Source organism: Tsukamurella sp. PLM1 (genome assembly GCF_023168325.1).
Taxonomy (GTDB): domain Bacteria; phylum Actinomycetota; class Actinomycetes; order Mycobacteriales; family Mycobacteriaceae; genus Tsukamurella.
Genome location: NZ_AP025688.1, coordinates 1,246,379 through 1,477,064, shown reverse-complemented (window position 1 = coordinate 1,477,064; position 230,686 = coordinate 1,246,379). Strand labels below are relative to the sequence as shown.

The window sequence follows — 230,686 nt, the reverse complement described above, 5'->3', positions numbered from 1 at the left end:
GGAGATGGATTGCCGTAACGCAGAACTCGCCGTGCGCGGCTGGGACAAGATCACGCAGGTATCGCAGATGGAACCCCTTCGCGTCATCGTGCTCGAGGAGTACGCCGCGATCATGGAAGCCGCGGGGAACGAGGACTCCAAGGAAGGGCGGCAGCGCGCGGATCGGGTCAAGCCGCGAATCGAATCGGCAGTAGCGCGTCTCGTCGCCGAGGGGGCCAAGGCGGGTATGAGGGTATTCCTACTCACCCAGCGAGCCAGCTCGAACGTGATCAACACCGATGCCCGGGGCAACTTCGCGATCAGGATCACGCTGCGGGTCGGCAGTCGGGAGGCGGTCAAGATGCTCCACGACGGCCTCGATGAGTCCTGGCTCAAGACGATCCAGCAGTACAAGAACGGCGTCGGCATCGTGGATCTCCCCGGCGAGAAGATCCAGAAGTTTCGAGCCGTCTACATCGGTGACGCCGAGTACGACAGGTACCTGGTCGCAGTCGGCGTCGGCCGAGATCTCGCTCTTTCCAGGGGTGGAGTGTTGGCGGAGCTACGCCGATGACCGCATCCCCATACACCGTCGCCGATGCGGCATCGATGCTCGGTGTCGCCGCGTCCACGATGTACCGGTGGATTCATCGAGGCACGGTCGCTGTTCTCCAGTCTCCCGGTGGCCAACTGCTGGTGCCGGCCAGCGAGATCGATCGTCTCAGGGACCTCGTTCCCGACGAATTGCGAAGCGACTCCGAGAACGTCGTGGAGTGTGGCTGCTTCGGGGACAAGACTCGGCATCGAGGCTCGGCCACGTAACGGGCAGGCGGGTGCCCTGCGCGCGGGGTCGAGACCCTCGCGGGGATGACGACTTCAAGCCTGATCCCCGGCGGGACTGCATCGTCGTCCCAGCGATAGCGCGCTCCCACCCGTCTGACAGCGATGAACATCTCTGATCTGCGAAGACCCCGATCGATGCGACTGTTATCGTTGTCGGCGAAATCGGACTAGGAGGGGTAGCCGTGGACCAATCACCGTGGGCGAGACCAGGGAACGGGCAGAACGAGGGGCGCCAGGTTCCAGAGCAGTTCGGTCACGCACCGCATGGATACCCGATACAAGGGGGCGTGCCGGGAACTCCGAATCCGATGCTTCCCAACGGCTCCGGTGGACCGCCTCCGAATGGGTTCTTCTCAGGTCCGAACCAAACGAGGAACCTACTGCTCGTTGCCGGAGCGGTGGTACTGCTCGTCGCAATCGTGATTGCATCGGTAGTGGTGTTCGCGGATGGGGAACCGGATTCTCCCGCCGCTGATCCGAGCGGCACCGCCACCATGACTGCGACGACGTCCAGCAGACCTGCAAGATTCGACGCGACCCTCATCGACGGTCTGGAAGACACTCCAAGTCTGTACGACTTCGGTAGAGAAGTGGGGTCCGCGCGACTTCCTGAACAGGGCCTGGCGTTCAAGGTCGGCCTGATTAATTGCGCGGTCCATCTGCCCTACTATCCAGGTAGCACGGTGTCCTACTACAAGGACGTAGAGGTTGCATGTGTCGACATGAACAACTACGTGCGTGGTACGGGTAATCCCACCTCCGGCTATGGATGGACCGGGTTGACGATCGATCAGGCCCCATCGAAGTACGCGATATCGGACAGTATCGAAGGAGAGGCGGTCGGGCCCTACGGGGCAGGTGCGGGGAGGCTGTTGGAACAGGGAAAGAGAATCACGTTTAATACCGCGAAGAAGAATACTCCAGAACGCCTAGTGACCTGCGGTAGTCTTCAGTCTAACGCGTTAGTTTGTGTGAATCGCGGGACTGGACATGGTTTTTGGTGGCTGGGTGACGATATTCAGACCTGGTGAGCGGTGAGTCCACCTGACGTCTGAATATTTCGGGCGACGAGATCTATACGTCGAATCCGTGTTCTGCGTTCAGCGGGGAAATGAGGGCCCACTACGGCTACTCGTAGCGACTCTAATTCGAGAAAAGAGAACCCCGAGGAGAGCCATCTCCTCGGGGTTCTACTTTGCTGTTCTTTGCCACCCCTCGAATCCTGGACTCGAAAGAAGAACGAAAACGACTATATCAGAGTCCGCGCTTCATTCCAGACTTGCGTTAGCGAACCTCCGGATGTTTTGAAACGGCGGCCTCGTATTTCCATTCCAAGATCTCCATTGGATGGTCGAATATCGAAACTGCGTCGTCCGTACTCTGAGCTGTATCCCGTGATTTGATCAGCTCGAAGAACGAACCCGACAACGGTTGTGACCAAGAGGCCCCCCACTAGGAGATCCGGATTCTTAACAGGCCACCACTGCCGGATCGCATCATCATCCTGCCAATCTGTGTCCCCGGCGATTCGCACGACCAACGTCGGCTGCAACACCTCTGTGACGTATGGAATCGCCTCGAGGCGTAGAGCCTCTTCTTCGGGAACCCCACTCGAACGCTTTCCGAGCTTGGCTACATCTCGGACGACGCCCGCCTCGACTAGTCGCGGCATCACCGTGTGTCCGACATCGAGTCTCGCTGCCAGCTCCCGGAGGGACACAAAGGACTCCATGTACTGATCGTACTGCATCGTCCACATGCTCGTGCGCATTGGTTGACGCATGCGTCTTCCAACGAGTAGAGTCGCTCTCGAACGTTCGCAGTGGATGTTCACGCCACCCTCCGAGAGGACTCAGATGCACCCCGATGACCTACTGGACGCCACCGCAGTGGCGAATCGTCTCAGCATGTCCCCCACGACCGTTCACCGTCTGGCGTGCGCGGGCGAGCTCACGTTCGTGCAGATCCGCGGTAAGCGTCGATTCAGCTCGCGCGCGGTAGAGCGATTCTTGTCTCGGCAGACGCGAACGGCGACCTCGGAGCGTCCCGAAGATCCGTGGGCCGACTATCTCGGCAACATCGACCGGGGGTAGTGCATGCCCTCCAAGATGCACAACGATCGCTGGCGAGCCCGGGCCTTTATCAAGGTTCCGGGCTCGCCCGGTGTCTACAGGGAGCGCACGAAGGTGTTCGACCTCAAACGGGACGCACTCGCCTGGGAGGTCGCCAACCGTCGGAAGCCGGTGGATCTCGGACGCACTATCACTCTGGCGACCTTGCTGGATCTGCACCGGTCGGACATCGTCTACGGGCTCTCCGCCGGCTCCCGCGCCGTGTTCGCAGCCAACGTGAACCAGCGCCTCCTGCCTTGGTTCGGCGACACTGTCCTGGCGGACATCACTCCGCTGGAGCTCCAGCGAGCCCAGGCAGCGTGGGCCGAGACCGGATCCGCTCCCACGACGATTCGCAACACTCGCGGCACGCTGGCACGGATCTTCCGGCACGCCGCACTGATTGGAATCACTGAGAAGAACCCTGTCACCGAGGTTGCCGCACCTCGGGGGCAGTCAGCTCGCACCGTGCCCGCATATGCCGAGATGGAGCTGGCCGCACTGTTGAGCCGAATCGACAGCGTTGCATTGAGGTGCTACGCCCACACTGCCGCACGTACAGGACTGAGGCCAGCCGAGCTTTCAGCACTGTCTCCAGACGCCGTGGACCTCTCCGCCAAGCGGATCACCGTCTGTCGGGCGTACTCCGGGTCCGGCCGACAGCGGGAACTCACCTCCACGAAGAATCGATGCACCCGCACGGTGCCGATCGCCCTCGACCTGGTCAACGATCTACGCCAGCTTCGGGACACCGCAGAAGGCGACTTCCTGTTTCTCGATGAGCGTGCCGAGCCCGTGAACCATCAGCTGTATCTCCGTCGTCACGGATGGACCCGGCTCAGCCGAGGGCGCGACTTCTACGACCTTCGAGCCACAGCGATCGTCACCTGGCTCCGAGCAGGCATTCCTGTTCACGTGGTCCGGGACTGGGCCGGACACTCGACTCTCTCCGTCACTTCACGCTATGCCCGCGCCGCCGGCACCGACGACGCTGACGCCGCTGCGGCGCTCGACTCGTACATCGCTCGTACAGGGGGCTCCGATGCGGCCTGACCAGAAAAATAGAAACCCACAGCCTGAGCTGCGGGAATCTGGTGGAGCGGGCGACGGGAATCGAACCCGCGTAGCTAGTTTGGAAGACTAGGGCTCTACCATTGAGCTACGCCCGCGCACGCCTTGCGACGCTCGGAACATGTTACGGCATCCATCCGCCGGCGGCGAAACGGACCGGTGATGGTTCGTCCCCGACCGAACCTTTCCGGCACCAGGGTGGTATCATGCCGAACACCACCACAGCCCCGTCGCAGAGCAGACGCACCGTCGCGCTGCTGGCGCTCTCGCTCGCCTTCGGGCTGATCCAGTTCGACGCCACGGTCGTGAACGTCGTGCTGGGCAGCATGTCCCGCGATCTCGGCGGTGGACTCGGCACCGCGCAGTGGGCGGTCGACGGGTACGCGATCCCGTTCGCAGCTCTGATGCTCGCGGCCGGTCCAGCGGCCGATGGGTTCGGTCGCCGCCGGGTGTGCATGCTCGGATTCGCCGTCTTCGCGGCCGCGACGGCCGGCTGCGCCGTCGCTCCCGACTGGACGACTCTGCTGGCCTGCCGCGCCCTACAGGGTGTCGCCGCCGCAATGATCCTGCCGAGCTCGCTGGCGATGATCGGAGACCTCTACCCGTCCCCGTCGGAACGCGCACGGGCACTGGGCGTCTGGGGCGGGATCGCGAGCGCGGGGTTCGCCGCAGGGCCGCCGGAGGGCGGGCTGCTCGCCGCGGGGTCGGGCTGGCGCGCCGCGTTCTGGGTGGGCGTCCCGATCGCCCTCGTAGCCGGCGCCGCGCTGCACCGCACCGTCCCCCGCTCACCCAGCCAGCCCCGCCCGATCGACTACCGCGGCGCGACGTTCGGCGCGGCGGGGCTCGCGCTCGGCACGGCCGCCCTCATCGAACTCGGCCAGGGACGAGGCACCGTCGCCCTCACCTACGGCGCTGCGGCGCTCGGCGCGACCACGGCGTTCATCCGGTCTCAGCGCAACGGGCCGCATCCGATGATTCCGCCGGGCCTGATGGGGCGCGGGCCGTTCCGGGCCGCGGTGACCACCGGGCTGGTGTTCAATCTGGCGCTCTACGGCGCCCTTCTGGTGGTGGCGCTGGCCCTGCAGGACCTGCACGGCTTCACCGTCCTGGAAACCGGCATGGCCCTTCTGCCGATGACTGTCGTGATCGCCGCGGGCTCCATCATCAGCGGATTCCTCACCGCGCGTACGGGACCGCGTCCGCCGATGATCGCCGGGTTCGCCGCCGCCGCAGGCGGCGCTGTCGTGGTGGCCGCGGGCGCCCACCACCCGGCGGCGATCACGGCCGGGCTGTGCCTGATCGGGGCGGCATCCTTGGCCATGCCCGCCATGACGTCCGTCGCGCTGGCCGCCGCACCGGCCGAGCACGCAGGCCTCGCGGGCGCCGTGCTCAACTGCGCCCGGCAGGCCGGCGGAGCGCTCGGGGTCGCCGCTGCCGGTGCGATCTACAGCGCCGCGGGGCGATCAGGGCCGGCACTCACCCTCACGTTCGTCATCGTCGCGGCCATACTCGTCGTAGGCGTCCGCACCAGCATCGGCGCCACCACTGTTCCGGAGGAGGTGCCCTGCGATGCCGGGTGATGCGGATGTCGCCGCCGTCGCGGAGCTCTTCGCCGACCGCGCGCGCAGCCGGATCCTGCTGTCCTTGCTGGGCGGTCGCGAGCTCGCGGCCGGGGTCCTGGCCGACGAGGCCGGGATCTCTCGTTCCACCGCGAGCGCCCACCTCCGCAAGCTGGTCGACGGCGGCCTGCTCGCGGTCCGCGCCGACGGGCGGCACCGGTGGTATCGGATCTCCGACCCTGCGGTGGCCGACGTCGCCGAGCGGCTCGCCTCGCTCGCCCCGCCCCAGCCTGTGACCTCGCTCAAAGCCAGTACCCGGGCAGCCCGGATGCGCACCGCGCGCACCTGCTACGACCACCTCGCGGGGCGCCGGGCGTCGCGGTCATGGCGGCCCTCCTCGACAACGGCCATCTCACCGGCGGCGACGGGCATCTTCACGACGGCGGTGCGGACCGCCCCGCCTCGGCGGGACGCGACCTCGATTATCTGCTCACCGCGGACGGGCTCGCCTTCCTCGCGGACCTGGGCGTCACGCTGCCCGACGGTGCCTCCCCCGCGGTCCGGTACTGCATCGACTGGACCGAGACCAGGCACCACCTGGCGGGACCGGCCGGCCGCGCGGTCTGCGAACGCTTCCTCTCCGCGGGCTGGGCGGAGCGCCTGCCGACCCATCGCGCCCTGCGCGTGACGCCCGCGGGCGTCCGCGTTCTGGACAGCCGGTTCGGTATCGAGTGGCCGGCCTGACCGAGACGGGCGGTCCGGCAGTGCCCGCGGTGAGCGGCGAATACCCTGAGTGGATGACCGAACCCCTCCTGATCGAGCGCGACGGCCCCGTCGTCACCTGGACCCTGAACGACCCCGCCGCGCGCAACCCGGTCTCCGACGACGCGATGATCGAGGCGATCGAGCGCGCGGTGGACGAGGTGAACCACGACGACGAGGTGCGCGTGGCGATCCTCACCGGCGCCGGTTCGGCGTTCAGCTCCGGCGGCAACGTCAAGCACATGCGCGATAAGGAAGGCATGTTCGGCGGCACCGCGGCGCAGCAGCGACAGGGCTACCGCCATGGCATCCAACGGATTCCGCGCGCCCTGTACCACTGCGAGGTGCCCACCGTCGCGGCGGTCAACGGTCCGGCGATCGGCGCGGGCTGCGACCTGGCGATGATGTGCGACCTGCGCGTGGCCTCCACGAGGGCCCTCTTCGCGGAGAGCTTCGTCAAGGTGGGCCTCATTCCCGGCGACGGCGGTGCGTGGCTGCTCCCGCGGATCGTCGGCATGGCGCGCGCGACCGAAATGGCCCTCACCGGCGACGCCGTGGACGCGCGAACCGCCTTCGACTGGGGCATGGTCTCCAGCGTCGTCGAGCCCGACGAGCTGCTGACCGCCGCCCGCGCCCTCGCCGATCGCGTGGCCGCGAATCCCCCGACGGCGCTGCGGATGACGAAGCGGCTGCTGCGCGAGGGCCAGCGCCAGAGCCTCGACGCGCTCCTCGAGCTCTCGGCCGCGATGCAGACCATCGCGCACTCCACGGCCGATCATCACGAGGCCGTCGCCGCGATGCTCGACAAGCGGCCGCCGCGGTTCACCGGGAACTGAACGCCCGGCAACCCGGCCACACACCGCGTAGAACACGTTATAGTCCGCGCATGGCGCAGAACTGGGACACGACGGCCGACGTGGTGGTGATCGGCTACGGGGGCGCCGGGGTCGCCGCGGCACTCGCCGCCCGCGAGACCGGCGCCGACGTGCTGGCACTGGACCGCTACCTCGGCGGCGGCGCGACGAACCTCTCGGGAGGCATCGTCTACGCGGGTGGCGGCACCCGGATTCAACGAGCGGCCGGCATCGAGGACGACGTCGAGAACATGTTCTCGTACCTGCGGCTCGAAGTGGGCGACGCGGTGTCCGAGGCCACGCTGCGTCGGTTCTGCGAGCAGTCCCCCGCGATGATCGACTGGCTGATGACGCACGGCGTGCCCTTCGACCCGTCGCTGTGCCCGTTCAAGACCTCCTATCCCACCGACGACTACTACCTGTACTTCTCGGGCAGCGAGAACTCGGGCGGCTTCCGCGACGCGGCGGTGCCGCGCCAGCGCGGTCACCGCGCCCACGGCCCCGGGGTCTCCGGCAAGAAGCTCTACGGCCCGCTCGCCGCATCGGCCGCCGCGCACGGAGTCCGCCTGCGCACCGGCACCCGCGTCACCGGCCTCGTCGTCGAGGACGGGCGGGTCGTCGGCGTCGAGGCGGTCACCATCGAGGGCGCGCCCGCCGCGGTTCGCCGACGGTTCGCCCTCCTCACCCGGATCTCGGCGAAACCCGGCGTCTACCACCAGGGGCTGCGCGCGACGATGCAGCGGCTCCTCGCGCGGATCGAACGCCGTCACGGCCGTCCGATCCGCGTCCACGCCCGCGCGGGCGTCGTGCTGAGCACCGGCGGGTTCATCGCGAACGGCGCGATGGTCCGCGCGCACGCGCCCGGCTACCCCTGGGACCAGGGGCTGCCGCTGGGCACCGCCGGCGACGACGGCAGCGGCATCGAGCTGGGACGCTCCGTGGGCGCCGTGACGGACCGGATGGACTCCCTGTCGAACTGGCGGTTCATCGCCCCGCCCAGCGCCTACCTCGGCGCGCTCGCCGTCGACGCGCACGGGCGGCGGATGGTCGACGAGTCCCGGTACGGCGCGGCGCTGGGCGCCGCGATCGCCGACGCGCCCGGACACCGTGCCTGGCTGCTCGTCGACGCGGACCTCGCCACTGCGGCACGTGCGCAGATCGGCGACCAGACGGTGTGGTTCCAGCGCCTCCAGCTCGAACGCCTGCTCCGCATCGGCAGCGTCTCCGCGCCCACCGTCGAGGAGGCCGCGCGGCGCGCCGGGATCGACCCCGCCGGGCTACGGCGCACCGTCGACGCGCACAACGAGGCGATCGCGCACGGCCGGCCCGATCCGTTCGGGAAACCCGACGATCTGCGGCGCCCCGCGGCGGCGGCCCCGTTCACGCTGCTCGACATCTCGTTCACCGACCGGATGAGCTACCCCATGCCGATGCTCACCCTCGGCGGCCTGGTGGTCGACGAGGAGACCGGAGCGGTCCGCACTACCGCGGGCGGGACCGTCGACGGGCTGTACGCCGCCGGCCGCACCGCCGTGGGCGTCTGTTCCAACTCGTACGTGAGCGGGCTCTCGCTGGCTGATTGCATCTTCTCGGGCCGGCGCGCGGGTGCCGCGGCGGTCACGAACGGACGAACGCACGAGGACGTCTAACGGCGCTCCCCGCGGGGAGCGCCGGGGCCATCACCCAGAGGACCCGGGCACCATCGGGGCCGGCGGCGAAGGTGTGCGCCCGCCCCGGATCGAAGGTCATCGCGTCGCCGACGCCGAGTTCGACGCCCGAGTCGGGCGGGAAGGCGAGCCGCAGCGCGCCGCGCTGAACCAGCACGAAGGACACCTCGGCGGGCAGGGCGTAGGCCTCGTCGCCGCTTCCTCCGCCGGGCGCTATGTCGCTGAGCAGCACCTGGATCCGGTTCTCCCCCGACGGGGTGAGGAGGAACTCCGAGAGGCCGGTGCCACCGAAGTGCACCGGCCGGTAGCCGTCCGCACGGACGATCGCGCCCGCGGCGCCACCGTCGAACAGCGACCCCACGGGCACATCCAGGACCTCGCACCACCGGACCAGCACCGCCATCGACGGGGCCGCCAGCCCGCGCTCCACCTTGGACAGGTAGCCCTTGGTGACCGCCACGCGTTCCGCGACGTCGGCGAGGGTCAGGCGCCGCGCGCGACGCGCGGCCTTGAGCGCCGCGCCCACCTGATCCGGCCCGGCCTGAACGGCATCCGCAGCTGAGGCATCCAACAGACGTTTCCTTTCAGGAAACTCGAGTTGACAAGTCGGTCGACGTCCCACACTATGTGATTCAGCCCACACATGCACCCCTTGCGAGAGGATCTCTCCGTGTCCGACGAATCCCAGCGCCCGTCCCGGCCCCGCGGCCCCGTCGACGCGAGCCGCATCCCCCGCTACTGCGGCCCGGAGACCTTCGCGCGCCTGCCCCGCCTCGACGAGGTCGACGGTGCCGCCGTCGCCGTGCTCGGCATCCCCTTCGACAGCGGTGTCAGCTACCGCCCCGGAGCGCGGTTCGGCCCGGGGCACGTCCGGGCGTCGTCGAAGCTGCTGCGGCCCTACAACCCCGCGCTGGACGTCTCACCGTTCGCGGTGCACCAGGTGGCCGACGCCGGCGACCTCGCCGTGAACCCCTTCGACATCGTGGAGGCGCTCGGAACCGTCGAGGCCGAGATCACGCGGCTGCGCGGGGCCGGGTCGAAGGTCCTCACCCTAGGCGGCGATCACACGCTGGCGCTGCCGATCCTGCGCGCCGTCGCCGCCGACCAGGGCCCCGTCGCGGTGCTGCACTTCGACGCGCACCTGGACACGTGGGACACGTACTTCGGCGCCCCGTTCACGCACGGCACGCCGTTCCGGCGCGCGAGCGAGGAGGGCCTGATCGACCTCGAGCGGTCGATGCACATCGGCATCCGCGGCCCCCTCTACGGCGAGGAGGACCTCACCGCCGACGGTGTGCTCGGGTTCCAGGTGATCCGCTCCGACGACTACGAGAACGACGGCCTGAACAGCGTGATCGAACGCATGCGCCGTCGCCTCGCCGGGCCCGACGGTGCCGGCGGCCCCGTCTACGTCTCCGTCGACATCGACGTGCTCGACCCCGCGCACGCGCCCGGCACCGGCACCCCCGAGGCCGGCGGAATGACGAGCCGCGAACTGCTGAACACGATCCGGGCCCTGGTCGGCGTGGAGGTGGTGGGCGCCGACGTCGTCGAGGTCGCGCCGCCCTACGACCACGCCGAGCTCACCGGCATCGCGGCCGCCCACGTGGCCTACGAGCTGCTGTCCGTGCTCGCCCGGAACGTGGCCGCATGAGCGGCCTGACCAGCGCGCTCCTGGCGCGCAAGCCGGTCGACCGGATCCTGGCCGACAGCGCCGCCGAACACGCCGGCCCCACCCTCAAACGGTCGATGGGGCTCGGCCACCTCACGGCGCTGTCGATCGGCGCCTCGCTGGGCACCGGCATCTTCGTGATCCTCGGCGAGGCCACGCCCGACGCGGGCCCCGCGGTGATCATCGCGTTCGTCCTCGCCGCGGTGACGGCGCTGTTCTCGGCGCTCTCCTACGCCGAGATGGCCGGCACCATCCCCGTGTCCGGCAGCTCCTACTCGTACGCCTACGCGACGATCGGCGAGCTGTTCGCGTGGGTCTGCGGCTGGTGCCTGCTACTCGAGTACGGCGTGTCCATAGCTGCGGTGGCGGTGGGCTGGGGCCAGTACATCAACGAGCTGTTGGACTCGCTGCTCGGCGTCGCACTGCCGACGGCGATCGCCGCCCCGCCGGGCGACGGCGGCATCGTCAACATCCCGGCGATGGTGATCGTGGCGCTCGCCTGCCTCGTCCTCGTGGGAGGCGCGACGGAGAGCGCGCGACTGAACACCTCGATGGTCATCCTCAAGGTGTGCGTGCTGGTGTTCTTCTGCGCCATCGCCTTCACCGCGTTCGACTCGGGCAACCTGCAGCCGTTCATGCCGTTCGGCGTCCACGGGGTCACCGCCGCTGCGGCGATGGTGTTCTTCTCCTACATCGGCTTCGACGCCGCCTCCACCGCCGGCAACGAGGCCAAGGACCCGCGCCGCGACCTACCCCGCGCGATCATCCTCTCGCTCGGCATCATCACGCTGTTGTACTGCCTCGTGGCGCTCGCCGCGGTGGGCGCGATGCCGTGGCAGGAGTTCGGCGGCACCGAGGCGTCGCTGGCGAAGGTGCTCACCGACGTCACCCGAAGCACCTGGCCGTCGGTGGTCCTGTCGATCGGCGCGGTGATCGCGATCGCCAGCGTCGTGCTCGCCGTGATGTACGGCCAGACCCGCATCCTCTACACGATGGGCACCGACGGGCTGGTGCCGCCGGTGTTCGCGAAGGTCAGCGCCCGCACGCGGGTCCCGGTGCGCAACATCTTGATCGTGGGCGTGGTCGTGGCGCTGCTGGCGGGCCTGGTCCCGCTGGGCGAGCTCGCCAATGCCACGTCGATCGGTTCGCTGTTCGCGTTCGCGCTCGTCAACGTGGGCGTGATCGTGCTCCGGTACACCCGTCCCGATCTGCCCCGTACCTTCCGCACTCCGCTGTTCCCGGTGATCCCGGTGCTGGGCGTCGGCTTCTGCGTCTACCTGATGCTGCAGATGGAGGCGCCCACCTGGATCGCCTTCGCCCTGTGGTCGATCGTCGGCCTTGCCGTGTACTTCGCCTACGGCTACCGCAACTCCCGCCTGCGCTCGCCCGAGGCGCCGGCCGCATGACCATCACCGTCGGGATGTACCAGGGGCCAGCGGGATTCGGACCCGAGCCCGACGTCGCGCGCAACCTGGCCGCGATCGACGGTGCCGCCGACCGCGCGACGGAGCACGGGGCCCGGCTCCTCGTGACCCCCGAGATGTCTGTGACCGGCTACGACATCGGTCCGGCGACACGGGAACTCGCTCGGCCGCGTGGCGGCGAGTACCACGACGCCGTCGCCGCCATCGCGGCCCGGCACGGCCTGACCGTGGTGGCCGGGTACCCCGAGCTCGACGGGGTCCGAGTCTTCAACGCCGCCACCGTCATCGGGCCCGACGGTGCCGAGCTCGCCCACTACCGCAAGACGCACCTGTTCGGCGACCTCGACCGCGGCGCCTTCGCCCCCGGCGGCGAGCTGCCCGTGACCTTCCCGTTCGGCGGACTCACCTGTGGGCTCCTCATCTGCTACGACGTGGAGTTCCCCGAGGCCGTCCGCGCCCACGCCGAGGCGGGCACCGACCTGCTCCTCATCCCGACCGGCCTGATGGAGCCCTTCGGCAGGATCGCCGAGCAGGTCGTTCCGGTGCGGGCCTTCGAGAGCCAGCTCTACATCGCCTACACCAACCACTGCGGCCACGAGACCTCGCTCGAGTACTGCGGCCTGAGCACCGCCGCGGGCCCCGACGGCGACGTGCTCGCCCAGGCCGGACGCGACGAGGCCGTCCTGACCTTCACCGCGGATCCCACGGCGCTGCGCGAATCACGGATCGCCAACACCTACCTGCGCGACCGGCGCACCGACCTGTACTGAGCCCCTCCACCCCAGGAGCCCACATGACCCAGCCCGCCATGCCCGCCCACGGCCCGTCCGCCTCGGACGCGCCCCTGACGATGTTCGGCCCCGACTTCCCCTTCGCCTACGACGACTGGGTCGCGCACGCCGACGGCCTCGGCGCGGTGCCGGACGCCGTCCGAGGCACCGAGGTCGCCGTCATCGGGGCCGGCCTCGCGGGCCTCGTCGCCGCGCACGAGCTGGCCCGCATCGGCCTGAAACCCATCGTGTACGAGGCAGACCGGATCGGCGGCCGGATGCGCAGCGAACGCTTCGACGGCTACGCCGACGACCTCGTTGCGGAGATGGGAGCCATGCGATTCCCGCCGTCGTCGACCACGCTGCAGCACTACCTCGACCTCGCGGGCCTGCGGACCGAGCCTTTCCCGAATCCCCTCGCGGAGGCGACGCCCAGCACCGTCATCGACCTCAAGGGCCGCAGCCACTACGCCCGCACCGCCGCCGATCTCCCGCCCGAGTTCGCCGAGGTCTCCCGCGCCTGGGACGCGACGCTCGCCGACTACGCCGACGCCGCCGAGCTGCAGGACGCGATCCGCGCGCGCGACGTCCCCCGCATCCGGGCGGTGTGGTCGCGCCTGGTGGAGGAGCTCGACGACCAGACCTTCTACGGCTTCCTCACCGCCTCCAAGCACTTCCGGTCGTTCGCGCATCGGGAACTGTTCGGCCAGGTCGGGTTCGGCACGGGCGGCTGGGACACCGACTACCCCAACTCGATGCTCGAGATCCTCCGCGTCACGTGCACCGCCGCCGACGACGAGCACCGCGGCATCGTCGGGGGCGCGGACCGGCTCCCGAAGCACCTGTGGGAGAGCCCGTTCGACGGTGCGCGGTCCGTGCGGGACCTCAACGGCGGCGAGCACCGCCCCGCCGTCACGGCGATCCGCCGCACCGTCGGCCCCGGCGGCGCGCCCGCGTACACGCTGACCGACGCGGCCGGCGAGACCCGGACGTACCCGGCGGCGGTCTTCACCGGCCAGGCGTGGATGCTGCTCAACACCATCGACTGCGACGACGACTTGCTGCCGATCGACCACTGGACCGCGGTGGAACGCACCCACTACATGGGCAGCTCGAAGGTGTTCGCACTCGTCGACAGGCCGTTCTGGCGGGACGTCGACCCGGCGACGGGGCGCGACACGATGTCGATGACGCTCACCGACCGGATGAGCCGCGGCACCTACCTGCTCGACCACGGGCCCGATCGGCCGGGAGTGATCTGCCTGAGCTACACCTGGTCAGACGACTCGCTCAAGGTGCTGCCGCTGGACGTGAACGCGCGGCTCGACCTCATGCTCAAGTCGCTGGGCGAGATCTACCCCGGCGTCGACGTCCGCAGCCACATCATCGCGACGCCGAAGACCGTGTCGTGGGAGACGGAGCGCTACTTCATGGGCGCGTTCAAGGCGAACCTGCCCGGCCACTACCGCTACCAGGAACGGCTGTTCACGCATTTCATGCAGGAACGCCTCGCGCCGCGGCACCGCGGCTTCTTCCTGGCGGGCGACGACATCTCGTGGACCGCCGGCTGGGCCGAGGGCGCCGTGCAGACCGCGCTGAACGCGGTGTGGGGCGTGATGCACCACCTGGGCGGCGGCACGCCGCCGTCGAATCCCGGCCCCGGCGACGTCTTCGACTCGATCGCCCCGATCCGGCTCGGCGACGAGCGCGGGACACGCGCCTAGTCCTTCGCGAGCGCCGTCACCAGCCCACCGTGCGCGGGAATCATGGTGACGTTGCGGTGCCGCGGCTGCTCGGCGGGCGCGTCGGTCATCGCGAGGTCGACGCGCACCAGGATCTGCGTGACAACGGCCCGCAGCTCCGCCATCGCCAGCGCCGCGCCGAGGCACCGGCGCGTGCCGCCGCCGAAGGGCATCAGCTTCTGCGGCGACGGCTTGACGCCGAGGAAGCGCTCGGGGTCGAACGCGAACGGCCGCGGGTACAGGTCCTCGCGGTGGTGCAGCAGCAGGATCGAGACCAGGGCGATCACGCCGCGCTCCACGACGTACGGACCGAACCGCCAGTCCGACAGCAGCTCCCGCGCGACGACCGGGACCACCGGCCTGCTGCGCATCGACTCGTTGATCAGCGCCTCGATGTACGCCTCGTCGCCCGAGCGGGCGGCCTCCACGGATCGGCGGTACACCCCGGGATTGCGCGTGAGCCGCTCGAAGGTCCACGCCACCGAGTTCGATGTGGTCTCGTGGCCGGCGAGGACCAGGGTGAGCAACTCGTCGCGGATCTCGCTGTCGGGCAACGGCGCACCGTCGTCATCCCGGGCCGCCATGAGCACGGTCAGGATGTCGGAACGGCCGGCCCCGTCGGCACCGTCGGCGCCCTCGCGGCGGCGCTCGGCGATCACCGCATAGATGGCGCGATCGAGCGGGCGCAGGATCATCCTCAGCACGCCGCGCGGCTCGGGACTCCGTGCGTTCACCAGTTGCACGGCGGTCGCGAGCGGGTGCGTCGAGAGCTGCAGCAGCCGGATCATCGAGGCGCGGACCGCGCTCTCGGCGGCGGTGGCGCCGGCCTCGTCCTCGATCCCGAAGACCGCGGACATGATGACGTCGAGGGTGATCTGCTGGCCGATGTCGGCCAGCGCCACCTCCTCCCCGTCCGCCAGTCGTCGATGCGGTGCGCCGTCGCGGCGTCGATCCGCCGCTGGTACTCGGTGACCGCACGGCCGTGGAACTGCGGGAGGAGGAGGCCGCGTTGCTGCTTGTGCCGCGGGCCGACCGCGGTGAGCACGGAGTCGGGGCCGACGATGGGCCGCAGCGGCGAGAACCGGGTGGCCGACGGCGCCTCCTCGGGCCGCGACATCAGCGACGCGATGTGGGCGGGGTTCGAGACGAGCACCACCTGTCCCGGCCCGCCGGCGAACTCGGACCGGAAGACGTCGCCATACCGCTCCGCCGCGCGGAAGGTCACGTCGCCCTCCCGCAGCGTGTAGCTCAGCGACGCCCGCAGCGGCCCGAGCGGGAGGGACGGGGCGGCACGCAGCGCGGCCGCGCCGGCGGCATCGACGGGGCCCGCGTCATCACCGTTGTCACCGTCGATGCCCGCGCGCGCGGGATCGCGGAGGTGCCAGGCGGGTTCGGGGATGGACAGGGTACGCGCGACGGTGCCGCCCAGCCCGGTACCGACTCCGGTTCGGAAGGCTCGCGTGATCGTGGTCATATCGGTCCTCCTACGTCGATTGTGCACGCCGAGCCCGGCGCGCGGGGCACGTCACGATCGTCAGGGCACCACGGTGCCCAGCGGTCCGATCCGGCGGTCGCGGGTGGCCGTCGCACGGTGGATGTCGCGCGCGCCGAAGTCGAGGCCGTCGCGGTCGTGGGTGAGCCACGCGATCGCGAGGACGAACGCTGCGATGACGAGAACGGTGATCATGGTCTTCTCCCTCTCCCGGCGTCCGGTGTGTGGTCCGGATCACTTTCGACGGTACGACGCGGATCCACGCAGGTCAGCGTGCCCAGGACGGGAATCGCCGTCCGCCCCGGGTCGGTCGGTCACGTCCGCCCCAGGGCGGACGACCGGACGGGCCGACAGGACTACGATCGGCCTCATGCGCTGGCTGCGGTGGTTGGAGGCGCGGTACCGGAGGGACTTGGACCTCCTCGGCTACGAGTACCCGCCGTACTACATGGTGATCACCGAAGCAGCGATGGTCGCACTCGTCATCGAAGCCGCCGTCCCGCGATTCCTCGCGGGTCCCGAGGGCCTGCAGCGGGTGTGTCTGATCCTGGCCGTCTGCCTCGCCCTGTGCCACACCGTCGCGAGTCTGATCCGAAAGTCCGGGGCCTCGTTGACGTTGCACTCCGCGGTGACGTTGGGCACCGTCGGCCTGTTCTGGTCGGTACCGACCAGCTTCGACGTCGTCCCGCTCATCGCCCTCCTCGGCATCACCCAGGTCGCAGCGGTCAGTACCTTCTGGGTCACCGCCGGGCACCTCGTCGCGTACGAGGCCGTCGTCCTGGCCGCATGGTCCCTCGGTGCCGTCCGCGACGGCTGGCTGATCGCCGTCATGGTGTGCTTCGGCGCCGCCGCCGGACATCTCCTGCAGAACCAGTTGCTGCTGTTGCGGGCGGAGCGCAGGGCGCAGGCCGACCGATCCGCGCTCGAGCGGGCGACGATCGCCGGGGAGGTGCACGACGTGGTCGCACACTCGCTGGCGGTCGTTCTGCTCAACGTGACGGCGGCCCGACGGGCACTCGAATCCGACGACGACCGGGGCGAGGCCATCGACGCCCTCCGCGACGCCGAAACCCAGGGTCGCGCCGCGATGAAGGACATCCGCACCACCATCGAGCTGTTGCGCACCGACGGTGCGGGCTCGGCACAGCCCGGGCTCGCCGACATCCCCTCGCTGGTCGCGTCGTTCGAGCGCGCCGGGCTCGCAGTGGAACTGGAGAACCACGCCCCGTCGAGCGAGCTCACGGCGAGCGCCGGCCTCGCCGCCTTCCGCGTGGTCCAGGAGTCACTCGCCAACGCAGTCAAGCACGCGCCGGGCGCGCGCGTGTCCGTCAGCGTCCGGCCCGGCGCCGCCGGCCGGCTGGGCGTCCGCGTCTCCTGCCCGGTCCCCGACGGTGCGCGGCGCGCCCCCGGCGGCTCGGGCCTGGCGGGCATGCGGGCCCGCGTGGAGAGCGCGGGCGGCACACTCACCACCGGCCCCGTGGACGGCACGTGGCTCGTGAACGCGACGCTTCCGACCGGAACCGGCACCGCCGCACCCGGTTCGACCGAAGGAGAACAACGGTGACCGACCGACCGATCCGCCTGATCCTCGTGGACGACCAGGATCTGGTGCGCCTCGGACTGCGCCGGATTCTGCGCCGCCGAGACGGATTCGAGGTGGTGGGCGAATGTGCCGACGGGGATGAGGTGACCGCCGCCGTCGCGGAGACCGGGCCGGACGTGGTGCTGATGGACCTGCGGATGAAGCGCGTCAGCGGGATGGAGGCGACTCGGCGCCTCACCGGTGTCGCGGACGCTCCACCGGTCCTCGTGCTGACCACCTTCCGCGACGACGACCTGCTCTCCGAGGCGCTGCGCGCCGGCGCGTCCGGATTCGTCCTCAAGGATTCGCCGGCGGAGGAACTCATCCGCGCCGTGCGGCTCGTCGCGGCCGGGGAGGCGGTTCTCGACCCCGCCGTGACCGGCCGCGTCCTCGAGACCTACCGCTCCGCCGCGCCGGCGAGCACGGCACCGTCGGGCCACGTGGCGCGACTGACCTCCCGGGAGGTGGACGTGCTCGCCCTCGTGGGGCGCGGCCTGTCGAACGACGACATCGCTTCGGAACTGGTGATCTCGATCGTCACCGTGAAGAGTCACATCGGCTCGATCTTCACCAAGCTCGGCGTGCGCAACCGGGCCGAGGCGATTGTCTTCGCGTTCGACAACGGGATCGTCCGCCCCCGCAATTGAACACTGTTTCGGACAGAGGAACCGCAGGTCAGAACCAACAGAAACAGTGTTCAATTGGCGTGGGGACGGGTTACTGGCGCTCGATGAACTCGGGCTTCTCCTTGTTCATCGCGGCGGTGCGGGCGATGACGTGGTTCTTACCGCGGATCAGGCCGAGCTGCAGCGCCTGCTCGACGGGGAACGACAGGCGCGACCCGCTGTACCAGGTATTCTCGAACAACGCCTTCGAGGCCGCCACCGCGTCGGGTGAGCGGTCCTTGAGCTTGTCGACCAGCTCGAGGGCGTCCTTCATCGGGTCCGCGGAGACGCCGGTGACGATGCCCCAGTCCAGAGCCTGCTTGGCGGTGAACATCTCACCGGTCATGGTGAGGCGCTTGGCGACGTCGATCGTGGTCAACTGCGCGATGGAAGCCGAGATCGACATGTCGGGAATGAGGCCCCACTTCGCCTCGAGGATCGAGAAGTCGGCCTCGGTGGAGGCGTAGCGGAAGTCCGCGCCGAGTGCGATCTGCAGGCCGCCGCCGTAGCAGTGGCCGTGCACCACGGCGATGACGGGCGCGGGCACGCTGCGCCACGCCCAGCCCGCGGCCTGGAAGTTGTTCGCGGCCGAGATCCGCTTAGGAACGAAGTTCATCAGCAGGCGGCGCTGCTCCTTGCCGGCCGATGCGAAGTCCAGGCCCGAGCTGAAGGAACTGCCCTCGCCCGACAGGATCACCGCGCGCAGCGACCGGTCGTTCTTGGCACGGTCGGCGGCCCGCGCGAGGTCGTCGATCATGTCCAGGGTGAGGCCGTTGTGCTTCTCCGGCCGGTTGATCCGCACGTAGGCGACCTCGTCGCGCACCTCGTAGTCGATGTTCGACATTTCGCTTCTCCTCGTTCCCATCGCCGTTCGCCTTCACCGCCACCCTATCCGTCGCGTCGCGCGCGGTACCGGAGGCGCGGCTTCTCCGTACGCCACGATGTAGGCCCTGCGCTGCAGCCGGGCCGGGTGAGCGTGGTGGCGCTGAGCCTAGACCGCCGGCATAGTGATCACCGGAAGCGGCAGCGCGACGATCCGGTCCGCATCAGAGCGCTCCACACCGAGCATGACCAGGACGTGCCGCGCGTAGTCGTCGGAGGCTGCGGCATCGTCACGATCGGGTTCGGCGTCGAGGAGCTGCACCAGCCCGAGGAGGGCTCCTCCCGACATCATCAACGCCATCTCGGCGTCGGGCACGGTGAACCGGCCCGCCTCGATCCCCCGGTGGAGGTCGGCGAGCGCCCGGGGACGGAGGCCGCGGTCGGTGAGCAGTACCGACATGCCCTGATGCAGTATCACGCGCACGAGTTCTGGCAGGTGACGCTGCATCCGACCGATCATGCGGAAGGTCGCCGCGAAGACCTCGGCGGGATCATCGATGCCGGCGACGACCGCATCGCGCAGGTCTCCCCATTCGTCGAGGACGCTGGCCACCGCCTCGGCGAACAGTTCTTCCTTGGTCTCGAAGTGGTTGTAGAAGCTGCCGAAGCCCACGCCGGCCTCGTCGGTGATCTCCTGCACGCTTACCGCCGAGCGCCCGTCCGCGAGCAAGCGGCGCGCCGCCCCGATCAGGGCGTTGCGCGTACGCGCCCGGCGGGGATCGGGGCGGCGCGCAGGTGCGTCGGCCGTTTCCGTAGTCATCGACGTCTCCCTTCAGCACGTTTCTTGGATAAATCTATCAGAAACCTCTTGACAATCGCGGTCGCGTTTTTGATGATGTCATCAGAAACGTTCCGATCGAGAGGGCCAACGATGACCGCCACCACCCCGTCCGCACCGAGCGCACCGTCGAGGTCGGGCGTCGTCGGATCTTCATCACCGAGGCCGGCGAGGGCGCCCCCGTGGTCCTGCTCCACGGCGGTGGCGCAGGGCGACGGGCGCCTCGAACTACTCGCGCAACATCGACGCCCTCGCCGAGAAGTTCCGCGTGATCGTGCCGGACATGCCGGGGTACGGGCAGTCCAGCAAGGACATCGACCAGAGCGACCCGTTCGGCGACCTCGCCATGGCCGTGCGCGGCCTGCTCGACGAGCTCGGCATCGACAAGGCACACCTCGTCGGCAACTCCTACGGCGGCGCCGCGGCCCTGCGGCTCGCGATGGACCGGCCCGACAAGGTCGACAAGCTGATCCTCATGGGCCCCGGCGGCATCGGGACCACGCGCGCTGCCGACCAAGGGCCTGAACGCGCTGCTCGGCTACTACGGCGGCGACGGGCCCAGTAAGGAGAAGCTCAGCGAGTTCATCCGCGAGTACCTCGTCTACGACGCCTCGGCCGTGCCGGAGGACCTCATCGAGCTTCGCTACCAGGCAAGCATCCAGCCCGACGTCGTCGCGAACCCGCCGCTGCGCCGCCCGTCCGGCCCCACCGCCCTGCGCACCCTGCTGCGCATGGACTTCACCCGCGACCGCCGCCTGGCGGACGTGCAGGCCCCGACCCTGGTGATCTGGGGCGCCGACGACAAGGTCAACCGCCCGGCCGGCGGCCCGGCGTTGGCGAAGACCATGCCGAACTGCGACCTCTACATCGCGGCACGCACGGGCCACTGGGTGCAGTGGGAGCGCGCGGACCTGTTCAACGATCTCGCAGCGACCTTCCTCGGCGGGGACGCATGACCAGCGCTGCCACCGCCGTCAGCAAGGGCCGATCCGTCTTCGGTGCCGTCCACCTCGGCTACCTCGCCGTCGAGTCCCGGAAGATGCAGCAGTGGCACCGGTTCGGCGCGGACGCCATCGGGCTGCACGTCGACGAGCTGGACGCCGATACCCTCCGCTTTCGGCTCGACGAGAACGAGTGCCGCTTCCTCATCCGGCGCGGAGGAGCCGAGGACCTCACGGCGATCGGCTGGCAGGTCGACGATCACGAGACCTTCGAGGAGATCCTGCGGCGCGTCAACGACCGCGGCGTCCCGATCGTCGAGGGCACAGCTGAGGACGCCGCGCTGCGCGGCGTCGAGCGCCTGTGGCGCTTCCCCGGCCCGAAAGGCATTGCCCAGGAGATCTTCACCACCGCCCGGACCACGACGAAGCCGCTGCACATGCTCACCTCCGGCTACGTGACCGGCGCCTCGGGCATGGGGCACGTCGCGATCACCTCGCGGAACCCCGCGAGCATCCACCGCTACTACGGCACCGTCTTCGACTCGCGCCTGTCGGATTTCATCGACGAGAACGTGGGTGGCCTCACGCTCAAAATCCGATTCCTGCGGGTCAACGAGCGCCACCACTCCATCGCCGTCGCGGGCCTGCACCACCTGCCCCTCGACCCCATCCGCACCCGGGCGCAGCACGTCAACATCCAGGTCGCGGATCTCGACGACATGCTCGCCGCCCACCAGCGGGTCCGCGACCTCGGCTTCCGCGTCGCGTGGACGGTGGGGCAGCACACGAACGACCGCGAGCTGTCCTTCTACTGCGTCACGCCGTCGGGCTTCGAGCTCGAGGTCGGCTGGAATCCCGTCGTCGTCACCCCGGAACTCGAGGCCGCGTGGCAGCCCACCACGTATCAGGGCATCAGCATCTGGGGCCATGACACGGTCCACATGATCGACAACCTCGCCCAGGTCCGCGAGGCCCTCCGGTATCTCCGTCGGCCGGAGAAGACCGTTCCCGCCCTCAGCACACCGATCGGAACCACCAAGTGAACGACTACGACGTCGCCGTCGTGGGCCTCGGCCCCACCGGCCTGACCCTCGCCCACCTGCTCGGCCGACGGGGCCTGTCCGTCCTCGTCCTCGAGCGCGAACCGCAGTTCTACGGCAACGCCCGCGCCGTCTACACCGACGACGAGGCCCTACGGGTCTTCCAGACCGCCGGCGTCGCAGACGAGATCCACGAGGACATGAACGTCGATTCGGCGGTGCAGTGGGTCACCTCCGACGGCGAGGTGCTCGTCCAGTTCCGCCAGCCCCAGCGCCCGCTGTGGTGGCCGGTGACCAACTTCTTCTACCAGCCCTACCTGGAGACGAAGCTGGGGGACACCCTCATCCGCTACCCGAACGTCGAGGTGCGGCGCGGGCGTGAGGTCGTCGACTTCGAGCAGGACGCTCACGGAGTCAGCGTGATCCACGCCGCCGCCACAGGCAGCGGGTACGGCAAGCAGGGCAACGTGATCGACGACGCCACCCGCGAGACGGTGCGGGCGTCGTACCTCGTCGGGGCCGACGGTGGCCGCAGCGTCATCCGCACCGGTCTCGGAATCGACATGAGCGGCAAGAGCTTCCCGGAGCGGTGGCTCGTCGTGGACCTCGCCGCCAAGGAGGGAACGGATCCGTTCCGGCACCTGCCGTACTTCGACTTCGTCTGCGATCCGGGCATGCCGACGGTGAGCTGTCCGCAGCCGGGCGGGCACCACCGGTTCGAGTTCAACCTCGCCGAGGACGACGAGAAGGACGAGTTCGAGTCCGACGCGACCGTGGAGCGACTCATCGGGCAGTACGTCGACGTGGACGAGGTCACCGTGGAGCGGCGACTCGTCTACACCTTCAACGCCGTGATCGCCGACCGCTGGCGCGAGGGGCGGATCCTGCTCGCCGGCGACGCCGCGCACATGACCCCGCAGTTCATCGGTCAGGGCATGAACGCCGGTGTCCGCGACGCCGACAACCTGTCCTGGAAGCTCCAGGACGTCCTGCAGCACGGAGCGGATCCCGCGATCCTCGACACCTACGAGTCCGAGCGCCGGCACCACGCAAAGGCGATGATCGACCTCTCCGTCTTCAACAAGTCGCTCGTCTCCGTCCAGAGCCGAGCCCTCGCGCGGTCCCGGGACATCGCGCTGCGCACGGCGATCCACGTGCCCGCGCTCGGCGCGTGGGTGCGGAGGGCCGGCATGAAGCCCAAGCCGCGCTTCCGTCGCGGCGAGTACCTGGGCCTCGACCGCAAGCCGGTGCGCGGCATCGAGGGCACACTGCCCCCACAGCCGGTGGTCCGGCGCTACGACGGCCACCGGGTCCGGCTCGACGACGCCCTCGGCATCGGCTGGGCCGTCATCGGGTTCGAGACGGACCCGCGCGAGCTTCTCGGCGCCGACGCCGCCGTGTGGGAGCGTCTCGGCGCGAACTTCGCGACGATCTACCGCTCCGGCGCACGGCCGCAGGGGCGGATCGGCGACGGCCGGCGGCAGGCGGGGCTCGTCGATCTCGAGGACACCGACGGCCTGCTGACCTCGTGGCTGCGCCGCGCCGGGCACCGGCCCGGCACGGTCTTGGTCCTGCGACCCGACAAGTACGTCTTCGGCGCGAGCGCCGACGCCGCGAACCTGACGCGAGAACTGGAGCGGCGACTCGCGCTCACCGGTATCGACCGCAGCGCCGCCACTCCTACCGATGTCCCCGCCCCCACTGCCACTGGAAGGCCCGCATGAGCACCGAGACCACCGATATGATCAGCACCGCAGCGCGACGGCTGCTGACCGCCACAGACCTCCGTAGCCCTTGCCAACCGGTGCGCGACCTGATCGCCCCCACCGATGTCGAAGCCGCCTACGCGGTACAGCAGTTGCTCACGCAGGACCGGATCGAGCGCGGCGGAGTCGTGGTCGGGCGGAAGATCGGCCTGACCAACCGCATCGTCCAGCAACAGCTCGGCGTCGACCGGCCCGACTTCGGGGTGCTGTTCGCCGACATGGACTACTCCGGCACACCGATCCCACAGACGGCACTGCTGCAGCCGAAGGTCGAAGCGGAAATCGCCTTCGTCCTGGGCGAGGACCTCGTCGGCGACCTCACGGTCGAGACCGTCCGACGGGCCGTCGCTCGCAGCCACGCCTCCATCGAGGTGGTCGACAGCCGGGTCGAGCAGTGGGACATCAGCTACGCCGACACCGTCGCCGACAACGCCAGCGCCGGCCTCTACGTCCTCGGCGACCGCCTCCCGTCCGGCGTCGATCCCTCGTCGGTGCGGATGACGATGACCGTCAACGGCGAGACCGCATCCACCGGATACGGGACGGACTGCCTCGGCGGGCCGCTCAACGCGGTGCTCTGGCTCGCCGAGACGGCTCGCGATCTCGGTGAGCCGCTGCGCGCCGGCCACGTCATCCTCTCGGGAGCACTCGGCCCGATGGTCACCGTCGGCCCGGGAGACCACGTCGAGGCACGGATCGTCCTCGGCGACGAGACGATCGGCGCCGCGGTCGTCGACTTCGCACCCGAACCGCCACAGCCTTCCACCTCCCCGCTGACGAACGGACCGACCCGATGATCAACCGCCGCAACCTCCTCGCCGGCGCTGCGACCGCCGCCGGAGCCGCGACTCTCGGTGCCGCCGCCCTCGGCGCTTCCTCGGCCAACGCCGAACCCGCGAAGAGTTACACCGCGCCCAAAGGCCAGTACCGGATCGACCTGCACGCACACTTCCTGCCCCCGGAGTACCGAGCCGCCCTGCTCTCGCACGGCCACCTCACCATCGGCGGCTACCCCACGCCCACCTGGTCACCCGAGGCCGACCTCGCCTTCCAGGACTACTACGGCATCTCCGCCCGCGTACTCGCCGTGTCGGATCCCGGCGTCTCGTTCCTCCCGGGCAAGGAGGCCGCGGACCTGGCGCGGTACTGCAACACCTACGCCGCCGACCTGATCAAGCGCCACCCCAAACGGTTCGGCAGCTTCGCCGTCCTGCCGATGCCGAACATCACCGCGTCGATCGCGGAGCTCGCCCACGCGCTCGACGTACTGCACCTCGACGGCGTCACCCTGCTCAGCGCGTACGACGGCGTCTACCTCGGCGACCCGCGTTTCGAACCGCTGATGAGGGAACTCAACCGACGCTCGGCCTACGTGTTCGTCCATCCCGCCGCGATCCCCGACGACGCCAAACCGCACCTGCCGCTGCCGGACTTCCTCGCCGAGTTCACGTTCGACACCACCCGCGCCGCGATGCTGATGATGACGACCGGTGTCACCAAGCGCTACCCGAACATCCGGTTCCAGCTGTCCCACGCCGGCGGTACCCTCCCGTTCCTGACCCACCGCATCGGCGTCGCCTCGCAGACGGCCCTCGGCCGGCTGCCATTGCCGAAGATCTCCCTGCTCGACGTCGAATCGCAGGTCGCCGGGATGTACTACGACACCGCGTTGAGCGCGGCCCCCACCGCGATGAACAGCGTCCTCGCCGCGACCAGTCGTGACCACGTCGTCTTCGGCAGCGACTGGCCGTTCTCCGCGCTGGTACTGGACCAGCACGGCGACCGCGACCCCGCGCCGGGGCTCAGCGAGACCTTCACCACCGAGCAGCGCCTGGAGATCGAACGGCACAACCCGCTCAAGCAGGTGCCACGGTTGAAGGCGGCGATCGGGAGATGACGGACTGGAGCGACCGGATCGCGCGCACCCTCGAGACGGCGGTCGCGCTGTACAACCGGCACGAGACCACCGTCGCAGCGCCGATTCCGGACGAGCCGGTGCTGTTCGTGGCCAACCACGGCTTCGGCGGGGTCTTCGATCTCAACGTCGTCGCGTTCGGCATCGCCCACCGCGCCAGCGGAGACGACCGGCCGGTGATCGCGCTGACGCACCAGATCGCGTGGCAGCTCGGCGTCGGCAAGCTCCTCGAGCCATTCGGCGCCAGACCCGCGGGCCGGGCGACCGCCGACGAGGCCCTCGCCGACGGCACGCACGTCCTCGTCTTCCCCGGCGGTGACATCGATGCCTTCAAATCCTGGAAGGACCGCAATACCGTGTTGTTCGCCGGCCGGGCGGGCTTCGCCCAGCTCGCCAGGGAGGCCGGCGTCCCGATCGTGCCGGTGGTCACCAGCGGTGGCGGGGAATCCGTCATCGTCCTCGACGACGGTGCCGCCCTCGCCGAGGCCACCGGTGCGCGCGAACGGTTCCGCCTGCACCGCCTGCCGATCACCGTCTCCATCCCCTGGGGATCAACATCGGCACCGTCGGCCTGCTCCCGTACATGCCGCTGCCCACCAAGCTGCGCACCACCTTCCTGCCCGCCATGCGCCCCGGCCCCGCAGAAACCGACGAGGACTACGCCGAACGGGTCCGCGCCGCGATGCAGGCCGAACTCGACCGCCAGACCCACCGTCGGCGCCCGATCATCGGGTGAGACAGGAGACTCCCATGCAGCGCACCGAAATCCGCAGCTCGCCCCGACCGCCCCGCCGGGTCCCCGCAGTCAGGGCCTTGACCGCCGTCGCGGCTGTCGCCGCGCTCGCCGCTACGGGCGGATGCGGCACGAGACCATCGAACGGTGACGGAGCCCCTTCTGCGGCGTCCTCGGACACGGCTGCACCGCAGACCGTCGCGGCCAGGGATGCCGGGCTGCCGTGGGCAGCTGCCGACCGGGCGCAGCTCCACCCCGGCCTGCAGGCGTACACCGGCGACGGCCAGTGCACGACCAACTTCGTCTTCACCGACGCCCGGGGCGAGGTGTACCTGGGGCAGGCCGCCCACTGCGGTTACGTCGGCACAGAGAAGCTCCCGAACGGCTGCACCGCCAGGACCGTCCCGCTCGGCACCCCTGTCGATCTGCGAACCGGTGGCTCGCTCCGCACCGAAGGCACCACTGTCGCAACCGGCACTCTTGCCTACGACAGTTGGGCGGCCATGCAGGCTACCGGCGAGAACGACCCCCTTGCGTGCGCCCATAACGACTTCGCGCTGATCCGGCTTCCGAAGAACCTCGCCGGATCCGTCAACCCGTCGCTGCCGCATTGGGGTGGCCCCGTCGACCTCGGCGTCGACCAGCCCAACGCCGGTGATCGGGTCTACGGTTTCGGCGATTCGTCGCTCCGCGGCGGCAGGAACGCGTTGTCGCCGCACACCGGCACGGTGCATGCGGCGGACACGAACAGTGGAGGCTGGGCCCACACCGTCACCGCTGCCCGGCCCGGCGTCCCCGGTGACAGCGGTGCCGGCTACGTCGACGCCCAGGGCCGGGCCCTGGGCACGCTGTCCACGCTCAGTCTCGCGGTGCCACCACGGAACACGCTCAGCGACCTCAGCCGCGAACTGCGCTACGCCCAACGGCACTCCGGCATACCGGGACTCCGCCTCGTTCTCGGCACCGAACCGTTCCACGCCTGACGGCCCTCTGCACCCCGCCCCACACCTCACCGGACCCACGGAGACGCCATGCATCGCATCGATGTTCACCACCACCTGATCCCCTCCTCGTACCGCGACCGCCTCGCCGCTCATGGCATCGCCGAGGCCGGAGGGCGTGAACTACCCGCCTGGTCGCCCGAGGGCTCGCTCGCTGTGATGGACCGCGCCGGTATCGCCACCGCGATCCTGTCCGTCTCGACACCGGGCACGACCTTCCTCATGGATCCTGACGAGGCTCCAGCCTGGCCCGCGAACTCAACGACGAGACCTCGTCCATCGTCTCGGCGCACCCGGACCGGTTCGGCTTCTTCGCAACGCTGCCGACGCCCGACATCGGAGCAGCGACCGCCGAGGCCCGCCGCGCCCTGGACGACCTCCACGCCGACGGTGTCGTCCTCCTCGCCAACGCACGCGGCACGTACCTGGGCGAAGCGGGCCAGGAGCAGCTGTTCAGCGCCCTCGACGAGCGGGCCGCGACGGTGTTCATCCACCCCGCCGACCTGCCAGCCCCCGCTGTCACCGGCATCCCACCGTTCGCAGCCGATTTCCTCCTCGACACCACCCGCGCCGCATACCTGCTCGTCAGCAACGGCATTCGACGCAGCTACCCGAACATTCGGTTCATCCTCAGCCACGCCGGCGGATTCGTCCCGTACGCCTCCCACCGGATGGCCGTCGCCATCGCCGGAGCGTCGGGCCGCAGCCCCCTCGACGTCCTCGACGATTTCTCGAGCTTCTACTTCGACACCGCCCTCTCCGCCAGCCCCGCCGCGCTGCCCAGCCTGCTCGCCTTCGCCGACCCGGGACACGTCCTGTTCGGCAGCGACTGGCCGTTCGCGCCGGAAGCGGCGGTGCAGTACTTCGCCGCCGGGCTCGACGACTACACCGCAGACGACGCCGACCTCACTCGCCGGATCGAACGCGAGAACGCCCTCGCCCTCTTCCCCCGGCTCGGCACTCCGACCCCGCTCGCGGCTCCGGCCCTGCCCGACCGTGTTCGAGGCGCCGTCACACGGACCGCCATGCGCGCCGTGACCCGCCTGATCGCCACCACCTGACTCAGGCCCGCCCGAACCGACTGGAGCACACCATGACCGACCAAACCGAACTTACAGACCCGAGCACACCGGGCGCACAACGCCGCGTCCTCTCCGCGATGTGCCTGGCCCTCGTGCTCGTCGTCGCCTCCGTGTCGGCGGTCAACCTCGCGCTTCCCGACCTGGCCGTGGCACTCGGCGCGTCCAACAGCGCCCTCACCTGGATCGCCGACGGCTACACCGTCGCCCTCGCCGCATTCGTGCTGCCGCTGGGCGCACTCGGAGACCGCATCGGGCGGCGAACCGTCCTCATCGCCGGCACAGCGGTTTTCGCCGCTGGGTCGGTCGCGGCCGCACTCTCCGACAGCACGACGAGCCTGATCGCCTCCCGCGTGGTCATGGGCCTCGGCGCCGCGATGATCATGCCCGGGACATTGTCGACCATCACAGCGACCTTCCCGGTCGACCGGCGCGCGAGGTGTCGCCATCTGGTCGGGATTCGCCGCCGCCGGCGCCATCATCGGCCTGATCGCGGCCGGCGCGCTCCTCGAAGTCTGGAGTTGGCGGTCCATCTTCTACGCCAGTGCCATCGTCGCCTGCCTCGCGCTGGCCGCGGCCGCGCTGTGGAGCCCGAACACCCGCGACCAGCACCCACCCCGCGTCGACGTCCTCGGCACCACATTGACCGTCGTGGGAATCGGGACACTTGTGTTCGCGATCATCGAGGGCAGCGACCGAGGCTGGACCGAACCCGTCGTCATCGCGAGCTTCGTCGTCTGCGCCGTGTCACTGGCCGCGTACGCCGCCTACGGAATACGTACCGACGAGCCACTCCTCGACCCACGACTGTTCGGTCTTCCCGGATTCCGCGCCGGGTCGATCAGCGTCATCGTCCAATTCATGGCGGTGTTCGGGTTCTTCTTCGTCGGCCTGCAGTACCTCCAGCTCATCCTCGGATACAGCCCGCTGCACAGCGCCATCGCTCTCGTTCCCGTCGCCCTCACGGTGCTCCCCGTCTCCATCTCCACCCCGGCGATCGTCCGCCGGCTCGGCCTGAACGTCACGATGTGCCTGGGCCTGCTCCTCCTGGCGGCCGGCTTGAGCTGGATCGCCACCCTCGACGCCGACTCCGGCTACCCGCCCTTCCTCCTCGGGCTCATCGTCGCGGGCGTGGGTATCGGCATCACCAGTTCGACCGGTACCTCTGCCATCGTCGGCTCCCTCTCCGCCGACCAACAGGGCATCGCCTCGGCCGTCAACGACACGACACGCGAGGTCGGCTCAGCTATCGGGATCGCCCTGATGGGCGCCGTCTTCACCAGCCGCTACACAGCGTCACTGCCCGACCTGTCCCGGCTCCCGGCCGAGGCGGCCAAGGCCGTGACCGACTCCGCTGCCGCGGGCCTCGAAGTGGCCGCACGCATGGGTCCGTCCGGTGCAGAGCTGACGCACTCCGTCCGCACGGCCTTCATGAGCGGCCTCAGCGCCGCTCTGATCGCGGTGGTGATCCCCATCGCGCTCACCGCCGTCGGCGCTCTGCTCCGGGCGCCGCGCAAGTCCGACGCCCCGTGAAATCCCCTGACCATGCACCCCAACCCTGCTCGCGACACGTGAGGACGTGACATCGTCGGCCTCAAGTGCAGTGAATAGGACTGAAGTAAAGTGGCGCTCATGGCGGTCACGTTGCACATCACGGGGGAACCCGAGTCGGATGCGGTGCTCTCGGAGCACCCGTTCGCGCTGCTCGCGGGCATGCTTCTCGACCAGCAGTTCCCCATGGAACGAGCCTTCGCCGGCCCGTGGAAGGTGCTGGACCGGTTCGGCAGCATCGACCCTCACGACATCGCCGTGGCGGATCCGGCGCGGTTCGAGGAACTGTGCACCACGCCGCCCGCGATCCATCGCTACGGGCGCGCCATGGCGGCCCGACTGCAGACGCTCGCCCGGATCGTGGTGGACGAGTACGACGGACACGCCGAGCGCATCTGGACCGAGGCCGCGTCCGGTGCCGACCTGGTGAAGCGGATCGAAGCCCTGCCCGGTTTCGGCGCGCAGAAGGCGAAGATCTTCGCCGCCCTCGTCGGCAAGCAACTCGGCGTCAAGCCGCGCGGCTGGGCCACGGCCGTGGGCGATTACGGCAAGGCCGGCTACCGCTCCGTGGCCGACGTGGTGGACGGCGATTCGCTGCAGAAGGTCCGGGCCTACAAGAAGGAGATGAAGGCCGCGGCGAAGAAGAAGTCGGACGCATGAGCACACCCGGTCAATACGGTCCCCCGAACCCCAACCAACCCGGCCAGGCGTACTCCCAGGCGATCCCGCTGCCCAACCCGCCGCGCGGCCCCGTCGGGCCCGGTCCGGTACCCGGGGCCCCGCCGCCTCCACCGCCGCACAAGCCGAAGTCCGGGAAGAACGTGATCGTCGGCCTGGTGGCGATCGCATCGGTGGTGGCACTCACCGCCGCCATCGTGGTGGCTGCCCTGCTCAGCGACTCGAAGGGGCGGACCCGGGCACGAACGCGGCGTCGACGTCCTCGGTGGCCGAGGGCGAACTGTTCCGGATCAACGACTGCCTGTACGACGTTCCGGAAGCCCCGAAGGTGGGCAATTGCGACGACGGGGGCTCGCCGTACAAGGTGACCCAGGTGATGCCGGCGGGCGAGAAGTGCCGGGCCGAGCAGACGTCGATCGCGCGCGGCCGGTGGTACTGCCTGACTCCGAACCTGAACGTGAACTACTGCTACACCGCGCCGGTGCAGGGTACCTGGATCAAGGCCGCCGGCCGGTGCGGCATCCCCGGTACCATCACAGTGATCTCGGTGGTCGGCGGTCTCCGCGACTCGGCGCGCTGCTCCGGCGAATGGGACCGGGTCTACTACTTCGACGACCCGGTCTACACGGTCTGCGCGAAGTCCTACACGTAGGCGGGCGCGCTCACAAGCCGGGAGTCGGGCTCACGACATAGGTGACGTCGCCGTCGTTCGCGGAGATCCCCACGGTGAAACCGTGCCCGCGGTACACGGCACCCACCCGGCCGGCGTCGAGCGGCACACCCGGAGCGACGGGTGTCAGCCCGGCGGCCAGCAGCGCGCGCGCCGACGCCACGGTGTCGTCGCCGGCGGTGGTGACTCGCCACATCGGGTGCCCGACCTCGATCTTCTCCGCCTTGCGGATCTCCCCCACCACCGGCACCCGGTCGGCCGGGTACCCGTCCGGAAGCCCGACGGGGCCGGGCGCGGGCTCGGAGCAGCCGGCCAGCAACGCCCCGGACACGACGAAGGCGGCGCCGATACCGGCGCCGCCCCGTGTGTTGCGTTCCATGCGGATCAGAGCGAGATCTTGCCCTCGGCGATCGCGCGGATCAGCTGCTTCTCGCGCCGTGCTCCGCGGATCTTGGACCCGACGACCAGCGCGACGATGACCACGACGCCGGCCGCCGCGGCGAGCACCGGCGGCTTGGTCACCGTGGCGACGACCGATGCCTGCGCCTGCTCGGCGAGCTTGCGCGGGTCGGCGCGCTCGCCCAGCTGGTCCAGCGTCGCCGCCAGCTGCTCCCGGGCGCGCTCGATGTCGCGCTCGATGCTCTCGGTGTCACGTGCCACTTCGCTCTACCTCCGGGGTCAGCTTGCGTGAAGATACTTCTCCGACTCTAGACCAGGCGCCGCCGCGTCACCGCCCTGCCCGGGCGCGCCGCCCGGATCCCGGTCCGGTCCGACGGCGAAGGTGGCCTGGACCTGCAGCCATTGAGCGAGCACCTGGCAGCCGGTCAGCTCGTAGTCCTCGTGTCGCAAGCGCGCCAGCGGCTCGCTCGCGTACGCGGTGTGCCGGTTTCCACGCAGGTTGTACTCGCGACCGCGGTACGTGATCCGCGGCAGGTAGCCGAGGATCTCGCGACCCGCGGTGCGCAGCCGCTCCACGTCACGCCGCCACTGGCGCGAACCGAACGCCGTGCGGGTGGCGTTCTGGAACTTGTGGCCCAGGTACTCGCCTGCCGCCCGCGGCGCCCATACCGCCAGGTCGCGGAGGGCGAGGTACGCGGTGGCGTCAGCGATGTCGCGGACGAACGAGTCCACGCTGGCGTTGCAGATCACGTCCTGCGGGTGCGAGATCCAGAGCAGCGGAAGTCCCTCGGGAACAGCCGGACCGTCGCCGGCCACACCCGAGCCGCACAGCGCGGGGTCGCTGCCGTGCGGGCGCTCGGGGTCCGACACCAGACCGGCGGCCAGCACGTTCGGCGCGAGGACGGGACCGTCGGCCATCGCGCCGAGCACGCGGCGCACGACCGTGCAGCCCTGCGAATACCCGATCAGGACCACCGGTCCCGCGACGTCCGCGATCGCGGCGAGCAGCCGTTCGACGCCGATCGCGACGGACTCGACGAACGAGACGCCGTCGCGGGCGGGGACGGGGCCGTAGGACGCCGGGTAACCCACCCAGCGCGCCGCGAACCGGCCGTCGAGCTCGGCCACGACGTGGCTGAGCATGCCGGTGACGTCGGTCCGGGGATCGTCGATCCAGGATTCGCCCGTGCCCCCGACTGCGAGCACGGTGATCCGGGCCCGGCCGGCGTCCGCCGGTCCCCGGGCCGCCCTGCTGTGGACGGTCAGCGTGTTCATGTCCACGACTCTTCAGGCCGCAGGTGTGAACGAGCTGAAATCCATGTTAAGAAATCGGTGCTGTGTCGGAGCTAACAATCCGGTCAGCGCTGACAGGTGGGGCACCAGTACAGGTTTCGCGCTTCCATGACCTCGGTCCGCACCGGCGTTCCGCACACCCGGCAGTGCTCGCCGGTCCGGCGGTACACGTAGGTCCGGGGCCGGTCCTCCGCGTACGACGGTGCGCCGTGGTCGTGCTCCGGCCGCACGACGTGCATGCGCCCGCGCTCGACGCCGATCGGCATGAGCGCGACCAGATCGGCCCACAGCCGAAAGAACTCGTCGCGCGAGACGTCGCGGCCATCGCGGTGCGGGTCGATCCCCGCGCGGAACAGCACCTCGGCGCGGTAGACATTGCCGACGCCCGCCATCACCCTCTGGTCCATCAGCAGCGCGCCGATGGGCCGGCGGGAGCGCTCGATGCGGCGCCACGCGTCGTCCGGATCTGAATCGGGGCGAAGCGGGTCGGGGCCGAGGCGGGCGAGCACGCCGTCGACCTGCTCCTCGGTGACGAGCTCGCAGGCGGTCGGCCCGCGCAGGTCCGTCCCGCCGCGCGGCCCGACGATGCGCATCCGCACCTGCCCGACGGGAGGAGGCGGCGCACCGTCGGCCGGGGGAAGTCCGTGAAGGCCCCGTACAGCCCCAGGTGCACGTGAACGATGAACCCGCCCTCGTAGCGGTGCCACAGGTGCTTGCCCCAGGAGTCGGCGCGCTCGAAGACGCGGCCGTCGAGGCGTCGCGCCTCCGGGGCGAAGCGGCCCTGCGGACTGGAGACGGCGACGCCCTCGCCCGCGAACAGAGCGTCGTGGGCGAGGGCGAGGCGGTGCAGGGTGTGCCCCTCAGGCACTGCCGCCTCCGGCATCGTCGGGCACGGGCGGTGGTCCGGGCCGGTCAGGCCTCGGGGGCGGCCGGGACGGCGGGCGCGACCCCGGTGCGCTCGTACTCGGCGAGGATGTCGATGCGACGCTGGTGGCGGGGCTCCTCCGACCACGGCTGCGCGAGGAAGGCGTCGACGATGGCGAGCGCCTCCTCTTTGCTGTGCATGCGACCGCCGATGCCGATGAGCTGGGCGTTGTTGTGCTCGCGGGCCAGCTTCGCGGTCTCGACGCTCCACGCGAGGGCGCAACGGGCGCCCGGCACCTTGTTCGCAGCGATCTGCTCGCCGTTGCCGCTGCCGCCGAGCACGATGCCCAGGCTGCCGGGGTCGGCGACGACGCGGGTTGCCGCGTCGATGCAGAACGCCGGGTAGTCGTCCACGGCGTCGTAGGTGTGTGCACCGCAGTCCACGGCCTCGTGGCCGTTCGCCGTCAGGTGCTCGATGATCTGGGACTTCAGTTCGAAACCGGCGTGATCGCCGCCGAGGTAAACGCGCATGGCCACAAGTCTGACACGCGCCGCGCGAGCATCGATGGGCGGCACAGCCTACATTCGATGGCATGGATGACAGCACCGAGCAGACACCCGGCCGGGAGCCGAAGGACGACTCCGCGCCGGACGGGTCCGCCCGCAGCGGGGCCTTCAGCACCGAGCAGAACGAATCGACGATGCCGAGCACGGGCTTCTTCCCGGTCGTTCAGCCCGAGGACCTGCACCCCGAGGCTGCGTCGGACGCCGCGACCACAGCCGACGCCTCGGTGACGTCCACGATCCCCGAGTCGGACTTCCCCACCGACCGGCACAACACCGGCAGCCACCACGCCCTGCCCGAGTTGGGTGAGCACCACCCCTCGGTGACGGCGGCGTTCACCCCGGCCCACGTGCCCGCGGGCCCCGGATTCCCGGGCGGGCCCGGCGGCCCCGTCGTGCCGATCCACCAGCCGCCGGCCTACGCGGGTGCTCCGCGCCGCCACCCCTGGGAGATCCCGCTGCTGGTGATCGTCATCCTGGTCACCCTGGGGATCTACGTGGGAGCGCTGCTGTTCGCGATCGTCGGGGTGATGGACACCTATCTGCTGCTCCTGCTGGCGGTGCCGATCATCCTCTGGTTCGGCCGCGGTTCGCTGTGGGCGTCGCCCCGCGTCCAGGGCGTGCAGATGACGCCCACGCAGTTCCCCGAGGGGTACCGCATGGTCCGCGAGGCCGCGGCCCGGTACGGCATGCGCGAGGTGCCCGACGCGTTCGTGGTGCTCGGCAACGGTCAGATCAACGCGTTCGCGTCCGGTCACGGCTTCCGCCGGTTCGTGGTGGTCTACAGCGACCTGTTCGAGGTCGGAGGCAAGGCCCGCGACCCCGAGGCGCTCGCGTACATCATCGGCCACGAGGTGGGCCACATCGCCGCCGGCCACGTGTCCTACTGGCGGCAGTTGGGCTCCTTCGCGATGAGCTACATCCCCGTGCTCGGGTCCGCGTTGTCCCGGTCGCAGGAGTACACCGCCGACAACTACGGCTACTTCAATCAGCCGGCCGGCGCGCCGGGCGGCATGGGCGTGATGGGCGCGGGCAAGTACCTCGGCAAGGAGGTCGACTTCGACCAGCTCGCCGACCGCGCCGCCACCGACAAGGGCTTCTTCACCTGGCTGGTCAACCTCACCGCGTCGCACCCCGTGCTCACGTGGCGCGCGGCCGCGCTGCGGAACCGCACCAAGGCCGGATCGCTGTTCTTCCCGCCGTCGCTGCCCGTGCGCGGCGTGGGCGGCGGCGCGGTGGTCCCGGCCGGACCGGTGCCGACCTTCACCAAGCAGGAGGTCCTGGCCCCGCTCCCGGCACGAGCCCGGCACCGTCGGGACCGGTCGGGCCGCAAGGGCCGTTCCCGGGCCCGACGGGGCCGCAGGCGCCGTTCCCGGGACCGACGGGGCCGGGCCGGGAACCGCAGGGCCCCGTCCCGCCGAGCTCCTAATCGAACGCGGGCTCCTCGTGCCGGGTGCGCTTGAGCTCGAAGAAGTGCTCGTACCCGGAGAGGAGGACGGTGCCGTCCCACACCTTGCCGGCGACCTCGCCGCGCGGGATGCGGGACAGGACCGGGCCGAAGAACGCGACGCCGTTGACGTGGATGGTGGGGGTGCCCACGTCGTCGCCGACCTTGTCCATGCCGGCGTGATGGCTCGCGCGCAGCGCCTCGTCGAAGTCGGTGCTGTTCGCGGCGGCGGCGAGATCGGGCTCCAGGCCGGTCTCGGCGAGCGCCTCGGCGATCACCACGGCGAAGTCGTCGTTCTGCTGATTGTGGATCCGGGTACCCATCGCGGTGTACAGCTTCGGGAGCACCTCGTCGCCGTGGCGCTGGGCGGCGGCAATCAGGACCCGCACCGGGCCCCACGCCGTCCTCATCAGCTCCTGGTAGATCTCGGGCAGGTTGTCGCGCCCCTCGTTGAGGACGGCGAGGCTCATCACGTGGAACTGCACGTCGATGTCGCGCACCTGCTCGACCTCGAGGATCCAGCCCGAGGTGATCCAACACCACGGGCACAGCGGGTCGAACCAGAAATCGACGCGGTCCTTCACGGGGGCGGTCTCGGTCACTTCTTCACTCCTGCTCTCGGGGCGGTGTTTCCCTATCGATCGTGCACCCGTAGCCAACACCGTGCAGGCTCATCCGCTTCCCGGGGCGGCGAGGCCGGACCGGGGGTGGCATTGTGGGATGCACCGTCCTCATCCCCGCCGTCAACGAAGGAGAACCACCTTTGTCCGCGCCCAATCTCACCCGGGTCCAGGCCGCCGAGCGCGCCGCCACCGTCGCCGTCTCGCGCTACGCCATCGAGCTCGACCTCACTGACGGTGCGAATGCGCCCGGCGACAAGACGTTCGCGTCGACCACGACGATCAGCTTCACGGCGACTCCGGGCGCGGAGACCTTCATCGACCTCATCGCGAGCGGCCTGAGCGCGACGCTGAACGGGCGGCCCGTCGACACCTCCGCGTACACCGAGGACTCCGGCCTGGTGCTGCACGGCCTCGCCGCGGAGAACGAGCTGGTGATCTCCGGCCGGTTCTTCTACTCCAACACCGGCGAGGGACTGCATCGCTTCGTGGACCCCGCGGACGGCAGCGTCTACCTGTACTCGCAGTTCGAGACCGCCGACGCCAAGCGGATGTTCGCCTGCTTCGACCAGCCCGATCTCAAGGCCGTGTTCGACATGACGGTGACGGCACCGTCGGACTGGACCGTGGTGACGGGCGGCGCGGAGGCGACCCGGGAGCCGCTGCCGACCGGGGCGCACCGCTGGACGTTCCTGACGACCGAGCCGATGTCGACGTACCTGGTGGCGCTCATCGCCGGCCCGTACGCGGTGTGGTCGGACGCCTACACCGATGAGCACGGCACGATCGACCTGCGCCTGTTCTGCCGTGCGAGCCTCGCGGAGTACATGGACGCCGAGCGGCTGTTCACCGAGACCAAGCAGGGATTCGGCTTCTACCACAAGAACTTCGGCATCCCCTACGCCTTCGGCAAGTACGACCAACTGTTCGTGCCCGAGTTCAACGCGGGCGCGATGGAGAACGCGGGCGCGGTCACCTTCCTCGAGGACTACGTCTTCCGGTCGAAGGTCACGCGCTACCTCTACGAGCGGCGCTGCGAGACGGTGCTGCACGAGATGGCGCACATGTGGTTCGGCGACCTGGTGACGATGCGCTGGTGGGACGACCTCTGGCTGAACGAGTCGTTCGCGACCTTCGCGTCCGTGCTCAGCCAGGTCGAGGCCACTGAGTACACCTCGGCGTGGACCACGTTCGCGAACGTCGAGAAGTCGTGGGCCTACCGGCAGGACCAACTCCCGTCGACGCACCCCGTGGCGGCCGACATCCCGGACCTGCAGGCCGTGGAGGTCAACTTCGACGGCATCACCTACGCCAAGGGCGCCTCGGTGCTCAAGCAGCTCGTCGCGTACGTGGGGCTCGAGCCGTTCCTGGCCGGCCTACGCGCGTACTTCGTGGAGCACAAGTTCGGCAACGCCACCTTCGACGACCTGCTGCGCGCGCTGGAGGCCTCGTCGGGACGCGACCTGTCGGACTGGGGCGCCCAGTGGCTCAAGACCACCGGCATCAACGAGTTGGCGCCGGCTTTCGCACTGGACGGCGAGGGCCGCTTCACGCGGTTCGCGGTCCAGCAGTGGGGCGCAACGCCGGGTGCCGGCGAGACCCGCGTACACCGCCTGCGGATCGGGATCTACGACGACGACGAAGCCGGCAGGCTGGTGCGCACAAACCAGGTCGAGATCGATGTCGCCGGCGAACGCACCGACGTCCCCGAGCTCGTGGGGGTTCCGCGCGGCAAGCTGATCCTCGTCAACGATGACGACCTGACGTACGCCTCGGTCCGCCTGGACCCCGCATCGCTCGAGGTCGCGACCACGCGCGTCGCCGACATCGCCGACTCACTCCCGCGTACCCTCGTCTGGTCCGCGGCCTGGGAGATGACTCGGAACGCGAAGATGAGGGCCCGCGACTTCGTCGAGCTGGTGCTCGGCGGCATCGGTGCGGAGACCGAAGTGGGCGTGGTGCAGCGGGTCGTGCTGCAGGCGCAGACCGCCGTCGAGTCCTACGCCGATCCGGCGTGGGCGGCCGCGGAGGGCCGCGCGCTGCTCTCCTCGGGCCTGCTCCGGCTCGCCCGCGAGGCCGAGGCCGGCTCGGACTTCCAGCTGGCGTTCGTCAACGCGCTGGCCGCGTCCGCGCTGGGGCGTTCCGAGGTCGAGGTGCTGCGGGCACTGTACGAGGGCGCCGCGCCCGGCACCGTCGGCCTGGACGGGCTGACCGTCGATACCGACCTGCGGTGGGGCCTGGTCCGGGCCCGGCGCGCGCGGGGGTGATGGGCGCCGACGAGATCGAGGCGGAGATCCTGCGCGATCCGACCGCCGCCGGCGAGCGGCTGGGCGCCGCCGCCCTGGCGGCCCGCCCGGACGTCCGGGTCAAGGAGGAGGCCTGGGAGAAGGTCTTCGGCGACGACTCGCTGTCGAACACGCTGACCCGCGCCATCGCCGCGGGCATCGTCGCGCCCGGCCAGGGCGAGCTGCTGGCGCCGTTCACCGCCCGCTACTTCGGCGCGATCGACGAGGTGTGGGCACGCCGCTCCTCCGAGGTCGCGCAGACGGTCGTCGTGGGCCTGTACCCGTCGTGGGACATCTCCGACGAGGCCGTGGCCGCCGCGGACGCGTGGCTCGCGGGCGACAATCCCCCGGCCTTGCGTCGCCTGGTCCTCGAGGGACGCGCGGGCATCGTCCGCTCGCTGGCGGCACGGGCCTTCGACCGCGCCTGACGCACCGACGACCGCGGCCCCGGGATCCTTCGATCCCGGGGCCGCGGTGTGTGGTGACTCAACTGATGAACGGGTGGCCGCTCACGGTCCTACCCGGGTCTTCCTGGATGACGTCCCAGTGCTCGACGATCTTGCCGTTGGCGACGCGGAAGATGTCGGCGACCGCCTGGGCCTTGCCGTCGTAGACGGACCTCGCGTACACGACGACGATGTCGCCGTCCGCGACGATACGCACGATCGAGGTGCTGTACTTCGGGTCCTTCACGACGGGCCCGAGGACCTTCACCAGGGCCTCGCGCCCGTCGGCGACCTCGGGATTGTGTTGGATGTAGTGGTCCCCGATGTAGCGCTGCGCCGCGCCCGCGATGTCGCGTTGCACGAAACCCTCGGTGTAGAAGGCCGTGACGAGCTCCTTCGGGGTCGACGGTGCCGCGCTCGCCTGCGCGGCGGCGCCGAACACCAGGGCGCCGACGGTGAACAGCGCGGAGACGGCGTTGCGGATCCTCCGATTGAGATGCATACCGGGTCCAATCATTGAAAGTTCAATACTTTGATTCGATCAGAACACGGTCGGGCACCCCGCACAACGTGATACCCATCGCCGTACGCTGCACGGATGGACGCGCACCACATCCCCGAGACCGCCGAGGCGCTGATGCGCTCGCGCTTCGCCGCGTTCCGCGACGGTGACGTCGCGTGGCTCCTCGCCTCCTGGCACCCGAACACCCGCCCTGCCGACCTCAAGCTCGACGAGGGTGTGCGCTGGCGCGGTCTCCAGATCGTCGACACCGTCGCGGGAACGACCGAGGACGACTCCGGCAGCGTCGAATTCCGGGCGACGTACGTCGTGGACGGCGCGCACGGCGTCCTGCACGAACGCTCCCGGTTCGTCCGGGAGGACGGCCGGTGGTACTACGTCGACGGGACCTTCCCCGCCCAGTAGTCGCGGACCTGCCGCACCAGCCGCGAACGTGCTCATCGCGGCGGTCGCAGTCGACCATCCCCAGCACACGATCACGACGATCCTGACGGACCTGCACCGCCTGGACGGGGTCGAGTTCTGGCCGGACGCCGTGTCCTATCGTTCCATGGGCTTCACCGAGATTCACGGACACCGAGAGGTCACGGACGCCTATCTGGTCGCCCTGGCGACGGCGCGCGACTCCCGGGTCGTCACGTTCGACAACGGCCTGGCTGTCGCCCACCCCACCCGGACCGTTCATCTCGTTCCCGCGAAGGGGCACGAGGATCTCGCATGACGCGAACGACCCCCGGACCGTGTGGTCCGGGGCCGTCGTACGAGGCCTGCTACGCCGTGGGCGGCTTGACGGCGGAGGCCATCACGCGCAGGGCGGCGATGAGTCCGTCGACCAGGTCGCCGCGCTGGAACGGCGGGATGGCCGCGGTCACGCCGAGCTGGGCGACCTTGTCGCCCAGGCGATCGGCCACGGCGCTGCCGGTGAGGACCACGATGTCGCGCGTGTTCGGCGACACTGCGATGAGTGCGCCGTACTCGGGTTCGGGCGCGCGGCGGAGGACCGCCTCGGCCCCGGCATGCACGTTCTCGCCCAGGTCGCCGATGTACACCGAGAAGCGGGCGCCGGCGTCCCGGGTGGCGCGGATCAGCGCCTCGTCCAGGCCGATGAGCTCCTCGCGGGTGAACGGCGGGTTGACGGGGCTGTCGCTCGCCTGCCGAGCGGCCGAGATGCGGCCGCTCGAGGTGATGGCCGTCCCGATGGGCAGCTCGCCCTGCGGAACGACGACGGCCTGCGTGTGATCACCACTTGCCACTTGCGGCACCCCGATCAGGTTCTCGTTGTCGTGATCGCCGTGGTGCGCGCCGTGCGGGCCCACGGGGGCCTCGTCGACCGCACTGAACAGCATGGGCTCACGCGTCCAGGGCTCGCCGAGCTTGTACTCGTCCGGCTGCTGGTACTTCTCGTTGCGGCCGGTGGCCATCGAGATGACACACAGGACGACGATCACGATCGTCGCGATGACGGTGATCCCGCCGACGATGTTGAGCAAGCTCACTGTGGGCCCCTTTCCTTGCTGTACGAACGCCCGACGGCGCGCTGGTCGGTCACGAACAACTTAGCCTATGCCGCATCGAGGTCGAGATACCGACTCCACATCGGGTCGACCTCTTTGAGCGTCGACAGCAGGCGCCAGTGCCGGCCCTGCGGCGCGCGGGGCTCGATCCGCAATGTCCAGCCGATCTCGGACAGCAGTCGGTCGGCCTTGCGGTGGTTGCAGGACGCGCAGCACGCCACGCAGTTCTCCCACCCGTGACCGCCGCCGCGCGAGCGCGGCTGCACGTGGTCGATGGTGTCGGCCCTGCCGCCGCAGTACCCGCACCGGAAGCGGTCGCGGTGCATCAGGGCGGCCCGGGTCATGGGCACCTGCGCGCGGTACGGGACCTTCACGTACGTGCGCAGGCGGATCACCGACGGCACAGACAGCGAACGGTCCGCTGAATGCACCAGCGGACCGTTCGGATCGTCGTGGACCACATCAGCCCTGTCCCTCAGCATGAGGACTATCGCCCTCCGCATGGAGATCGCGGTGAGTGGCTCGTACGTGGCGTTGAGCAGCAGCACCCGCCGCTTGCCCCACACGCCGGCGCCGGGACGAGAGTCGGCGAGCGCGGTCACCGCGGGAGCACCCGCGCCGTGCGTTCGCTTCATCGACTCTCCTCGCTTCGATCACGTCGGGCCGGACCCCGCCGGGGTCCGGCCGAGTCGCCTCTAGTAGTGCACCATGGACGACCGCGATCCGCACGATGATTTCGGCGCATTTCCCGAGGCGAATCGGCGGCCGGACGGTGAACAGCGCGTGACCGGCGGCCCGTCGACCCCGTCCAACGGCCCGTCGGCCCCCTGCCCAGCGGCCCGGTCCGGCCCGATCCGGGCGAGGGGCGAGCGCGACCGACCGCCCCGTCCGGCCGGATCGCGACGTGCGAGACTGGGGACGTGAGCACGCCCGACCAGCAGAGCTTCTACGACGCCGTCGGCGGCGCGGACACCTTCGCGGAGTTGATCCACCGCTTCTACCAGGAGGTCGCCGGCGACGAGTTGCTGCGGCCGTTGTACCCGGAGGAGGACCTGGGCCCCGCCGAGGTGCGGTTGCGGATGTTCTTCGAGCAGTACTGGGGCGGCCCGCGCACGTATTCGAGCAACGCGGGCACCCTCGGCTGCGGATGCGCCACGTGCCCTACCGCATCACCGAGATCGAGCGCGACGCGTGGCTGCGCTGCATGGACGTGGCGATCGCGTCGATCGACGACGCGCGGATGAGCCCGGATCGCAAGCGCGAGCTCAGGAACTACTGTGAGATGGCCGCGCAGATGCTCGTGAACACCCCCATGGGCGCTTGAACAGGAGTGAGATGACGCCATCCGTCCGCACCCGGACCTATGACGACGCCCCGTGGTGGAAGGGCGCGATCTTCTACCAGATCTACCCGCGGTCGTTCTCGGATTCGAACGGCGACGGCGTGGGCGACATCCGGGGCGTCATCGAGCGGCTGGGCTACCTCGAGCTCCTGGCGTCGACGCGCTGTGGCTCTCGCCCGTGATGCGCTCCCCCATGGCCGATCACGGGTACGACGTCTCGGATCCGCGCGACATCGACCCCCTGTTCGGGTCCGTTGCCGACATGGACGAGCTGATCGCCCAGGCGCACGCGCGTCGCATCCGCGTCACCATGGATCTCGTCCCCAATCACACGTCGGACCAGCACTCGTGGTTCCAGGCGGCGCTGGCCGCGGGGCCGGGCAGCCCCGAGCGGGACCGGTACATCTTCCGCGAGGGCCGCGGACCGAACGGGGACGAGCCCCCGAACAATTGGCCCAGCATCTTCGGCGGGCCCGCCTGGCACCGCGTCACCGAGGCCGACGGCACACCCGGTCAGTGGTATCTGCACATCTTCGCGCCCGAACAGCCCGACCTGAACTGGCGCAACGAGGAAGTCTTCCAGGACCTCGCACAGACCCTCCGGTTCTGGCTGAACCGCGGAGTGGACGGCTTCCGGATCGACGTGGCGCACGGCATGTCCAAGCCGGACGGCCTGCCGGACATGGACCTGGTGAACAACCAGATCATGGACAACGACGAGAACGACCTCCGGTTCAACGACCCCGGGGTGCATGCGATCCATCGGCGCATCCGCCAGGTGATGGACGAGTTCCCGGGCCGCGTCACCGTGGGCGAGATCTGGGTCAAGGACAACGACCGGTTCGCCGAGTACATCCGCCCCGACGAGCTGCACTTGGGCTTCAACTTCCGCCTCGCGGAGGCCGAGTGGGACGCGCGCGAGATCCGCGAGGCCATCGACAACTCGCTCGTCTCCGTCGAATCGGTGAACGGCATCCCCACCTGGACCCTGTCGAATCACGACGTGCCGCGTGAAGTGACCAGGTTCGGCGGCGGCGAGGTGGGCGTCGCCCGCGCCCGCGCGATGATCCTGGTGGAACTGGCACTGCCCGGCACCGTGTTCCTCTACAACGGCTCGGAGCTGGGCCTGTCCAACGTGGACCTCCCCGACGAGGCGCTGCAGGATCCCACCTGGGAGCGCTCGGGTCACACCGAGCGCGGTCGCGACGGCTGCCGCGTGCCGCTGCCGTGGCAGGGCACCCTGCCCCCGTACGGGTTCTCCACGAACGCCGAGACGTGGCTGCCGATGCCGGACGACTGGAAGGACCTCACCGCCGAGGCGGAGCTCGAGGACCTCGATTCGACGCTCACGCTGTACCGCACCGCGATCGAGCTGCGGCGCATGCGCCCCGAGTTCCACGGCGACGCCGTCGAGTGGTACGGCTCCCCGTTCCCGGCGCGCTCGCGTTCCGCCGGGTGGGCGGCCGCCTGACCTGCGTGCTGAACGCCTCGGATCAGCCCGTCGACCTGCCGGCCGGCGAGCTGATCCTCAGCAGCGCCCCGCTGCTCGACGGCCGGCTCGCGCCGAACGCCGCCTGCTGGCTGGCCTGACCTCCGCCGGTCCGGCGGCCCCGCCGGGCCGCCGTCAGGCTCCGATCCGTTCCCGGGACGTGCGGCCCCGCCGGGCCAGCGGCTGGGCGCCGACGGCGGCGCCCAGCCCGACCGGGGCCGACAGGTCGCCGTAGATCGATTCGTGCGCGCCCGCGGGCACACGGAAGGTCTCGTGCCAGATGCCGACCCGAGCGCGCCCGGCCGCGTGGGTCATGGAGTAGAACTTCAGCCACGCGGGCCGATGCGCGAAATCGGTCGAGTGCGAATAGGCCTCGAGCTCATCGTAGCTGCGCCAGTACTGCACCACGATCGGACCGGTGGACGTGATCGCGTTGAAGCCGCCCAGGTAGCCGATGGCGCCGCCGGCGACACGGTCCCGTTCGATCTCGGCCTGCATGCGGCGCATCGATCGGCCGACGAACAGCGCCTGGTCCAGCCGCCAGCTCGCCCGCGGCCGCATACCCAGCAGGAACACCACCAGCTCGCCGTCGTGCGTGTCGGTCTGCATGTCGTGGTTCATGAGTGTCTCCCTGATGCCGCCTTGGATAGTTCCACTACCCATATTGGAGAGTGTCGCTATCCTATGTCAAGATCGAATCATGAAGTTGTCGGAACTCTCCACGGAGACCGGCGTGAGCACCGCCTCGCTCAAGTACTACCTGCGCGAATCCCTGCTCGCCCCGGGCGATCCCGTGACGCGCACCCAGTCCGAGTACGGTCCCGCCCACGTGGAGCGCGTTCGCCTGATCCGGGCCTGGTCGAGACGGGCGGTCTGTCCCTGGCGCAGGTCAAGCAGGTCCTCGACGCGCTCGACAGCCCGACGGTGCCGCGCCTGGACCTGTTCGGCGTGGCCGTCAACGGCTTCGCGGCCAACCACACCGTGACGGCCGACGACGACTGGACCGCGGCCGCCGAGACGTTCGTCCGGGCCCGCGGCTGGCGCTGCGAGGAGGAAGCCCCCTGCTGCCGGTGCTGGGCGCGCAGCTCAAGGCGCTGACCGATTCATGCCCCGACGTCGCAGCCGAGGGCACCCTGGACCGGTGGGCCGACGCCGTCGAGGCCATCGCGGAGGCCGACCTCGACACCCTGCCCGACGACGACGCCGCGGCGCTGAAGATCGTGGCCGTGGGCAATGTGCTGTCCGACCAGGTGCTGATCACCCTGCGCCGCCTGGCCCAGGAGAGCCGCAGCGCCCAGTTGTACGCGCCCGACGATGCCGATCAGACCAGCAGCGAGGGGCCCGATTCGCGGCGCTGATAGAGCGAGCCGTAGCGGGCGTCCACCCGCACCCACGTGGCGGAGGCGGACACACGCACCGGTTCGTCGGCCCCGTCGCCCGCGAACCCCATCGCCTCCAAGGAGAACGCCGTGCGCAGGCTCAGCGGCACGCTCCGCTCCCCCGCACTCACGCTGACCACGTCGGAGTCCAGCAGCGACTGCGGCGGGCCGGCGGGGCCGCCGGCCTCGCGCCCCACCTCGATGCCACGGGCGGCGACGGCGCGCAGGGCCTGCGCGGGCACGTCGTCGAGGTGCTCGAAGCCGGACGCAGGAGGCAGCGCGCCGCGCCACGCCGAATCCAGGGAGAAACCGGTGTCCACGTAGCCGTCGGGCGACGCCGACTCGGATCGCAGCGACTCCAGCACCGTCGTGGCGCTGCAGACGAGCGACTCGGGTGCCACCGAGCCCGCGAGCACCCGCACCGCGAGCACACCGAACCCCGTGCGCCCCCACACCTCCACGTGCTCGTCGTCGCGGCGGCGCACGCGGATCACCGCGGAGTCGTCGGTACGGAGCAGTCGGGTGACGAACGCCGCGAGGTTCGCCCGGGGCCGAGCACCGGAGACCGTCAGCCGCCGGTCGCTCACCGGGAGAAAGACTTCAGGTAGTCGCGCTGCTCGCCGGACAGGCGCCGCACGCGCTGCTCCGCGACATCGAAGGCCGCGAGCCGCACCTGCGCCACGACGGCCGGCGCGCTGTCGAGGCCGGCGCCGGCGGGCCGGACTTCGTGGTGCACCACGAAGTCCGCCGCCCGCACCGCGGAGGTCCACAGCGTGATCTGCAGCGGCGAATCCTGGTGCCGCAGTTGGCCGCGGTACTCCACCTCGAGCTTTGCCAGCAGCAGCCCGTCGAGCAGGTCCCGAGTGGGCGCGTCCGGCGCGAAGAGCAGCGGGATCCGCGCCTCCTCCAGCAGCGTCACCATGCGGGCGTTGTTGATGTGCTGGTACACGTCCATGTCGGACCAGCGGACGTCCACCGGCACCGTCAGGCCCGATCCCCCGTCGTCGAACTCCGTGCGCACGCCCGTGACGCCCGCCGCGGTGAAGCTGTACTCGGTCACGCGTCCACGCTAGCCGACCGGCCCGCGCCTACCCCACGTGGCGCAGCAACGAGCGGAGCGCCCGGGTCGCGACGGACAGCCGCGACTCGTCGTTCGCGACCTGCGGAGCGCCCTCGACGGGGTCGAGGATCTCGCCGAGCAGCGCGCCCACCCGCTCGAGCCGGCGCGCGTTGTGCGAGGCCCAGTCGCCGATCTTCTGCGTGGCCGGCTCCTCCGGGTCGGTGAAGTTGAGCACCTCGACGGTGAGCGCGCGCAGCGCGCCGTACAGGTCGTCGCGCAGGGCGAGCCGCGCCATCTCGCTCCACCGGTCGCCGCGGGGCAGCTCCGCGACGGCACCGAGCATCTCATCGATCCGCAGGTGCTGCATCAGCGCGAAGTACAGCTGGCCCACCTCGTCGTCCTCGCGCTCGGTGATGTCGGCGATGTCGACCACGTCGAGCAGGCTGAACCGGTACAGCGCGCGGCTGACGGTGTTGGCCAGTTCCTCCGGAACCCCGGCGGCGATCGCGCGCTCGCCGGAACCGCTGGCCTGGCGGTCGTAGCGGATGTCCCAGCCGCCCATCGCGGCCGACAGCTTCGCGATGCGCTCGGCGTACCGATTCACCTCGGCGCCGATCGCGATCGGCTGGGGCCGGTTAGTGAGCATCCACCGCGCCCCGCGGTCCAGCACGCGACGACTCTCGGCGAGCAGTGCCGACGACTCCTGGGCCGAGACCGGAAGCGCCCGGATCGCCGCCCAGGTGGCGGGCAGGTCGAATACGCGGCTGACCGCGGCGAACGCGCGGACCGCCTCCGCGGCGCCCGCGCCGGTCTCCTCCTCCAACCGGTACACGAAGCTCACGCCCGCGTTGTCGACGAGGGAGTTGACCACCTGCGTGGCCACGATCTCACGGCGCAGCGGATGCGCGGCAATGCCGTCGGCCGCCCGCTCGCGCAGGGCGTCCGGGAAGTACTCGGGCAGCCGGGCGGCCAGTACCTCGTTGTCGGGCAGATCGCTGCGGAGGACGTCGTCCTTGGTGGCGAGCTTCACGTGGGCCATGAGGTTCGCCAGTTCCGGCGAGCTGAGTCCGAGGCCGGCGGCCTGCAGCTTGTCGGTCTCCTTGCGCGTGGGCAACGCCTCGAGCCGCAGGTCGACGCCGCGGTTGCGGGACAGATCCGCGAGGATCCGGGCGTGCACGTCCACCATCTTGGGGGCGAGCGAACGCTCCACCGACAGCGCGGAGTTCTGCGAGATGTTGTCGGCCAGCACGAGCCGCGAGACGTCGTCGGTCATCGAGACCAGCAGATCGTGCCGCTCCGCCTCCTCGATCGCGCCCGACGTGATCTGCCGGTCCAGCAGGATCTTGATGTTCACCTCGTGGTCGGAGCAGTCGACGCCCGCGGAGTTGTCCATCGCGTCGGTGTTGATCCTGCCGCCGCTGCGGTCGAACTCGATCCGGCCCAGCGGCGTGACGCCGAGGTTGCCGCCCTCGCCCACGACCTTGGCGCGCACCGCCGCCGTCCACGCGGATCGCGTCGTTCGCGCGGTCGCCGACGTCGAGGTTCGATTCGGTCGAGGCCTTGATGTAGGTGCCGATGCCGCCGTTCCACAGCAGGTCGACGGGGGCCAGCAGCACGGCGCGCATCAGTTCGGGCGGCGTCATCTCGGTGACGTCGTCGGCGAGGCCGAGCGCGGCCCGCACCTCGACGCTGATCGGGATCGACTTCTGGTCGCGGCTGAACACACCGCCGCCGGAGCTGATCTTGCCGGCGTCATAGTCCTTCCACGACGAGCGCGGCAGCTCGAACAAGCGCTGCCGCTCGGCGAAACCGGTGGCCGCGTCGGGATTCGGGTCGAGGAAGATGTCGCGGTGGTCGAACGCTGCCACCAGGCGGATGTGCTCGGAGAGCAGCATGCCGTTGCCGAACACGTCGCCGCTCATGTCGCCCACGCCGACCGCGGTGAAATCCTGCGTCTGGGTGTCGTGGCCCATCTCGCGGAAGTGCATCTTCACCGACTCCCACGCGCCCCGCGCGGTGATGCCCATGCCCTTGTGGTCGTACCCCTCAGAGCCGCCCGACGCGAACGCGTCCCAGCCAGAAGCCGTAGCCGGCGGCCACGTCGTTGGCGATGTCGGAGAACGACGCGGTGCCCTTGTCGGCGGCGACCACCAGGTAGGTGTCGTCGGCGTCGCGGCGCACCACGCGCTCGGGCGGGAGCACGGCACCGTCCGCACCGAGGTTGTCGGTCACATCCAACAGTCCCGAGATGAACATGCGATAGCAGGCCACGCCCTCGGCGCGCTGGGCATCGCGGTCGGCGGCGGCGTCGCCGGTGACCTCCGGGGGACGCTTGACCACGAAGCCGCCCTTCGCACCCACCGGCACGATCACGGCATTCTTCACCGCCTGCGCCTTGACCAGGCCCAGGATCTCGGTGCGGAAGTCCTCCCGGCGGTCCGACCAGCGCAGACCGCCCCGGGCGACCATCCCGAAGCGCAGATGCACGCCCTCGACCCGAGGCGAGTACACGAAGATCTCGAACCGCGGGCGCGGCTTGGGCGTCTCGGGGATCCGGCCGGGCTCGAGCTTGAGCGCGATCACCGGCTTGTCGGCGTAGAAGTTGGTGCGCACCGTCGCCTGCACCACGTGCAGGTAGGCGCGCAGGATCCGGTCGGCGTCGAGACTCGTGACCGCGGCCAGCGCCGCCTCGACGTCGGCCTCCGCCTCCGCCGCCGCGTCCGAGTCCGCCGCGACCGGATCGAAGCTCGCGGTCCACAGCCTCAGCACCGCACCGACCGCGTCGCGGTGCTCGATCAGGACCTGCGCCATGTGGCCGGGACTGTAGGGGAAGCCGCACTGGCGCAGGTACTGCCCGATTGCGCGCAGCAGCGCCACCTGCCGCCAGTCCACCCCGAACGCCAGGATGAGCTCGTTGAACCCGTCCACCTCGGCGTCGCCCCGCCACACCGCGGCGGCGCCCGCGCTGGCGAGCGCGCGACGCGACTTCAGGTGCTCGGGCAGGTCGGCGTCGGACACGCCGTCGACCGAGATGGCGCGCAGCGCCTTGGGCACCCGCAGACCGAAGTCGTAGACCGAGCACAGGACACCGTCGGGCCTGCGGATCGTGTACGGGCGTTCGTCGAGCACCTCGACGCCCAGCGACTGCAGGACCGGCAGCACCTGCGAGAGCGTGACCCCGCCGCCCGTGAGGTACATGATGAAGCGCAGGTCGGCGTTCACGCCGTGCAGCGGGTCGTAGAAGACCAGGTCCAGGCCCTCGGCGGGCAGCGCGGCGATCCGGGCGACGTCGGCGGGCGCCGGGCGGGCGGCTGATCCTCCTTGTAGTTCGGGGAGAAGCCGGGCAGGTAGGCGCGGACCAGGTCCACGTCCTGTCCCGCGCTCGCCGCCGCGTCCAGCACGTCCTCGTCCCACGTGCGGCTGACGTCGCCGAGCCGCGCCCTGATGCGGGCCTCGTCCGCGGCGTGGAACACCGGCACCGCGGCTTCGTCGCGCGGAAGCAGCACGAACTGGATCCGCGCGATGGCCGATTCCGTGACCCGCGCGGTGAACCGGTCGACCCGCATCCCCGTCTCGTCCTCGAGGACGTCGATCAGGACGCCGCGGGCGCGGGAGGTGTACCGGTCGCGCGGGAGGTAGACCAGCGCGGTGGCGAACCGGGCCAGCTTGTCGGTGCGCAGGAACAGCGCCAGGTCCTCGTCCCCGAGTTCGCGGAGGCCGCCGAAGACGCGGGCGAGCTCGTCCTCGTCGGCGACGACCAGGCGCAGGCGCGGGAAGGTCTGGATGTACTCCATCAGCCGTTGGTTGGCGGGGTCGGAACGCACCACGCCGATCCGCGCGAGCACGCGCTCGATCTTGGCCCCCACCATCGGGATCCCGAACACGTTGTGGTGCAGGCCGAGAACGGTCAGCGCCATCGCGAACAGTTCGACCGCCCCACCGTCGGAGGGCGCCGCGGCCAGGAGGAAGGGCGATCCCGCCGCGTCACCGAGGGGGCGCGCCAGCTCGACGACGGCGACCTGTCCCGCCTCGGGCGCGGGGATCGCGTCGATCAGTGCGCGCAGCTTCTCGTCCGGGTCGGCCAGAACGCCCGTCCCGGCACCGTCGGTCCACGAACCGAGCACGCGGGCGTTCCCGTCCTCGAGCCAGGCGATCAGGTCCGACGGTGACCGCCCGGGCGGCTGAGCGGACACACTCTGCGCGACTCGGGTGAAGACGGACGAATCGGTTCCGGACTGCGCCACGGATTCTGCTCCTCGTGCGGGGTGAGGCGACGGGCGCGCCGAAGTACCGGGTCAGCACGTGGCGCCGTTGCCAGGGTTGACGGAGCGGGTGGCTCCGCGAACCACCCTACGACCGGGGCGGGGGTTACGGGCGGGTAATGAACAGCACGGTCACGTGCGGGTTCGACGGTGCCGCCCGGCTCAGTCGAACGCGCCGACGCGAGCGCTTCGTCCCCCGCGCGACACCGTCGGTCCGAACACGAGGCGGGCTCCCCGTCGACAACGAGGAGCCCGCCCGAGTGCGCTACGTCAGTCGCGCGTGAGCTTGCGGTGCGTCACCGCGTGCGGGCGTGCCGCCTCGGCGCCGAGCCGCTCGATCTTGTTCGCCTCGTACGCCTCGAAGTTGCCCTCGAACCAGAACCACTGCCCCTCGGAGACGTTGCCCTCCCAGGCCAGGATGTGTGTGCAGGTCCGGTCGAGGAACCAGCGGTCGTGGGAGATGACCACGGCGCAGCCGGGGAACTCCTGGAGCGCGTTCTCAAGGCTGGAGAGGGTCTCCACGTCGAGGTCGTTGGTCGGCTCGTCGAGCAGGATCAGGTTGCCACCCTCCTTGAGGGTCAGCGCCAGGTTCAGCCGGTTGCGCTCGCCACCGGAGAGCACCTCGGACGGCTTCTGCTGGTCCGGGCCCTTGAAACCGAACGCACTGACGTAGGCGCGAGCCGGCATCTCGTTCTGGCCGACGGTGATGTAGTCGAGCCCGTCCGAGACCACCTGGAAGACGGTCTTCTTCGGGTCGATGTTCGCGCGGTTCTGGTCGACGTAGCTGAGCTTGACCGTCTCGCCCACCTTCACGTCGCCCGAGTCCGGGGACTCCAGACCGACGATGGTCTTGAACAGGGTGGTCTTGCCCACGCCGTTCGGGCCGATCACGCCGACGATGCCGTTGCGCGGCAGCGTGAAGCTCAGGTCCTTGATCAGGACGCGGCCGTCGAAGCCCTTGTCCAGGTTCTTCACCTCGACCACCACGTTGCCCAGGCGCGGCGGGGTCGGGATCTGGATCTCCTCGAAGTCGAGCTTGCGGTGCTTCTCGGCCTCGGTCGCCATCTCCTCGTAGCGCTCGAGGCGCGCCTTGTTCTTGGTCTGCCGGGCCTTGGCGCCGGACCGGACCCAGGCGAGCTCCTCCTTGAGGCGTTTCTGCAGCTTCTGGTCCTTCTTGCCCTGCACCTCGAGGCGCTCGGCCTTCTTCTCCAGGTACGTCGAGTAGTTGCCCTCGTAGCCGTGCAGCTTCCCGCGCTCGACCTCGCAGATCCACTGCGCCACGTGGTCGAGGAAGTACCGGTCGTGGGTGACGGCGAGGACGGCGCCCGGGTAGTTGGCGAGGTGCTGCTCGAGCCAGAGCACCGACTCGGCGTCCAGGTGGTTGGTGGGCTCGTCGAGGAGGAGCAGGTCAGGCTTGCTCAGCAGCAGCTTGCACAGCGCGACGCGACGCTTCTCACCGCCGGAGAGGTTCGTGACGGGCGAATCGCCCGGCGGGCAGCGCAGCGCGTCCATGGCCTGCTCGATCTGCGAGTCGACCTCCCAGGCGTCGACGGCGTCCAGCTGCTCCTGCAGCTTGCCCATCTCCTCCATGAGTTCGTCCGTGTAGTCGGTGGCCATGAGCTCGGCGACCTCGTTGTAGCGGCGCAGGTTGACCATCGTCTGGCCGAGGCCGTCCTCGACGTTCTCCTTGACCGTCTTGGTCTCGTCGAGCTGCGGCTCCTGCATCAGGATCCCGACGGTGGCCTCCGGGTCCAGGAAGGCCTCACCGTTCGACGGCTGGTCCAGGCCCGCCATGATCTTGAGGATCGACGACTTACCCGCGCCGTTCGGGCCCACGACGCCGATCTTCGCGCCCGGGTAGAACGACATCGTCACGTCGTCGAGAATGACCTTGTCGCCGTGCGCCTTACGCACCTTCTTCATGGTGTAGATGAACTCAGCCACAGTCCCTGCCTGCTCTCGCGCGAAAACGACCCACCGGTGTGCCGGGGGCAAACGACACCAGCCTACCCAGTGCGTGCCGGACCTGCGACGGCACGGGCGCCGGGGTTCGTTCCGCGTCGGTCACGCCGGGGTGCGGCGGACACCCCCTGACGCACCCCTTCTTCATGATCATGCACAGTCGAGCGACTACGTCCGCCGCCGCCGGGGTGGCTCACGCGTGGCACGGCGGCGCCGCGCGCGCCCGAGCGGCGAGCCACCGGACGCTTGCCATGCGGCCACCGGGCAGTCCGGATTCCGTTGCTCACCGACGTCATTCATTGCACCATGTCCGTTGTCGGTCCTCCGCCCCGCCGACCTCCGCGGACGCGATCAGCCGGCGACACGGCACGGACGGCACCGGCCCCAGGTCGGCGTACCCGCGGATCGTCGGCGCGCGAATCCGGCATTCCGCCGATGAAACACAACCCTGATTGACAGGTGAGTAACAAGTCCGCCTTAAGCGGGGACAAGCACTATGTCGGCATGAGCCGCCGGGAACGGCGGCTCGGGAACTGCAACGCACGATATGGGGTGGACCGCCGTGGGGTACAGCGTCGAAGGACACGAGGGGGCCGCGATCGACCGGGCACCCATCGCGATCGTCGGGATCGGATGCCGCCTGCCGGGCGGCGTGCGCTCCGCCGGCGACTTCTGGGAGTTGCTCGACGAGGGCCGCGACGCGATCGTCGACATCCCGGCGGACCGCTGGAGCACCGACCGCTACTTCGAGTCCGAGCGCACGCCGGGCAAGAGCCGGGTGCGCCGCGGTGGCTTCCTGACCGACCCGGTCGACGAGTTCGATCCGGCCTTCTTCGGGATCTCCCCGTGGAGGCGAGCTCGATGGACCCGCAGCAGCGGCTGCTGCTGGAGGTCGCGTGGGAGTCCTTCGAGGACGCCGGGCTGCGCGCCGAGGACCTCGAACGCTCCCAGACCGCCGTCTTCACCGGCGGCTTCACGCTCGACTACAGCCAGATGCAGTTCTCGACGTCCGCCGCCGAGCCGCCGACCGTCGCCGCGCACACGGCGACCGGCGTCGTCATGACGATGCTGTCCAACCGCATCTCGCACGCCTTCGACCTGCTCGGACCGAGCATGTCCGTCGACACGGCGTGCTCGTCGTCGCTGGTGGCGATCCACCTCGCGTGCCAGTCGATCTGGAACGGTGAGAGCGACCTGGCCGTCGCCGGCGGCGTGAACCTGATGCTCAGTCCGAACTTCACCGTCGCCGCGTCGACGGGCGGCTTCCTCTCCCCCACCAGCACGTCGCGGGCCTTCGATGCGGCGGCCAACGGCTACGTCCGCGGGGAGGGCGCAGCGCTCGTCGTGCTCAAGCCGCTCGCCCAGGCGCGCGCCGACGGCGATCGGATCTACGCGACGGTGCTCGGCACCGCCGTCAGCCAGGACGGGCGCACCAACGGCATCACCGTCCCGAACGGCGCGAGTCAGAAGCGCGCGATCGAAGCGGCGCTCGCGAACGCCGGCATCGCCGCGGACACCGTCGACTACGTGGAGGCGCACGGCACGGGCACCCCGGTCGGCGATCCGATCGAGGCCAACGCGCTCGGCGAGGTCTACCGCGGCGACCGCCCCGCGGACCGCCCGCTCGTGATCGGCTCCGTCAAGACGAACCTGGGGCACCTCGAGGCCGCCGCGGGCGTGGTCGGTTTCATCAAATCCGCACTCGCGCTGGGCCACCGGCGCGTGCCGCGGCACCTGCACCTCGACGCGCTCAACCCGGCCATCGACCTCGACGAACTGCGGATCCGGATCGCCACCGAACCCACGGCGCTGCAGCCCGAGGGACCGCTCCGGGCAGGCGTCAACTCGTTCGGTTTCGGCGGCACCAACGCCCACGCGATCCTCGAGTCCGTCCCCGTGGACGCGCCCGCCCCGCCGCCCGCGGACGCCGTGCGCGACGGCATCGCGACCGTGCTGCCGCTCGCGGCGCGCAGCGAGCCCGCCCTCGCGCAGCTCGCGGACGCCTACGCCGGGCTCGTCGAGTCCGACGGTGCCTCCCCGGTCGCCTCGGCGCTCGCGCACCGGCGCAGCGCGCACCGCACCGCGCGGCTCGCGGTGGTCGCCGCGAACGACGCCGAGGCCGCGGAAGCGCTGCGCGCCGCCGGCGAGGGGACCCCGCACCAGGCCGTGCGGTCGGGCTCCGCGCTCGACGACGCCCGCCCCCTGGCTTTCGTCTACACCGGCATGGGCCCGCAATGGTGGGGCATGGCCCGCGGCCTGCTGCGGCACAACGCCGTCTTCCGTGCGGCGGTCGACCGCTGCGACGCGGCGATCGCGCCGCTCACGGGCTGGTCGCTCACCGCGGAACTGCTGGCCCCCGAGACGGATTCCCGGATGGCCGAATCCGTGGTGGCGCAGATCGCGAACTTCGGCGTGCAGTACGCGCTGACCCGGCTGTGGGAGTCCTTCGGCGTACGGCCGGACCTCATCGTCGGGCACAGCGCCGGGGAGGTCGCCGCCGCCCTCGAGGCGGGCGCCCTGACCTTCGACGACGCGATCACCGTGATCGTGCACCGCGCCCGCATCCAGCACACCGCGAGCGGGGGCGGCCGCCTGCTGGCCGTCGCGCTCGGCGAGACCGCCGCCGCCGAACTGCCCGAGGTGGTGCGCGGCGACGTCGAGTTCGCCGCGATCAACAGCCCCGATTCGGTCGCGCTCGTGGGCGCGCTCCCCGTCCTGGAACCGCTCGCGGAGCGGCTCGGCGGCGACGGCGTCTTCGCGCGCCTCGTCCCCGGCGACGTCCCGTACCACAGCCGGGCCATGGACCCGCTCGAAGTGGAGGTCCGCACGTCCCTCGCCGGCCTCGCGCCCGGCGCACCGTCGATCCCGCTCTACTCGACGGTGACGGGCGCCCCGGTCCCGCAGGACGGCTCCGAGCCGCACGACGCCGAGTACTGGTGGCGCAACATCCGCCGCCCGGTGCTGTTCGGTGCCGCGGCCGACGCGCTGCTCGCCGACGGTGCGGCGACCTTCCTGGAGGTCGGCCCCACGGCAGTGCTCGGTCGGGCGATCGCGGAGGCCGCGTCCGCGCGCGGGCGGACGGTGACGACGACCGCGTCGCTGCGCCGCGACGGTGACGACGCCGAGTCCTTCGCCACGGCGCTGGCCGACCTGTGGGTGCGCGGCGTCGACGTCGACTTCTCCCCGCTCGCGCCCCGCGCACCCATGCGCACGCTGCCCACCTACCCGTGGCAGACGGACCGGTACTGGTCCGAGGGTGACGCCGGCCGCCGGGAGCGTCTCGCGGTCACCGTCGAGCCCTACCTGGGTGACCGATCCGACGGCGCGCTGCCCGGGTGGCGGAGGCTGCTGGACGGCACCGCGCCGCGATCGCTCTCCGACCACGTGGTGCACGGCGCCACGCTGTTCCCCGGCGCCGGCTACGTCGAGATCGCGGCGGAGGTCGCGCGCGACGAGTACGGGGCCTCCGCGTGCACGCTGCTCGACGTCGCGTTCGAGACCGCGCTCGTGCACGGCGGCAGCGGGACGTACCTGATCGACACGAGCCTCGACGCCGACTCGGGCCGGATCGCGATCCACGGCAAGGTGCCCGGCGGCGGCCGGTGGGCGCGCCACGCGACGGCCACCCTGCGGCCCGCGCCGTCCGTCGCGCCCCGCATCGACGTCGGCCCCGTCGCGGGCACGCCGGTCGCCGAGGACGCGCTGTACGACGGGTTCCGGGACGCGGGCTTCGCGTACGGTCCCGCGTACCGCCTCCTGCACGACGTGACCGTCGGCGACGGCGCCGCGACGGCTCGGATCCGCGCCGTCGCCGCGGAGCCCGTCGCCGAACGCGCCCCGATCCTCGAGCCGAGCGTCCTCGACGCGGCCTTCCAGCTGTTGCTGCCGTTGGCCTTCCAGCGGTCGGAGGGCACCAGGCTCATCCCCGTCGGGGTCGATCGCGTCGTGATCCACGGGCGACCCGACGGCCCCGTCGTCGCGCGGGCCACCGCCCGGGCATCGTCCGACCCCGCCACGATCCGCGGCGACGTGGTCCTCGCCCACGAGGACGGCCGAGTGCTCGCCGAGGTGGAGGGCTTCTCCGTCCGGATCCTCGACGACGCGGCCGCGGCGCCGCAGCGGGTGGGTACCGACTGGGTGTACGAACAGGCCTGGGAGCCGCAGCCCGCCGACGACGCCGAGCGCACCCCCGCCGAGGGCGTCTGGCTGCTCCTCGCGGACGGCACCGGCCTCGCGGATCACCTCGCCGGGCGGCTCGCGGCCGCGGGAGGCACGCCGGTGCTGCTCTGCGCGGGCGACGCCGCCGATGCCGTCGCGCCGGCCGACCGGGCCGCCCTGGCCGCCGCGCTCGACCGGCTCGTTCCCGACGCGGGGCTCCGCGGCATTGTCCACCTGTGGTCGCTCGACGCCTCCCCCGACGCTGCGGACCCGCTGCGCTGGGCGGCGAACGACGCCGTGCTCTCGGTGATGCACCTCGCGGCCGAGCTGGAACAGCGCGGGCTCGCGGCGCCCACCTTCCTCGTCACGGACGGTGCACAGCCCGTCGCGGGCGTCTCCGAGACGGGCCTCCTGCAGTCCTCGCTGCTCGGCGTCGGCCGGGTCCTGCACCACGAGCTGAGCGGGCTGCAGGCCCGCCTCGTGGACCTCGATCCGCGGGATCGGGACGCGAGCGCGGCGATGCTGCTCGACGAGCTCACCGTCGCCGGCACGGACGAGGATCAGGTGGCCTACCGGGACGGCGCACGACTCGTCGCGCGCCTGTACCCGTCGGCCCGGTCCGGCGGGCGGATCCCCGCCCGGATGCGTCCCGACGGTGCCTATCTCGTCACGGGCGGTCTCGGCGCGCTCGGCGGGCTCGTGCTCGTCGCACTCGCCGAACGCGGCGCCGGCCACCTGATCGTGACCAGCCGTTCGGGGCTCCCGCCGCGGGCGGAGTGGGACGCCCTCACCGACGCCGCACAACGCGACGGTGTCGCCGCGGTGCGCGCCGCGGAGGCGTCGGGCGCGACGGTGCACGTCGTGCCCGTGGACGTGACGGACGCCCGGGCACTCTCCGACACCCTCGCTCGCCTGCACGCGGCGGGCGTCCCGGCCCTGCGCGGCGTGGTCCATTCCGCCGGCGCCGTGGACGACCAGATCCTCGTGCGGATGACGCAGGAGCAGGTCGAGCGGGTGGTCCGGCCGAAGGTGCTCGGCGGCTGGGCCCTGCACGAGGCGACCGCCGGGGAGCCGCTCGACTTCTTCACGCTGTTCTCCTCGATCTCCGCCGTGATCCCGTCGCCCGGGCAGGGCAATTACGCCGCCGGGAACGCCTTCCTCGACGCGCTCGCCCACTACCGCCGGGCGCAGGGCCTGCCGGCTCTGTCGATCAATTGGGGCCCGTGGGACGCCGGCATGATCGCGAGCCTCGGATTGCGCGAGCTCTACGGGCAGCGCGGGATCGACCTCATCGACCCCGAGACCGGCATGACGCTCCTCGCCGAGTTGCTGGGCTCCGGCGAGGTGCAGCAGGGCGTGGTCTCCGCGCACTGGCCCACGGTGATCGAGAGCTACGCGCTCACCCCGACCCTCGTCGCCCACCTGGGCCGCGGGGAGGAGGACGGCGACCACGACGGCGAGTCGATCCTCGAACGGCTCGGCGCCGTCGCGGCGGCGGACCGTACGCCCATCGCGACCGACGGGGTTCGCCTCACCGTCTCGAGGGTGCTGCGGATGGCCGAGGAGAACATCCCCGACGACGAGCCGCTCGGCCGGCTCGGCGTGGACTCGATGCTCGCCACCGAGCTCCGGATCCGGGTGGAGCAGCAGTTCCGCGCCGCGCCGTCGATCGCCTTCCTCCTCGACGGAGCGACGGTGGCGACGATCGCCGCCGAGCTGCTCGCCACCCTCGACATGCCGTCGGACGACGCGGAACCCGACGCCGAGGTCGACGACCTCGCCGCGTTGCTGGCCGACCTGGACGACGACGCGGTCGCCGCCCTGCTCGCCGAGTCCGAGACCACCGAACCGAACGCCGGAGGCCCCGATGACCGAGATCGAAGACCGCCTTGCGGCACTGAGCCCCACCCAGCGGCGTGCGCTCCTGGCCCGGCTGGGCAGGGCCCCGTCGACCGCGCCGGCCGCGCCGCCGATCACGCCCCGCGTGCGCGAGGGCGACGCCGTCCGGCTCTCGGCCACCCAGGAGAACATGTGGTTCCTGGAGCAGTTCCATCCCGGCACGACGATGCACGTCATGTCCGGCGTCGCGCGACTGCCGATCGACGTTCCGCACGACGTGTTCACCGACTGCCTCGCCGAAGTGATCGAGCGGCACCCCGTGCTGCGCACCCGGTTCGGCATGGAGGACGGCGAGCCGGTCGCGCGGATCGCGCCCGCCGAGCGGCCCGAGGTCGCGTTCCTCGACGGGATCGACGAGGCGCCGATGTGGGCCCGGTTCGACGAGGACGCGCGGACGCCCTTCGACATCGCGCGGGCGCCGCTGCTGCGGGCGACGCTCGCGCGCAGCACCTCCGGCGGCACGTGGGTGCAGATCACGCTGCACCACATGGTGGCGGACGGCTACTCCACCGGCATCCTCTTCGCCGAGCTCGGCCGGCTCGCGACCGGACGCCTGGTCGGCCGGCTGCAACAACTGCCCGACGTCCCGTTCCAGTACGCCGACGTCGCCCTGTGGGAGCGCGAGCACGCGGAGGCGGACGCCGACGCCACGGACATCGCGTACTGGACGGAACGGCTCGCCGACGCGCCCGCCGCGCTGACCCTGCCGACGGACCGTCCCCGGCCGGCCCGCCAGGGCTACCGGGGCCGCCGCACGGAGTTCGCGCTGAGCGCCGAGCGGGCCGCGGCCGTCCGGACGTTCAGCGCCGAGCACGGTGTCACCCCGTTCGTGACCGTGCTCTGCGCGTACGCGACGGTCCTGTCCCGGTGGGCGGCGCAGGACCGGGTCGTCGTCGGCGTCCCCGTCGCACAGCGTTCCCGGCCGGGGACCGAGCGGGTGATCGGCCCGTTCCTCAACACACTCGCGCTGCCGGTGACGCTCGGCGAGGACCGGACCGTCAAGGAGCTGCTCGCGCAGGTGAACGCCGAGGTCCGCGAGGGCTTCGCCCACCAGGACGCGCGTTTCGACCGCGTGCTCTCGGCGCTCGATCTCGGCCGCGACCCCGCGCGCCCGCCGCTGTTCCAGGCGATCCTCAACATGCAGGAGGACCGCAGCGCGCCGAGATGCAGCTGCGCGACCTGTACAACGGCTGCGCCAAGTTCGACGTCCTGCTCAACGTGACCACCACGCCCACGACGATGTCGGGCACCCTGGACGTCGCGGCCGACCTGTTCGACCAGGAGACGGCCGACGCGCTGATCGACGGCTTCGTCGCGGTGCTCGACGCGCTGACCGCACCCGGTTCCCCCGGGGAACGGTCGATCTCGACGCTGCCCTTGTCGACGGTGCCGCTCGCGGTCGAGCCGCCGATCGCACAGCCCGCGACCGCCGCGCTGGACGAGTACGTCCTCGCCGCGGCGCCCGGCGCCGCTGACCGCACGGCGATCGTCGCCGGACCGGAGCGGATCACCTACGCCGCGCTGGACGCCCGCGTCGGACGCCTCGCCGCCCGGATCGCGGAGCGCCTCGACGCCCCGCCGCAGACGCCCGTGGGGCTGCTGCTGCCGAGGTCGGCGGACGTCATCATCGCCATGCTCGCGACGCTCCGGGCCGGCTACGCCTTCGTGCCACTCGACCCCGCCTACCCCGCCGAGCGCCTCGAGTTCATCTGCGCCGACGCCGGCATTCGTGCGCTCATCACCACCGCCGAGAACCTGGCCGACGTGCCGGGCCTCGACCTCCCCTGGCTCGACGTCGCGGACGCCCCGGCGGGGCCTGCCCGGCACCGTCCGACGAGGATCCCGCGACCCGAACGGCGTACATGCTGTACACGTCCGGATCCACGGGACGCCCGAAGGGCGTGCGGGTCTCGCACCGGAACGTGGTCACGTTCCTCGAGGCGATGCGCGCCGAGCCCGGCATGACGGCCGCGGACACGCTCCTGGCCGTCACGAGCCCGTCGTTCGACATCGCGATCCTCGAACTCCTGCTCCCGCTCGCCGCCGGGGCGCGCGTCGTCATCGCCGACGGTGACGACGCCCGCGACGGCGACCGGCTCGCGGCGCTGCTCGACGAGCACGCGGTGACCGTCATGCAGGCCACCCCCACCACGTGGCACCTGCTGCTCGACGCCGGCTGGACCGGCACCCGCGGACTGCGCGCGCTGTGCGGCGGCGAGGCGATGCCCGCGGTGCTCGCGGGCCGCCTCCTGGCCGGCACGGACGAGTTGTGGAACATGTACGGCCCCACCGAGACCACCATCTGGTCGACGGTGCACCGGGTCACCGACGCCGACGTCGCCGCGGGCGCGATCCCGATCGGACACCCGATCCGCGGCACGGGCATCGTGGTCGCCGACGCCACCGCCGCGCCCGTCCCCGACGGCGTCTTCGGCGAGCTGTGCATCGTCGGCGACGGGGTGACGCTCGGCTACCACGACCGGCCCGAGCTCACCGCCGACCGCTTCGTGCAGCTGGCCGGAGAGACTCCGGCACGGGCGTACCGGACGGGCGACCTGGTGCGCCGGTTCCGCGACGGGCGGATCGAGTTCGGCGGCCGGATCGACACCCAGGTGAAGGTCCGCGGCTTCCGCGTCGAACTGGGCGAGATCGAGAGCGCGCTCGAGACCGCCCTGCCGGGCGTCCGCGCGATCGCCGCGGTCGACGCCGGCGGGACCGCGGTCACCGCATTCCTCGAGTGCTCTGCGGAACAGCTGGGCGACACCGGTGCCCTGCTCGCGGGCCTGCGGGAGACCCTGCCGCCGTACATGGTGCCGAGCGCTTTCGCAGTCGTCGACGCCTTCCCGCTGACCCCGAACCGCAAGATCGACCGCAAGGCGCTCGCCGCCCGCGGCGGTGCGCCCGTGGCCCGGCCGCCGCGAGCGGCACGGAGTACGTCGCCGCCCGCACCGACCTGGAGCGCGATCTCACCGCGATCTGGACCGACCTGCTGTCGCTGCGCACCGCTCCCGGCGTCCGCGACGACTTCTTCCTCCTCGGCGGGCACTCACTGCTCGCGACGAAGCTGGTCTTCCGGGTGCGGGAGAAGCTCGGCCGGGTGGTGCCGTTGCCGGCGCTGTTCGCCGGCGAGCTCACCATCGAACGGCTCGCGGCGATCCTCGAGCAGGGCGGCGCGGGCTTCGAAAGCAGTCTGGTCCTCGCCGACGAGGTCGTCCTCCCCGACGACATCCGGCCCGCGCCGGGCGCGCCCGTGCGGAGCGCCACCAACCCGCGGCACCTCTTCGTCACGGGCGCGACGGGTTTCGTCGGCGCGTTCCTCCTGGCCGAGCTCCTGTCCACGACGTCGGCGACCATGCACTGCCTGGTTCGAGCAGGGTCACCCGAGGAGGGGTTCGACCGGATCCGCACGACGATGCGCGACTACGGGATCTGGGACGAGCACCACGCCGGCCGGATCGTCGCCGTGCCCGGCGACCTGACCCGACCGCGGCTGGGGCTGACCGATTCGGCCTGGTCCGACCTGGCGGCCACCGCCGACGGCATCGTGCACTGCGGCGCCGACGTGAACTTCCTGCGGCCCTACGCCACCCTGAAGTCCGCGAACGTCGACGGCACGGTGCAGGTCCTGGCGCTCGCGTGCGACGGCCCCGTCAAGCCAGTGCACTTCGTCTCGACCACCTACGTCTTCTCGCGGTTCTCCTACCCACAGGACACCGTCTTCGCCGAAGACGATCGGAGCCCCGTGCAGGACCCGCGGTTCACCTTCGGGTACACCCAGTCCAAGTGGGTGGGCGAGCAACTCGTCTTCGAGGCGCGGTCGCGGGGCGTGCCGACGTACGTGTACCGCACCGGCCGCGTCGCGGGGCACAGCCGGACCGGCGCGTGTCAGCGCTCGGACTTCCTCTGGCAGACGATCCGGCTCGGCGTCGCCCTCGGCGCGGCCCCGACGATGGACATGTCGACGGACATCACGCCCATCGACTACGTCGTCGGCGCGATCGCCCGCCTCGCGGGGCAGGACGACCTCGCGGGCCGCACGTTCCACGTCGTCTCGCCGGAGACGGTGGCGGTGCCGGACCTGGTGCGCTGGATGTCCGACTTCGGCTACGCCGGAGAGGAGCTGCCGTTCGCGCAGTGGTGCGAGCGCGCGGCGGAGCTGGCCGAGCGCGAGGGCGACGAGACGGCCGCCGCGCTGGCGCCGTTCCTGTCGGCGACGCCGCTGGACAACATGCCCGACGCGACGTTCGACGACGCGAACGTGCGGGAGGGCCTGGCGGGGAGCGGCATCTCCTGTCCCCCGATCGACGGTGCGCTACTGCGCCGCTACTTCGAGTGGTTCATCGACTGCGGCTACCTGCCGGCGCCGTCGTCCCTGGACCTCCCGGAGAGCGCGGCCTCATGAGCGCGACGTCACCGCGCGGCCCGGTGGAACGGACGACGACCACGCTCCGCGAGCGGCGTCGCCGAACCCCCGCGCCGCCCGGCAATCCGCCCACGTTCCCCGTACGCACGCGCGCGTCGCGCCGTCGGTCACCGCGTCGCGGCCCCTGCCCGTCGCGCGCCCGGCGCTGCCCGCGGCACGGGCGGCCCTCCCCGCGGCTCCCCCGAGGCCGGTGCCGCCTGCGGCCGTCCCGCCACCCCCGCCTGTCCGGCCCGCGCCCCGAGGCCCCCGAGCGCCCGCCGCCGGACCAGGTGCCCCGCCGGCCATCAGCGTGCGGAACCTGGTCAAGACCTACGGCGACGTGCGCGCCGTGGACGGCGTCTCCTTCGACGTCGCGGGCGGCAGCACCTTCGCCTTCCTCGGCACCAACGGCGCGGGCAAGTCGACGACGATCAGCTGCATCACCACGCTCAAATCGGTATCCTCCGGCGCGATCCACGTCGCGGGCATGCAGGTGGGCCGGCAGGACCTCGACATCCGGCGCGCGATCGGCGTGGTCTTCCAGGAGTCCCTGTTGGATCCGGCGCTGACCGTGCGGGAGAACCTGGCTCTGCGCGCCACGTTCTACGGCGTCGACGCGACGACGGCGAAGGAGCGGATCGCTGGACTCTCATCGTTACTCGGGCTCGAGGAGTTCCTCACCCGCCGGTACAAGGCCCTCTCCGGCGGGCAGAAGCGGCGCGCGGACATCGCCCGCGCCCTGATCCACCAGCCCCGCATCCTGTTCCTCGACGAGCCGACGACGGGGCTCGATCCGGACTCTCGCGACCGTGTCTGGTCGACCATCCTGGACCTGCAGAAACGGTTGCGGCTCACCGTCTTCCTCACCACCCACTACATGGAGGAGGCGGAGCGCGCCGACCGGATCGCGATCATCGATCACGGTCGGATCGTCACCGCCGGGACCCCGACCGAACTGCGCGGTACCCACGCCAAGGACGAGCTGCGCGTGACGCTACGGGATCCGCGCCGATTCGACGCGACCTTCGGGGCGCGCGCGACGCGCGCCGGGCTCGAGCGGCGGGTCACCGTCGAATCGAGCCGCGAAGCCATGGCGATCCTGCGCGATTTCGACTCCGACGTCGCCGATTTCGAGTTCCGGCACGGAACGATGGACGACGTCTTCCTGGCGATCACTCGCGGCGGTGCACGATGACGCTCCTGAACCTGACCCGGCGCAACGTCGTCGTCTTCTTCCGCGATCCCGCGGCAGTGTTCTTCTCGCTGCTCTCGCCGATCATCCTGTTCGTGCTGTTCTCCGCGTTCCTCGGCGGTGTCCAGACCGACGCCCTGCAGCAGTCGCTGCCCACCGCGAACGCCGACGAGGTCGACGCCTTCGTCTACTCCTGGGTGATCGCCAACCTGGTCATGATCACCACTGCGACCACGAGCCTGTCCGCGCTGGTGGTCTTCGTGAACGACCGGGTGGGCAACGTCTTCCGCGACTTCCTGGTCTCGCCGATCAGCCGCCTCCAGATGATCCTGAGCTACCTGCTCGGGGCCTTCGTGGTGTCCGTGGCGCTGAGCACCGCGGTCTTCGTCATCGCCGACGTCTATCTCGGCGTCGTCCACTCGGCGGCGTTGTCGGTGGGCGCCTTCGCGCAGGCGCTCGCCCAGCTGATCGGGTTCTGCCTGCTGTTCTCTGCGATCTGGAGCCTGGTGGTCACGTTCATCGGCTCGACCGGCGTCTTCACCTCGGTCGCGACCATCGTCGGCACGGCGGGCGGCTTCCTCGCCGGCGCCTACATCACCGTCGGGGCGCTGCCGAGCGGCGTCGTGACGTTCATGAACGTGCTCCCGCTGAACCAGGCCGCCACCCTGATGCGCGGCCCGTTCACCAGCGCCCCGATCGACGCCCTCGCCGGCGCGTCGGACCAGGCCCGCGCGACGATCGAGGACGAATACGGACTCCTGCCCTACATCGCGTCGGCGCAGGCCCCGGAAGGGGCGGTCTGGGTGGTGTTCGCCGGCCTGTTCCTCGTCTTCGTCCTGCTCGGCGCCTGGCGCATCGGCCGCAGGATCGGCTGAGCCGTCCGCCGACGCCGGGGATCGGGGCTCACAGGCGGGTACCGCCTCGAACGCGGAGCAGGTGACGCCGCCGTAACAATTCGGCCCGCCCCGGAAACACGGCGCGGGCACCGTGGCCGCATGGACATCGAGACGGTGTGTGGGTACTGCGGGGTGGGCTGCGGCCTGACGCTGCAGGTGCGCGACGGTGCCGTCACCGGCTCCGTCGGTACGAAGCACCACCCCGCGAACCGCGGGCGGCTGTGCACGAAGGGCACCACCACCGTCGACCTGCTCGCCGCGGGCGGCGGCAGGCACGCGCCGAGCTGCGCACGGACCGGGCCGCGGCCCGCGGCCCCGTCGGGCTCGACGAGGCGATCGCGGAGACGGGTCGGCGGCTGCGGGAGATCCGCGACGCGCACGGTTCCGACGCGATCGCGCTGTACGTGAGCGGGCAGATGACGCTGGAGGCGCAGTACCTCGCGACCAAACTCGCCAAGGGCTTCCTGCGCACCAAGTGGATCGAGTCCAACTCCCGGCTGTGCATGGCGAGCGCGGGAACCGGCTACAAGCAGTCCCTCGGCGCCGACGGACCGCCCGGCAGCTACGACGACCTCGACCACGCCGACGTCTTCCTGGTGACGGGCGCCAACATGGCGGACTGCCACCCGATCCTGTTCCTGAGGATGATGGACCGCGTCAAGGCTGGCGCGAAGCTCATCGTGGTCGACCCCCGTCGCACCGCCACCGCGGCGAAGGCCGACCTGCACCTGCCGATCCGCCCGGGCACCGACCTCGCGCTGCTCAACGGTCTGCTCGCGCTCCTCGTCGACCGCGGCGCCGTGGACCGGGAGTTCATCGCCGCCCACACCGAGGGCTGGTCCGCGATGCCCGCCTTCCTCGAGGACTACCCAGTGGCGAGGGTCGCCGAGATCACCGGACTCGTCGCTGCCGACATCGAACGCGCGGCCGAACTCATCGCCGGCGCCGCGAACTGGACGAGCCTGTGGACCATGGGGCTCAACCAGTCCACGCACGGCACCTGGAACACGATCGCGCTGTGCAACCTGCACCTTGCGACGGGCGCGATCTGCCGTACCGGCTCGGGCCCGTTCAGCCTCACCGGCCAGCCGAACGCGATGGGCGGCCGCGAGATGGGCTACATGGGCCCGGGCCTCCCCGGCCAGCGGTCCGTCCTCGATGACGACGACCGCGCCCGCGCCGAGGACCTCTGGGGCCTGCCGGACGGGACGATCCGCGCCGAGGCCGGACAGGGCACCGTCGAGATGTACCGGGAACTGGCGGCCGGGACCATCAAGGCGGCCTGGATCATCTGCAGCAACCCCGTGGCGTCGATGGCGAACCGCTCCACCGTGATCGACGCCCTGCGGTCCGCGGAGCTGGTGGTCGTGCAGGACGCGTACACCGGCACGGAGACATCCGAATACGCCGACGTCGTGCTGCCCGCCGCGCTCTGGGCCGAGACGGACGGGGTGATGGTCAATTCGGAACGGTCCCTCACCCGCACCGCCGCCGCGACACCCCCGCCCGGGGAAGCGCTCCCCGACTGGAAGCTGATCTGCCTGATCGCCGCCGAGCTCGGCCACGGCGCGGACTTCGACTACCCCGATGCCGCGGCGGTCTTCGAGGAGCTGAGGGCCTTCCACAATCCGCGCACCGGCTGGGATGTGCGCGGCGTCGACCACGCACGACTCGCCGGCGGCCCCGTGCAGTGGCCCGCCGCGCCGGGCGGGCCCGCGCGGAACCCGATCCGCTACCTCGACCCCGAGAACCCCGACCAGGGCCCCGTCTTCCCCACTCCGTCCGGCCGAGCCCGCTTCCTCCCCCGGCCCTACATGCCGCCCGCCGAACTGCCGGACGACGAGTACCCGCTGATCCTCACCACCGGTCGCCTCGCGCACCAGTGGCACACCATGACGAAGACGGGGCGGGTCGCGAAACTCAACCGGCTCAACCCGGAGCCCTTCCTCCAACTCCACCCGGAGGACGCGGACCGCCTCGGCCTCGCCGCCGGGTCGCAGGTGCGGGTCTCAAGCCGGCGCGGCGGCGCGACCCTGCCGGTGGCCGTCGACGACGCCGTCCGGCCTGGAGTCTGCTTCGCCCCCATGCACTTCGCCGACGCCTTCCGAGAGGACGTGGCCGTGAACGCCGTGACCAACGACGCCGTCGACCCCGAATCACTGCAGCCGGAGTTCAAGGTGAGCGCGGTCGCGCTGACCCCGGTCCCGGCGGACCCGCCCGGCCCCGTCGACGTCTCCTCGACGCCGCTCGCGGCGGCGCTCGCGCCGTACGTCTCCGGCCCGGGCGAGCTCAGTGCCGAGGCGTCCGGCTACCTCGGCGGCCTGCTCGCGGGCCTGAGCGTCGCGCCACCGTCGGGCGTGCCGACGGTGCCCGGCGACGCCCCGCTCGCCCCGATCGCCCGCGCCTGGCTCGAGGGCGTCCTGGCGGGCGTGTACGGCGCGGCGCCCGCCGAGACGCGGACCGCGGGGACGACGGTGACCGTCGTCTGGGCGTCGCAGACGGGCACCGCCGAGGCCTACGCGACGGACTGCGCCGCGGCCCTGCGCGCCGCGGGACTGACCGCGACGATCGCAGGTGCCGAGCAGGTCTCGCCCGCGCACCTCACCGGCACCGTGCTCTTCCTCGTGGCCACGACGGGCGACGGCGAGGCACCGGACAACGGCGTCGCCCTCTGGGACGCGCTGGCGGCCGCGGAACCCGGCGACCTGGGCGAGCTGCGGTTCTCCGTCCTCGGCTTCGGCGACCCGTCGTACGCCGACTTCTGCGGCTTCGCGCGCAAGCTCGACGCCCGGCTCGAACACCTCGGCGCCGCCCGGCTCGCGGCCCGCGCCTCGTGCGAGCCCGATTACGCCGACACCGCCGCGGCCTGGCTCGGCGCGGTGGTGACCGCGCTGGATCCCGGCTGCGCGCCGCCCCCGCCGACCGCGCCGGAGCCCGCGGGGTACTCCCGCACGCACCCGCTGCGCACGCGGCTGCTGGACTCCGAGCGGCTCTCGGGGAAGGAATCGGCGAAGGACGTGCGCCGCTTCACCTTCGAGCTTCCGTCCGCAGCACTGCCCTATCGCGCCGGCGACGCCCTCGGGATACGGCCCGTGAACTCGGGAGCCGTGATCGAGGAGTTCTGCGCCCGCACCGGCGTGCACCCCGACACCGCCGGCCTGGACCGCAAGGACCTCACCCGCATCACCCCCGAGCTGCTGCGCTTCGTCGCGGACCGCTGCGCGATCGACGACGAGCTGCGCGAGATCCTCGACGAGCCCACGACGTTCGCCGAGTGGACGTGGGGCCGGCAGCTGCTCGACCTGCTCGCCGCGCACCCGATCGAGGCCGATCCGACGGAGTGGGATGCGCTACTGCGGCCGCTCACCCCGCGGCTGTACTCCATCTCGTCGAGCCCGCGCGAGGACCCCGACCGCGTCTCGATCACCGTCTCCGTGGTGGGTTTCGAGCACGACGGGCTCCGTCGCGGCGGCGTCTGCTCGACGCACCTCGCGGGCCTGGAAACGGACGGCGAAGTGGACGTCTTCGTACAGCCGACCCGCGGCTTCCTGCCACCGGAGGACCCCGACGCGCCGGCGATCATGATCGGCCCGGGCACGGGAATCGCGCCCTTCCGCGGCTTCCTGCACGATCGGGCCCGCAGCGGCGCGACGGGACCGAACTGGCTGTTCTTCGGCGAGCAGCACGAGGCCACCGACTTCTACTACCGGGACGAGTTCGCGGAGCTGCAGCGCGACGGCGTGCTCACCCGCCTCGACACCGCCTTCTCCCGCGACGGCACGCGCAAGGTGTACGTGCAGGACCGAATGCGCGAACACGCCGCGGAGCTCTGGCAATGGATCCGCGGCGGCGCCCACGTCTACGTCTGCGGCGACGCGGCCCGCATGGCCCGCGACGTGGACGAGGCGCTGCGCGGTATCGTCGCCGAACACGGCCACATGGCCCCGCGCAGCGCGGACGCGTACGTGGCGGCGCTCTCGGCGGAACGGAGATACGTGCGTGACGTCTACTGACGACGATGCCCCCGCCGCGTCCTTCGACGCGGCGATCATCGTCGCAGGCGGCCGGTCCCGCCGACTCGGCCTGGACAAACCCGAGCAGGTGGTGGGCGGGGTGCGGCTGCTCGACGTCGCGCTCCACGCGGTCGACGGTGCGCGGACCATCGTCGTCGGCCCGCCGCGCGCCGTACCGCCGGGCGTGCGCGTGGTGCGCGAGGACCCACCCGGCACGGGCCCGCTCGCCGCGATCGCCGCCGGGATCGCCTCCCTCCCCGACGATGTGCGCGTGGTCGCCGTGCTCGCGTCCGACCTGCCGGAGATCGACCGCGGCACCGTCGAGGCCCTGGCCGGGCTGCGTGCGCGGACGGGAGCGCCTGTCGCGCTGGCCGAGGATCTCGCGGGGCGCGCACAGTACCTCCTCGCGGTCTGGGACGCCGCGGCCCTGCGCTCCGCGCTCGCCGCGGCGGGCGATCCGGCGGGGCGGCCCATCCGCGTCGTGGTCCCCGCCGACGCGCCGCGGCTGCGGGTGGACACCGGCGACGTGGACACCCCGGAGGACCTCCGCCGCGCGCGCACGCGGCACGCGCACCGTCGGTGAGGATTGCGTGACGGCGCGGCAATCCGCGCGCACAGATCCGGCAACACCGCCTTCCTACCGTCGTGGCATCGAGTCGAACGACGAGAGGAGACGGCGATGGGTGCCACGAAGACGGTCGTGGTCGTGGGCCACGGAATGGTGGGCCACCGGTTCGTGGAGGCGCTGCGCGCCCGCGACGAGGGCGGGGCGTGGCGGGTCGTGGTGTTCGGCGAGGAGGCCGACGCCGCGTACGACCGGGTAGGACTCTCGTCGTACGTGGGCGCCTGGGACCGTGCGGAACTGGCCCTCGCGGGCAACGACTACGCGGGCGATCCGCTCGTGGAGGTCCGCCTCGGCGAGCGCGTCACCGGCATCGACCGCGACGCGAGAACGGTGGCCACCGAACACGGTGCGGTCGGCTACGACGCGCTCGTGCTCGCGACCGGCTCGTACGCCTTCGTGCCGCCGGTGCCGGGGCACGACCTGCCCGGCTGCCACGTCTACCGCACCCTGGACGACCTGGACGCGATCCGCGCCGACGCGGACGCCGCGCTGGCCCGCGACGCCGGCGCCGTCGGCATGGTGGTCGGCGGCGGCCTGCTCGGACTGGAGGCCGCGAACGCGCTCCGCACCCTGGGCCTGCGCCCCCACGTCGTGGAGGTCAACCCGCGACTGATGCCGCAGCAGGTGGACTCGGGCGGCGGCGAGCACCTGGCGCGGATGATCGGCGCGCTCGGGATCGACATCACGCTCTCCTCCGGGACCGCGTCCATCGACGCCGCGGACTGCGGGCTGGCCGTGACGCTCAAGGACTCCTCCGTCGTCGACGCCGCCGTCGTGGTGTTCGCTGCGGGCGTCCGCCCCCGCGACGAGTTGGCCCGCGCCGGCGGCCTGGACGTCGCCGAACGCGGCGGCGTGCTCACCGACCTCGGCTGCGTCACTTCGATCCCGCGATCTTCGCGATCGGCGAAGTGGCCGCGATCGAGGGCCGCTGCTACGGCCTCGTCGGCCCCGGCTACGCCACGGCCGAGGTGGTGGCCGACCGGCTGCTGGGCGGGGACGCGGAGTTCCCCGGCGCCGACATGTCGACCAAGCTCAAACTGCTCGGCGTGGACGTCGCCTCGTTCGGCGACGCGCTCGGCACCACGCCGGGGGCGCTCGACGTGGTGGTCAGCGACCCGATCGGCGGGACCTACGCCAAGCTCGTGCTGTCCGACGACGCGTCGACGCTGCTCGGCGGCGTGCTGGTGGGCGACGCGTCGCAGTACGGGGTGCTCCGGCCGCTCGTGGGATCGACGCTGCCCGGGGACCCGGTGTCGCTGATCGCGCCCGCCGGCGACGGCGCGCCCGCCATCGGCGTGGGCGCCCTGCCCGACGAGGCGCAGATCTGCTCGTGCAACGACGTCACGAAGGCCACGCTGTGCAGCGCGATCGCCGACGGCTCGTGCACCGTGGCCGACCTCAAGGGCTGCACCGGTGCCGGCACCTCCTGCGGCTCGTGCGTGCCGCTGCTGTCGCAGCTGCTCGAGGCCGAGGGCGTCACCGTCTCGAAGTCGCTGTGCGAGCACTTCTCCCAGTCGCGGGCCGAGCTGTTCGAGTTGGTCCAGGCGAGCGGGATCCGCACGTTCTCGGGGCTCATCGAGCGGTTCGGCACCGGCACCGGGTGCGACCTGTGCAAGCCGACGGTGGCGTCCATCCTCGCGTCCACCAGCTCCGACCACATCCTCGACGGCGAGCAGGCGTCCCTCCAGGATTCGAACGACCACTTCCTCGCCAACATCCAGCGCAACGGCACGTACTCGGTGGTCCCGCGGATGCCGGGCGGCGACGTGACGGCGGAGCAGCTGATCGTGATCGGCGAGATCGCCCGCGACTTCGGGCTCTACACCAAGATCACCGGCGGCCAGCGGATCGACATGTTCGGGGCCACCGTCGACCAGCTGCCGATGATCTGGCGGCGCCTGGTGGATGCGGGGATGGAGTCCGGGCAGGCCTACGGCAAGTCGCTGCGCACTGTGAAGAGTTGCGTGGGCAGCGATTGGTGCCGCTACGGCCAGCAGGACTCGGTGCAGATGGCGATCGACCTGGAGCTGCGGTACCGCGGCCTGCGGTCGCCGCACAAGATCAAGATGGGTGTCTCGGGCTGCGCGCGCGAGTGCGCCGAGGCGCGCGGCAAGGACGTGGGCGTGATCGCCACCGAATCGGGGTGGAACCTGTACGTGGGCGGCAACGGCGGCATGACCCCGCGGCACGCCCAGCTGCTCGCCGGCGACCTCGATTCGGCGACGCTGGTGCGCTACGTCGACCGGTTCCTCATGTACTACATCCGCACCGCCGACCGGCTGCAGCGCACAGCCTCGTGGGTCGAGGGCCTCGAGGGGGCATGGACCGGCTGCGCGCCGTGGTGATCGACGACGCGCTGGGCCTGAACGCCGACTTCGAGGCGACCGTCGCACGGCACGTGGACGGCTACGGCTGCGAGTGGAAGGGCGTACTCGACGATCCCGACAAGCTGTCGCGCTTCGTCTCGTTCGTCAACGCGCCCGGCGCCCCGGACCCCACCGTGGACTTCGGCGAGAAGAACGGCCGCAAGGTGCCCGTCCTCCTCGGCACGCCCACCCTCTCGACGCGGAAGGACTCCTGACGTGACCGCCGTCCCCTTCGATCTGCACCGCTGGACCCGCGACTGGACCGCGGCCTGCCCCGCCGACCGGCTCGAGCCCCTGCGCGGCGTGGCGGTCCTGCTGCCCGACGGTGCCCAGGTCGCCCTGTTCCGGCTGGCCGACGACAGCATCCGTGCGGTCGGCAACATCGATCCGATCGGTCGCGCCGCCGTGCTGTCGCGCGGTATCGTCGGCGACCGCGGCGGCTTCCCGGTGGTGCAGTCGCCGCTGAAGAAGCAGGCGTTCAGCCTGCTGGACGGGCGCTGCCTGGACTCGCCCGGCGTCTCGATTCCGGTGTACGACGTGCGGATCTCGTTGGACGGCGTCGTCTTCGTCGCCAACTCACCCGAGGTACGGTTCGGCTTCCGGGCACGCCCGCTCAGTGTGTGATCGCAAGGCGTCTAGTCTGCTCCCGACGACGTGAAGGAGCATGCGATGTCAGGTCAGGGCGACGGCGCGATCCGGCTGCACGAGCACGGTCCGCTCGCGGCGGGGCAGGTCCAGTTCCTGGTGAACGCCGTGGCGCCGGATATCGACGCCCGCGCCGCGGCAGGCGCTCCGTACGGCCGGATCAGCCCCGGGGCGCTCCGGCTGGCGGCGGACGACACCGTCCACCTGACTGACACGCCCGACCCCGCCGAGGCGGGCGCCCACGCCGCGCCCGAGGTCCGCGGGGCGAGCCGCCCACCATCCGTTCGGAGGTGTTCTCGCTCGCGAGCACCACCTACTCGCTGCTCACCGGCCATCCCCCGAACCCGTACGGGTTCGCGACGGTGCGGCGGGCGCGCCCCGACCTCCTGCCCCAGGTCGACGGTGTCCTCGCCCGCGCCACGGCCCGCGGGGCCGAGTCCCGATTCGCCTCGGCCGCCGAGTACGCGGCGGCGCTGACGGCCGCGCTCGACGCGGTCGAGCAGCCCGTGCCGGCTCCGGCCCTGTCCGCGGCGGCCCCGGCGGCTCCCGGGCGGGGGCCGGTGCAGACGGCCGCGCCGGTGAATCAGCGGGAGCGGCGCTTCGAGGTGCCGGAGGCCGCGCTGCCGATCGTGTTCCTGCTGCTGGTGGTGCTCGTCGCCGCGGGCTTCATGGCGCTGTTCCTCAGCGGATCCTGATCGCCGGACCACGATGACCGACGCTGAAGACTTCGCCACCCGGATCCGTGCGACCGGCCCCCTTGCTGCGAACCAGGTCGCGTACGTGGTCTCGTCGGTGGCGGCCGACATCGACGGGCGCGTGGCCGCAGGGGTTCCGCACGGCCGGCTGAGTCCGGCGGCGATCGCACTCCGGCCGAACGGAAGTGTGACGATGATCGATGCCGCGGCGCTCGGGAACGTCCCGGACACCGGCGCGCACGCCGCACCGGAGGTCTTCGCCGGCTCGCCGCCCGACGCCCGCTCCGAGGTGTTCTCACTCGCCAGCACGGCATACACCCTGCTCACCGGCTCCACGCCGAATTCCTTCGGGATCGCGAACGCCCGGCAGGCGCGTCCCGACCTCGGTCCGGGCCTCGAGGCGGTGCTCACGCGGGCGACGTCGCGCGATCCCGCGTTCCGCTTCCAGTCCGCAGCCGATCTCGCCCGGGCGCTGGCGGAGGTCCTGACGCCCGTCGCCGGCGACACTCCCGCGTCGCCGCAAGCGGCACGCGCACGCGACCACCGCCCGCGCAAGGGTCCAGTGCTCGCTCTACTGGCCCTGGTCCTCGCGGTACTCGGCGTCCTGCTCTGGACCGCGGTGTTCATCGCGCACCGGTTCCTCTGATCGTCGGCGAACCTGCGCCGCCGTTCTCTCAGGTGGTCACGGAGATGTTCGGACGATGCCCGCCCGGGGCCGCGATTCCGGCGAGGCGGCGGCGCGAGCAGGCGAGGCGAACGACCGACGGGTGCAGCCCCAGCGGCTCCGCCACGACGTCGGCCCCCGATTCACGGAGACGCTGCTGGAACAGGCCCTCCGCCAACAGGTACGAGGCGACCGCGACGGACCGCGCACCGTCGGACCGGACCCGAGAGACGACCTCCGGGACGCCCGGGTAGCCCTCGCTCTGCTGGCTGGGCGCGGCGAACGCGATCGACACCCGGCGGCCCACCAGCGCGGACAGAGCCGCTGCGGTGCGGCGCAGCTCGCCCTGGCGCGCACGTCGCGCGTGCCGGCGGCGGCCATCACCACGGCGTCGCCGTGTTGCCAACCGGCCTCGAGCAGCCGGCCGAGCATGGCCCGGGCGAGCTCGGGAGACGGCCCCAGGGCGGGCGTGACCGTGACCGCGCTGTGCCCGGACTGCGCGACCTCCCGCGGCAGGTCGTGGCGCACGTGGAAGCCGCTGGACAGGAACGCGGGCACCACGACGGTGGGCTGGCGATCGAGCCGTGCCAGCACCTCACCGGGCGTGGGGCCGAGGACGTCGACGAAGGCCACCCGCACCCGCTCGTCCAGGCGCGCGGACATCGCGGCGGCGAGATCACCGACCATCGCCACGCCGTGTTCGCTGCGGGTGCCGTGCGCGACCAGGAGCGTACTCATTCGTGCACCTCGTCGACCGCGAGGCGGTAGCCGCGCTTGACCACCGTCGCGATGATCTCCTTGTGCCCGAGTCCGGCGCGCAGCCGCGCGACCGCGGCCTCGACGGCGTGCGGATCGTCGCCACCGAGCGCGGTGAGCAACTCGTCCCGCGAGACGACGGCGCCGGGCTCCCGGGACAGGATGCGCAGCAACACGATCGAGGTCGGGGTCAGCTCGCGCGCGCGACCGTCGACGACGGCCCCGCGCGCCCGCACGCCGACGGTGTGCCCCGCGAGCGATCGGTCCGGCCGGCGCTCCGGAAGGTCCTGTTCCACGAGGCGGGCGAGCGCGCCGAGGCGCATGCGTTCGGGCGTCACGGACGCGATCCCGAGCCGGTCGAGCGGCGTCGCCGTCACCGGGCCCACGCAGTACGGGACGACGGGGCCGGACAGGGCGGCGCGCAGCGCACCGTCGAGCCCGAGGTCGGCGGCGCGCTCGAGGACGGACGCCACGGCGGGCGCCGAGGTGAAGGTGACGGCGTCGACGTCGGCGGTGGCGATCGCCTCCACGATCCGGTCCAGGCCCGCGAGGTCGGCCGGACGTTCCCAGCGGTAGACGGGGACCGGCACGATCTCGGCCCCGAGGGCCCGCAGGCCGTCGAGCAGGCCGGGGTTCGGGTCCCACGCGTCGGTCGCGCCGTGCAGCTGGACGGCGACCCGACAGCCGGTGAGATCCGTGCCGGACAGGTGGCTGAGCACCTCGGCGGACGATTCCGACGGAGGCGACCACTCCTCGCGCAGGCCCGCGGCGCGCAGCGCTCCGGTGGCCTTCGGCCCGCGGGAGATGACCCGGCCGGCGGCCAGCGCGGCCAGGAGACCCTCGGCGACGCCCCAGCCCTCCGCCGCTTCGAGCCAACCGCGCAACCCGATGCCGGTGGTCGCCACCAGCAGGTCGGGCGGGTTCGCGATCAACTCGTCGGTGGCGGCCCGCAGACGCTCGTCGTCCGCGAGTGGGACCATCGCGATCGCGGGTGCGGCGAGCACGGCACCGCCGCGCCGCTCGAGCAGGGTGCTCAGCTCGTCGGCGCGGCGGGCGGCGGTCACGGCCACCGTGAATCCGAGGAGGGGGCGGGAGGGCGCCTCGGTCATCGGATCCTGCTCCTTCTGTGCGGCGGTCATCGGGTGTCGGCGACGAGCGCATCGTCGTGGTGCGTGCCCTCCAGCGTCCCACGGCCACTCGGGGCGGGCGTACGCACGTACACCTTCCAGGTCACGAAGGCGGCCAGGACGTAGAAGGCGCCGAACACCCAGAACGCGATCGTCGCGGTGCCGTGCGCCTGGTACGAGGCGCGCAACACCAGGTTGATGCCGACGCCGCCGAGGCCGCCGATCGCTCCGGCGATGCCGATCACCGCGCCGGACATCGCCCGCGAGTAGTGCGTCCGGGTGGCCTCGTCGGCGTCGATCGAGCGGGACTTGGCCTCGAAGATCGAGGGGATCATCTTGTACACCGACCCGTTTCCGAGGCCGCTGAGCAGGAACAACGCGATGAAGCCGAGGACGTAGGCCGCCATCACCGCGCCGGACGGCGCTGCCGAACCCGCGGTGGTGGCCGCGGCGATCAGGACACCGCCGGCGGCGATCATCCCCGCGAACACGGAGAGGGTCACCCGGCCGCCGCCGAGCCGGTCGGCGAGCTTGCCGCCGTAGACCCGGCTGAGGGAACCCAGGAGCGGACCGAGGAACGCGATCTGGGCCGCGTGCAGGGATGCCTGGGCGGCGGTCTCCCCGCCGGCCCGGAACGTGGCCTGCAGCACCTGGCCGAAGGCGAACGAGAAGCCGATGAACGAGCCGAACGTGCCGATGTAGAGCAACGAGACGATCCAGGTGTCCCGGTCTCTCGCGGCGGCCCGCATGGCCGCGGTATCGACAGTGGGGACCTGCAGGTTGTCCATGTACAGCGCGGCGCCGATACCGGCCGCGGCCAGCAGGACGAGGTACACCGCGCACACCCAGTAGGGCTCGCGGTTGCCGGCGGCGGCGATCACCAGGAGCCCCACGAGCTGCACCGCCGGCACCCCGATGTTGCCGCCGCCGGCGTTGAGGCCCAGCGCCCAGCCCTTGAGCCGCTGCGGGAAGAACGCGTTGATGTTCGTCATGGACGAGGCGAAGTTGCCGCCGCCGAAACCGGTGAGCGCGGCGCACGTCAGGTACGTCCACAGCGGCTGGCCGGGATTCGCGAGGATCACCAGGGTCGCGACCACCGGCACCGCGAGCACCACGGCACTGAAGATCGTCCAGTTCCGGCCGCCGAACCGGGCGGTGGCCAGGGTGTACGGGATGCGCAGGCACGAGCCGACCAGCGTCGCGGTGGCGCCGATGAGGAACTTGTCGGCCGTACTGAGGCCGTACACGTCCTGTGGCATGAACAGGACCATCACGGACCACAGGGACCAGACCGAGAAGCCCACGTGCTCGGCGACGACGGACCACAGCAGGTTCCGTTTCGCGATCCGCTCGCCACCCGCTTCCCACTGCTGTCGGTTCTCCGGGTCCCATTCGGTGATGGTGTGTGAACGCGCCATGTCCCTTGCCCTCCCGGTGCCTCGACGATGTGTTGCCGTCGAACGTAGGGAGTGGATGTTGCGGCCCCGATGCGGCCCGTGTCCGACCGGTGAACTCGTCCTCACGGCCGCGCCGGGACCGTCGTGAGCCGCCGACCCGACCGCGACTGCCGCCGACGGTGCGGCGTGAGCTGCGACGCAGCGCCCGCGGGAGATAATCGCCGAGTGATTCCGGCCGTCCTGACCGCCGCGACGACCTTCGTCGCCTGGTGCCTGTTGTCGCGCCGGATGGACCGGTGGGGCGTCTCCGCGCCCCTGGCGATGGTGCTGGCGGGCGGCGCCGTGGGGTTCGGAGCCCACGGCGCCATCGCCGAGGCCGTGAGCACCGGAGCGGCACAGCGGACGGCGGAGATCATTCTCGCGGTTCTACTGTTCGTGGACGCCACGGACGTGCGGGGTTCGCTACTGGGACGTCACCCCGGTTGGTGGCCCGGTCGCTGCTCATCGGCCTCCCGGTCGGCCTGGCCCTCTCGCTGTTCTTCGGATGGCTCCTGCTGCCGCACCTCGGCTGGCCGGTGCTGCTACTGATCGCCTGCGTGATCGCCCCCATCGACTTCGCCTCGGCACCGGCGCTCCTGCGCGACCGCCGGGTGCCCGCGCGGGTACGCGACATCCTGACGGTGGAGTCCGGCTACACCGACGGCCTGGTCACGCCCGTGTTCCTGTTCGCGCTGTACTGGGCGGGGCCGGGCGCGCGCGGGACGACGCCGCGCCCGCGCTGCTCGCCGCCGCCCCGCAGGCCGCGATCGCGTTCGCGGTCGGTGCGATTCTCGGTCTCGCGATCGCCACCGCCGTCGGTTACTGCGAACGCGCCGGCCTCCTCGCCGACGGTGCCGTGCGGCTCGTCGTGCTCGCGGCACCGCTCCTGACGTACGCGCTGGCAGTCGGGTTGGGCGGCAACGGGTTCGTGGCCGCGTTCGTGTGCGGCATCGTCTACCACTTGCGGCGCGGCTCCCGCACTGAACTGGACGTCGAGCTGACCGACGACGCGGGCTTCGTCCTCGCCGCAGGCATGTGGTTCGTGTTCGGCGCCGTGGCGATGGTGGGCCTGAGCGACGGCGTCGACTGGCGGATCGCTCTGTTCGTACTCGTCGCGCTGACCGTGGCACGGGTGATTCCGATCGGACTCGCGATGGCCGGCAGCGGCCTGCCCGCGCGTCAGGTGCTCGCGCTCGGGTGGTTGCGGCCGCGCGGCACCTCCACCATCGTGTTCGCCCTGATCGCGTTCAACACGCTGCCCGAGGGCACCGTCGCGAACCTGACGTTGACCGTCGCCGTGTTGGTCGTGCTCGGCAGCATCGTCCTGCACACCGTCGGCGTCCCCGTCACCATCGCCGGCCGCGACCGGCGAGCGCACCGTCGGGCAGCTGCCGAGAGAGCAACGACCGGGGACGCCTCGAGCGGTCAGTAGGCCGGCACCGGATCGGCGGGCAGGGCCTCGAACTCCGCGGCAGGCTCGTCGCCCGGCTCCGGCGCCGGGCCCGGCGGAACATCGGAGGCCGCGCCGAAGCCGGCGCCCCCGCCAGCCCCGTCCGGTCCGGCGCCGACGGCACCGTCGACCCCGGGGACCGGCGGCAGCACGCGGGTCTGCTCCTTGCCCACGTACTGGGCCGCGCACATCCGCAGGTTGAGACCGATGGCATCGGCCTTGAGGTCGAGCGAGCTGTGCTTGTGCCCGTCCGTGCCGTCGAAGGTCTCGTGCTTGAGCTCGCCGTGCACCATCACCGGGCGGCCCTTGGCGATCACGCCGCGCGCGTTGCGGGCCAGCGCGCCGAACGCCTTGACGTTGAGCCACACCGTGCTGGTCTGCCGCCAGCTCTCGCCCTCCCAGAACCCGTTGTTCGCGGCCATCGTGAAGCTCAGGAAGTCGTGCCGCGGGTCCTTGTCGGACTGGCGGTAGGTCAGATCGTTCGTGACATTGCCTGCGGCGAAAATGAACACTCCGGGCATGACGCCCCTCCTCGTCGAATCCGGTGCGGCCGGGAAATCCCGGTCGTCGGTGACGAGTGTGCGCCGCAGGCCCGCCCGGAGCGGCGTTCGAGGCGGGCCCTGTGGAGAAAACAAGTTACATACGCTTCGTTGTGGATGAACCGCTCAGCGGGGGCTGCGCGGCGCCAGCCATCCCGCATCCTCGAAGCCGTGCAGGTACTTCTCGATCAGCGCGCGGTCCAGGTGCGGGATGTCGCCGGGGCCCACGTTCTCGGCGCGCACGGCGGCCCGGAGCTCATCCGCCGTGAGGACCGACGCCGCGCCGGCCGGGGTGGGGTGCGCGAAAGAGTGCAGCAGGGGCAGCACCGAACGCTGGCGGTCCGCCTCGGGCAGGGCCTTCAGCGCCGCCTCGAACCGCGCGAGCCACTCGGCGTAATCGGCGATCCGTTCCACCGGGCGGTCCTGCGCGATCCAGTCGACGAACTGGTCCAGGCCCACGCCGTCGTCGTTGACGTTGAGCAGGTGGTAGGTGCGGAAGCCCTCGCGCCCGGCCGCGCCCAGCCGCACCACCGCCTCGGCGGTGAAGTCCACCGGGAGGCCGTCGTAGTGCGGGCGCCGTCCGGTGGCGTCGGGCACGTAGAAGGACGCGGGCGCGAGCCCGGTCTCCGCGATGCTCAGCAGCAGCCGGGTGAACTGGTCCACCGGGTTGTACTGGCCGCGGAACCGGCTGTGCGCCAGGATCATGTCGGAGCGGAACACGCGCACCGGCAGGTCGGCGAGGTCGGACGCCTCGCGCAGCAGCACCTCGCCCGCCCACTTGCTCACGGCGTAGCCGTTCGCGTACGCGTCGGCGCCGATGCGGCGCTGCGCGCCGTGCATGCGCACGTCGTCCGTCTCCGCCAGCACCCGGCCGTCGTCCTGCGGCACGACCGCGACGGTCGAGACGTAGTCGATAGACTTGCGCCGGGAGGTCAGCGCGAGCCGCACGATCTCGGCCGTGGCGGCCACGTTGGGGCCGAACAGCTGGTCGTAGGGCAGCACGTGATTGACCAGCGCGCCGCAGTGCACCACGTGATCGACCGCCTGCGCGAGGCGGTTCCACGTCGCGTCGTCGACGCCGAGCGCCGGGCCGCCGAAGTCACCCGGCACCACCTCGAGGTGCTTCGCCGCGAGCTGCGCGAACTCCTCGGTCAGGTCCGGATCGGCGGTACCGATCGCGTCGAACACGCGGCGCCGCGCGGCGCCGGCGTCGGCGCCGCGCACCAGCGCCACGACGGTGCCGCCGTTCGCCGCCACGCGGCGCAGCCAGTCCAGCAGCAGGAACCGCCCGAGGTACCCGGTGGCGCCGGTCAGCAGGACGGTGCGCGGCTCCCCCACCGGCGCGGGCAGGGTCGGCGCCGCGCGCAGCACGCCGTCGTCGAGGAAGCGGTCGAGGGTCAGGTCGGACGCCCTCGCGACGGTGGCGCCCGCGCCGTGGATCGACGCCGCGGTGGGCGCCGCGACGCCGCCGGTGCGGGCGTTCTCGATGTGCGTGACAACACCGCCGAGGGTGGCGGTGGGCCCGACGATGGCCTGGACCGGCACGGGCACGTCGTAGAGGTCCTCCAGAGTGGTGGCGAGGGTCAGCGCGGACAGCGAATCGCCGCCGAGCTCCCCGAACCGGGTCCCGGCGTCGAGGTCCTGTACGTCCACCCCCAACGTCAGCGCGGCCGCGGCGAGAACCGAATCCACCACGGGTGCCGTGGCGCTCAAGGTCCGCAGGCCGGCGCGATGCCGCTCGTCGGCAGCCGCGTACAGCGCGTCCAGCGCGTCGCCGTAGCGCGCCGTGAGCGCAGGCCGCACCAGCTTGCCGATCCCCGACCGCAGGCCGTTCTCCTGCGAGAAGGCCTCGCGCTCGATGATCACGTCGCGGGGCACCTCGTAACCGGCGAGCCCCTGCTCGCGCGCCACGGCGGCGAGCGCGTCGAGCACGCGGACCCGCGCCCCGTCGTCGGTCTCCCCGGCGGGGCCGGGCGCCGGCACCACGACGCCCAGCAGGTAGGCGCGCTCGCCGGTGCCGTACAGGAAGATCTGCCGCACCTGCGGGCTCGTGGAGTACGCCGCCTCGAGCTGCGCGATCGGCACGAACTCGCCCTGCGCCAGCTTGATCACGTTGCTGCGCCGGTCCACGTACTCGAGGCGGTCCGGTCCCAGCTCGGCCATCACGTCGCCGGTGCGGTAGTACCCCTCGTCGTCGAGGATCCGCTTGTCCGAACGGAAGTAGCCCGGAATCAACTGGTTCGTGCGCACCAGGAGTTCGCCGCGCGGGTGTGGGAGGTCGGTGGTGCGATAGCCCAGCTCCGGGACGTCGATCAGCTTGTAGTCCGTCACCGGCGGGCGGGCCACCACCCCGTCGACGATCACGCCGCCCGCCTCGGTGGAGCCGTACCCGATCCGGATGGCCACGCCCAGCAGCTGTTCCATGAACGCCTGCAGCTCCGCCGAGAGCGCGGCGCTGCCGCACATCGCCGCGGTGACCCTGCCGCCGAGCACCTCGTCGCGCAGGTGGGTCCGCGCAGCCTCCGCGCCGCTCTCTGCCTCCAGAGCGAGGAACCGCTGGTGGATCAGCTCGCACACGCGCGGCACGAGCGCCAGGGCGGTGGGGCGGGCGGCGCCGAGGTCGTCGAACAGGCTGGACATGTCCGCCGCGGAGGCGAAGTAGCCCGTGCCGCCGGCGGCGAGGCCGGCGATCAACCAGTTCCGGCCGTACATGTGGCTCATGGGCAGGTAGTGCAGGAGCGCGCGGGCGGGGATGTCCTCGTCGACGATGCTCTCCACCAGGTTCCACGCGTCGCGGACCAGCCGCTCGGTGTACATCGCGCCCTTGGGCGTGCCCGTGCTCCCCGAGGTGTAGATCAGCGTCACCAGGCGGTCCTCGCCCGGGGCGGCGATGTACGGCTCCGACGCCGGCAGGACCCGGCCGCGGTCGATCTCGGCATCCAGCGAGGCCCGCCCGGGGGCGGCACCGTCGAAGACGACGATGCGGGGCGCGGTGCCGGACTGCGCGACGGCGGCGTCGGCCAGCTCGAGTTCGGCGGCGCTGACGGCGAAGATCGCCGGCCGCGTCTCGGCGAGGATCGCGGCGATCCGCGACACGGGAGCCCCGGCCTGCAGCGGTACGTTCGGCGCCCCGAGCAGCGTGGTCGCGAGGTCGACGGCCACGAAGTCCGTGCTGGTGAAGCCCAGGATCGCGACGAAGTCGCCAGGGGCGAGCCCGTCGCGCCACGCCGCTGTCAGGGCGGTCACGCGCTCCCACACCTGCGCGTACGTCGTCTCCCGGTACGGGCCGACGGTCCGCCCTCGCGCTCGGCGAACGCCGGGCGGTCCGCGTACCGGGCGAACGTCTCGGCGATGGTCCGAGCCAGCGGGTCGGGCTCCTGCCCCGTACCGGCAGCGCCGGCGGCGTCCACGGCTTCGATCGACATCTCGACACCTCACTTCACTACGGAACTCTAACTAACACTCTTCCTCACTCTAACTACCGTTCGGTAACTTCGCATCTTCGACGCACCGCGATCGGAAATCTTCACCCCCGCCGGTTTCGGTGGTGGACTGGCGCCTCGACACCGTCAGACCGACGAAAGGCAGCCGTGAGCTCCGCGAACACCCTCCACCTGCATTGGTTCCTACCCACCTACGGGGACTCGCGGAACCTCATGGCCGGCGGACACGGCAGCTCCATGAGCGGCGACCGGCCCGCGAACCTGCACTACCTCAAGCAGCTCGCGCTGGCCGCTGAGTCCAACGAGTTCGAGGCGGTGCTCATCCCCACCGGACTCTGGTGCGAGGACGCCTGGCTCACCGCTGCCCTGCTCGCGGAATCGACCAGCACCCTCAAGTTCCTGGTCGCGCTGCGCCCGGGGCTGGTGAGCCCGCTGCTCTCGGCGCAGATGGCGAGCACTCTGCAGTGGCAGTCCGGCGGCCGCGTCCTGCTCAACGTGGTCACGGGCGGCGAATCCTCGGAGCAGCGCGCCTTCGGCGACACGCTCAGCAAGGATGAGCGCTACGAGCGCTGCGGCGAGTTCCTCGACATCACCCGCACGCTGTGGACCTCGTCCGAGCCGGTCACCGTGCACGGTAAGCACCTGAGCACCGAAGGGGCCGTCCTCGCCCGCCGCCCCGCCCCCGCGCCCCCGGTCTTCTTCGGCGGCAGCTCGCCCGCGGCGGGCGACGTGGCAGCGAAGTACGCCGACACGTACCTCACCTGGGGTGAGCCGCCAGCGCAGGTGAAGAAGAAGCTGGACTGGATCCGCGGCCTCGCGGCGACCCAGGGCCGCGAACTGACGTACGGCATTCGGCTGCACGTGATCTCGCGCGACACGTCGGAGGAGGCGTGGGCCGAGGCGAACCGCCTGCTGGCCAATCTCGACCCGGCGGCCGTCCGCGCGGCGCAGGCCAATCTGGCCCGGAGCGAGTCCGAGGGCCAGCGCCTGATGCGCGAACTGCACGGTGGCGGCGCCGCTTTCGACGAGGCCGCGGACGCCCGCAGCCTGCAGGTGTACCCCGGGCTGTGGACCGGCGTGGGCCTGGTCCGCGGCGGCGCGGGCACCGCCCTCGTGGGCTCGCACGACGAGGTCGCCGATCTCATCGCCGAATACGCGGCACTCGGCCTCGACCACTTCATCCTCTCGGGCTATCCGCACCTGGAGGAGGCCTACCACTTCGGCGAGGGCGTCCGACCCCGCCTGGCTGCGCGCGGCCTGCTCGCGGGCGGCGGCGCACCGTCGGAGCCCGTCCGCGGCGCCTTCCTGCCCGACCTCTCCCCCACCTCCTAGCCGCACAGAAGGACTGCACGGATGACGACCGAGAAGATCGCCGACCAGATCACGTTCGCCTACTGGGTGCCCAACGTCTCGGGCGGCCTCGTGACCAGCGACATCGAACAGCGCACCAGTTGGGACTTCGAGTACAACAAGAAGCTGGCCCAGACCGCCGAGCGAGTGGGCTTCGAGTACGCCCTCTCGCAGGTGCGGTACATGGCCAGCTACGGCGCCGAATACCAGCACGAGTCCACCTCGTTCAGCCTCGCGCTACTCGGCGCGACGGAGAAGCTCAAGGTGATCGCCGCCGTGCACCCTGGGCTGTGGCATCCCGCCGTCCTCGCGAAGTTCGGCGCCACCGCCGACCACCTCTCGAACGGCCGGTTCGCGATCAACGTGGTCTCCGGCTGGTTCGCGGGCGAGTTCAAGGCGCTCGGCGAGCCCTGGCTCGAGCACGACGAGCGGTACCGCCGCAGCGCAGAGTTCCTCGAAGTGATCCGGAAGATCTGGACCGAGGACAACGTCGATTTCGGCGGCGACTTCTACCGGATCCGCGACTTCACCCTCAAACCCAAGCCGCTCAACACGCCGGAGCGCCCCAACCCGGAGCTGTTCCAGGGCGGCAACTCGTCCGCCGCACGCGTCAACGGCGGCAAGTACGCCGACTGGTACTTCTCCAACGGCAAGGACTTCGACGGCGTCACGGACCAGCTCGACGACCTGCGCCGCGTAGCTCGGGAGGCGCAGCGCGAGGTGAAGTTCGGCCTCAACGGCTTCATCATCGCCCGCGACACCGAGTCCGAGGCGCGGGACACCCTGCGCGAGATCGTGGAGAAGGCGAACAAGCCCGCCGTCGAGGGCTTCCGGGATGCCGTGCAGCAGGCGGGCAAGTCCACCAGCGACGGCCGCGGTATGTGGGCGGACTCGTCCTTCGAGGACCTCGTCCAGTACAACGACGGCTTCCGCACGCAGCTGATCGGCACGCCGGAGCAGGTGGCGGAGCGGATCGTCGCATACAAGGAGCTGGGCGTCGACCTGATCCTGGGCGGCTTCCTGCACTTCCAGGAGGAGATCGAGTACTTCGGCGAGAAGGTGCTGCCCTGGTCCGCGAGATCGAGGCGAGCCGCTCCGGGGCGCTGGTGTGACCCTCGCGTCCGCAACCGATGCGCGGCCCGCCGCGGCGATCGACTCCGCCGAGGCCGCCGTCGACACGGCGCGGGAACTCGCGGCGCGTTTCGCCGACGGTGCCGCGGAGCGGGACCGGGAGCGGCGCCTGCCGCACGCCGAGGTCGAATACCTCTCCGACGCCGGGCTGTTCGCGCTGACGGTGCCTGCCCGCTTCGGCGGGCCGGACCTGCCGCCGTCCGTCGTCGCCGAGGTCTTCCGCACCCTCGCGACCGCCGACGGTTCGCTCGCGCAGATCCCGCACAGCCACTACGTGTACCTCACCGCCCTGCGCCTGGCTGGTTCGGAGGCGCTGCAGCGCAAGATCTTCGAGCAGGTGCTCGACGGGGCGCGGATCGCGAACGCGCAGTCCGAGAAGCGCGGCAGGACGGTCGCCGATGTGGCGACCACGCTGACGCGCACTCCCGACGGCGCGCACCTCGACGGCGAGAAGTTCTACTGCACGGGTTCGCCCTACGCACACCTCCTCGCCGTGCTCGCCCGCGACGCGGACTCCGACGAGCAGGTCGTCGCCTTCGTCCCCGCGGACACCCCCGGCATCGCCATCGCCGACGATTGGAACGGCCTGGGCCAACGCACGACCGGCAGCGGCACTGTCCGCTTCGACGACGTCGCAGTCCCGCTCGACGCGATTCTGCCCCGCACCCCGCGGTCTCCGAGCCCACCGGCTACGGAGCCTTCGCGCAGCTGCTGCACGTGGCGATCGACGCGGGCGTGGCCCGCGGCGCGCTCGAGGCCGCGGCCGACTTCGTTCGCACCAGGTCGCGGCCCTGGTTCGAGGCCGGCGTGGACCGGGCGCAGGACGACCCGCTCACCGTCCAGCGGTTCGGCGAGCTGACGGTGACGGTTCGGGCCGCGGAGGCGGCACTGTCCGTCGCGGCGCGGGCCGTGGACGCCGTGTTCGCGACGCCGGGACCGGACGCCGCGGCGGAGGCCTCCCTCGCCGTCGCCACCGCGAAAGTGCTCGCGGACCGCGCCGCCGTCGAGGTGCCGTCGGCGCTGTTCGAGGTGAGTGGCACGCGGAGCGCCGCGGGCGATGCGGGCCTGGATCGGTACTGGCGCGACGCGCGCACTCACACGCTGCACGATCCGGTGCGGTACAAGGTCCGCCACCTGGGCCGGTTCACGCTCAACGAGGAGCGGCCGCCGCTGCACGGCGTCGTCTGAGTCACCGGAAACAAATTCGGACCTGAGTCCGTTTATATCGGTACTATGACTGACATGACGATTCCCGAGTTCGGCGTGGACACGTTCGGCGGTGTCACCAAGGACGCGCAGGGCGAGCCGCTGCCCCATCCGCAGGTGATCCGCGACCTGGTTGACGAGGCCGTCGCGGCCGACCGTGCGGGCCTGGACTTCTTCGGCGTCGGCGAGCATCACCGCGCGGACTACGCGGTCTCGAGCCCGGAGATGGTGCTCGCGGCGGTCGCCTCGCGCACCGAGTCGATCCGCCTCGGGTCGACGGTGACGGTGCTCAGTTCCGACGATCCGGTGCGGGTGTTCGAGCGCTTCGCGACGCTGGACGCGGTCTCCGACGGCCGCGCCGAGATCGTCGCCGGCCGCGGCTCGTTCACCGAGTCGTTCCCGCTGTTCGGCTACGACCTGGCCGACTACGAGGTGCTGTTCGAGGAGAAACTGGCGCTGCTCGCGGCCCTGCTCACGGAGGAGCCGGTCACCTGGTCGGGCAGCACCCGGGCGCCCCTGTCGGAGCAGCGGGTGTACCCGACCACGGCCAACGGGATCCGCGCCTGGGTGGGCGTGGGCGGCAGCCCGGAATCGGTCGTCCGCACCGCCCGGTACGGCTTCGGCCTGTTTCTCGCGATCATCGGCGGCCCGGCAGATCGGTTCGCCGCCTACACCGACCTGTTCCGACGGGCCGAGAACGAATTCGGCGGTTCCCCGCAGCCGATCGCAGTCCACTCCCCGGCCTCGTCGCCGAGACCGACGAGCAGGCCCGCGAGCTGGCCCACGACGGCTGGATGCGGATGCGGCAGCGCATGGTCTCCGAACGCGGCTGGCCGCCGCCGAGCGTCGGCGACTTCGAGCGTGAGGTCGAGACCGGCTCGCTGTACCTCGGCTCGCCGGAGACGGTGGCGCGACGGATCGCCGCGACGGTGCGCACGCTCGGGGTCGACCGGTTCGACCTGAAGTACGACCAGCCGGTGACCCACGCGGACCTGATGCGCTCGATCACCCTGTACGGCGAGCAGGTGGTCCCCCTCGTCAAGGACATGCTGAGCGACTGACGCCGAGCCGTTCCGCGGCGACGGGGACGCCGGCACCGTCGAGCCCGGAGAGGCCCGCGGGCCTGCCCGACAGCACCAGCAGGAGGTCGGCGACGGGGCCGCGGACGAGCGGCCCCTCGCCCGCGGACCACTCGGCGTCGGACGCCTCGAAGCGCAGCCCCGCGAAGCGCTTGCGGGCGCCGAACAGGAACCCGACCCGCCAGATGCGGTCCGCGCCTTGCGCCGCGGCGTCCACGTCCAGCGGCAGGCGCAGCCCCAGCGGGCGGGCGATGTCCTGCGCGTGGATCTGGGTGTCGAACAGGATGTTCCGCCAGTTGGTCAGCTTCGGCAGCGAAGTGCTGGTCGCCTCCGCTCGCAGCATCGCCGCCGAGCGGATGCCGTACTCCGCGGCCGCCTCCCGCGTGAGCAGGTCGATCATGCCGTGCAGGCGCCCGCGGGCCCGCACCGCCGCGGACAGCGTGGCGCGCGCCGAGGCCGGCCGCAGCACCGCTGCGAGATGACCGGCCACGTCGGTCACCGTCCAGCCGGCGCACAGCGACGGCACCGCCCACTGCTCCGGCGTCAGCCCGTCGAGCAGGTCCGCGATGGCGATGCGCTGCGCGGCGATCACCCGCCACGCCCGCTGTTCGTCCATGACGACCTCCCAATCAGTCAGAGTATCTGACCAATATTAGTCAGCCTCTTGTACCATCGCAAGGGTGGAGATCGGAACCGGGGTCATGCTGTTCGTCGCGTACCGCGCGATCGAGAACCGCGCCATGGACGCGACCCGCGCGGCGGGTTTCACGGACATCACGCTCGCGCAGGCGCGGATCGGCCAGCGCATCGGCCCCGACGGTACGCGGCTCACGGATCTCGCCGAACAGGCGCAGGTGACCAAGCAGACCGCCGGCTTCCTCGTCGACCAACTCGAGCGCGCGGGCTACGTCGAACGCGTCCCCGACCCGACGGACGGACGCGCGCGCCTCGTCCGACTCGCCCCGCGGGGAGCCGAAGCCGCTGCCGCCGCCGATGCCGAGGTGGCCCGCGTGGAACGCGAATGGGAGGACTACCTGGGCGCCGACGCCTACCGGCAGATGCGCGCCGCCCTGGTGAAACTGCGCGAGATCACCGATCCGTATCGCTGAACACGGTCGTCGCGCCCGCCGGCGCGGCAGGAGTCAGAGCCGGGTCGCGACGAGTCGTCCGCCCAGGCGAACCGCTCGCCCGGCCGAACCGTGCGATTCGCACATATCCTGGGCGGGTGCCCCTACCTCGCCTGCGCGGAACCCCGCGCCGCCCCGTCCTGATCGGCGCGGCGCTCGCCGCGGTGGTGATCGTGCTCGCCGCCTTCGCGGCCTGGGCCTCGCCGGGCGCGACGGCGCACCGTCGGTCCAGCACACCGACCAGATGATCGACGGGGCCGGGGTACGCCTGGACACCTCGTTCTTCCGGCCCGACGGTGCCGGGCCCGCCCCAGCGGTGCTCCTCGCGCACGGCTTCGGCGGATCGAAGGACGACGTGCGCGCCGAGGCGGAACAGCTGGCCCGGGCCGGCTACGCGGTGCTCAGCTACACGGCGCGCGGCTTCGGCGAGTCGACCGGCCTGATCGGGCTCGACTCCCCCGACGCCGAGGTCGCGGACGCCCGCAGGCTGCTCGACTGGCTGTCGGGCCGCCCGGAGGTGCGGCAGGACGCGCCGGGCGATCCGCGGGTCGGCGTCGCGGGCGGCAGCTACGGCGGCGCACTCGCGCTCCTGCTCGCCGGGCACGACCGGCGCGTGGACGCGATCGCTCCGCGCATCGCGTACTGGGATCTGGAGCAGGCCCTGTTCCCCGGCGGCGTCTACAAGAAGCAGTGGGCGGGGATCCTGTTCACGATGGGCGGCGGATGCGCCCGCTTCGAGCTCGCGGTGTGCGAGATGTACACGCGCGTCGCACAGGGCGGCGCCCTCACCGACGGTGACCGCGCGCTGCTCGCGGCTCGCAGCCCCGCGAGCGTCGGCGCGCAGATCCGGGTCCCCACCTACCTCGCACAGGGCGAGCTCGACTCGCTGTTCCCGTTGGCGCACGCCGACCGCGCGGCCGAGAGGATCGCCGCCAACGGCGCGCCCGTCGCGGTCGACTGGATCGCCGCCGGTCACGACGGCGGGAACCAGGAAGATCCGCGCGTGGACGCCCGGACCCTGGACTGGTTCGACCGGTACCTCAAGGGGGACGACGGTGCCGCCGCCGTTCCGGCGTTCCAGGTGTCGCGGTCGGGCGGGATCGACCGCGAGACCGGTGAACGGACGGTGCGCTCCGCCACCGCGGACGCGTACCCGGGGCTCGGCGGGGCGGTCACGCGCACCGTCGAGCTCGAGGGCGGGCCGCGGCTCGCCGAGAACCCGCCGGGCGGCGCGCCGCCGTCGATCTCCGGGGTCCCCGGGCTGGGCGCCGTCGGTTCGACTGCGGCCCTGCTCGGTTCGGGCGGCCTCTCGCGCGATCTGCCCTCGCAGTCGGCGGTCTTCGAGTCGGCGCCCCTGACCGAGGACGTCACCGTGACCGGCAGCCCCACGGTGCCGATCACGGTCGAATCGTCGGCACCCGACGCGGTGCTGTTCGCGAAGCTGTACGACGTGGGCCCGGACGGCGCGCCGGTCCTCCCGCAGCAGCTCGCGGCGCCCGTCCGGATCCCGCTGACCGGGGGCCGGGCCGACACCACCGTGCGACTACCGGCCATCGACCACGAGTTCGACGCGGGGCACCGCCTGCGCGTCGTGCTGTCCACCACGGACCTCGGCTACCTCTCGCCGGCGGCGCCGACGACCTACAAGGTGACCGCGACGGGCCCGCTCACCGTCCCCGAGGTTCCGGGCCTCACGACGGCACCCCGCCCCCTTCCCACGTGGGTGTGGGTCCTGCCGGTCGTCGCCGTGGCCGTAGCGGCCGCGCTCCTGACGCTGCGGCGGCAGGGCGTCATCGGAACCGCGGACCCGAAGCCGGATCCCGCGCTCGCCGACGTGGCGCTGCAGGTCACCGGCCTGTCGAAGAAGTACGCCGGCGGCGACGGCTACAGCGTCCAGGACGTGACGTTCCGCGTGGAGCGCGGGCAGGTGCTGGGCCTGCTCGGCCCCAACGGCGCGGGCAAGACGACCACGCTCCGCATGCTGATGGGCCTGATCACCCCTGACGAGGGCGACATCCGAGTGTTCGGGCACGAGATCGAGCCCGAGCACCGGTGCTCTCGCGGGTGGGAGCGTTCGTCGAGGGGTCCGGGTTCCTACCGCACCTGTCGGGGCGCGCCAACCTGGACCTGTACTGGCGCGCCACGGGGCGGCCCGCCGAGGACGCCCACGTCGACGACGCCCTCGCCATCGCAGATCTCGGCGCCGCCATCGAGCGGCCCGTACGCACCTACTCGCAGGGCATGCGGCAACGGCTCGCGATCGCACAGGCGATGCTCGGACAGCCCGATGTGCTGGTACTCGATGAGCCGACCAACGGGCTCGACCCGTCGCAGATCCGCGAGATGCGCGACGCGATCGTCCGCTACGGCGCCACCGGGCGGACGGTGATCGTCTCCAGCCACCTGCTCGCCGAGGTCGAGCAGACCTGCACTCACGTGGTGGTGCTGCGCCGCGGGCGGCTGATCGCGGCGGGCACCGTCGAAGACATCATCCGGGGCGACGGCAGCGCCGGATCCCGGAGCCTCGAGGACGCGTTCCTGCAGCTGACGGGAGACGGGGCATGACCGCATCCGTGACCGAGAACGACGGTGCCGCACCCGGTTACGCCTCCGGCCGCACGCTGACGGTGCGCGTCGAGCTGGCGCGGCAACTACGCCGGCGCCGCACCCTCGTGATGGCGGCGCTGCTCGCGGCGCTGCCGATCGTGCTGATCGTGGCGCTCGCGGTGGGGAGCGATGACTCCGACCGCGGCAGTGGGCGACCGTCCATGTTCGACGTCGCCACCGCGTCGGGGCTGAACCTCACCGCGACGGTGTTGATCGCGGGTACCGGCTTCCTGCTGGTGATCCCCGTGGCGCTGTTCTTCGGCGACGCGGTGGCGTCCGAGGCCGACTGGTCGTCGCTGCGCTACCTGCTGGCCGCGCCCGTCCCTCGGACTCGGCTGCTGATCACCAAATCGGTCGTGGCCCTGGTCCTCTCGGTGGCGGCGATCGGGCTGCTGGTGGCGGTCGCGCTGCTCGCGGGCACCCTCGCCTACGGCTGGGGCCCGCTGCAGTCCCCGGCCGGGGCACCGCTCGCCGCGGGCGACGCGCTGTGGCGGCTGCTGCTGGCCGCCGCGTTCATCATCGTCTCCGAGCTCGCGACGGCGGGCTTCGCGCTGTGGCTCTCCACGCGCACCGACGCGCCGCTCGCCGCGGTCGGCGGGGCCGTGGGGCTCACCGTGATCGGCAGCGTGCTCGACCAGGTGACGGCACTCGGCGGCCTGCGCTCCGCCCTGCCCGCGCACTGGCAGTACGCGTGGACCGACCTGCTGCAGCCCGGCATCGAGTGGTCGGCGATGGCCCAGGGCGCGTCGCTGTCCGTGAGCATCGCCGTCGTCTTCTTCGCCCTCGCCGTCCGCGGCTTCCGCACCAAGGACATCGTCAGCTGACATCTGGACGACACCCTTCGCCGCTCTTATTGTCAAAATTGAGAGAATCTTCCATTTAAGTGCCCTGCGCGACGTGGCATACTTGTCCAACAGCCCCATCTTTGCCACTAGCGAGAGGGTGAATCGTGGCCTATCGCACGCTCAAATCGGTCTTTCACCAACGCGACATCTCTGGAGCGGATGCCGAGGAGGCGTCGCGGAGGGCTTCGCCCGCTGCGCTCTCGTGGGAGTTCCGTATCGGTGAACACTCGCTGTTCTGCTTGACGACGCCACGAATCACAGCGTTGACCGAGCGAATCATGGTGCTCGATGCACGCGTGGCGGAGACCTGGGCCGAACTCCTCCCGGTCGCCCGGAATCACTACTTCTCGTCGATGATCATCGAGGAGATCCAGGCGACCAACGAGATCGAGAACGTCCACTCGACGCGCCGCGAAATCGCCGATGCCCTGGAGTCGCTGACGGATGAGCCGACGGGCGATCGCCGCTTCCGGGAGATGGTCCGCTTGTACGCCGCGCTGGGCGACCGCAGCGTGTCCGCACCGGGCACCCTCGATGATGTCCGCGACCTGTACGACGCCGTCACGCGAGGCGAGGTCGCCCCGGGCGATGCGCCGGACGGGGCACGGTTCCGTGCAGACATCGTCAGGATCACCTCGGGGCAGAAGGTCGTCCACACGGGTGTGGTGCCCGAGGCCGCGATCGACGCAGGGCTGACCGTCATGCTCGCCCAGCGCAGCGACGAGGACATCCCCCACCTGATCCGAGCGGCGATCGCGCACCTGATCTTCGAGGTCGTTCACCCCTTCTACGACGGCAACGGCAGAACCGGCCGCTTCCTGCTGGCACTCGACCTCGCCGAGCGGCTCTCGCCGATCTCGTGGTTCGCGTTGTCAGCGACCATTTTCGATAACCGCGACCGGTACTACCAGGCGTTCGCCGATGTCGAGCATCCGCTGAACCGCGCCGATGCGACGCCCTTCGTCGAGACCATGCTGGAGATCGTCGCGGAGTCATTGCATCGCGCCATGACCGATCTCACCGACCGGAGGGCCGCGCTCGATGCGCTGACCGATGCCGTGCGCGAGATCGCGCCGGCCCGCGTACCCGTCGACGACGACCACCGGGGAATCCTGCATGCGCTCGGACAGGTGGCTCTGTTCGGATTCACCGGCGCCGTCACGCTCGAAGAGCTCACGGATGCCGGACCTCGTTCCAAGCGCACCGTCAGGACGAAGACGCAGATCCTCGTCGATGCGGGACTCGTCGAGATCGTGTCCCTACGACCGTTGCGGTTCCGACTGAGCACTGCGGGACGAGAACTGTGCGCGATCGACGGCGAAACGGCGTGATCCCGCTCGCCGGCCCGCCACAGCACGAACAGACGCTCGAGCGCCGCACAGGTCTTCCCTACCGGGCGAAGACGCGGGCCAGGAACGGCGTCGAGTCCTTCATGGATTCGAGGACCGCGCCGCTGTGGTCGGCATCCGGGTACTGGTGCAGTTCGACGGTGGCGCCGCCCTTGCGCAGCGCGGCGGCCAGGGCGATCGAGGACTGCACCGGCACGTCCTTGTCCTTGAGCCCGACGCCGAGGAACACGGGCCGGTCGTACCCGGTGGTCGGCGTGCCCATGTACTCGTCCAGGGCGGCACCGCTGCCGGGCAACGTGGACAGGTCGCGGGAGAAGAAGCCGGATGGGTCGGCGCCCGTGAGCGATTCGCTGAGCTGCGCGTAGCACTGCACCTCGGCCTTCGCGGCCGCCGCCTTACCGGCCGGGGTCAGCACGGAGTTCACGTCGAGCTGCGGCTCCGCCTCGCGGAACGCGGCCACGATGTACGCGGTGTAGGCCGTGGCGGCCGAACTCAGCCCGCCGGGAAGCTTCATCGACGGACCCGCCTTCTTGACGATCTCCTCGATCCGGAACGGCGTGCCCGTCGACACCACACCGCGGTAGTCGAGGCCGCTGCCGGCGCTGAACGCGGTGGCGTGGCGCGCACTGTTCACCGCGGCCGCGCCGCCCTGCGACTGCCCGACGATCGCCCACTTCTTCGCCAGCGGCAGCGATCGGTCGCCGTGCGCCGCGACCACCGAATCGACCACGTTGTGCGCCGTGGACACGCTGTTGAGATAGCTCATCAGGCCGGGCGTGCCGAGGCCCGCGTAGTCCGACGCGACGATCGCGTAGCCCTGCGCCAACCAGTGCCCGAGGTACTCCCGGTCCCGCGCGGAGCGGGGTTCGCCGATGGGGCGCAGTCGTCCCCCAGCCCGACGGTGCCGTGGGCCCACGCGATCACCGGCCACCCGCCCGCCGGGGCGGTCCCCTTCGGGAGGAAGACCGCGCCCGTGCTCGTCGCCGGCTTACCGTGCTGATCGGTGGTCGAGTAGAGCACCCGCTTCGCCGTTCCCGCTCCGGGCAGCGACAGCCCGGCCGCGAGCGGGACAGACTTGATCAGCTTCCGCCGCGCGCGGGCACCGGGCCCGCGTAGTGGGCGGCGTCGAGCCCGGACGTATCCGGTGCGGCGCCCGCGGGCGCGATCGACACGGGCGCCGCGGCCACCGCGAGCGCCGAGAACAGGGCCAATCCGGACGAGACGAAATGCCGCTTATGCATGCGAACGATCGTAGATCCCGACGACGCGGCCGGGGCCGCTTCGGCGCGCGCCGCTCACGCCAGCGCGTACAACTGCCGCGGCCGCCCCGTGGTGCCGTACTGCAGCGCCATCGTCAGCGTGCCTTCGCGGACCAGTTCCGCGAGGTAGCGCCGCGCGGTCGCCGGCGATACGCCGACCTCGGAGGCGATGTCGTCGGCGAGCAGCGCGGCGTCGGCGGCCCGCAGCGCCTCGACGATCCGCTTCTCCGTCACCGAGCCGCCGTCGTCCCGCCGCGCCGGCGCGCGGTCCGTGCGCAGGACCGACGCGGCGGCGTCGACCTGCTCCTGCGTCACCTGGGCGCCATCGAGGATACGGCGGTAAGCCGTGTACGCGGCGAGCCGGCGCGCCAGCTCCGTCGCCGGGAAGGGTTTGATCAGGTACTGCAGCGCGCCGGCGGCGAATCCCGCTCGCACGCTGGCGGAATCGTCGGCGGCGCCCAGAATGAAGCAGTCGCACCGCGCCCCGCGCACGAAGTCGATGCCGGAACCGTCCGGAAGGTACACGTCCACCAGCGCGAGATCGACGCGCTCGCGGTCGAGGACGGTACGGGCCTCGGACAGCGTCCGCGCCGACCCGACGGTGGCCAGCCCGACCATCGCGTCCACGATCTTCGCGTGCATCGCCGCAACTCGGAAATCGTCGTCCACGACCAGGATTCGCAGGTCACGCGGCATCGTCACGCACCCCTTCGGGAAGTGTCGCCATCACCGTGGTCGGGTCGGGCGCGGCCGGCCCGCCCCGCGCGACGACGGTGACCTCTCCCCCGTGGCCACGGGCCACCTGGCGGGCGATCGCGAGGCCGAGTCCGCGGCCGCCGGGCACCGTCGGATCGGTGCGGGTGGTCACGCCCTCGGCGAACGGGTCGTCGACCGCGAAGCCGGGCCCGCTGTCGGAGACGATGATCGCCAGATCGTCCCCGTCGCGCAGCACGTCGAGCTCGACCTCGCGGGGCTCGGCGCCGTCGGCCGCGGCGTCGATGGCGTTGTCCAGCAGGTTCCCCACCAGCGTCGTGGTGTCGACGGGGTGGGTGAGCACGCCGACGAGCGCGGTGTCGCCGCCGATCCGCAGGGTGACGCCCTTCTCCCGGGCCCGGGCGGCCTTCGCCGAGACGAACGCGTTCAGGTGCGGTTCGTCCAGCCGGTCGAGGCCGGAGACGGGCAACACCCCCGGCCGGCCGGCGATCTCGTCGAGGTACGCCAGCGCCTCGTCGGTGCGGCCGTCGCGCAGCAGGCCGGCGACCACGTGCACCCGGTTCGCGGACTCGTGCCGCTGCGCGCGCAGCGCGGAACTCATCGCCTGCACGGAGTCGAGCTCGCGGGTCAGGGCCTCGACGTCGGTGCGGTCGACCGCGGTGAGAACGGTGCCGAGATCGGTGTCGCCGCGGTGCACCCGCCGCGAGGCCACCAGGACGACGCGTTCGTTCACCGCCGCCGCGACCGGTACCTCGGTGGGGGTGGCGACGACGCCCGCGACACGATCCGTGAGGCCCAGCTCCGCGAGCGGGGTACCCGGTTCGGCCGTGACGCCCAGCAGCTCCCGGGCCCGGTCGTTGATCACCCGGGCGACTCCCTGCGCGTCGATCGCGATCACGCCCTCGGAACCGGAGTGCAGCACGGCGTTCTGCTCGCGGATGAGCTCCGCCATCTCCTCGGGCTCGAGGCCGAGCGTGAGGCGCCGCCACCGTCGGGCGAGGAGCCCGGACCCGACGACGCCGACGGCGAGCGCCAACGCGGCCAGGCCCGCGAGGAGCAGCAGGGTACGCCGGGCGGCTTCCGCGACCGTCTCGGTGGAGATGCCCACGCTGACCAGGCCGACGACGCTACCGTCGTTCCCGAGGATCGGAGCCTTCGCGCGCACGGAATCACCGAGAGTCCCACGCTGTTGCGCGACTTCGACATCGCCGCCGAGTGCGGTGGACGGGTCGGTGCTCAGCGGCGCGCCGAGCAGGGACGGATCGGGGTGGGCGATCCGGTAACCCGCGTCGTCGGCGATGACCACGAACAGGACCCCGGTGCGTTGTGCGATGGCCGAGGCTTGGCGCTGGAGCGCCGCGCCGGCGAGTTCCTGCCGGGTCGCCGCGTGCCCGGCGCGCCGGGCCGCGGACTGGGCCGCGGCGCCGGCGCGGACGTCGGTGTCGGAGGCGACGGTCTCGGCGATCGCCACTGCCCGTTCGCCGTACTCGGCGCGGGTCTCGCCGTCCACGCGGTGCAGCACGATACCGAATCCGGCGACCAGGCTGACGATGATGATCACCACCTGGAGCAGGAGGATCTGCGTGCGCAGCCTGATCCTGGGCATCGCCACAGCCTAGTCACCCACGCGCCGTTCAGAACGGATCTGGCCGACAAGGACGCCGACGGTCAACATCACCAGCGAGACCACGGCGGCGCGCCAGAGCACCTTCTTGTGGTGGTCCGCCAGGCCCACGCCGGCGAGCGCCACGAGCAGCAGGATCGCGGGGACCAGCGGGCTCTGCATGTGGAAGGGCTGGCCGGTGATCGACGCGCGTGCCATCTCGGCTGCGCTGATCCCGTAGGCGTTCGCGGTCTCCGACAGCACCGGCAGGATCCCGAAGTAGAAGGCGTCGTTGGACATCAGGAAGGTGAACGGGATCGACAGGACGCCCGTGATCACCGCGAGGTGCGGACCCATCGAGGACGGGATGACGCCCGTGACCCACGCGGCCACCGACTCGACCATGCCCGTTCCCTTGAAGACGCCCGTGAGAACCGCGGCCGCGAACACCATGCCGACCACCGAGACGATGGACTTCGAGTGGCGCGTGATGGCCTCCTGCTGGTCGGCGACCTTCGGGAAGTTGACGGCCAGCGCGATCGCGGCGGCGATCATGAACAGCACCGGGATCGGCAGCAGGTCCACGGTGAGCACGGACAGCAGCGCCGCCGTGAGGCCGGCGTTGAACCACAGCCGCTTCGGGTCGCCGTGCACACCGCTGATCGGGGCGAGCGCGCCGTCCTCCGCGCCGGAGCCGGCATCGGAGCCGGCACCACCGGCCGGACGGGACGGTCCGGTACCGTCGCCGACGGTGCCCCCGCCTCCCGCCGCGACGCCCGCCAGCACGCGCTCGCGGATCACGATGCTGCCGAGGCGCTTCCGCTCCATCAGACCGAGGTGCCAGGCGAACGCGAGCACCACGATCATGGCCGCGATGAGCGACGGGATCATCGGGACGAAGACCTCCGACGGCGAGATCTTCAGCGCCGCGGCGGCGCGGGCGGTGGGGCCGCCCCACGGGAGGATGTTCATCGTGCCGTTGGCGAGCCCCGCGACCACGGTGAGCACCACGGGGCTCACACCGAGCTTGAGGTAGAGCGGCAGCAGCGCGGACGTGGTCACGATGAACGTGGTGGAACCGTCACCGTCGAGCGAGACGACACCGGCCAGCACGGCCGTGCCGACCACGAGCTTCGCCGGGTCCTCCCCGACGAGCCGCACCACCGTCCTGACGACCGGGTCGAACAGTCCCACATCGATCATGACGCCGAAGAAGACGATCGCGAAGAACAGCATCGCGGCTGTCGGGGCGAGGTCCTCGATGCCGTCGACGATCATCTTCCCGATGCCGGTCCCGGCGCCGGCGAGTAGGCCGAAGACCACCGGGACGGCGATCAGCGCGACGATCGGTGTCGCGCGGCGGGCCATGATGACGACCATGAACGCCGCGACCATGGTCAGTCCCAGGACTGTCAGCATGGGCTCTCTCCTCGTGGATGAGTGATCGGGGTAACACGAGGAGCATGGGCGTGATGGGGTTCACAGCGCGCGGTTGCGCTTGTTACCCGCACTTCTGCGCGTTTCGCGCGGCGACCGAGGTCCTCGCGGTCGGCCCGGCGCTCAGCCGAAGGTGAACGAGTACGCCGCGAGGCCGGGACTCAGGGCGATGTCGACGGTGCCCGTGCCCGAGGACGGACGGTCGACGACGGTGCGGATGTCCGGCGGACCGTCGACGGCGATCGTGCGGGTGGCGCCGCCCTCGGTGACCGTGAGGCTGCCGGTGCCGCCGACGTTGAGGTAGACCTTCTGCGCCGCGTAGGCGAGCGTGATCGCCGCGCCCTCGCCCGCACGGATGTCCTCGGCGCCGACGGTCCACGTCCCTGCGAGCGCGAAGGTGTTGGGCCGCACGATGTCCGGGAGGGTGAACAGCCTCGTTCCGGCGTAGTCGCCGGCACCGGAGAAGCCGCGTTGCTTCTCGGAGCCGAGGTAGAGCTCGGGCGTCCGGTCGCGGTCGCGCGGCGTGGCGTCGGGCACGTCGGTCGCCGGCGGCAGCGCGGTGCCGGGGCGCGCGGCGGACAGCAGCGACCGGATCGCGGCTTCCGTCTTGTCGTAGTGCCCCTCGCCCAGCGTCACGAGCCGGACGGTGCCCTCCGCATCGATCAGGTAGCCGGCCGGCCAGGCGACGTTGCGGTAGGCGGTCCAGGTCGCGGTGCGGTTGTCCACGGCGACGGGGAACGTCAGGCCCAGCTTGCGCGCTCCCGCGGCGATGTTTCCGGCGTCGTGTTCGAAGGCGTACTCCGGGGTGTGCACGCCGATCACCTGGAACCCGTTGTCGCGATAGTTCTTCCACCACGCCTGCACGTGCGGCAGTTCGCGCTGGCAGTTGATGCAGGAGTAGGCCCAGAAGTCGATCAGCACCACCTTCCCCCGCAATCCGGCGAGGGTGAGCGGCTCCCCGCCCAGCCACCGCTCGATCCCGGTGAGCTCGGGCGCACGGCCGCAGTCCGACAGTTCGAGGGTGCCGGTGAACGCGGCCTGCTGACACTGCTGCAGTGAACCGTCACCCGCCACCTGCGGGGCGAGCGCCGCCGCGCCGAGGCGGTCCCCCACCGCCTGGGTGTAATCGGGCACGCGGCGCTGAATCAGGTCGGTCACGTTCAGCGCCAGCGCCACCGCGAGCGCGATCACGACGGCACCACCGGCGATGCGGATCGCCCGCCCGTGCCGCTGCAGGACGCGGACCCGCTCGGCGAGACGATGCCCGGTCAACGCGATCGCGAGCAATGGGATGGCCGTGCCCACCGCGAACGCTGCGGTGAGGATCAGGGTGCGCGGGCCGATGGTGTCGGAGGCGCCGGCGAGCGCGATCGCGGCCAACACCGGGCCCGCGCACGGGACGTACACCGCGCCCAGCGCGAGCCCGAGGACGAAGCCGCCGGCGGCACCGTCGGACTTGAGAGCCGGGACGCGCTGCGGGAGGCGGGCGAACGGCCGCTCCAGCAGCCGCTCGAGCGGCGGGAGCAGCATCGCGGCGCCGAGGACGAGGAGCGCACCGATGCCCGCCCACCGGATCACCCCGGTAGGCAGGTGCAGCAGGGACAGAACGACGGCGCCGAACAGTGTGAACAGCGAGAAGCTCAGGACCAGGCCAGCGACGATCGCGACCGGCCTGGACCGGGAGGTACGTTCGGCGTCGGCGGCGCTACCGAGGAGGACGACCGGCAGGACGGGCAGCACGCACGGCGATACGCCCGCGAGGACACCGCCGACGAGGCCGACCAGCGGCAGCGTCGGATCGATCACGTCACCAGGTGGTCCCGTTCATGCCCGGGATGACGCAGTGGCCGAATTTGTCGACGCGGCCGATGAGCATCATGTCGTACCCCGTGCAGTGCGAGTTGATCTTTTCGCACGTGCGGATGGTGGTGATCACCCTGTTCTCACCGGCCTTGCCGCACTGGGAACCGACCGGCGGCGGCGCGGAGTCGGTGCGGCCGCGGTGGTGCCGCCGCTGCCGAACAGGGCCACCGCGCAGGCCGCCACTGCGAATGTTCGAATTGTCCGCTTCATCGAGTACCTCCTATGAGGCCCCCACGTCGTCTTTGAGCGTAACGCCGCGCATCGGCGAGTACTAGCCCTCAGCTGCGCGGATCCGGACACCGGATCGGACACGGTTGCCGCGGACGACACGCCGGGCAACTGCCGCCGGAACCGCATCCGAATCGAACAGACGGTCAGGAATTCAGGCGCCCCCGGCAGGAATCGAACCTGCGACCTAGAGATTAGAAGACCGCAGGCCACAGCGTTCTCCGAGATACGCCACCAGACATGACACGCTTGTCGATCGCAAAGACTCGCAGGTAAGAGGCCGGAATCGACCACCGTTTGCGCACTAGCGGCCACCGTTGGCACACCGTCGGATCACCCGCAGCCGCCGGGGTGGTGCCGGGGTGGCACCGACCGATCAGCGATTCGCCGGCTCCTGCGCGCGCTGGCCGCTGGTCGGACGGTGGGCGTACGGTGGCAGCAGCCAGCACGCCGCAACCGGGCAGGACCCGCAGCGGCCCGCGACCCGAGGTCGCAGCTGTCGCAGTTCAGATTCACCGCGCACCGCGCAATTCATCCGCTTGGTCAGAGACCGGCGTCGTCGAGAAAGAGCCCCGACGAATCCAGTCACTTCTACCGAACGGAGAAACCCATGCACGCCACGCTCACCCCGCCCGCCCTCCGCGAATTCCGCGACGAACTGTTCGCGTTCGGCGGCGACGCAGCCACCGGCTATTCGACCGCCGGGGACGTACTCGTTCACCAGACCGCGGATGGCGTCGATCTTTCGTCGCTGTGGTCCGACGCGCAGGCCGCGATGGCGCTGTGGAATCAGAAGCGCTCCGCCCTGGCCTCGCTCATCTCGTACTCGACGGTGAACGTGGGCGACGCCATTCCGCAGAGCCTCGGCGGTGACCATTTCGAGGTCGCGTCGGAATTCGGCGAGCCGACCGGACTGCGCGCAGAGCCGAACGCGCTACTCCTCGGCTACACGTACGAGGACTACGACATCGCCAGCCGCTTCACGTGGAAGTTCTTGCGCGATGCGAACGCCGAGCAGGTGCGCAGCGTTATCAACCGCGTGATGGAGGCAGACAACCGGCAGACGACCGGCGCGATTCTCCGGCGGCTGTTCAGCCCCGAGCAGGGCGCGAACGAGTTCGGGACCCCGGTGTACGGCCTCTACAACGGCACCGACGGAATGATCCCGCCCGAGTTCGCCGGGCAGACCTTCCCGTCCGAGACCTCGCACTACTTGGTGTCGGCGAACACTGCGCTCGATCCCGGCGACCTGCTGGACGCGATCAATCAGGTCCGCTCCAAGGGCTTCGGTATCGACGGCAATTCGCGGCTGATCATCCTCGCGAACCCGGCCGACGGCGAGATCATCCAGACCTTCCGCGCGGGCGTCGTCACCAACGGAATTGAGAGCAAGTACGACTTCATTCCGTCGTCGTCCGCCCCGGCGTACCTCACCACCGAGAACGTCGTGGGCCAGATCGCCCCGGCGGAGTTCGGAGGCCTGGAGGTCGGCGGCAGCTACGGCCCCGCGTGGCTGATCGAGAGCCACTACCTCCCCGTCGGGTACGTCGCTGTCGTCGCCACGGGTGGCCCGAATAGCTCGATCAATCCGGTGGCATTCCGCCAGCACAGCAACCCGAATTATCAAGGGCTGCGGATGATCCCGGGCCGCGACGCTCGCTACCCGCTCCAGGATTCGTTCTTCGCTCGCGGGTACGGGACGGGCGTTCGGTACCGGGGCGCGGCGTGCATCGTCCAGGTGAAGGAGTCCGGTCCGTATACCGAGCCCGAATGGTCGTGGCGCTGATGCCCGCGTCACGACCCAGGGCCACCGGCAGGCCGCTCGCTGGCAGCCACGAGCACGACCTGCCCGAGCTCGAGCCGGGCGAGTTCAGCTGGGGACCCGGCCTGACGCCTCCCGAGCTCGCGGATGCTCCGCCCTCACAGGGCGGGATGTATCGCGGCAAGGCTCCCCGCGCCGAGGAACCCGAAGGTCTGCGCGCTTTGACCGACGAGTTGGCCGAACGGCGAGCGCGCCGCGAACGACTGCATGGCGGTCAAGGATGAGCCGCCGCGTGCAGCGCCGTGATCGTCTGGGCAGGTTCGCCGGAGCAGGGTCTAAGGTCGCCAGCTCCACGAAGGCGGCGACGGCGAACGCAGGCAAGAAGGCGACCGGCGCGGTGAGCAACGCCTACGTGAAGGGGAGCTTCGAGAAGCACCTGACCGTCGGCCAAGGCGGGGACTACAAGGGCGTGAAGATCGGGGCCGAGTTCCGATCGCCCGCCGGTCGTGGAGTGGTCGCCAAGGGCATCGTCGGTTATCACGGCAAGCCTGATCGCCGGCTCGACGTCACGCCCTCGCTGGACAAGGCGCAGAAGAAGCTCACGGTCACCGCGCGGCCGAACCCGGCGAGCCGTAAGGCCACGGCGGGCACGAAGGTGCGGCGATGATCGCCGGCGATCCGACCCAGATCGGACGTACGGCGTTGACGCGGCACCGGGTAGCCCGGTGGGCCACCAGCACCGCGCAGGCCACCACCGCGACGGCCAGAGGCCCGCGATAGGCGGTTGAGCCGCCACGCGGCAGCCCGCCCACCACAACTACACAGCGAGCCGGAGCAACGCCCCGGCCACAGACTCGGGGAGCGGTTTCCTGTGCCGCTCACCGATCAGCGGGTAGACCTGTCCCCGCGAGTGGAGCTTGACTTGTCGCTCTGCGCCCTGCGGGAGGAGGACCAGGCTCGGCCCTCGCCCCGCAACGGAAGCCCGCCATCTCCACGGACCGGAGATGGCGGGCTTCTCGTCTGCTCGGGTACCTACGGTGTCACGGTAGGCGTTCGTGTGTACGTCGCCTTTGGGTCGTAGTCAGGGCTGTCCGGATTGTACTTCGCGCAAATATGCGAGAACGAGTAGCTCGCTGGCTCCTCACGTTTGCACTCCCAGTAGTTGTGCATTCTCGTCCATTCCTCCGACTTCCGCTGCGACTCCCTGATCTCGGAGCAGGCCCAGACGGTAGCCAGCAGAACGATCAGAAGGATAGCCCCGGCGATGATGCGCTTCTTGTTCCGCCGGACGAATGCCTTGAACGCGATGATCCTCGGGTTCGGTTCGCCCCCAGTCTCGATAGTGATCTTCACGTGATTATCCGCGCTTCTTGCTTGACCGCATCGCGAGGTAGGCGGCGAGCACACCCACGAGGATCAGAGCACCGAGAATCATTAAGAATGATGTACCACCGGTCTGCTTCGTGCAGAAGCTGTATGGATTGAGCTCATCGCTGTACCGGTCGATGCACCCGTTGTAGTCCCCGTCCAGTTTGGCCCTCAGCGCAAAGCCCCCGAGCAGCAGGACGACCCCAATCGCACCGATCCCTGCAAGCGCTCCGCGAGCCCCTTGGCTCAGCGATCCCCGCGTGCCCTCATCCTCATCGTTTGCCATCCCCGCGCCTCCTTCTAGACCAGGCAGATCATGCCCGACGGACCGGACATTCCGGCTGGGATCGAATACTAAACCGTCTGGCCGTGAACCGATCGGCTCTGGTCCGTCTGGCCGGGAGCGGCTGTAGTAGATGCCGCCATGAGTCCAGTCGCCGAACCAACGCCGCCCACGCCCGCCGTGGTGGAGTTCGGCCGTCGGCTCCGCGCACGGCGCGAGGAGCTGGGACTGTCGCAAGAGGCCGCCGCCGCGAAGGCGGGTGTGCACTGGAGCTACTACGCCCGCGCCGAGCGTGGACAACGCAGCAGCCGCATTGACTCCATCCTCAAGCTCGCACACGGTCTCGACACCACACCCGGCGCTCTGATGGACGGGCTGCCGCTCGCCCCAGACGCCAACTGACGGCTGTCACTTCCGTCACTTCGGCACCGTCGTTGACTTGTCGCGGCCCTCGGTTTGCTCCCCGGAGTCGGTGATCGGCGCTCAGCGAGCGAATGAGAGGCCGAATCACACCTCGAACCGACCCGGCAACTCTCTTGGAATCTCTTGCAGCAGAGAGCAAGTAGCTTGAAGGGGCCGCAGCTCGTGTATAGTGGGTGGCGCACCCACGCAGTACGTAATGTGCGGGTGCCGGGCCGGTCAAGCGGTTCGTGATTCATCGGACTCAGTACGGACAAGGCGCGGCCCTCTATGAAGGGCACATCTGCCAAGCCAGCCCCGTATTCCTTGGACGGGCCCGACCAGTGAACATTCCAACCCCTTGCGAGGGGTGTTCGCGGTCGGCTCAAGCCCCAGCGACTCACCCCTCCTCATTCTTGAGGAGTCATCCATGAGTAAGGCGACAACCGCCCCGCTCGCCCGACCGATGCGGTCGGCCCCATCACCCTGAACGAGATGCCGACCATTCGCGGACGCGACGGCGCGGTCGAGTTCATCAACGACGTGTTCAGCGTTCCCGTGACCAAGACCCGCATGAGGTCGGCAATCGAGGGCCGCGAGCTTCCCGTCTACAAGATCAGCGGCTGCAACTACTTCAGCGAGCGCGACCTGTACCTATGGGTCAAGAGCCTCGCTCGCCCCGCTGTTCAGCGCGGGGGTGCCGCATGAGCACGCCCATCCCCGATTCGTGGCTGGACGACTTCCCTGTGCTGTTCGGGCTGCCACTCGGCAACCCCGAGGAGCAGGCGACCGTGGAGGCCGAGGCGGACCGTATCTATACCGTCCTCGGTAGCAGCGAAAGCCCATTGAAGGACAAGAGCCGAGGCGTGCGGTTCTCCGATGGCGCGGCCGAGCACATCCCGCTGGTCGCGAAGGCGCTGGAACGAGTGCGGCAGGCGGGCGTCTCCCACAGTCTGGGGATGCCGTTCGACTACTACCAGTCGAACACCGGCAGGAACCCTCTGGAGATTCACCACAACTACGTGCCGACCGAGCGACAGATCCGCTCCGCGACGTACCGCGACGCTTTGGAGCGTGGCGAGCGGTCGAAGTTCGCTCGCGACCTGGAGCTCTATCCCCACGCGGTAGAGGCAGCCGAGCGCGGCGCGAGCGCCGTGAAGACCGTCATTCTGGCGAGCCCTCGCGATGCCGGTAACCGCGAGTTCACTGTGTCCCGTGGATGGACACAATATCGTCTCGCGCACAAGGTAGTCCGCGCGTACAAGGTTCACGACTGCTCTTGGTGTGGTGTGGTCCGGTGCGGCACGGCAATCGACATGTTCCTGCTCGTCGGCACGGGCGCGACGATGTACGCGCTCGGTCTGTGCTTCGAGTGCGAGCGCCGTCTCGCTAACGATCCCGCCGTTCGCAACGGCTCGGCGAGGGTAGACGTCATCTTCGCCTGGGACGACTGGCCCGACAGTGCTGGCTGGCCCGATCAGAGGAGCTGGTGATGAACGCCGAAGTGGTGATGGGCGTGGCCCTGTGTGGCCTCTCAGGGTGGACGTTGGGCCACCTTGCCGGGGCCGTGGTGGTAACCGTGCGCCGGGGCGTGCGGTGGGCCAGCTTCTCGCTGGTCGGACGTAACCGTACAGCTGGCGGCAACAGGGCCACGGCGTGCATCTCAACGCCTGGCGTCGGCTTGAAGGCTGCGTGCGTCTGCTCGAAACGAACGGACGACCCCGAGAACGCTGTCCTCAGGGCCGTCCCGACCGATTTCCACACGGCGAGCAAGAGCTCTCGGGTCAGCTGAGCTGACCCTCCATATCCGTTGTAGCGCAACGGATAAAACAACCCAAAGGCTGTACATGAAGCATACAACCAACTCCGATCTGGACGGTATTCCGTTGCCGTCGTATAGATGTGGCGACAGCTCTGTAGATCTCTACGAGGTGCTGCGCGCGCTGGGGCACGACGACGATGCCGTGGTCAGTGTGTGCACCCAGGATCCAGACGACAAGACGGCGTTTCGGGGACGGACGGTCCGCGTCGAGCACCTGGGACAAGGGTGGTCGTCGCCCGACGATGTCAACGTGTGGTTCTCACCGAACCCGCTGACCCTGGAACCGGGCGTCTCGCGCAAGGGCGGTGAGGCAGAGGTAGCGCGTGGTGTCGCGCTCTGGGCCGATCTGGACCGGGTCATTCCCCGCGTGAAAGACAAGGGACTGGCGTCGCTGTCGGAGTGTGAGCAGGTGGTCGAGAAGCTGACCGCCGCGCTGGGATGCGCCCCTGCTGTGGTGATCGAGAGCGGGCACGGTCTTCAGCCGATCTGGCGAGTCCGCGATGCGCCGGTGATCACCGACGGTGCGGTGGCCTGGAAGACGATCAGCGCGCGATGGGCGGCTCTGGTGCGGCAGGTTGCCGCCGAGATCAACCCCAAAGGGCACGTGGACTCGATCTTCAACATCGACCGCGTGCTGCGGTGCCCCGGATCAACCAACTGGAAAGTCCCTGATGAGACGGTGCCTGCGCGAGGCTACGTGAACGCGGACGCCGGATGGCTGGACGTCGCCGAGCTCACTTCCGTCCTGCCGGAGGCACCCGTGGCGTCGCCGGTCCACCAGAAGGGCAGTCCGTCCGAGGGGCAGGCGGTTCTCGATGGGTTCCGTAGTGGCGCAATGAGCACTGCAGTCGCCGGGACGGTCCGCGAAGTGGAGGCGGCGATCGAGGACGGCGCAGACCGCCACTCGACCATGAACTCCGCGACGCTCGGCCTGGTCCGGCTCGGCGCGAAGGGCGAACCCGGCGTGCGCACCGCGCTGATCACCGTGGAGGCGCTGTTTGAGGCGGTGGGTGACTCCGCAGGGCACGACCCCGGCGAGTTTCAAGGTCACTGACCGGCGCGCTTCGACTGATCGCCGGCGACCCTGACTACGCCCCTCTGGACTTCTACAACGGAGGCGCGTTCGAGCCGGGCGGAATCTGGGGACCAGGGTCCGGCTGGATCGCCAACGAGGACGGCACCCGGTCCAGGGCGGTGCTGAACCCGAACGCTGACAGCGCGGCTGGGGAGGTCGGGCGGCGCTTCACTGAGTCGCTGGCGGACGTGACCCCGAAGAAGGTGGACTGGCTGTGGTGGCCGTGGATTCCGCGCGGAAAGCTGACGATGTTCGAGGGTGAGCCGGACGTCGGCAAATCCACGATGACCCTCACGTGGGCGGCACTGGTCACTCGCGGTGGTCCGTGGCCGACGACGATGGTCGGTGAGCGCGAAACCCGCAACGAGAAGGGACTGACCGAACCGGCGTCGGTGGTGTTGGTCGGCGTGGAAGACGATCTGGCTGACACCGTCGTCCCTCGGTTACACGCCGCCGGTGCCGACATGCAGCGGGTGGCTACGCTCGCGCGGCCTCGCGACGACAACGGGCGTCCGGTGCCGTTCCTGATTCCAGATGACGTTGACCGGTTGAAGAGCGCGATTGAAGAGGTGGACGCCGCGCTCGTGATCGTGGACCCGATCTCCGCCTTCATGTCCGATGCCGTGAGACCCGGCAGCGATACGGCGAACCGCAAGGCGTTGATGGAGATCGCCGATGTGGCCGAGCAGACCGGCTCTGCGGTGGTGCTGGTACGGCACCTGAACAAGGCCACGGGCATGAGCGCTAAGCATCGTGGTGGTGGTTCCATCGCGTTCACGGCGCTGGCGCGCTCTTCGCTGTTGGCGGCAAAGCTCCCGCCGAATGACGAACGTCAGAACGTCGATGCCACTCACGGGCTGGCGTCGATCAAGGGCAACTTGTCGCGGACACCGTCGGCTCTTGGGTATCGCCTGGCGTCCAGCCCTAATGACCCCGACTCACCCGTTGTGGCGTGGGCCGGAGTCCTCGACGAGGACGCCGATCAGTTGGTCGGTGCAGACGACGCCAAGCCCGACGCACGGAAGGCCGCACCGTCAAGAGACGAGGCCGCCCGAATGTTGAAGGAGCTGCTCGCGGGAGGGCCGATGGACGCGAAGGAGGTTCGCCGGATTGTCAGCGCCGAGACCGGATGCAGTGAGAAGACGGTGGCGAACGCCGCGAGCAAGCTCCTGATCGTCAAGACGCCGATCCGCGGCGAAGGCGGCAAGGTCGACCGATGGACGTGGGGACTACCGCCGAACACGTTCAAGGTGCGGGGGTAGCCACATGCCCTGCGTTTGCACCTATGGCAACCGGTGGCTTCTGGGGGCATCTGGGTATGTGGCTACCTGCCACCAGAAGCCCCCAGATACCCCCATAACCCCCAGAAGCAAAGGTGGGTATTTCCCGCGCGCAATAGGGGTATGTGGCTCTACCGCCTTCGGAACAGCCCACACAGCAACAGAATCCAGTTGAGAGGACGAAATAGTGACCGAGAACAGCTACGAAGCCGTCGAACGCGAGGCGGTCGACGATCAGGAACCGGGCGGCACGGACACATCGAAGGCAGCAGACCTGGAAGCGGTATTCGACACCGCATGGCAGGACGGCCGACGACCAGAACGGCAGTGCACCGCGCATCGCACCAACGGCGACCCGTGCCGCAGAGCCGCCATCAACGGTGGAAGGGCCTGCTGCACGGATAGGTGACAGGTGGAGTGTTACGCCGCTGGTGCGGCCGTGTTGATGATGGCCTCGTATTCGATCGGGGTCAAGCGGCCGAGGCCCGCTTGCCGGCGTCGGCGGTGGTAGGTCCTTTCGATCCAGGTGACGATCGCGATTCGTAGCTCCTCGCGGGTGGCCCAGCGTTGCCGGTCGAGGACGTTGCGTTGCAGCAGCGAGAAGAAGGATTCCATCGCAGCGTTGTCGCCAGCGGCGCCGACCCGGCCCATCGATCCGACCAGGCCGTGCTGGTTCAACGCGGACACGAACTTCCGTGACCGGAACTGAGAACCCCTGTCCGAGTGAATAATACAACCGGATACGTCTGCGTCTCGGCGGGCGACCGCATTGTTGAGTGCATTCACCGCCAGCCGCGATTGCATGCGGGCGTCGATGCTGTAGCCGACGATCCGCCCGGAGCAGGCGTCCTTGATCGCGCACAGGTAGAGCTTGCCCTCGTCGGTCCAGTGCTCGGTGATGTCCGTGAGCCACAGCTCATCGAGTGCGTCGGCGGTGAAGACGCGTTCGACCAGGTCATCATGCACCGGCGGCCCCGGCTTCTTCCCATTGCGGCCGCGCTTCTTACCGAAGCTCGACCACCAGCCGTTGGTGCAGCAGATCCGCCACGCCGTCCGTGCACTCATCCTCTGACCTGCAGCTTCAGCTTCATCGGCCAGGAACCGGTACCCGAACTCCGGATCATCGTGGTGCGCGTCGAACAAGGCGTTGGCGCGCTCGGCCGCGACCCGATCGGCAGCGGTCACAGCGTCCTTGAGCCAGCGGTAGTAAGGCTGGCGAGCGAGCTTAAGAACCCGGCACGTCACCGTGACGGGGATCCCGTCCGCGGCGAGCTCTTTCACGAGCGGGTACATCATTTTCCCGGCAGGTTCGCCTGCGACAGATACGCCGCAGCCCGCCGAAGAATCTCATTCTCCTGCTCCAGCAACCGGTTTCGTTTCCGCAGCTCGCGCAGTTCGGCGGACTCCGAGGCGGTCACCCCCGGCCGGTTACCGTCCTCAACATCAGCGGCACGCAGCCAGTTCTGCAGACAGGTCTCGCTGACACCGAAGTCGGCGGCGATCTGCTTGATCGTCACACCGTCCTCCCGACGACGCGCGGCACCGACGACATCGTCACGGAACTCACGGGGATAAGGCTTGGGCATGTTGACATCCTTCCAGCGGTGCCCTTACGGCACCACAGATCGGGTGTCACCTATCCGTGCAGCAGCCCCGAACCGTGTGCGCTACGCACGGAGGCCGCTCGCCGCAGGTGAAGGCGAAGGCCCGTGTCCGCCTGGAGATGGCCGCCGACCGCATGGCGAAGGAGCTGCTGAAGATCGCCGTCAGTGACGACGCTCCGGACACCGTGAAGCTGAACGCAATCAAGGACGCGCTGGACCGCGCCGGCCTCAGCGCCAAAACCGCGGTCGAGGTCGAGGTGGGTCCCAGCAAGGCGTTCGAGGACGTTCTGGGAGCTGTCCTGTCTGGTGGTAGCCGCGCTGCCTCCCGCGCAGAGCGTGGGGTGCCCGACGCCGAGGACGCGAACCGCGACTGGCTGGACGGTGAGATCGTCGACGCGCAGGCCACCGACCTGGACGACGAAGCTCCCGCGCCACGTCCGCGGCCCGCGAGGAGCCGGCGACCCCGACGTCACGCGACACGGGGCTGATGGACATGGAGACTGCCCTGGCGCAGCTCCGCGCCACCACACCGCCACCCGCACCCACCGGCACGCGCAGGGGCCGCACCAGGTAGGTATCGCGGCGGCCTGGCTGCCCCGCTGCCTGCGTGGCTGGGCCGTTGGGCCTACGGGTGTGGGGCACGTGGCGTCAGCGCTTACAACGACGCTGATCCGTATGCGAATCACTCGACAGCACAGCGTAATTCGCTGCCTAATCGAACGCGTGTACTAGGTAAGGTGGGGTGCAAGGGGCGCGGCCCAGCCCGCACCCCTCGGACGCCACAGCAAGGAGGCAACGGATGAGAGTCATCGGGTACGTGCGAGTGAGCACGGAAAGGCAGGGTGAGAGCGGCCTCGGCCTTGAAGCGCAACGCGATTCGCTCGCACAGTGGTGCGCGGCTCGCGGCCACGAGCTGCTCACCGTCACCACGGACGTGGTGAGCGGAGCGAAGAACGACGCCATGTTCGGGCGCGAGGTCGCCATCGCAGCCGTGGAAAGCGGAGTGGCGCAAGGACTCCTCGTCCGCGCTTTGGACCGCGTCACCCGCGACCAGCTCGACGCCGCGCAGATCATGAAGCGCGCCAACGACTACGGATGGCGGCTGTTGGACTGCGAGGGCGCGGACAGCGGCGACCCCAGTCAGCGTCTCGTCGCGGACGTCCGCCTCGCTGTCGCCGCGGAGGAACGGCGCAAGATCGGCACCCGCACCCGCGAGGCCCTGGACCAGAAGCGCAGCAAGGGCGACCCCGGCCTCATCAGCGTCAGCGCTCAGCGCCGCATCCAGGTGCTCGCCGCGCAGGGCCTCGGCGCTAAGGCCATCGCCAGCACGCTCACCAACGAAGGAATCCCCACCGCCAAGGGCGGCGACACCTGGTCGTACTCCACGGTCAGGCGTGCCCTGGCCCGCATCAACGGAAAGGCGGCCTGATCATGGCGTACATCCGCGCTCACGAGACGACGACCAAGCGCAAGGGGCGCCCGGTCAAGCGGTACGAGGTGGTCTGGCGCGAGCCGATCCGGGACGAGTTTGGCCTGCCGATCCTGGACGCGCGCGGCAAGCCGAAGCTCCGCAGCCGTCAGGAGAGCCACCCGACGCGCGAGGCAGCGGAGGCCCGCCGCGACGAGCTGAACAACGCGAAGCACAGCGGCACCGTCTCCCAGCTCGCGGATCAGCGGATGGCGGGTTCCAAGCCGCTCGGTCACTACGCGCAGGAATTCTTCAAGTCGCAGCAGGGCACCGTGAAGCCGGGCAGCATCGCGCTCAGCGAGGCGATCTATCGCCGGTACCTGGCAGAGCCGTTCGGGCAGAAGGCCACCGCCACCATCACCGCCGCCGACGTCCGCGCCTTCCGCGCGGCGATGCTGTCACCCCGCCCGCGCCGCAGCTTCGACACCCGCTCCGGGAACCCGACGCCGAAGCTAAACGCAGACGGCACCCCGAAGCGACCGAAGATGATCACGCTGAGCCGGTCCACCGTGAAGAAGGCGTACGACCTCCTGCGCCGCATCCTCGACCTCGCGGTAGTGGACGGAGCCCTGAAGGCGAACCCCGTGCACTCGGTGCCACTCCCCCGCCACGCGGGCACCGCGCGGATCGCTGTCAACGACGATGCCGAGGCGCGTGAGTTCAAGGCATTGCCGCTCGCGTCCGCGCAGATCGCGGCGGTGGCGGACTACATGACCACCGTGCAGCTCCAGCCCGTGTACGCCCTGGCGGTGACGTTCAGCGCCTACACCGGACTCCGAGCCGGCGAATTACGCGGGCTGGAGATTGGCGACGTCACGCTGCCCCGGCAGAAGGGCGCGATGGGGATGGTCTCGGTCAGCCGTACGAAGACGCGCCAGGCGGGAGAGTGGGTGACCGGCACGCCGAAGTCGGTGAGGTCCACCCGCGTGGTCCCGCTCGACGGCTGGCTGGCCGACGACCTGCGCGCCTACCTTGCGGGTCACCCGCGCCGCCTGGACCCGTCCGCGCCGCTGTTCCCGGGGCGTATGACCCGCGCCGAGGCGAAGGCCGCTGGCATCCAGCAGTCGGACCACAACACCGCACAGCACTCACAGACGGCGGAGCCCACCGCGGATCAGCACCATCCCGAGCTCGACACGCAGCGAACCGCGGACCGAGCCTCCGAGATCGCCTCCACCTACAAGTGGACGGAGCCGATCAATACCGAGAACGTCGCCGCTCGGTACTACTCCCCGCCCTGGCCGCTCTCGGCCTGCCGCCCGCCCGCTGGCACGACCTGCGCCATTCATTCGCCGTGCTCAGCTTGTCGGCCGGAGAGCACTACATGCAGGTGAGTAAGATGCTCGGGCACGCCTCGTTCGTGACCACACTTAACGTCTACGCCGACTACATCTCCGAAGCCGAGGGTGGCAAGCACGCGCCGCTCACGAGGCCTGTGGCGGCTCCGGCTCCGCAATCGGTTCCGAAGGTGGCGAATCTTCGGTAGCTGCCAAGTACAGCTCGCGCCATGCGTCAATCGTCGGCTGTAGTCGCGGCGGGTAGAAGTTCTCACGAGAACCGTTTGGGTCCGTGGACTGCGCTTCGAACAGGCAGACCGCGACCTCCGTCGTGAGTAGCGCAGTGTTGATCGAGTCGGCCATCATCTTGAACATTGCGGTAGGTCCCTGGACCAGGTCGATTGGCCAGCTATGGCCGTGTGTGAAGCTCGAGCACTGTCGGTATTGGCTCTGCGCAATCGTCGGGAAGTGAACCATTGAGGTCTCGTTAGTGTGTACAGGTGGATGACCTTCGATCCAGTTCGCTGCCTTCCTGACCAGCTCCGTGTACTTCCGGGCATTCTGCGGCGAGAGCTTCGCTAGTTCATCCAGTTCACCCTGGTGAAACTTGCGGCGGTGCTGGGATTGCTTGTAAGTGATCTCAGGTAGCTTCAGGAGACCGTTGTCGTGGGCGCTAATCGCATCGGCGTGATAGTCCCGCGCGTGCTCAATACCAATCTTCGCGAGGCCAGCTGCTCTTGCTCGGCGAACAGAACGGTCTTCGGGACACATTGCCCAAATTGCTTGTGACGAACATTCGATTGCGGTTCTGCATAGCGCCAAGAATGCAGGAGTGTGATGGTTCATGGGGGTCGAGCGCGCGGCATTAGTGATGAGCAAGTTCGTGGTGGACAACGCATCCGTGGCGTTCATGATTGGGAATGCGACAGTCCGAGCTACCCCTTCGGGGATCTTCTCCTCGTAGCCGTCAGCCTCATCGAGACTCATGGGTGTACCGGGGTCGGCGGGATGCGGTCGCAGTCCCCACATCATCAAGGTCTCTCCCCGCGCTGATCGCTCGACAACTCGACCGAGAGCTGGAGTCAGCATCGCCATCACCTCGTGCGGAATGCGCGGCATCTTCATGCGCTGATGGTGCCACGCACCACTGACATCTCGGCCGGGGTTGCCCCGCGCCGTGCCCTGCGCGCCGGGGTGTTGCCGGGGTGGGAGCACCTGCACCACAGCGAGGAACCGGTGAAACCGCCACTACCAGCGGTTTTGTTGCGCCCCCGGCAGGAATCGAACCTGCGACCTAGAGATTAGAAGGCTCTTGCTCTATCCAACTGAGCTACGGAGGCTGGCGAGGCAATCGTATCCGACGCCCGCCACCGATCACTTCGCCAGCGCCGCCGCGATCACCGGCGCGACCTGGTCCGCGGCCCACGGCGTGGACTGCGGGCCGGGCTGCGCCAGCGCCCATGGAAGGTTGCCCGGCTTCTTCTCGCCGTTCACCGCGTAGGAGATGTCCGGCGGGGTGTGGGTCGCGTTGTTGGTGATCACCACGGACTGACCGGCCGCCACGACCGGAAGGCTCTTGAACGCCGCGGTGTCGGTGAGCGCGCCGATCGCGCCGTTCGAGTTGTCGGAGATCACGAGCACGTCAGCGTCGAGGAGAGACATCTGCTCGGCGGCGACGGTCGTGCCGCGGCCGACGAACTTCTCGGCGTTCGGGCTTGGCGCGAAGCCCATCGCGCCCAGGAGCTTCTCGGTGTCGCTTCCCGCGCCGGAGAAGAACCGCAATCCCACCGACGGCCCGTAGTACACGGCGAAGGTTACGCGCTTGCCGGCGAACTGCGGGTACTTCTTCTTGACCCCCTCGAAGTGAGCGTCCACGCCCGCGATCACCTGCTCCGCGCGATCGGCCCGGTCGACGGCGCGCGCCACGTTCCGCAGCCGCTGCCGCCAGTCCGGTGCGACGGCGTCCTCCGGGTCGTCGACGCCACCACCGGGGCGATGGGCGACACCTGGCCGAACAGCTTGCTGAGGTCGCGCCCGCTGTACAGCAGCAGGTCCGGGCGCGTCGCGGCGATCTCCTCCAGCGGCGGCATCGCGTCGTTTCCGGTGCCCTTGCTGCCGAACTTCAGGTCCAGGTTCCGGGTGAGGGCCGGGTCGGTCCACACCTCATTGGCCACCGCCGATTGCGGTGCCGCGACCGGAGCGATTCCGAGTGAGGTGATCAGCTGGAAATCGGTCCACCCCACGGCCGCCACACGCTCGGGACGCTTCGTGAGCGTGGTCTCGCCCAGGGGGTCGTGAGCGTCAGCGGATAGGCGGTCTTCCCCTCGCCCGCCGGCTGTACGGCGGACGATGGCGACGCGCTGTCGTTCGCCGGTCCGCACGCGGCCACCGCGGTGGCCAGCACGACGCCGGTGGCCACCGCGGCCCACCTGCGCCGCAGTCCACGTCCCCGCACACGCGCCTCGGTCGTCGTCATCGATACTCTCCTCTTCACCTGCCAGTAATTAGGAGAGGCTAACGCAACTGGGCGGGAGGTCCTACAGCCGCACGCGATTCGGGTCGACGGTGGCGCGGCCCACCATCAACAACAGGACCGGGATGAGCACCGCCAGCATCGCGTTGATCAGACCGGTCGAGATCCACATCTGCCAGCTCGTGGCCCCGGACAGGAGCGGCCCGACAGTGATCACCAGCCCGGCGAGCGTCGCGATCAGGCCGAAGAACAACCCCGGACGCGGCGCCGTCGTGATCAGCGCCGCCAGCAGCGCGGCACCGATCAGAGTGAGGAACGTGGCGGCGACGACCGTCGTGGTGAACGGTCGTTGAGCGGCAGCGAAGGCCGGCGCATCGGACATGCGGTAGATCGCGTTGAGGGCCGCCGTGAGCAACCATGCCGCGAGCCCGGCGACCACCGCGACCAGCAGCGAGCCGATGACGAACTTGGGGATGTCGAGGGGCGGCTGCGTGCGCGGCCGCGCCGGCTGCTGATTCACCTCCGGCTGCTGCGCGTACCCGTCCTCGTACCCCTGCCGGTAGCCGTCCGCCGGCCCGTACGGCCGGGTCCGGTCGTCTTGAGGGTCGTAGTAGCTCATGAGCTCCTCACAGGTCGTCGACGGCGTCGCGGTCGGGCCGCCCGCCGGTGTCCCGCCCAGGGTATCCGCTGAGCCGGCGGCGCGACACGAGGATGTGCAGCAGGAGACAGTGCAACTAATTGCATAAGTCCCGAGACGCGCGTACCGTCGCATTCGTGGCCCTCGAACACGCGCTCCTCGTGTCCCTCAGCGAGCGATCGGGCACCGGGTACCAGCTCACCCGGCGCTTCGACCGCTCGATCGGGCACTGGTGGCGCGCATCGCACCAGCAGATCTACAAGACGCTGGCGCGGATGACGGAGAGCGGGCTCGTCACCTACGTCGAACAGGCGCAGGACGGCAAGCCCGACAAGAAGGTCTACTCGGTCACGGACACGGGCCGCAAAGCCCTGTCGGAATGGATCCGCACCCCCGGCAACGACGCCACTGACCGGCGTGAGCTGGCGGTGAAGATCCGGGGCGCGGCACCGTCGGACATCGACGACCTCGCGGTCGAGATCCGCCGGATCCGGGACCTGCACGCGGAGCGCGAGGCGATGTTCCTCGGCTTCGTCGACCGCGACTACCCGGAACCCACCGTCCTCACCGGCACCGCGCTGCAGCAGTACCTGGTGCTGCGCGGCGAGGTGTTGTCCGAGCGCGGCACCGTCGAATGGCTCGACGAGGTCCTGCGCGCCCTCCCCAGCCCACACCCTCGATCAGCCGATTAAGGACCAGCGAATGTCAGCCAAGTACCCCCACCTGTTCGAGCCCCTCGACCTCGGCCACACCACTCTCAAGAACCGCGTCGTGATGGGCTCCATGCACACCGGTCTCGAGGACATGCCGTGGGACATCGGCAAGCTCGCGGCCTATTTCGCAGCGCGCGCCAAAGGCGGCGTCGGCCTCATCATCACCGGCGGCTACTCCCCCAACATCACCGGCTGGTTGCTTCCCGCGGGCGCGAAGATGTCGTCTCCCATCGACTCCCTCCTGCACAAGCGCGTGACGGACGCGGTGCACAAGGAGGGCGGCAAGATCGCGATGCAGCTGCTGCACGCCGGCCGCTACTCGTACAACCCGCTCAGCGCGTCGGCCAGCGCGATCAAGGCGCCGATCAACCCGTTCAAGCCGCGCGCGATGTCGGACTTCGAGGTCCGCAAGACCATCCGCGACTTCGGCAACGCCGCGCGCACCGCGCAGAAGGCCGGCTACGACGGTGTCGAGGTGATGGGCGGCGAGGGCTACCTGATCAACCAGTTCCTCGCGGCGCGCACCAACAAGCGCACCGACCGCTGGGGCAGCTCCGCCGAGAACCGGCAGCGGTTCCCCGTCGAGATCGTCAAGGAGATCCGCAAGCGCTGCGGCAAGAACTTCATCGTCGTCTTCCGCCTCTCGATGGCGGACTTCGTCGAGGAGGGCCAGACCCGCGAGGAGATCCTCTCGCTCGCCCACAAGCTCGAGGACGCCGGCGTCGACATCCTCAATACCGATATCGGCTGGCACGAGGCGCGCGTCCCCACCATCGTGACCTCGGTCCCGCGGGCCGCGTTCGCCGCGTTCACCGCCGATGTGACGCGTGCCGTGAACATCCCCGTCTGCGCCGCGAACCGGATCAACATGCCCGCCACCGCCGAGGAGCTCCTCGAGCGCGGCGATGCGCAGCTGGTGCAGATCGCCCGTCCGCTGCTCGCCGACCCGGAGTGGGCCAACAAGGCCCGCGACGAGCGGGCCGAGGAGATCAACACCTGCATCGGCTGCAACCAGGCCTGCCTCGACCACGCCTTCGTCCACAAGAAGGTCTCCTGCCTGGTGAACCCCCGCGCGGGCCGCGAGACCGATCTCGTTCTCGCCCCGACCCGTTCGGCGAAGCGCGTCGCCGTGGTCGGCGCCGGTCCCGCCGGCCTCTCCGCAGCCGTGAGCGCCGCCGAATGCGGCCACAAGGTGGAGCTGTTCGAGGCGAGTGAGAGGATCGGCGGCCAGTTCGGCTATGCGGCGAAGATCCCCGGCAAGGAGGAGTTCAACGAGACCATCCGGTACTTCACCACGATGCTGGACCGGAATCAGGTCACGGTGCACCTGAACACGCAGGCGGACGTCGACGATCTGGCCGGCAAGTTCGACGAGGTGATCATCGCGACGGGCGTGGTGCCGCGCGTCCCATCGTTCCCGGGGTCGACCACCCGAAGGTCATCACGTACGCCGAAGCGATCAGCGGCGCCAAGGAGATCGGCGACACCGTCGCGATCATGGGCGCCGGAGGGATCGGCTTCGACGTGGCCGAGTTCGTCACCACCGACAAGTCCCCTACCCTGCACCTCGACGAGTGGAACGCCGAGTGGGGCGTCACCCGCCAGGGCGACGTACCGGGCTTCATCACCAAGCCGGCCCCGGCACCGTCGACCCGGTCGAAGGTGTACATGCTGCAGCGCAAGAGCACGCCGCAGGGCATCGGCCTGGGCAAGACCACCGGCTGGGTGCACCGCGCCTCGGTGAAGATGAAGGGCGTGGAGCAGCTCAAGGGCGTCAACTACGAGAAGGTCGACGACGCCGGGCTGCACATCACCTTCGGCGAGGAGCGCACGGACGCCCGCGTGCTCGACGTCGAAACGGTGATCCTGTGCACCGGCCAGGAGTCGGTCCGCGACCTCGACGAGGCGCTCGCCGGCCGGGGCGTGAAGACCCACGTCATCGGTGGCGCGGCGCTGGCCGCCGAGCTGGACGCCAAGCGCGCGATCCGGCAGGGCACCGAGGTCGCGGCGGCGCTGTAGTCAGAGTTGGACGGCGGTGTCCGGATCGGCATCCTTCTCACGGGCTTCCAGGCGCGTACGTGCGTACGCCTGCTGTTCGGTGATCGTGAGCTGCCCTCGCCGAGTGCTCAAGAAGGTCACCGACCAGGAGAGCAGCGTCACGACCTTGGTCTTGAAGCCGACCAGGTAGATCAGGTGCAGAAACAGCCAGCATATCCAGGCGAAGAAGCCACTGAACTCCACCGGGCCGACCTTCGCCACCGCTGAGAACCGGGACACCGTCGCCATGGACCCCTTGTCGAAGTACGTGAACGGGGCCCGATCAGCCCCGGAGGTACCGAGCTCCTTCGCGATGAGCTTCGCCGCGTAACGGCCGCCCTGGATCGCGCCCTGCGCGACGCCGGCGACTCCGTCGACCGCGGCCATGTCGCCGACGACGAAGACATGGGGATGCCCCGGAATCGTCAGGTCGGGCAGTACCTTGACCCGGCCGGCCCGGTCGAGCTCAGCGTCCGACTGCTCCGCCAGGTCTCGGCCGAGCTCGCTCCCGGCGACGCCGGCCGACCACACCTTGCACGCGGATTCGATTCTCCGAGTCGCACCGTCGGTACCCTTGATCGTCAAGCCGTTGCGGTCGACGTCAGTCACCATCGCACCGAGCTGAACCTCGACGCCCAACGCCTCGAGCCGGGCCTGCGCCCGCTTGCCGAGCTTCTCACCCATCGGCGCCAGGACGGCAGGGGCGGCATCGAGAAGGATCACCCGCGCCTCGGTCGAATCGATGTTCCGGAAGCTCCCGCGCAGCGTCTGCCTCGCCAGCTCGGCGATCTGACCGGCCATCTCGACGCCGGTGGGCCCTGCACCGATGACCGTGAAGGTCAACAGCTTCGCACGCCGAGCCGGATCACTCGATCGCTCCGCCTGTTCGAAGGCTCCGAGGATGCGGCCACGGAGTTCGAGCGCGTCGTCGATCGACTTCATGCCGGGCGCGAACTCGGCGAAATGGTCGTTCCCGAAGTAGGACTGGCCGGCGCCGGCTGCGACGATCAGGCTGTCGAAGGGCGTCGAGTAGTGATGGCCGAGCAGGCTGGACTCGACGACCTTCGCCTCGAGATCGATATGGGTGACGTCACCGAGGAGGACCTCGGTGTTCAGGTTCTTCCGCAGGATCGTGCGCGTAGCGGGCGCGATCTCTCCCTCCGAGATGACCCCGGTCGCGACCTGATACAGCATCGGCTGGAACAGGTGGTGAGTGGTCCGCGCGATGAGGGTGACGTCCACGTCCGCACGTTTGAGTGTCTGCGCAGCGGTCAGACCGCCGAATCCCGAACCGATGATGACGACACGGGGCCGCTGGTCGGGCGTGAGATCGCGACGAACCATTGCTGACTCCTTGGAGTAGTAGTGAGAAAACTGATGGGCATTCGATTGCTCTGCGTGCGCGGACGTTCGGTCACGGTTTGCGCGCCGTGACGATCTGGGCCTGGCCTTGGACGGCGCGCTCGATGTCGGTGAGCCCGTCGGCGCGGAGCCACTCGGTCAGCTCTCGATAGGTGAACATGTGGAACCCGGTGAGGCGGCGGATGGTCCGGGGTTTGACATGGACGGTCCATCCTGTGCGCAGCGACGCGAAGACCGCGATCCTGCCCCCCGGAGCGGTGACCCGAACCATCTCCCGCACCACTCGATACGGCTTCTCCACGACGCAGAGCGATCCGATACTGACCACGAGATCGAAGGTGTCATCGGCGAAGGGGAGGGCCGCAACATCGCCACGCACGTACGCAATGCCTTCGCCCGCATTGCGCGACGCCGCACGACGCACCATCGCCTCAGCGGGGTCGACTCCCACCGCGAGGCCGCCGGCGGCCAGGTTCGTCGCGAGGTCGACCGTGTGCAGCCCCGGACCGCAACCGACGTCGAGCATCCTGTGCGGCCGGCTGCGCGCCAGATTCCGCACGAGCTCGCTCTGAGCGTCGCGCACGTCCGTGCCGCCCGCGCCGCTCATTCGGAGGAGGGCGGGCTGCCAGAGCCGCTGGTACGTCGCGGCGAACGCGGCACTGGAGTTGACGGCTCCGCTCAGCCCCGTGGGACGTGGCGCATCCGCTGGCGAAACGTCCAAGTATCCCGATACCCGGCGCGGCGCTGCAGTGAGGCGCGACCGATCCAGTAACGCCTCGGCCAGGTCGATCGCGTCTTCGCCATCAGGCACTGCGCACTCCGAGGGCCTCGTGGAGAGACCGGCGGCCTGAGCGGACTGAGAACATGTCGACAATTGTAAGACTTATACCGATCGTCGATCAAGCCTGACATGAACGGAAGATCGCCTAGACAGGCACTCCCAGGGGCACCCGGAACGAGTACGAGGTTATCGGCTGCGCGCGGCAGAGCGCGGCGATGGCATCGCGGACTCCTGCGTCGTGCACGGTGCCACGCATCCTGATCTGCATCTCGTGCTCGAGCCACGACCGCACCATGTACTGCTCGTGATACCGCCCCTCCACGTCCGGATCAGCGAGGAGTTGCCAGCGTCGAGCGCCCGTCCGCAACCGAATGATCCGCAACTCGACCATGCGCCTCATGAAAAGCGCCCGGTCGATATCCGTGACGTCGTACTGGACGCTGACCTGGACCGGACGTCGCGCCTCCTGTGGCGAAAGTACGAACTCGGTCGACACCCACCCCTGTACCGCCGACCGATCGACGTGATCGAGATCTTTGAGCGGGAGCACGAACGCAAGGCACACCCCGGCGAGCATGACTGCGGTCGCGATCGCCAGCATCCCCGTCGGGCTCCACACCCCGGATATCCAGCCGAACAGCGCCGCACCGAGCGCCTGGCCGGAGAAGGTCGCGATCATCATCACCGAGAGGCCACGCGCACGAACCCACGCGGGGAGGTACATCTGCATGGCGGCCTGGTCGGTGGCCAGCACGGTGGTCCAGGCCCAACCCACGAGCGTCGTGGCAATGCCGAGAACGACCAGCCCCGGCGCCGCAGCTCCCACACCCAAACCCACTGCCGCCACGAAGAAGCCGACCGCCACGACCGTGTTCTGCCGAAACCGCGCAGTCATCCGCGGCAGGGTCAGAGCTCCCAGGACGGCGCCGACCCCCTGGGCGGCCAGCACCAGCCCGAGCCCCGTGGCGGTCGCCCCCAGGTCGGTCGCGAGGATGGGAAGGACCGCCAGCATCGAGGTGACGGCGGCGGTGAACCAGAACGTCCGGATGACGAGCTTGCGCGCTTGAGGCGAGACGCGCACGTACCGAACGCCGACGGCGGCTGCGGCGAGCAGCCCCTCATCACCCTGATCGGTCACCGGAGGCGACTTCAGCCGGCTCAGCACGATCAACAGCAGCGCAGTCGCAGGAATCGCCGCCGCGAACGCCATGCCGACACTGGTCGCGGCGAGGATGAAGCCCGCGAGCGCCGGGCCGATGACACGAGTGGCATTGGTCGCGATCGTGAGCAGGGCCGACGCCGCAGGTATCATCTCCTTCTCGACCAGATCGGGAACCATCGAACTGAGCGAGTTGAATGTCGTTACGATGCCGATCGACATGATCGCCAGCAGCACGAACAACGACCACGGCTGGAGTCGGCCGGAGAGGCTCAGTCCGACGAGCACAGCCTCCGCGAGCAGGACGAGCGATTGGACCGCCATCACCAGCTTCCGCCGATCGACGCGATCCGCCAGCACGCCGACGGGGATCGCCATCAACGCCATGGGCAACGTCGACACCACGGCGACCACCGGGACCAGCGCCTCCCCGCCGGGTCGCCGCACAAGGAACCACTGCGCGGCGACGGGGAGCATCCACTGCGCCAAGTAGGCCGCTGCAACGCACGACCAGAGGAGAGCGAAGCGCCTGTCCGCCAAAGGCGAGGGCGGCCGGTCTGCGGAACTCACGCACACTTCTTTCATCATGGGGTCGGATTCGCGAACGGGAACTCACACCCCGCCGAATCTCCGATCATCCGGGGCGCTCCACGCTATAGTCATACATTTTACGATATGCGTCGAGCGATCACACATCGACATGCACCGGCGAGCTTCCCAGCGATTCCTCGGCGACGAACCGCTCCCCACGGTTCCATCACCCGATGGGTGACGGAGCGTCGTTGCCGACGTAGGCTTTGACGTCCCCTAGTAGCCGCCTGTCCTGCGGCGAGATCTCGTACCCGAAGGTACGGTCCGAGCCGATGGGAGCCACGGAAACGCTCAACCCTTTGACCGTGGGCACGTCTGCGTCGTCACGGGACTCGGTGCACTCTGCTCGATCCCGACAGACCGACAGACCGACGGTGTACGAACCGTCGCCCTGTTTCCCGTAGCCGTGCCACGCCAACATGCCGGTGCCGACAGAGGTCCACACCGCCTTCTTCGGCGCCTCACCGGAGGTCACGTCGGGATAGTTCACGTTCAACGCGAACGCATGCTGCCCGAGCAGGTTCCTCGATCGGAGTCCGGCGAGGAACCGTGCACCCCACTCCGCCGTCGCGTGGTAATTGCGAGCATCGAAGATCCGTGCGGCGTTGGACGTCGTACTGAACGCCACCGCGGGGAGTCCCGACTCGATCGCGGTGATCGCCGCGGCGACGGTCCCCGAATCGTTCACCGAATTCGCGACGTTGTGCCCGGAATTGATACCGCTGACCACGAGGTCCGGCCGGTCCCAGCCCACCATGTCGCGCAGGCCGCCCCGAAGCGCGAACCTCACCGTGTCCGACGGTGTCGCGCCGTCGCTGTCGGGCCCGCACGGGTATCACCCAGGCACAGCCCGACCACCTGGCTCGGAGGGCCGCCGTGGCAGTCCCCCTCATGGCCGGCGGGCGGGGCGACTGTGCCCGGCCGTATGGTCCCACTGTTCGTCACTGCCGTACCCCGTCCGCTCTGCACGGCCCAGGGGGCGATCGTCACAACCTGCGCACCGGCGGCGCACAGCGACCGGCGCAGCTCGTAGAGACCGAGCCCGTCGGAGTTGTTCGGCTTCGACGCCTGGATCGAATCGTCGTTGGTGAGGAGGATCTTCAGGCCGTGTAGCCCGGCCGCCGGCACGGGCCCGCGGAGGACTGAGCTGCCGAACCTGTGTCGCTCGGCGAGCATGCGGCGAGCAGGCACGCCGAAACGGACGCGGCGACCAGCGCCGCCTTCAATGGGATTCTCACGGGGTGACTCCTGTCAATGGTGCGGTCCCGGATCACGCCGGGGCCGATGCGGTGGAGCGGGGTGGGGAAGGAAGAGCAACGAGCAGGGGGCCTACTCGGACCGGCGAACATCCATCGTCAGGCGCGCGATGTGCAGGCCGAGGTACGCGGTCTCGTCGGCCGTGAGGGTGGCCTGGAAGGCCATCTCGATGAAGTAGCGGACCTTGACGGCGCAGGCCATCGCCTCGGGATGCGCGTTGGAGATGGCGTCGAACAGGGTGGGGCGCGGTTCGCTCAACTGGCCGTTCGCGGACACCCGGGCGAACACGTAACGCAGGTGCGTGATGAATCGGGCGGCGTTCATCGATCGCCGGTCCACCGTGATGTCGAAAGCCTTCTCGACCACCTCGAAGCTGCGTGAGATGGTCTCGGTCATCTGCATCGTGAAGGTCAGCCCCGGCGTCGCGAACTGGGCGTTGACCAGGTGCATCGCCAGCGCCACCGCCTCATTCGGATCGAGCGTCACGCCCATGATCTCGCCGGCCAGCCGCACCCCCGACCGGCCGATCTCGTACTCCCGCGGGTAGAGATGGCTCACCTCGCCCAGCAGCGGGAACTCCATGGTCACCCCCGGGCCGCCCGTTCCATGGCGAACTGCAGGTGGTCCGCAAGCGGGAGGATCAGCGCTTGGGTCATTCGCAGCCCGAGTTCGTCGGCCGCGCACTCGGCGATCCGGCCGGCCGCGCGCACGCAGACCATCGGGGTATCGGCGAGCATGTCGATCGTCCTCGCCCCGTCGGCGTGCGAACTCGCCAGGAAGACCTGCTCGACCTTCTCCCGCGAGAGCGAGGAGCCCGAGCGGACGCCGAAACCGACGCCGCGCCCGAGAGCAACGAATTCGTGGTCTTCTTCGTCCACCGCGAGGACCGCGTTGTTCCCGATCACCCGCTTCACGGTCATCTCGGAGGGGATGTACATCGTGTTCCCCCGTTCCTTGCTCAGCACAGGTCCACGCCATTGCCGGCGATCACACCCCGATACCAGTGGAAGCTGTCCTTCCTGATCCGCGCGAGCTCCTTGAGATCTCCTTCGTCCCGATCGACGTAGACGAATCCGTATCGCTTCCGGATGCCCTGGTGCGTGGAGACCAGGTCGATGGCCGTCCACGGGCAGTACCCGAAGACGTCCACCCCGTCGCTGATCGCCAGCTGGATCTGTTCGATGTGTCGGCGGAGGTAGTCGATCCGGTAGTCGTCGTGCACCCGGCCGTCGACCAACTCGTCGAACGCCCCCAGTCCGTTCTCGGTGATGATCAGCGGCAGCCGGTACCTGTCCCACAGCCTGCGCATGGTGGTCCGCAATCCGACGGGGTCGATCTCCCACCCGAACGCATTGGTCGGCAGATGCTCGTTCTTGACCGCCCGGTACAGGCCTACCTCGCCGCGCACGATCTGCTGATCGCCGCCGCGGGTCTGGATGTCCGACAGGTCGCCACGGGACTCGCCCACGGTCTGGGTTGAGTAGTAATTGAACGCGATGAAATCCGGACGGGCACCGCGGAGCGTTTCGTCGTCGCCATCCTCGAACCGGGGCTCGAGCCCACGCTCGCTCAGATACGCCCACGCCAGCGGGTGGTACGCCCCCCGCACCGCGACATCGAGATACATGAGGTTCCTGATCGCGTCCCAGTCATCGGCCGCAACGACGTCCCCCGGCGCGCTGGTCGCCGGGTACACCGACACGATGTTCGGCGCCGGGCCGATCTTCGCTTCGGGCAGCATCTCGTGGCACGACGCCATGGCTCGCGCCTGGGCGAGGAACATGTGGTGGTTCTGCTGGTAGATCGTCTTCTGATCAGTATCACCGCTGCGCCCTGTGGTACCGATCGCCTTACCGTGCAAGACCATCATGTTCTGCTCGTTGATCGTGAGCCAATATCGGACCTTGCCCCCGAACTCATCGAAGAGGATCCGTGCGTAACGCTCGAACGCGTCGATGGTCCGCCTGTCCGACCAGCCTCCCCGCTCGTCGAGCGCCGCCGGGAGGTCGAAGTGGTACAGGGTCACGATCGGCTCGATGCCGACGGCAGCAAGCTCGTCGATCAGTTCGTGGTAGAAGGCGATACCGGCCCGATTGACCTCGCCCTCCCCGCTGGGAAGGATCCGCGTCCAGGCGATCGAGAAGCGGTAGGCGCGCAGGCCGAGCTCGGCGAACAGGGCGACGTCCTCGCGGAAACGGTGGTAATGGTCCGAGGCGACCGAGAAGTCCGCGATGCCCGGGGGCCGGTGCTCGAGGATGTCGATCACCGACGGCCCCTTGCCGTCCTCCTTCGATGCACCCTCGACCTGGTAGGCCGATGTCGATGCGCCCCAGAGGAAGTCACCGGGGAACGAGACGGCGTTCTGGTACTTCATGGATCAGTTCCCTCAGTTCTCGTGGGCGGTGACGGCGAGGACCGGTTCCCCGGCGACGACGACTTCCCCGCCGGCGGACGCCGTCACGGTGCCTGCCTTCGCCGCATTGGTGACGACCAGGATCACGGTGGCCTCGTTGCCCGCCTCGCGGATCGCATCGAGGTCGGCGTGCACCAGCAGTTGACCGGCCTCGACCCGTTCCCCCTGCGACACCGACGGGGCGAATCCCTCCCCCTTCATCCGCACGGTATCGATACCCACGTGCACGAGGACCTCGACGCCGTCGTCCGTGCGAATCCCGTAGGCATGGCCCGAGCTCATCGCCGCCACCACCCGGCCGCCGACCGGCGCGACGACGGTCCCGGTGGTCGGCTCGATCCCGACGCCGGGCCCCATCGCACCCGACGCGAACGCCGCGTCCGCGACTGCGGTGAGCGGCACCACGGTCCCCTGCACCGGTGAGGTGATCTCGGTCAGCCCCGTCCGCGTAACGGTGGCCACGCCTCCGCCGGCCGGTGATGCCGTGACCACGGGCGATGCCGCCGCCGGCTCGAGTTCGAGCCCGGCGCCGAGGATCGCGTCCTGGCGGGCGTCGGCCTTCTCGAACCGGAAGGACAGGATGAACGTCACGGCCGCGGTCACGACGACGGTGATGCCGAGCGAGATGAGAATGGTGTAGAAGAACCGCAGTGTGTCGTCGCCGATGTAGAGGAACACGGCGGGCAGGCCGGACGTGCCGACGGCGAAGCGGCGGGTCGCGGTGAGGCCCGCGAAGAGACCACCCGCACCGCCGCCGATCATGGCGGCGATCAGAGGTACTTCTTCGGCAGGGCGATGCCGTAGAGCGAGGGCTCGGTGATGCCCATCAGTCCGGTGATGCCACCTGCCGTCGCAATCTGACGCACCTTCTTCTCCTTGGTCCGGAACGCGACGACCAGGCTCGCGACACCCATCGCGATGTTCGAGCAGATCGCGCCGGGCCCGAAGATGCTGTCGAATCGCATTTGCGCCAGCTGCGCGAATCCGAGTGGAGCGATCGCGTTGTGCACGCCGAACATCACCATCACCGGGAGCAGGGCGCCGACGATGACCGGAGGCGCCCACGGTGCGCTGTGCGTGAGGAAGGTGAAGAAGGACGCGAGCCAGCCGCCCATGACCGTGCCGATGGGACTCAGCACGGTGAAGGCAAGGATTCCCATCACCAGGAAGACCGCCATCGGCACGATCACCAGCTTGATCGCATTCGGTACGACGCGGTCGAGCCACCGCTCGAAGTACGCCTGGACGAAGATGATCAAGATGATCGGGATCACGGTCGAACCGTAGGTGGCGAGCGTCACCGGGAAGATCTCGAAGAGCCTGACGTCCTTCTTGTCGGCCACCATCTGCACCCAGGTGGGATGGAGCATCATCGCAGCGACCACACCGGCCAGGATGCGATTCGTCTTCAGCTTGTCCGCCGCCGAGATCGCCACGAACACCGGAAGGAAGTAGAACACCGCGTTCGACATGAATGCGAGCACGATGTAGGTCTGCGACTCCTTACTGATGACATTCGTCGTGGTCAGGATGGCGAGCAGCGCCATGATCATGCCGGCGCCCGACAACGCGGGAACGATCGGCTGGAATGTGCCTGCGATGAAGTCGATCAGCGCAGTGAGCGGATTCCGCCGCTTCTTCTTCGACCTCTGTTCTCCCGCATCCGCCGCGGCGCCCGACGCCGACAGCAACGGCTCGAGTGCATCGAACACGTCCTTGACGTGAGTGCCGATGACGACCTGGAACGTACCGCCCGCACTACGGGTGGTCGCCACCCCATCGGTGGCATTGAGCTGCTCGATCCGAACCTTCGACTCGTCGCGCAGCTCGAACCGTAAGCGGGTCTGGCAGTGATACGCCGACCGGATGTTCTCCGGCCCTCCCACCCCGTCGATGATCTCCGACGCCAACGATGCATATTTCGAGCTCATGATCGCATGACCTCACCTTCTGACTCGATACATGAAAGACCCGAGCAACGACACCCGGGCGAGGTATCAGAGCTCAGGTCCTGCTTCGCGTCAGACGAATAACATCCTGGGTCTCATATGAACTAGCGGTCAAAACTCTATCTGTATGACCTAAGTCACGTCAAGCCTCTTGGAGCACGCTCGGGCCAGTGCACACGCCGGGAGGGCACGACGAGACGTCGCTGCACAACGGCGAAGAGCCGCCCGGACCCTCGCGGGCCGGACGGCTCATTCGCTTCGACGGATACCGCTAGCGTCAATCCGCAGCACTCGCCACGGCGAGCACCACCACGAGGTCACCGGCTTCCACCTGCTGCACCCTCGCGATCGCGGTGCGCTCCACCACGCCGGCGTGCGGGGCGGTGATCGCCGCCTCCATCTTCATCGCCTCGATGGTGGCCACCACGTCGCCCATCGCCACCCGGTCGCCGACCGCGACAGCGAGCGACACAGCTCCAGCGAAGGGTGCACCGATGTGTCCCGGGTTCGTCCGGTCGGCGCGCTCCGAGGACGGGTGGTCCGTGGCGATGGACCGATCGCGAACCTGTACGGGGCGGAGCTGACCGTTCAGCTGGCACATGACGGTTCGCAGCCCACGCTCGTCGGGTTCGCTGATCGCCTCGAGACCGATCAGCAGGGTCACTCCCGGAGCAAGTTCGACGTGGTGCTCCTCGCCCGGCGGAGGCCGTAGAAGAACTGGTTCGACGACAACCGGGCGGTATCGCCGTACCGCTCGCGATGCTCGTCGAACTCCTTGTCGGCCCGGGGAACAGCAAGCGGTTCAGCGTCGCGCGACGCTCGGCGGAGGTGCCATTGAGCTTCTGCTCGTCCGGTGCGGAGAGCGAAGGAACCCGCGGCGGCTCCGTGCGCCCGACCAGGGCACGTGTACGCAGCGGCTCGGGCCAGCCGCCCGGCGGTGTGCCCAGCTCACCCTGCAGGAAGCCGATCACCGAGTCCGGGATGTCCAGCTTCGACGGGTCGGAGGTGAACACCTCGATCGGCATCTCCGCGCCCACGAGCGCCAGCGCCGGTCGCCGACGACCTTCGAACTCGGAGTCACCTTGACCAGGTGACCCAACGCCCGGTCCGCGTCGGCATAGCTGGTCTCGACGTCTTCGAAGCGGTCACCCAGACCCAACGCCACGGCCTGCTGTCGCAGGTTCGACAACTGTCCGCCCGGGATCTCGTGCCGGTACACCCTGCCCGTCGGTGCCGGAATTCCCGACTCGAATGGTGCGTAGACCCGCCGTACTGCATCCCAGTACGGCTCCAGGTCGCACACCGCCTGCAGGTCGAGGCCGGTGTCGTGCTCGGTGTGCGCGGTCGCGGCGACGATCGATGACAGCGCGGGCTGGCTCGTCGTGCCGGACAGGGCGCGCTCGCTCCGTCGACCGCGTCGGCGCCGGCGGCCATCGCCGCCAAGTACGTGGCGAGTTGCCCGCCCGGAGTGTCGTGGGTGTGTACATGGATCGGCAGATCGAACCGCTCGCGCAGCGCGCCCACGAGCTTCGTCGCGGCGGGCGCCCGTAGCAGGCCCGCCATGTCCTTGATCGCCAGCACGTGCGCGCCGGTCGCCGCGATCCGGTCCGCGAGACGCAGGTAGTAGTCGAGGTCGTAGAGCGTCTCGTTCGGATCCATCAGATCGCCGGTGTAGCTCATCGCCACCTCCGCGACCGCCGTGCCCGTCTCGAGCACCGCGTCGATGGCCGGCGTCATCTGGTCGACGTCGTTGAGGGCGTCGAAGATCCGGAAGATGTCGATACCTGTCGCAGCCGCCTCGCGAACGAATGCCTCCGTCACGGTCTCCGGGTACGGCGAGTAGCCCACCGTGTTACGTCCTCGCAGCAACATCTGAAGGCAGATGTTGGGGACCGCCGCGCGGAGCGCGGCCAACCGCTCCCACGGATCCTCGTGCAAGAAGCGCAGCGCTACGTCGTAGGTGGCGCCGCCCATGCCTCCAGGGAGAGCAGCTCCGGCGTGGTGCGGGCCACGTGCCCTGCGACGCCCAGCAGGTCCCGCGTGCGAACGCGTGTGGCGAGCAGCGACTGGTGCGCGTCGCGGAAAGTGGTGTCCGTGACCGCCAGAGCCCGCTGCTCACGGAGGGCCGTCGCGAAACCGGCCGGCCCCAACTCGAGTAGCCGCTGCCGCGAGCCGGGCGGAGGCGGCAGCGTGAGGTTCGTCGCGGGCAACTTCTCGTGCGGGTACACCGCGGACGGGCGTTCGCCGTGAGGACGGTTCACGGTGACGTCGGCGAGGTAGTTCAGGATGCGAGTGCCGCGGTCGGCGGACACCCGGGCGCCCAGCAGGTCCGGGTGCTCGGCGATGAACGACGTCGTGACTCGGCCGGCCCGGAAGTCGGGGTCGTCCAACACGCCCTGGAGAAACGGGATGTTGGTCGCCACGCCGCGGATGCGGAACTCCGCGACCGCACGGCGGGCGCGGGCGACGGCCGCCGGGAAATCGTGCCCGCGGCAGGTCAACTTGACCAGCATCGAATCGAAGTACGCACCGATCTCGGCACCGAGCACGGTGCCGCCGTCCAGCCGGACCCCGGCACCGCCGGGAGTGCGATACGCGGTGATCCGGCCCGTATCCGGGCGGAAGTCGTTGCTCGGATCCTCGGTGGTGATGCGGCATTGCAGCGCCGCCCCGTGCACCCGGATCGCGTCCTGAGTCAGGCCCAGGTCCAGGAGCGACTCACCGGCTGCGATGCGCAACTGGGCCTGCACCAGGTCGACGTCGGTGATCTCCTCGGTCACGGTGTGCTCGACCTGGATCCGGGGGTTCATCTCGATGAACACATGACGGCCGTTCTCGTCCACGAGGAACTCGACAGTGCCGGCGCAGGAGTAGCCGATCGCACGCGCGAACGCGACGGCGTCGTCGCAGATCCGCTCGCGCAGCTCCGGATCGAGGTTCGGTGCGGGGCGAGCTCGATCACCTTCTGATGCCGGCGCTGCAGCGAGCAGTCGCGCTCGTACAGGTGGATCACGTTGCCGTGGGTGTCCGCGAGGATCTGCACTTCGATGTGGCGGGGGTTGATCACCGCCTGTTCGAGGAACACCGTCGGGTCGCCGAAGGCGGAATCTGCTTCGTGAGAGGCAGATTCGATCGCATCGCGCAGAGACTCGGGATCATCGACCCGCCGCATCCCGCGACCGCCGCCCCCGGCCACCGCCTTGACGAACACCGGGAAGGTCATCGACGCCGCCGCGGTCACCAGTTCCTCCACGGAGTCCGACGGTGCCGACGAGGACAGCACCGGCAGGCCGGCCTCCCGCGCGGCGGCGATGGCGCGGGCCTTGTTGCCGGCCAGCTCGAGTACGTCGGCGGACGGGCCGACGAAGGTCATACCCTCGCGGGCGCACGCCGCCGCCAGCTCGGGATTCTCGGACAGGAATCCGTAGCCGGGGTATATCGAGTCGGCTCCGGACCGTTTTGCTGCGCGGATCACCTCGTCGATCGAGAGGTACGCGCGGACCGGATGCCCCTCTTCACCGATGCGGTACGCCTGATCGGCCTTGAGCCGATGGATCGACTTTCGGTCCTCGTACGGGTACACCGCAACGGAGGCGATCCCGAGTTCGTAGGCCGCGCGGAGGGCGCGGATGGCGATCTCGCCACGATTGGCTACGAGCAGCTTCTGCAACATGGGTGGTTGGAGCCCTTCGATGTTTCGAGGTGGTGTTCGGATTCGTGATCGAGGCCGGTGACGCCCGGGACGCTCAGGCGCGCGCCGAGAGGACGGGGGCCTGAGCCGCCCGCCGCATCGGGATCGCGCAGAGCGCGGAGCACCGCCGCGCCGGTGACCCACAGCATCACGGGCACGGCGGAGGAGAACTGATCCACGAGCTTGGTCAGCACCAGTGGTGTCGCGGCGCCACCCACGATGACGCCGATCGTGAAGCCGATGGACAGCCCCGTGTAGCGCACCGCACCGTCGAACACCTCGGAGAAGAAGACGCCGATCGTGCCCCAGGTCATCGAGTACCCGACCAGCATCACGAGGTAGGCGGCGATCACCACCGCGAGGTTCTCGGTGCCGAAGGAGAGCATCCACGGGAACACCGTGACCGCGATCGCCAGGTTGCCGATGACGAAGATGCGCTTTCGCCCGAACCGGTCGCTCAGCGCGCCCATGAGGATGCTCCCGACGATCACGAAGACCGCGGCGATGATGATCACCGTCAGCATCTGGTTGCGCGTGAAGCCGTGCGTCGAGCCGTACGAAAGACCGAAGACCGTGGCCGCGTAGAAGGTGACCGAGTTGCCCACCGCGGCACCGGCGATGAGCAGTACCTCGCGGATGTGGTTGCGCAGCACCACGACGACGGGCGCGGGAACGATCTCCTTCGACTCCTTGAGCGCCTTGAACTCCGGGCTCTCCTCGAGCCGCAAACGGATGATCAGGCCGAGGATGACCAACAGGGCGCTGAGCCAGAACGGGACCCGCCAGCCCCAGCTGAGGAACTGCGCGTCGCTCGTGACCGACCCGATGACCAGGTAGACCACGTTGGCGATGATCAGGCCGAACTGCGCACCGGTCTGCACCCAGGAGCTGTAGAAGCCGCGGCGATCGGGTGGGCTGTGCTCGACCGTCATGAGCACGGCACCGCCGTACTCACCGCCGAGTGCGACCCCTTGAACGAACCGAAGCGCCACGAGCAGCAGCGGCGCCGCCACGCCGATCGCGGCGTAGGACGGGATGAAGCCGATCGCGACCGTGGCCACGCCCATCATCAACAGGGTCGTGACAAGCGCCGCCTTGCGGCCCACCCGGTCGCCGAAGTGTCCGAAGAGAACCCCGCCCAGCGGCCGGGCCACGAAAGCCACGCCGAACGTCGCGAAGGACAGCAGTGCCCCGGTGAGCGGGTCGGAGTCCGGAAAGAACACCTGGCCGAACACCAGGGCGGCCGCAGTTCCGTAGACGAAGAAGTCGTAGTACTCGATGGTCGTGCCCATGAGGCTGGCGAGCCCGACCCGCCGAACCTGGGAAGTGGAATCCTTTGCGCCCAACTAAGCCTCCGAAGGTATGACCTGACCGACAATGAATCACATTACATGATTTGTCTGACAGTTACCTAATGGCCCGCCTATCGCGCGTCGAGCAACCTGTCGCGGAGCTCGACCTTCCGGATCTTCCCGCTCATCGTCTTCGGCAGCTCGTCGACGACCAGCACCCGCTCGGGGCAGTAGCGCTTCGCCAATCCGGACGACACGAGGAATTCGAGCAGGGACTCGACATCCAGCGACTCACCCGGGCGACAGCGGAGGAACGCGCAGGCACGCTCTCCCAGCCTCTCGTCCGGATAGCCGACCACCGCCACCTCGGTCACCGACGGATGCTTGAAGATCATGCTCTCCACGGTGCCCACGGGGATGTTCTCGCCGCCACGGATGATGATGTCCTTCGTCCGCCCCGTGATACTCACGGTGCCGCCCTCGCCGCGAACCGCGGTGTCCCCCGTGGCGAACCAGCCATCGGCGTCGAAGGCCTCCGCAGTCGCATCAGGACGACCGGCGTACCCGACGAACAGGCCGCTGCCCCGGAGCCACAGGTCGCCCTCCTCACCGACGGAGCGTTCCGCGCCGGACTCGTCACGGATGCTCACCTCAGCACTCGCGAGCGGCACGCCGTCGGTGCCGTAGTTGACCTCGCCCGCGCCCGGTCGTCCCGAAACCGCGATACCGAACTCGGTCATCCCCCACGCCGGGACCGCTACGCAGTCGAGCGCCTCCTCCGTCTCGCGCATGAGGGGCCGCGGGATCGGTGCGCCGGCCAGCACGACGAGCTCGAGCGCGTGCGCCCGGTCCCTCGTCATCCCCGCTGTCCGGATGAGGTCGATGTAGAACGTCGGTGCGCCGATCATGAAGGTGATCCCGTACTCGTCGATCACACGCACGCCCACTTCCGGGCTCCAACGCTCGGCGTACACCGCCGTCCCACCGAGGTACACGGTGAGCAGCGAACCCCAGAAGAAGCCGGTCGAGTGGCCGACCGGAGACATGACCAGGTTGACCAGTGGTGTGCCGTACGCGTCGTGCCCGATGTGCTCGGCCCACCCGCGCACCATCGCGTCGAGCGTGGCGTGCAGGTTCATGACCGCCTTGGGGGAACTGGTGGTTCCGGAGGTGAACGCGAGCTGGGCGATACCGAAAGGATCGATCGGAGCCGGGACCCAATCCTCTGCGGGACGGAGTACGTCATCCAGGCCGACGGTGCCCGTTGCCGGCTCGCCGACGACGATCACGTCCATGGCGCCGTCGCGCAGTTCCTCCGGAACGGACGTCTCGAGGACGTCCTTCCCGCCGTACGCGCGCGAGACGATCAGCGCCTTGCTGCCCGCCTGCGTCGTCATGTACTCAATCTCGTGCCGCCCGTATGTGATCGGAATCCCCGAGTAGGTGGCGCCGGCCCGCAGCACGCCGAAAACGATGGCGAGGAACTCCGCGCAGTTCGTCATCATCACCGACACCGCATCGCGTTGCCCGATTCCCCGGGCCTGCAGGCCGGCCGCGACGCGGCGACTCAGCTCGTCGACCTCGGCGTAGGTCATCTCTCGCACGACGTCACCGTCGGGGTCGATGCTGATCGCGGCGACCCGGTCCGGATACCGCGCGACAGCGTCTTCGAGATAGCCGGCGAGCGAGACCTCGCTCCAGAGCCCCGATGCGACCCTCCTCCGGGCCTCGTCGTCGGACAGGACGCTCCCCGGCGGGAGCGCTCCCACGACATGGCCATTTCCCGAGCTCATCATTGCCTCCCACTACCCGCGCTGCACGCGCGGACGTCCTTCGTCTTCAGATCGCCACACATGGTCGGGCCCGCAGGATTTCGGCGGGTGCCCCCGCCTCCGGAACGAGCGGCAGGTCGCGCGCCGTGAACCTCACCCCGGCGCCCCAGGGCCCCTCGTGACAACAGTCACATCCTGCCCCGATGGTCTACTGTTAGTCAATAATCTATCTGTCAAAACCTGGTCGTGATGTCGGTCGACCTCACCCCATGCGAGCGAGGAGTGCCACGGCTCGCGCGACGACAGGCGGATCGACCATACGGCCGTCCACCGCAATGGCGCCGCCCGCGGTCCCGTCGGAACCGACTGCCGCGACCACGCGCTCCGCCCAGGCGGCTTGGTCCGCGGTCGGACGACATGCTGCGTGCACCGCCTCCACTTGACCGGGATGAATGCACAACTTGGCACCGAAGCCGAGCGACAGCGCGTGCTTCAGATCGCGACCGAGAGGCTCCGGGTCACCCAGCGTGGTCGTCACACCGTCGATCGGTGCCGCCAGCCCCGCGGCCGCACCCGCCAGAACCAGTTGGGCGCGGACGTGCCGAAAGGCCTCGTGGCAGTCCGGGTCGACACCGAGCGCGGCTGCGAGGTCGATGTGACCGAGAGCGAGCCGCACCACACCCGCGGCAGCGGCGATCGCCTCGGCACGGAGCACGCCGCGCGGCGTCTCGACCAATGGCACAACGGCGAGACCACCCGCTCCGCGGTGCAGAGCCGTCACGTCTTCGGGTGTCTCCGCCTTCGGCAACATCAGAGCGACGTCAAGACCGCGCAGCATCTCGACCTCCGAGGCGTGCCACGGAGTATCGATTGCGTTGACCCGAACCATTGCCGGAACATCCCGGCCGCGACCGGCCAGCCATCCGACGACCTCCTCGAGAGCGGCCTGTTTGGCGCCGGGAGCCACCGCGTCCTCGAGGTCGAAGACCACCGCATCCGCCCCCGAGGCCTGAGCCTTGGCGAAACGGTCGGGCCGCGAACCGGGGACGAAGAGCAGGACCTGGCCGCACGGATCCGCTCGGCCGTGGTCATCGGCGCGCTCACGCGACGATCACCACCGGTCGCCAATGGAGAACCTCGGACTCGGAGCCGTCAGGATCGCGTCGCACGGTGACGACCCGCACCCCCAGGGCCGTCGCACCTCCCTGGTGCGGCAGCACGCTCTCGATCTCCACGGTCGACGCGAGCAGATCGCCCTCTCGGACCGGGCCGACGTGATCGCACTGGTGCCAACCCGCGACCGTGACGATCTCGGGCAGCGCCTGGCAGAGGTGATGGAATGCGAGGCCGATGCCGTGGCCGCCGTACACGAGTCGAGTACCGCCCCCGGCCCCCGCGTCATGGTGTACACGCGCGACATTGCCCGTGAGCCGCGCCAGCTCCGGCGCATTCGAGACCACGTCGCCGCCGAGCACCCGGAGGACATCACCCGCGTTCCGCGCGGCCCGTTCGCGCGTACCGATCGATCCCAGGTCCCAGTCCGCCACCGAGGCGAACAAGTCCACATCGTCCGGCAGATCCACTGCACGCGAGAAGTCGTCGGCACGACCGGTTTCCGGCGCGCCCGGCGACAGCAGGATCATCGCGCAGCGCCGGTAGTCGAGCACGGCACGGCCGTCTTGATCGCTCGTGGTGATTCGCAGAACCGCGAGCCCCGTGGCCGGGCGGCCCGGACGGCGCGAGTTCTCCCGCAGCGCCTCGACCGTGGTGACCGTGTGGAGCGTATCCCCGATCGCCGGCAGCCGGGAGAAGCACAGTCCGCGATAGAAGAGGTTCGCGCGCACGTGCTGGGTGGCGAGCGTCGACTGCCCGATCGATACATCCCAGGCGAGCGCCGGACTCACCACCCGGCGCCCCGCGACCGCCTGCGCGAGTTCCGCATCCAGCGACAGCGGGAGACGGTTGCCGACGATGCTCGCGTGAACCGCAGCCATTCCGTCGGTCAGGGTCACGGCGGGAGCCGTGTCGAACACCTGCCCGACGCTCAGCTCATCGAAGTACGGACTTCGTACATCACCACGCACGTCAACACCTTCCGCTAGGCTACATACCAGATACTGTCATATCATTTACACCACACCGATCGAAGTCAATCCAGGCGGGAGCCGCACGGGCTACTCCGGCTGATCAACGCATCACACATCACACGGAAGCCTCCTGCAATGTGGGAGACTGTAGGGCAATTATCGCTTTCCACATCGGCCGAAAAGTTCGACCCAAGTCCCATTGGAGATTCCATGGCATCACCACGACCGAAGTCGTTCAAGGCGCGGCAGGTCACTCGTCCGCGCGACCAGGTGGAAGCACAGCTGCGCGAGGCGATCCTCGACGGACGCTTCGCCCAGGGCGACAAGCTGCCACCGGAAACCGAGCTCGCACAGCAATTCGGGGTCAGTAGACCCACTGTGCGCGAGGCGCTCGGCGCGCTGGTCAGCGCGGGCTTGATTCGCAAGATCCCAGGTGTCGCAGGCGGCAGCTTCGTCAATACCGTGACCCCCGATTCATTGAGTCAGATGCTCAGCGAATCAATGGACACCATCGTACGGATCGGAGCCTTGGACATCGGCGAGATCACAGAGGTCCGCCGCGTACTGGAGATCCCCGCAGCCGAGTGGGCCGCCAAGAACCGCACCGACGAGGACATCGCCAAGCTGAAGTCGGTCATCGAGCAGCAGAAGAAGATCAGCATCAACGACCCGGACATCCCGGAGTACGACCTGCGGTTCCACACGGCGATCGGCTACGCGTCCGGCAATCGGCTGCTCGCCGCCTTCATCGCGTCGGTGCACAACTGCTCACACCCGGCGCAGTACCTGCACGTGACCAAGGAGGTCGCACACAAGGCGCTCCGCCAACACATAGACATCACGACAGCCATCGAGGCGGGCGACAGCGTCCAGGCAGCCGAAGCGATGCAAGAACATCTCGATTACGTCCTCAAGTACTCGCTGCCGTTCTAGCCGCTCCTTCGTTCCTCCAGCAGTACATTGCGAAGTAACGTCAGACATTATTGCAGATGATAGTTTCGGCTCATCAACCGAAACGCGCGCCCCGTGGACTATCCGGAGGCGAGCGCCGAGCCGATGGAGCGCAGCCAGCAATGTCAACGACGTCCACACAGCGCGTACTGGTAACCGGAGCAGGCGGATTCGTCGGGTCCCGCCTCGTCGAACTCCTCGCTTCCGATCCCCGGTCCACGGTCATCGCGACCGACTCCGGCGGACAGGAGCGCCTCGAAGAGCTGGCAGCACTGGCATCGGTCACGAGTCACGCGGCCGATCTCCGCGACACGGACGCGCTCCGCGATCTGGTGAGTGCCGCCGACGTCGTCGTGCACCTCGCCGCCGTGCGCACCACCGCATCGTCGAAACACCCCCGCCTCGCGCACGAAGTCAACGTGGGAGCGATGTACGACCTCCTCGCGGCGGCCCGCGACGCGGGTACTCGGAGGGTCGTCTTCGGATCGTCGCACACCGTCTACGGCTCGTTCCAAGACCACGACCGCTCCCCCGTCACGGAGGACGAGCCGTGGATCCCAGCCGGCATCAACATGTACGCGGCGACGAAGCTGGCCGCGGAAGCCTACCTGGAGGCGTTCGCCGGCGCCGGCGGCCCCGACTACCTCGCCTTGCGACTCGGCACCATCTACGGACCTCGCAGTAGCGCAGGCTCCAACGGCTCGCTGATGACCGGCGTCCTATCGGCGATCCGCGACGGAGAGCCACCGCGTGTCCCCTGGTCTTCGACCGCACGACACGGCCTCATCCACGTCGACGACATCGCCGAATCACTCCTCCGCGCCACGTTCTCCCCGGCCACGCGAATGGCCGTCAACGTATCCGGCGCACCCCGCACCTCCGCCGAGATCTACGGAACCCTCGCGCGGCTCGCCGGGGGCGACCCGGCATCGCTCATCTACGACGAGAGCCGAACCCGGCACCAACTCGTGGACCGGACTCGGATGAGGACAGTGCTCGACTTCACGCCTCAGGTAGGACTCGAGGAGGGCCTCCGATCGGTGGTCGACTGGCACGCTTCGGCGGCCGGCACGGCGTGATGCGACACGGACGCGACGGTAGCCAGCCTTCAAAAATATGACTGTTGTCTAATTGTCATACCTAGGCTAGGTTGTTCGTGTTGGAGATCACATGACTACAGTCGCCGTGCTGGCAGTCACAGTCCGAGGAGGATTCCATTGAGTGACGACGCGGTCGGGCGGCTACGGCCCGACGAGCCGACGCACCACAAGACGCCGAAGAAGGCGACCGCGAGTGGGTGGGTCGGCTCGATGCTCGAGTACTACGACTTCTTCATCTACGCGCAGGCCGCCGCACTGGTGTTCCCGACCCTGTTCTTCCCCAAGACCGATCCGACCATCGCCATCATCGCGTCGTTCGCCACGTACGGCGTCGGCTACGTCGCACGGCCCATCGGCGGCTTCGTGCTCGGCCACTGGGGTGACAAGTTCGGGCGCAAGAACGTGCTCGTCCTGTGCATGTTGATCATCGGCATCGCGACGTTCTGCGTCGGCTTGATTCCGTCATACCATTCGATCGGCGTCTGGGCGCCGATCCTGCTGGTCGTGCTGCGCCTGATCCAGGGCTTCGCGGTGGGTGGCGAGATCTCGGGTGCCAGCGCGATGGTCATGGAGCACGCTCCGTTCGGCAGGCGCGGCTACTACACGAGCTTCATCATGCAGGGCGTCGGAGCCGGCCAGGTGATCGCGGCGGCCGCGTTCCTCCCCATGGCCGCGTGGCTACCGGACGAGGCCTTCCACTCCTGGGGCTGGCGCGTTCCTTTCCTCCTCAGTGCATTCGTCGTCGTCATCGGCATCGTCATCCGGCGCAGGGTGGACGAGACACCGGCCTTCCTCGAGGAGCAGGAGGAGGCCGAGATCCCGCCTTCGCCGATCGTGGAAGCCGTCCGGAACAACGGCGCCGACATGCTGCGGGTGTTCCTGATCATGATGATGACCATCATTCCGGTGGTCGTCCTGGTGTTCGGCGCGACGTACGCCACGAACAAGGCCTACGGGAACGGCTTCACAGCGACGAATCTCCTATGGCTCTCGCTGGCCGGGAACTCGCTGGCAGTGCTCCTCGTACCGATCGCGGGCAGAGTATCTGACAAGGTCGGACGGCGACCGGTCATGATCGCCGGCTGCCTCAGCTCGACGGCCCTGTGCTTCGGATACCTGTACTCGATCAGCATCCACAACATGGTGCTCATGTTCGTGTTCGGCCTCCTTGCGTACGCCGTCACCTTCCAGGGTTTCCAGGGCGTCTTCCCGAGCATGTGCCAGGAACAGTTCCCCACCCGGACCCGGGTCACCGGCTTCGCGATCCCCCAGAACGTCGCCGGCATGGTCACGGCCCTCATGGCCACCGTCTTCGCGGCAATCGCCCCGCCGGGGTCGAACGCCCCCGTCATCGTCGGATCTGTCGTGTTCGGTATCGGCGTAGTGGCGGCTATAGCCGCGTACTTCACGCGGGAGACCTCCCGCATACGCATCGAAGATCTCGGGCAGAAGGACGCCCCGCAGGTCGCGCGTGAGGAGTACGAACGCTACCGCAAGGCGCCATTGCCCAGCTGACAGCAAGCGGAGGACCTGCCCGTCGACGCAGCGGGTTGACATGATCGTCGCAACACTCTCAGATGAGAGGTTGCGGCGATCATGTCGTTTCACGGGGACTCTGCCCGGGTCGGTGTCGAACTGGCGAGTCTGATTGATGTGGGGTCCGGTCACGAAACCTCGGCGATGGGTCGGTGCGTCGCGGCGTCGGTGCTCTGCGATTCTTCACACGGCCCATCTGCGCGGGGATGCTGCTGCACCTCCCCGACGGACACGACGCCGATCAGGTCCGCGACGCGATCGTCACTGCGGTCAAGGACCTCCTCGCGCGCCTACGCGGGTCGTTGACCTGGGACCACGACGGGGCGATGCCCGGCACCAACAGATGTCGGTCGCCACCGGCATGCAGGTATTTCTGCGATCCGGCCTGGCTGTCAAGACATTCAGGCTCGCAAAGGGTGCTCGTGATCCAACCACGGGGTGTGCCCGGCGCCGGACTCGTCGTGCATGGGGTCGGATGCCCGGCGGTCTGCTGCCGCCTGGACTCCGGGGAGCGCTGGGCGTCGTCACGCGGATGTCGAGTGCGCCCCTGATTCAGGTGCCGCAGACCAGAACACGAGTGCAGCGGCGGCCGCCAGGAGTGCTGCCGGACCGACGAAGGCCACCGCCAACCCCACCGGCCCGGCGAGGGCAGCGACGCCCAACGGGACAACGGTCTGTCCGAGCCGGTTACCCGCCAAGCGCATGCTCATCGCGGTTCCACGGACCTCCGGGCGGACGCCGCTGGCAACCCACGCGAGGGCGATCGGTTGGCACAGGCCCAGGGTCGCCCCGCCGAACGCCATGAGACCCAGGAGAACCGGGATCGAACTCTGGAACGGCGTAGCCGCAAGGAAGCCGCGGCGCACAAGAGGCAGCTGATCAGCAGCTTCCGTCGTCCCAGGGCTAAGATCAACCGCTGGAGCACGAGGCGCGCCGCGATCGAAGCGATGCCGTACGCCGCAATCAAGAACCCCACGGTATGGGGCGGAATCCCGCGGCTCTCACCGAACGCGGGCATGAACGCCGTGAGCAGGTCGATCGCAGACAAGCTCGCGAATCCCACAGACAAGCCGACCAGCACGGTACGTGAACGCATCACCTCCCTCAGCGCCCCCGGAACCGCCTTGCCGAAGTGCTGCGGCCGGGCCGTCAGCTCGCCCGGCCGCACCAGCAGCGACCAGGAGAAGCCCAGTCCGATCAGTCCCGCTAGTACCAGGGCTCCGTAGGAGGGCACCCAATTGCGCGCTCCCCCCGCTGATTCGACGATCAGAAGCCCTCCGATGGCCGGCGCACCGAACTGTGCGACCGACGTGGCTACGGTGAAATGCGCGAAACCACGATCTCGCCGGGACTCGTCACGATCGTTCGCGATCAGCGTCTGGCAAGCGACCATCGTCAGCATCTGTCCCAGCCCGACGAGGGCACTCCCCACGACCAGTACGGCGAACCCCGTGACGAACGCCAACACCACCGTCGTCACCGACAGGATGGCCGCGCCCAGTGCCAGGATGCCGCGCTCCCCACCTGTCCACAGCTCGACCAGTCGGCACAGCGAGCGGAAGCGAGAGAATCGAGAAAGCCGCAACCATGACGCCGAGACCCGACGCACCGACTCCCAAGTCGATCGCCTGATATGACAGCAGGGGCCGCAACATGTACACCACGACCTGCGTGGCCACAGTGACGACGATGAGCCTCGGGAACCAGCCGGACATCACCTGAACACTCCCTACCGTTGCCTGGCGGGGCCGACCGCACGACGAGTTCCGCGCTCATCCCGCAGAAGGAGCTATCCGATCACACCGTCGCCGCGAAGCCGCCGCAGTTCCGATCCCGTCAGTCCCAGGACGGAGGACAAGACCTCGTCGGTATCACCGGACATCACCGGTGCGGGCACCGACGGTGCGCGCTCGTCGCCCCAACGCCAGGGCGCCGCCGCGGTCACCATCCTGCCGATCCCGGGCTGTTCGATCTGTGTGGCAATACCGTCGGGATCTGCGAGCGCGAGGGCCGCAGCCTCGTGGAGGTCCCGGTAGGGACTCCAGAGCACCCTCGCGGAGTTCAGCGCGCGTTCGACGGTCTCGAAATCGCGCGACTCGAACCACGGCCGCAGCACGGATTCGATGATCTCGCGGAACTTGAATCGCTGGCCCTCGTCCTCGAGGTCGGCATCGAACGTCCTGGCTATGGCCGCGAAGACCTGTGCGGTACCCGTTGCGACCTGCAGTGCCCACCACTGCCCCGCCGTGAGGGCGACGACCATCACCCGGCGACCGTCCGCGGTCATGAAATCAACACCGAACGTGCCGAACATGTGATTGCCGACGCGCTCGCGCGGCGCTCCCGACTCGTGCGCCTCCGCGAGCCATCCCATCTCGCCGACGGACGCCAGCGCCACGTCCGCGAGCGCGATGTCCACTTTCGAACCCGAACCGGTTCGCTCGCGGTGCAGCAGGGCCGCCGACACCGAGTTGGCGGCCATCATCCCGGTCACCAAGTCCCACGCAGGGACCACGTGGTTGACCGGGCCGACCAGTTCCCGGGGACCGGTCATCAACGGGACGCCGATCTCGGCATTGATCGAGTAGTCCACGGCGGGACCGCCGCCGAATCGCCCTTCGATGTGCACACCGATCGCATCCGGGCGCTGAGCTGTGAGTTCCTCGTACCGGATCCGGCTACCGCCCACCATGTTGTCCACGAAGACTCCGCCGCCCGGACCGGGTTCAGTGGCGAGTGCGATCAGCAGTTCGCGCCCCGCCTGAGTCCGGTGGTCGATGGTGACCGACTTCTTGCCACGATTCAGGTTCGCCCAGAACAGGCTGGCGCCCGTGCCGGCCAGAGGCCACCGTCCCGCATCGCTCCCGCCACCGGGCGGATCCACGCGGATCACCTCCGCACCGAGCTGGCTCAATGCGAGCCCGGCCGACGGCCCGGCGACGAACGAAGCCGCCTCAACGACCCGGACACCACTGAGCGGCATCGACGTTCGTCCAGTCATCGCGCGCCGGCCGAGAGTCGGATGTCCCGCGCGACGAGCATGCTCTGCACCTGGTTCGTCCCGTCGTAGATCTCGGTGATCTTGGCATCGCGCAGACGACGTTCGGCCCCCGCGGAGACGAGGTCACCGTCGGGCCCGAGCAGCTCGACGCATCGCGCGGCGACCGTCGTCCCGAGCGTGGTGCAATGCATCTTGAGGAGGGACACCTCGGCGACCGGCTCGTCCTCCGCGTTGTCCACCAGATCGGACACGGACATCAGCATGGCGCGCGCCGCCGTGATCTCGCCGCGCAACCTAGCGAGTGCGAATTGGAGGTCCTGCGCCTCAGCGATCTTCGACGACAACAAGTCCCGTTGCATGGCCCAGGCGACCAGCGCGTCGAACGCACCCTGTGCGAAACCCACGCCCTGCGCCGCGGCACTGATCCGGGATCGCACCACTGACCGCAGCAGCAACGGATACCCCTCGCCCTCCTCACCCATCCGAGCGCCGACCGGGATCCGGCAGTCCTGGAAGGACAACGTCACTGTGGAGGCACCCTTCTGTCCGAGCTTGTGCATGGGCACGCCCGGTTCCAGGCCGGTGACGGCCTCGGTGTCCAGCAGGAATGCCGTGACCCCGTCCTTCCCGCGGCTCGAGTCGACGGTCGCGAACAGCACGATGACGTTGGCGCGGTCGCCGTTCGAAATGAACGTCTTCTCACCGTTGATGACGTAGTGGTCGCCCTCGCGGCGCGCGACGGTGCGCATGGCACCGACATCCGAACCGGCCTCGGGCTCCGTCAGCGCGATCGAGCCGATCGCCGAACCGTCGCACAGCCTGGGTACCCAGGTCTGGATCTGCTCCTCCGAGCCCTGTAGATGGATCGGGTGCGCGGCGTGCATCTGGGTCATGTACACCGTCGACGTCGAACCGCACGCCGCCGCGATCCGAGACAGCGCCTCCGCGTAGGTGGACGTGCTCGTCTCAGTGCCACCGATCGACGTGGGAAGCTGCATGATGCCCAGTCCGGCATCGCACAGGCCTGCGAGCCCCGCGCTCGGGAACTCCGCCACGCTGTCTACGAGCCTCGCCTCCGGCGCGATGGTCCGCTCGATGACGCGATCGACGGTGGCGATCACCTCGGCGTCGACCGAGGCCCAAAGGGCTTGCGGCGTACTCATTCCTCGCCCCGTTCGAAGACGGGTTCCCGGCGCTCGGCGAAGGAGTTGATACCCTCCTGACCGTCACGCGAAGCAATCGCTATGGCGGCTACCGCGGCCTCGTGCGCCAGCGCGGGCGCAGCGAAAGCAGGACGCGCCGCATCGAGAATGTTCGCGATCCCGGGCCGGCTGCCGGACGCGATCAGCTCGGCGATCCTGCGAGTCTCTGCTGCCGACTCCTCAGGCGGGAGTGGGGCACCGAAAGCAGGCCCATCTGCCATGCGCGGTCGGCATCGATCCGCTCGCCGCCGAGCATCATCAGCATCGCCGCGGGCTTGCCCGCCGACAGTGCGAGGCGTTGCGTGCCACCGAAGCCCGGGATACATCCGATCCGCGCCTCAGGCAACCCGAACGTGCTGCGGTCCGAGGCGATCACGACGTGGCATGCCAGCATCAGCTCGAACCCGCCCCCGAGCGCGTAGCCGTCGACTTCGGCGATCACTGGAACCGTCGAGTCCGCAATCGCCGACATGGTGCGGTGGCCGGCGTGGATGAAAGCCTGTGACTCGTCGACGGCGAGCCCACGGATCTCGTCGAGGTCGGCTCCAGCGCTGAACGCACGGTCGCCGCTTCCTCGGATGACCACGGCTCCGATCGCGGGATCAGAGTGCGCCCAGTCCAGAGCCGCGTGAATCTCATGCAGCACCTGCGAATTCAGTGCGTTGAGCTGTTTCGGGCGGCTGATCTCGATCGTCAGCACCCGCCCCTCGTGCTCGGTCACAGTCCGGGAACCCACACCGCCTCCTTCTTCGCAAGTCTCGTGATTTCATCGTCGTCCAAGCCAATCTCGGCGAGGATCTCGCGCCCGTGCTGGCCGCGGGTGGGCGCGGGAATCCGCGCCTGCCGGTCCTGCGGATCCGAGGAGAGCCGCCACGGCGCACCCACACCGCGGAATACACCCGCTACCGGATGCTGGTAGTCGACGATCGCCCCGCGCGCCTCGACCTGCGGATCCGTCACCACTTCCGACAGGAAGTTGATCGGTGCGCAGGGCACACCGACCTCCTCGAACAACTTCAACGCGTCGGCAGATGACATGCTCGCCAGGCTTTCCTGGAACGCACCGACGACCTCGTCGCGATTGGCGCGACGATCCGCATTGGTCGCGAGATCCTCTCGCTCGCCGAGCTCGTGCAGGCCCAGCGCGGCGCAGGACCGGCGCCAGTGACCGTCGTTGCCGATGGCGATCACGATCGGCCGATCCGCCGTCTGCATACGCTGGTAGATCGCGACCACCGAGTCCTGGCCCGCACACGGCTTCGGCTCGGGCTCCCCCGCGAGGAAGCTGGCTATGCGCGGCGACATGAACGCGAGGTCCGCCTCCAGCAGCGCCACGTCGACGACCTCGCCCTCGCCGTTCTGCTGCTGACGCACCAAGGCCGCCGCCACCGCGAATGCGGCGACGGTTCCCGCAGCCACGTCCGAGAGCGCGGTGCTCACACGCTGGGGAATCCCGTCGGCACCGGTCACGCTCATCATCCCGGATCGCGCCTGCGCGATCAGATCGTAGCCGGGGAGGCCGGCGTCGGGCCCTGTCAGACCGAACCCCGAGAACGCGCAGATGACCAGTTTCGGGAATCGTTCCCGGAGGGATTCGATGCCCAAGCCGTGCTTGCCCAGCTTGACCGGGTTGATGTTCTCGATGAACACGTCGGCGGTCTCAAGGAGTTGGAACAGCACGTCGCGACCGGTCTCGCTCCGGAGGTCGAGGCACAGGCTGCGCTTATTGCGGTTCACGGACAGGAACCACGCGGCCTCACCGTTGAGGAAGGGCGGGCCCCATCCGCGAGCGTCATCACCTCGAAGCGGCTCGATCTTGATCACGTCCGCACCCATGTCCGCGAGGTACATCGACGTGGTCGGCGCGGCGTAGGACGACGAGATGTCGACCACCCGCACGCCGTGCAGCGGCCCCGGCCTCGCCTCACCGCCGCCGGTCGTCACCGCTGAACTCTCCGTGGTCGTCACGAGGACCGTCCCTTCCGTGGGCCGAGCCCACGTTCCGCGACGCGAGCGGCATGAAGTCGCCTGCCCCCGGCGCGCGCTTGAATACCCATCGCATCGCGGAGCAGTCCCGCCAGGGGGTACTCATCGATGTATCCGTACCCGCCGTGCGCCTGGATCGCGTCGACGCACACATCGACGGCGGCCCGACCCGCGGTGGCGGCCAGGTTGTTGATCGCCCCGTCGTTCAACAAGGCGCAATCAAGCGCCGCCTCGACCCCCGAGACGGTCAGATCCATATCGGCGACCATCGCGCGCAGGCCCGCGAACGAGCCGATCGGGACACCGAACTGATGTCGTTCGAGTACATAGGACTGCGTCTCGGCCAGAGCCCGCCGGGCAATACCCGCCAGGGCCGCCGAGGTCAAGAGGTCCCAGTGATACGCGGCGTCGGTGACCGATCCGGTGAGCGTCACAGCACTATCGGGCATCGAGATCGATACGAGACTCGCGCGACGCAGTCCCGTCCGCTCCTCCTCGTCCGGGGACAGTGCCGCCCAGGGCACAGCACGCAGCGCAGCCTTCTCCACGTCCAGGATGACGATCCGGTCCGGTGCGAACGCCGTCGCAACGACAGGGCGGCTGCAGGAAACCGCCAGCGCGAACGCCGGATCAACCGCCTCACCACCGAAGGTGCGATCCGCCACGTACCGACTGGCCAACACGAATGCCAGCGAGGGGTCGAGTTCGGCAGCAGTGCGCACGGTGTGTGCAAGCCAGTACAGCGCATCGGGCTCGTCGGCGGTGTCGCGACCCAGGTCGAGCAGGCCCGTGTTACGCAAGGAGCTCTGCTCACTCGCGAGCCCATCACCGGACCCGCCCGACGCCGCCGCCACCCGACGGACGACCTGCAGGAACTCTTCCAACTCCGGGCTGATCGAGGTCACTTGTAGAACCTCGTCCGGTCGGGCTCGCGGCGCTGCTCGAAGGACTGCGACATCTCCTCGGCCTCCTGCGTGCCCCGGTAGGCCGTGAGCAGCAGGTCGTGCGCGAGGCGCGCCTGCCCCGCCACGCCAGTGTGCCGGCCCGAGAACGCGGTCTTGAGCGCACTGAGCGCGAACGGGCCACGCTTCCGCATGGTCTGAGCGATCTCGGTCGCGTGGGCGACGGGGTCGTCCGCGATGTCGTTCACCAGCCCGATGGCCTGGGCCTGCTCGGCGGTGTACTTGCGGTTGAGGTACCAGATCTCCTTGGCACGGCGCCGGCCGACGGTCTCCTCCAGGTACCAGGTTCCGTAGCCGGCATCGAAGCTGCCGACCATCGGCCCAACCTGACGGAAGATCGCATGCGGCGCGGCGACCGAGAGATCGCACACCACCTGCAGCACGTTGCCGCCGCCCACCGCATAGCCGTTGACCGCCGCGATCACCGGCTTGGGCATGGTGTCGATGAACTCGTACAGGTCGATGACCGGCATCACACTGGAGTAATCGAGCGATGACAGCTCATCGTGCTCGCCGCCGATGCAGAAGAACTTGTTCCCCACGCCGGTGAGGATCGCAACGTCGATCGACGGCGTCTCGCGGACCATGCGGAAAGCGTCGAGCAGTTCCCGAGCGGTCTCGAAGCGCAGCTTGTTCGCACTCTCCGGGCGGTTGATCGCGATCGTCGCGACGCCATCATCAACGGTGACGATGATGTCTTCGTAGGTCATATCACTACCACTTCCAGTAATACCGGGACGACTGCGAAGCCATCCCTTTCCTAGTTGGTACTTTCTTGACAACAAGTTATATTATCTTACAACCAGCCGCAAGGCGTCAGCGGAAGGTCAGACCTCCGCCGCCCCGACCAAGGAGATCGCCACATGTCCACAGCCTCTACACCGATCTGCGTGATCGGCGCCGGAACCATGGGGCGCGGCATCGCTCAGATCGCCCTGGCCGCGGGGCACACGGTGAGCCTGATCGACCCTCAGCCGGCGCAGCTCCTCGCTGCACGGTCCGATGTCGCCGCCCGACTCACCAAACGGCACAGTGAAATCGCCGCCGCCCTCGATGATCGCCTGCACACCTTCACCTCCATCGATCAGGCTCCTGCACGCCCTGGCACAGTGGTGGTGGAGGCCGTACTGGAATCACTCGAGGTCAAGGCTTCCGTGTTCGGTGAGGCCGTGAAGCACTTCGGCGATACTTGTATCCTGGCAACCAACACCTCCTCCCTGTCGGTCACTGAGATCGCCGCCCGCACCCCTCTGCCGCATCGCGTCGTGGGGATGCACTTCTTCAACCCGGTGCCCGTCATGAAGCTCGTCGAAGTGATCAGCGGCATCCAGACCGATCCCGCCATCGCGGACACCATCCACGACCTCGCAGTGGCGTGGGGCAAGCGGGCGGCACGCGCGAAGAACGCCCCCGGATTCATCGTCAACCGGGTCGCGCGCGGGTTCTACGGCGAGCCGCTACGCTTGCTGCAGGAGCAGACCGCAGATCCGGCCACACTCGATGCCGCACTGCGCGGCAACGGATTTCGCATGGGCCCGTTCGAGCTGATGGACCTGATCGGCAACGACGTCAATGCCGCGGTCACCCGTTCCGTATGGAGCTCGTTCAACTTCGACCCCCGGTTCGAGCCGTCACGCATCCAGGACGAGCTGGTCGCCGCCGGCCGGTTCGGCCGGAAGAGCGGCCACGGCTTCTACCCGTACGCCGACGACGCCGAAGCCCCGGCGCCGGCCGTCGTGGAGCCGGGGAACTGCCGCGAAACGCATCGCTGGGGCGGTGCGCACAGCTCACCGCGCTCGCGCAGCGGGCCGGCCTGGACGCTCTCGAGGCCGACGACGCGGCCCTCGTTCTCGACGACATCACCGTGCTGGTGACCCGAGGGCTGACCGCTCGGACGGAGTCGCGAGAACGCGGCGGAGTACCGGTCGTCGTCGTCGACCGGGTCATCTCACCCGACACCGTAACGGGCCTTGCTGTGGCCGCTTCGCACGCCGACGCACTTCCCGTGGTCGCCGCGGTGTTCGCGCAGGCCGGAGTCACCACGTACGCAGCGACCGATGCCCCCGGGCTGATCACCGCTCGCACGCTCGCCGTGATCGCGAACGAGGCGTGGGAGACCACGCTGCACGGGATCGCGACCGCCGACGACATCGATCTGGCCATGAAGCTGGGCACCAACTACCCTGCCGGCCCCTTCGAGTGGACCTCCGCATGGGGGCCCGGGACGGTCCTCGAAATCCTCGACCGCCTGTGGGCCACGTACCACGACGTTCGCTACCGGGCGAGCAGAGCACTGATCGACGAGGTCGACTCACAGCCTCGGTAACCCGTCCGAGTACGGCGCAGCTCGTCTGTGCGAACCAGACAGAGGGGACGCTTCCCACCGGGAAGCGCCCTCTTCATCTCCCACGACCCTCACCGGTCGCGCGCTACCGTCAGTCCGACGGTAGCCGGTACGAGTGCCGCTCGAGCCAGTCGACGACGCCGGGCATCGTCTTCCTACGTGCGGCCGAGCCCATCATCGAGCCGGCATGCCCTCCGGGGATCCGAAGGACCTCGACGTCCTCGGAGCCCACCATCTCGGCCAGCGGGGCGGAGTTCTCCGGGGGCACGAATTCGTCCTTCTCCGCGATGACGAACAGCAGTGGAGCAGTGATCGACTCCAGGTCGACTGGTCGCCCGGCGAGTGTCGCCCCACCTTTGACCAGCTTGTTCGCCTTGACGTAGTTCTCGACCATCTCGGTGAACGACGGTGCTGCCATCGCCCGGTGATCCCAGGCCCAGTGATTGATCGCACGATGGGCGTCGGCGTAGCCGTCCTTCCAGAGGTTCTCCCACAACGTGACGTACTGGACGATGTCCGACGTCGGCTGGAGCAGCCGGAACATGCCTCGCACCGCGTCCTCCGGGACGAGCCCCGTGGTCTGGTCCACGACATGGGCCGTGTCGATCCGCCCGTCCTGGAACGCACTGAGGAAACCCGGCGCGTGATCGTAGTCGCACGGCGGAGCGAACAACACGGCGCCGCGCACCGGCACGTCGTTTCGACTGCCCAGCAACAGGGTCAGCATCAACGAACCCATGCAGTAGGCACCCATCGATACCGAATCCGCGCCGGTGAGCCGGCGAACAGCGGCCACCGCGTGGATGAAGTAGCCGTCCAGGTACGTCCCCAGGTCGTGATCGCCCTCCGCCGCCTCCGGCCTACCCCAGTCGAACAGGAACACGTCGAACCCCTCGGCGACGAGCTTCTCCGCCCAGGAGTTTCCCGGAAAGAGATCGAAGATCGCCGAGTCACCAACCAGTCCGAGGAACAGCAGTAGCGGCGGCCCCTGCCGCACATCGTCGTTGCGGAAACGCCAGAGCTTCGCCTTGCCGAGCGACCACACCTCATCCTTGGGTGTACCGCCCACCATCGCCGGCGGGCGCCGGGCGATGAGATCGATACCGCGCCGGGCACGCAGCTGCGTACGCTCGACCTCACGGACGAGTCCGCGCGCGACGTCCCATACCGGGGTGATCGGGCTCATCTAAGCCTCCGGATTCTCGGGCGACGTGGACTTCCCCTGCGGCAGCGCGGCCCCCGCGCTCCCTTCGAGCTCAGCATCCTCGGTCTCGACCTGCTCTCGACGCAGCGCGAGCAGATCCCGCTGCACATCGGTCAGGTCCTTGCGCAGATCCCGCACCTCCGAGTGGGAGGGGATTCCCACGAGATGCAGGCCGAAGCCGACCACGGCCTCGACCGGCGCCAGCACAGCGCTCTTCACGCGCCCCACCTTCAGGGACAACACTTGAAAGTCCGCAGAGCTGGTCGCGTTTCCGAGCGGCTCGCCGATCCGTCGCTCGACACCGTCGAACGCCTTCCGCCACAGTGGGGACTCCTCAGCCATGTCAGTGCCTTCCCGCCGCCGGCATCGGGTAGCGCTTGCGCACCAACGCACTGGTGACCGCCGTGTAGTGGGCGCTCCACGGCGCCGACCGGACCATGCCCTCCATGGACACCCGGTCCACCGTTCTCGCCGTCTGCCAGGCCTCCGACTTCTCAGGCGTCTCCGCACCGAGGAACTCGGCTATCGCATGTGCGGCTCCGGACCCTGAATCCTGCAGCAGGTAGTGCCCCCAGCGGTCGAACGTGAGCAGCTTCGCGTTCGGCAGGTAGCCGGCGATGATCCCGGCGTTGGCCATCGGGATGATTCGGTCGTCACTGCCCGTGACGACGAGAGTCGGGTGCTGCACCGAGGACAGCCAGGGCAGGCTGTTGAACCGGGACATGGCCATCATCTGCAGCGTGTACCCGCGCATCGTCGGCGCTGCGCCGTTGTGCCAGTTGACCATTCTCTGGTGAAGCGACGAACTGTCGCGCTCCGCGGGTGCGAGGTTCACCATCCGCATGGTCGCGCGATATGCGGACTTCGAATAATGCCGCGCAGGCGTCATCACCGCCATGAGTGCGAGCATCGACCCGGGAACGGCGCCCGACCCGCAGGTGGAGCTGACGATGACGAGGCGGCGCACCCGATCCGGCGCCTGATGCGCAAGCTGCTGCGCGACCGCCCCACCGAGGGAGTATCCGAGAACGTCAGCTGATTCGTGCCCACATGACACCAGGACCTGCTCTGCAACCGCAGCGACGTGCGCGAGAGTGTATGGAAGGTACGGCGCCTCGGACTTCCCGGCACCGGGAGCATCGAACGTGATCACCTGGAAACCATCGAAGTTCGGCAGCGCCTGGTCCCACATCGACACGTTGGCACCGAGCCCGTTGATCAGCAGCAGCGGCGCGCCGTCACCGTGCACCTGCACGCGTACCTTCCGGCCCGAGATGTCTAAGTACTTCTCTTCCACCGTCGTCGTCTCCGTCATCATTGCGCCACCTCGTTCAGCCCCAGGAGCGCGGAGCGCGCCTGGTTCGCGTCCACCCGATGGGTGAGAATCATCAGGTCGCGGTACTCGCTGCTACCGTCACGCACGAAGTCGGCGAGCAACGCCTCGGGCTCGAAGCCGAGGTCCTGGAACATCGTGACCAGAGCCTCTTGCTCGGCGATCAGCTCGACGAAGACGTGCGAGCACCCGGCTTGAACCGCTTCCACGAGCGCCGCGCGTGCGAGAGTCCGCCCGACGCCACGACCACGGAAGTCGAAGCCGACCACCAAACGGATCTCCGCCACGTGCGACGACCACCCCGCGCCCACGTACACCCCCGCCAACGCCGCGATCGCACCGCCGCCGTCGACGACGACGAGCCGCCGAGTCCCCGCGTCTCGACGGAACTCGACGAGGGCAGCCACCGGGTCGGTCAGGTCCTCCTTGAGAAACCGACGCTCCCCTCAGGGATCTGCTCGATGAAGCGCACGAACGCCGAGGGGTCGGCCTCGGACAGGGGGCGCAATTCCCACACACCCTGCGACTCTGTACCGGAATCTGTCATGAGGCCATATTAGTCTAACAATAGCGATACAGATCGTTTTTGATCTAATCGTATTTGTCGGACGAATAGCGATCAGCAGCGCCCTTCAGCAGGTCACTGATCTCGGACGACGGCCGCCGCACCTCGCGACAGGCTGTACCGCTCCATCACGTCCAGCACGCTGCTGCGCACCTCGGGTCGCCTGAGCACGTCGATGTTCGCCGCGAGGCTCTCGTCGAGCGCCGCGTCGAGCTCGGCACTCGCCGCTGCCCGCGCGATCCGCTTGGCGTGCGCGTACGTCGCCTTCGGCCCGTGGGTCATCCCCCGTGCCACCTCGGCGGCGCGCGAGGCGAGTTCATCGTTCGCACAGACCTCGCTCACCATGCCCGCGGCCAGCGCCTCGTTCGCGTCGATGAAGGCACCCGTGGCGATCATGTGCGATCCCTTCGCCAGACCGACCAGCTTCGGCAGCAGGTAGGCCCCGCCCGCTACCGGGATCATGCCCAGATTCACGTAACTCTCCGCGAACCTGGCGGAGGATGCCGCGAGGCGCACATCGCACGAGAGACCGAAGTCGAGCCCACCCGCGGTCGCCGAACCGTTGTACGCCGCGACCACCGGCACCGGGGCGTTCCACAGCAACCGGACGGTGCGCTGCACCGCCGGCATCCACGTCTCCCCCAGGTAGTCCATCAGGCCATCGGCACCGTCGGCCGACCACACCGCGTACATGTCCTGCACGTCCGCGCCCGCGCAGAAGACCTTGCCGGTACCGGTGAGCACGACGGCGCCCACCTCGTCGGTCTCGGCGAGACTCGCGATCGTGTCCCCCATCCGCGTGACCACATCGGGGGTCACTGAATTGCCGCGGTCCGGTCGGTTGAGCCGGACGGTACCGACACCGTCGGTGATGTCGACGACGATGTCGGCGGTCTCGCTAGTCGCCTCGGTCACTTCACTTCTCCAGTTTCGTCACGTTACGGGGCACGACGGTCACGTCCGCGACCCAGGACCGCACCAAGCGTTTGATGTCGCCCCTGGCGATCTTCGACGCCTTGGAGGCACGGGGAATCGGATCGGTCGACACGTAGATGTGGCCGGGCCGCTTGAACCCCGCGAGATTCTCGCGGAGGACGCCGTCCAGGTCCTTGCTGAGGTCCGACCAGATCGCGTCGACGTGCACGTAGGCCGCGGGCGTCTCGCCCCACTTCGCGTCGGGTACGCCGACGACGACCGCTTCGCGGACCATCGGGTGCTGCTCCAGGGCGCGCTCGATCTCCACGGGCTGAATGTTGGTTCCGCCGGTGATGATCGCCTCGCTGGCGCGGCCCACGATGAAAATGCGTCCCTGCTCGTCGAATCGGCCGAGGTCCGAGGTCCGCCACCAGCCGTCGGGCAGGGTTCGGTCCGAGTGCTCCGCCTCGCCGCCCAGCAGGGTCGGCGCGACACTGGGCGTTCGGATTGCCAGCTCACCATCGACGCCCGGCTCCGGCCGGTCCAGGACGGCACCGTCGGTGTAGATGCCGAACTCCACGCCCGGAACAGGGCGGCCGATCGACGACCACAACGTGCTGTCCCGCATCTCGGCGCGTGTCAGTAGCGTCGTCGACGCCGGCGCCTCGGTCTGGCCCCAGCAGTTGATCATCGCATCGGTGTACTGCGTGAGCACCTCGAGCGCGGGCAGCGCCGCCGGCTCACCGGCCAGCATGAGGCAACCGAGCGAAGAGGTCCGCAGTCGGTCCAGTCCGTCGACCTCGGCCAGCCGACGCAACATGGTCGGCACGGCGAACATCCACGTGATCCCACGGTTGACGATGACGTCGAGCATCCGCTCGGGATCGAACTTGGACATGATCACGTTGGTGCCGCCACACAGCAGCGTCGGCAGCACACTCCACCCGCCGGCGTAGACCAGCGGGGCGACCTGCAGTGTCCGCGGCGACGCGGTCGGTGCGCTGGTGCTCATCACCCAGGTGTTGCCCAGGATCGCGGCACGCGCGCCGCGGTGGGTGATCGGAATCCCCTTCGGCTTTCCGGTCGATCCCGAACTGAAGCGGATGTGGTAGTAGTCGTCCGGTCCGGTGGCCACCTGCACGGAAGCCGGCGCCCCGCCGGCGACCAGTCGATCGAACGGTGTCCACCCGTCCCGGGCACCGATGACGACGCGATGCACCTCGGAGCCCTCGAGCACACCGTCGAGAACTTCGGCGGACGACGGATCGGCGACCACGAGGCCGACCTCCGCAAGGTCGACACATCGCCGGAGCTCGTTCGGAGCGAACCGGTTGTTCAGCGGAACCTTGACCAAACCCGCCTTCAAGAGGGCGAATTCCAGGATCACGTATTCGATGTGATTCTGCGAGACCCAGGCGACTCGGCCACCCGGCTTCAGACCGAGCCCGAGGAAGGCATTGGCGAGCCGGTTCGACGCCTCGATCAGCTGGTCGATCGTCAGCGTCCGGGTACCGTCGACGTCCTCTACGGCGACCTCGTGACCGAGCCGGCGCTGCACTTGGCTCATCAGCTGCACAACGGTCTGCGCGACCGCTGAGGAATCCGCACTCATATCGTCATTCCTGCCCGTACCCGATGGGCATGGTCGCCACCGACAGGCCACCGTCGACGATGATGGTCTGCCCGTTGATCGACCTGCTCGCCGGCGAACAGAGGAACGCCATCACGTCGGCGACCTCGGCGGGGTGGGGTACGCCCCGGACGGGGTGAGCGCCAACCAGCGCTTCTCGTACTCCTCCCAGGAGCCGGTTCCGGACGCGGCGTAGAGCCGGAAGGAGTCGGTGTCGATCGCGCCGGGGCAAATACCGACCGCCGTCACGCCGTCGGCGGCGAGCTCGACGGCCAGGTTGCGAACCAGGGACTCCATGGCCGCCTTCGATGCTCCGAGCAGGCCGTGGAGCGGCAGCGCACGGAAGCTGTCCCACCCACTCACCGCGAGCACCCGACCACCGTTCTGCATGTGCGGCAGAGAGAACCGCACCAGGTCGAGGAATCCCTGGATGGTGATGCCCATCGTCTTCTCGATGTGGTGCGAGCGGATGTCCATCAACGGCTTGAACGCGCTGGCGGCCGCGTTCGCCACCACCACATCGAGGCGTCCGAAGCGCTCGACCGCAGCCGCGACCATCGCCTCGACCTCGTCGGTCACCGAGACGTCCGCCTTGACCGCCAGCGGGGTGCCGCCGGCCGCCTCGATCTGCGTTACGGTGGCCTTGGCCGACTCCTCGTCGCGGCGGTAGTTGACCACGATGTTCGCGCCCCGTGCGGCCAGCTTCAGCGCGAGCTGCTGCCCCATTCCGCGGGAACCGCCGGTAATGAGGACAGTCTTTCCTTGCATGTCCATGGATGCCTCTCGGTGAGTTCGATGTCGAGCGCGGGTGCGCTGATGGAAGTCTTCGGGCTACGAACCCATGGTCAGGCCGCCGCCAACGCACAGCGTCTGACCGGTGATGTAACTGGCGCCGTCGCCGGCCAGGAAGGCGATCGCAGTGGCGATCTCAGCGGGCTCCCCCAGACGCCGCAGGGGCACACCGCGCAAGATGCTCTGCAGTACGGCGCCACTGTCACCCTGCGCGTCGTCGCCACCGGTGATGCCCTGCTCCACGAGCAGAGGAGTTGACGTAATGCCGGGCGCGACGGCGTTCACCCGGATGCCGTATCGCGCCCACTCGCGCGCGAGGGATTTGACGAGACCGATGACGCCGGCCTTCGCTGCGGAGTACACCGCCTCGCCGGACGTGCCCACCGTGCCGGCCTCCGACGAGGTCAGCACGACGGTGCCGCCGCGCTCCTTCATCGCGCGAGCCGCAGCGGCTGACAGGTAGATCGCCGACATCAGGTTCACGTCGACGATCCGCCGCCAGTAATCAGGTGTCTCGTCCAGGAACTTGGTGATCGCCGTCCACCCCACGGTGGAGACCACGGAGTCGAGGTGCCCCGCCTCCGCGACGGCGGCGGCGACCATCCGGTCGCAGTCGTCCGGCACAGTCGCGTTGAACGATTCGCCCAGTGCGACGACGTTCTCATGCTCACCCGCCACCGTCGCTGCTGCCTCGGCGTTGAGGTCCGCCACGACCACCCGAACGCCGGACTGCGCGAGTTCCAGCGCAGTCGCGCGTCCGATGCCGGATCCGGCGCCGACCACCAGTGCCGTGCGAGTCTCGGTGCTACTTGCCATGGGTTCTTGACTCCTCAATGTCGAAGGCCGGTACGGGGCGCGATGTTCTGCGCCCCGTCCCCAGCATGTGCAAAAAAGCTATCAGGAAAATCAATTGTCCGACCTTTAATCAGAGGAGTTCGTCATGCGCCCAGCTGATGGCCTCGACAACGGGCACCAGGCCCAGGTTCGTGCCCAACATCAGGAAAACGACCTGCTCGATCTCCTCGACCGTGGCACCGGCGTCCCGTGCCCGGTTGGTGTGGACGCGGAAGCCACCCTCATTCCGCGTCACCGCGAAGCCGGCCAGCAGGATCAGCTCGCGCTGCTTGGCATCCAGGGGGCCGTGCGCATCCTGGGCGACGCGGACGGCGCGGAAGGCATCCGCCAGCGCAGGGGAAACGTCCCGCAGATGATCGACGTTCGAGCGGAAGCTCTCGTGCTTGCTCAGCGGGTAGTCGGGGTTGATCGCATCGATCTTCGCCATGATTGTCGGCCCTTCTCAGTCGGTTGTGGTTTCGCCGGCGAGGCGCCCCAGCGCGGGGATCCGGTAGCGTTCGGCGTATTCGGCGCCGGCCTGCCGGATCGACGATTCGGGTGCGCGCGCGTAGAGCCGTCGACGGCTCACGAACGAGCCCGACTGGCGCCGTACGCGCACCGCCGCTTCGACGGCTGCAACGAGGGAGACCGTGCCGTCCAGGAGGGGCGCACCGTCGACCTCGCGGATGTCGAGCATGTTGAGGAACGCCGTGAGGCGTCCTCCCGCGGGGATCACGACCTCGGCGCCCTTGTCGAGCGACGCCCGCGCGGCTGCGGTGAACGCATCGACGGCAGCCTGTCGCTTGTCCGGATCGGAGTAGGCGGCGTCCAGCTCGTGGGGGGTCAAGCCCATGCACTCGATGCTCGCGAGACGCTCCCGCAGTCCGTACTTGGCGACGTTCTCCTCGAACCGGCCGCCGAAGTACGGGTTCACCCCGACCAGCGAGAACTGGCTGCCCATCATGCACGAGGTGAGCATCGACGTCTCCCCCAGCCCGAGCACGGGGATGTCGACCATCGAGCGCACCTCGCGCAGTGCGGGATCGAGGATGTTTCCGATCGCGACGGCGTCGAAACCGTCCTCCTGAGCGCTGATCGCGGAATCCATGATCGATACCCAGTCGAGCACCTCGAAGAAGCGGAAGCTGTCGATGCGCCCGACTCGGGTGCCGCGCAGCTCCACCTCTGTGTCCGGAGACTTCACCTGGTCGATGTACGAACGCAGGTAGGGGAAGTAGTTCGGCGAGTACTCCTCGCGCGACATGCTCAAGTACAGGATCTTCATCGATGTCATTCCACTCGCTCGAAAACGGCGGCGAGGCCCTGTCCCCCACCGATACACATGGTTTCCAGTCCGTATCGCGAACCACGGCGGTCCATCTCTCGCAGCAGATTCGCCATAATCCTGCCACCGGTCGCACCGATCGGATGCCCCAGGGAGATACCCGAACCGTTCACATTGACCCGCTCCAGATCGCCCTCGCTGAGCCCCCACCCCTTGAAGCAACCCAGCACCTGCGCCGCGAACGCCTCGTTCAGCTCGATGAGGTCCATGTCCGCCCAGGTCAACGATGCGCGTTCCAGGGCGCGCTCGGCAGCGGGGACCGGACCGATCCCCATCATCTTCGGCTCGACACCCGCGGCGGACCAGCTCACGAGACGCGCGCACGGCCGTAGCCCCAGCTGCTCCGCCTTGGCCGGAGTGGTGACGATCGCGACGGCGGCGGCGTCGTTCTGGCCGCTCGAGTTGCCCGCGGTGACCGTCGCATCGTCGCGGCTACCCGCCATGATCGGCTTGAGCCGCGCCAGCGACTCGACGGTGGTGTCCGGTCGCGGGTGCTCGTCGCGGGTGACGACGGTCGGCTCGCCCTTGCGCTGCGGCACGGACACGGGGATCGTCTCAGCATCGAACAGCCCGGCCGCCATCGCGGCACCGGCACGCCGCTGCGAGCGCGCGGCCCACTCGTCCTGCTGCTCGCGGGTGATGCCGTACTCGCGGCCCACGTTCTCCGCGGTCTCGATCATCCCGCCCTCGACGGGGTAGCGCCATCCGCCCGAGTTCCGGCGGGGCGCCGCGAGCCGGTCGAGCAGCGTCGGCTGGCCACCGTTGTTCCACCGCCCGTTGGGGATGTAGTACTCCGCCTGGCTCATGCTTTCAGCGCCACCGGCGAGGACCAGGTCCGAGCCGCCCGTGGCCACCTGCATGCACGCGTAGAGGACGGCTTGCAGACCCGAACCGCACCGGCGATCGAGCTGGAGGCCCGGGACCGTCACATCAAGGCCCGCGTCCAACGCCGCGATGCGGCCGATGGCCGCCGCCTCGCCGTTGGCGTATCCCTGGCCGAAGATGACGTCATCGACGTCGGCGGCAGTGATTCCGGTGCGCTCGACGAGGCCGGAGATCACCGTGGAGGCGAGCGCGGTGACGGCGACGTTCTTGAAGATCCCGCCGTACCGGCCCACCGGTGTCCGGACCGGCTCGCAGATGACGGCGTCGGTCATGATGTTCGCCATCGCCTAAACGCTCGACTCTCCGCCGTCGACGGCGATCGTCTGGCCGGTCAAGAAGTCCGGGGCGGTCAAGGCGAGGTAGGTCACCACGTTCGCCAGCTCCTCTGGAGTGCCCATGCGGTAGGCAGGAATGCCGCGCAACACCTTCTTGTACGCCTTCTCATCCGCGCGCATCTCGGCGTTGATGTCGGTGGCGATGTAGCCCGGAGCTACCGCGTTCATCTGCGCGCCGAACCGAGCCCACTCGGCGGCCACGGATCGGGTGAAATTGATGACGGCACCCTTGGAAGCGCAGTAGGCGGAGAAGCCCGGCCGGCCCACGAGACCGAACACCGAGGCGATGTTGATCGCCCGGCCCTTGCCGGCCTCCTGGAAGCGGCGGCCCGCCTCTCTGCTGCACAGGAACAGCCCGCGAACGTTCGTGTTGAAGATCCGATCCCACTCCGCCTCGTCGAGGTCCACCATGTTGGTCTGAGTGGCGATCCCGGCGTTGTTCACCAGCACATCGAGACGACCGAACGCCTCCTCGGTCTCGTCGAACAGGCCCGCGATCGAGACGGGATCCATCACGTCCGTGGGACGAACGAGCGCGGTCCCGCCCTCTGCCTCGATCGTGTCCCGCACGCTCTCGAGAGCCGGGACCGTCCGGCCGGAGAGAACGACCCGGGCACCTTCCTTGGCGAGCGAACGCGCGACGTACTCGCCGATACCGCGTCCGGCCCCTGTGACGACTACCACTGGATTAGACATGCATGTAATATGTCTGACAGCTGGCCTCTTAGTCAAGCTTCACCCCAAAGGAGTTCCCGATCATCATGAGACGTCTCGTTCGCACCGAAGGCCTGACCGCAGAGCAGGAGGAGATCCTCGCCGTCGTCCGGCAGTTCGTCGAGAAGAAGATCATCCCGGTCGCGACGGAGCTCGAGCACGCGGACGAGTACCCGACGGAGATCGTCGAGGGCCTGAAGGAACTAGGCATCTTCGGACTGATGATCCCGGAGGAGTACGGCGGCCTGGGCGAGTCGCTCCTCACCTACGCCCTGGTGGTGGAGGAGATCGCCCGCGGCTGGATGAGCGTCTCCGGCGTGATCAACACGCACTTCATCGTGGCCCACATGATCAAGCAGCACGGTACCGACGAGCAGAAGCGGAAGTACCTGCCGCGCATGTCGACCGGGGAGGTTCGCGGAGCCTTCTCGATGTCCGAGCCCGGTCTGGGGTCCGACGTCTCGGCGATCACCACGAAGGCCACGAAGAGCGGTGACGGCTACGAGATCACCGGCCAGAAGATGTGGCTGACCAACGGCGGCTCCTCGACTCTCGTGGCAGTTCTCTGCAAGACCGACGAGGGCTCCGACTCGGTCTACAAGAACATGACCACGTTCCTGGTCGAGAAGGAGTCCGGTTTCGGTGAGACCGCGCAGGGGGTCACGATCCCCGGGAAGATCGAGAAGATGGGGTACAAGGGCATCGACACCACGGAGATGATCCTCGACCGCCATCGAACTTCGGTGGATCAGATCCTCGGTGGCGTTCCCGGCCTTGGCTTCTACCAGATGATGGACGGCGTCGAGGTGGGCCGCGTGAACGTCGGCGCCCGCGCGGTGGGGATCGCGAACCGGGCCTTCGAACTCGGCATCCAGTACGCCCAGCAGCGTGAGACCTTCGGCAAGCCGATCGCGCAGCACCAGGCGATCCTGTTCCGCATCGCCGAGATGGCGACCAAAGTGGAGACGGCTCACGCGATGGTCGTGCGCGCGGCGCGTCTCAAGGACGCGGGCGAACGTATGGACGTCGAGGCGGGCATGGCGAAGATGGTCGCCAGCGAGTACTGCAACGAGGTCGTCCAGGACTCCTTCCGGATCCACGGCGGGTACGGCTACTCCAAGGAGTACGAGATCGAACGCCTCTATCGTGAGGCCGCCTTCATGCTGATCGGTGAAGGTACCTCCGACATCCAGAAAATGATCATCGGCCGCTCGTTGCTCAAGGACTACCGGATCTAACCAAGGAGAAACCATGCAGTACAACAGGCTCGGCAGAACCGGGGTCAAAGTCAGCCGGATCGGACTGGGGGCGTTGAACTTCGGCTTCGTCACCGATCAGGAGGCGAGCTTCGAGATTCTCAACTACGCGGTCGAGAACGGGATCAACCTCGTGGACACCGCCAACGTCTACGGCGGACCACAAACACCCGACATGGAGAAGGGCTTCGGTACCTCCGAGGAGATCATCGGCCGCTGGCTCGCCGAGGATCCGACCCGACGCGACCGCATCGTGCTGACCTCGAAGGTGTACCAGCCGATGGAGACCGGCCCGAACGACCGGGGCCTCTCGGCGTACCACATCCGCCGAGCCTGCGAGGCGAGCCTTCGGCGCCTGCAGACCGACCACATCGACCTTTACCAGATGCACCACGTGGACCGGAACGTTCCGTGGGAGGAGACATGGCAGGCCTTCGAACAGCTGATCCGCGAGGGCAAGATCAGCTACGTCGGCAGCAGCAACTTCGCGGGCTGGGACATCGCGACGGCGCAGACCATCGCGAACTCCCGCGGCTTCCTGGGGCTCGCCTCCGAGCAGAGTCTGTACAACCTCACCGAGCGCACGATCGAGCTCGAGGTCATCCCGGCGTTGCGGCACTACGGGATCGGACTCATCCCCTGGAGTTCACTCGGTCGCGGGTTGCTCGGTGGCGTCCTCGAGAACACCGGTACCGGCCGGCGTAGCAGGCCCGAAATGCAGGCACGGATCGAGGCGATCCGCCCCCAGCTCGAGGCGTACGAGTCTCTCTGCAAGGAGGTCGGGGCTCCGCCCGCACACGTCGCGCAGGCCTGGCTACTCGCGAATCCTGTTGTGAGTACCATCATCTGCGGACCGCGGACCTGCGAGCAGCTGGCGGACAGCGCGAAGACTCTCGATGTCACCCTGTCGCCGGAAGTCCTCGCACGACTCGACGAGATCTGGCCGGGCCCCGGCGGCGAGGCGCCCGCCGCCTACGCCTGGTAGCGTCCGCCCCAGAAACGAGGTCATCCCCGGAAACCGATCGGTTTCCGGGGATGATTTCGTCTCACGTCCGTATTCGGGTTATGAGAGGGAACCCGCGAACTCCGGCGGCAGGCCGATCGAGCGCAGCTCGGTGTACGCGTCGAGCCCCTCGGCGCCGTTCTCTCGGCCGATGCCGCTTTGCTTGAACCCACCGAACGGGGCCTGCATACCGATCGGGCTACCGTTCAGCTCCACCACGCCCGTCCGGATCCGCTTGGCGACCTCGAGGCCGTGCGCCAGATCAGCGGTGAACACTGCGCCGTTCAACCCGTACGACGAATCGTTCGCGATGGCGACGGCGTGGTCCTCGTCGCGATAGGTCATCACCGCGACGACCGGACCGAAGATCTCCTCCTGGGCGATCGTCGCATTCGGGTCGACTCCGGTGAAGACCGTGGGCTCGACGTACCAGCCTCTGTCGATCTCGGCCGGACGTCCGCCACCCTTGACCAGGGTGCCACCCTCCTCACGGCCGAGTCGGATGTAGCGCTCGACGGTGTCTCGGTGTCGCTCACTGAAAAGCGGCCCGATCTGGGTGGCGTCGTCGTGCGGGTCACCGATCGGCATGGTGTCGACCATCGCATTCAAGCGCTCCACGAAGTCCGCCTCCATCGACGCCGGAACCAGAATCCTGGTCTTGAGCGTGCAGACCTGACCGTTGTTGCGGAACGCACCCATCCGGAGAGATTCGACCGCTTCGTCCAGATCCGCGTCGTCGAGCACGATCGCAGCCGACTTCCCGCCCAGCTCCAGGGTGACTCGACGGATGTCCGAACCGCAGAGCGAGGCGATCCGGCTTCCGGCACCGGTGGAGCCGGTAAAGGTCACCTTGTCGACACCGCGGTGACTCACCAAGTGCTCCGCAGCCGCACGTTCGGCCGGCACGATGTTGATCACGCCCGGCGGGAAGCCGGCCTCGTCGATCAGCTCCGCCAGCAAGTACGCGTCCAGCGTGGTCTGCGGTGCGGGCTTGAGCACGAAGGTGCAACCGGCGAGCACAGCAGGGACGATCTTCTGCATGCTGATGCCCATCGGAACGTTCCAGGGAACGACCGCGGCGACGACGCCGACCGGCTCCCGGGTGACCAGAGCGCTTCCGGTCGCCGTCCTGCGCACCTCGCGGAACCGGTACTCCCCGATGAACTCGGAGTATGCATCGATCACCCGCAGCGGGTTCGCGGCCTGAACCGTCCGAGACTGCGTAATCGGGCAACCCATCTCGGTCGTGATCAGCGTGGCGATTCGCTCCTGGTTCTGCTGGAGGAGCTCTCGGAGCCTCGCGACGACGGCGACTCGCTCTTCGAGCGGCGTCGTCGGCCACGGGCCCGTGTCGAACGCGCGACGGGCCGCCGCGACGGCCACGTCGATGTCCGCCGCCGAGGCGGACGCGACCTCCGCCAGCAGCTCCTCGGTCAGCGGAGAAACGATCGGGATGCTCTCACCGGTCGCCCGGACCCATCCCCCGTCGACGTAGATGCTTCCGTGTCGGTGTTCCACCAGCATGAGTACTCCTTATCCGTACGGGACGGGGTCATTGCAGGCGACCAGACGCGGCGCCCGTCGTTCCAAGCGGCCGTCGCCTCGCACCACCCGAAGGCGCCGACCCTAGCCACATCTTACACTGGAGAATAAGTAAGATAGTTGACAGTCGGATAGCTGCTTGGTTTGATTGCAGTGTCGGCCATCACACCATTGGAGATGTGACGCGCCCGGCTCACGCGCCTCACCATGACGCCCGAGCCGCGTCGGACCGGCACCGTACTGCGTAGGCCACGGATCAAACGAGGCAGAGGGAGACGAACAGTGTCAACGAAGGAAACGGTTCTCGTCACGGGAGGCTCCGGGTTCATCGGATCACGCGTCGTCGAACGCCTGAGCGCGACAGGCCGGTACCACGTGCTCGCCGCCGACGCCGTGCGCACCGAGCGCTCGGCCGCACTGGATTCCCTCCCGGACGTCGAGTTCTGTGAAATCGATCTCCGGAACAGCGAGGCGGTCGACGCCCTCGTCGCGCGCACCCACCACATAATCCACCTCGCCGCGATCCGGGCGGTGGCAGGTGCCGGAAACCCTCGTGCCGCTTTCGAGGTCAACGTCATCGCCACCTACGACCTCATGGACGCCGCGAAGCGACACGGAGTCCGTCGCATCGTCTACGGCTCGTCGCACAGCGTCTACGGCTCGTTCGCCACGTTCCGTCCGTTCCGGCACCGGGAGGACGAGACGGCGGACGGACGTGGCATCGGTATGTACGGCGCGAGCAAGCTCGCGGTGGAGGCCTACCTCGAGGCCCACGCGAACGGCGGCGGTGCCGAGTTCCTCTCCCTGCGTCTGGGCACGATCTACGGGCCCGGCGTCAATCGCGACAACTCGCTCGGCGGCATGATGATGGACGTCATCGATGCGGTGCGCAGTGGCCGGCAGGCCGTGGTGCGGTGGGCGCCGGACGCCCTGCACGACCTGGTCTACGTCGACGACGCAGCGACCGCGATCGCGGATGCGATCACCGTCCCGGCGACCGAGAAGGCGGTCAACATCGTCGGCGAGCCGATCAACACCACTGATCTCTTCGAGCGACTGATCGAACTCACGGGCGCCGAGAATCCCTCCGTCGAGTGGACGTCGGAACTGGTCCGGTACCAGCAGGTGTGCCGGGACCGCATGCTTGCCATGGGCTTCGGCCCGTCGCTCAGCACCCCCATCGATGCGGGCCTCCAGGCGTTCATCGACTGGCACCTCGCCGGCTCGGCCGCGCGCGCCTGAACCGGCACCCATCGCCGGGCGTCTCGGCGATCAGTTCCCACATCGACACAGGAGATACATCAGTGACTGAGAAGATCGGCTTCATCGGTACCGGTTCCATGGGCTCCGCCATCGCGAGCCGCCTCGTGAGCGACTACGACCTGTACGTCAACGATCGCAACAGGAGTTCTACGGACGGCCTCGTCGGGATGGGCGCGACCTTCGCACCCGCCGTCGAGATCGCCGGGCAGTGCCGGTTCGTCTTCCTGTGTCTGCCGGCACCGGTGCACGTCATGGGTCTCCTGTTCGGGGACGACGGTATCGCCGATGCATTCGAGCCCGGGACCGTGGTCATCGACATCACCACGGGCACGCCGACCAGCGATGCGGAGATCGTGGCGGGCCTGGCTGAGCGCGGCGTGAAGTTCCTCGACTCGCCGATCGGCGGCGGCGTGCGCCGGGCCGCGGACGGTACATCGACCCTGATGGTCGGCGGGGACGCGGCCGTCTTCGATTCGGCACTGCGTATCCTGAACACCGTCACCCCCAACGTCTTTCGCGTGGGACCGTCCGGAGCCGGACACGCGATGAAGCTCGTGAACAACCTGCTCAACTCCTGCAACCGTTTCGCGGCGCTGGAGTGCATTCGGCTCGGCCAGGCCGCCGGCATGGACCAGGACACCATCGTGGAGGTCCTCAACTCATCGACCGGACGCAACTACACGACCGAGTACACATTCCCGACGCTGCTCAGTGGTGAGACGTACAAGAAGCAGGGCTTCACGCTCGAGTTGATGGTCAAGGACGTCCACCTGGCGAACGAGCTCGCCGACGCCTACGAGCATGCCACTCCGATCGGCCACCTGGTCGAAGAGCTGACGCAGCAGGCGATCAACCGGTTCGGCCCGGACGCGGATCAGAGTCAACTCATGGCCGAGTGGTATCCACAGCGCTGACGGGTCGAGCATCCCTCCCGCCCCGCCCCGCCCCGCCCCGCCCGTCGCCTGGAGCCCCCATGAATGAACTCGCCGAAGAGGCGAAAGCCCTCAACGCCCGTGCAGCAGCGCTGCCTCCGATCTACACGTTGCCGCTCGATCAAGCGCGTGCGCGAATGCGCGAAAGCCTGATGGAGGAGCCGCGGCCGAGCCAATTGATCGTCACCGACTTCGCAGTGGCGACGACGGACGACCAGGTATTGGTGCGGTCTTACCACCCCGCACCGGGATCCACTAAGCCGGTGCTCGTGTTCTTCCACGGCGGTGGCTGGGTGTTCAACGATATCGACACGCACGACACGCTCTGCCGGATCGTCGCGGAGGTATCCGACTGCCTGGTGCTCTCGGTGGACTACCACCTGAGCCCGGAACACCGCTACCCCACGGCGATCAACGAGGGTCGTGACGTGGTCGACTGGGTCGTGGCGAACGCGTCCTCGATCGACGCGGATCCTGCCGCGATCGCGCTCGGGGGCGACAGCGCCGGCGGACAGATAGCGATCGCGTTGACGAAACGGCTCCGGGATGAAGGCGGCCCGGCGATCAGGGCGCAGTTTCTGTTGTACCCGGTGCTCGACTACTGGGACCCGGGTACGCCGTCGTACGACGAGCGGGGCGCCGGATTCGCGGTGACGCTCGAGTTCATGCAATGGATCTGGGACGCGTATCTGCCCAGCGACTGGGAACGGCAGGATCCCTATCTCTTCCCGCTGCGAGGAGAGCTCAGCGGCCTCCCGCCCACCGTGATCTGCGTCGCTGAGTACGACGTACTCCGCGACGAGGGGTTCGAGTTCGCGGAGCGACTACGAGCATCCGGAGTACCGGTCGAGTTGATCCACGCGGCCGATCAGATGCACGGCTTCGCGAACCACACGTCGAGGATCGCGAGTGCCGCAGCGCTGATCCGCGAGACCGCCGAGCGGTTCAAGAACATGCTTGGCTGAGCCGCACCTCTTCCGGACCGATTCTCACTCATCACCCACGACATGACATATAGGAGAATTCAATGCTCACAGTGATCCGAGGCGCCAATAGCGAACCCTCGGCCCTGGCGGACGGCACCTTTACCGGTGAGGCGTGGCGCGACATGCTGATGGCACCCACCGACGGGGTCGCGGTCGGCAACAACTTCTTCGCGCCATGCGCGCGGACGTACTGGCATTCACACGTCGGCGGACAGCTACTCATCGTCCTCGCCGGCGAGGGCCACGTCTCGGACGAGAACGGTGTCGTGACCGTTCGTGCCGGTGACATGATCTGGACCCCTCCGGGCGTCCGGCACTGGCACGGGGCCGCGAACGATCGATACATGCTCCACACGTCTGTCACGCTCGGCGCGACGAACTGGGAAGAGGCAGTGAGCGACCTTCAGTACGAAGCCGCTCGCGCCTGACGAGCGGAGGCCCGATCGCGGCGACCGACCGGACGCCGCACGAAGCGCGCGGCGGCCGCCCGCGCATCGAGGAGGAAACGACGATGTCCGACAACGACGAACCGAAGCTCGCCCGGGTGGTGGTGACCGGCATCACTCAGGATGGCCGGTCGACGATCACAAGCGATGGTCCGGCCACGCCGTGGGTCCGCAGGCCCACCGGAACCCTAGTCATGGAGCTGTGGCGCGCCGACACGCTGCCGATCTCGGTCGACGACGATTCCACCCTCGGCGACGAGGTCGTCCTCGCACCACCTGCACAGGGAGTCGCCGTGCGTACCACGGTCTTCCCACCGGACAGCTCGATCTCGCCGGAAGCCGCGGCGGCGTTCAAGGCCGCGATGAAGGACATCTATGGCGCCGGCAACGAGGGCACCGCAGACTCCGTGCCCGGGATGCACAGCACCGAGACGATCGATGTGATGACCGTCATCGAAGGAGAACTCTGGTGCGTCATGGAGGATGGAGAAACCGTGCTGCGCAAGGGTGACAGCATGGTCCAGCGTGGCACGCGCCATGCGTGGCAGAACCGCAGCGACGCGCCGACGACCGTCATGACGGTGATGCTCCCCGCTCATCGCCCGAACGGCTGATGAGCGTCGGCGCCCGGCGCCGACGAGCGATACCTCGAGCAGCAACCGGGACGCGGTGTACTCACCGCGTCCCGTTGTCGTCAGCACACCCGACCAGCAGTCCGATCAGTCACAGTTGAGGAGCACCATGACCAGTCCCGATCAGCCCCAGACCGATACACGTCCGAGCGGAGAGAAGCACCCCCTCGGGCAGGTCGCACCCGCGCTCATCGGTTTCACCGACGATGTCCTGTTCGGGCAAGTGTGGGAACGCGGAAACATCAGCCCCAAGGAGCGCAGTCTCGTCACGGTGGCGTGTCTCGTGACGAGCGGCAACGTCGACCAGCTCGACTACCACCTCCGCCGCGCGCAGAGCAACGGCGCGACCCAGGACGAGCTCGTCGAGGCGATCACCCATCTCGCCTTCTACGCCGGTTGGCCCAAGGCGATGGCCGCGATGGCCGCGGCGAAGCGCGTATTCGGCGAGTAGGCGAGTTCGGAGGACGGGACAATGGAATACACGCAACTGGGACGCAGCGGGGTGAAGGTCAGCCGACTGTGCCTGGGCACCTTGAACTTCGGATTCAACACCCCCGAGCCCGAATCGCACGCCGTGATGGATCACGCGCACGAACTGGGAATCAACTTCTTCGACACGTCGAACGTCTACGGTCAGTGGCCGGGCGAGCCGAGCAAATCCGCTACCGAGAAGATCATCGGTCGGTGGTTCGCCCAGGGCGGCGGCCGGCGCGAGCGCACGGTCCTCGGGACCAAGGTCTTCGAGCCGCTCAGCGACTGGCCGAACGACGGCCGCTTGAGCGCCCTTCACATCCGCCGCGCATGTGACGCTTCCCTTCAACGCCTCCAGACGGACTACATCGATATCTACCAGATGCACCACGTCGACCGGCTGACTCCGTGGGATGAGATCTGGGAGGCGATGTCCGCGCTGCGTTCGCAGGGCAAGATCCTGTACGTGGGATCGTCCAACTTCGCAGGTTGGCACCTCGCACAGGCGCAAGAGGCGGCGATCGCACGGTCGATGCTGGGCCTCGTCAGTGAGCAGTCGATCTACAACCTGGCGACGCGGGACATCGAACGCGAGGTCATTCCCGCCTGCGAGGCGTACGGCATCGGCGTGCTGGCATGGGCTCCGCTGCATCGCGGCCTGCTCGCCGGGGTACTGCACAGCGATGTCGCGGGTACGCGCTACAACGCGGAGCAGCTCGGCAAGCACCGACAACAACTCGAACGGTATGAGGACCTCTGCCGGGAGATCGGCTCGCCGCCCGCACAGGTGGCGCTCGCGTGGCTGCTCGCCCGGCCCGGGATCACGGGTCCCGTCGTCGGCCCGCGCACAAGAGAGGACCTCGACTCGTCTGCCGCAGCCACGCGAATCCGCCTCGATTCGGCTGCGATGGAACGGCTGGACAAGATCTTCCCCGGCTACCGTACGGCGCCGGAGGACTACGCTTGGTAGCCGTCCGGGCTACCTACACAGGTACAGATTCCCGCCCGATCCGCGTCGCGGATCGGGCGGGAATCGTCCCCGTCGGGACCCTTAGTTCTCGGGCAACCCCGCCGCCTCGTCAGCGAACCCGTAGACGGACTTGACCTCGAGGTATTCCTCGAGCCCGTACACACCCATCGAGCGACCGATTCCCGACTCCTTGTACCCACCCATCGGGGTAGACGGCACTGCGTTGGCGCCGTTATAGCAGATCCTGCCTGCGCGGATCCCCTTCGCGAACTCGTACCCGCGCTGACGATCCTCGCTGAACACGTAGCCACCGAGTCCGAAGATCGAGTCGTTGGCGATCTCGAGAGCCTCCTCCTCCGTCCGATACGGCATCACAACGAGGACCGGCCCGAAGATCTCCTCCTTGGCAAGGGTCATCTCCGGGGTGACGTCCGCGAGGACGGTCGGCTTGCAGAAATAGCCACGATCGAACCCCTCGATTCGACCGAGTCCACCGGTGACCAAACGGCCACCCTCGTTGAGGCCGATCTCGATGTGCCGCTGCACGCTTTCGTACTGTTGCGCGTGAACCATCGGGCCGTGCGTGGTGCTGGGGTCACGCGGGTCGCCGAACGTGGTGAGGTCGATGGCATCGACCAGGAACTTGAGGATGTCGTCCTGCTGACTCTCGTGTACGAGGAGCCGACTCGGAGCATGACAGGACTGCCCGGAGTTGGAGAATCCGCGCTGGATGTTGAAGTGCGCCGCCTTCTCCAGGTCCGCGTCCCGCAGCACGATGTTCGCGGACTTCCCACCCAGCTCGAGGCAGGTACGCTTAACGGTCTGGGCCGCTGCCTCGGCCACGCGGCGTCCGGCATCGGTGGAGCCCGTGAACGATACGAAGTCGACGTCCGGGTGGCGCGAGATCCGATCGCCCACCACGCTGCCCCGCCCGATGACGAGATTGAACACTCCGGGAGGCGTGCCCGCCTCATCCATGACCTCCGCGAGTGCAATAGCCGAGGCCGGCGATGCGTCCGCAGGCTTGAGCACCATCGTGCAGCCGGCGGCGATCGCGTAGATCACCTTGACCACGGACGTCTGGATGGGCCAGTTCCAGGGGGAGATCAGCCCACAGACGCCGATCGGTTCGCGGCGTACGATCGTATCCCCCATACGCCGCTCGAATGCGTAGTCGCGGATGACATCGCGCGCGATGGTCATGTGCCCGATAGACGATTTGACCTGCCCTGCGAACGAGACCGGAATGCCATCCTCGTACGCGAGAAGCTCAGGCAGTTCGCCCGTGCGACGTTCGTATGCGGCAATGATGCGATCGATCAGATCGATACGTTCCTCAACGCTCGTGCGGGAGAAGCTCGAGAAGGCCCGCTTGGCCGCGGCGACCGCGAGGTCGGCGTCCTCAATGCCGCCGCCGGTCGCCACCGTCGCCCACGGCTCTTCGGTCGCAGGATCGATCAGGGACGCGACCCCTCGGACGGCGCCACCCACTTGCCGTCGATGTAGAACTGCCCGTAATGCTTCATTGTCGCCTCCATATGCACTCACGCCCGCGTAACGGCAAGACAAATGTCAGACTATATCCTGCATGGGTATTCGGTCAACAGTGGCGCCGCTCCGTCGCGCTCGAGGAGGACTTCACCATCGAGCACTGCCGACGATCTCACCAGCCCCCATAGCCCGAGGTCAGCGCGAGTACGCAGTCGGGCCACGCATCCCGGACGTCCTTCAGCCCAATCGATAGAAGGCCCGCGCAGACCCACTGAACAATCGCGCCCGCTCGTAGGCGGACGCCGCGGACGCGAACTTCTTGTAGGCGTTCCACAGCACCCGATAGGTCGTCCCCATCTTGTCCACGGGAAAATTGCTCTCGAACATGCAGCGATCAGGCCCGAATGCCTCGACACACGCGTCCAGCCACGGGAACCAGGTGCGAGCCAAGTCGTCGGAGGTGGGCGGCGCCGGCGCGCGGACGTAGTCGATCGCAGCACCGCGCGCAAGGAGTCCACCGACCTTGCACCACACGTTCGGGCGTCTCGCTACCAGGTCGATCCCCGCACGCCACCGCTCGAAGTGACTCGACCGATGACGGGCATACGGTCCGTACCCCAGCGGCCCACCACAGTGGTCGACAACGATGTTGAGCTCGGGCACTGCATCCGCCAGTACGGCGACATCCGCGAGTTGGGGGTGGAACAGCCACGCATCGAGGGTCAGACCATTGCGAGCCAGCACCCGCGCAGCCTCGATCGTCCGCGACTCTCGCAACATCCCCGGACGCTCCCCCGTCTGGGTGTTGGCCACGTCCGGGCTCGAGTCCCAACCGGTGCTGAATCGTACTCCCCGGAACCTCCCGCGACCGGCCTCGATATGTCCGGCCAGCACGGGCTCGATCTCCGCGCCCAGACTTAGGTCCGCGTATCCGACGATACCCGCGGCAACCTTCGTAAGGCCGTGCTGGTCGGCCACCGACTCAGCGAGGAACTCGGTCTCCCCCACGGGATACAAAGCCTCCGGCCCGGTTCGTCGATACGCGACGTGGCACTCGACGGCGACGGTCGCATCAACTCTGTGCCCGCTGTCCACGTCCGCCTCGAACGCCGCGCGATCGTAGGCGTACGGCTCAATCCATAGGTGGTGATGAGCGTCCACGATCGGCAGATCAGGATCGATCACGTCCTCGGTCGGGAGCCTCGACAACCAATGTTCGGAGGGTTCGAAGATCGTGCCGAACTCGGACGGTCGACCGTCGACGGCATCCTTGTAGAACCGAGCATCAAGGGCCATATCGCCACCCCGATTCGCTCGCCGCCTCCATCACACCCTTCCCCTCGACTCGGCGAGCTCCATGTCCCTTTCCGCCATCGGATGAAGGAGCAGCCCACCCAGCAGGCCCGCACAACAAACAAGCATGAGGAAACCCGCTCCGTACCAGAGCGAACCACCGGCGGCACTGACAAGAGCGGTCATGACGAGTGGGACCGGACCCGATAGGACGGCGGCTGACACCTGGTAAGTGACCGCCGAACCCGTGTATCGCAGTTCCACCGGGAAAACGCTGGTAAAGAAGAGCGCCGTGACCGAATACGCCACCCCGTGCCCGATTCCCAGACCGATGATCATAGCGAGAACGATCATCGCTGTGTCGCCCGTCTGGATGATCCAGAACACAGGAAGCGGCGCAACCGCGAGGAGCGTCAGAGCCGATAGGAAAATCCGCTTAGGGCCGATACTGTCCGAGAACCACCCGACACCGCCAACGCAGAGCAGGTGCACGAAGCCTGCGGCAATGATCGCAAGAAGCATTGTTGTGCGGGAGATCCCCGCCTCCTGTGCCGTAGTTCACGGCGTAGGTGCTGTACGCGTAGAACGCGGCGCCCAGCCCACCGTTGGCGAAGCCCAATACGAGCATCGTCCTCCAGTGGTCGCGAATGCAATTCTTCAATGGGTTGGCAACGATGGTATCGGCTTCCTTCTTCTCTTCGAACTCGGGCGATTCCTCCAGTTTGAGCCGAATGAACACCGCAATCGGGAAGATGAGGGCACTGAACAGGAAAGGAATGCGCCACCCGTAGCTCTCGAGCGCATCGTCCGGCATGTAGTAGGCAGCGAGGCTCACACCGTTCGCCATGATGAGGGCGGCGGGGATACCCATCTGCGCGAAGCTGGTGTACCGCCCTCGCAGATGCGAGGGCGCGTGCTCGATCGCCATCGTGGCGACGCCCGAGAACTCACCCCCTGCCGAAAGTCCTTGCACCATCCGGCACACGATGAGCAGTAGCGGGGCCCAGATTCCGATCTGTTCATAGGTGGGCAACAGGCCCGTGATGATCGTCGCCACACCCATGCCGATCAGCGTGATGAACAGGACTGTTCGGCGCCCGATACGATCGCCCATGTATCCGAAGATGAGTGCACCCAGGGGACGCATCAACCAGGCGGAAGCAAAAGTCGCGAACGCCAACAGCGTGCCCACCGTGGGGTCGAACGACGGGAAGAAAAGCTTGTTCAGAACGAGTGCTGCTGCCACCCCGTACACGAAGTAGTCGTACCACTCCAATGCAGTCCCCAGGAAGAGCCCAGCACCGAGCTTTCCGAAGCTCGACCGCCTTCCTACGGCATCCCCACTTGTTGTCATCATTTCCAACCCTTCCCTAACGGTCTTATCGGAAACCGGCCGGGACGAACCCGCGAGTGCGACTTCCCGAGTCCTGCAGTCGCGCAAGCCCCACTGGTCGACGAGTCCCGACTCCTCTGTGAACGAACGAGCGGCGTCGCCGCAGCGACGCTTCCTCGCGTTCGATTCACTGCTGTCAGCACATCTTCACAATGTGTTGTGATAGCTGCCACAGCCATAGTGGCACAATTTGCCCGGTTGTCAATAGTCAGACTGTTGCAGATCTGCTGCTCGCCGACGAGTGTCGTCCGCCCATTCCGGCGGACACACGACGCCACAGGCGGGGCGGCGGACGCTGAGACCGACCGACCGGATCAACGTCCCTTGCGCACAAGCGCCCAGACCCGGGCGTATTCGACCCGGATCGCATCCACCCTGATCACGGCCGTCACAAGCTCGCGATCGATCGTCAGATCAATGATGCGAACTCCCGCATCGATACTCACAGGGAGGGGAACCACAGGAACACGGCGACCGCCTCGACCGAGCGACCTTGTTCCGCGACCGATCCGCAACAGCCGCAACCCGACCGCCCCAGCATCGGTCTCCACCCCCACATCGAGCCAGCCCCACCGTGGATGCTGTGCGAGACGCACACGAGCGCGCTGCGACCCCGTCGGTTCGATGAGGAAATCGCTCGCATACCGTTGCAGCAACGCGTTCACCTGATGCCAGCTCCCGGACAACTCGATGTCCAGCGGCGCAGTCACGAGGACCGGATTGACTCCGATCCTCGTGTGCACGTTGCGGGCCGTCACGTTGACTCGGTCAACCCGCAAGCCGTCGTACACGACATCTTCGGCAGAGAACGACACGTCCTCGGCTTGCCCTGCCGCCGAGCCCAGCGTCTCGAACCGTGCGTTCATCTCCCTGAGCGTGAACCCGAGAACCCGTCCACCCGTGGTCGTCTCCACGCGGGTCCCGACGAGTGTGGACCGAACCGCATCGAACAGCGGCTCCAATGGAGACTTCACCCCCCAGTTCTTGGCACCCACGTAACCGGACATGGAAGGCACGAAGGCGTTCCACTCCGGACTCCACCCCTTCATGGGCCAGGGACCGAATCGGTCGGAAGCCATCAGACCGATCGATCAACGGGAGCGCAGCGCTGCATCGTCACATCCGTCTCCACTCCGGTTCGTATGCACTCGGATCGGCCCTCCTCGGCAGTGCCAGCCCTCTCACGACCCCGCAACTGTACGACATTTTGATAGCGCGTGTTGCACCTTCTACAGGTCCGGCCACGTGAATGCCGCCGTCGAGTCGGTAGCGGCGACGCTGGCCAACAAGCGCAATCTCTCCTCGCTCGCAGAGCCCGGCTCCGCGGTGTAGATGAGGAAGGATAATCCGGGTTCGGCGGTGAGCTCCATACCCTCGTAGGTCAGGGTCAGGCCACCGACGACATGGTGGTGGAAGTCCTTCGTGCCCGAGCCGTGGCGTCGCACATTGTGGGCTCCCCATCGCGTGCGGAACGCGTCGCTGCGGGTGGAGAGTTCTCCGATGAGGTCGTGCAGTTCCCTGTCCCGCGGGTCGCGTCCGGCCTCGGTTCGCAGGATCGACACTGTCACATCGGACGCGGCCTCCCAGTCCGGATAGAACTCCTTGGCACGCTGGTCGAGGAAGCAGTACCTCGCCAGGTTCTGCCTCCCCGGTCCGTCGAAGACTTCGTCGTAGAACGCACGACCGAGCGGATTGACCGCAAGGACGTCCATGCGGCCGTTCCGCACGAACGCCGGGCCGTGCACGATCGCATTCAGTGCCCGCGTGAGACTCTCGCGCGGAGCCCACGCCCTGCCTCTGCGCCGTCGCACCGGTTGAACGACCCCGTTCGCCGACCTGGCGAGATCGAACAGATGCTCACGTTCGGCATCATCGAGTTGCAAGGCGCGGGCGACGCTGTCCAGGACGGCGTCGGATACACCGGTCAGAGCTCCTCGCTCGATCTTGGCGTAGTACTCGACGCTGACGTCGGCGAGCATCGCGACTTCACTGCGCCTCAATCCCGCAACGCGCCGGTGCCCCGACACGGTCAAACCGGCGCGCTCGGGCGTGAGATTCGCACGGCGGGACATGAGGAACTCCCGCGCTTCTCTCTTACTATCCACGCGATCAACGCTACGACGACAGCGCCCCGTGAGGGATGCCTCGCCAGTACACCTTTCAGCTGAGCCTTCCTCGTCACGGTCCCGAAGCGATCTCATGGAGTCGTTCGAGTTCCTCAGCTCTAGAAGTAGGAGACAAACATGACCGAGAACACCGGCTGGACGGGTGGCAAGAACACCTTCGGCGACTTCGCGCCCGGCATGGTGCACTACACCGATCGAGTGTTGTTCGACGAGGTCTGGGAGCGCGACGGCATGTCGAAGCGCGACCGGAGCCTGGTCACCGTCGCGGCGTTGACAGCGCTGGGCAAGACCGATCAACTGAAATTCCACCTCGGCTTCGCGCGGCAGAACGGGGTGACCGAGGACGAACTGAAGGAGGCTATCCTGCACCTTGCGTTCTATGCGGGTTGGCCCAACGGTATGGGAGCCATGTCCGTCGCGAAGGATGTCTTCGGCGGCGAGGAGTGACTCTGGAAAAGCCTTCCGCCACAACCAGCCGTGACAAATCTGCGACGCTGCCCAGACAGCGACTCGGATTCGCGGCGGCGACGGTATCGCTCGTCGCGGTATTCGCGGCCTCAGGTGCCCCGATCCCACTGTACGAGCGGTACCGCACCGCGGTGGCGTTGACCACCGGTGACCTGTCGATCGCGGCCGTCGCGTACTTCGTGGCCGTCATGATCACGCTCGTCCTACTGGGGCGTCTCTCCGACCACATCGGGCGACGGATCATCACACTGACTGCCGTTCTCCTCGCTGCAGCCGGGTCATTGGCCCTCCTCGATGTGACGGGGCTGGGCACGCTGGTCGCCGGTCGCGCCCTGCAGGGCGCCGCGTGCGGCCTCGCATCGTCCGGGATGGCTGCGTACGCCATCGACCTGGCGCCCGACCGCCCGCGCTGGCTCGCGGCGACGGTCGTCGCAGCGGCGCCACTGGTCGGACTCACACTCGGATCGGTCGGCTCGGGCGCCCTCGCCGAATACGCCCCGGCGCCGGAGCAAACCCCCTACCTCACAGTCCTACTCGCGCTGATCTTGTGCGCGGTGTTGGTCCTGCTGAGCCCCGAGCCAGTCGCCCGAAGCACGGGCGCCCTCGCCTCGTTGTACCCACGGGTACATATCCCGCACGCCATCCGTCCCCTGCTGCCCGCGTCGATCGCCGTGTTCGTCGCAACGTGGGCGCTCGGCGGCTTCTATCAGGCCTTCAGTCCGACGATCTCAGCCCAGAGCTTCGATACCACGAACACGCTCGTCGCCGGAATCGTCTTCGCTTCCTTCATGGCACCGTACGCATTCGGTGGATTGCTCACCGGACGCCTCACCCCGGTAGGAGCACAACGCGCCGGGATCCTGGTCTTCTCGGTCGCGGTGGCCGGCGTCGTGATCGGCTTGCGCACAGGCACGGTACTGACCATGATCGTCTGCGGCATGGTCGCGGGAGCCGCGCAGGGCGCGGCCTTCACCGGGTCCATGCGCAGACTGCTCCCGCGCACCAGTGCCGACGAACGGGCCGGACTGATGGCAACCGTCTACCTCTTCTCCTACGGCGGCGCTGCGGTACCGAGTCTCGTATCCGGACGGCTCACTGCGTCAGGCGTATCGCTCGAGACAATCTCCCTCGGGTATGCAGCGCTCGCGATCATCGGCGCCGCTACCGTACTGATGTCCTCCCGGCGCACCCGATCACGGGTTCAGCATCACGAAGAGACTGATCGTGATCGCTAGGCGCTCACCCTCGAGTTCGCCACCCGTCGTCGTCTGTGATCGAGATCCTGCCTCCGGACCGATCACCGGAAGGACGAACTGATCGAGGAGTTCGCGGGCGGCGTCGGGGATGTCTGCGGTCATACCGCAGACTCTGCCGCATCCTTCGCATCGGCGCGGTCCGACGAGGCCTTTCCCTCAACCCGATCCCCCGCCCGCAGGCCATCGATCACGGCGTCGAGGCTGATCGGTCCGGGGCCGGTGAACGCGAAGAGCAGAAGCACCCAGCAGTACAGGGCGGAGAGCTCGCCGCCGTTCGCCAGCGGGGAGAGACCGTCGCCGGCGTGGAAGGCGAAGTAGGCGTACGCCATCGAGCCCGATGCGATGATCGCCGCAGGCCGAGCGAGGGCGCCGACGGCGATGAGGAGGCCGCCGACGAGCTGGATCGCGGCACCCCACCAGCTCGGCCAGACGAAGACGTCGGGGCTCGACCGACGGCCGTCGAGGAAGCCCCAGAAGGTTGCGGCGCCGTGCAGCGCGAACAGCACGCCCGTCACGATCCGGAGCGCGGACAGGTAATACGGGGCCCAGCGGTTCATGTCTTCCACCTTCAGCGGGAATATTGGCGAGGCTAACCTAATCGCAGATGAGCGCGATCGCCACTCGAAGCACGTCTTCGCAGGTCCGACGTGCGCGGAATTCAACGGCACCCGGGTCGTCACACTGCGAAGTTCGCGATACGGGCACGCCGACGCACTCCCGTAGCATCTCCCCCATGCCAGTACCCGCACCCCATCAGTCCGCCCGCGCCGTCGTCACCGGCGGCTCCTCCGGCATCGGTGTCGCCCTCGCCACGGAACTCGCCCGTCGCGGCCACTCGGTCATCCTCGTCGCTCGCAGCACCGGCCCCATGGAGGAGCTGGCCGCGAAGCTGCGCGCCGAGTTCGGGGTCGAGGCCGAGGTCCGCGGCGTCGACCTCTCCGACCACGACGCCCGCGCGGAGCTGTGCGCCGAGCTCGGCGGCCGGGAGATCTCGATCCTCTGCAACAACGCCGGCACCGCGACTTTCGGCCGCGTCATCGACCTGGACTTCGACTACGAGCGCGCGCAGCTGGAGCTCAACGCGAACGCCGTGCACGACCTGACGCTGGCCGTGCTCCCCCAGATGGTCGAGCGCGGCAGCGGCGGCATCATGATCACCGGCTCCGCGGCCGGCAACATGCCGATCCCGAACAACGCCACCTACGCGGCGTCGAAGGCCTTCGCCAACACCTTCTCGGAGTCGTTGCGCGGCGAGCTGAAGAAGACCGGCGTCCACGTCACCCTGCTCGCCCCGGGCCCCGTGCGCACCGAGCTCCCAGACCCCGAGGACCGCTCCACGGTCGAGAAGGTCGTGCCCGAGTTCCTCTGGGTGAACACCGAATACACCGCCCGGGTGACCCTGGACGCGCTGGAGAAGAACAAGATGCGCGTCGTCCCCGGCCTGCTCTCGAAGGGCATGTCGATGGCGGGCCACTACACCCCGCGCGCCATCATGGCGCCCATCGTGGGCGAGATGTACAAGAAGCTCGCGGGCAACTGACCCACCCGCAATTGAACACCGTTACCGTCGGCGAAACCGCCGCAGGTCGCGGTGGACGGTAACAGTGTTCAATTCGACGGTGGCTGCGCTCAGCGGCGGCGCTTGGTGCCGAAGATGCTGCGGGAGAGCTCCCGACCGGCGGCGGAGGCCGCAGACCGCAGGAAGGACTTCACTGCGGGGTTCTTCATCACGTCGGACACCCACCCCGGATCGTCGTCCTGCTGCTTCGGCGCGGGCGGGGCGGCGGCGCCTGCTCGGCGGGCGCGTTCTCCTGCTGCGCCTGCTGGGCGTTGGCCGACAGCTTCTCGAAGGCCGAGAGGTTGTCGACCGTCTGCGAGTACTTGGCCCAGAGCGGCGAGGCCTGCGCGGCCGAGCGGATCGCATCGTCGCCGATCGCCGACATGAGCGAGCGCGGCGCGCGCAACCGGGTCCACGCGACCGGCGTCGGCGCGCCCTTGTCGGACAGGACGGTGACGATCGCCTCGCCGATGCCGAGGCTCGTGAGGGCCTCATCGAGCTTGTACGCGGACGAGGTCGGGTACGTCTTGACCGTCTTGCTCAGCGCGGCCTGATCCTCCGGCGTGAAGGCGCGCAGCGCGTGCTGGATCCGCGCGCCGAGCTGGCTGAGCACCGGGTTCGGGATATCCGTCGGCAACTGCGAGCAGAAGAACACACCCACGCCCTTCGACCGGATCAGCTTGACCGTCTGCTCGACCTGTTCCTTGAACGCCTTGCTGGCGTCCGCGAACAGCAGGTGCGCCTCGTCGAAGATGAAGACGAGCTTGGGCTTGTCCAGGTCGCCAGCCTCGGGCAGGTACTGGAACAGGTCCGCCAGGACCCACATGAGGAAGGTCGAGAACAGGGCGGGCCGCGCGGCCTGGTCGCCGAGCTCGACGAGCGTGACCACGCCCTGCCCGCCGGCGGTGCGGAGCAGGTCGCCCATGTCGATCTCAGGCTCGCCGAAGAAGGTGTCGCCCTCCGCCTCGAGGTTGACCAGGGCGCGCAGGATCACGCCGGCGGTCTGCTTGCTGACGCCGCCGATGCCCTCGAGGTCGGCCTTCCCCTCCGCGGAGGTCAAATAGGCGATCACCGAACGCAGGTCCTTGAGGTCCAGCAGCTCGAGCTGGTTCTGATCGGCCCAGTGGAAGATCAGGCCGAGCGTCGACTCCTGGGTGGCGTTGAGGCCCAGCACCTTCGAGAGCAGGATCGGCCCGAACGACGAGATGGTGGCACGGATCGGGACGCCGACGCCGCCGGTGCCCAGCGAGACGAACTCCGTCGGGACCGAGGACGCCTTCCAGTCGTCGCCGGTGTCGGTGGCGCGCGAAGTCACCTTGTCGTTCGACTCGCCCGGCTTCGACAGGCCGGCCAGGTCGCCCTTGATATCGGCGAGCACGACGGGCACCCCGTTGGCCGACAGCTGCTCGACGATGAGCTGCAGCGTCTTCGTCTTGCCGGTGCCGGTGGCTCCCGCGACGAGGCCGTGCCGGTTCATCATGGCCAGCGGGATCCGGACCTTGGCCGACGGGTCGACGGTGCCGTCCACGAGGACGGTCCCGAGCTCCAGGGCGGGCCCCGTGAAGTCGTAGCCGGCCGCGATCGTCTGCGCCGGGGAGTTCGCGTTGTCAGTCACGCTGCAAACCCTAGCCGAGGCCCGGGTCAATAGAGGTTCTGCCGGTAGTCGAGGTCGACGCCTGCGCGCATGACCCTTTCGTTCGCCACGGCGCGCAACACCCGCGCGCCGACGCCGCCCGTGGTGTTGCGCTTGACGTGGTCGGTCCACACGGCCGACGGCCGCGGCAGCGCCGCGGTGTCACCGTGGCGGCCGAGGTCCCACAGTGCCGCGGCGGCGATCCCGTCGCTCCGCGCCAATCGGGACCGGGAGACCTCGACGACGACGACCGCCTTCGGCGCCTTCCCGCGCTCGGCGAGTTGCTCGCGCAGCGCCGGATCGGTGCTGATGGTCGCGGTTCCGGTCAGTTCCAACGTCCGGCCGTCACCGGGAACGAGAGCCAACAGCGCGACGTCGGGGTTGGCGACGATGTTGTGCAGCGTGTCGGTGCGACGGTTCCCCGGCCGGTCGGCGATCGCGACCGTCGTGGGCCCGAGCAGGCGGAGGTCGCCCGCGGGGTCGCCGCGCGGGCTGCTGTCGGCGCGGCCGTCCCCGTCGCGAGAGCTGATCACCGCGAAAGGTGCGGCCGCCAGGAAGGCGGCCGCCTCCACACCAACGGTCGGCTCGTCGAACTCCGCGGTGCCGGCGATGGGCGCTACGGGCTCCCACAGCCCGGAGCGGATCACCGCCTTCCCGCAGTGCAGGTAGGCCTCCAGAACCTCGAAGCCGTCGCCCCCGACGGTGCCGTTCACGCGCAGCGTCTCCCGCCATCCGGGAACCAGCATGAGCAGCGAGGCACCGCCGGGCGCGGCGTCCTCCGGCACGTCCACGGCGAGCCGGGTCGGCGAGGTCACGACGGCGAACCCCGCGGCGCCGCCGACGAGCCTGGTTCGCTGTACCCCGTCGTGGTCGACGTAGCCGAGGACGCCCGCCGAGGAGAACGCGAGGATCGTCCGGCAGTGTTCGTCGAGGTGGTCGATCGTCTTGAGCATCATCGCCGCGACGGGCTTCCCGACCGCGCTCTCGAGTTCCTGTACCGATCCGACCGGGCTCATGAGGTCAGGCTACCCTCGCACCACAACCCCGCCCGACGTTCGCAGGCGGTTGGCTACGCTGATCGGCGTGGACGACAAACTGGTGTGGGTCGATTGTGAGATGACCGGCCTCGATACGACCTCCGACCGGCTCATCGAGATCGCCGCCCTGGTGACGGACGGCGACCTCAACATCCTCGGCGAGGGCGTGGACCTGGTGATCCACGCGGACGACGCCGCGCTCGCGGCGATGCCGCCCGTGGTGCAGGAGATGCACGAGCGGTCCGGTCTCACCGAGGAGGTCCGGGCGTCGACGATCTCCGTCCGCGCGGCTGAGGAAGCGGTGTTGGCCTACCTGCGCGAGCACATCGAGGCGGGGGCCGTGCCGCTGGCCGGCAACTCGATCGCCACCGACCGTCGGTTCATCGCAAACGAGATGCCCGAGCTCGACGCGTTCCTGCACTACCGCATGGTGGACGTCAGTTCGATCAAGGAGCTGTGCCGGCGCTGGTACCCCCGGATCTACTTCGGCCAGCCCGACAAGGGCCTGGCACACCGCGCGCTCGCCGACATCCGCGAGTCGATCCGCGAGTTGAAGTACTACCGCAGCACCGCCTTCGTTCCGGCCCCCGGTCCGACGACCGAGGAGGTCACCGCGGCGGCCGCAGCCCTCGGACCTGCCTGACGGTCACCTCGCCACCCGGCGCGCCCGCCGGCGGTCGCCGCAGCTCAGACGGCGATGCGCCGCAGCGGTCATACCGATTGGATTCCGCCGGAACCGTCGGGTAAAGTTCTCCGAGCCTGGCGATCCCAGGCACCTGGTGGGTGTAGTTCAGTTGGTAGAGCACCAGATTGTGATTCTGGCTGTCGCGGGTTCGAGTCCCGTCATCCACCCCGAAGTGAAGGGCCGGTGCTCAGCGGATATCGCTGGGCACCGGCCCTTCGTCATCTTCGCGGTCACGGACCGATCCGACAGCAACGACCGCAGGAAACCGTCCCTTCGGAAAGCTTCTTCCACGCGGTTGTCGATCTCGCCGCCCGCCGTCCGTCACCATGGTGTCGGGCCGTGCGGCTCGGCGACCGACGACCGAGGAGATGACGATGAAGTACGCACTACTGCTCATGGGACACACCAACGACCCGGAATGCGGCGAAGAAGGCGGCGCGAGCCCGGAGGAGTTCTTCGCCTTCGACAAGGAGATCACCGAAGCGGGCGTGGTGGTCAGCTCGTTCGCGCTGGAGGACCCCGATCAGGGCACCGTCGTCGGCAGTGACGACACCGGCGAACGGGTCGTCTCGGCGGGCCCCTTCGCCGAGGTGCGCGAGTTCGTCGGCGGCGCTTACATCATCGAGGTGGCCAGTATCGACGAGGCGATCGCGTGGGCGCGCAAGAGCCCCGCGTCGGCACCCGGTGGCCACGTCGAGATCCGCCCGCTGGCGCCGTACTGACATGCCCACCACTCCCCCACCCGACGGTGCCGAAACGGCCCGTCGGGCGGTGGCGGACCTGGACCGCGACTCCCTCACCCGGATCCTGGCTACCCTGGCGCGCCGGTTCGGCGACCTCGGGCTCGCCGAGGACGTCCTCCAGGAGGCACTCGCGCAGGCACTGATCTCGTGGCCGGAGACGGGCGTTCCGCGGGCACCGTCGGCCTGGGTCATGACCTGCGCCAAGCGCAAGGCTCTCGACGCGGTCCGACGGGACGCCGTGCTCGCGCAGAAGCTCGCGCAGCTGCGGCTCGAATCGGAGCGCCTGCCGACGCCGAGCGGCTTCGCCGACCCCGCTGAGGCTCCGCCGCAATCGCCGGTCCCGGACGAACGACTCGGCATGTTCTTCGCCTGCACCCACCCGGCGCTCAAGGCCGAGGATCGCGTGGCCCTCACGCTGCGGTTCGTGGCCGGCATGAGCACCGCCGAAGTCGCCCACGCGCTCCTGCTGCCCGTCACCACCTGTCAGCAGCGGATCGTGCGCGCGAAGAAGCGCATCCGCGGCCTGGTGATCCCGTTCGAACCACCGGCGGCGGCCGACCTCCCCGCCCGGCTGCCCGGGGTGCTGCGCGTGATCTACCTGCTCTACTCGGAGGGGTTCGCCCGGTCGACCGGCGCGGACCACGTGCGCGACGACCTGACCGCCGAGGCCGTCCGGCTGGCACGCCTGCTCCAGCGCCTGCTGCCGGAACCGGAGACCACGGGGCTCCTCGGGCTGCTCCTGCTGACGGAGGCCCGCCGCCCGGCGCGTCTCGACGGTGACGGCCGCCCCGTTCCGCTCGTCGACCAGGACCGCGGCGCCTGGGACCCGGCGCTCATCGCGGAGGGGACGAGCCTCGTGGAGCGTGCCGCGGCCGCCACCGGCGCCGGGCCGTACACCATCCAGGCCGCGATCGCGGCGGTGCACGCCGAGGCGGCGACCGCCGACGAGACCGACTGGGAGCAGATCGCCGTGCTCTACCGGCTGCTCGAGGAACGCGAGCGTGGCCCGGTCGTGCGGCTGGGGCGCGCGATCGCCGTCGGCCGGGCCTACGGGCCGTCCCTCGGCCTGCGCCGGCTCGACCAGCTCGCAACGGAGCCCGCGCTCGCCGGATTCCGGCCGTACCACGTGGCCCGCGCCCTCACGCTCGCCGAGCTCGGGGATGCCGACGCCGCCGCGGCCGCCTATCGCGACGCCCTGGCCCTGCCCGGGAACGACGCCGAGGACGACTACCTCGCCTCGACCCTGGCGGGCCTGACGGATCACCGTTGAATCCTCCCGGCACGCTCGGCCACCACGGAGCAAGAAATAGATTAGGCTCACCTTCTTCGCTGTGTGGAGCAGCAGAGAGAGGTCACGATGGACACACGACTGAACCGACGGACCGCGCTGCGCGCGGGGCTCACCACGATCACCGCCCTGGCCGCCACCGCGGCCTGCGGCACCCGTGACGGCGGCGCACCGTCGAGCTCGAGCGCGACGTCCGCGGAGCCCGGCGCGTACCCCGTCAGCCTGCCGCACGCGTTCGGCACGACGACGGTGACCGGTCCCCGCAGCGCGTCGCCGTCGTCGGCATCGGCGACCAGGATCCGCTCCTGGCGTTGGGGATCACGCCGGTGCTCGCGCCGGTCTGGACCGGCTCCACGGACACCGGCGTCGGCGAGTGGGCCCGCGGCCTCGTGCGTGGCGACGCGCCGGCGCCCCTGCCGAACGCCACCGGCGACTTCTCGGTTGAAACGGTGGCCACCACCCACCCCGACCTCATCCTCGCGATCAACAACGCGATCACCGAGGACGAGTACCGCCGCCTGTCGGGCATCGCCCCCACCGTGCTGCACGCGCCGGGCCAGACCGACTGGGCGCTCCCCTGGCAGGACGTGACCCGTCGCGTCGGGCAGGCCGTAGGACGCGCGGCACGCGCCGATGCGCTCGTCGCGGACGCGGAGGCCACCGTCGCGAGAGCGAAGGCGGAGCACCCCGAGTTCGGCGGCCGCACGGCGGTTCTCGTGATCCGCTGGAAGGACGGCAAGCTCCGGGCCTTCGGCCCCGACGCCGCGCGCTTCCAGGTGCTCGGCGGCCTGGGCTTCACGCCGCCCGCCGCGCTGACCGACCGGTTCGCGGGCGGGAAGCTGAACACGGAACTGTCGGCCGAGAACTTCCACCTGCTCGACGCGGACGTGCTGGTGTTCGACAACTGGGACCGCGACCGCGCCCTCATCGAGAACGAACCCGCCTTCGCGGCGCTGCCCGTGGTGCGGGACAAGCGGCTGGTGGGCCTCGATGCGGTGGTCAGCGACGCGCTGTCGATGCCGAACCCGGTGACCATCCCGTTCGTCACCGACGACCTGGTGCGCAAGCTGACCGGCGTGCTCACGCGCTGACGGCGACGCCTCGCGGGAGGACGAATCGCAGGCCGACCGCCGCGGCGATGACCACCGCGGACAGGCCCACCCAGCCGGCCCAGGCCGGGGCACCGTCGGCGACCCGGTCATCGACCCAGCCCGCCCCGAACGAGGTGATCAGCGCCGCTGCACCGCCGAGGGTCGCGAGCATCCCGTAGTGCGCGCCGAGGTTCTTCTCGCCGGCGAGGACCGCGACGATGTCGCGCATCGGCGGGATCAGCAGCATCTGGCCCGGTGGAGGACGACGATCCAGGCGATCACCGCGGCGAGGTGGGCACCGTCGGGGTGCGCCGCGGTGGCCGCCGGGATCAGGAACGACGCCCCGATGACGCCGAGCCCGAGCCCCACGGCCCGCGGCCTACCGAGCCGGAGCCCCACCGCCACCGCCGCGGGCTGCCCCACGACGACGAGCACCGCGGTCCCCGCGAAGATCCACCCCAGCCACGCCTGCGCCCCGATCCGCAGCAGTTCCGCCGGCAGCACCACGTAGATCAGCGCGTAGGCACCGAGTTGGAGCGCGCCGAGCGTCGCGAACGCCATGAACCGCGGGTTGCCCGTGACGGTGCGCCAGGCCGCGGCGAGGCCGTGCGCGGCGTCGCCGGGGGCGACGTCGTGCGGCAGCAGGCGGTGGAAGCCCACCCACATCCCCACGAAGAGCACCGCGGCCGCGAGAGTGACCGCCGTGAACGGAGCCCAGATCAGCGCGGCGCCCAGCGCCGGGCCGACGACGTTGCCGGCACGACTGCACATCTGCTCAAGACCGAACAGCGTGGCGCGGGGCAGCACCCCGTCGTCCTCGAGACGTCGGCCCAACATCGCATCGGTCGACTCGACGGCGGGCGCGAACAGCGCCGCCGCGAACCCGGTGAGCACCGTGCCCACCACGACCCCCGCGAGGTCCGTCGCGAAGGCGAGGACCACGAACCCGGCGACCCGCAACGCGATCCCCGACAGGATCATCCGCCGCGCGCCGAACCGGTCCGACAGCGCGCCCCCGACGAAGAACATGCCCTGCTGGGAGAAGGTGCGCAGGCCGAGGACCAGCCCGATCATCGCCCCGGTCATCCCCAGGCCAGCGAGATGTCCCGCAAGGAACGGGACGACCAGATAGAAGCCCACGTTGAACAGGAAGAACGACGCCAAGAGGAGCTTGACGGTGCCCGGCAGACCTCGGATCCGCGCGACGCGGTGCATGCGAGGAGCCTAAACGGCTCCCCTGGACTCAGGCCGGGGCCCGCGACGCGAGCGTGGTCGCCCGGTCGAACTCGGCGTCGACGGCACCGTCGGGCTTGTGGGTGGCGAGGCTGACACCGACCGCGACCACCAGATTGGCGACGAAGCCGGGCACGATCTCGTAGAGCTCGAACGGCGGCCACTGGCCCCAGACGAACGCGACCGCCGCGCCCACGACGAGGCCGGCCAGCGCTCCCGCGGTGGAGAGCTTGCGCCAGAACAGGGCGAGGATCACGATCGGGCCGAACGAGGCCCCGAAACCGGCCCACGCGAACCCGACGAGTTCGAGGATACTGTCGGACGGGTCGATCGCGAGCAGCACCGCGATCACCGCGACGACGAGCACGCCGAGCCGACCGAGCAGGACGTACGTCTTGTCCGAGATCTCCGCGGCTCGGCCCGTCTTCTCCGCGAAGATCTTGAACAGGTCCTCCACCAGGGCGGACGAGCACACCACCAACTGCGACGACACCGTGGACATGATCGCGGCGAGCACCGCGGCGAGGACGAGCCCGGCGACGAAGGGGTGGAACAGGATCTGCGCGAGCACGAGGAACACCGTCTCGGAGTCCTTCGGCGCCTTCTCGGGGTGGAGTGCGAAGTAGGCGATGCCGATGAAGGCGGTGGAGATCGCGCCGAGGGCGGTGGCGACCATCCAGCTGATGCCGAAGCGGCGCGCCGTCGAAGCCTCCTGCGGCGAGCGCAGCGCCATGAAGCGGACGATGATGTGCGGCTGGCCGAAGTAGCCGAGGCCCCAGGCGGCCGCCGAGACGATGCCGAGGAAGGTTCCTCCGGCGAACAGGCTGAAGAAGTTCGGGTTGACCTGATCGACGGTGTCGATCGTGACGGACGGTCCGCCGACCTCGATCAGCGCGACGATCGGCACCGCGATCAGCGCCGCCAGCATCAGCAGGCCCTGCGCCACGTCGGTGAGGGTGGCACCGAGGAAGCCGCCGAACAGCGTGTAGACCATGGTGACCACGGCGACGATGAGCATGCCGTGCATGTACTGCACCCCGAAGGTGCTGTCGAAGAACTTACCGGCGGCGACCATGCCGCTCGAGACGTAGAACGTGAAGAAGACCAGGATGATGAGGCCGCAGACGATGCGCAGCGACCGCGAGCTGTCACGCAGCCGGTGCTCGAGAAAGCTGGGGATGGTGATCGAGTTGCCCGCGACCTCGGTGTACGAGCGCAGGCGCGGCGCGACGAACTTCCAGTTCAGCCAGGCGCCGATCGTGAGGCCGATCGCGATCCACGACTCGACGAGCCCGCCCGCGTAGATCGCGCCGGGCAACCCCATGAGCAGCCAGCCGGACATGTCCGACGCGCCGGCGCTCAGCGCCGCGACCCAGGGTTTGAGCCCTCGCCCGGCGAGCATGTACTCGTCGAGGTTGTCCTTCGTCTTGCGGTACGCGCTCCAACCGATGTACAGCATTGCCGCGAAGTACAGGGTTACTGCAATCGTCTGGTAGGTCTGGTCCGACACGGGTGTCTCCCTTACGTCCGAGAACCGAAACTGGCTGTTCGTGCATGGTCTATGCGTGTAACGAAAGCCCATTTCAGCACACTGATCTCGCTCGAAGTCAGTCAAGCGGAATGGTAGGCTCGGCCACGATTTTCTGTGGCGCTTTCCACTCGCGCCGATTCACGACCGAGACCGTAGGGGGATCGACCTTGGCCGACCGGACGCGCCTCGCCCAGGCACTGCGACGAGGATCGATCGGGGTGGTCACCGTCGCGGTGTCCGGCGCCCTGCTCGTTCCCGCCGTGGCGAGCGCGGCTCCCACGCCGACCCCGGCCCCGTCGCCGAAGCCCGGCGCGCCGGCCACCCCGAAGCCCAGCGCTCCGGCCAAGCCCGGTACGCCGAAGCCGAGCACCCCGCGCACGTCGCAGGCGCCCTCGAGCCCGGCCGCCGCGCCGACCCGGACGCCGGCTCCCAAGTCGGTCGCCCCGGGTGACCGCATCGACATCCTGCAGCGCTCCTGGGCGGCGGCCGCTTCGAATCTCTGCAGTGCACCATGGGATTCGCGGTGAACGCGCCGAACGGCGAGCGCCTGGGCGTGACCGCGGGGCACTGCGGCGCGCCGCAGCAGCCCGTGGGCGTGAAGAAGTGGATCGTGGGCGAGGTCGTGCAGTCGGCGTCTCCCAAGGTCAAGGAGGATCCGAACCGCCCGGGGCACTACTCCCCCGTGGACCCGTTCGGCCCGGACTGGGCCACCTTCCGGCTGACGGACGACTCCGTGAAGCTGCTGGCCTCCGCACCCGGAATGGCCCCGCGGTCGGTGGGCACCGCCCGTGTCGGGGATCCGGTGTGCCAGCTGGGCTCCGTCAACGGCCGACGGTGCGGCAAGGTCACCAAGGTGATGAACGACTGGGTGGTCGCCGACATCGTGACCACCCAGGGCGACAGCGGCGGGCCGCTGATCCGCACCACCGACAACGCCGCGATCGGCATCATCACCGACGCGGTCACGTTGACCGACAGGGATTCCGGCCGGGTCACCGAACGTCTCACGCAGTACTACTCGCTGAACGCGGTGCTGCGCGCCGCCGGTGGCGCACAGCTCGCCACGCGATAGCCCGGCGTCCGGCACCAGCGGTCACTACACTGCCGCCATGGCGATCACCGACGATCTCAAGGCCCGGTTCCTCCAGCTCGGCCGGCACCGCGCCGTGTCGCGCGCGATCCGCGCGACGGTCCCGCTCGACAAGGCCATCACGCGGATCACCGGCGGGCGTGTGCATCTCGTGCCCGAGGCCCTGCTCCCCAGCTCACGCTGACCACGGTGGGCAGGCGCAGCGGCGTCGCCCGGGCGGTGCCGCTGCTGTACGTGCGCGACGGAGCCGACTTCGTGGTGATCGCCTCGAACTTCGGGCAGGAGCACCATCCGGCGTGGTCGTACAACCTGGAGGCCACGCCGGACGCCGAGGTGCTGCTGGGCACGCGCCGGATCCCCGTGCGCGCCAAGCGCGTCACCGAGGCCGACCGGAAGCGGTTGTGGCCCGCCGTCACCGCGGTGTGGCCGGCGTACGACGACTACGTGAACTGGGCCGGCGGCCGCACCATCAAGCTGTACCGGCTCACGCCCCGCTGACCGCAGGGCACCCCCTCACTCCCCGGGACCGGTCAGGAAGGACGTCACGATCGCGGGTTCGACGGTGCGCGCCGTCTCCGCCGCGCGCGCGGGCGTCACGTCGGTCGCCCCGAACGCCCCTGCGGCCGTGGCGATGTGCAGCGTCGCGACGCCGGCGCGCCGCTGGAAGAACGTCTCCGTGGTGACGAAGCCGACCACCCCGTCGGACTCGAGGACGGTGCGGGTGCGCGCCAGCGTGCCCGACCCCAGCACCGTGATGCCGCCGTGGACGGCCGAGCCGAGGTGCGCGTAGCGGATCCGGGCCAGCGGAACCGCCAGCGCCAGAACGGCGACCGCGAGCGCCGCGGGCACCACCCACCACCCGGCCGGCACGCCGGACACGTCGTCGCGGCGTTCCGCGACGAGCATCGCGATCGCCAGGGCCGCGAACGGCGCCGCGCAGACCGCCGAGCCGATCACCGCACGGGTGTACCTGCGGCGCAGGGCCGCCCGGCCGTGCGGCTGCAGGCCCGACTCCGTCGCGCCCGGCCGGCCGAGCACGTCGTCCGCCACGCGCACCGCCTCCGCGCGGCGCCGGCGGCAGCAGCGTGGGGTTGCGGTCGGTGCCGGTGGCGATCGCCTTGAGCTTCGCGCCGCCGGGCAGTCGCATGAGAACCGGCTCGTGCAGCTGGATCCCGCGCACGCGCTTGCGTTCGATCGTGGCCGCCACGGTGGAGATGAGGCCCCGGGTGGTGTGGAGCGCACCGTCGGGACGACGGACCAGGCGGAACCCCCAGAACGCGAGCACGTACGCCACGACCGACACCACCATCGACAGCGCGACGAGCACCACCAGCCCCAGCGGGACGAGCACTGCCACACCGAGATCGATGAGACCGCTCAGCCACGACCGGGCGAGGTCCGAGCCGCGCTCGAGAAACCCCGCCTCGTCGACGATGCGGAACCCGATGCCCGCACCGGCCGCCACGAACGCGAAACCCGTGAGCGAGTACGGCGCGAAGCGGATCCACCCGGGCCGAAGCCGGGCCAGTTCCTCCTCCGGGGCCGGCTGGGCGATCGGTTGCTCGGGCTGCTCGGCGCCCGTCGCCGGGTCCGACGGTGCCGCATCCGCGGCGGTGCGCCGCAACAGGTCCCGGCCGAGCTGTTCGGCCTGCGCGGCGGGGATCGGGTCGATCGTGAGCGCCGACTCCTTACCCCCGACGCCGGTGCCGACGACCACCTTGCGGAGGCCGAGGACGCGCTCCAGCGGGCCGGCGGTGACGTCGACACTGCGGATGCGGTCGCGCCTGGCGGTGGCGGAGATGCGGCGCACCAGGCCGTGCCGGAGTTCGAGCTGATCGTCGGTGACGCGCCACCGGGTGGTGAGCCACGGCAGGAGGCCCACAAGCACGCTGAGCGCGAGGCCGGCGACGATGAAGAACACCGGTCCGGCGCTGCGGCCCACGAAGAAGACGCCGATCAGGGCGGGGATCAGGGAGGGCAGTGCCTTGATCACGCGGGTACCGATCCCCCACGCCGACAGGCGGTTCCAGTACTGCTCGTCAGGTCGCGTCATCGGTGTCCTCCGCCGCGCTCACGGTGAGGCCCGCCGCGATCGACTGGGCGGTCTCGGTGGGCAGGCCCGAGATCCGGACGGTGCCGGCGGACGAAGCGGTGGTCACCGTCACCGTCGAGAGGCCGAACGAGCGCTCCAGCGGCCCCGCCACCGTGTCGATCACCTGCACCCGGGAGATCGGGATGAGCACCCGGGTGCGCGTGAGCCAGCCCGCCTGGGAGTAGACCGCCACCGCGTTGATCTCCCAGCGGTGGAAGGCGTACCGGAACCGGGGCATCACGATCAGGTGCGCCGCGGCGGCCGCGGCGAGCACCACGAAGGCGAGGAGCGCCCAGAACCACGGGACCGCGGGGATCACGGCCAGCACGACGACGACCGGGATGATCAGCACGGCCCAGCGCAGGGCGGCGCGCACCGTCCACCACGTCTTCGCGCGGGGCGAGACCTGATGAGCCGGCTGCCTGAGCACCTCGGCGGCGCCGGGAGCGGCGGAGTTTCCGGGGATGGTCATGCGCCCAGCTAAGCATGAGCGTCGTCGCCGGGGCCAGCGAGTACCGCGATCAGCGGCGGGGGTGAGAGTCTGGGGAGAACGCTGCTGGCGTGGGCAGGTGAGGTGGTTGCTCCCCAGACTCGCCGCCAGAATACCTTCGTTCGGCTAAAATTAGAAGATTCAACGTTCGGTGAGCGCAATGTCCGGTCGGGCGCCGCGGCCCGGAGGTACGCCCGGTGCCTGCTCGGAGGAAACCCCGCTGTGCTGCTGAGCTGCACGCGTTGCCGCATGTAGCGACATTCGAAACACGATCCCAGGACCTGCGCAATAGAGCCAACAACGGCGACGCAGCGTGCGAACTCCCGTGTGCCCAAGGCGCTATCCCCAGGCGTAGGTGCCAGTTGGGCCGATCTTGCAAATCGCGGTACCTTCGCCGTTCGTCCCGCCGCAGGCGCTTGAGCACCTGGGCTCGAGCAGGCCGTTCCGATTCGCACCGGAGGTCGGAGCTCGGCGGTTTTGCTGATCCACACGCCGTCAAGGCCGCTGCAATACATCGTTCCGTCCGCCGAGTCTTGCTGAATCCCCGGGTTGCAGTTCGCCCCCGCGACTTCCGACTGGGCGACTGCAGGAGGGTTAGTAGTAGGCACCACTCGCAACGTCGTCGTCACGATCGGCTCCGTCGTCGTCGTAGACACCGTGGTGGTTGTCGTCGGCGGCGTCATGCTCACAGTCACGACCGGTGCCGGCGGCACCGTCGTCGTTGAGCTGGTTACCGCAGCGGGTGCCTCTCCCCAACCTGACCGGGTGACGTACACACCGAGCACCGACGCCGCGACCGCCAGCACCGCGACGACAGCCGCCAGGATCGGCACGGTGCGCGACTTCCGCGCTAGGGCAGCGGGTTCCGCCGCAGCTCGCAACTGCGTCGCCTCGGCGTCCGGTTCAGTGGCCCGGAGTTCCGTCACCGCATCCGGTGCGAGCTCCCGCTTCGGCACCGCTGGCACCACGATCACGCGCGTGTCACTGAGCTGATTCTCGAGCGCGGCCCGCAGCGCATCGACGAACTCCGCGCACGACTGGTACCGGTCGTTCGGGCTCTTCGCCAGCACCTTCATGAACACCGCGTCGAGCTCGGCCGGTAGCTCCGGCGCGACCTCGCTCACCTGGGGCGGGGTCTGCGTCAGGTGGGCGTTCATCAGGGCGGTGATCGACTTGCCCGAGTACGGGGCCGGCTCGTGAGCAGGTGGAACGCGGTGCAGCCCAGCGAGTAGATGTCCGCGCGGTTGTCGAGGTCCTCCTCGATCGCCTCCGGCGAGATGTACTGCATCGTCCCGACGGTGATCCCGGTACTGGTGAGCGACGTCGCCTCTCCTGCCGCCTTGGCGATGCCGAAGTCCGCGAGCTTCACCGCCTCGAGCTCGCCGCCGTCGACGCCGAGCAGGATGTTGGCGGGCTTCACATCCCGGTGCGTGATCCGCTGCTTGCGCCACGCGTAGTCTAACGCCGCACCGGCCCCGGTGATCAGCTCAAGCGCGAGAGTCGGATCGAGCGCGCCGTGCGTCTTCACGAGCTCGCCAGCATCGGTGCCGTCGACGTACTCCATTGTGATCCACAACCGGTCCTCGAACTGGCCACGGTCGTGCAGCGTGACAATGTTCTGGTGCGACAGCTGAGCCAGCAGGTCCGCCTCTCGCTGGAACCGGAGCTTGAAGTCGTCGTTACGCGAGACCCCTGCGTCCAGGAGCTTGAGCGCGTCCTGACGCGGGAGGCGAGGGTGCTGAACCAGGAACACCTGCCCCATCCCGCCCGCGCCGAGTTGACGGACAACGCGATACCCGGCGATCTCTGAGATGCTCACCGTCCGATTCTGGCAGGCGACGCGTGTAGGGGAACCGGAGGGTTGGCAGGCCACAAGGTGTTTCGGCTAGGGAATCGGTGGCGGACGCCAGTCGGTAGCCCGCTCAGCGTCAGAGCGCCGTGATTCCCTGCTCGCGCAGCATTGCCTCAACCGGCTCGTTCTCGCCGTCGACGTAGGCGCGAGCGAGGCGGTCGCTGAACTCCTCGCGACATCGGGGTCTGTCGCGTCGACGGGGATGGTCAATACCATCCTTTCGCCAGAGCCGAGCAGCACCGCGTTGGCCGAGAAGAGGGCTGTGCGCTTGTTGCCGTCCCCGAAGGGCTGCGCCTTCGCCAGCGTGACGAACAGCGCGATCGCCTGTTCGCGAACGCCGGCCCGGCCGAGAGCGGCGTCGATCACGGCCTGCAGCGTGGCGTGAGTCTGGGCAGGCGGCTCGTGCCGGCCGTAGACCGTGTCAACACCGATGCCCGCGTCGGCGCGGCGGAACCTGCCGGGCTCGATCGACCCGCTTCGAGTGAGAGTGGCGTTGAGACCGCGGACGAAGTCGACGTCCACGCGGGCACCCAGGTTGTCGATCACGTACTGGGCGGCGTCACGCAGATCCTCGAGGAGGTTGAGGTCGTGCCGGGAGGTGACGCCGTCGAGGTTGCCCGAGCGGAGGAAGTTCTCCGTGTCGAGCCGGCCGGTGGACAGCCCGTCGAAGACCTTGCCCGAGGAGTACACCACGCCGGCCAGGTCTCCTACGGTGAGGTTCTCGTTGCCCATGGCGTTTCAGCGTAGTCGGCGGGGCGGCGGCGCAGGCTTCGGCGCACGGACAGAGCGTGGGGGCACGGCGGTCCATGCTCGTCTCACTGAGCTGATCGGTCGAGGCTTGCAAACTGTCCTCGAAACTGGGGCATCTCCCGAACTACCTTGCGTCGTGGGCGACATAGGCCCCGTCAGCCGACTAGTAACTACCAGACCCAGATCAATGCGCCTGCGCCGCGCACGGTGCACACCGCGATGCCGTCGGTGCTGGTCACCTTCACTCTGGCTCCTTGTGGCGAGCATCGAGTTCCGACCTGCGCCGGTGAAATGAATCGCCACCATGTGCTGGTCCTGGAGTAGCACAACAGGGTTCCGTCCTGAGACCTGTCATTCCATTGTGCTTGCGTGCAAGAACCGCCTTCGTACTCTTGAACAACCGCCTGAGTCGTCGGCGTCGTATAGGTCGTCACCGGCACCACTGTCGTCGGCACCGCGGTCGCGGTCGTCGTCGACGGTGTTACCCTCACCGTGACCGTCGGAACCGGCGGCACAGTCGTCATGGAGCTCGTCACCGCCGCCGCCGGCGGCTCCCCCTCACCCGACCGGCTGACGTAGACGCCAAGCCCCGTCGCCGCAACCGCCAGCACAGCGACGACAGCAGCCAGGATCGGCACCACCCTCGACTTGCGTAGCGGGGCAGCAGGTTCCGCCGCAGGTCGCAACTGCGTCGCCTCGGCCTCGGTCTGCCCCGTCGCGGGGCGCAACTCGGTCACCGCGTCCGGCGCGATCTCCCGCTTCGGCACCGCCGGCACCACGATCGCGCGCGTGTCGCCGAGCTGATCCTCCAGCGCGGCGCGCAGCGCATCGACGAACTCCGCGCAGCTCTGGTACCGGTCACCCGGGCTCTTCGCCAGAACCTTCGCGAACACCGCATCCAGCTCGGACGGCAGCTGTGGCGCCACCTCGCCCACCGACGGCGCATCCTGCGTCAGGTGGGCGTTCATCAACGCGGTGATCGACTTGCCCGTGAACGGTGGCTGCCCGGTGAGCAGATGGAACGCAGTGCAACCCAGCGAGTAGATATCCGCGCAGTTGTCGAGGTCCTCGCCCTCGATCGCCTCGGGGCTGATGTACTGCATCGTCCCGACGGTGATGCCCGTCGATGTCAGCGAGGTGGCCTCGCCTGCGGCCTTGGCGATGCCGAAGTCCGCGAGCTTCACCACCTCGAGCTCGGCGCCGTCCACGCCGAGCAAGATGTTCGCGGGCTTGACGTCCCGGTGCGTGATCCGCTGCTTGCGCCACGCATAGTCCAGGGCAGCCCCGGCCCCGGTAACCAGTTCCAGCGCGAGGGTCGGGTCAAGCGCCCCGTGCGCCTTCACCAGCTCGGCCGCATCCGTGCCGTCGACGTACTCCATCGTGATCCACAACCGGTCCTCGAACTGGCCACGGTCGTACAGCGTGACGATGTTCTGGTGCGACAGCTGCGCCAGCAGGTCCGCTTCACGCAGGAACCGCGACTTGAAGTCATCGTTGCGCGAGACGCCGGCATCCAAAAGCTTCAGCGCGTCCTGACGCGGCAGCCGCGGGTGCTGAACTAGGAACACCTGCCCCATGCCGCCAGCACCCAGCTGACGGACGACGCGGTACCCGGCGATCTCGGTGATGCTCACCGTCCGATTCTGGCAGGCGACGCGTGGCGGCGCCGGAGGGTTGGCAGGTCAGAAGGTGTTTCGGCTAGGGAATCGGTGGCGGGCGCCAGCCGATAGCTTCTCACTGAGTTGATCGGTCGAGGCTTGCCAACTATCCGCGCAACCGAGTCAAGCTCCAGTGGCGCATGACCTGCCGCGCGGACTAGGTGTGGCGCGACCGGCACACCCATGGCACAGATCACATTCACAACGCGCGCGAGTTGCAACACCCCCTCCGCCTGCGGATATGCGATTCCACAGTGGTCGTTAGCCTGACTGCCTACATTGCGATTCAATAACGATACTGGTGTAAACCCTCGACTGCTGCTTCAGTGTTACCCAAGTTGCGTATGTGACTGAAGTAAATCTGAGCTACAAGGGGGCGGCATGGCGGACACGCAGGTGAACCGAGAGAAACGGCGCGGAATCTTGAATCGCAGCAGCGTGACCGGTTACGGCGCGCGGACATGCGCAAAGTCGGCGCGGTCGTGGTAGCCGCCGGGGTCACGTTGGCCGGTGGTGTGGTCGCAGCCGATCCGGTGGCGCCGGATCCGATGCCGAAGATGGGCGCGGTCCGGACGGGCGTGTTCGCGGACAAGGCCCGAGCGCAGGAAGACGCCGACGGGTTCATCGTCCGGGCGGAGTTGTTCGGGATGAACGCCCGCAGCCTGGTTCCGCTGGGTGGATCACCGCAGTCGTATCAGGCGGCGTTGTCGATGGCCGGGCGGGCGGTGATCGAGGTCAAGGATCCGAAGAAGCCGCCGAAGGTGAAGGTCCGCAGCGCCACGATCACCGTCGGCACAACTCTGGCGTGCGGGGCGTCGCCGCAGCAGATCCAGCTGGGCGGCACCCTTTCGCAGGCCGGGAACTACTCGCTGACCCCCTCGTTGTCATCTCAACAAGGGGTGACCGCCGGCGGTCAGGGCGGCTCGAACGGCGGACAGGGCAACGGATCAGTGAACGCCTCCGTCACCGAAGGCATCTCCGGCACCGGCGGCGGCACCACCACCGTTTCGGGGACGATCCAGGGGACCATCGCCGCGGGCGGATCGAAAGAGCAGGCCCTGGCCAAGAAGTCGTTGACCGGCAAGTCCGGGTACGTCGTGGTCCGGGAGACGATGGTGCGGATGGACGCCTGCTGGGCCGCGCAGATCGTGATGTGGGCGGTCGCGACACTGTCCACCGATCACGGCGACATCTCCACCACCGCGTACGGGACACCGCTGTCCCTGCGCCGGGATGCGAACGATCCGCCGGTGAACCCGCCCAAGGTCCGCGCCGATCCGAACCCGCCCGCGTTGGCGGCGACCCCGAACACCGCCGTCGCCGCACGCACAAGCGAGCAGGTCAAGCCCGCACCCGCCGCGAAACCCGCGCCGAATGCGAAGCCGGACCCTGCCTCGGCGGCGAAGCCCGCGGCCTCGAGCGCGAAGCCAGCACCCGCTGCGAAGGCGTCTCCGGCACCGGCCGGCAAGCCGGCACCGGCGAAGCCCTCGGCCGCCCCGGCAGGTCCCCGTGGCTGAGCCCGAGCGCGGCGAAGCCGTGAAGGCCGCCGTGGGAGTGATCGCCGGCGCAGTCATCATCGTCTGCTGCGCGTTCACGCTCCCCCGCCTACCCAGGGCGGTCGAAGCGATCGGGGCCTGGCCGGTCTGGGGCGGCTTCTTCGTCATCACGGTGGTGGCGGGGTGGCTGTTCTGGTCGAACGTCCAGAAGTTCTACGAGTTGGTGCAGAAGTGACGGAGCCGATCCCCGGCGGCGGGGGCGAGCTCGCTTCGCGCTGCGGCGCGCGTTCGACGAGGCGGGTAACCCCAGCCTCGCCGCCGTCGCGCACGCAGCAGCGGGTGTGTCGAAGCAGCGACTCTCGGACTGGCGGTCTGGAAGGCACGTACCGGCCCGATTCGAGGACCTCGAACCCGTCATCGCCTACCTGCGCATCACGGCGGGCGGCATCACCACAGCGGAGGGAAGTGACATGGAAGCAGGTGTGACCGACTGGACACCCGAGCGGTGGCACGAGGCCTGGCGGCGATCGGTGGATGTCCCCGCCGCCGCGCACAGCGCAGGTGACGTCCCGGCGGCAGAGCTCGCAAGTGAGGTCGATCGCAAGCCCATCGCCGTCGCCGTGGTGAGCGTCATCGTCGTCCTCGTCGCCGCACTGGCGGTCATGGCCTTCCTGCTCAGCTGGGCCACGATGTGACACCGCAGCATCGCGACACGCCGACCACTCAACCGGCGACACGCCGTCCGGACCGTCCGGACCGGACACTCCGGACACCACCGAACCTGCCCCGCAAACATCACAGTTCGGCAACGAAAAACGGCGCTGCCAGCAGAGATAGGCGTCCGGACCCGTCCGGACCCGTCCGGTGGTTGAGGCCGGACGAGAAACCGTGCTCTGGTGAATGCATCCCCAGCCGATCCCGAACCCAGCCGCGGGTAGGCGGTCGACCGGGTTGATTCCACCTTCTTCCTTCTTCAGAAACGAGGACTCATGCCGTCCCCATCCGACGAGACCGGACAGCACGAACCGGCTCCCGACACGGCGCAGATCCCCGTCGCCCGTGACGACACCCCACCCGCAGGAAAGCCCGCGCACGCCGCCCGCAGCGGTCGCGGCATCACCCGCGCCGGCTGGTGGGCGATCACCGTCGGCGCCGCCGCGCTGCTGATCCTCGGGTTCCTGCTGACCTTTGGGCCGGCGCGGTACTGGACCCCGGTCCCGGTCGTGTTCCTCGGCTACTTCCTCATCTCCGGCCTCATTGGGCTCGTCTTCTGGAAAGGCGTCCGAGAACTCCAGGACAGCGACCCGAACCTGCGCACCGACGACCCCGCCCCGACCGGGCAGCGCGTCGCCGCAGCGATCAGCGCCGTCGGGATCGCCTCCGCGCTGATCCTGCTCCCCGTCGGCCTGTCCGATGCGCCGGCCAATGCGGCGCCGTGCCCCGACGGCAGTCAGACCTGCGGTCCGCAGCCCACCCAGGATCCCGGCCCCACCCAGGGCAACGGCGGCAACACCACCGCCCCGCAAGCCCCGAACACCACGGTGCCGCCGGACACGAACACCGGACTGATGCCGCCCCCGGCGCAGGGCAACGGCAGCGGGTTCCAGGGCACCGCCCGGCCGATGCCGACCCCCGACCAGACCGACCCCAACGCCTGCATCCTCAACTGCGGCCCCACCCAGCAGCCCCAGGCCCCGCAGGCACCGCAGACCGGGCAGGCCAACCCGCCGCAGACCGCGGAGAACCCGGTCGCCACCGCCCCGAACACCGTCGCCACCACCCCGCAGGCACCGAAGACCACCACGCCCCAGCTGCGGACCCCGACACCCGAAACCACCACCTCGACGACCTCAAGCAAGGCCCGCGACCGCGACGAGAACCGCACCCGCAGCAGCGACGAGGACCGCGACAAGAACTCCGGCATCCCCTACCAGGCAGCGGAGCTGGCGAGTGTGATCGGGACATACCGACGGAAGAAGACGACGGACACGGCTGTTCGCAGTGGACAGGTGGTGTCGGAGAACGCGACACGGGCGCTGTATACGAACGCCACCAGAGTCAGCAAACCCGTGCAGTTGCCTGGCCCTGGCGGCGGCGGGCGAATCCCGGACCCAAACCCGGGCAACAACGACCCCGGAAACTCGATCCGCCTCCCGGGCCACCTCGCGGCACCCCGGGACCCGGAAACGACGGCGGTGGTGACGCACCGATCCACCTCATGGACGGCGAAGCGATCGGCGTGGCATCGAACCAAGGAAATGTCGCTGGTCAGCTGGTCTGGGATCAGGCGACAGGCTCAATTTACTTCCGAGACATGTCTCCGAACGGATTGGCCATCGCCAGCCTGGTGACGGCAACTGTTAACGGCAAGCCGCGGTCAGTCATTAGTACGGTAGTCGCGGGGCAAACCGTGGGGGTGCTCCCGGACTTAAGCCGGGCGACGCCGTATCCATTCGCCAGCACACAGCCAATCTGAACGGAACAACATTCCAGCTCCCTGGGCAGGTTGTTCCGATGCGAACCCCAATACAGGGTGAAACTGATGGAGGTCCGGGCCAATGGAGATACGTTGGTCCCTCCGGCAGGCCATCCGCTGACTATTACGAGGAGTCTGTGACGTTCGTTCAGCGCGGATGGGTATATCACGCGGGCGGCAAGAACTTCGACGGCTTCGCAAACGGCGCACTGCTAGAAGCGAAGGACGGATATACGTCGGTGATCGAGGGCGGGCAGTTCAAGCCCTACATCACATCCACGCCGAGCGATATAGTCGCCGAGGCAAGAATAGCCGGAAAGCTCGGCTATCCGCTGCACGTGTATACTTCGACAGCAGAAGGTCGCGATGCATTTTCTCATGCTTTGAACGGTGTCACCGGAGTAGCAAAGCAAGTGATTTTTGCCCCGAAGGGAAGGGTTACGTTTTGAGCAACGACGCGCTTTTCAGGAATCTTCGATTCTGGTGGCCTAGACGTGAGCTATCACGCGGGGATACAGCAGACTTAGTCAATCAATTTCTTGCCACTGTCGCAGGAACAGGCACCATCCCGGATCGTTGGTTTTTCGGCGCGGAGACGCGAGCAAAGGCGACATCCCGGATTGCCTTCGAGCTTCAAGATCCCGAGGTTCGGGTGAACGACGAGGATGTGGCACTCGGCGTCAGCGAGTACGATCTGGCGTACGAAATTCGTCTCTGGTCGCCCGGAGGTGGCGACCTTAAGGGCGATTGGGGCATGAGTCTGCAAATCGACCGCGTAGAGAACGCGCTTGGGCCGGACGATCTGCTCGATGTGACGTTCTCGCCGCCGCGCAGTGCGTCTCGAGACCTGGTCGGTGTCGGCGCCAATGTCCTGCACGCAACCAAAGTGGACGGAGTGGTGTTCGATCCGGACTGGAGGGAGAAGGTCGTGCCGAACGTGCCAGCGCCCGAGCCCGAGATCGCAACCCTGTACACACGGTAGATCGAGCGACGAAAGCCCCGTTTCCTCGTTGAGGCGACGGGCTTTCGTCGTTGCTTCAACGGCCCCACCCGCTGCCGCTCACCGAAGCAGGCGACGCAGTGACTGGGCGATCCCTTATCGCAGCGGTACAGGTGAACGAGCTGCACGTCGCCGGAACCCTAGTCACCGCGTCACCCCGGGTCCGTACCGCTCGACCATGCCGGTGAGCCACTCCACACCGACCGGGTTCGCGGAGTGCACGCGCACGACCGCCGGCCACCGATCCTGCTCGGCCAACCACAGCACGATCGGCCGGCTCGTGTCCTCACCGCCGAGGTCGTGGTCCAGGCTCAGCTCATCGACCTGGGCGCCGGACTGCAGGATCTCCAACGCCTCGGCGCTGGTGCGCGCGACGGTCCAGGTGGCCTCAGGCGGGTCGCGCAGGTCGTCGACGAACAGCTTCACGCCTCGTCCCCGTCCCGCATGTGCTTACGGGCGGTGCGAAGGATCCTGATGTCGCGCATCGCCTCCGGGGTCGACTCGGCACGTGGCCGAATCCGGATGTCCCCTGCCGTCTCCCGCGCCCGCAGCTGCTCCTGGTCGTCGGCCGGCAGCGTCGCAACGTACTCGGCGGCGAACGTCACGCTGCCCGGCGCCGGGTCGAAGAAGCCCGGCGTCGGCGTCGGGTGCACGTCCGGGCAATCGGCCATGCAACAGCCGCAGCGGGTGTAGCAGGCGAGCGACTGGTCCTCGGGCTCCTCGCCGGCGGTAGACAAGTTTAGGCAGTGCCCGTCGGGCGAGTCGGCATGGTCGCGACGGTCGCAGTCGCAGAGGTCAGGCATCCGGTGATAGTGGCACGCGGGGCCGGCGGACGGCTATGGGATTTCAGGGTCCGACTTCGCGCCCTCCGACGCAGGAAACGAAAGAGGCCCGTGGGCCCCGCCTCTTCTATACTTACTGTGCGCCATCAGGGACTCGAACCCCGAACCCGCTGATTAAGAGTCAGCTGCTCTGCCAATTGAGCTAATGGCGCGCGCTTCGCCAGCCGTACCGCTCGCTTGCGTGCTGAAGTACTCTAGCAAGACGATACCGGAAACATGAAATCGCCTGTTCAGACCCGGTTTCTGAGCCCGAAACAGCCGGGCGGGCGGGTCAGCGGAACGCGTCTTGCCCGGTCAGCTTCTGTCCCAGGATCAGGGTGTGCATCTCCACGGTGCCCTCGTAGGTCAGCACGCTCTCCAGATTGTTCGCATGCCGGATCACGGGGTACTCGAGCGAGATGCCGTTGGCGCCCAGGATGGTGCGCGCGGTGCGGCAGATGTCGATCGCCTCGCGCACGTTGTTGAGCTTGCCGATCGAGACCTGTTCGGGCCGAAGCGAACCCGCGTCCTTCATACGCCCCAGATGCACCGCGAGCAGCACGCCCTTGACGTACTCCACCGTCATGTCCGCCAGCTTCTGCTGGGTCAGCTGGAACCCGCCGATCGGCCGGCCGAACTGCTCCCGCTCGGTCGCGTACCGCTGCGCGCACTCGATCGCCGTCCGCGCGGCTCCCATTGCGCCCCAGACGATGCCGTATCGCGCCTCGCTCAGGCAGGACAGCGGCCCGCGCAGGCCACGCACCTCGGGGAAGGCCGCGGAGCCGGGGACGCGCACACCGTCGAGCACGAGTTCGGAGGTCACCGACGCGCGCAACGACAGCTTGTGGTGAATCGTGTTCGCCGTGAAGCCGGCGGTGTCGGTGGGCACGGCGAAGCCGCGGATCCCCTCGTCGGTCTGCGCCCAGATCACGGCGACACCGGCGAGGGATCCGTTGGTGATCCACATCTTCCGGCCGTCGAGGATCCAGTCGTCGCCGTCCCGCCGCGCCCGGGTGCGCATCGCGGCGGGGTCGGAGCCGTGGTCGGGCTCGGTGAGGCCGAAGCAGCCGATGATCTCGCCCGCGGCCATGCCGGGCAGCCAGCGCTGCTTCTCCTCCTCGCTCGCCCACCGCCAGATCGCGTACATGGCCAGCGAGCCCTGCACCGAGACCATGGACCGCAGCCCCGAGTCGCACGCCTCCAGCTCCAGGCAGGCGAGTCCGTACTCCGTGGCGCTGGTGCCGGCGCAGCCGTACCCCTGCAGGTGCATTCCCAGCAGGCCCAAGTCCCCCAGCTTGCGCATGAGCCCGCGCGGGTCGTCCGGCTCGCCCTGCTCGAACCAGCGGGCCACGTGCGGTTCGACCTCGGCGGCGCACAGGGCGCGCACCGACGCGGCGATCTGCAGCTCCTGGTCGCTGAAGAGACCGGTCAGGCCGGCCAACTCGTCGGGATGAGTGGTCATTCGTCGCCGTCCTCGTCGTTGCCCGCGCCGAAGCCGAACGCCATCGCGAGGGCGATGCCGAGCGCCAGCCCCACCCCGATGCCCAGCCCCGCGTTTCCGAGCGAGGCCCCGACCGCGGCACCGATGACCACGCCGAGGGCGATGCCCAGCGCGAGCTTGTTGTACCCCTTATCGCCCCACGGGCCCTGCGGCCGGTCACCGTCGTCGCTCACATCCGCACCGTACCGTTTCCCGACCCACCGCGACCCCCGTTAGAATCGGGCGCAATCGGTCGTCGCCGACTCCCTCGATGAACCTCTGGAGCAGAACCATGCGCATCCGCCCCACCGGACCCCGTCGTGCCCTGACCGCGGTCGTCGCCGCAGCCACCGCGATGGTGCTGGTGGCGGGGTGCACCGCCGCCGCGAACGATGCGCTGCCGCTGCCGGACGCAGGCCAGAAGATCACGGACTCGACCCCTTCTTCGACCTGCTGCGCCCGCAGATCACCTCCAGCGTCCAGAACGGCGCGGTCAACGTGCAGCCCGGCGTGCCGGTGAAGGTCTCCGTCGCGGGCGGCACGCTCGCCAAGGTGGTCATGACGAACCCGGACGGCAAGGAGGTCTCGGGCAAGCTCTCGGACGACGGCAAGTCCTGGAGCAATACCGAGCCGCTGGGCTACAACAAGCAGTACAAGCTGCGCGCGGAGGCGAACGGCGTGGGCGGCGTGAACGTGGCGAACTCCACCTTCAGCACCGAGTCGCCCGCGAACCTCACCCAGGCCTACTTCACCACGGCCGACAACTCGACGGTGGGCGTCGGGCAGACAGTGGGCGTGAAGTTCGACGAGCGCATCACCGACCGCGTCGCGGCCGAACGCGCCATCACGGTGTCCACCTCCCCGCAGGTCGAGGGCGCCTTCTACTGGATCAGCCCGTCCGAGGTGCGCTGGCGCCCGGAGAGCTACTTCAAGCCGGGCACCAAGGTCAGCGTGGACGTGAAGATCTACGGCGTGGACCTCGGCGGCGGCACCTTCGGCCAGAAGGACGCCTCCACCCGGTTCACCGTGGGCGACGAGGTGATCACCACCGTGTCCGACAAGGACAAGATCGTCCGAGTCACGAAGAACGGCAAGCTCATCAAGACCATGCCCACGTCGATGGGCGGCCCCGGCAACGAGACCCCGAACGGCGTGTACCTCATCGGCGATCATCGCCAGAACATGATCATGGACTCGTCCACCTACGGCGTGCCGGTGAACTCCCCCAACGGGTACCGCACCCTGGTCGACTACGCGGTCCAGATGTCCTACAGCGGCATCTACCTGCACAGCGCCCCGTGGTCGGTGAACCAGCAGGGCTCCACCAACGTGAGCCACGGCTGCCTCAACGTGAGCACCGAGAACGCGCTGTGGTTCCTGCAGAACACCAAGCGCGGCGACATCGTGAAGGTCACCGACACCCAGGGCCCCACCCTCGAGGGGGTCGACGGGCTAGGCGACTGGAACATCCCGTGGAGCGTCTGGCGCGCCGGCAACGCCAAGTCCGCCGGGTAGCGCCTCCCTCGCCTCCGCGGGCCCGACGGTGACCGTCGGCGCACCGTCGGGCAGCCCGACGGTGGCGGCGAACCCGGGCCGGGCCGTGCCGGCGAAGGCGCGCAGCCAGTCCCGGAGCACCGCGGCGCGATGGCCCATGCCCGCCAGGTAGTACAGGTGCACGGCCAGCCAGCCCGCCCAGGCGACGATGCCGGTGAGGCCCGGCAGGCCGAGCGGCGGCTGGACCACCGCGTGCGGGGTGTCGATCATCGCCATGCTGCCCTTGTCCAGGTAGCGGAAGTGCGTGCCGGGGCCTTCTTCCCGCGGATCACGTCGGCGGCGTGGCGCCCCTGCTGCATGGCGACGGGGCTCTGCCCGGGCAGGCCGTTCAGGTTCGTCATGTCACCGAGGGCGAAGACGTCCGCGCGGCCGCCGACCGTGAGGTCGCGATTGATGAGGAGGCGGCCGTTGCGGTCGGTCTCGCAGCCCGTGGCCTCGGCGATCACCCCGGCCAGCGGGGTCGCCTTGACGCCCGCCGACCAGACGACGGTGCCCGCCGGGATCTCGCGCTCGGCGCCGGCGGCGTCCTTCACGGTGACCACGCCGTCCTCGATCGCGGTGACGACAGTGCCGGTGTGCACGACGACGCCGGCCTTCTCCAGCGCGGCACGGGTGTAGCCCGAGAGGGTGCCGCCGTAGAAGGGCAGCACATCGTCGGCGCCCTCGACCAGGTGGATGCGGATCGCGGCGTCGTCGTGGAACCGGCGGGCGAGCTCGGCGACCTGCCCGGCCACCTCGACGCCGGTGGCGCCGGCGCCGACCACCACGACGGTGCGCGCGGGGCTCTCCGCCGGCGCGGCGAACGCGGCGCGCAGGCGCTCGCGCAGGTTCTCGGCGTCCTCGAGGGTCTTCAGGGCGAAGGTGCGGCTCTCCCACTCGTCGTGGCCGAAGTACGCCTGCGCGGCACCGGCGGCGACGACGAGGTAGGTGTAGCCGATCCGCTCGATGCCGTCCTCGGTGGCGTAGGTGACGATCTTGCGCGCGGCGTCGACCTCGGTGACGTAGCCCGTGACCACGTCGACGGTGCGCTTGCGGCGGAGCACCTGCGCGATGGGCGGGGCGATGCGCGCGCCGGCGGTGACGCCGGTGGCCACCTGGTACAGCAGGGGCTGGAAGAGGTGGGTGCCGTTCGCCGAGATGAGGGTGGTCTCGATGCCCGACTTCGCGAGCTGCTTCGCGGCGGCGAGGCCGCCGAATCCCGAGCCGATCACCACGACGTGGGTGCTGCGCATGATCTTCTCCTCCTGTGAGACGTCGTTGTCTATCACCAGATTGGTGCATGGAGGATTCGCATTCAACGTGGTAGATCGCCTACCTGCTGATCTTATCGATCTGTTCTGTTCATATAATGATGGAATGGAGTTCCGGCAGCTCGAGTACCTGGTGGCCGTCGCCGATCACGGCGGCTTCTCCCGCGCGGCGCGGCAGTGCTTCGTCTCCCAGTCCGCGGTGAGCCACCAGATCGCCACGCTGGAGAAGGAGCTGGGCGCGGAACTCTTCGAGCGCACGGGGCGTCGCGTCCGGCTCACCGAGGCCGGCGAGATCCTGCTCCCCCGCGCCCGCGACCTGCTCCGGCTGCGGGACGAGGCGGCCGACGCCGTTCGCCCCCGTCCCGACCGGATCCGGCTCGCCGCCAACATGTCCTTCGCCCGCGCCGCGCTGGCGGCGATCGAGACGGTGCGCGACCGGCACGCGGGTGCGGAGATCGACTTCCTCATCAAGCCGTTCGCCCAGCGGATCGCCGCCGTGAAGTCGGGCGAGGCCGACCTGGCTCTGATCCGCGGCCGGCTCGACGAGCCCGGTCTCTACCTCGAACCGCTCTGGGTGGACAACCCGCTCATCGCGTTCTCGACGCGCCACCCTCGCGACGCTCGGGAGGGCACCGTCGGCCGAGGAACTGGCGCCCTTCCCCTGCTGCTCCCACCCGCCCACGAGCAGGTGCTGCTGCACCGCCTCGCGGAACGGGTGTTCGCCGCGAACGGGCTCGAGGTGCGGCTGGGACCCGAGATCCGCGAGGACCACCCCGTCGCGTTCGAGCTGGTCAACCACCCCGACGGCTGGACGCTGCTGTACGAGGACCCGCGCCAGCCCGGCATCGCCAGCCGGCCCGCGCCGGGGTTCACCCTGCCCGTCTCCGCGGTGCTGCGCACCGACGCCGTGCCGAACGCCCTGGTCGCCGAGCTGCTGGTGGGACTGTCGAACGGGTATCGGCGGTGAGCCGGGCTCTGTAGCGGCTCAGTCGCGGTGCAGCAGCCTGCGCCCCAGCGCGCCGACGGCGTCGGCCGGTCCGGCGATCGCCTTCTCCGCGACCGAGAGCACCGCGTTCGGCGCGCTGAGAAGCGCGTTGACCTTCGTGATGGCGGCGTCGGTGCGCGCCACCGTCGTGGCGATCGCCGACATCAGCCGCTCGAACTCGTCGAGGTCGCGGTTCATCCGGACGAGAGTCGCATCGAAGTCGGTCATCGTCCGGTCCATGTTCTCCATGGTCGTGCCCAGACCGTCGAGCATCGCCGTCGCCTGATCGATCGTGACGTCCGCGTTGAGCGCAGCGCTCGCCAGGTTGCGGATCCGCGCGCGACCCCGGCCGCCGGCCGCGCCGGTCGCTCCGGAGTTGTCGTCCAGTGAGGCCATGCCCGATACGGTAGCCGCATGACGAATTCTGCGCGGCTGGAGCCGGGAGTTAATGCACCTTCTTTCACTTTGCCGGATCAGGACGGCAACGACGTTTCGCTGTCCGACTACCGTGGCCAGCGGGTCGTCCTGTACTTCTACCCCGCCGCGATGACGCCGGGGTGCACCAAGCAGGCCTGCGATTTCCGGGACAACCTCGCCGATTTCGCCGCCGCCGGCCTCACCGTGCTGGGCGTCTCCCCCGATAAGCCGGAGAAGCTGAAGAAGTTCCAAGAGCGCGACGCGATCCCGTTCCCGTTGCTGTCGGACCCGGATAAGCGGGTGCTTACCGCGTACGGCGCGTTCGGTGAGAAGATGATGTACGGCAAAACCGTGACGGGCGTGATCAGGTCGACGTTCGTCGTGGACGGTGACGGGAAGATCGAGGTGGCGCAGTACAACGTGCGCGCCACGGGCCACGTCGCCAAGTTGCGCCGTGACCTGAAGCTCTGAGAGGACCCGTTTTGGAACGCACCGTCTACACCGACGACCACCTGCAGTTCGGCTCCGCCGTTCGCGACTACCTGCAGAAGCAGGTGCTGCCGAACGCCGAGCAGTACATCGACGACAAGCTCATCGCCCGCGACGTGTGGCGGGGCCTCGGCGAGCAGGGCGTGCTCGGCCTCGAGATCCCGGAGTCGTACGGCGGCGGCGAGGCGGGCGACTACCGCTTCAACGCCATCGCCCAGGAGGAGCTCGCCGCCGTCTCGATGGCGTTCGCCAGCTCGGTGGGCATCGACTTCGACATCACCACCCCGTACATCGTGCGCCTGGGCACCGACGAGGCGAAGCAGCAGTGGCTGCCCGCGATCGCGTCCGGCGAGGCCGTGGCCGCGATCGGGATGACCGAGCCGTCCGCCGGGTCCGATCTGGCGGCCATCAAGTCGACCGCGGTGCGCAGCGGCGACGACTGGATCCTCAACGGCTCCAAGACCTTCATCACCAACGGCTACACCTGCGATGTGGCGGTGATCGCCGCGAAGACCAACCCCGAGGCCAAGGCGCGCGGCATCTCGCTGTTCGCCGTCGACTGCTCGCTGCCCGGCTTCGAGCGCGGCCGCAAGCTCGACAAGGTGGGCCAGCCCGAGGCCGACACCGCCGAGTTGTTCTACTCCGACCTGCGGGTCCCGTCGAGCGCCCTCATCGGCGAAGTGGACCGCGGTTTCTACCACATGATGGAGAAGCTGCCGCAGGAGCGGATCGGCTCCGCCGTGGGCAACGTCGCGCACGCCAAGCAGATCCTCGCCGAGACCCTCGAGTACGCGCGCGAGCGCAAGGCGTTCGGCCAGTCCATCGGCTCGTTCCAGCACAACAAGTTCCTGCTGGCCGACCTGGTGACCCAGATCGAGATGGTGCAGGCGTACGTCGATCAGGCCGTCGCCGCGCACGCCGAGGGCAAGCTCACCGCCGTGGACGCCGCCAAGGTCAAGTACGTCTCGGCCGAGATCCAGAACAAGGTGCTCGACTCGTGCGTGCAACTGCACGGCGGGTACGGCTACATGCGCGAGTACCGCGCCGCCCGGGCGTGGATGGACGCCCGCGTCACCCGCATCTGGGCCGGCTCGTCCGAGATCATGAAGGAGATCATCGGTCGGGATCTGGCGCTCTGACTGGTAGGCCGATCCGGGCGGTCCGCGCGGCGGTCAGGTGGACCAGATGTCCATCGGAACCGCCCGCACCGCCCGGCCCGACGCGTCGAGCTCCCGGCCCACCCGCTTGATCGACCGCAGCACCACCGAGCGGTCGAGGACCGTCAGCCCGGGCGCGTGCTCTGCCAGGGCGGTCTCGATCGCCGGGACCTCCTGAATCGAGTGTGCCGATATTGCGAGCAGGGTGTCGGCGCGACCACCGACGATGCGCCACAACACCCGGAGCCCGGGCACGTGGCGCAGCAGCGCGCCGACGGTCACGGAGTCGTCGCCGTCGATCGTTCCCCACACCCACACGATCAACGGCCACCCGGACGCCGCCAGCGACATGTCGCAGCGCAGGATCACACGTTCGTCGGCGATGAGTTCGACGAGCCGGCGCCGCGCGGTGCTCTCACTGATGCCGCAGCGCCGCGCGAGCGCACCCACAGGCATCCGGCCGTCCTCTCCCAGCAACAGGATCAGCTTGCGGTCGATCTGGTCGTACGCGCGGACGCTCGCCCGCGGCCGGTCCGGCTTCCGACGATGCCGGTTCATCGTGGCGATCTGCTGCCGGTCCAGCGTCCGGAGCCGCCACTGGTCCCCCATCGTGACGACCTGGATGACGACGTGGCTGCGCGTCCCCAGGACACCGGGGATGCGCGCGAGGTCGCCGAGCAGGAAGTCCGACAGCGCCGCCATGTCGCGCATGTTCGCGAGCATCGTCAACGAACGCGGCCCACTCGTGTGCTCGATGTTGAACACGTGGGGGAACTCGGCGACCCGTCGCGCGATCGCCAGGGCCGACGGGGCGTCACAGGTCACCTCGATCACGGCGAGACAGGACTCAGCGCCACCGTGACCGGCGGCGCGGCCCGTGATCCAGGCCGTACCGTCTCCGCTCAGCCGCAGCCACCGACGGGACGCCGTCGCCGGGTCCACCCCCACGACCTCGCCCACCAGCGACCAGGGCGCGCGCGGATCGATCTGCAAACAGTTGACAATGGCAAGATCGATCTCGTCCACAACGGTTTCGCGCAGAGAATCGGACATCTTCATTGTAATCCTGCGAAATGGTCTGAGATCTGAAGCACAGTGCGATTGTCGACGCAGGCCGCGACGAGTTCAAGTCCCGGCTCGCCACTGAGGCCCGCTCCAACCAGTTAGAAGACATGTCGATAGCACGAACAACCACACCGGTCCCCACGAACCGTACGGTGGACTGGGTCAGCCGACTGATCGGATTCGATACCACCAGCCGCAACAGCAACCTCCCCCTCATCGAGGTCGTCACCGACCACGCCCGCGGACTCGGCCTCGACCCGGTGGTGATCCCGAATGCGGCGGGGACCAAGGCGAACCTCCTCCTGACCGTCCCCGCAGCTGATGGCTCCCGCGCGGGCGGCGTGGTCCTCTCCGGTCACACCGACGTGGTCCCGGTCGACGGTCAGCCCTGGAGCTCGACCCTTTCGCGGCGGAGATCCGCGACGGTCGCCTGTACGGGCGCGGCAGCTGTGACATGAAGGGCTTCGTCGGTACCGTACTGGCGAAGCTGCCCGAGTTCGTTGCGACCGACCTGCGCGAACCCATCCACATCGCGCTGTCCTACGACGAGGAGGTCGGCTGCGCCGGTGTCGGATCCCTCGTCGAGCACATGGTCCGGACCGGGATCGCGCCGCGGGCGTGCATCGTCGGTGAGCCGACGACGATGGAGGTCGTGCGCGGACACAAGGCCATCACCCTGTTGCGTGTGAGCCTGCACGGCGTCGCCTCGCACTCGTCTCTCACCCCGAACGGCGTCAACGCCGTCGAATACGCCGCCGAGCTCGTGCGCTTCGCCCGTGCCATCGCCGACCAGTTCCGGGTCGACGGGCCGTACGACGAGGCCTACGAGGTGCCTTTCACCACCGCATCGGTCAACCAGATCGCGGGCGGGATCGCGGTCAACACCGTGCCCGCCGACTGCACGCTGAGCCTGGAGTTCCGGTCCATCGGCGCGGTCGACGTCGCAGCGACAGTCGACCTGTTCCGCGCGGAGATCGCTCGCATCGAGACCGCCATGAAGGCGGAGAATCCCGCCGCGTCCGTCGAACTCGAGATCGTTGCTTCGGCACCCGGCTTGGACACCCCCCGCAGCGCCGGCGTGGTCGACGCCGCCGCCGGCTGGGGCGGCATCCCCAGTAACACGAAGGTGACGTACGCGACCGAGGCCGGGCTCTTCCAGGCCGCCGGCATTCCCACGGTGGTGTGCGGCCCCGGTGACATGACCCAGGGCCACGCCCCGGACGAGTTCATCGCACTTGAGCAGCTCGCGTTGTGCGAGGTCTTCCTCGACGAGCTGCTGGCGGAGGTGCGTTCATGACCGCGACCACGGGCGCATCGCCCAGCCCCCAGGTGACTCCCGAACGGCTGAAGGCAGCTCGGAAGGCCGTGATCAGCAGTTCGATCGGTGCCGCGCTGGAATGGTTCGACATCATCGTCTACGCCTCCTTCGCGGTGGTGATCTCGAAGAACTTCTTCCCGAGTGACGACGAGAGCCTGGGACTGATCCTCACGTTCGCGACGTTCGCGATCTCTTACCTGGTGCGCCCCATCGGCGGCACCCTGATCGGCGCGTACGCCGACAAGCACGGTCGTAAGAACGCGCTGACGCTCACGTTCGGCCTCATGGTCGTGGGCACCCTGATCATGGCGGTCGCACCGACCTACGCCACGGTCGGCGTGTGGGGTGCTCTGATCATCCTGCTCTCCCGAGTCATCCAGGGCATCTCCGCCGGCGGCGAGTTCGGCGCGTCCACCACCTTCCTGGTGGAGACCGCGCCACATCGCAAGGCCTACTACGCGTCCTGGCAGGTCGCGAGCCAGGGCCTCGATGATGTTGGCATCGGCGTTCGGCTACGTGCTGTTCAAGGCGCTCACCACCGAGCAGCTGTACACGTGGGGGTGGCGGATCCCGTTCTTCGTCGGCCTGCTCATCGGCCCCGTCGGACTGTACATCCGGTCCAAGCTGTCCGAGCCCGAGGAGTTCGTGACCGCGAAGAAGGAGTCCTCCCCCATCCGGTCCGCGCTCACCGAGCACCTCGGCCGCATCCTCACCGGCATCGCCTGCGTCGGGCTGGGCACGATCTCCGTCTACCTGATCCTGTACATGCCCACCTACGCGGTCAAGAGCCTGCAGGTGCCCGCCGCGGCGGCGTACCTGGGCGGAATCGTCGCCGGTGCGGTCGGCCTCGTCGGTGTTCCGTTCGTCGGCAGACTGGCGGACCGGGTGGGACCCGCCAAGATCATGACCTTCGCGGCCGCTGCCGCGATCGTGGTCATCGTGCCCCTGATGCAGTTGGTCATCGGCAGGCCGACCGTCACGAGCTTCGTCGTGGTCATCGCGCTACTCGGGGGGATCATGGCGTTCTACTTCGGCTGCCTGCCTGCGATGCTCAGTGACCTCTTCCCGCAGCAGATCCGAGGTACCGGCATTTCGATCGCGTACAACGTGGGCGTGAGCTCGCTGGGCGGCATCGCCCCGCTGGTGATCACCTGGCTGATCCAGCAGACGGGGTCGAAGACCGCCCCCGGCTTCTACTACATGGCCGTGGCCACGCTGTCGCTGGTCGGGCTGTACTTCGCCCGCAAGGTCTACCGGGCGCGCTGATCTCAGCCGGTCCGGACGCACGCAGGCACCGTCGGGATTCCCGACGGTGCCCTGCGTGTGTCAGCCCTACAGTGCGGCCTCGATCACCGAGATGATCTTCGGGCGCAGGTCGGCGGCGGCGATGATCTCGTCGACCGAGCCCACCTCGACGGCGCGGCGGATGCTGTGCACCGCGTCGAACTCGGAGGCGACCTCGCCCAGCTTCTCGGCGCGGACCGAGCCGCGGGCCTCGTCGAGCTCCGCGACCAGCGCGGCGCGCTCCGAGCCGCTCGCCGCGGCGAGCCGCTGCTCGAGCAGGCGGACCCGCTTGTCGTCGCTGGTGCGGGCGTTGACCTCGCCCGAGAACACTACCGCCGCGGCGGGTGCACCGCCGAGCACCGAGGCGAACGAGCCTTCGATCGCCAGCACCGTCATGTTCGGGTTCAGCTGCTTGCTGAACACCACGAACGCGCCGCCGTGGTACCGCGAGATCACGCAGAACACGATGGGGCCCTCGAAATTGACGATCGCGCGGCCGATCTCGGCGCCGTACTCCAGCTGGAGCTTGCGCAGCGACTCCGGCGAACCGTCGAAGCCCGAGAGGTTGGCCAGCACCACCAGCGGGCGGTTGTCGCTCGCGGCATTGATCGCCCGCGCGGCCTTCTTCGACGACTGCGGGAACAGCGTGCCGGCCGTGTAGGTGTCCGGACCGTCCGTGGCGGGGAAGCCAAGGCGCGGCACGGACTTCGACTCGATGCCCAGCAGGCACACCGGGATGCCGCCGATGTGCACGTCCTGCACGACCGCGGTCTCGGCGTCGGCCATGCCGGCCCAGCGCTCGAGGACCTCGTGGTCCTGATCGGACAGCGCGCGCATCACGGTGCGAATGTCGAAGGGCTTCTTGCGGTCCGGGTTCTTCTCCGCGGAGAAGATGTCGCCGACCGTGGTGAAGTCGCTGTCGGCGAGCACGTGCGGGAAGGCCGTGATGTCGCGGTCCGACGGGTCCGTGGTCGCGGCCCGCCGCGGCGCCTGCTCCCCCGGCGCGATGTACGTGTGCGCGTAGTGCTCCATCAGGATGGTGTGCGCGCCCATGAGATCCGCCGCCCAGTACTGCGCCTGGCCGTTGGGTCCCATGATGCGGTCGTAACCGCCGATGCCGAAGTTGTCCTCGGCCGACACGCCGCCGGAGAAGTCCAGGGACTGCTTGCCGGTGAGCACCATCGCCGACTCCGGGGTCATGATCAGCACGCCCTTGGTGTGCATGAGCATCGTGGCCTCGGCGTTCCAGTACGGCTGCGCGCCCACGTTGATGCCGGCGGAGACGATGTTGATCTCGCCGCCCTGCTGCGTGAACTCGACGATCTTCTTCAGCGCCGCGGCCACCCAGTCCATGTTCTCGGTGCCCGAGTCCATGGAGATGCGGGCGCCGGCCGACAGGGCGTACCACTCGACGGGCAGTTCCATCCGGTGCGCGAGGTCGATCGCGGCCCCGATCCGGCGGCACTCGGCCTCGGCGAGCGCGCCCAGCGACTTGGTCGGATCGCCCAGCAGCAGAACGCGCTTGACGCCCTCGGGATACAGATCGGTGGCGGTGGAGATGACGCCGACCACGATTCCCGCGGTGTTGCGGCCCTTCGGCCGGTCGGTGGGCACCAGCACGTCGGCGATGTCGCCCTCCGCCAGCTCGTACTCGACGAAATCGCCCAGCACGCTCGTCAACTCGTACGGGTACACCGTGTTGCGGCTCGCGGCCCGCAGGACCTTCTGCCGGTAGCCGTCGATGGGCTCGACGACGTCGGCGCCGTCGTCGGTCGGCTCGGTGATGTGCATCTCGGCGCGACCGGTGGGGCTGAACGACAGCCGCACTTCGGTCTTGACCAGCGCGCCGGTCTCCGCGTCGCGGCGCCGCCCGATGAGCAGCACCTCCTCGAGGCCCGCGCCCACGGAGGTGGCCTCGATGTGCGCGGCGAGGGCCTGGAGTTCCGCGTCGGTGAGATCCACCGGCGGCCAGATGTACATGACGATCCGGTTCGTCGGGAGCCGCTTGGCGTTCGCCCGGTGAGCCTGCGCCCGACGGATCGAATCGACGCAGGTCGCGAGCGCGATCTCCGCGGTCGGCAGAGCGACCATGCGCCCCTTGTCGTCCCGCACCGCCGCGAGGTCGCGGACCTGGGCGAAGGCGACCAGCCGGTCGTCCGCCGGATTGTCCTTGGCCACCGCGCGGTACAGGTACACCTCCTCGTCGTCCGACGAGGTGAGACGCGTCAGGTCGAACCGACGCAGGCGCTCCAACTGCATGCGCTGCGCGATGTACGGGTGCAGGCCGCGGATCAGGCGGTCCTCGGCCACGCCGTTGGCCCCGGCCCGGAACGTGAAGTGGTGGTGCATGACCGCGCCGCCGCTGCCCGCGACGGTGATGGTCACGCGGCGCACCTGCGACGGGAGGGGGTGCGCCGACAGGACGCTGTCGAACGACGCGACCATCTCGTCCTGGTCCTCGGGCTGCTGCTCCCAGCTCAGGTACACGTCCGCGTCCACGGACGCGGCGCCGTCGGCCACCTTCGCCAGGCTCGCGACCGCGTCTCCGAGGCCGTCGTACGCGACCGCGGCCGAGGCGAGCAGGGCACCGTCGCGCTCGGCGACGACCCAGGAGATGCCCGAGTCGGCACCGTCGACGGCCTCGACCCGCACTTCGGACAGACCCTTGTTGCCGTAGTAACGGCGCGTGAGCACTTCCAGCATCACCGGGTTGTCCTGTGCGGAACCGGCCGCCAGGCGCTCGCCGAGCAGGAGCACCAGCGGCTCGGTGCTGCGCACCATCTCCGCGATCCGCTCGGAACGGTCGGCCGCCGTGGGGTTCTCGTCCAGGTAGCGCAGGTGCTCGCGCACCGACGAGTAGACGCCCTCGCGGTTGCCGAGCAGCAGCGGCTGCCCGAACCAGGCGAACACCACACCGCGCGCGACGTCGGCGATCACGGGGTACCGCGACTGGGTCGCGTCGATCAGGCGCTCGAGCACGGCGCGCGCGTCGGCGCCCTGCTCGCCCGTAGGAACCGGCTCCCGCAGCCACTTGCGCAGCAGGGCGGTGATCACCCGCACGCCCACCTTGGGTCGCTGTTGCGCGAGGAACACGCGGAAGACCGCGGACTCGAGTTCGGGCGTCCGGTCCAGCTCCGTCACACCGTAGTGGCCGAGCGCGGCCGCCAGCTTGGCGCGGTACGAATCGGGCAGGCCGGCGCGATCGGCGTCCAGGCTGCGCAGGTAGGTGTGGAAGTGCTCGCGCGGACTGTGCACCTCGTCGTCGCCCCCGACGGGACGCCGCAGGCCCAGCTCCGCCAGGTCGGCGAACACGCCGGCAAGGGTGAGCTCCTCGGCGGCCGGGGCCGCGCCCTCGAGCTCGGCGGCCACGCGGTCCACGAGATACTCGTCGAGGAGGCGGCTCTCGTCCGCGGGATCGACGTCGTAGCCCAGCAGCTGGCTGCGCAGCGCGTCTCGGCCGGCGGCCGCACGCTCGACGGCACCGACCTTCGCGGGCTCGGCGGGCAGGTCGATCGGGCCGGCCGCGGCGCCGGCCGCGGCGTCGTCGCCGTCGCCGAGGGGCTCAAGGCGCAGCAGCGGCGCGCCCGCCTCGACCTGGCTACCGACGGTGACCGCGCTCTCCTTCAGGCGCGCGGCGAACGGCGCGCGCAACACCGTCTCCATCTTCATGGACTCCAGGACCAGGATCGGCGCGCCGGCCTCGACCTCGTCGCCCACCGCCAGCGGCACGGCGACCACGAGAGCCGGTGCGGGCGAACGCACCACGCCGCCCTCGTCACGGCTGACGCGGTGCGTGACGCCGTCGACGTCGACCACGTGAACGGGGCCGTGCGTGCCCGTGGTGAGGCGGTAGCGCACACCGTTGACCACGGCCTGGCCGGTGTGCCGGTCGAAGCGCTCCAGATCGACATCGGCGGAACGGCTCTCGGCCCCGGTCTCGATGACCAGCCGGAAGCGGTGCGCGCCGGTGCGCGCCACCCGCACCCGGTAACTCGCGCCGCGCAGCTTGAAGTCGAGCGGGGTGCCGCTCTCGTGCTGCACCTGCGGCCGGCCGCCGGATGCGGTGGTGAGCAGGCGGGTCAGCTCTGTGCGCTCCTCGTCCTCGTACGCGTCGATCGCGGCGGACGCGAGCGCGACGGAGGTGTGCCGGTCGGCCACCAGGCGGCCCTCGCCGCGGACGCGGTCGATCCAGCCGGTGTCCGCGCTGCCGTCGATGACCTCGGGCTGGTTCAGCAGGTCGAGCACGAAGCTCTTGTTCGTCGCGCCGCCCTCGATGATCACGCGGGTCTCGTTCATGGCGCGGCGAAGGCGGCCGAGCGCCTGCTCCCGGTCGCTGCCATAGGCGATGACCTTCGCGATCATCGAATCGAAATCGGCGGGGATGGTGTCGCCCTGCGAGACGCCCGTGTCGATGCGGATACCCGGGCCGGCGGGGAGGTCCAGCAGCGCGATCCGGCCGGGGGCGGGCGCGAAGTCCCGGTCCGGGTCCTCGGCGTTGAGGCGGGCCTCGACGGCGTGCCCGCGCTCGGCCGGACGCGCACCGTCGAGCTTGCCGCCGGAGGCCACGTGCAGCTGCGCACGGACCAGGTCGAAGTCGTTGGTGACCTCGGTGATGGGGTGCTCCACCTGGAGGCGGGTGTTCACCTCGAGGAAGGCCAGCAGGTCGTCGCCCGGGTGGTAGAGGAACTCGACGGTGGCGGCGCCGCAATAGCCGACGCGCACGGCCAGCCGCTCCGCGGACTCCTTGAGGCGGGTGACCTGCTCGTCGCCGAGCACCGGCGACGCCGACTCCTCGATGACCTTCTGGTTGCGGCGCTGTACCGAACAGTCGCGCACGCCCAGCGCCCACGCGGTCTCGCCGTCGGAGATGACCTGGACCTCGACGTGCCGCGCGCCGGTGACCAGGCGCTCGAGGAACACGACGCCGCTGCCGAAGGCGCGCTCGGCCTCCTCACGGGTGCGCAGGTAGGCGTCCTCGAGGTCGGCGTCGGAGGCGACCATGCGGATGCCGCGCCCGCCGCCGCCGGCGGTGGCCTTGAGCATCAGCGGGTAGCCGATGTCCTTCGCCTTGTCCTTGGCGTCCTCGAGGGTCTCGACGGGGCCGCGGCTCCACGGCGCGACCGGGACTCCCACTTCCTCTGCGATGAGCTTGGCCCCGATCTTGTCGCCCAGCTGCCGCATGGCGTCGGCGCTCGGGCCGACGAACGTCACGCCCACCTCGGCGCACTTCTCCGCGAACACGGGGTCCTCGGCGACGAATCCCCAGCCGACCCACGCCGCGTCGGCGCCGGTCTCCTGCAGCGCGCGGCCGAGCAGCTCGTAGTTCAGGTACGGCCGTGCCGCTGCGGGCCCGAGGTCGTACGCGATGTCGGCCTCACGCACGAACGTCGCCGTGCGGTCGACGTCGGTGTAGAGGGCCACGGTCTCGATCTGCTGCCCGGTCTCTGCGGCCAAGTCGCGGACGGCATGGATGAGGCGCATCGCGGCCTCGCCCCGGTTCACGATGGCGATTCGGCTGAACACTCGCTTGTTCCCTTTCGGCTCTAACAGGTGCGATCGACTCCCGCCCGTGGGCGAGAACGTCACGCTCTTAAGTTCTCTCGATCACCGCGACTGCCGCCGCCGTATCACCGTCGTGGGTGAGTGACACATGTATTGTCGCCCCCGGCCCGAGGTCGTCGGCGATCCGCCCGTGGACCCGCACCGCCGGCCGTCCCCACGCATCGGAGACGACCTCCACCTCCCGCGCCCCGACCTCCTTCTCGGCGGGCCGCTGCGCGTAGAAGCCCGACGAGAACGCCTTGAACACCGCCTCCTTGGCCGCCCACCGGGCGGCCAAGGAACGGACGTCGCCGGCGGCGTCCCGTCGCTCCGCCGGGCTGAACGACGAGAGCATCGTCGTCCCGGGCTGCGCGAGCTGCTCCGCGAACCCGGGCACGTGCACCACGTCGATCCCGACTCCCACCACGGCCATGGCGGGCAGCCTAGCGGGCTACCGGCATCCGTCGGCGCAGTACGTGCCGTCGGGACCGAGCCGGGTGTCGTCGTCCAGCAGCAACGCGGCCTCACTGCGGTCCGTCGCGTCCGAGGAGGCGTCCGCGCCGAAGCGGCGGCCGCCGGCGGCTTGCGGTACAGCTCCGACCGGCCGCACATGGCGGAGAGCACCGCCCGCTGACCCGCGACCTCGCGCTCACGCGCCGCCGCCAGGTAGGCCGCCCGCGCCTGCGCGTCCAGCGACGCGAGGAACGCGTCGCGGTGGACGACCGCGATCAGGCCGGACACGTGACCGAAGCCCAGCGACGTGAGCAGGCCCGCCTTCGGCCGGAAGCTGCCGTCGAACCGGTGGGTCTCGCGCAGCCACACCAGGTGCGGGTACTTGCGCATCTCGTCGTCCACGCAGTCGAGGCTGCGGTTCGGCGGGACCACCTGATCGTTGAGCATCTGGCACATGCCGATGAGCTGGAACGCCGCGGCGCCGCCCTTGGCGTGGCCGGTGAGCGACTTCTGCGACACCACGAACATCGGGGCGCCCTCGGAGCGGCCGATCGACGCGGCGATGCGCTCGTGCAGGTTCGCCTCGTTGGGGTCGTTCGCGTTGGTCGACGTGTCGTGCTTGCTGATGATCGACACGTCGTCGGCCGCCACACCCAGCTGCCGCAGGCTACGGGCGATCGGCGCCTCGGGGCCGCCGGCGGCGACCGAGAGCGCGCCCATGCCGGGGGCCGGGATCGAGGTGTGCACGCCGTCGCCGAAGCTCTGCGCCCAGGCCACCACACCGAGGACCGGCAGGCCCATCTGCGCCGCGACGTCGCCGCGGGCCAGGAGGACGGTGCCGCCGCCCTGCGCTTCGACGAAGCCGGACCGGCGCCGGTCGTTGGCCCGCGAGAAGCGGCGCGGGTCGATGCCCTTGGCCAGCATCTTCTCGCTGTCGGCGGTGGCCTGCATCATGCCGAACCCGGTGATGCCCTCGATCGACAGGTCGTCGAAGCCGCCGGTGACCGCGAACAGGGCCTTGCCGACCTTGATCTTGTCGACGCCCTCCTCCACCGACACCGCCGCCGTCGCACAGGCCGCGACCGGGTGGATCATGGCGCCGTAGCTGCCCACGTAGCTCTGGACCACGTGCGCGGCGACGACGTTCGGCAGGGCCTCCTGCAGGATGTCGTTCTGGTTCGGCTCACCCAGCAGGGTGTTGATGAACAGGTCGCGCATCGAGCTCATTCCGCCCATGCCCGTGCCCTGCGTGTTGGCCACGTGCGCCGGGTGCACGTACTGCATCAGCTCGGCCGGCTCGAAGCCCGCGGAGATGAACGCGTCGACGGTGGCGACGAGGTTCCACAGCGCCAGCCGGTCGACCGACTCCATCATCTCGGGCGTGACACCCCAGTGCGTGGGATCGAAGCCGTCCGGCACCTGGCCACCCACGCTGCGCAGCAGCTTGGTGCGGCGGGGTACGCGGACCTCGGTGCCCGCCTTGCGGGTCACCTGCCACTCGCCCGACTCGAGCGCCGTCGCGACGGTGTTCCCGGCGTCGGCGTCGACGAACGCACGGGCCTCGGCCTCGTTCGCCACGACGAACGTCATATCGTCGGGGAGGAACACCGAGACCAGCAGCGGCGCGGTCTGATCGACGATGTCGCCGTCGTCGCTGAACTCGCGGATGCCGCACCGCTCGACCACGGCGTCGTGGTACTTGTCGGCGAGCTCCGCCTCGGGCACCAACTCGCCCGACTCGGCGTCGTACCAGCCCGGCTCCGGATCGTTCTCCCAGGTGATCATGCCGGTCACCCAGGCGAGCTCGGCGACGCCGGCCGCCGACAGCCGCTCGTCGACCTCCATCTCGAAGCGGGTGCGCGAGCTGCCGTAGGGGCCCACCTCGCCCGCGCCCACGATGACCACCATGTCCTCCGGCCGCGCGTCGACGGTGCCCCACTCGGGCTCGGCGAGCGTGGCCACCGGCGCGCCGGGGAGCGCCGCGATGGTGCCCTCGTCCTCGGCCTCCGCGGCCTCGGCGAGCCGGGCCTCCATGGCCTGCTCGGCGAGCGCCTTCATGTCCAGGTTCACGCCGCCCAGGCCGCCGGTGAGATCGGCGTACAGCGGCGCCTGCTCGGCGCGCTCGCGGGCCTCCGCGCTCGCGTTGAGGAGCAGCTGATCTGCCATCTCGAACGTCGACCAGGTGCGCACGCCCTCGGCCTCGACGGCCTCGACCAGCGGGTCGTTCCCGCCCATGAGGCCCGTGCCGCGGACCCAGCCGATGATCGCGTGGGCCAGCGTGACCCGGTCCGACCAGGACTTCTCGGCGTTCCACTTGGCGATGATCGCGTCGAGCGCCGCCTTGGACTCGCCGTAGGCGCCGTCGCCGCCGAACATGCCGCGGTTCGGCGAGCCGGGGAGCACGACGTGCAGCTTCGACGCCAGGTCGACGTCCTTGCCGATCGCGGCCAAGCCGGCGATGAGCCGCTCGACCGACCACAGCAGGATCTTCATCTCCAGCTCGGCGCGCGGCCCGGCGTCGGACATGTCGCCCGAGACGCGGGGGGCCGCGAACGGGAACAGCATCGACGGGACCAGGGCCTCCTTGTGGACCACGGTGTAGGGGCCCACCGTCTCGGCCTGCCGCTCGCCGATCCAGTCGACGAGGGCGTCGACGTCCGCGTAGCTCGACATGTTGGCGGGGACGACCCAGAGCGCCGCGTCCGTGCGGGCACTCGTGCGGTAGAGCTCCTTGAAGAAGTTCAGGCGCTTCTCGTCGAGCCGGCTCGTCGTCGCGATGACGGTGGCGCCGCCGGCCAGCAGTCGCCCGGCGACCGCCGCCGCGATCGACCCGGCCGAGGCGCCGGTGACCACGGCGACCTCGCCGGCGTAGACGCCCGGCTCAGGGGTCGACTCGGCGAGCTCCGCCAGGAACTTGTAGGCCGCGGCGTGCTCGTTCCGGCCGGCGTCGGTCGCCTTGCGCTCCCACCAGCGGGCCTGGTCGAGCAGCGCCTTGCCGGCGCCCTTCGCGGTCTCCAGGATGTGCTTGCTGTAGGTCGGGAAGGTCGCGGGGTCCATGTTCCAGACGCGGAGCAGGTCCTCGCGAGCGCTGGCCCACCGGTCGTCGAGGAGGACGGCCTTGTTGGCGTCGAACGCCGGCGCCACCGCGGTGGCCCAGTCGTCGCCCAGCTCGGTCGCGATCAGCGCGGCCAGCCGCTCCGGCTCGTCGTCGAGTTCGGGCAGCCCACTCGCGGCCGACTCGAGGCCGAGCTTGGCGAGCAGCACTCGCGCGGCCGACGCGAGCGCGCCGTCCTCACCCGTGATCGCGGAGGTGAACTCCGCGAGCGCGGCGGCGTCCACGGTGGCGCCGCCGCCACCGCCGCCGGCCGAGGGCTTGCCCACGGGCACGCCCTGCGCGGCGCCGACCTCGGCGACCGCGCGGTCGATGAGGGCGTCGAGCGCCGCGGTGTTGGAGACGGGGCCGTCGAGCAGCGTCGCCAGGTCGCCGCCGCGGACCGAGGCCCCCTCGCGGGTGCCGGTGGCCAGCGCCAGCACGGTGTGCTGTGCCCATCCCGGGCCCAGCTCCCAGGTGCCGGTGACGTACTCGGTGATGTAGTTCGGGCGCTTGCCAGTGGACCCCAGCAGCTTGCGCAACTGGTTGCCCACGGTCTCGCTGAGCACGGGGCCGAGCGGCTTGTACGTTCGCGCCAGCTTGGTGACGGTGCCGGCCAGCGTCGGCAGGTCGGCCTCCGCGGCACCGTCGATCGCGCCGAGGTTGAGCTCCGAGCCCAGGTCCAGCAGCAGCTGGTTGCGGCGCGAGCTCACGCCGTCGCACAGCGTCTCGATCGTGTCGGTCTTCTCCAGCTGGTCCGGACGCATCTTGGTCCAGATCGCGATCATGGCGCGCGTGGCGTCCGCGGCGTCGAACCCGAGGTCGGCCGGGCGCGGGCCGCCCGACGGTGCCGCGGGCGCGGCCGCCGGCACGGGCGCGGCGGGCGCGGCGGGCGCGGCCGACGGTGCCGCCGCCTCGGGCGCGTCGACAGCGTCGTCGCCCGCGTCCTCGACGTCCTCGTCGGTCGCGAACACCTTCGCCGCGTCGCGCTCGGCGTTGAGCACCGTCGCGGCCGCGCGCTGGTACGAGGCCAGGGCCAGGGTGCGGCTGGCGAGGTTGGCGAGCGTCGGGGCGGACGCGAGGCCCACCTCGATGAACCGCTCGACACCCAGGCCGCCGTGGTCGGTGTCGATGAGCAGCTGATCCTGCGTCTCGATCCACCGCACGGGGCTGGCGAACTGCCAGGCCAGCAGCTCGATGAGCAGGGTGCGGGCGGTGGCCATGAGCTCCGCGGGGGCAGTGGCGCGATCCCAATCGGCGACCGGGCGCGCACCGGCTCGCTGGGGACCACGTCGAGGATGGAGACTGCGAAATCGGCCGTCAGCTCGAACGGGCGGGCCACCAGGTTCGGCAGGTACTTGCCGACGAGCTTGGTGTAGTCGAACTCGGCGGGCACCAGCTCCTGCAGGCGCGCGGCGAACTCCGGCACGCCGGCGCGCAGCACCGACGAGTGGAACGGGATGTCGATGCCCGGAACCTGCTGGAACGCCTTGGGGCTGCCGGTGCGCTCGGCGATCGCGCGCTCCAGGGCCGCCAGACCGGCGGTGTTGCCGACGACCACGTACTGCGCGCCGCGCAGGTTGAGGTTCACGATCTCGGCGAACTCGTCGGCCCCCTCGAGGTTGCCCTCGACCCAGTTGGTGAGGTCGGCGTCGTCGACCTCGAACAGCTCGGGACGGATCGCGGCCATGGCGTACGGGCTGCGGCCGTCCTCGTCGCGCGGGACCAGCGTCTGCATGATGCGGCCACGGTGGAACACCGTCTCGAGGATCGTGCCCAGCGGCAACACGCCGGCGGACGCAAGCGCGTTGTACTCGCCCACCGAATGGCCGGCGATGATCGGATCGTCCACGCGGGCACCGATCTCGGTGAGCTCGGCGAGCTGCGCGCACGCGACCGTCGCCATGGCGACCTGCGTGAACTCGGTCAGGTAGAGGACACCGTCGGGATGGGTGTAGACAGTGCCGTTCGCGCGGATCGAGAGCGGGTTGTCGCGGACGACGGCGAGGATGGAGAAACCCAGCTTCTCGCGGGTGTGCGCGTCGGCGGCGTCCCAGATCTCGCGGGCGGCCTTGCTGCGCGAGCGCTGCGCGAGGCCCATGCCCTTGCCCTGGATGCCCTGGCCCGGGAACACGTACGCGGTGACCGCCGGGAACGCGACGGCCGTCGCGGCCATCACCAGGTCGTCACCGACCTTCGCGGTGACCTCGAGCAGCTCGCCGCCGCGGTCGATACCCACGCGCTCGACGGTGAACTGCACCTCGTCGCCCGGCAAAACCATGCCCAGGAAGCGGGTGGTCCAGCCGCGGATCTTGCGGTGCATGACGTCGCCGTTCGAGGCGGACGCGACCTGCTGCGCGGCGGCCGAGAGCCACATGCCGTGGACGATCGGGCCGGGCAGGCCGGCGAGGCTCGCGGCGACCTGGCTGGTGTGGATCGGGTTGAAGTCGCCCGAGACGGCGGCGAAGCCGCTCATGTCCTGCGGCGCCTGCACGACCGCCTGGCGCACGCGCTTGCGCGGCGTCTCGGTGGCGGTCTCGCCGCGGGCGCCGCCGGCGGCCACGGGATCGGCCAGCTCGGCCGAGCCGGTGCGGCCGCGGATCGCGAAGCGCTCGGTCATCGTGACGGCGGGCGCGTCGGCGCCCGGGCTGCGCACGTCGATGCCGATGGTGACCACGGTGCCGACATCGGTCGCGGTCACGTCCTCCAAGCGCGCGGTGGCGCGGTAGGCGCCGGGCGTCGGGTTGGTCGCGAGCTCGATAGCGTGATCGAGGTGCACCAGGTCGAGCATGCCCTCGACGACGGGGCGGCCCTCGTCGGTGGTGGCGGCGCCGACGACGGCGAAGGACGCCGGCCAGCAGAGGCCGACGAACGCGTCCGGCACGGCCAGCTGCTCGTCGCCGTACAGCGCCGAGAGGCCGGTGGGGAGGCTGTCGGCGGTGATCGCGGCGTGGTCGGCCGCGTCGTTGGCCGTGAACTCGAAGTCGATGGTGGCCGTAGCCGCCCCGTTCTCACCGGTCACCTGCGGAAGGTCGCCGGCCGCGGCGAGCGCCACCAGCTTCGACATCGCCGCGCTCGCCTCGCCGAGCTCGATGACGGGGACGCCGCCGTCGGCACAACTGTCCGGGACCTGGATCGGGATGACCAGCTCGGTCCCCGACACCGGAATGTCCAGGCGGACCGCGTTCGGTCCGGTGGCCGTCAGGCGGGCGCCCGTCTGCGGCTGCAGCACGGCGTCGTCGCCGTCGGCGACCCAGGTGCTGCCCGCGCCGAGCCGCGCGATGGGGCTGTGCACCAGACGCCCGGCCCACAGCACGTTGGTGGCGGCGAGCGCCCGGGCCAGCGCGACGGACGCGACGCCCGGCACCACGCGGCGGCCGGCGACGGGCTCGGCGACGTCGCCGGCGCCCTGCCGGCGACGCACCAGCTCGGCCTCGAACCGGTTCAGCAGATCGCCGACCGGCTCGTCGACGCGGGTGATGCCCGCGACGGCCTCGGGGCCGGGGATGATGCACACCTCGTCGGCGGAGTAGCGCGGCGAGTGGGCCTGCCACAGCGAGTCGGAGCGCCACCAGCGGCGGACGTCCTTGTCGACGACGGGCACGAAGTTCACGGGCTTGCCCGGGGTGCGGCACAGCGAGACGAAGAACGGGACGTCGGCCGGGTGCAGCCGGGTCGACGACGCCTCCGGGTGCCGCTGCAGCAGCTGATCGAGGGCGGCGTACGCGTCGTCGGTGGCACTGACGTCGGCGAAGGCCGTCTCGATGGGGCCGCGGTCCTCCGCCGCCAGGCGGGCCTCGGCGCGGTGCAGCATCGCCAGGAAACGGTCCTGGTGCGTGATGTCCAGCCAGCCGTAGTCGCCGAACCGCGCGGGATCCGCCGCGGCGACCTGCTCGCGGGTGCCGACGGACAGCTCGAGGTAGCGCTCGAGCCACTGCGCGTAGGTCATGGTGTCGACGTCGCCGAAGAACGGCTTGGCGGTACCGGCCATCGCGGCGACGATTTCGTCGCGCCGCTCGGCCACGGCATCGCCGTCGCCGGCTACCTCGTCGAGCAGGCGACCGCAGGCCGACGCGGTGTTGTCGATCTCGTGGATGTCGGCGCCCAGCTGGCTGCGGCCCGACGCCATGCCGCCGCCCGCGTGCCCCGCGCCGATCCAGTCCGGGGTGCCGGGGATCTCGGCGAGCAGGCGCTTGACGTCGTCCGAGGTGGTGGCCTCGAGCGTGGCCATCGCGGCGGTGCCGACCAGGATGCCGTCGACCGGCATCGCGGGGGCGCCGTGCTTGCGCGACCACTCGCCGGACAGGTAGTCGGCGGCGAGTTCCGGCGTGCCGATGCCGCCGCCGACCGCGAGGACGACGTTGTTGCGGTCGCGGAGTTCGGCGTAGGTGGCGAGCAGCAGCTCGTCGAGGTCCTCCCACGAGTGGTGGCCGCCGGCCTTACCGCCCTCGACGTGGACGATCACGGGGAACTGCGGGACCTCGGCGGCGATGCGCGCGACCTGGCGGATCTGCTCGACGGTGCCCGGCTTGAACGCGACGTGCCGCATGCCCGCCTCGGTGAGCTCCTCGACCAGCGCCGTGGCCTCCTCCAGCTCGGGGATGCCGGCGGTGATGATCACGCCGTCGAGCGGGGCACCGCGGCGCGGGCCTTCTGCACGATGCGCTTGCCGCCGAGCTGCAGCTTCCACAGGTACGGGTCGAGGAAGAGCGAGTTGAACTGCGCGGCGCGGCCGGGCTCGAGCAGCGAGATCAGCTTCTCGACGTTCTCGGCGAAGATCGGCTCGGTCACCTGCCCACCGCCGGCCAGCTCGGCCCAGTGGCCCGCATTGGCGGCCGCGGCCACGATGCCGGGATCGACGGTGGTGGGCGTCATGCCCGCCAGCAGGATGGGGCTGCGGCCGGTGAGCTCGGTGAACCGCGTCGACAGCACCGTGCGGCCGTCGGGCAGCTCGACCAGACGCGGCGAGAACTCCGACCACGCCAGCGGCAGCTCGGGCACTCCGCCGGGCGAGAACAGGTTGCGGGCGCCGCGCAGCGTGGTGGCCGGCACGAGGCCCACGCCGCGGCCGCGCGCGGGGCCGCCGACAGCTTGGTGGCGATGTCCTCGGGGCCGAGGTCGATCAGCCAGCGGGCGCCCTTGGCGATGGCCGACTCGACGTCGGCGACCCAGTCCACGGGCTCGACCAGGACCGCGGCGGCGAGGCGGGCGGCGGTCTCGGCGTCGAGGCCGCACCGTTCGGCCCATTCGGCGACGAGCGCGACGCCGTCGGCGAGCGCCGGGTGGTGGAACCCGATGTCGACGGCCACGTCCTCGAACCGGGGTGCGAACGCGGCGCCGCCGGTGAGCTTCTCCTTGCGCTCGGCCTCCTCCGTCTCGGCGACCGACTCGCAGAACTCGCGGAAGCCCGCCAAGAGCTTCGGGGTGCCGGTGAGCACGAACGAGCTGCGGTTGTTGCGGACGGCGAGCACGGGACCGCACGCGTCGAACGCGACGGTGGCCGTGAAGTCGCCGAGCAGCGCCTCCAGCTTGTCCTGGCGGACGCCGGACACGGACATCATGGGGGTGGCGCCGCCGAGGGCGACGAGGCCGCGGCGGCGGGCGACCACGCGGCCGGCAGCACCGATCAGACGCGCGATCGCGAGCAGGTCGCCCTCGCTGCCGCGCGAGGCGAAGGCGGAGACGGCGAGCTGCCCCTGGGAGTGGCCGATGGCCGCGACCGGCGGCACGTCCCACGGGTCCAGGCCCTGCGCCTCGAGCCCGTACAGGGCCACGAGCTGGCTGAACAGGACGCCGGGCACCGAGAAGACGGCACCGTCGACCTGCGGGGCGAGCGCGCGCCGCGAGCCGGGCGCGGGAGCGGCGTCCTCGCCCTCCTCATCGGGGGTCTCGGCCTCGGAGGCCGCGATGGAGGCGTCGCGCCACCGCATCGGGTCGAAGGTCAGGGCCTGCGCGCGGAGCAGCTCGGCGCGGACCGGCTCGAGCGCCTCATCGGCGCGGGCGACGAAGCCGTCGAACAGCTCGCGGTACTCGGGATCGTCGGCCAGGCCGGTCTGCTCGAGCAGCGAGACGAGGCCGGGTAGCCACGGGCCGCCCTGCCCGCCGAAGGTGAGTGCGTACTGCTCCCCCGCCGCCAACCTGTCCACGAGAGCGTCGTTGCTCCGCGGGTTCTTCGCGGTGCGTGCGTTCGCGGTGACGAAATCGTCGACAGTCATGTATCTCCTCGATCAGCTCGCTGCGCGCCGGATTCACGGCACGTCCGCGGCAGGCCCGCGGAAAACCCGCATTCCATGAGACCACAGGATTCGCGATGCCTCTGACGTGCGCAGATGTAACCAGTGGGTATACCGGCGAGTAGGTTGGGAATATCGATTCACGGGTGTATTCGAACGCCAATACACGCGTGAATCAGCGCAGGTACACCCGCACGTGATCGCAATCACGGATGTTTCCCGCGAGTAGCAGTTGTTATCGAATCGTTACCTTCCCCATCGCCGCCGCGCGGCTCGGTAGGCTGAGCCGATGCAGCCCGGAATGCACCCTTCCGATCGCCCTGCCGCAGTCCCGGTCCCCGCCGCGATCACCGAGCTCATCGGCTCCGCCGAGTCCGTCGCCGTTCTCACCGGGGCGGGCATGAGCAAGGAGTCGGGGATCGCCACCTTCCGCGAGGCGCAGACGGGGCTGTGGGAGCAGTACGCACCCGAGGAGATCGCGTCGGTCGACGGCTGGGCGCGCGACAACGCGCTGGTCTGGGGCTGGTACCAGTGGCGCGCGCACGTCGCGCGCCGCGCCGAGCCCAACGACGGGCACATCGCCCTCGCGGAGCTCGCGGGAAGCCGGACCGTCTCCGTGGTCACCCAGAACGTGGACGACCTCCACGAGCGCGCGGGCTCCCGCGTGATCTCCCATCTCCACGGCAGCCTGTTCGCACCGCGCTGCGAACACTGCGGCACCCCGTACCTCGGCTCGGACGCCTTCCTCCCCGACGATGCCGACGCCTCCCCGGAACTGCGCACCTCGCCGCCCACGTGCATGCACTGCCTGTCGCTCGTCCGCCCGGGCATCGTGTGGTTCGGCGAGCCCCTGCCCCTGGACGCGTGGGGCCGCGCCGAGGCCTCGGTACTCACTGCCGACGCGGTCCTGGTGGTCGGCACCTCGGGCATCGTCTACCCCGCAGCCCGCCTCCCCGAGACCGCCCTCGCTGCCGGGATCCCCGTGATCGAGATCAACCCCGAGCGCACCCCCGAGCGCCGCCGCCTCGGCGCACTGGAGCGCCACAGCGGCGACCGCGCTCCCCGCCCTGGTGGCCGCGATCAACGCGGGCGCGGCGCGCCCCTGACCGGCGCGTCCGGGCGCGAATCCGACCGCGGGTCCGGCGCACCGTCGGTCCGCCACTGGCCGATGACGCCCGGGCCGACCAGGGGCAGTTCGCCGACCAGCTCCTCCCCGTTGCGCTTGTCGATCAGGTAGGCGGGCACCCGGTGCCGGCCGTCGCCCTGGCCGCGCTGCCCGGCCGCTCCGGCGGGCGGCATCCCGTACGGCCCCGAGGTGGGCCGTGCCCCCGTCTGCGTGACCGGGCCGGGGCCG

General features: G+C 69.4%; 197 protein-coding genes, 4 tRNA genes and 26 pseudogenes (1 of these 227 only partly in view). 115 read left to right on the top strand and 112 right to left on the bottom strand.

Features of this window, described 5'->3' with window-relative positions; translation table 11 throughout:
* From MTP03_RS07680 to MTP03_RS07675, 3 genes are all read left to right on the top strand, one after another.
* Positions 1-553 carry the final stretch of an FtsK/SpoIIIE domain-containing protein gene (locus tag MTP03_RS07680; protein ID WP_248491457.1) on the top strand. 818 nt of this gene lie to the left of the window's left edge, so the window shows 553 of its 1,371 coding nt (coding positions 819-1,371); the start codon falls outside the window, past its left edge; it ends in the stop codon at positions 551-553.
* On the top strand, positions 550-801 hold the full coding sequence (locus MTP03_RS23525; RefSeq protein ID WP_371820919.1) for a helix-turn-helix domain-containing protein: 252 nt from the start codon (positions 550-552) through the stop codon (positions 799-801). The genes MTP03_RS07680 and MTP03_RS23525 overlap by 4 nt, the downstream gene beginning before the upstream one ends.
* 419 nt (positions 802-1,220) lie before the next feature.
* Positions 1,221-1,853 carry a hypothetical protein gene (locus MTP03_RS07675; protein ID WP_248491456.1) on the top strand — a complete coding sequence of 211 codons (633 nt, stop codon included), beginning with the start codon at positions 1,221-1,223 and terminating at the stop codon, positions 1,851-1,853.
* A 218-nt stretch (positions 1,854-2,071) separates the two neighbouring features.
* Here the strand turns inward: MTP03_RS07675 and MTP03_RS07670 are convergent, their stop codons facing one another.
* Positions 2,072-2,572, bottom strand: coding sequence for a hypothetical protein (locus MTP03_RS07670; protein ID WP_248491455.1), 501 nt, complete (start codon positions 2,570-2,572; stop codon positions 2,072-2,074).
* 31 nt (positions 2,573-2,603) lie between these two features.
* Here MTP03_RS07670 and MTP03_RS23520 point away from each other — a divergent pair, with 31 nt between their 5' ends.
* Both MTP03_RS23520 and MTP03_RS07665 read left to right on the top strand, forming a co-directional pair.
* A complete protein-coding gene (locus MTP03_RS23520; RefSeq protein WP_371820918.1) occupies positions 2,604-2,915 on the top strand; it encodes a helix-turn-helix domain-containing protein in 312 nt (103 codons plus the stop codon).
* Positions 2,916-2,918: 3 nt separating this feature from the next.
* Positions 2,919-3,986: a tyrosine-type recombinase/integrase gene (locus MTP03_RS07665; RefSeq protein ID WP_248491454.1), complete on the top strand. Its 1,068-nt coding sequence runs from the start codon at positions 2,919-2,921 to the stop codon at positions 3,984-3,986.
* A gap of 42 nt (positions 3,987-4,028) precedes the next feature.
* On the opposite strand, the gene MTP03_RS07660 is transcribed toward MTP03_RS07665, so the two are convergent.
* Positions 4,029-4,102 (bottom strand) — tRNA-Gly (locus tag MTP03_RS07660).
* Positions 4,103-4,210: 108 nt separating this feature from the next.
* Here MTP03_RS07660 and MTP03_RS07655 point away from each other — a divergent pair.
* The 5 genes and pseudogenes from MTP03_RS07655 to MTP03_RS07635 all read left to right on the top strand — a co-directional run bounded on the left by MTP03_RS07655 (position 4,211) and on the right by MTP03_RS07635 (position 8,828).
* Positions 4,211-5,584, top strand: a complete 1,374-nt coding sequence (locus MTP03_RS07655) for an MFS transporter (RefSeq protein WP_248491453.1) — start codon at positions 4,211-4,213, stop codon at positions 5,582-5,584.
* A pseudogene (locus MTP03_RS07650) lies at positions 5,574-5,759 on the top strand (winged helix-turn-helix domain-containing protein); the annotation flags it as partial. The gene MTP03_RS07655 and the pseudogene MTP03_RS07650, both read left to right, overlap by 11 nt.
* Before the next feature lie 188 nt (positions 5,760-5,947).
* Positions 5,948-6,307: a hypothetical protein gene (locus MTP03_RS07645; protein WP_248492383.1), complete on the top strand. Its 360-nt coding sequence runs from the start codon at positions 5,948-5,950 to the stop codon at positions 6,305-6,307.
* Between the two features lie 53 nt (positions 6,308-6,360).
* Positions 6,361-7,161 carry a crotonase/enoyl-CoA hydratase family protein gene (locus tag MTP03_RS07640; protein WP_248491452.1) on the top strand — a complete coding sequence of 267 codons (801 nt, stop codon included), beginning with the start codon at positions 6,361-6,363 and terminating at the stop codon, positions 7,159-7,161.
* Positions 7,162-7,211: 50 nt separating this feature from the next.
* Positions 7,212-8,828 (top strand): FAD-binding protein, encoded by a 1,617-nt coding sequence (locus MTP03_RS07635; RefSeq protein ID WP_248491451.1) that lies wholly within the window; start codon positions 7,212-7,214, stop codon positions 8,826-8,828.
* Here MTP03_RS07635 and MTP03_RS07630 read toward each other — a convergent pair.
* Positions 8,797-9,417, bottom strand: a complete 621-nt coding sequence (locus MTP03_RS07630; protein WP_248491450.1) for a helix-turn-helix domain-containing protein — start codon at positions 9,415-9,417, stop codon at positions 8,797-8,799. The genes MTP03_RS07635 and MTP03_RS07630 overlap by 32 nt on opposite strands.
* A gap of 99 nt (positions 9,418-9,516) precedes the next feature.
* Here MTP03_RS07630 and speB point away from each other — a divergent pair, with 99 nt between their 5' ends.
* Genes speB through MTP03_RS07610 form a run of 4 tightly spaced genes read left to right on the top strand, consistent with a single transcriptional unit; the run spans position 9,517 to position 14,436 of the window.
* Complete coding sequence (speB, locus tag MTP03_RS07625; RefSeq protein WP_248491449.1) at positions 9,517-10,500, top strand: agmatinase; 984 nt, start codon at positions 9,517-9,519, stop codon at positions 10,498-10,500.
* Positions 10,497-11,924, top strand: coding sequence for an amino acid permease (locus tag MTP03_RS07620; protein ID WP_248491448.1), 1,428 nt, complete (start codon positions 10,497-10,499; stop codon positions 11,922-11,924). Before speB ends, MTP03_RS07620 begins: the two co-directional genes overlap by 4 nt.
* Positions 11,921-12,712: a carbon-nitrogen hydrolase family protein gene (locus MTP03_RS07615; RefSeq protein ID WP_248491447.1), complete on the top strand. Its 792-nt coding sequence runs from the start codon at positions 11,921-11,923 to the stop codon at positions 12,710-12,712. Before MTP03_RS07620 ends, MTP03_RS07615 begins: the two co-directional genes overlap by 4 nt.
* A gap of 23 nt (positions 12,713-12,735) precedes the next feature.
* Entirely contained in the window at positions 12,736-14,436 is a 1,701-nt protein-coding gene (locus tag MTP03_RS07610; RefSeq protein ID WP_248491446.1) for an NAD(P)/FAD-dependent oxidoreductase, read from the top strand.
* Here the strand turns inward: MTP03_RS07610 and MTP03_RS22655 are convergent.
* The 3 genes from MTP03_RS22655 to MTP03_RS07600 are packed head-to-tail and all read right to left on the bottom strand — an operon-like array spanning position 14,433 to position 16,141.
* Positions 14,433-15,356 carry a cytochrome P450 gene (locus MTP03_RS22655; RefSeq protein WP_256465239.1) on the bottom strand — a complete coding sequence of 308 codons (924 nt, stop codon included), beginning with the start codon at positions 15,354-15,356 and terminating at the stop codon, positions 14,433-14,435. The genes MTP03_RS07610 and MTP03_RS22655 overlap by 4 nt on opposite strands.
* The gene (locus tag MTP03_RS22650; RefSeq protein ID WP_256465238.1) at positions 15,239-15,928 is read right to left on the bottom strand and encodes a cytochrome P450; all 690 of its coding nucleotides are present in this window, start codon (positions 15,926-15,928) and stop codon (positions 15,239-15,241) included. The genes MTP03_RS22655 and MTP03_RS22650 overlap by 118 nt, the downstream gene beginning before the upstream one ends.
* Positions 15,929-15,988: 60 nt before the next feature.
* Positions 15,989-16,141, bottom strand: coding sequence for a hypothetical protein (locus tag MTP03_RS07600; RefSeq protein WP_248491445.1), 153 nt, complete (start codon positions 16,139-16,141; stop codon positions 15,989-15,991).
* A gap of 175 nt (positions 16,142-16,316) precedes the next feature.
* Between MTP03_RS07600 and MTP03_RS07595 the strand changes: the two genes are divergently transcribed.
* Entirely contained in the window at positions 16,317-17,510 is a 1,194-nt protein-coding gene (locus MTP03_RS07595) for a sensor histidine kinase (RefSeq protein ID WP_248491444.1), read from the top strand.
* Positions 17,507-18,175 (top strand): response regulator transcription factor, encoded by a 669-nt coding sequence (locus MTP03_RS07590; RefSeq protein WP_248491443.1) that lies wholly within the window; start codon positions 17,507-17,509, stop codon positions 18,173-18,175. Before MTP03_RS07595 ends, MTP03_RS07590 begins: the two co-directional genes overlap by 4 nt.
* Positions 18,176-18,245: 70 nt before the next feature.
* On the opposite strand, the gene MTP03_RS07585 is transcribed toward MTP03_RS07590, so the two are convergent.
* The 3 genes from MTP03_RS07585 to MTP03_RS07575 all read right to left on the bottom strand — a co-directional run bounded on the left by MTP03_RS07585 (position 18,246) and on the right by MTP03_RS07575 (position 20,050).
* Positions 18,246-19,037: a crotonase/enoyl-CoA hydratase family protein gene (locus MTP03_RS07585; protein ID WP_248491442.1), complete on the bottom strand. Its 792-nt coding sequence runs from the start codon at positions 19,035-19,037 to the stop codon at positions 18,246-18,248.
* Between the two features lie 147 nt (positions 19,038-19,184).
* Complete coding sequence (locus MTP03_RS07580) at positions 19,185-19,835, bottom strand: TetR/AcrR family transcriptional regulator (RefSeq protein ID WP_248491441.1); 651 nt, start codon at positions 19,833-19,835, stop codon at positions 19,185-19,187.
* Positions 19,832-20,050, bottom strand: a complete 219-nt coding sequence (locus MTP03_RS07575; RefSeq protein ID WP_248491440.1) for a hypothetical protein — start codon at positions 20,048-20,050, stop codon at positions 19,832-19,834. The genes MTP03_RS07580 and MTP03_RS07575 overlap by 4 nt, the downstream gene beginning before the upstream one ends.
* Between MTP03_RS07575 and MTP03_RS07570 the strand changes: the two are divergent.
* The 11 genes and pseudogenes from MTP03_RS07570 (at position 20,003) to MTP03_RS07515 (ending at position 31,209) form a co-directional block, all read left to right on the top strand.
* Positions 20,003-20,809, top strand: a pseudogene (locus MTP03_RS07570) (alpha/beta fold hydrolase). The gene MTP03_RS07575 and the pseudogene MTP03_RS07570 sit on opposite strands and share 48 nt — an antisense overlap.
* Complete coding sequence (locus MTP03_RS07565) at positions 20,806-21,837, top strand: VOC family protein (RefSeq protein WP_248491439.1); 1,032 nt, start codon at positions 20,806-20,808, stop codon at positions 21,835-21,837. The pseudogene MTP03_RS07570 and the gene MTP03_RS07565 overlap by 4 nt, the downstream one beginning before the upstream one ends.
* A complete protein-coding gene (locus MTP03_RS07560; protein ID WP_248491438.1) occupies positions 21,834-23,558 on the top strand; it encodes a bifunctional 3-(3-hydroxy-phenyl)propionate/3-hydroxycinnamic acid hydroxylase in 1,725 nt (574 codons plus the stop codon). Before MTP03_RS07565 ends, MTP03_RS07560 begins: the two co-directional genes overlap by 4 nt.
* Positions 23,555-24,397: a 2-keto-4-pentenoate hydratase gene (locus MTP03_RS07555; protein ID WP_248491437.1), complete on the top strand. Its 843-nt coding sequence runs from the start codon at positions 23,555-23,557 to the stop codon at positions 24,395-24,397. The genes MTP03_RS07560 and MTP03_RS07555 overlap by 4 nt, the downstream gene beginning before the upstream one ends.
* On the top strand, positions 24,394-25,497 hold the full coding sequence (locus MTP03_RS07550) for an amidohydrolase family protein (protein ID WP_248491436.1): 1,104 nt from the start codon (positions 24,394-24,396) through the stop codon (positions 25,495-25,497). The genes MTP03_RS07555 and MTP03_RS07550 overlap by 4 nt, the downstream gene beginning before the upstream one ends.
* A complete protein-coding gene (locus MTP03_RS07545; protein WP_248491435.1) occupies positions 25,494-26,399 on the top strand; it encodes a 1-acyl-sn-glycerol-3-phosphate acyltransferase in 906 nt (301 codons plus the stop codon). Before MTP03_RS07550 ends, MTP03_RS07545 begins: the two co-directional genes overlap by 4 nt.
* The gene (locus tag MTP03_RS07540; protein WP_248492082.1) at positions 26,329-27,231 is read left to right on the top strand and encodes a hypothetical protein; all 903 of its coding nucleotides are present in this window, start codon (positions 26,329-26,331) and stop codon (positions 27,229-27,231) included. Before MTP03_RS07545 ends, MTP03_RS07540 begins: the two co-directional genes overlap by 71 nt.
* Positions 27,232-27,279: 48 nt before the next feature.
* Positions 27,280-28,310: pseudogene (locus MTP03_RS07535) on the top strand (amidohydrolase family protein).
* Between the two features lie 32 nt (positions 28,311-28,342).
* Positions 28,343-29,861 (top strand): annotated as a pseudogene (locus MTP03_RS07525) (MFS transporter).
* 99 nt (positions 29,862-29,960) lie between these two features.
* Positions 29,961-30,539 (top strand): HhH-GPD-type base excision DNA repair protein, encoded by a 579-nt coding sequence (locus MTP03_RS07520; protein WP_248491434.1) that lies wholly within the window; start codon positions 29,961-29,963, stop codon positions 30,537-30,539.
* A 283-nt stretch (positions 30,540-30,822) separates the two neighbouring features.
* Positions 30,823-31,209 (top strand): hypothetical protein, encoded by a 387-nt coding sequence (locus tag MTP03_RS07515; protein WP_248491433.1) that lies wholly within the window; start codon positions 30,823-30,825, stop codon positions 31,207-31,209.
* A gap of 10 nt (positions 31,210-31,219) precedes the next feature.
* Here the strand turns inward: MTP03_RS07515 and MTP03_RS07510 are convergent, their stop codons facing one another.
* From MTP03_RS07510 to MTP03_RS07490, 5 genes and pseudogenes are all read right to left on the bottom strand, one after another.
* On the bottom strand, positions 31,220-31,606 hold the full coding sequence (locus MTP03_RS07510) for a hypothetical protein (protein WP_248491432.1): 387 nt from the start codon (positions 31,604-31,606) through the stop codon (positions 31,220-31,222).
* Positions 31,607-31,611: 5 nt separating this feature from the next.
* The gene (locus tag MTP03_RS07505; protein ID WP_248491431.1) at positions 31,612-31,887 is read right to left on the bottom strand and encodes a DUF3618 domain-containing protein; all 276 of its coding nucleotides are present in this window, start codon (positions 31,885-31,887) and stop codon (positions 31,612-31,614) included.
* 18 nt (positions 31,888-31,905) lie between these two features.
* Positions 31,906-32,901, bottom strand: a complete 996-nt coding sequence (locus tag MTP03_RS07500; protein ID WP_248491430.1) for a PE-PPE domain-containing protein — start codon at positions 32,899-32,901, stop codon at positions 31,906-31,908.
* A gap of 83 nt (positions 32,902-32,984) precedes the next feature.
* Positions 32,985-33,787: pseudogene (locus MTP03_RS07495) on the bottom strand (Fpg/Nei family DNA glycosylase).
* 44 nt (positions 33,788-33,831) lie between these two features.
* Entirely contained in the window at positions 33,832-34,314 is a 483-nt protein-coding gene (locus tag MTP03_RS07490) for a ribose-5-phosphate isomerase (RefSeq protein ID WP_248491429.1), read from the bottom strand.
* 170 nt (positions 34,315-34,484) lie between these two features.
* Between MTP03_RS07490 and MTP03_RS07485 the strand changes: the two are divergent.
* Positions 34,485-35,603 (top strand): annotated as a pseudogene (locus MTP03_RS07485) (M48 family metallopeptidase); the annotation flags it as partial.
* A 169-nt stretch (positions 35,604-35,772) separates the two neighbouring features.
* On the opposite strand, the gene MTP03_RS07480 reads toward MTP03_RS07485, so the two are convergent.
* Positions 35,773-36,396, bottom strand: coding sequence for a DsbA family protein (locus MTP03_RS07480; protein WP_248491428.1), 624 nt, complete (start codon positions 36,394-36,396; stop codon positions 35,773-35,775).
* Positions 36,397-36,557: 161 nt separating this feature from the next.
* Here MTP03_RS07480 and pepN point away from each other — a divergent pair.
* Positions 36,558-39,127 (top strand): annotated as a pseudogene (pepN, locus tag MTP03_RS07475) (aminopeptidase N).
* A 58-nt stretch (positions 39,128-39,185) separates the two neighbouring features.
* Here pepN and MTP03_RS07470 read toward each other — a convergent pair.
* Positions 39,186-39,647 carry a nuclear transport factor 2 family protein gene (locus MTP03_RS07470; RefSeq protein WP_248491427.1) on the bottom strand — a complete coding sequence of 154 codons (462 nt, stop codon included), beginning with the start codon at positions 39,645-39,647 and terminating at the stop codon, positions 39,186-39,188.
* A gap of 96 nt (positions 39,648-39,743) precedes the next feature.
* Between MTP03_RS07470 and MTP03_RS07465 the strand changes: the two genes are divergently transcribed.
* Positions 39,744-40,070, top strand: a complete 327-nt coding sequence (locus MTP03_RS07465) for a YchJ family protein (protein WP_248491426.1) — start codon at positions 39,744-39,746, stop codon at positions 40,068-40,070.
* Between the two features lie 28 nt (positions 40,071-40,098).
* Entirely contained in the window at positions 40,099-40,386 is a 288-nt protein-coding gene (locus tag MTP03_RS07460) for a hypothetical protein (RefSeq protein ID WP_248491425.1), read from the top strand.
* Positions 40,387-40,435: 49 nt separating this feature from the next.
* Here MTP03_RS07460 and MTP03_RS07455 read toward each other — a convergent pair whose 3' ends face one another.
* Together MTP03_RS07455 and MTP03_RS07450 are read right to left on the bottom strand one after the other, a co-directional pair.
* Positions 40,436-40,918, bottom strand: a complete 483-nt coding sequence (locus MTP03_RS07455) for a DUF5130 domain-containing protein (protein WP_248492079.1) — start codon at positions 40,916-40,918, stop codon at positions 40,436-40,438.
* A gap of 308 nt (positions 40,919-41,226) precedes the next feature.
* On the bottom strand, positions 41,227-41,814 hold the full coding sequence (locus MTP03_RS07450) for an HNH endonuclease (protein WP_248491424.1): 588 nt from the start codon (positions 41,812-41,814) through the stop codon (positions 41,227-41,229).
* A gap of 285 nt (positions 41,815-42,099) precedes the next feature.
* Here MTP03_RS07450 and MTP03_RS07445 point away from each other — a divergent pair.
* Together MTP03_RS07445 and MTP03_RS07440 are read left to right on the top strand one after the other, a co-directional pair.
* Positions 42,100-42,503 (top strand): annotated as a pseudogene (locus tag MTP03_RS07445) (globin).
* An 11-nt stretch (positions 42,504-42,514) separates the two neighbouring features.
* A pseudogene (locus tag MTP03_RS07440) lies at positions 42,515-44,111 on the top strand (glycoside hydrolase family 13 protein).
* A 34-nt stretch (positions 44,112-44,145) separates the two neighbouring features.
* Here MTP03_RS07440 and MTP03_RS07435 read toward each other — a convergent pair.
* A complete protein-coding gene (locus MTP03_RS07435) occupies positions 44,146-44,631 on the bottom strand; it encodes a DUF4188 domain-containing protein (protein ID WP_248491423.1) in 486 nt (161 codons plus the stop codon).
* Between MTP03_RS07435 and MTP03_RS23515 the strand changes: the two genes are divergently transcribed.
* From MTP03_RS23515 to MTP03_RS07425, 3 genes are read left to right on the top strand one after another with little or no spacing between them, the layout of a single operon-like run.
* Positions 44,618-44,995 carry a MerR family transcriptional regulator gene (locus MTP03_RS23515; RefSeq protein ID WP_371820917.1) on the top strand — a complete coding sequence of 126 codons (378 nt, stop codon included), beginning with the start codon at positions 44,618-44,620 and terminating at the stop codon, positions 44,993-44,995. The two genes, MTP03_RS07435 and MTP03_RS23515, sit on opposite strands and share 14 nt — an antisense overlap.
* Positions 44,935-45,108, top strand: coding sequence for a hypothetical protein (locus MTP03_RS07430; protein WP_248491422.1), 174 nt, complete (start codon positions 44,935-44,937; stop codon positions 45,106-45,108). Before MTP03_RS23515 ends, MTP03_RS07430 begins: the two co-directional genes overlap by 61 nt.
* Positions 45,081-45,368, top strand: coding sequence for a hypothetical protein (locus tag MTP03_RS07425; RefSeq protein ID WP_248491421.1), 288 nt, complete (start codon positions 45,081-45,083; stop codon positions 45,366-45,368). Before MTP03_RS07430 ends, MTP03_RS07425 begins: the two co-directional genes overlap by 28 nt.
* Here MTP03_RS07425 and MTP03_RS07420 read toward each other — a convergent pair.
* From MTP03_RS07420 to ettA, 5 genes and pseudogenes are all read right to left on the bottom strand, one after another.
* A complete protein-coding gene (locus tag MTP03_RS07420) occupies positions 45,332-45,976 on the bottom strand; it encodes a hypothetical protein (RefSeq protein WP_248491420.1) in 645 nt (214 codons plus the stop codon). The two genes, MTP03_RS07425 and MTP03_RS07420, sit on opposite strands and share 37 nt — an antisense overlap.
* The gene (locus tag MTP03_RS07415) at positions 45,973-46,344 is read right to left on the bottom strand and encodes a thioesterase family protein (protein ID WP_248492078.1); all 372 of its coding nucleotides are present in this window, start codon (positions 46,342-46,344) and stop codon (positions 45,973-45,975) included. Before MTP03_RS07415 ends, MTP03_RS07420 begins: the two co-directional genes overlap by 4 nt.
* A 133-nt stretch (positions 46,345-46,477) precedes the next feature.
* Positions 46,478-49,647: pseudogene (locus MTP03_RS07410) on the bottom strand (NAD-glutamate dehydrogenase domain-containing protein).
* Positions 49,648-49,667: 20 nt separating this feature from the next.
* Positions 49,668-50,693: a hypothetical protein gene (locus MTP03_RS23510; RefSeq protein WP_371820916.1), complete on the bottom strand. Its 1,026-nt coding sequence runs from the start codon at positions 50,691-50,693 to the stop codon at positions 49,668-49,670.
* 288 nt (positions 50,694-50,981) lie between these two features.
* The gene (ettA, locus tag MTP03_RS07405) at positions 50,982-52,655 is read right to left on the bottom strand and encodes an energy-dependent translational throttle protein EttA (protein WP_248491419.1); all 1,674 of its coding nucleotides are present in this window, start codon (positions 52,653-52,655) and stop codon (positions 50,982-50,984) included.
* A gap of 565 nt (positions 52,656-53,220) precedes the next feature.
* On the opposite strand from ettA, the pseudogene MTP03_RS07400 reads away from it, so the two are divergent.
* From MTP03_RS07400 to nirD, 11 genes and pseudogenes are all read left to right on the top strand, one after another.
* Positions 53,221-58,487: pseudogene (locus MTP03_RS07400) on the top strand (type I polyketide synthase); the annotation flags it as partial.
* Between the two features lie 211 nt (positions 58,488-58,698).
* A complete protein-coding gene (locus MTP03_RS23505) occupies positions 58,699-59,952 on the top strand; it encodes a condensation domain-containing protein (protein ID WP_371820961.1) in 1,254 nt (417 codons plus the stop codon).
* Positions 59,895-60,695 (top strand): AMP-binding protein, encoded by an 801-nt coding sequence (locus tag MTP03_RS23500; RefSeq protein ID WP_371820960.1) that lies wholly within the window; start codon positions 59,895-59,897, stop codon positions 60,693-60,695. The genes MTP03_RS23505 and MTP03_RS23500 overlap by 58 nt, the downstream gene beginning before the upstream one ends.
* A pseudogene (locus MTP03_RS22645) lies at positions 60,593-61,534 on the top strand (AMP-binding protein); the annotation flags it as partial. The gene MTP03_RS23500 and the pseudogene MTP03_RS22645, both read left to right, overlap by 103 nt.
* Positions 61,468-63,132, top strand: coding sequence for a thioester reductase domain-containing protein (locus MTP03_RS07395; RefSeq protein WP_371820915.1), 1,665 nt, complete (start codon positions 61,468-61,470; stop codon positions 63,130-63,132). The pseudogene MTP03_RS22645 and the gene MTP03_RS07395, both read left to right, overlap by 67 nt.
* A 310-nt stretch (positions 63,133-63,442) precedes the next feature.
* Positions 63,443-64,327, top strand: a complete 885-nt coding sequence (locus MTP03_RS07390) for an ABC transporter ATP-binding protein (protein ID WP_248491417.1) — start codon at positions 63,443-63,445, stop codon at positions 64,325-64,327.
* A complete protein-coding gene (locus tag MTP03_RS07385; protein ID WP_248491416.1) occupies positions 64,324-65,199 on the top strand; it encodes an ABC transporter permease in 876 nt (291 codons plus the stop codon). Before MTP03_RS07390 ends, MTP03_RS07385 begins: the two co-directional genes overlap by 4 nt.
* Before the next feature lie 120 nt (positions 65,200-65,319).
* A pseudogene (locus MTP03_RS07380) lies at positions 65,320-69,233 on the top strand (molybdopterin-dependent oxidoreductase).
* Positions 69,220-69,816, top strand: a complete 597-nt coding sequence (locus tag MTP03_RS07375) for a molybdenum cofactor guanylyltransferase (RefSeq protein ID WP_248491415.1) — start codon at positions 69,220-69,222, stop codon at positions 69,814-69,816. The pseudogene MTP03_RS07380 and the gene MTP03_RS07375 overlap by 14 nt, the downstream one beginning before the upstream one ends.
* A gap of 96 nt (positions 69,817-69,912) precedes the next feature.
* Positions 69,913-72,439 (top strand): annotated as a pseudogene (gene nirB / locus MTP03_RS07370) (nitrite reductase large subunit NirB).
* A 1-nt stretch (position 72,440) separates the two neighbouring features.
* Positions 72,441-72,848, top strand: a complete 408-nt coding sequence (nirD, locus tag MTP03_RS07365) for a nitrite reductase small subunit NirD (RefSeq protein WP_248491414.1) — start codon at positions 72,441-72,443, stop codon at positions 72,846-72,848.
* Between the two features lie 48 nt (positions 72,849-72,896).
* Here nirD and MTP03_RS07360 read toward each other — a convergent pair whose 3' ends face one another.
* Complete coding sequence (locus MTP03_RS07360; RefSeq protein WP_248491413.1) at positions 72,897-73,112, bottom strand: hypothetical protein; 216 nt, start codon at positions 73,110-73,112, stop codon at positions 72,897-72,899.
* A gap of 47 nt (positions 73,113-73,159) precedes the next feature.
* On the opposite strand from MTP03_RS07360, the gene MTP03_RS07355 reads away from it, so the two are divergent.
* Together MTP03_RS07355 and MTP03_RS07350 are read left to right on the top strand one after the other, a co-directional pair.
* Positions 73,160-73,564, top strand: coding sequence for a hypothetical protein (locus MTP03_RS07355; RefSeq protein ID WP_248491412.1), 405 nt, complete (start codon positions 73,160-73,162; stop codon positions 73,562-73,564).
* Positions 73,565-73,577: 13 nt separating this feature from the next.
* Positions 73,578-74,210 (top strand): hypothetical protein, encoded by a 633-nt coding sequence (locus MTP03_RS07350; protein ID WP_248491411.1) that lies wholly within the window; start codon positions 73,578-73,580, stop codon positions 74,208-74,210.
* Between the two features lie 28 nt (positions 74,211-74,238).
* Here the strand turns inward: MTP03_RS07350 and MTP03_RS07345 are convergent.
* The 3 genes and pseudogenes from MTP03_RS07345 to MTP03_RS07335 all read right to left on the bottom strand — a co-directional run bounded on the left by MTP03_RS07345 (position 74,239) and on the right by MTP03_RS07335 (position 77,529).
* Positions 74,239-74,966 (bottom strand): annotated as a pseudogene (locus MTP03_RS07345) (sirohydrochlorin chelatase).
* Positions 74,963-76,123, bottom strand: coding sequence for a uroporphyrinogen-III synthase (locus MTP03_RS07340; protein WP_248491410.1), 1,161 nt, complete (start codon positions 76,121-76,123; stop codon positions 74,963-74,965). Before MTP03_RS07340 ends, MTP03_RS07345 begins: the two are co-directional and overlap by 4 nt.
* A complete protein-coding gene (locus MTP03_RS07335; protein WP_248491409.1) occupies positions 76,120-77,529 on the bottom strand; it encodes an MFS transporter in 1,410 nt (469 codons plus the stop codon). The genes MTP03_RS07340 and MTP03_RS07335 overlap by 4 nt, the downstream gene beginning before the upstream one ends.
* Before the next feature lie 464 nt (positions 77,530-77,993).
* On the opposite strand from MTP03_RS07335, the gene MTP03_RS22640 reads away from it, so the two are divergent.
* Both MTP03_RS22640 and MTP03_RS07330 read left to right on the top strand, forming a co-directional pair.
* The gene (locus tag MTP03_RS22640) at positions 77,994-78,437 is read left to right on the top strand and encodes a cation:proton antiporter (protein ID WP_256465274.1); all 444 of its coding nucleotides are present in this window, start codon (positions 77,994-77,996) and stop codon (positions 78,435-78,437) included.
* A complete protein-coding gene (locus MTP03_RS07330) occupies positions 78,335-78,979 on the top strand; it encodes a cation:proton antiporter (RefSeq protein ID WP_256465273.1) in 645 nt (214 codons plus the stop codon). Before MTP03_RS22640 ends, MTP03_RS07330 begins: the two co-directional genes overlap by 103 nt.
* Here the strand turns inward: MTP03_RS07330 and MTP03_RS07325 are convergent.
* Both MTP03_RS07325 and car read right to left on the bottom strand, forming a co-directional pair.
* Positions 78,973-79,518: a single-stranded DNA-binding protein gene (locus tag MTP03_RS07325; RefSeq protein WP_248491408.1), complete on the bottom strand. Its 546-nt coding sequence runs from the start codon at positions 79,516-79,518 to the stop codon at positions 78,973-78,975. The two genes, MTP03_RS07330 and MTP03_RS07325, sit on opposite strands and share 7 nt — an antisense overlap.
* Before the next feature lie 144 nt (positions 79,519-79,662).
* Entirely contained in the window at positions 79,663-82,974 is a 3,312-nt protein-coding gene (gene car / locus MTP03_RS07320; protein WP_305852786.1) for a carboxylic acid reductase, read from the bottom strand.
* 218 nt (positions 82,975-83,192) lie between these two features.
* Between car and MTP03_RS07310 the strand changes: the two genes are divergently transcribed.
* The 4 genes and pseudogenes from MTP03_RS07310 to MTP03_RS07295 all read left to right on the top strand — a co-directional run bounded on the left by MTP03_RS07310 (position 83,193) and on the right by MTP03_RS07295 (position 87,727).
* Entirely contained in the window at positions 83,193-84,311 is a 1,119-nt protein-coding gene (locus MTP03_RS07310; RefSeq protein ID WP_248492077.1) for an LLM class flavin-dependent oxidoreductase, read from the top strand.
* Positions 84,312-84,332: 21 nt separating this feature from the next.
* Positions 84,333-85,441, top strand: a pseudogene (gene sfnG, locus MTP03_RS07305) (dimethylsulfone monooxygenase SfnG).
* Positions 85,438-86,648: pseudogene (locus MTP03_RS07300) on the top strand (SfnB family sulfur acquisition oxidoreductase). Before sfnG ends, MTP03_RS07300 begins: the two co-directional pseudogenes overlap by 4 nt.
* Before the next feature lie 54 nt (positions 86,649-86,702).
* Positions 86,703-87,727: pseudogene (locus MTP03_RS07295) on the top strand (Atu2307/SP_0267 family LLM class monooxygenase).
* Here the strand turns inward: MTP03_RS07295 and MTP03_RS07290 are convergent.
* Complete coding sequence (locus tag MTP03_RS07290; protein ID WP_248491405.1) at positions 87,705-88,361, bottom strand: maleylpyruvate isomerase family mycothiol-dependent enzyme; 657 nt, start codon at positions 88,359-88,361, stop codon at positions 87,705-87,707. The pseudogene MTP03_RS07295 and the gene MTP03_RS07290 overlap by 23 nt on opposite strands.
* An 85-nt stretch (positions 88,362-88,446) precedes the next feature.
* Here MTP03_RS07290 and MTP03_RS07285 point away from each other — a divergent pair, with 85 nt between their 5' ends.
* From MTP03_RS07285 to MTP03_RS07260, 6 genes are all read left to right on the top strand, one after another.
* Entirely contained in the window at positions 88,447-88,854 is a 408-nt protein-coding gene (locus MTP03_RS07285; protein ID WP_248492076.1) for a MarR family winged helix-turn-helix transcriptional regulator, read from the top strand.
* Between the two features lie 116 nt (positions 88,855-88,970).
* The gene (locus MTP03_RS07280; protein WP_248491404.1) at positions 88,971-89,120 is read left to right on the top strand and encodes a hypothetical protein; all 150 of its coding nucleotides are present in this window, start codon (positions 88,971-88,973) and stop codon (positions 89,118-89,120) included.
* Positions 89,117-91,261 carry an alpha/beta fold hydrolase gene (locus tag MTP03_RS07275; RefSeq protein WP_371820914.1) on the top strand — a complete coding sequence of 715 codons (2,145 nt, stop codon included), beginning with the start codon at positions 89,117-89,119 and terminating at the stop codon, positions 91,259-91,261. The genes MTP03_RS07280 and MTP03_RS07275 overlap by 4 nt, the downstream gene beginning before the upstream one ends.
* Entirely contained in the window at positions 91,216-91,437 is a 222-nt protein-coding gene (locus MTP03_RS07270; RefSeq protein WP_248491403.1) for a hypothetical protein, read from the top strand. Before MTP03_RS07275 ends, MTP03_RS07270 begins: the two co-directional genes overlap by 46 nt.
* The gene (locus tag MTP03_RS07265) at positions 91,434-92,303 is read left to right on the top strand and encodes an ABC transporter permease (RefSeq protein ID WP_248491402.1); all 870 of its coding nucleotides are present in this window, start codon (positions 91,434-91,436) and stop codon (positions 92,301-92,303) included. The genes MTP03_RS07270 and MTP03_RS07265 overlap by 4 nt, the downstream gene beginning before the upstream one ends.
* A gap of 299 nt (positions 92,304-92,602) precedes the next feature.
* A complete protein-coding gene (locus MTP03_RS07260) occupies positions 92,603-93,655 on the top strand; it encodes a Fic family protein (protein WP_248491401.1) in 1,053 nt (350 codons plus the stop codon).
* 58 nt (positions 93,656-93,713) lie between these two features.
* On the opposite strand, the pseudogene MTP03_RS07255 reads toward MTP03_RS07260, so the two are convergent.
* The 6 genes and pseudogenes from MTP03_RS07255 to MTP03_RS22630 form a co-directional block, all read right to left on the bottom strand.
* Positions 93,714-94,914 (bottom strand): annotated as a pseudogene (locus tag MTP03_RS07255) (prolyl oligopeptidase family serine peptidase).
* A gap of 54 nt (positions 94,915-94,968) precedes the next feature.
* On the bottom strand, positions 94,969-95,628 hold the full coding sequence (locus tag MTP03_RS07250; RefSeq protein WP_248492075.1) for a response regulator: 660 nt from the start codon (positions 95,626-95,628) through the stop codon (positions 94,969-94,971).
* Entirely contained in the window at positions 95,618-97,252 is a 1,635-nt protein-coding gene (locus MTP03_RS07245; protein ID WP_248491400.1) for a sensor histidine kinase, read from the bottom strand. Before MTP03_RS07245 ends, MTP03_RS07250 begins: the two co-directional genes overlap by 11 nt.
* A gap of 9 nt (positions 97,253-97,261) precedes the next feature.
* On the bottom strand, positions 97,262-98,668 hold the full coding sequence (locus tag MTP03_RS07240; RefSeq protein WP_248491399.1) for a CitMHS family transporter: 1,407 nt from the start codon (positions 98,666-98,668) through the stop codon (positions 97,262-97,264).
* Between the two features lie 141 nt (positions 98,669-98,809).
* Entirely contained in the window at positions 98,810-100,492 is a 1,683-nt protein-coding gene (locus MTP03_RS07235) for a cytochrome c biogenesis protein CcdA (RefSeq protein ID WP_248491398.1), read from the bottom strand.
* Position 100,493: 1 nt separating this feature from the next.
* The gene (locus MTP03_RS22630) at positions 100,494-100,622 is read right to left on the bottom strand and encodes a hypothetical protein (protein WP_256465236.1); all 129 of its coding nucleotides are present in this window, start codon (positions 100,620-100,622) and stop codon (positions 100,494-100,496) included.
* Positions 100,623-101,387: 765 nt separating this feature from the next.
* Between MTP03_RS22630 and MTP03_RS07230 the strand changes: the two genes are divergently transcribed.
* Positions 101,388-102,563: a hypothetical protein gene (locus MTP03_RS07230; protein WP_248491397.1), complete on the top strand. Its 1,176-nt coding sequence runs from the start codon at positions 101,388-101,390 to the stop codon at positions 102,561-102,563.
* Positions 102,564-102,819: 256 nt separating this feature from the next.
* Entirely contained in the window at positions 102,820-103,206 is a 387-nt protein-coding gene (locus MTP03_RS07225) for a hypothetical protein (protein WP_248491396.1), read from the top strand.
* A 365-nt stretch (positions 103,207-103,571) separates the two neighbouring features.
* Here the strand turns inward: MTP03_RS07225 and MTP03_RS07220 are convergent, their stop codons facing one another.
* A complete protein-coding gene (locus MTP03_RS07220) occupies positions 103,572-103,892 on the bottom strand; it encodes a hypothetical protein (protein ID WP_248491395.1) in 321 nt (106 codons plus the stop codon).
* Positions 103,893-103,896: 4 nt separating this feature from the next.
* Positions 103,897-104,193 carry a hypothetical protein gene (locus MTP03_RS07215; protein WP_248491394.1) on the bottom strand — a complete coding sequence of 99 codons (297 nt, stop codon included), beginning with the start codon at positions 104,191-104,193 and terminating at the stop codon, positions 103,897-103,899.
* Between the two features lie 138 nt (positions 104,194-104,331).
* Between MTP03_RS07215 and MTP03_RS07210 the strand changes: the two genes are divergently transcribed.
* The 6 genes from MTP03_RS07210 (at position 104,332) to MTP03_RS07185 (ending at position 109,175) form a co-directional block, all read left to right on the top strand.
* Positions 104,332-104,592 (top strand): helix-turn-helix domain-containing protein, encoded by a 261-nt coding sequence (locus MTP03_RS07210; protein ID WP_248491393.1) that lies wholly within the window; start codon positions 104,332-104,334, stop codon positions 104,590-104,592.
* Positions 104,593-105,084: 492 nt separating this feature from the next.
* On the top strand, positions 105,085-105,297 hold the full coding sequence (locus MTP03_RS07205; protein ID WP_248491392.1) for a hypothetical protein: 213 nt from the start codon (positions 105,085-105,087) through the stop codon (positions 105,295-105,297).
* Positions 105,294-106,082 (top strand): hypothetical protein, encoded by a 789-nt coding sequence (locus MTP03_RS07200; protein ID WP_248491391.1) that lies wholly within the window; start codon positions 105,294-105,296, stop codon positions 106,080-106,082. Before MTP03_RS07205 ends, MTP03_RS07200 begins: the two co-directional genes overlap by 4 nt.
* A gap of 354 nt (positions 106,083-106,436) precedes the next feature.
* Positions 106,437-107,465 carry a hypothetical protein gene (locus MTP03_RS07195; protein ID WP_248491390.1) on the top strand — a complete coding sequence of 343 codons (1,029 nt, stop codon included), beginning with the start codon at positions 106,437-106,439 and terminating at the stop codon, positions 107,463-107,465.
* A gap of 140 nt (positions 107,466-107,605) precedes the next feature.
* A complete protein-coding gene (locus MTP03_RS07190) occupies positions 107,606-108,748 on the top strand; it encodes an AAA family ATPase (RefSeq protein ID WP_248491389.1) in 1,143 nt (380 codons plus the stop codon).
* 205 nt (positions 108,749-108,953) lie between these two features.
* Positions 108,954-109,175 carry a hypothetical protein gene (locus MTP03_RS07185; protein WP_248491388.1) on the top strand — a complete coding sequence of 74 codons (222 nt, stop codon included), beginning with the start codon at positions 108,954-108,956 and terminating at the stop codon, positions 109,173-109,175.
* 11 nt (positions 109,176-109,186) lie between these two features.
* On the opposite strand, the gene MTP03_RS07180 is transcribed toward MTP03_RS07185, so the two are convergent.
* Positions 109,187-110,352, bottom strand: a protein-coding gene (locus MTP03_RS07180) for an IS3 family transposase (RefSeq protein WP_248489951.1) whose coding sequence is annotated in 2 segments (ribosomal slippage) — positions 109,187-110,065 and positions 110,068-110,352 — 1,164 coding nt in all. Because the reading frame shifts where the segments join, the coding sequence is not laid out codon by codon here.
* Between the two features lie 74 nt (positions 110,353-110,426).
* Here MTP03_RS07180 and MTP03_RS07175 point away from each other — a divergent pair.
* The 3 genes from MTP03_RS07175 (at position 110,427) to MTP03_RS23495 (ending at position 113,172) form a co-directional block, all read left to right on the top strand.
* Positions 110,427-110,858: a hypothetical protein gene (locus tag MTP03_RS07175; protein ID WP_248491387.1), complete on the top strand. Its 432-nt coding sequence runs from the start codon at positions 110,427-110,429 to the stop codon at positions 110,856-110,858.
* 311 nt (positions 110,859-111,169) lie between these two features.
* On the top strand, positions 111,170-111,799 hold the full coding sequence (locus MTP03_RS07170) for a recombinase family protein (protein WP_248491386.1): 630 nt from the start codon (positions 111,170-111,172) through the stop codon (positions 111,797-111,799).
* Between the two features lie 2 nt (positions 111,800-111,801).
* Positions 111,802-113,172 carry a tyrosine-type recombinase/integrase gene (locus tag MTP03_RS23495; RefSeq protein WP_371820913.1) on the top strand — a complete coding sequence of 457 codons (1,371 nt, stop codon included), beginning with the start codon at positions 111,802-111,804 and terminating at the stop codon, positions 113,170-113,172.
* A gap of 90 nt (positions 113,173-113,262) precedes the next feature.
* Here the strand turns inward: MTP03_RS23495 and MTP03_RS07160 are convergent, their stop codons facing one another.
* The 5 genes from MTP03_RS07160 to MTP03_RS07145 form a co-directional block, all read right to left on the bottom strand.
* Positions 113,263-114,240: a hypothetical protein gene (locus MTP03_RS07160; protein ID WP_248491385.1), complete on the bottom strand. Its 978-nt coding sequence runs from the start codon at positions 114,238-114,240 to the stop codon at positions 113,263-113,265.
* Positions 114,241-114,381: 141 nt separating this feature from the next.
* Positions 114,382-114,455 (bottom strand) — tRNA-Arg (locus tag MTP03_RS07155).
* Between the two features lie 34 nt (positions 114,456-114,489).
* On the bottom strand, positions 114,490-115,041 hold the full coding sequence (locus MTP03_RS22625) for an ABC transporter substrate-binding protein (RefSeq protein ID WP_256465234.1): 552 nt from the start codon (positions 115,039-115,041) through the stop codon (positions 114,490-114,492).
* Complete coding sequence (locus MTP03_RS22620; protein ID WP_256465233.1) at positions 114,999-115,358, bottom strand: ABC transporter substrate-binding protein; 360 nt, start codon at positions 115,356-115,358, stop codon at positions 114,999-115,001. Before MTP03_RS22620 ends, MTP03_RS22625 begins: the two co-directional genes overlap by 43 nt.
* A 294-nt stretch (positions 115,359-115,652) precedes the next feature.
* Positions 115,653-116,207, bottom strand: coding sequence for a hypothetical protein (locus MTP03_RS07145; RefSeq protein WP_248491384.1), 555 nt, complete (start codon positions 116,205-116,207; stop codon positions 115,653-115,655).
* Between the two features lie 155 nt (positions 116,208-116,362).
* Between MTP03_RS07145 and MTP03_RS07140 the strand changes: the two genes are divergently transcribed.
* Both MTP03_RS07140 and MTP03_RS07135 read left to right on the top strand, forming a co-directional pair.
* Positions 116,363-116,917 (top strand): PadR family transcriptional regulator, encoded by a 555-nt coding sequence (locus tag MTP03_RS07140; protein WP_248491383.1) that lies wholly within the window; start codon positions 116,363-116,365, stop codon positions 116,915-116,917.
* Positions 116,918-116,927: 10 nt separating this feature from the next.
* A pseudogene (locus MTP03_RS07135) lies at positions 116,928-118,957 on the top strand (FAD-dependent oxidoreductase).
* Here the strand turns inward: MTP03_RS07135 and MTP03_RS07130 are convergent.
* The 15 genes and pseudogenes from MTP03_RS07130 to MTP03_RS07065 all read right to left on the bottom strand — a co-directional run bounded on the left by MTP03_RS07130 (position 118,958) and on the right by MTP03_RS07065 (position 137,254).
* Positions 118,958-120,319, bottom strand: coding sequence for an NAD(P)/FAD-dependent oxidoreductase (locus MTP03_RS07130; protein WP_248491382.1), 1,362 nt, complete (start codon positions 120,317-120,319; stop codon positions 118,958-118,960).
* A 70-nt stretch (positions 120,320-120,389) separates the two neighbouring features.
* Positions 120,390-121,148 carry a class I SAM-dependent methyltransferase gene (locus MTP03_RS07125; RefSeq protein WP_248491381.1) on the bottom strand — a complete coding sequence of 253 codons (759 nt, stop codon included), beginning with the start codon at positions 121,146-121,148 and terminating at the stop codon, positions 120,390-120,392.
* Between the two features lie 115 nt (positions 121,149-121,263).
* Positions 121,264-122,862 (bottom strand): MFS transporter, encoded by a 1,599-nt coding sequence (locus tag MTP03_RS07120; RefSeq protein ID WP_248492074.1) that lies wholly within the window; start codon positions 122,860-122,862, stop codon positions 121,264-121,266.
* Between the two features lie 172 nt (positions 122,863-123,034).
* Positions 123,035-123,658 carry a 5'/3'-nucleotidase SurE gene (locus tag MTP03_RS22615; protein ID WP_256465232.1) on the bottom strand — a complete coding sequence of 208 codons (624 nt, stop codon included), beginning with the start codon at positions 123,656-123,658 and terminating at the stop codon, positions 123,035-123,037.
* Positions 123,655-124,044: a 5'/3'-nucleotidase SurE gene (locus MTP03_RS23490; protein WP_371820912.1), complete on the bottom strand. Its 390-nt coding sequence runs from the start codon at positions 124,042-124,044 to the stop codon at positions 123,655-123,657. Before MTP03_RS23490 ends, MTP03_RS22615 begins: the two co-directional genes overlap by 4 nt.
* 153 nt (positions 124,045-124,197) lie before the next feature.
* On the bottom strand, positions 124,198-124,707 hold the full coding sequence (locus MTP03_RS07110) for a PRD domain-containing protein (RefSeq protein WP_248491380.1): 510 nt from the start codon (positions 124,705-124,707) through the stop codon (positions 124,198-124,200).
* 2 nt (positions 124,708-124,709) lie between these two features.
* A complete protein-coding gene (locus MTP03_RS07105; RefSeq protein WP_248491379.1) occupies positions 124,710-125,063 on the bottom strand; it encodes a CAT RNA binding domain-containing protein in 354 nt (117 codons plus the stop codon).
* Between the two features lie 20 nt (positions 125,064-125,083).
* Complete coding sequence (locus MTP03_RS07100) at positions 125,084-126,499, bottom strand: glycoside hydrolase family 1 protein (RefSeq protein ID WP_248491378.1); 1,416 nt, start codon at positions 126,497-126,499, stop codon at positions 125,084-125,086.
* A gap of 12 nt (positions 126,500-126,511) precedes the next feature.
* Positions 126,512-127,300 carry a PTS glucose transporter subunit IIA gene (locus MTP03_RS07095; RefSeq protein ID WP_248491377.1) on the bottom strand — a complete coding sequence of 263 codons (789 nt, stop codon included), beginning with the start codon at positions 127,298-127,300 and terminating at the stop codon, positions 126,512-126,514.
* A gap of 8 nt (positions 127,301-127,308) precedes the next feature.
* Positions 127,309-128,469, bottom strand: a complete 1,161-nt coding sequence (locus MTP03_RS07090; protein WP_248491376.1) for a PTS transporter subunit EIIC — start codon at positions 128,467-128,469, stop codon at positions 127,309-127,311.
* A 295-nt stretch (positions 128,470-128,764) separates the two neighbouring features.
* Positions 128,765-132,160: pseudogene (locus MTP03_RS07085) on the bottom strand (pyruvate carboxylase).
* Positions 132,139-133,470, bottom strand: a complete 1,332-nt coding sequence (locus MTP03_RS07080) for an MFS transporter (protein ID WP_248491375.1) — start codon at positions 133,468-133,470, stop codon at positions 132,139-132,141. The pseudogene MTP03_RS07085 and the gene MTP03_RS07080 overlap by 22 nt, the downstream one beginning before the upstream one ends.
* 131 nt (positions 133,471-133,601) lie before the next feature.
* On the bottom strand, positions 133,602-135,239 hold the full coding sequence (locus MTP03_RS07075) for an AMP-binding protein (protein WP_248491374.1): 1,638 nt from the start codon (positions 135,237-135,239) through the stop codon (positions 133,602-133,604).
* A gap of 265 nt (positions 135,240-135,504) precedes the next feature.
* Positions 135,505-136,299 (bottom strand): CoA ester lyase, encoded by a 795-nt coding sequence (locus MTP03_RS07070; protein WP_248492073.1) that lies wholly within the window; start codon positions 136,297-136,299, stop codon positions 135,505-135,507.
* 43 nt (positions 136,300-136,342) lie between these two features.
* Complete coding sequence (locus MTP03_RS07065; protein ID WP_248491373.1) at positions 136,343-137,254, bottom strand: acyl dehydratase; 912 nt, start codon at positions 137,252-137,254, stop codon at positions 136,343-136,345.
* Between the two features lie 285 nt (positions 137,255-137,539).
* Here MTP03_RS07065 and MTP03_RS07060 point away from each other — a divergent pair, with 285 nt between their 5' ends.
* From MTP03_RS07060 to MTP03_RS07050, 3 genes are all read left to right on the top strand, one after another.
* On the top strand, positions 137,540-138,262 hold the full coding sequence (locus MTP03_RS07060; protein WP_248491372.1) for a FadR/GntR family transcriptional regulator: 723 nt from the start codon (positions 137,540-137,542) through the stop codon (positions 138,260-138,262).
* Between the two features lie 140 nt (positions 138,263-138,402).
* Positions 138,403-139,359: an NAD(P)-dependent oxidoreductase gene (locus MTP03_RS07055; RefSeq protein ID WP_248491371.1), complete on the top strand. Its 957-nt coding sequence runs from the start codon at positions 138,403-138,405 to the stop codon at positions 139,357-139,359.
* 138 nt (positions 139,360-139,497) lie between these two features.
* Positions 139,498-140,895: an MFS transporter gene (locus MTP03_RS07050; protein ID WP_248491370.1), complete on the top strand. Its 1,398-nt coding sequence runs from the start codon at positions 139,498-139,500 to the stop codon at positions 140,893-140,895.
* Between the two features lie 545 nt (positions 140,896-141,440).
* Here MTP03_RS07050 and MTP03_RS23485 read toward each other — a convergent pair.
* The 8 genes from MTP03_RS23485 to MTP03_RS07015 all read right to left on the bottom strand — a co-directional run bounded on the left by MTP03_RS23485 (position 141,441) and on the right by MTP03_RS07015 (position 148,777).
* Complete coding sequence (locus MTP03_RS23485; RefSeq protein WP_371820911.1) at positions 141,441-141,719, bottom strand: hypothetical protein; 279 nt, start codon at positions 141,717-141,719, stop codon at positions 141,441-141,443.
* Entirely contained in the window at positions 141,623-142,525 is a 903-nt protein-coding gene (locus MTP03_RS07045; RefSeq protein ID WP_248491369.1) for an MFS transporter, read from the bottom strand. The genes MTP03_RS23485 and MTP03_RS07045 overlap by 97 nt, the downstream gene beginning before the upstream one ends.
* A gap of 180 nt (positions 142,526-142,705) precedes the next feature.
* Positions 142,706-143,917, bottom strand: a complete 1,212-nt coding sequence (locus MTP03_RS07040; RefSeq protein ID WP_248491368.1) for a CoA transferase — start codon at positions 143,915-143,917, stop codon at positions 142,706-142,708.
* The gene (locus MTP03_RS07035; protein WP_248491367.1) at positions 143,914-145,080 is read right to left on the bottom strand and encodes an acyl-CoA dehydrogenase family protein; all 1,167 of its coding nucleotides are present in this window, start codon (positions 145,078-145,080) and stop codon (positions 143,914-143,916) included. Before MTP03_RS07035 ends, MTP03_RS07040 begins: the two co-directional genes overlap by 4 nt.
* Before the next feature lie 181 nt (positions 145,081-145,261).
* Positions 145,262-145,840 (bottom strand): enoyl-CoA hydratase/isomerase family protein, encoded by a 579-nt coding sequence (locus tag MTP03_RS07030; protein ID WP_248491366.1) that lies wholly within the window; start codon positions 145,838-145,840, stop codon positions 145,262-145,264.
* A complete protein-coding gene (locus MTP03_RS07025; RefSeq protein WP_248492072.1) occupies positions 145,837-146,970 on the bottom strand; it encodes a CaiB/BaiF CoA-transferase family protein in 1,134 nt (377 codons plus the stop codon). The genes MTP03_RS07030 and MTP03_RS07025 overlap by 4 nt, the downstream gene beginning before the upstream one ends.
* A gap of 113 nt (positions 146,971-147,083) precedes the next feature.
* Positions 147,084-148,010, bottom strand: coding sequence for an acyl-CoA dehydrogenase family protein (locus MTP03_RS07020; RefSeq protein ID WP_248491365.1), 927 nt, complete (start codon positions 148,008-148,010; stop codon positions 147,084-147,086).
* Positions 148,007-148,777, bottom strand: a complete 771-nt coding sequence (locus tag MTP03_RS07015; RefSeq protein ID WP_248491364.1) for an enoyl-CoA hydratase-related protein — start codon at positions 148,775-148,777, stop codon at positions 148,007-148,009. The genes MTP03_RS07020 and MTP03_RS07015 overlap by 4 nt, the downstream gene beginning before the upstream one ends.
* Before the next feature lie 153 nt (positions 148,778-148,930).
* On the opposite strand from MTP03_RS07015, the gene MTP03_RS07010 reads away from it, so the two are divergent.
* Both MTP03_RS07010 and MTP03_RS07005 read left to right on the top strand, forming a co-directional pair.
* Positions 148,931-149,941, top strand: coding sequence for a 3-hydroxyacyl-CoA dehydrogenase NAD-binding domain-containing protein (locus tag MTP03_RS07010; RefSeq protein ID WP_248491363.1), 1,011 nt, complete (start codon positions 148,931-148,933; stop codon positions 149,939-149,941).
* Positions 149,932-150,393: a 3-hydroxyacyl-CoA dehydrogenase family protein gene (locus MTP03_RS07005; protein ID WP_248491362.1), complete on the top strand. Its 462-nt coding sequence runs from the start codon at positions 149,932-149,934 to the stop codon at positions 150,391-150,393. Before MTP03_RS07010 ends, MTP03_RS07005 begins: the two co-directional genes overlap by 10 nt.
* A 109-nt stretch (positions 150,394-150,502) precedes the next feature.
* On the opposite strand, the gene MTP03_RS07000 is transcribed toward MTP03_RS07005, so the two are convergent.
* The 12 genes and pseudogenes from MTP03_RS07000 to MTP03_RS06945 all read right to left on the bottom strand — a co-directional run bounded on the left by MTP03_RS07000 (position 150,503) and on the right by MTP03_RS06945 (position 160,945).
* On the bottom strand, positions 150,503-151,597 hold the full coding sequence (locus MTP03_RS07000; protein WP_248491361.1) for an alpha/beta fold hydrolase: 1,095 nt from the start codon (positions 151,595-151,597) through the stop codon (positions 150,503-150,505).
* Positions 151,598-151,957, bottom strand: coding sequence for a hypothetical protein (locus MTP03_RS06995; RefSeq protein ID WP_248491360.1), 360 nt, complete (start codon positions 151,955-151,957; stop codon positions 151,598-151,600).
* A gap of 1 nt (position 151,958) precedes the next feature.
* Positions 151,959-152,933: an alpha/beta fold hydrolase gene (locus tag MTP03_RS06990; protein WP_248491359.1), complete on the bottom strand. Its 975-nt coding sequence runs from the start codon at positions 152,931-152,933 to the stop codon at positions 151,959-151,961.
* Positions 152,930-153,355 carry a GNAT family N-acetyltransferase gene (locus MTP03_RS06985; protein ID WP_248491358.1) on the bottom strand — a complete coding sequence of 142 codons (426 nt, stop codon included), beginning with the start codon at positions 153,353-153,355 and terminating at the stop codon, positions 152,930-152,932. Before MTP03_RS06985 ends, MTP03_RS06990 begins: the two co-directional genes overlap by 4 nt.
* 233 nt (positions 153,356-153,588) lie before the next feature.
* Positions 153,589-154,428, bottom strand: coding sequence for an enoyl-CoA hydratase/isomerase family protein (locus MTP03_RS06980; protein WP_248491357.1), 840 nt, complete (start codon positions 154,426-154,428; stop codon positions 153,589-153,591).
* 1 nt (position 154,429) lies between these two features.
* A complete protein-coding gene (locus MTP03_RS06975; protein WP_248491356.1) occupies positions 154,430-155,995 on the bottom strand; it encodes a class I adenylate-forming enzyme family protein in 1,566 nt (521 codons plus the stop codon).
* Positions 155,996-156,044: 49 nt separating this feature from the next.
* Positions 156,045-156,784 (bottom strand): annotated as a pseudogene (locus MTP03_RS06970) (SDR family oxidoreductase).
* A gap of 105 nt (positions 156,785-156,889) precedes the next feature.
* On the bottom strand, positions 156,890-157,666 hold the full coding sequence (locus tag MTP03_RS06965; protein ID WP_248491355.1) for an SDR family NAD(P)-dependent oxidoreductase: 777 nt from the start codon (positions 157,664-157,666) through the stop codon (positions 156,890-156,892).
* Between the two features lie 109 nt (positions 157,667-157,775).
* Entirely contained in the window at positions 157,776-158,132 is a 357-nt protein-coding gene (locus MTP03_RS06960; RefSeq protein WP_248491354.1) for a carboxymuconolactone decarboxylase family protein, read from the bottom strand.
* Between the two features lie 15 nt (positions 158,133-158,147).
* Positions 158,148-158,969 (bottom strand): aspartate/glutamate racemase family protein, encoded by an 822-nt coding sequence (locus MTP03_RS06955; protein WP_248491353.1) that lies wholly within the window; start codon positions 158,967-158,969, stop codon positions 158,148-158,150.
* Between the two features lie 5 nt (positions 158,970-158,974).
* On the bottom strand, positions 158,975-160,186 hold the full coding sequence (locus MTP03_RS06950; RefSeq protein WP_248492071.1) for an acetyl-CoA C-acetyltransferase: 1,212 nt from the start codon (positions 160,184-160,186) through the stop codon (positions 158,975-158,977).
* A gap of 15 nt (positions 160,187-160,201) precedes the next feature.
* Entirely contained in the window at positions 160,202-160,945 is a 744-nt protein-coding gene (locus tag MTP03_RS06945; protein ID WP_248491352.1) for an SDR family NAD(P)-dependent oxidoreductase, read from the bottom strand.
* A gap of 65 nt (positions 160,946-161,010) precedes the next feature.
* Between MTP03_RS06945 and MTP03_RS06940 the strand changes: the two genes are divergently transcribed.
* Positions 161,011-162,201: an acyl-CoA dehydrogenase family protein gene (locus tag MTP03_RS06940; protein ID WP_248491351.1), complete on the top strand. Its 1,191-nt coding sequence runs from the start codon at positions 161,011-161,013 to the stop codon at positions 162,199-162,201.
* 13 nt (positions 162,202-162,214) lie between these two features.
* The gene (locus MTP03_RS06935; protein ID WP_248491350.1) at positions 162,215-163,204 is read left to right on the top strand and encodes an aldo/keto reductase; all 990 of its coding nucleotides are present in this window, start codon (positions 162,215-162,217) and stop codon (positions 163,202-163,204) included.
* A 78-nt stretch (positions 163,205-163,282) separates the two neighbouring features.
* Here the strand turns inward: MTP03_RS06935 and MTP03_RS06930 are convergent, their stop codons facing one another.
* Entirely contained in the window at positions 163,283-164,746 is a 1,464-nt protein-coding gene (locus MTP03_RS06930) for an aldehyde dehydrogenase (RefSeq protein ID WP_248491349.1), read from the bottom strand.
* Positions 164,747-165,046: 300 nt separating this feature from the next.
* Between MTP03_RS06930 and MTP03_RS06925 the strand changes: the two genes are divergently transcribed.
* The 7 genes from MTP03_RS06925 (at position 165,047) to MTP03_RS06895 (ending at position 170,464) form a co-directional block, all read left to right on the top strand.
* Positions 165,047-166,006 carry an NAD(P)-dependent oxidoreductase gene (locus MTP03_RS06925; RefSeq protein ID WP_248491348.1) on the top strand — a complete coding sequence of 320 codons (960 nt, stop codon included), beginning with the start codon at positions 165,047-165,049 and terminating at the stop codon, positions 166,004-166,006.
* A gap of 62 nt (positions 166,007-166,068) precedes the next feature.
* Positions 166,069-166,941, top strand: coding sequence for an NAD(P)-dependent oxidoreductase (locus MTP03_RS06920; protein ID WP_248491346.1), 873 nt, complete (start codon positions 166,069-166,071; stop codon positions 166,939-166,941).
* A 59-nt stretch (positions 166,942-167,000) separates the two neighbouring features.
* The gene (locus MTP03_RS06915) at positions 167,001-167,924 is read left to right on the top strand and encodes an alpha/beta hydrolase (protein ID WP_248491345.1); all 924 of its coding nucleotides are present in this window, start codon (positions 167,001-167,003) and stop codon (positions 167,922-167,924) included.
* 62 nt (positions 167,925-167,986) lie between these two features.
* Positions 167,987-168,373, top strand: a complete 387-nt coding sequence (locus MTP03_RS06910; protein ID WP_248491343.1) for a cupin domain-containing protein — start codon at positions 167,987-167,989, stop codon at positions 168,371-168,373.
* Between the two features lie 83 nt (positions 168,374-168,456).
* Entirely contained in the window at positions 168,457-169,005 is a 549-nt protein-coding gene (locus MTP03_RS06905) for a cupin domain-containing protein (protein WP_248491342.1), read from the top strand.
* Positions 169,006-169,132: 127 nt separating this feature from the next.
* Entirely contained in the window at positions 169,133-169,474 is a 342-nt protein-coding gene (locus MTP03_RS06900) for a carboxymuconolactone decarboxylase family protein (RefSeq protein WP_248491340.1), read from the top strand.
* A gap of 21 nt (positions 169,475-169,495) precedes the next feature.
* The gene (locus tag MTP03_RS06895) at positions 169,496-170,464 is read left to right on the top strand and encodes an aldo/keto reductase (RefSeq protein WP_248491339.1); all 969 of its coding nucleotides are present in this window, start codon (positions 169,496-169,498) and stop codon (positions 170,462-170,464) included.
* A gap of 81 nt (positions 170,465-170,545) precedes the next feature.
* Here the strand turns inward: MTP03_RS06895 and MTP03_RS06890 are convergent, their stop codons facing one another.
* The 6 genes from MTP03_RS06890 to MTP03_RS06865 all read right to left on the bottom strand — a co-directional run bounded on the left by MTP03_RS06890 (position 170,546) and on the right by MTP03_RS06865 (position 176,746).
* A complete protein-coding gene (locus MTP03_RS06890) occupies positions 170,546-171,955 on the bottom strand; it encodes an aldehyde dehydrogenase family protein (RefSeq protein WP_248491338.1) in 1,410 nt (469 codons plus the stop codon).
* Positions 171,956-172,192: 237 nt separating this feature from the next.
* The gene (locus tag MTP03_RS06885; RefSeq protein WP_248491337.1) at positions 172,193-173,251 is read right to left on the bottom strand and encodes an amidohydrolase; all 1,059 of its coding nucleotides are present in this window, start codon (positions 173,249-173,251) and stop codon (positions 172,193-172,195) included.
* Positions 173,252-173,281: 30 nt separating this feature from the next.
* A complete protein-coding gene (locus MTP03_RS06880) occupies positions 173,282-173,635 on the bottom strand; it encodes a hypothetical protein (protein WP_248491336.1) in 354 nt (117 codons plus the stop codon).
* Between the two features lie 49 nt (positions 173,636-173,684).
* Complete coding sequence (locus MTP03_RS06875; RefSeq protein ID WP_256465272.1) at positions 173,685-174,602, bottom strand: MFS transporter; 918 nt, start codon at positions 174,600-174,602, stop codon at positions 173,685-173,687.
* A 353-nt stretch (positions 174,603-174,955) separates the two neighbouring features.
* A complete protein-coding gene (locus tag MTP03_RS06870; protein ID WP_248491334.1) occupies positions 174,956-175,648 on the bottom strand; it encodes a hypothetical protein in 693 nt (230 codons plus the stop codon).
* Between the two features lie 222 nt (positions 175,649-175,870).
* Positions 175,871-176,746 carry a helix-turn-helix transcriptional regulator gene (locus tag MTP03_RS06865; RefSeq protein ID WP_248491333.1) on the bottom strand — a complete coding sequence of 292 codons (876 nt, stop codon included), beginning with the start codon at positions 176,744-176,746 and terminating at the stop codon, positions 175,871-175,873.
* 138 nt (positions 176,747-176,884) lie between these two features.
* On the opposite strand from MTP03_RS06865, the gene MTP03_RS06860 reads away from it, so the two are divergent.
* Both MTP03_RS06860 and MTP03_RS06855 read left to right on the top strand, forming a co-directional pair.
* A complete protein-coding gene (locus MTP03_RS06860; protein ID WP_248491332.1) occupies positions 176,885-177,214 on the top strand; it encodes a carboxymuconolactone decarboxylase family protein in 330 nt (109 codons plus the stop codon).
* Entirely contained in the window at positions 177,211-178,470 is a 1,260-nt protein-coding gene (locus tag MTP03_RS06855; RefSeq protein ID WP_248491330.1) for an MFS transporter, read from the top strand. The genes MTP03_RS06860 and MTP03_RS06855 overlap by 4 nt, the downstream gene beginning before the upstream one ends.
* 119 nt (positions 178,471-178,589) lie before the next feature.
* On the opposite strand, the gene MTP03_RS06850 is transcribed toward MTP03_RS06855, so the two are convergent.
* Positions 178,590-179,048 carry a DoxX family protein gene (locus MTP03_RS06850; protein WP_248491329.1) on the bottom strand — a complete coding sequence of 153 codons (459 nt, stop codon included), beginning with the start codon at positions 179,046-179,048 and terminating at the stop codon, positions 178,590-178,592.
* 176 nt (positions 179,049-179,224) lie between these two features.
* On the opposite strand from MTP03_RS06850, the gene cmrA reads away from it, so the two are divergent.
* Positions 179,225-180,031: a mycolate reductase gene (gene cmrA / locus MTP03_RS06845; protein WP_248491328.1), complete on the top strand. Its 807-nt coding sequence runs from the start codon at positions 179,225-179,227 to the stop codon at positions 180,029-180,031.
* A gap of 89 nt (positions 180,032-180,120) precedes the next feature.
* Here cmrA and MTP03_RS06840 read toward each other — a convergent pair.
* Both MTP03_RS06840 and MTP03_RS06835 read right to left on the bottom strand, forming a co-directional pair.
* Positions 180,121-181,664, bottom strand: a pseudogene (locus MTP03_RS06840) (helicase HerA-like domain-containing protein).
* Between the two features lie 26 nt (positions 181,665-181,690).
* Complete coding sequence (locus MTP03_RS06835; RefSeq protein WP_248491326.1) at positions 181,691-182,698, bottom strand: pyridoxamine 5'-phosphate oxidase family protein; 1,008 nt, start codon at positions 182,696-182,698, stop codon at positions 181,691-181,693.
* 67 nt (positions 182,699-182,765) lie between these two features.
* On the opposite strand from MTP03_RS06835, the gene orn reads away from it, so the two are divergent.
* From orn to MTP03_RS06810, 5 genes are all read left to right on the top strand, one after another.
* Complete coding sequence (orn, locus tag MTP03_RS06830; protein ID WP_248491324.1) at positions 182,766-183,362, top strand: oligoribonuclease; 597 nt, start codon at positions 182,766-182,768, stop codon at positions 183,360-183,362.
* Between the two features lie 136 nt (positions 183,363-183,498).
* Positions 183,499-183,571: transfer RNA gene (locus MTP03_RS06825), tRNA-His, on the top strand.
* A gap of 207 nt (positions 183,572-183,778) precedes the next feature.
* Positions 183,779-184,126: a YciI family protein gene (locus MTP03_RS06820; RefSeq protein ID WP_248491323.1), complete on the top strand. Its 348-nt coding sequence runs from the start codon at positions 183,779-183,781 to the stop codon at positions 184,124-184,126.
* 1 nt (position 184,127) lies between these two features.
* The gene (locus MTP03_RS06815) at positions 184,128-185,417 is read left to right on the top strand and encodes an RNA polymerase sigma factor (protein ID WP_248491322.1); all 1,290 of its coding nucleotides are present in this window, start codon (positions 184,128-184,130) and stop codon (positions 185,415-185,417) included.
* 329 nt (positions 185,418-185,746) lie between these two features.
* Positions 185,747-186,526, top strand: a complete 780-nt coding sequence (locus MTP03_RS06810; protein WP_248491319.1) for an ABC transporter substrate-binding protein — start codon at positions 185,747-185,749, stop codon at positions 186,524-186,526.
* Here the strand turns inward: MTP03_RS06810 and MTP03_RS06805 are convergent.
* The 3 genes from MTP03_RS06805 to putP are packed head-to-tail and all read right to left on the bottom strand — an operon-like array spanning position 186,516 to position 189,269.
* A complete protein-coding gene (locus MTP03_RS06805; protein WP_248491318.1) occupies positions 186,516-186,773 on the bottom strand; it encodes a hypothetical protein in 258 nt (85 codons plus the stop codon). The two genes, MTP03_RS06810 and MTP03_RS06805, sit on opposite strands and share 11 nt — an antisense overlap.
* The gene (locus MTP03_RS06800) at positions 186,764-187,741 is read right to left on the bottom strand and encodes an MFS transporter (protein ID WP_248491316.1); all 978 of its coding nucleotides are present in this window, start codon (positions 187,739-187,741) and stop codon (positions 186,764-186,766) included. The genes MTP03_RS06805 and MTP03_RS06800 overlap by 10 nt, the downstream gene beginning before the upstream one ends.
* A 28-nt stretch (positions 187,742-187,769) precedes the next feature.
* Positions 187,770-189,269, bottom strand: a complete 1,500-nt coding sequence (putP, locus tag MTP03_RS06795) for a sodium/proline symporter PutP (protein WP_256465229.1) — start codon at positions 189,267-189,269, stop codon at positions 187,770-187,772.
* Positions 189,270-189,457: 188 nt separating this feature from the next.
* On the opposite strand from putP, the gene MTP03_RS06790 reads away from it, so the two are divergent.
* Genes MTP03_RS06790 through MTP03_RS06775 form a run of 4 tightly spaced genes read left to right on the top strand, consistent with a single transcriptional unit; the run spans position 189,458 to position 190,878 of the window.
* The gene (locus tag MTP03_RS06790) at positions 189,458-189,817 is read left to right on the top strand and encodes a hypothetical protein (RefSeq protein WP_248491314.1); all 360 of its coding nucleotides are present in this window, start codon (positions 189,458-189,460) and stop codon (positions 189,815-189,817) included.
* Positions 189,814-190,362, top strand: coding sequence for a S1 family peptidase (locus tag MTP03_RS06785; protein ID WP_248491313.1), 549 nt, complete (start codon positions 189,814-189,816; stop codon positions 190,360-190,362). The genes MTP03_RS06790 and MTP03_RS06785 overlap by 4 nt, the downstream gene beginning before the upstream one ends.
* Before the next feature lie 37 nt (positions 190,363-190,399).
* Positions 190,400-190,564: a hypothetical protein gene (locus MTP03_RS06780; RefSeq protein WP_248491312.1), complete on the top strand. Its 165-nt coding sequence runs from the start codon at positions 190,400-190,402 to the stop codon at positions 190,562-190,564.
* A gap of 5 nt (positions 190,565-190,569) precedes the next feature.
* Complete coding sequence (locus MTP03_RS06775; protein ID WP_248491311.1) at positions 190,570-190,878, top strand: nitroreductase/quinone reductase family protein; 309 nt, start codon at positions 190,570-190,572, stop codon at positions 190,876-190,878.
* 15 nt (positions 190,879-190,893) lie between these two features.
* Here MTP03_RS06775 and MTP03_RS06770 read toward each other — a convergent pair whose 3' ends face one another.
* From MTP03_RS06770 to MTP03_RS06745, 7 genes and pseudogenes are all read right to left on the bottom strand, one after another.
* A complete protein-coding gene (locus tag MTP03_RS06770) occupies positions 190,894-191,430 on the bottom strand; it encodes a PH domain-containing protein (RefSeq protein WP_248491310.1) in 537 nt (178 codons plus the stop codon).
* A 649-nt stretch (positions 191,431-192,079) separates the two neighbouring features.
* Positions 192,080-192,433: pseudogene (locus MTP03_RS23480) on the bottom strand (PH domain-containing protein); the annotation flags it as partial.
* Positions 192,420-192,944 carry a PH domain-containing protein gene (locus tag MTP03_RS06765; RefSeq protein WP_248491308.1) on the bottom strand — a complete coding sequence of 175 codons (525 nt, stop codon included), beginning with the start codon at positions 192,942-192,944 and terminating at the stop codon, positions 192,420-192,422. The pseudogene MTP03_RS23480 and the gene MTP03_RS06765, both read right to left, overlap by 14 nt.
* An 8-nt stretch (positions 192,945-192,952) precedes the next feature.
* Positions 192,953-194,119 carry a hypothetical protein gene (locus MTP03_RS06760; protein ID WP_248491307.1) on the bottom strand — a complete coding sequence of 389 codons (1,167 nt, stop codon included), beginning with the start codon at positions 194,117-194,119 and terminating at the stop codon, positions 192,953-192,955.
* Complete coding sequence (locus tag MTP03_RS06755) at positions 194,119-194,781, bottom strand: serine/threonine-protein kinase (protein WP_248491306.1); 663 nt, start codon at positions 194,779-194,781, stop codon at positions 194,119-194,121. Before MTP03_RS06755 ends, MTP03_RS06760 begins: the two co-directional genes overlap by 1 nt.
* Positions 194,782-194,847: 66 nt before the next feature.
* Positions 194,848-195,546, bottom strand: a complete 699-nt coding sequence (locus tag MTP03_RS06750; RefSeq protein ID WP_248491304.1) for a Fic family protein — start codon at positions 195,544-195,546, stop codon at positions 194,848-194,850.
* A gap of 188 nt (positions 195,547-195,734) precedes the next feature.
* Positions 195,735-197,198: a serine/threonine-protein kinase gene (locus tag MTP03_RS06745; protein ID WP_248491303.1), complete on the bottom strand. Its 1,464-nt coding sequence runs from the start codon at positions 197,196-197,198 to the stop codon at positions 195,735-195,737.
* Positions 197,199-197,683: 485 nt separating this feature from the next.
* On the opposite strand from MTP03_RS06745, the gene MTP03_RS06740 reads away from it, so the two are divergent.
* The 6 genes from MTP03_RS06740 to MTP03_RS06715 all read left to right on the top strand — a co-directional run bounded on the left by MTP03_RS06740 (position 197,684) and on the right by MTP03_RS06715 (position 202,176).
* Positions 197,684-198,739, top strand: coding sequence for an MspA family porin (locus MTP03_RS06740; RefSeq protein WP_248491301.1), 1,056 nt, complete (start codon positions 197,684-197,686; stop codon positions 198,737-198,739).
* Positions 198,732-198,953 (top strand): hypothetical protein, encoded by a 222-nt coding sequence (locus tag MTP03_RS06735; protein ID WP_248491300.1) that lies wholly within the window; start codon positions 198,732-198,734, stop codon positions 198,951-198,953. The genes MTP03_RS06740 and MTP03_RS06735 overlap by 8 nt, the downstream gene beginning before the upstream one ends.
* Positions 198,954-199,059: 106 nt before the next feature.
* On the top strand, positions 199,060-199,413 hold the full coding sequence (locus MTP03_RS06730) for a hypothetical protein (protein ID WP_248491299.1): 354 nt from the start codon (positions 199,060-199,062) through the stop codon (positions 199,411-199,413).
* A 294-nt stretch (positions 199,414-199,707) separates the two neighbouring features.
* Positions 199,708-201,069 (top strand): cytochrome b/b6 domain-containing protein, encoded by a 1,362-nt coding sequence (locus MTP03_RS06725; protein WP_248491297.1) that lies wholly within the window; start codon positions 199,708-199,710, stop codon positions 201,067-201,069.
* Positions 201,070-201,331: 262 nt separating this feature from the next.
* Positions 201,332-201,643, top strand: coding sequence for a hypothetical protein (locus MTP03_RS06720; RefSeq protein ID WP_248491295.1), 312 nt, complete (start codon positions 201,332-201,334; stop codon positions 201,641-201,643).
* A complete protein-coding gene (locus tag MTP03_RS06715) occupies positions 201,640-202,176 on the top strand; it encodes a hypothetical protein (RefSeq protein WP_248491294.1) in 537 nt (178 codons plus the stop codon). The genes MTP03_RS06720 and MTP03_RS06715 overlap by 4 nt, the downstream gene beginning before the upstream one ends.
* Positions 202,177-202,338: 162 nt before the next feature.
* Here MTP03_RS06715 and MTP03_RS06710 read toward each other — a convergent pair whose 3' ends face one another.
* The 5 genes from MTP03_RS06710 to MTP03_RS06690 all read right to left on the bottom strand — a co-directional run bounded on the left by MTP03_RS06710 (position 202,339) and on the right by MTP03_RS06690 (position 204,689).
* Positions 202,339-202,620, bottom strand: a complete 282-nt coding sequence (locus MTP03_RS06710) for a cyclic-phosphate processing receiver domain-containing protein (RefSeq protein WP_248491292.1) — start codon at positions 202,618-202,620, stop codon at positions 202,339-202,341.
* Positions 202,617-202,931: a hypothetical protein gene (locus tag MTP03_RS06705; protein WP_248491291.1), complete on the bottom strand. Its 315-nt coding sequence runs from the start codon at positions 202,929-202,931 to the stop codon at positions 202,617-202,619. The genes MTP03_RS06710 and MTP03_RS06705 overlap by 4 nt, the downstream gene beginning before the upstream one ends.
* Positions 202,932-203,115: 184 nt before the next feature.
* Positions 203,116-203,188, bottom strand: a tRNA-Lys gene (locus MTP03_RS06700).
* Between the two features lie 119 nt (positions 203,189-203,307).
* Positions 203,308-204,477 (bottom strand): acyl-CoA dehydrogenase family protein, encoded by a 1,170-nt coding sequence (locus MTP03_RS06695; RefSeq protein WP_248491290.1) that lies wholly within the window; start codon positions 204,475-204,477, stop codon positions 203,308-203,310.
* On the bottom strand, positions 204,474-204,689 hold the full coding sequence (locus tag MTP03_RS06690; protein ID WP_248491289.1) for a hypothetical protein: 216 nt from the start codon (positions 204,687-204,689) through the stop codon (positions 204,474-204,476). Before MTP03_RS06690 ends, MTP03_RS06695 begins: the two co-directional genes overlap by 4 nt.
* Before the next feature lie 178 nt (positions 204,690-204,867).
* On the opposite strand from MTP03_RS06690, the gene MTP03_RS06685 reads away from it, so the two are divergent.
* The gene (locus MTP03_RS06685) at positions 204,868-206,010 is read left to right on the top strand and encodes an Ig-like domain-containing protein (protein WP_248491288.1); all 1,143 of its coding nucleotides are present in this window, start codon (positions 204,868-204,870) and stop codon (positions 206,008-206,010) included.
* Here the strand turns inward: MTP03_RS06685 and MTP03_RS23475 are convergent.
* Entirely contained in the window at positions 205,948-206,265 is a 318-nt protein-coding gene (locus MTP03_RS23475; RefSeq protein WP_371820909.1) for a hypothetical protein, read from the bottom strand. The two genes, MTP03_RS06685 and MTP03_RS23475, sit on opposite strands and share 63 nt — an antisense overlap.
* The gene (locus tag MTP03_RS06680; protein WP_371820908.1) at positions 206,256-207,281 is read right to left on the bottom strand and encodes an NAD(P)/FAD-dependent oxidoreductase; all 1,026 of its coding nucleotides are present in this window, start codon (positions 207,279-207,281) and stop codon (positions 206,256-206,258) included. The genes MTP03_RS23475 and MTP03_RS06680 overlap by 10 nt, the downstream gene beginning before the upstream one ends.
* Before the next feature lie 124 nt (positions 207,282-207,405).
* On the opposite strand from MTP03_RS06680, the gene MTP03_RS06675 reads away from it, so the two are divergent.
* Positions 207,406-208,266: a LysR family transcriptional regulator gene (locus MTP03_RS06675; RefSeq protein ID WP_248491285.1), complete on the top strand. Its 861-nt coding sequence runs from the start codon at positions 207,406-207,408 to the stop codon at positions 208,264-208,266.
* 18 nt (positions 208,267-208,284) lie between these two features.
* Here the strand turns inward: MTP03_RS06675 and MTP03_RS06670 are convergent, their stop codons facing one another.
* Positions 208,285-208,680 (bottom strand): hypothetical protein, encoded by a 396-nt coding sequence (locus MTP03_RS06670; protein ID WP_248491283.1) that lies wholly within the window; start codon positions 208,678-208,680, stop codon positions 208,285-208,287.
* Positions 208,681-208,698: 18 nt separating this feature from the next.
* On the opposite strand from MTP03_RS06670, the gene bcp reads away from it, so the two are divergent.
* Both bcp and MTP03_RS06660 read left to right on the top strand, forming a co-directional pair.
* Positions 208,699-209,172 carry a thioredoxin-dependent thiol peroxidase gene (gene bcp, locus MTP03_RS06665; protein WP_248491281.1) on the top strand — a complete coding sequence of 158 codons (474 nt, stop codon included), beginning with the start codon at positions 208,699-208,701 and terminating at the stop codon, positions 209,170-209,172.
* 11 nt (positions 209,173-209,183) lie between these two features.
* Positions 209,184-210,329, top strand: a complete 1,146-nt coding sequence (locus MTP03_RS06660) for an acyl-CoA dehydrogenase family protein (RefSeq protein WP_248491274.1) — start codon at positions 209,184-209,186, stop codon at positions 210,327-210,329.
* A gap of 33 nt (positions 210,330-210,362) precedes the next feature.
* On the opposite strand, the gene MTP03_RS06655 is transcribed toward MTP03_RS06660, so the two are convergent.
* Positions 210,363-211,400: an Lrp/AsnC family transcriptional regulator gene (locus MTP03_RS06655; protein ID WP_248491273.1), complete on the bottom strand. Its 1,038-nt coding sequence runs from the start codon at positions 211,398-211,400 to the stop codon at positions 210,363-210,365.
* Between the two features lie 164 nt (positions 211,401-211,564).
* Between MTP03_RS06655 and MTP03_RS06650 the strand changes: the two genes are divergently transcribed.
* The 4 genes and pseudogenes from MTP03_RS06650 to MTP03_RS06635 all read left to right on the top strand — a co-directional run bounded on the left by MTP03_RS06650 (position 211,565) and on the right by MTP03_RS06635 (position 213,996).
* On the top strand, positions 211,565-211,870 hold the full coding sequence (locus tag MTP03_RS06650; RefSeq protein ID WP_248491271.1) for a hypothetical protein: 306 nt from the start codon (positions 211,565-211,567) through the stop codon (positions 211,868-211,870).
* Positions 211,867-212,709, top strand: a complete 843-nt coding sequence (locus MTP03_RS06645; RefSeq protein ID WP_371820907.1) for a M20/M25/M40 family metallo-hydrolase — start codon at positions 211,867-211,869, stop codon at positions 212,707-212,709. The genes MTP03_RS06650 and MTP03_RS06645 overlap by 4 nt, the downstream gene beginning before the upstream one ends.
* Positions 212,706-213,125, top strand: a pseudogene (locus tag MTP03_RS06640) (MFS transporter); the annotation flags it as partial. The gene MTP03_RS06645 and the pseudogene MTP03_RS06640, both read left to right, overlap by 4 nt.
* 94 nt (positions 213,126-213,219) lie before the next feature.
* Complete coding sequence (locus MTP03_RS06635; RefSeq protein ID WP_248491270.1) at positions 213,220-213,996, top strand: MFS transporter; 777 nt, start codon at positions 213,220-213,222, stop codon at positions 213,994-213,996.
* A gap of 66 nt (positions 213,997-214,062) precedes the next feature.
* Here MTP03_RS06635 and MTP03_RS06630 read toward each other — a convergent pair whose 3' ends face one another.
* The 3 genes and pseudogenes from MTP03_RS06630 to MTP03_RS06620 form a co-directional block, all read right to left on the bottom strand.
* Positions 214,063-219,537 (bottom strand): carboxyl transferase domain-containing protein, encoded by a 5,475-nt coding sequence (locus MTP03_RS06630; RefSeq protein WP_248491269.1) that lies wholly within the window; start codon positions 219,535-219,537, stop codon positions 214,063-214,065.
* A gap of 67 nt (positions 219,538-219,604) precedes the next feature.
* Positions 219,605-219,988, bottom strand: a complete 384-nt coding sequence (locus MTP03_RS06625) for a holo-ACP synthase (protein WP_248491268.1) — start codon at positions 219,986-219,988, stop codon at positions 219,605-219,607.
* Positions 219,989-220,006: 18 nt separating this feature from the next.
* A pseudogene (locus MTP03_RS06620) lies at positions 220,007-229,314 on the bottom strand (fatty acid synthase subunit beta domain-containing protein).
* 307 nt (positions 229,315-229,621) lie between these two features.
* Between MTP03_RS06620 and MTP03_RS06615 the strand changes: the two are divergent.
* Positions 229,622-230,569 carry an NAD-dependent deacylase gene (locus MTP03_RS06615; RefSeq protein WP_371820906.1) on the top strand — a complete coding sequence of 316 codons (948 nt, stop codon included), beginning with the start codon at positions 229,622-229,624 and terminating at the stop codon, positions 230,567-230,569.
* Positions 230,570-230,686: the final 117 nt, after the last annotated feature.

Coding starts and splice junctions, on each gene's coding strand:
- MTP03_RS07310 (WP_248492077.1), top strand. CDS start 83,193: ATGGCCGGCGGACACGGCAGCTCCATGAGCGGCGACCGGCCCGCGAAC.
- MTP03_RS06965 (WP_248491355.1), bottom strand. CDS start 157,666: ATGGCAAGTAGCACCGAGACTCGCACGGCACTGGTGGTCGGCGCCGGA.
- MTP03_RS07250 (WP_248492075.1), bottom strand. CDS start 95,628: ATGCCGCGTGACCTGCGAATCCTGGTCGTGGACGACGATTTCCGAGTT.
- MTP03_RS07035 (WP_248491367.1), bottom strand. CDS start 145,080: ATGAGTACGCCGCAAGCCCTTTGGGCCTCGGTCGACGCCGAGGTGATC.
- MTP03_RS07435 (WP_248491423.1), bottom strand. CDS start 44,631: ATGAACCACGACATGCAGACCGACACGCACGACGGCGAGCTGGTGGTG.
- MTP03_RS07205 (WP_248491392.1), top strand. CDS start 105,085: ATGCCGACCATTCGCGGACGCGACGGCGCGGTCGAGTTCATCAACGAC.
- MTP03_RS07415 (WP_248492078.1), bottom strand. CDS start 46,344: ATGGACGTGTACCAGCACATCAACAACGCCCGCATGGTGACGCTGCTG.
- MTP03_RS07015 (WP_248491364.1), bottom strand. CDS start 148,777: ATGACCTACGAAGACATCATCGTCACCGTTGATGATGGCGTCGCGACG.
- MTP03_RS06895 (WP_248491339.1), top strand. CDS start 169,496: ATGGAATACACGCAACTGGGACGCAGCGGGGTGAAGGTCAGCCGACTG.
- MTP03_RS06815 (WP_248491322.1), top strand. CDS start 184,128: ATGCCCACCACTCCCCCACCCGACGGTGCCGAAACGGCCCGTCGGGCG.
- MTP03_RS07645 (WP_248492383.1), top strand. CDS start 5,948: ATGGCGGCCCTCCTCGACAACGGCCATCTCACCGGCGGCGACGGGCAT.
- MTP03_RS07565 (WP_248491439.1), top strand. CDS start 20,806: ATGACCAGCGCTGCCACCGCCGTCAGCAAGGGCCGATCCGTCTTCGGT.
- MTP03_RS07160 (WP_248491385.1), bottom strand. CDS start 114,240: ATGAAGATGCCGCGCATTCCGCACGAGGTGATGGCGATGCTGACTCCA.
- MTP03_RS06740 (WP_248491301.1), top strand. CDS start 197,684: ATGCGCAAAGTCGGCGCGGTCGTGGTAGCCGCCGGGGTCACGTTGGCC.
- MTP03_RS07055 (WP_248491371.1), top strand. CDS start 138,403: ATGTCAACGACGTCCACACAGCGCGTACTGGTAACCGGAGCAGGCGGA.
- MTP03_RS23520 (WP_371820918.1), top strand. CDS start 2,604: ATGCGTCTTCCAACGAGTAGAGTCGCTCTCGAACGTTCGCAGTGGATG.
- MTP03_RS07240 (WP_248491399.1), bottom strand. CDS start 98,668: ATGCTGACAGTCCTGGGACTGACCATGGTCGCGGCGTTCATGGTCGTC.
- MTP03_RS07120 (WP_248492074.1), bottom strand. CDS start 122,862: ATGAAAGAAGTGTGCGTGAGTTCCGCAGACCGGCCGCCCTCGCCTTTG.
- MTP03_RS23475 (WP_371820909.1), bottom strand. CDS start 206,265: ATGGCGATGATCGACACCCCGCACGCGGTGGTCCAGCCGCCGCTCGGC.
- MTP03_RS06820 (WP_248491323.1), top strand. CDS start 183,779: ATGAAGTACGCACTACTGCTCATGGGACACACCAACGACCCGGAATGC.
- MTP03_RS06805 (WP_248491318.1), bottom strand. CDS start 186,773: ATGCTGCTGATCCCGCCGATGCGCGACATCGTCGCGGTCCTCGCCGGC.
- MTP03_RS07265 (WP_248491402.1), top strand. CDS start 91,434: ATGACCGCATCCGTGACCGAGAACGACGGTGCCGCACCCGGTTACGCC.
- MTP03_RS06615 (WP_371820906.1), top strand. CDS start 229,622: ATGCAGCCCGGAATGCACCCTTCCGATCGCCCTGCCGCAGTCCCGGTC.
- MTP03_RS07350 (WP_248491411.1), top strand. CDS start 73,578: ATGACCGACGCTGAAGACTTCGCCACCCGGATCCGTGCGACCGGCCCC.
- MTP03_RS06645 (WP_371820907.1), top strand. CDS start 211,867: ATGAAGGGCTTCGTCGGTACCGTACTGGCGAAGCTGCCCGAGTTCGTT.
- MTP03_RS07335 (WP_248491409.1), bottom strand. CDS start 77,529: ATGGCGCGTTCACACACCATCACCGAATGGGACCCGGAGAACCGACAG.
- MTP03_RS07550 (WP_248491436.1), top strand. CDS start 24,394: ATGATCAACCGCCGCAACCTCCTCGCCGGCGCTGCGACCGCCGCCGGA.
- MTP03_RS06760 (WP_248491307.1), bottom strand. CDS start 194,119: ATGAACGCCCACCTGACGCAGACCCCGCCCCAGGTGAGCGAGGTCGCG.
- MTP03_RS23490 (WP_371820912.1), bottom strand. CDS start 124,044: ATGCTCGCCGAGCGACACAGGTTCGGCAGCTCAGTCCTCCGCGGGCCC.
- MTP03_RS07105 (WP_248491379.1), bottom strand. CDS start 125,063: ATGTACATCCCCTCCGAGATGACCGTGAAGCGGGTGATCGGGAACAAC.
- MTP03_RS07555 (WP_248491437.1), top strand. CDS start 23,555: ATGAGCACCGAGACCACCGATATGATCAGCACCGCAGCGCGACGGCTG.
- MTP03_RS06765 (WP_248491308.1), bottom strand. CDS start 192,944: ATGACCATCCCCGGAAACTCCGCCGCTCCCGGCGCCGCCGAGGTGCTC.
- MTP03_RS06680 (WP_371820908.1), bottom strand. CDS start 207,281: ATGCGCAGCACCCACGTCGTGGTGATCGGCTCGGGATTCGGCGGCCTC.
- MTP03_RS06835 (WP_248491326.1), bottom strand. CDS start 182,698: ATGAGCCCGGTCGGATCGGTACAGGAACTCGAGAGCGCGGTCGGGAAG.
- MTP03_RS07665 (WP_248491454.1), top strand. CDS start 2,919: ATGCCCTCCAAGATGCACAACGATCGCTGGCGAGCCCGGGCCTTTATC.
- MTP03_RS07520 (WP_248491434.1), top strand. CDS start 29,961: ATGGCGGTCACGTTGCACATCACGGGGGAACCCGAGTCGGATGCGGTG.
- MTP03_RS07095 (WP_248491377.1), bottom strand. CDS start 127,300: ATGATCGGCGGCGGTGCGGGTGGTCTCTTCGCGGGCCTCACCGCGACC.
- MTP03_RS07000 (WP_248491361.1), bottom strand. CDS start 151,597: ATGAGCCCGATCACCCCGGTATGGGACGTCGCGCGCGGACTCGTCCGT.
- MTP03_RS06725 (WP_248491297.1), top strand. CDS start 199,708: ATGCCGTCCCCATCCGACGAGACCGGACAGCACGAACCGGCTCCCGAC.
- MTP03_RS07130 (WP_248491382.1), bottom strand. CDS start 120,319: ATGGTTCGTCGCGATCTCACGCCCGACCAGCGGCCCCGTGTCGTCATC.
- MTP03_RS07090 (WP_248491376.1), bottom strand. CDS start 128,469: ATGAGCTCGAAATATGCATCGTTGGCGTCGGAGATCATCGACGGGGTG.
- MTP03_RS06675 (WP_248491285.1), top strand. CDS start 207,406: ATGGAGTTCCGGCAGCTCGAGTACCTGGTGGCCGTCGCCGATCACGGC.
- MTP03_RS06960 (WP_248491354.1), bottom strand. CDS start 158,132: ATGGCGAAGATCGATGCGATCAACCCCGACTACCCGCTGAGCAAGCAC.
- MTP03_RS23495 (WP_371820913.1), top strand. CDS start 111,802: ATGGCGTACATCCGCGCTCACGAGACGACGACCAAGCGCAAGGGGCGC.
- MTP03_RS06915 (WP_248491345.1), top strand. CDS start 167,001: ATGAATGAACTCGCCGAAGAGGCGAAAGCCCTCAACGCCCGTGCAGCA.
- MTP03_RS07080 (WP_248491375.1), bottom strand. CDS start 133,470: ATGGGCACGACCATCGAGTACTACGACTTCTTCGTCTACGGAACTGCG.
- MTP03_RS07270 (WP_248491403.1), top strand. CDS start 91,216: ATGCGCGACGCGATCGTCCGCTACGGCGCCACCGGGCGGACGGTGATC.
- MTP03_RS06900 (WP_248491340.1), top strand. CDS start 169,133: ATGACCAGTCCCGATCAGCCCCAGACCGATACACGTCCGAGCGGAGAG.
- MTP03_RS06875 (WP_256465272.1), bottom strand. CDS start 174,602: ATGACAACAAGTGGGGATGCCGTAGGAAGGCGGTCGAGCTTCGGAAAG.
- MTP03_RS07490 (WP_248491429.1), bottom strand. CDS start 34,314: ATGCGCGTTTACCTCGGCGGCGATCACGCCGGTTTCGAACTGAAGTCC.
- MTP03_RS07620 (WP_248491448.1), top strand. CDS start 10,497: ATGAGCGGCCTGACCAGCGCGCTCCTGGCGCGCAAGCCGGTCGACCGG.
- MTP03_RS07215 (WP_248491394.1), bottom strand. CDS start 104,193: ATGGCAAACGATGAGGATGAGGGCACGCGGGGATCGCTGAGCCAAGGG.
- MTP03_RS07225 (WP_248491396.1), top strand. CDS start 102,820: ATGAGCCGCCGCGTGCAGCGCCGTGATCGTCTGGGCAGGTTCGCCGGA.
- MTP03_RS07640 (WP_248491452.1), top strand. CDS start 6,361: ATGACCGAACCCCTCCTGATCGAGCGCGACGGCCCCGTCGTCACCTGG.
- MTP03_RS07275 (WP_371820914.1), top strand. CDS start 89,117: ATGATCGACGGGGCCGGGGTACGCCTGGACACCTCGTTCTTCCGGCCC.
- MTP03_RS06870 (WP_248491334.1), bottom strand. CDS start 175,648: ATGTCCGGTTACGTGGGTGCCAAGAACTGGGGGGTGAAGTCTCCATTG.
- MTP03_RS07025 (WP_248492072.1), bottom strand. CDS start 146,970: ATGTACCTCGCGGACATGGGTGCGGACGTGATCAAGATCGAGCCGCTT.
- MTP03_RS07580 (WP_248491441.1), bottom strand. CDS start 19,835: ATGACTACGGAAACGGCCGACGCACCTGCGCGCCGCCCCGATCCCCGC.
- MTP03_RS07100 (WP_248491378.1), bottom strand. CDS start 126,499: ATGAAGTACCAGAACGCCGTCTCGTTCCCCGGTGACTTCCTCTGGGGC.
- MTP03_RS07595 (WP_248491444.1), top strand. CDS start 16,317: ATGCGCTGGCTGCGGTGGTTGGAGGCGCGGTACCGGAGGGACTTGGAC.
- MTP03_RS06995 (WP_248491360.1), bottom strand. CDS start 151,957: ATGGCTGAGGAGTCCCCACTGTGGCGGAAGGCGTTCGACGGTGTCGAG.
- MTP03_RS22650 (WP_256465238.1), bottom strand. CDS start 15,928: ATGACCACGATCACGCGAGCCTTCCGAACCGGAGTCGGTACCGGGCTG.
- MTP03_RS07040 (WP_248491368.1), bottom strand. CDS start 143,917: ATGACTGGACGAACGTCGATGCCGCTCAGTGGTGTCCGGGTCGTTGAG.
- MTP03_RS07200 (WP_248491391.1), top strand. CDS start 105,294: ATGAGCACGCCCATCCCCGATTCGTGGCTGGACGACTTCCCTGTGCTG.
- MTP03_RS06905 (WP_248491342.1), top strand. CDS start 168,457: ATGTCCGACAACGACGAACCGAAGCTCGCCCGGGTGGTGGTGACCGGC.
- MTP03_RS06695 (WP_248491290.1), bottom strand. CDS start 204,477: ATGACCACTCATCCCGACGAGTTGGCCGGCCTGACCGGTCTCTTCAGC.
- MTP03_RS07245 (WP_248491400.1), bottom strand. CDS start 97,252: ATGCCCAGGATCAGGCTGCGCACGCAGATCCTCCTGCTCCAGGTGGTG.
- MTP03_RS07635 (WP_248491451.1), top strand. CDS start 7,212: ATGGCGCAGAACTGGGACACGACGGCCGACGTGGTGGTGATCGGCTAC.
- MTP03_RS23525 (WP_371820919.1), top strand. CDS start 550: ATGACCGCATCCCCATACACCGTCGCCGATGCGGCATCGATGCTCGGT.
- MTP03_RS07450 (WP_248491424.1), bottom strand. CDS start 41,814: ATGAAGCGAACGCACGGCGCGGGTGCTCCCGCGGTGACCGCGCTCGCC.
- MTP03_RS06860 (WP_248491332.1), top strand. CDS start 176,885: ATGACCGAGAACACCGGCTGGACGGGTGGCAAGAACACCTTCGGCGAC.
- MTP03_RS06780 (WP_248491312.1), top strand. CDS start 190,400: ATGGCGATCACCGACGATCTCAAGGCCCGGTTCCTCCAGCTCGGCCGG.
- MTP03_RS06655 (WP_248491273.1), bottom strand. CDS start 211,400: ATGTCCGATTCTCTGCGCGAAACCGTTGTGGACGAGATCGATCTTGCC.
- MTP03_RS07510 (WP_248491432.1), bottom strand. CDS start 31,606: ATGGAACGCAACACACGGGGCGGCGCCGGTATCGGCGCCGCCTTCGTC.
- MTP03_RS07060 (WP_248491372.1), top strand. CDS start 137,540: ATGGCATCACCACGACCGAAGTCGTTCAAGGCGCGGCAGGTCACTCGT.
- MTP03_RS07600 (WP_248491445.1), bottom strand. CDS start 16,141: ATGATCACCGTTCTCGTCATCGCAGCGTTCGTCCTCGCGATCGCGTGG.
- MTP03_RS07385 (WP_248491416.1), top strand. CDS start 64,324: ATGACGCTCCTGAACCTGACCCGGCGCAACGTCGTCGTCTTCTTCCGC.
- MTP03_RS23505 (WP_371820961.1), top strand. CDS start 58,699: ATGACCGAGATCGAAGACCGCCTTGCGGCACTGAGCCCCACCCAGCGG.
- MTP03_RS07285 (WP_248492076.1), top strand. CDS start 88,447: ATGCTGTTCGTCGCGTACCGCGCGATCGAGAACCGCGCCATGGACGCG.
- MTP03_RS07655 (WP_248491453.1), top strand. CDS start 4,211: ATGCCGAACACCACCACAGCCCCGTCGCAGAGCAGACGCACCGTCGCG.
- cmrA (WP_248491328.1), top strand. CDS start 179,225: ATGCCAGTACCCGCACCCCATCAGTCCGCCCGCGCCGTCGTCACCGGC.
- MTP03_RS07465 (WP_248491426.1), top strand. CDS start 39,744: ATGGACGCGCACCACATCCCCGAGACCGCCGAGGCGCTGATGCGCTCG.
- MTP03_RS06940 (WP_248491351.1), top strand. CDS start 161,011: ATGAGACGTCTCGTTCGCACCGAAGGCCTGACCGCAGAGCAGGAGGAG.
- MTP03_RS07010 (WP_248491363.1), top strand. CDS start 148,931: ATGTCCACAGCCTCTACACCGATCTGCGTGATCGGCGCCGGAACCATG.
- MTP03_RS07210 (WP_248491393.1), top strand. CDS start 104,332: ATGAGTCCAGTCGCCGAACCAACGCCGCCCACGCCCGCCGTGGTGGAG.
- MTP03_RS23485 (WP_371820911.1), bottom strand. CDS start 141,719: ATGGCGTTCGGCGGGGCGACCCTGGGCCTGTGCCAACCGATCGCCCTC.
- MTP03_RS07110 (WP_248491380.1), bottom strand. CDS start 124,707: ATGGAGTTCCCGCTGCTGGGCGAGGTGAGCCATCTCTACCCGCGGGAG.
- MTP03_RS23500 (WP_371820960.1), top strand. CDS start 59,895: ATGCAGCTGCGCGACCTGTACAACGGCTGCGCCAAGTTCGACGTCCTG.
- bcp (WP_248491281.1), top strand. CDS start 208,699: ATGACGAATTCTGCGCGGCTGGAGCCGGGAGTTAATGCACCTTCTTTC.
- MTP03_RS07545 (WP_248491435.1), top strand. CDS start 25,494: ATGACGGACTGGAGCGACCGGATCGCGCGCACCCTCGAGACGGCGGTC.
- MTP03_RS06975 (WP_248491356.1), bottom strand. CDS start 155,995: ATGAGCCAAGTGCAGCGCCGGCTCGGTCACGAGGTCGCCGTAGAGGAC.
- MTP03_RS07145 (WP_248491384.1), bottom strand. CDS start 116,207: ATGAGCTACTACGACCCTCAAGACGACCGGACCCGGCCGTACGGGCCG.
- MTP03_RS07615 (WP_248491447.1), top strand. CDS start 11,921: ATGACCATCACCGTCGGGATGTACCAGGGGCCAGCGGGATTCGGACCC.
- MTP03_RS06750 (WP_248491304.1), bottom strand. CDS start 195,546: ATGGGCAACGAGAACCTCACCGTAGGAGACCTGGCCGGCGTGGTGTAC.
- MTP03_RS23515 (WP_371820917.1), top strand. CDS start 44,618: ATGTCGTGGTTCATGAGTGTCTCCCTGATGCCGCCTTGGATAGTTCCA.
- MTP03_RS07195 (WP_248491390.1), top strand. CDS start 106,437: ATGAAGCATACAACCAACTCCGATCTGGACGGTATTCCGTTGCCGTCG.
- MTP03_RS06990 (WP_248491359.1), bottom strand. CDS start 152,933: ATGATGACGGAGACGACGACGGTGGAAGAGAAGTACTTAGACATCTCG.
- MTP03_RS06850 (WP_248491329.1), bottom strand. CDS start 179,048: ATGAACCGCTGGGCCCCGTATTACCTGTCCGCGCTCCGGATCGTGACG.
- MTP03_RS07610 (WP_248491446.1), top strand. CDS start 12,736: ATGACCCAGCCCGCCATGCCCGCCCACGGCCCGTCCGCCTCGGACGCG.
- MTP03_RS07340 (WP_248491410.1), bottom strand. CDS start 76,123: ATGACCGCCGCACAGAAGGAGCAGGATCCGATGACCGAGGCGCCCTCC.
- MTP03_RS06910 (WP_248491343.1), top strand. CDS start 167,987: ATGCTCACAGTGATCCGAGGCGCCAATAGCGAACCCTCGGCCCTGGCG.
- MTP03_RS07500 (WP_248491430.1), bottom strand. CDS start 32,901: ATGAACACGCTGACCGTCCACAGCAGGGCGGCCCGGGGACCGGCGGAC.
- MTP03_RS07470 (WP_248491427.1), bottom strand. CDS start 39,647: ATGCATCTCAATCGGAGGATCCGCAACGCCGTCTCCGCGCTGTTCACC.
- MTP03_RS06885 (WP_248491337.1), bottom strand. CDS start 173,251: ATGGCCCTTGATGCTCGGTTCTACAAGGATGCCGTCGACGGTCGACCG.
- MTP03_RS06935 (WP_248491350.1), top strand. CDS start 162,215: ATGCAGTACAACAGGCTCGGCAGAACCGGGGTCAAAGTCAGCCGGATC.
- MTP03_RS07170 (WP_248491386.1), top strand. CDS start 111,170: ATGAGAGTCATCGGGTACGTGCGAGTGAGCACGGAAAGGCAGGGTGAG.
- MTP03_RS06955 (WP_248491353.1), bottom strand. CDS start 158,969: ATGAAGATCCTGTACTTGAGCATGTCGCGCGAGGAGTACTCGCCGAAC.
- MTP03_RS07585 (WP_248491442.1), bottom strand. CDS start 19,037: ATGTCGAACATCGACTACGAGGTGCGCGACGAGGTCGCCTACGTGCGG.
- MTP03_RS07290 (WP_248491405.1), bottom strand. CDS start 88,361: ATGGACGAACAGCGGGCGTGGCGGGTGATCGCCGCGCAGCGCATCGCC.
- MTP03_RS06670 (WP_248491283.1), bottom strand. CDS start 208,680: ATGGCCTCACTGGACGACAACTCCGGAGCGACCGGCGCGGCCGGCGGC.
- MTP03_RS07260 (WP_248491401.1), top strand. CDS start 92,603: ATGGTGCTCGATGCACGCGTGGCGGAGACCTGGGCCGAACTCCTCCCG.
- MTP03_RS06945 (WP_248491352.1), bottom strand. CDS start 160,945: ATGTCTAATCCAGTGGTAGTCGTCACAGGGGCCGGACGCGGTATCGGC.
- MTP03_RS06800 (WP_248491316.1), bottom strand. CDS start 187,741: ATGCACCGCGTCGCGCGGATCCGAGGTCTGCCGGGCACCGTCAAGCTC.
- MTP03_RS06950 (WP_248492071.1), bottom strand. CDS start 160,186: ATGACCGACGCCGTCATCTGCGAGCCGGTCCGGACACCGGTGGGCCGG.
- MTP03_RS06625 (WP_248491268.1), bottom strand. CDS start 219,988: ATGGCCGTGGTGGGAGTCGGGATCGACGTGGTGCACGTGCCCGGGTTC.
- MTP03_RS07325 (WP_248491408.1), bottom strand. CDS start 79,518: ATGCCCGGAGTGTTCATTTTCGCCGCAGGCAATGTCACGAACGATCTG.
- MTP03_RS06635 (WP_248491270.1), top strand. CDS start 213,220: ATGATGTTGGCATCGGCGTTCGGCTACGTGCTGTTCAAGGCGCTCACC.
- MTP03_RS07670 (WP_248491455.1), bottom strand. CDS start 2,572: ATGCAGTACGATCAGTACATGGAGTCCTTTGTGTCCCTCCGGGAGCTG.
- MTP03_RS06930 (WP_248491349.1), bottom strand. CDS start 164,746: ATGCTGGTGGAACACCGACACGGAAGCATCTACGTCGACGGGGGATGG.
- MTP03_RS07230 (WP_248491397.1), top strand. CDS start 101,388: ATGCACGCCACGCTCACCCCGCCCGCCCTCCGCGAATTCCGCGACGAA.